Origin of the sequence: Spirosoma oryzae (assembly GCF_003002825.1) — a bacterium.
GTDB lineage: Bacteria > Bacteroidota > Bacteroidia > Cytophagales > Spirosomataceae > Spirosoma > Spirosoma oryzae.
The window spans coordinates 1-230,686 of sequence record NZ_PVTE01000001.1 but is presented as its reverse complement, the minus strand read 5'-3'; the positions used below and the strand labels follow the sequence as shown (position 1 = coordinate 230,686).

The 230,686-nt window shown below is 55.1% G+C and carries 204 protein-coding genes and 2 tRNA genes (1 of these 206 cut by a window edge); 134 read left to right on the top strand and 72 right to left on the bottom strand.

The annotated features are described in order from the left end of the window. Window positions 1-469: the 5' portion of a hypothetical protein gene (locus CLV58_RS01005; protein WP_106135902.1), read on the bottom strand. Its footprint begins 29 nt before the window's first position; 469 of the gene's 498 nt are visible here — the first part of the coding sequence; its start codon is at window positions 467-469; its stop codon lies off the left edge, out of view. Window positions 470-917: 448 nt separating this feature from the next. On the opposite strand from CLV58_RS01005, the gene CLV58_RS00995 reads away from it, so the two are divergent. From CLV58_RS00995 to CLV58_RS00945, 11 genes are all read left to right on the top strand, one after another. Next, complete coding sequence (locus CLV58_RS00995) at window positions 918-1,235, top strand: hypothetical protein (protein WP_106135900.1); 318 nt, start codon at window positions 918-920, stop codon at window positions 1,233-1,235. Between the two features lie 903 nt (window positions 1,236-2,138). Further along, a complete protein-coding gene (locus CLV58_RS00990) occupies window positions 2,139-2,411 on the top strand; it encodes a hypothetical protein (RefSeq protein WP_106135899.1) in 273 nt (90 codons plus the stop codon). Between the two features lie 43 nt (window positions 2,412-2,454). Continuing rightward, window positions 2,455-2,709: a hypothetical protein gene (locus CLV58_RS00985; protein ID WP_106135898.1), complete on the top strand. Its 255-nt coding sequence runs from the start codon at window positions 2,455-2,457 to the stop codon at window positions 2,707-2,709. An 89-nt stretch (window positions 2,710-2,798) separates the two neighbouring features. Further along, window positions 2,799-3,104 (top strand): hypothetical protein, encoded by a 306-nt coding sequence (locus tag CLV58_RS00980; RefSeq protein WP_106135897.1) that lies wholly within the window; start codon window positions 2,799-2,801, stop codon window positions 3,102-3,104. Window positions 3,105-3,176: 72 nt separating this feature from the next. Beyond that, window positions 3,177-3,929: a hypothetical protein gene (locus CLV58_RS00975; RefSeq protein ID WP_106135896.1), complete on the top strand. Its 753-nt coding sequence runs from the start codon at window positions 3,177-3,179 to the stop codon at window positions 3,927-3,929. Window positions 3,930-3,944: 15 nt separating this feature from the next. After that, window positions 3,945-4,289 carry a helix-turn-helix domain-containing protein gene (locus CLV58_RS00970; RefSeq protein ID WP_106135895.1) on the top strand — a complete coding sequence of 115 codons (345 nt, stop codon included), beginning with the start codon at window positions 3,945-3,947 and terminating at the stop codon, window positions 4,287-4,289. Between the two features lie 260 nt (window positions 4,290-4,549). Next, a complete protein-coding gene (locus CLV58_RS00960; RefSeq protein ID WP_106135893.1) occupies window positions 4,550-4,876 on the top strand; it encodes a hypothetical protein in 327 nt (108 codons plus the stop codon). 11 nt (window positions 4,877-4,887) lie between these two features. Then, window positions 4,888-5,046 (top strand): hypothetical protein, encoded by a 159-nt coding sequence (locus CLV58_RS28255; protein WP_170108620.1) that lies wholly within the window; start codon window positions 4,888-4,890, stop codon window positions 5,044-5,046. Further along, window positions 5,036-5,413, top strand: a complete 378-nt coding sequence (locus CLV58_RS00955) for a hypothetical protein (protein WP_146141337.1) — start codon at window positions 5,036-5,038, stop codon at window positions 5,411-5,413. Before CLV58_RS28255 ends, CLV58_RS00955 begins: the two co-directional genes overlap by 11 nt. Then, entirely contained in the window at window positions 5,410-5,790 is a 381-nt protein-coding gene (locus CLV58_RS00950) for a LytR/AlgR family response regulator transcription factor (protein WP_106135891.1), read from the top strand. Before CLV58_RS00955 ends, CLV58_RS00950 begins: the two co-directional genes overlap by 4 nt. A gap of 48 nt (window positions 5,791-5,838) precedes the next feature. Next, window positions 5,839-6,060, top strand: coding sequence for a hypothetical protein (locus tag CLV58_RS00945; RefSeq protein WP_106135890.1), 222 nt, complete (start codon window positions 5,839-5,841; stop codon window positions 6,058-6,060). 112 nt (window positions 6,061-6,172) lie between these two features. Here CLV58_RS00945 and CLV58_RS00940 read toward each other — a convergent pair whose 3' ends face one another. After that, a complete protein-coding gene (locus tag CLV58_RS00940; RefSeq protein ID WP_146141336.1) occupies window positions 6,173-6,691 on the bottom strand; it encodes a hypothetical protein in 519 nt (172 codons plus the stop codon). Window positions 6,692-6,729: 38 nt separating this feature from the next. Then, on the bottom strand, window positions 6,730-7,662 hold the full coding sequence (locus tag CLV58_RS00935) for a hypothetical protein (RefSeq protein ID WP_106135888.1): 933 nt from the start codon (window positions 7,660-7,662) through the stop codon (window positions 6,730-6,732). A 233-nt stretch (window positions 7,663-7,895) separates the two neighbouring features. Between CLV58_RS00935 and CLV58_RS00930 the strand changes: the two genes are divergently transcribed. The 12 genes from CLV58_RS00930 (at window position 7,896) to CLV58_RS00875 (ending at window position 15,363) form a co-directional block, all read left to right on the top strand. Then, window positions 7,896-8,339 (top strand): M15 family metallopeptidase, encoded by a 444-nt coding sequence (locus CLV58_RS00930; RefSeq protein ID WP_106135887.1) that lies wholly within the window; start codon window positions 7,896-7,898, stop codon window positions 8,337-8,339. Between the two features lie 298 nt (window positions 8,340-8,637). Then, window positions 8,638-9,054, top strand: coding sequence for a hypothetical protein (locus CLV58_RS00925; protein ID WP_106135886.1), 417 nt, complete (start codon window positions 8,638-8,640; stop codon window positions 9,052-9,054). Then, window positions 9,051-9,563, top strand: coding sequence for a hypothetical protein (locus CLV58_RS00920; protein WP_106135885.1), 513 nt, complete (start codon window positions 9,051-9,053; stop codon window positions 9,561-9,563). The genes CLV58_RS00925 and CLV58_RS00920 overlap by 4 nt, the downstream gene beginning before the upstream one ends. After that, window positions 9,560-9,853: a hypothetical protein gene (locus CLV58_RS00915; RefSeq protein WP_106135884.1), complete on the top strand. Its 294-nt coding sequence runs from the start codon at window positions 9,560-9,562 to the stop codon at window positions 9,851-9,853. Before CLV58_RS00920 ends, CLV58_RS00915 begins: the two co-directional genes overlap by 4 nt. Window positions 9,854-9,855: 2 nt before the next feature. Further along, window positions 9,856-11,124 (top strand): hypothetical protein, encoded by a 1,269-nt coding sequence (locus CLV58_RS00910; protein ID WP_106135883.1) that lies wholly within the window; start codon window positions 9,856-9,858, stop codon window positions 11,122-11,124. Then, the gene (locus CLV58_RS00905) at window positions 11,125-12,108 is read left to right on the top strand and encodes a DUF6712 family protein (RefSeq protein ID WP_106135882.1); all 984 of its coding nucleotides are present in this window, start codon (window positions 11,125-11,127) and stop codon (window positions 12,106-12,108) included. Window positions 12,109-12,131: 23 nt separating this feature from the next. Then, complete coding sequence (locus tag CLV58_RS00900; protein ID WP_146141335.1) at window positions 12,132-12,941, top strand: hypothetical protein; 810 nt, start codon at window positions 12,132-12,134, stop codon at window positions 12,939-12,941. Beyond that, window positions 12,869-13,525 (top strand): hypothetical protein, encoded by a 657-nt coding sequence (locus CLV58_RS27930; RefSeq protein ID WP_146141334.1) that lies wholly within the window; start codon window positions 12,869-12,871, stop codon window positions 13,523-13,525. Before CLV58_RS00900 ends, CLV58_RS27930 begins: the two co-directional genes overlap by 73 nt. A 3-nt stretch (window positions 13,526-13,528) precedes the next feature. After that, a complete protein-coding gene (locus CLV58_RS00890; protein WP_106135879.1) occupies window positions 13,529-13,798 on the top strand; it encodes a hypothetical protein in 270 nt (89 codons plus the stop codon). Window positions 13,799-13,807: 9 nt separating this feature from the next. Next, window positions 13,808-14,653 carry a hypothetical protein gene (locus tag CLV58_RS00885; protein ID WP_106135878.1) on the top strand — a complete coding sequence of 282 codons (846 nt, stop codon included), beginning with the start codon at window positions 13,808-13,810 and terminating at the stop codon, window positions 14,651-14,653. Further along, window positions 14,650-15,114, top strand: coding sequence for a hypothetical protein (locus CLV58_RS00880; protein ID WP_106135877.1), 465 nt, complete (start codon window positions 14,650-14,652; stop codon window positions 15,112-15,114). The genes CLV58_RS00885 and CLV58_RS00880 overlap by 4 nt, the downstream gene beginning before the upstream one ends. A gap of 9 nt (window positions 15,115-15,123) precedes the next feature. Further along, complete coding sequence (locus CLV58_RS00875; protein WP_106135876.1) at window positions 15,124-15,363, top strand: hypothetical protein; 240 nt, start codon at window positions 15,124-15,126, stop codon at window positions 15,361-15,363. Between the two features lie 45 nt (window positions 15,364-15,408). On the opposite strand, the gene CLV58_RS00870 is transcribed toward CLV58_RS00875, so the two are convergent. Both CLV58_RS00870 and CLV58_RS00865 read right to left on the bottom strand, forming a co-directional pair. Continuing rightward, a complete protein-coding gene (locus CLV58_RS00870) occupies window positions 15,409-15,660 on the bottom strand; it encodes a helix-turn-helix domain-containing protein (protein ID WP_106135875.1) in 252 nt (83 codons plus the stop codon). Further along, window positions 15,657-16,145: a hypothetical protein gene (locus tag CLV58_RS00865; protein ID WP_106135874.1), complete on the bottom strand. Its 489-nt coding sequence runs from the start codon at window positions 16,143-16,145 to the stop codon at window positions 15,657-15,659. Before CLV58_RS00865 ends, CLV58_RS00870 begins: the two co-directional genes overlap by 4 nt. A gap of 168 nt (window positions 16,146-16,313) precedes the next feature. Between CLV58_RS00865 and CLV58_RS00860 the strand changes: the two genes are divergently transcribed. Genes CLV58_RS00860 through CLV58_RS00850 form a run of 3 tightly spaced genes read left to right on the top strand, consistent with a single transcriptional unit; the run spans window position 16,314 to window position 20,089 of the window. Then, complete coding sequence (locus CLV58_RS00860; protein WP_106135873.1) at window positions 16,314-16,586, top strand: hypothetical protein; 273 nt, start codon at window positions 16,314-16,316, stop codon at window positions 16,584-16,586. 5 nt (window positions 16,587-16,591) lie between these two features. Then, entirely contained in the window at window positions 16,592-18,655 is a 2,064-nt protein-coding gene (locus CLV58_RS00855) for a DUF5977 domain-containing protein (RefSeq protein ID WP_106135872.1), read from the top strand. Between the two features lie 3 nt (window positions 18,656-18,658). Continuing rightward, window positions 18,659-20,089 carry a hypothetical protein gene (locus tag CLV58_RS00850; RefSeq protein ID WP_106135871.1) on the top strand — a complete coding sequence of 477 codons (1,431 nt, stop codon included), beginning with the start codon at window positions 18,659-18,661 and terminating at the stop codon, window positions 20,087-20,089. A 108-nt stretch (window positions 20,090-20,197) separates the two neighbouring features. Here CLV58_RS00850 and CLV58_RS00845 read toward each other — a convergent pair whose 3' ends face one another. Together CLV58_RS00845 and CLV58_RS00840 are read right to left on the bottom strand one after the other, a co-directional pair. After that, window positions 20,198-20,731, bottom strand: a complete 534-nt coding sequence (locus CLV58_RS00845; RefSeq protein ID WP_106135870.1) for an outer membrane beta-barrel protein — start codon at window positions 20,729-20,731, stop codon at window positions 20,198-20,200. Window positions 20,732-20,790: 59 nt separating this feature from the next. Next, on the bottom strand, window positions 20,791-21,798 hold the full coding sequence (locus tag CLV58_RS00840; RefSeq protein WP_146141333.1) for a hypothetical protein: 1,008 nt from the start codon (window positions 21,796-21,798) through the stop codon (window positions 20,791-20,793). Window positions 21,799-22,291: 493 nt separating this feature from the next. On the opposite strand from CLV58_RS00840, the gene CLV58_RS00835 reads away from it, so the two are divergent. The 7 genes from CLV58_RS00835 (at window position 22,292) to CLV58_RS00805 (ending at window position 31,770) form a co-directional block, all read left to right on the top strand. Then, window positions 22,292-22,861, top strand: coding sequence for a hypothetical protein (locus tag CLV58_RS00835; protein ID WP_146141332.1), 570 nt, complete (start codon window positions 22,292-22,294; stop codon window positions 22,859-22,861). A gap of 3 nt (window positions 22,862-22,864) precedes the next feature. Beyond that, window positions 22,865-27,820, top strand: a complete 4,956-nt coding sequence (locus tag CLV58_RS00830; protein ID WP_106135867.1) for a hypothetical protein — start codon at window positions 22,865-22,867, stop codon at window positions 27,818-27,820. A gap of 76 nt (window positions 27,821-27,896) precedes the next feature. Next, window positions 27,897-28,394 carry a hypothetical protein gene (locus tag CLV58_RS00825; RefSeq protein WP_106135866.1) on the top strand — a complete coding sequence of 166 codons (498 nt, stop codon included), beginning with the start codon at window positions 27,897-27,899 and terminating at the stop codon, window positions 28,392-28,394. Window positions 28,395-28,552: 158 nt separating this feature from the next. Further along, window positions 28,553-29,119, top strand: a complete 567-nt coding sequence (locus tag CLV58_RS00820; protein WP_106135865.1) for a hypothetical protein — start codon at window positions 28,553-28,555, stop codon at window positions 29,117-29,119. Between the two features lie 24 nt (window positions 29,120-29,143). Next, entirely contained in the window at window positions 29,144-30,853 is a 1,710-nt protein-coding gene (locus tag CLV58_RS00815; protein WP_106135864.1) for a hypothetical protein, read from the top strand. 15 nt (window positions 30,854-30,868) lie between these two features. Continuing rightward, window positions 30,869-31,306 carry a hypothetical protein gene (locus tag CLV58_RS00810; protein WP_106135863.1) on the top strand — a complete coding sequence of 146 codons (438 nt, stop codon included), beginning with the start codon at window positions 30,869-30,871 and terminating at the stop codon, window positions 31,304-31,306. Then, on the top strand, window positions 31,303-31,770 hold the full coding sequence (locus tag CLV58_RS00805) for a DUF1353 domain-containing protein (RefSeq protein WP_106135862.1): 468 nt from the start codon (window positions 31,303-31,305) through the stop codon (window positions 31,768-31,770). The genes CLV58_RS00810 and CLV58_RS00805 overlap by 4 nt, the downstream gene beginning before the upstream one ends. 489 nt (window positions 31,771-32,259) lie before the next feature. Here the strand turns inward: CLV58_RS00805 and CLV58_RS27925 are convergent, their stop codons facing one another. Continuing rightward, window positions 32,260-32,715 (bottom strand): hypothetical protein, encoded by a 456-nt coding sequence (locus CLV58_RS27925; RefSeq protein ID WP_146141331.1) that lies wholly within the window; start codon window positions 32,713-32,715, stop codon window positions 32,260-32,262. 473 nt (window positions 32,716-33,188) lie between these two features. On the opposite strand from CLV58_RS27925, the gene CLV58_RS00795 reads away from it, so the two are divergent. From CLV58_RS00795 to CLV58_RS00750, 9 genes are all read left to right on the top strand, one after another. Beyond that, window positions 33,189-33,833 (top strand): S49 family peptidase, encoded by a 645-nt coding sequence (locus CLV58_RS00795; protein ID WP_170108619.1) that lies wholly within the window; start codon window positions 33,189-33,191, stop codon window positions 33,831-33,833. A gap of 10 nt (window positions 33,834-33,843) precedes the next feature. Further along, on the top strand, window positions 33,844-34,254 hold the full coding sequence (locus CLV58_RS00790) for a hypothetical protein (protein ID WP_106135859.1): 411 nt from the start codon (window positions 33,844-33,846) through the stop codon (window positions 34,252-34,254). Between the two features lie 89 nt (window positions 34,255-34,343). Next, on the top strand, window positions 34,344-35,321 hold the full coding sequence (locus CLV58_RS00785) for a hypothetical protein (RefSeq protein ID WP_106135858.1): 978 nt from the start codon (window positions 34,344-34,346) through the stop codon (window positions 35,319-35,321). A gap of 111 nt (window positions 35,322-35,432) precedes the next feature. Continuing rightward, the gene (locus CLV58_RS00780) at window positions 35,433-36,149 is read left to right on the top strand and encodes a hypothetical protein (protein ID WP_106135857.1); all 717 of its coding nucleotides are present in this window, start codon (window positions 35,433-35,435) and stop codon (window positions 36,147-36,149) included. A gap of 350 nt (window positions 36,150-36,499) precedes the next feature. Continuing rightward, window positions 36,500-36,889 (top strand): hypothetical protein, encoded by a 390-nt coding sequence (locus tag CLV58_RS00770; protein WP_106135855.1) that lies wholly within the window; start codon window positions 36,500-36,502, stop codon window positions 36,887-36,889. Between the two features lie 53 nt (window positions 36,890-36,942). Next, window positions 36,943-37,329 (top strand): hypothetical protein, encoded by a 387-nt coding sequence (locus CLV58_RS00765; protein WP_146141330.1) that lies wholly within the window; start codon window positions 36,943-36,945, stop codon window positions 37,327-37,329. Further along, window positions 37,316-37,852 carry a hypothetical protein gene (locus CLV58_RS00760; protein ID WP_106135853.1) on the top strand — a complete coding sequence of 179 codons (537 nt, stop codon included), beginning with the start codon at window positions 37,316-37,318 and terminating at the stop codon, window positions 37,850-37,852. The genes CLV58_RS00765 and CLV58_RS00760 overlap by 14 nt, the downstream gene beginning before the upstream one ends. After that, window positions 37,836-39,347, top strand: coding sequence for a terminase large subunit domain-containing protein (locus tag CLV58_RS00755; RefSeq protein WP_106135852.1), 1,512 nt, complete (start codon window positions 37,836-37,838; stop codon window positions 39,345-39,347). Before CLV58_RS00760 ends, CLV58_RS00755 begins: the two co-directional genes overlap by 17 nt. A gap of 394 nt (window positions 39,348-39,741) precedes the next feature. Beyond that, the gene (locus CLV58_RS00750) at window positions 39,742-39,987 is read left to right on the top strand and encodes a hypothetical protein (protein ID WP_106135851.1); all 246 of its coding nucleotides are present in this window, start codon (window positions 39,742-39,744) and stop codon (window positions 39,985-39,987) included. A gap of 30 nt (window positions 39,988-40,017) precedes the next feature. On the opposite strand, the gene CLV58_RS00745 is transcribed toward CLV58_RS00750, so the two are convergent. From CLV58_RS00745 to CLV58_RS00715, 7 genes are all read right to left on the bottom strand, one after another. Beyond that, window positions 40,018-41,286: a phage integrase SAM-like domain-containing protein gene (locus tag CLV58_RS00745; RefSeq protein WP_342748893.1), complete on the bottom strand. Its 1,269-nt coding sequence runs from the start codon at window positions 41,284-41,286 to the stop codon at window positions 40,018-40,020. Window positions 41,287-41,536: 250 nt separating this feature from the next. Continuing rightward, window positions 41,537-41,623 (bottom strand) — tRNA-Ser (locus CLV58_RS00740). Between the two features lie 70 nt (window positions 41,624-41,693). Next, window positions 41,694-42,779: an asparaginase gene (locus CLV58_RS00735; RefSeq protein WP_106135849.1), complete on the bottom strand. Its 1,086-nt coding sequence runs from the start codon at window positions 42,777-42,779 to the stop codon at window positions 41,694-41,696. Between the two features lie 214 nt (window positions 42,780-42,993). Then, window positions 42,994-43,809 carry a TatD family hydrolase gene (locus CLV58_RS00730; protein WP_106135848.1) on the bottom strand — a complete coding sequence of 272 codons (816 nt, stop codon included), beginning with the start codon at window positions 43,807-43,809 and terminating at the stop codon, window positions 42,994-42,996. A gap of 34 nt (window positions 43,810-43,843) precedes the next feature. Then, a complete protein-coding gene (locus CLV58_RS00725) occupies window positions 43,844-44,491 on the bottom strand; it encodes a polysaccharide deacetylase family protein (RefSeq protein WP_106135847.1) in 648 nt (215 codons plus the stop codon). A gap of 121 nt (window positions 44,492-44,612) precedes the next feature. Then, complete coding sequence (locus CLV58_RS00720; protein WP_106135846.1) at window positions 44,613-45,734, bottom strand: glycosyltransferase family 2 protein; 1,122 nt, start codon at window positions 45,732-45,734, stop codon at window positions 44,613-44,615. Continuing rightward, window positions 45,731-46,696: a lysylphosphatidylglycerol synthase domain-containing protein gene (locus tag CLV58_RS00715; RefSeq protein ID WP_106135845.1), complete on the bottom strand. Its 966-nt coding sequence runs from the start codon at window positions 46,694-46,696 to the stop codon at window positions 45,731-45,733. Before CLV58_RS00715 ends, CLV58_RS00720 begins: the two co-directional genes overlap by 4 nt. A gap of 47 nt (window positions 46,697-46,743) precedes the next feature. Between CLV58_RS00715 and ruvC the strand changes: the two genes are divergently transcribed. The 3 genes from ruvC (at window position 46,744) to CLV58_RS28935 (ending at window position 48,413) form a co-directional block, all read left to right on the top strand. Beyond that, on the top strand, window positions 46,744-47,334 hold the full coding sequence (ruvC, locus tag CLV58_RS00710; protein WP_106135844.1) for a crossover junction endodeoxyribonuclease RuvC: 591 nt from the start codon (window positions 46,744-46,746) through the stop codon (window positions 47,332-47,334). 98 nt (window positions 47,335-47,432) lie between these two features. After that, window positions 47,433-47,852 carry a secondary thiamine-phosphate synthase enzyme YjbQ gene (locus CLV58_RS00705; protein WP_106135843.1) on the top strand — a complete coding sequence of 140 codons (420 nt, stop codon included), beginning with the start codon at window positions 47,433-47,435 and terminating at the stop codon, window positions 47,850-47,852. 426 nt (window positions 47,853-48,278) lie between these two features. Beyond that, window positions 48,279-48,413 carry a hypothetical protein gene (locus CLV58_RS28935; protein WP_281257878.1) on the top strand — a complete coding sequence of 45 codons (135 nt, stop codon included), beginning with the start codon at window positions 48,279-48,281 and terminating at the stop codon, window positions 48,411-48,413. A gap of 2 nt (window positions 48,414-48,415) precedes the next feature. On the opposite strand, the gene CLV58_RS00700 is transcribed toward CLV58_RS28935, so the two are convergent. Next, window positions 48,416-49,474 carry a response regulator gene (locus CLV58_RS00700; RefSeq protein ID WP_106135842.1) on the bottom strand — a complete coding sequence of 353 codons (1,059 nt, stop codon included), beginning with the start codon at window positions 49,472-49,474 and terminating at the stop codon, window positions 48,416-48,418. After that, entirely contained in the window at window positions 49,452-51,059 is a 1,608-nt protein-coding gene (locus tag CLV58_RS00695) for a sensor histidine kinase (RefSeq protein WP_106135841.1), read from the bottom strand. The genes CLV58_RS00700 and CLV58_RS00695 overlap by 23 nt, the downstream gene beginning before the upstream one ends. 126 nt (window positions 51,060-51,185) lie before the next feature. On the opposite strand from CLV58_RS00695, the gene traF reads away from it, so the two are divergent. Both traF and CLV58_RS00685 read left to right on the top strand, forming a co-directional pair. Beyond that, window positions 51,186-51,461 (top strand): conjugal transfer protein TraF, encoded by a 276-nt coding sequence (traF, locus tag CLV58_RS00690; RefSeq protein WP_146141329.1) that lies wholly within the window; start codon window positions 51,186-51,188, stop codon window positions 51,459-51,461. Between the two features lie 175 nt (window positions 51,462-51,636). Then, on the top strand, window positions 51,637-52,041 hold the full coding sequence (locus CLV58_RS00685) for a hypothetical protein (protein WP_106135839.1): 405 nt from the start codon (window positions 51,637-51,639) through the stop codon (window positions 52,039-52,041). A gap of 526 nt (window positions 52,042-52,567) precedes the next feature. On the opposite strand, the gene CLV58_RS00680 is transcribed toward CLV58_RS00685, so the two are convergent. From CLV58_RS00680 to CLV58_RS00670, 3 genes are all read right to left on the bottom strand, one after another. Then, window positions 52,568-52,897 (bottom strand): hypothetical protein, encoded by a 330-nt coding sequence (locus tag CLV58_RS00680; RefSeq protein WP_106135838.1) that lies wholly within the window; start codon window positions 52,895-52,897, stop codon window positions 52,568-52,570. 131 nt (window positions 52,898-53,028) lie between these two features. After that, window positions 53,029-55,080, bottom strand: coding sequence for a thioredoxin domain-containing protein (locus tag CLV58_RS00675; RefSeq protein ID WP_106135837.1), 2,052 nt, complete (start codon window positions 55,078-55,080; stop codon window positions 53,029-53,031). 365 nt (window positions 55,081-55,445) lie between these two features. Next, complete coding sequence (locus tag CLV58_RS00670) at window positions 55,446-57,089, bottom strand: T9SS type A sorting domain-containing protein (RefSeq protein WP_106136110.1); 1,644 nt, start codon at window positions 57,087-57,089, stop codon at window positions 55,446-55,448. 115 nt (window positions 57,090-57,204) lie between these two features. Here CLV58_RS00670 and CLV58_RS00665 point away from each other — a divergent pair, with 115 nt between their 5' ends. The 5 genes from CLV58_RS00665 (at window position 57,205) to CLV58_RS27920 (ending at window position 60,222) form a co-directional block, all read left to right on the top strand. After that, the gene (locus tag CLV58_RS00665; RefSeq protein WP_106135836.1) at window positions 57,205-57,678 is read left to right on the top strand and encodes a hypothetical protein; all 474 of its coding nucleotides are present in this window, start codon (window positions 57,205-57,207) and stop codon (window positions 57,676-57,678) included. Between the two features lie 92 nt (window positions 57,679-57,770). Then, window positions 57,771-59,093 carry an MFS transporter gene (locus tag CLV58_RS00660; RefSeq protein ID WP_106135835.1) on the top strand — a complete coding sequence of 441 codons (1,323 nt, stop codon included), beginning with the start codon at window positions 57,771-57,773 and terminating at the stop codon, window positions 59,091-59,093. A 31-nt stretch (window positions 59,094-59,124) separates the two neighbouring features. Further along, window positions 59,125-59,199 (top strand) — tRNA-Val (locus CLV58_RS00655). Between the two features lie 186 nt (window positions 59,200-59,385). Next, entirely contained in the window at window positions 59,386-59,745 is a 360-nt protein-coding gene (locus CLV58_RS00650) for a hypothetical protein (RefSeq protein WP_146141328.1), read from the top strand. A 75-nt stretch (window positions 59,746-59,820) separates the two neighbouring features. Beyond that, window positions 59,821-60,222, top strand: a complete 402-nt coding sequence (locus CLV58_RS27920; protein ID WP_146141327.1) for a hypothetical protein — start codon at window positions 59,821-59,823, stop codon at window positions 60,220-60,222. A gap of 183 nt (window positions 60,223-60,405) precedes the next feature. Here CLV58_RS27920 and CLV58_RS00645 read toward each other — a convergent pair whose 3' ends face one another. Continuing rightward, the gene (locus CLV58_RS00645; RefSeq protein ID WP_106135833.1) at window positions 60,406-60,732 is read right to left on the bottom strand and encodes a hypothetical protein; all 327 of its coding nucleotides are present in this window, start codon (window positions 60,730-60,732) and stop codon (window positions 60,406-60,408) included. Between the two features lie 572 nt (window positions 60,733-61,304). On the opposite strand from CLV58_RS00645, the gene CLV58_RS00640 reads away from it, so the two are divergent. Together CLV58_RS00640 and CLV58_RS00635 are read left to right on the top strand one after the other, a co-directional pair. Beyond that, window positions 61,305-63,899 (top strand): DUF7133 domain-containing protein, encoded by a 2,595-nt coding sequence (locus tag CLV58_RS00640; RefSeq protein WP_211300800.1) that lies wholly within the window; start codon window positions 61,305-61,307, stop codon window positions 63,897-63,899. Between the two features lie 179 nt (window positions 63,900-64,078). Next, window positions 64,079-64,867 (top strand): LysE family translocator, encoded by a 789-nt coding sequence (locus CLV58_RS00635; protein ID WP_245882163.1) that lies wholly within the window; start codon window positions 64,079-64,081, stop codon window positions 64,865-64,867. Window positions 64,868-65,094: 227 nt separating this feature from the next. On the opposite strand, the gene CLV58_RS00630 is transcribed toward CLV58_RS00635, so the two are convergent. Then, complete coding sequence (locus CLV58_RS00630; protein WP_106135830.1) at window positions 65,095-65,982, bottom strand: pepsin/retropepsin-like aspartic protease family protein; 888 nt, start codon at window positions 65,980-65,982, stop codon at window positions 65,095-65,097. A 150-nt stretch (window positions 65,983-66,132) separates the two neighbouring features. Next, the gene (locus CLV58_RS00625) at window positions 66,133-67,281 is read right to left on the bottom strand and encodes an acyltransferase family protein (protein ID WP_106135829.1); all 1,149 of its coding nucleotides are present in this window, start codon (window positions 67,279-67,281) and stop codon (window positions 66,133-66,135) included. 298 nt (window positions 67,282-67,579) lie between these two features. On the opposite strand from CLV58_RS00625, the gene CLV58_RS28930 reads away from it, so the two are divergent. After that, the gene (locus tag CLV58_RS28930) at window positions 67,580-67,714 is read left to right on the top strand and encodes a hypothetical protein (RefSeq protein WP_281257877.1); all 135 of its coding nucleotides are present in this window, start codon (window positions 67,580-67,582) and stop codon (window positions 67,712-67,714) included. 249 nt (window positions 67,715-67,963) lie between these two features. Here the strand turns inward: CLV58_RS28930 and CLV58_RS00620 are convergent, their stop codons facing one another. Next, window positions 67,964-72,031 carry a YCF48-related protein gene (locus tag CLV58_RS00620; RefSeq protein ID WP_170108617.1) on the bottom strand — a complete coding sequence of 1,356 codons (4,068 nt, stop codon included), beginning with the start codon at window positions 72,029-72,031 and terminating at the stop codon, window positions 67,964-67,966. A 38-nt stretch (window positions 72,032-72,069) separates the two neighbouring features. Here CLV58_RS00620 and CLV58_RS00615 point away from each other — a divergent pair, with 38 nt between their 5' ends. Further along, window positions 72,070-73,437: a hypothetical protein gene (locus CLV58_RS00615; RefSeq protein ID WP_146141326.1), complete on the top strand. Its 1,368-nt coding sequence runs from the start codon at window positions 72,070-72,072 to the stop codon at window positions 73,435-73,437. A gap of 127 nt (window positions 73,438-73,564) precedes the next feature. Here CLV58_RS00615 and CLV58_RS00610 read toward each other — a convergent pair whose 3' ends face one another. The 3 genes from CLV58_RS00610 to CLV58_RS00600 form a co-directional block, all read right to left on the bottom strand. Next, complete coding sequence (locus CLV58_RS00610; protein WP_106135826.1) at window positions 73,565-73,867, bottom strand: acyltransferase family protein; 303 nt, start codon at window positions 73,865-73,867, stop codon at window positions 73,565-73,567. A gap of 269 nt (window positions 73,868-74,136) precedes the next feature. Further along, window positions 74,137-74,457: a hypothetical protein gene (locus CLV58_RS00605; RefSeq protein WP_106135825.1), complete on the bottom strand. Its 321-nt coding sequence runs from the start codon at window positions 74,455-74,457 to the stop codon at window positions 74,137-74,139. Between the two features lie 188 nt (window positions 74,458-74,645). Then, a complete protein-coding gene (locus CLV58_RS00600) occupies window positions 74,646-75,776 on the bottom strand; it encodes a glycoside hydrolase family 130 protein (protein WP_106135824.1) in 1,131 nt (376 codons plus the stop codon). Window positions 75,777-76,004: 228 nt separating this feature from the next. Here CLV58_RS00600 and CLV58_RS00595 point away from each other — a divergent pair, with 228 nt between their 5' ends. Genes CLV58_RS00595 through CLV58_RS00585 form a run of 3 tightly spaced genes read left to right on the top strand, consistent with a single transcriptional unit; the run spans window position 76,005 to window position 80,268 of the window. After that, a complete protein-coding gene (locus CLV58_RS00595; protein WP_106135823.1) occupies window positions 76,005-78,440 on the top strand; it encodes a TonB-dependent receptor in 2,436 nt (811 codons plus the stop codon). Continuing rightward, window positions 78,440-79,483, top strand: coding sequence for a sensor histidine kinase (locus tag CLV58_RS00590; RefSeq protein ID WP_211300799.1), 1,044 nt, complete (start codon window positions 78,440-78,442; stop codon window positions 79,481-79,483). The genes CLV58_RS00595 and CLV58_RS00590 overlap by 1 nt, the downstream gene beginning before the upstream one ends. An 11-nt stretch (window positions 79,484-79,494) precedes the next feature. Further along, entirely contained in the window at window positions 79,495-80,268 is a 774-nt protein-coding gene (locus CLV58_RS00585) for a LytR/AlgR family response regulator transcription factor (protein ID WP_106135821.1), read from the top strand. A 55-nt stretch (window positions 80,269-80,323) separates the two neighbouring features. On the opposite strand, the gene CLV58_RS00580 is transcribed toward CLV58_RS00585, so the two are convergent. The 6 genes from CLV58_RS00580 to CLV58_RS00555 all read right to left on the bottom strand — a co-directional run bounded on the left by CLV58_RS00580 (window position 80,324) and on the right by CLV58_RS00555 (window position 88,494). Continuing rightward, complete coding sequence (locus tag CLV58_RS00580) at window positions 80,324-80,845, bottom strand: GNAT family N-acetyltransferase (protein WP_106135820.1); 522 nt, start codon at window positions 80,843-80,845, stop codon at window positions 80,324-80,326. A 2-nt stretch (window positions 80,846-80,847) separates the two neighbouring features. Beyond that, on the bottom strand, window positions 80,848-81,165 hold the full coding sequence (locus CLV58_RS00575) for a DMT family transporter (protein WP_106135819.1): 318 nt from the start codon (window positions 81,163-81,165) through the stop codon (window positions 80,848-80,850). A gap of 142 nt (window positions 81,166-81,307) precedes the next feature. After that, window positions 81,308-82,036 carry a head GIN domain-containing protein gene (locus CLV58_RS00570; RefSeq protein ID WP_106135818.1) on the bottom strand — a complete coding sequence of 243 codons (729 nt, stop codon included), beginning with the start codon at window positions 82,034-82,036 and terminating at the stop codon, window positions 81,308-81,310. A 19-nt stretch (window positions 82,037-82,055) separates the two neighbouring features. Next, entirely contained in the window at window positions 82,056-83,486 is a 1,431-nt protein-coding gene (locus CLV58_RS00565) for a S41 family peptidase (protein ID WP_106135817.1), read from the bottom strand. Between the two features lie 23 nt (window positions 83,487-83,509). Continuing rightward, window positions 83,510-85,921, bottom strand: a complete 2,412-nt coding sequence (locus CLV58_RS00560; protein ID WP_106135816.1) for a TonB-dependent receptor domain-containing protein — start codon at window positions 85,919-85,921, stop codon at window positions 83,510-83,512. 146 nt (window positions 85,922-86,067) lie between these two features. After that, on the bottom strand, window positions 86,068-88,494 hold the full coding sequence (locus CLV58_RS00555; RefSeq protein ID WP_106135815.1) for an FtsX-like permease family protein: 2,427 nt from the start codon (window positions 88,492-88,494) through the stop codon (window positions 86,068-86,070). A gap of 103 nt (window positions 88,495-88,597) precedes the next feature. Here CLV58_RS00555 and CLV58_RS00550 point away from each other — a divergent pair, with 103 nt between their 5' ends. After that, window positions 88,598-89,425 (top strand): Fic family protein, encoded by an 828-nt coding sequence (locus CLV58_RS00550; protein ID WP_170108616.1) that lies wholly within the window; start codon window positions 88,598-88,600, stop codon window positions 89,423-89,425. A 239-nt stretch (window positions 89,426-89,664) separates the two neighbouring features. Here CLV58_RS00550 and CLV58_RS00545 read toward each other — a convergent pair whose 3' ends face one another. Further along, window positions 89,665-90,327 (bottom strand): ABC transporter ATP-binding protein, encoded by a 663-nt coding sequence (locus CLV58_RS00545; RefSeq protein ID WP_106136109.1) that lies wholly within the window; start codon window positions 90,325-90,327, stop codon window positions 89,665-89,667. Between the two features lie 118 nt (window positions 90,328-90,445). On the opposite strand from CLV58_RS00545, the gene CLV58_RS00540 reads away from it, so the two are divergent. From CLV58_RS00540 to arsB, 8 genes are all read left to right on the top strand, one after another. Continuing rightward, on the top strand, window positions 90,446-91,801 hold the full coding sequence (locus tag CLV58_RS00540; RefSeq protein ID WP_106136108.1) for a sigma-54-dependent transcriptional regulator: 1,356 nt from the start codon (window positions 90,446-90,448) through the stop codon (window positions 91,799-91,801). 1 nt (window position 91,802) lies between these two features. Beyond that, the gene (locus CLV58_RS00535; protein WP_106135813.1) at window positions 91,803-93,116 is read left to right on the top strand and encodes a sensor histidine kinase; all 1,314 of its coding nucleotides are present in this window, start codon (window positions 91,803-91,805) and stop codon (window positions 93,114-93,116) included. Window positions 93,117-93,211: 95 nt separating this feature from the next. Next, window positions 93,212-93,631 (top strand): hypothetical protein, encoded by a 420-nt coding sequence (locus tag CLV58_RS00530; protein ID WP_106135812.1) that lies wholly within the window; start codon window positions 93,212-93,214, stop codon window positions 93,629-93,631. 528 nt (window positions 93,632-94,159) lie between these two features. After that, window positions 94,160-94,591, top strand: coding sequence for a DUF5958 family protein (locus tag CLV58_RS00525; protein ID WP_106135811.1), 432 nt, complete (start codon window positions 94,160-94,162; stop codon window positions 94,589-94,591). A gap of 113 nt (window positions 94,592-94,704) precedes the next feature. Beyond that, on the top strand, window positions 94,705-95,034 hold the full coding sequence (locus CLV58_RS00520) for an ArsR/SmtB family transcription factor (RefSeq protein WP_106135810.1): 330 nt from the start codon (window positions 94,705-94,707) through the stop codon (window positions 95,032-95,034). A gap of 101 nt (window positions 95,035-95,135) precedes the next feature. Continuing rightward, entirely contained in the window at window positions 95,136-95,567 is a 432-nt protein-coding gene (locus tag CLV58_RS00515; RefSeq protein WP_106135809.1) for an arsenate reductase ArsC, read from the top strand. After that, window positions 95,551-95,997 carry an arsenic resistance N-acetyltransferase ArsN2 gene (gene arsN2 / locus CLV58_RS00510; protein ID WP_106135808.1) on the top strand — a complete coding sequence of 149 codons (447 nt, stop codon included), beginning with the start codon at window positions 95,551-95,553 and terminating at the stop codon, window positions 95,995-95,997. Before CLV58_RS00515 ends, arsN2 begins: the two co-directional genes overlap by 17 nt. Further along, window positions 95,994-97,061: an ACR3 family arsenite efflux transporter gene (gene arsB, locus CLV58_RS00505; RefSeq protein WP_106135807.1), complete on the top strand. Its 1,068-nt coding sequence runs from the start codon at window positions 95,994-95,996 to the stop codon at window positions 97,059-97,061. Before arsN2 ends, arsB begins: the two co-directional genes overlap by 4 nt. 77 nt (window positions 97,062-97,138) lie before the next feature. Here arsB and CLV58_RS00500 read toward each other — a convergent pair whose 3' ends face one another. The 9 genes from CLV58_RS00500 to CLV58_RS00460 form a co-directional block, all read right to left on the bottom strand. Beyond that, window positions 97,139-98,026 carry a dienelactone hydrolase family protein gene (locus CLV58_RS00500; RefSeq protein WP_106135806.1) on the bottom strand — a complete coding sequence of 296 codons (888 nt, stop codon included), beginning with the start codon at window positions 98,024-98,026 and terminating at the stop codon, window positions 97,139-97,141. A 333-nt stretch (window positions 98,027-98,359) separates the two neighbouring features. Next, a complete protein-coding gene (locus tag CLV58_RS00495; RefSeq protein WP_245882162.1) occupies window positions 98,360-99,739 on the bottom strand; it encodes an efflux transporter outer membrane subunit in 1,380 nt (459 codons plus the stop codon). 179 nt (window positions 99,740-99,918) lie between these two features. Then, window positions 99,919-103,098 carry an efflux RND transporter permease subunit gene (locus CLV58_RS00490; protein ID WP_106135804.1) on the bottom strand — a complete coding sequence of 1,060 codons (3,180 nt, stop codon included), beginning with the start codon at window positions 103,096-103,098 and terminating at the stop codon, window positions 99,919-99,921. Window positions 103,099-103,160: 62 nt separating this feature from the next. Next, window positions 103,161-104,324: an efflux RND transporter periplasmic adaptor subunit gene (locus tag CLV58_RS00485; RefSeq protein WP_106135803.1), complete on the bottom strand. Its 1,164-nt coding sequence runs from the start codon at window positions 104,322-104,324 to the stop codon at window positions 103,161-103,163. A 132-nt stretch (window positions 104,325-104,456) separates the two neighbouring features. Further along, entirely contained in the window at window positions 104,457-105,197 is a 741-nt protein-coding gene (locus CLV58_RS00480; protein WP_106135802.1) for a LytR/AlgR family response regulator transcription factor, read from the bottom strand. Continuing rightward, entirely contained in the window at window positions 105,197-106,243 is a 1,047-nt protein-coding gene (locus CLV58_RS00475; protein ID WP_106135801.1) for a sensor histidine kinase, read from the bottom strand. Before CLV58_RS00475 ends, CLV58_RS00480 begins: the two co-directional genes overlap by 1 nt. 204 nt (window positions 106,244-106,447) lie before the next feature. Further along, window positions 106,448-107,293 (bottom strand): Rpn family recombination-promoting nuclease/putative transposase, encoded by an 846-nt coding sequence (locus CLV58_RS00470; protein ID WP_106135800.1) that lies wholly within the window; start codon window positions 107,291-107,293, stop codon window positions 106,448-106,450. A gap of 128 nt (window positions 107,294-107,421) precedes the next feature. Next, window positions 107,422-108,171, bottom strand: a complete 750-nt coding sequence (locus CLV58_RS00465) for an acyl-CoA desaturase (RefSeq protein ID WP_106135799.1) — start codon at window positions 108,169-108,171, stop codon at window positions 107,422-107,424. 374 nt (window positions 108,172-108,545) lie between these two features. Then, window positions 108,546-109,427 (bottom strand): AraC family transcriptional regulator, encoded by an 882-nt coding sequence (locus CLV58_RS00460; protein ID WP_106135798.1) that lies wholly within the window; start codon window positions 109,425-109,427, stop codon window positions 108,546-108,548. 137 nt (window positions 109,428-109,564) lie between these two features. On the opposite strand from CLV58_RS00460, the gene fucP reads away from it, so the two are divergent. From fucP to CLV58_RS00435, 5 genes are all read left to right on the top strand, one after another. Continuing rightward, on the top strand, window positions 109,565-110,818 hold the full coding sequence (gene fucP / locus CLV58_RS00455) for an L-fucose:H+ symporter permease (RefSeq protein ID WP_106135797.1): 1,254 nt from the start codon (window positions 109,565-109,567) through the stop codon (window positions 110,816-110,818). Between the two features lie 72 nt (window positions 110,819-110,890). Further along, the gene (locus tag CLV58_RS00450) at window positions 110,891-111,682 is read left to right on the top strand and encodes an L-fucose dehydrogenase (RefSeq protein WP_106135796.1); all 792 of its coding nucleotides are present in this window, start codon (window positions 110,891-110,893) and stop codon (window positions 111,680-111,682) included. Window positions 111,683-111,686: 4 nt separating this feature from the next. After that, window positions 111,687-112,703 carry a zinc-binding alcohol dehydrogenase family protein gene (locus CLV58_RS00445; protein ID WP_106136107.1) on the top strand — a complete coding sequence of 339 codons (1,017 nt, stop codon included), beginning with the start codon at window positions 111,687-111,689 and terminating at the stop codon, window positions 112,701-112,703. Between the two features lie 221 nt (window positions 112,704-112,924). Beyond that, window positions 112,925-114,583 carry an alpha-L-fucosidase gene (locus tag CLV58_RS00440; RefSeq protein ID WP_106135795.1) on the top strand — a complete coding sequence of 553 codons (1,659 nt, stop codon included), beginning with the start codon at window positions 112,925-112,927 and terminating at the stop codon, window positions 114,581-114,583. A 142-nt stretch (window positions 114,584-114,725) separates the two neighbouring features. After that, window positions 114,726-116,315, top strand: coding sequence for a glycoside hydrolase family 43 protein (locus tag CLV58_RS00435; protein WP_106135794.1), 1,590 nt, complete (start codon window positions 114,726-114,728; stop codon window positions 116,313-116,315). Window positions 116,316-116,535: 220 nt separating this feature from the next. Here CLV58_RS00435 and CLV58_RS00430 read toward each other — a convergent pair whose 3' ends face one another. Next, window positions 116,536-117,918 carry a serine hydrolase gene (locus CLV58_RS00430; RefSeq protein ID WP_106135793.1) on the bottom strand — a complete coding sequence of 461 codons (1,383 nt, stop codon included), beginning with the start codon at window positions 117,916-117,918 and terminating at the stop codon, window positions 116,536-116,538. 70 nt (window positions 117,919-117,988) lie between these two features. Further along, window positions 117,989-119,128, bottom strand: coding sequence for a helix-turn-helix domain-containing protein (locus CLV58_RS00425; RefSeq protein ID WP_146141325.1), 1,140 nt, complete (start codon window positions 119,126-119,128; stop codon window positions 117,989-117,991). A 368-nt stretch (window positions 119,129-119,496) separates the two neighbouring features. On the opposite strand from CLV58_RS00425, the gene CLV58_RS00420 reads away from it, so the two are divergent. Beyond that, window positions 119,497-120,285 (top strand): CPBP family intramembrane glutamic endopeptidase, encoded by a 789-nt coding sequence (locus CLV58_RS00420; RefSeq protein WP_170108615.1) that lies wholly within the window; start codon window positions 119,497-119,499, stop codon window positions 120,283-120,285. 281 nt (window positions 120,286-120,566) lie between these two features. Continuing rightward, window positions 120,567-120,806: a DUF4377 domain-containing protein gene (locus CLV58_RS00415; RefSeq protein WP_170108614.1), complete on the top strand. Its 240-nt coding sequence runs from the start codon at window positions 120,567-120,569 to the stop codon at window positions 120,804-120,806. Between the two features lie 259 nt (window positions 120,807-121,065). Here the strand turns inward: CLV58_RS00415 and CLV58_RS29090 are convergent, their stop codons facing one another. Together CLV58_RS29090 and CLV58_RS00405 are read right to left on the bottom strand one after the other, a co-directional pair. Continuing rightward, window positions 121,066-121,392 (bottom strand): beta-xylosidase family glycoside hydrolase, encoded by a 327-nt coding sequence (locus CLV58_RS29090; protein WP_106135789.1) that lies wholly within the window; start codon window positions 121,390-121,392, stop codon window positions 121,066-121,068. 39 nt (window positions 121,393-121,431) lie between these two features. Next, window positions 121,432-122,406 carry a winged helix-turn-helix domain-containing protein gene (locus CLV58_RS00405; protein ID WP_106135788.1) on the bottom strand — a complete coding sequence of 325 codons (975 nt, stop codon included), beginning with the start codon at window positions 122,404-122,406 and terminating at the stop codon, window positions 121,432-121,434. Window positions 122,407-122,546: 140 nt separating this feature from the next. On the opposite strand from CLV58_RS00405, the gene CLV58_RS00400 reads away from it, so the two are divergent. Further along, the gene (locus tag CLV58_RS00400; protein WP_170108613.1) at window positions 122,547-124,286 is read left to right on the top strand and encodes a serine hydrolase domain-containing protein; all 1,740 of its coding nucleotides are present in this window, start codon (window positions 122,547-122,549) and stop codon (window positions 124,284-124,286) included. Between the two features lie 47 nt (window positions 124,287-124,333). On the opposite strand, the gene CLV58_RS00395 is transcribed toward CLV58_RS00400, so the two are convergent. Beyond that, window positions 124,334-125,950: a glycoside hydrolase family 43 protein gene (locus CLV58_RS00395; RefSeq protein ID WP_211300798.1), complete on the bottom strand. Its 1,617-nt coding sequence runs from the start codon at window positions 125,948-125,950 to the stop codon at window positions 124,334-124,336. A 350-nt stretch (window positions 125,951-126,300) separates the two neighbouring features. Beyond that, on the bottom strand, window positions 126,301-128,778 hold the full coding sequence (locus tag CLV58_RS00390; RefSeq protein WP_342748891.1) for a glycoside hydrolase family 95 protein: 2,478 nt from the start codon (window positions 128,776-128,778) through the stop codon (window positions 126,301-126,303). Window positions 128,779-129,353: 575 nt separating this feature from the next. Between CLV58_RS00390 and CLV58_RS27910 the strand changes: the two genes are divergently transcribed. The 4 genes from CLV58_RS27910 to CLV58_RS00375 all read left to right on the top strand — a co-directional run bounded on the left by CLV58_RS27910 (window position 129,354) and on the right by CLV58_RS00375 (window position 132,543). After that, window positions 129,354-129,560: a hypothetical protein gene (locus CLV58_RS27910; protein WP_146141323.1), complete on the top strand. Its 207-nt coding sequence runs from the start codon at window positions 129,354-129,356 to the stop codon at window positions 129,558-129,560. A 328-nt stretch (window positions 129,561-129,888) separates the two neighbouring features. Continuing rightward, window positions 129,889-131,070: a helix-turn-helix domain-containing protein gene (locus CLV58_RS00385; protein WP_106135785.1), complete on the top strand. Its 1,182-nt coding sequence runs from the start codon at window positions 129,889-129,891 to the stop codon at window positions 131,068-131,070. A 22-nt stretch (window positions 131,071-131,092) separates the two neighbouring features. Further along, window positions 131,093-132,193: a hypothetical protein gene (locus tag CLV58_RS00380; RefSeq protein WP_106135784.1), complete on the top strand. Its 1,101-nt coding sequence runs from the start codon at window positions 131,093-131,095 to the stop codon at window positions 132,191-132,193. Window positions 132,194-132,315: 122 nt separating this feature from the next. Further along, window positions 132,316-132,543, top strand: a complete 228-nt coding sequence (locus CLV58_RS00375; RefSeq protein ID WP_106135783.1) for a hypothetical protein — start codon at window positions 132,316-132,318, stop codon at window positions 132,541-132,543. 411 nt (window positions 132,544-132,954) lie between these two features. Here the strand turns inward: CLV58_RS00375 and CLV58_RS00370 are convergent, their stop codons facing one another. From CLV58_RS00370 to CLV58_RS00340, 7 genes are all read right to left on the bottom strand, one after another. Continuing rightward, window positions 132,955-133,215: a hypothetical protein gene (locus tag CLV58_RS00370; RefSeq protein WP_106135782.1), complete on the bottom strand. Its 261-nt coding sequence runs from the start codon at window positions 133,213-133,215 to the stop codon at window positions 132,955-132,957. A gap of 408 nt (window positions 133,216-133,623) precedes the next feature. Next, window positions 133,624-133,935 carry a hypothetical protein gene (locus CLV58_RS00365; protein WP_106135781.1) on the bottom strand — a complete coding sequence of 104 codons (312 nt, stop codon included), beginning with the start codon at window positions 133,933-133,935 and terminating at the stop codon, window positions 133,624-133,626. 236 nt (window positions 133,936-134,171) lie between these two features. Continuing rightward, entirely contained in the window at window positions 134,172-134,777 is a 606-nt protein-coding gene (locus CLV58_RS00360) for a 2,3-bisphosphoglycerate-dependent phosphoglycerate mutase (protein WP_106135780.1), read from the bottom strand. Between the two features lie 77 nt (window positions 134,778-134,854). After that, complete coding sequence (locus CLV58_RS00355) at window positions 134,855-136,009, bottom strand: endonuclease/exonuclease/phosphatase family protein (protein WP_106135779.1); 1,155 nt, start codon at window positions 136,007-136,009, stop codon at window positions 134,855-134,857. Window positions 136,010-136,081: 72 nt separating this feature from the next. Further along, the gene (locus CLV58_RS00350; protein ID WP_106135778.1) at window positions 136,082-137,038 is read right to left on the bottom strand and encodes a hypothetical protein; all 957 of its coding nucleotides are present in this window, start codon (window positions 137,036-137,038) and stop codon (window positions 136,082-136,084) included. A gap of 72 nt (window positions 137,039-137,110) precedes the next feature. Continuing rightward, the gene (locus CLV58_RS00345; protein WP_106135777.1) at window positions 137,111-138,475 is read right to left on the bottom strand and encodes a sensor histidine kinase; all 1,365 of its coding nucleotides are present in this window, start codon (window positions 138,473-138,475) and stop codon (window positions 137,111-137,113) included. Next, window positions 138,475-139,158, bottom strand: coding sequence for a response regulator transcription factor (locus CLV58_RS00340; RefSeq protein ID WP_106136105.1), 684 nt, complete (start codon window positions 139,156-139,158; stop codon window positions 138,475-138,477). The genes CLV58_RS00345 and CLV58_RS00340 overlap by 1 nt, the downstream gene beginning before the upstream one ends. A 156-nt stretch (window positions 139,159-139,314) precedes the next feature. Here CLV58_RS00340 and CLV58_RS00335 point away from each other — a divergent pair, with 156 nt between their 5' ends. Next, window positions 139,315-142,977, top strand: a complete 3,663-nt coding sequence (locus tag CLV58_RS00335; protein ID WP_106135776.1) for a M12 family metallo-peptidase — start codon at window positions 139,315-139,317, stop codon at window positions 142,975-142,977. Window positions 142,978-143,034: 57 nt separating this feature from the next. Here the strand turns inward: CLV58_RS00335 and CLV58_RS00330 are convergent, their stop codons facing one another. Next, complete coding sequence (locus CLV58_RS00330) at window positions 143,035-144,921, bottom strand: glycoside hydrolase family 13 protein (RefSeq protein WP_425443475.1); 1,887 nt, start codon at window positions 144,919-144,921, stop codon at window positions 143,035-143,037. A 179-nt stretch (window positions 144,922-145,100) separates the two neighbouring features. Here CLV58_RS00330 and CLV58_RS00325 point away from each other — a divergent pair, with 179 nt between their 5' ends. Together CLV58_RS00325 and CLV58_RS00320 are read left to right on the top strand one after the other, a co-directional pair. Further along, the gene (locus CLV58_RS00325; protein WP_106135774.1) at window positions 145,101-146,822 is read left to right on the top strand and encodes an alpha-amylase family glycosyl hydrolase; all 1,722 of its coding nucleotides are present in this window, start codon (window positions 145,101-145,103) and stop codon (window positions 146,820-146,822) included. Between the two features lie 88 nt (window positions 146,823-146,910). Next, window positions 146,911-147,804, top strand: a complete 894-nt coding sequence (locus CLV58_RS00320) for an N-acetylmuramoyl-L-alanine amidase-like domain-containing protein (protein ID WP_106135773.1) — start codon at window positions 146,911-146,913, stop codon at window positions 147,802-147,804. An 11-nt stretch (window positions 147,805-147,815) separates the two neighbouring features. Here the strand turns inward: CLV58_RS00320 and CLV58_RS00315 are convergent, their stop codons facing one another. Continuing rightward, on the bottom strand, window positions 147,816-148,256 hold the full coding sequence (locus tag CLV58_RS00315) for a DUF1810 domain-containing protein (RefSeq protein ID WP_106135772.1): 441 nt from the start codon (window positions 148,254-148,256) through the stop codon (window positions 147,816-147,818). 367 nt (window positions 148,257-148,623) lie between these two features. Here CLV58_RS00315 and CLV58_RS00310 point away from each other — a divergent pair, with 367 nt between their 5' ends. The 11 genes from CLV58_RS00310 (at window position 148,624) to CLV58_RS00260 (ending at window position 160,827) form a co-directional block, all read left to right on the top strand. Next, window positions 148,624-149,724, top strand: coding sequence for a carboxylate-amine ligase (locus tag CLV58_RS00310; protein ID WP_106135771.1), 1,101 nt, complete (start codon window positions 148,624-148,626; stop codon window positions 149,722-149,724). Between the two features lie 147 nt (window positions 149,725-149,871). Then, the gene (locus tag CLV58_RS00305; RefSeq protein WP_106135770.1) at window positions 149,872-150,702 is read left to right on the top strand and encodes a type 1 glutamine amidotransferase; all 831 of its coding nucleotides are present in this window, start codon (window positions 149,872-149,874) and stop codon (window positions 150,700-150,702) included. Window positions 150,703-150,842: 140 nt separating this feature from the next. After that, window positions 150,843-152,036, top strand: a complete 1,194-nt coding sequence (locus CLV58_RS00300; RefSeq protein ID WP_106135769.1) for a hypothetical protein — start codon at window positions 150,843-150,845, stop codon at window positions 152,034-152,036. 134 nt (window positions 152,037-152,170) lie between these two features. Further along, window positions 152,171-152,959: an FHA domain-containing protein gene (locus tag CLV58_RS00295; RefSeq protein ID WP_106135768.1), complete on the top strand. Its 789-nt coding sequence runs from the start codon at window positions 152,171-152,173 to the stop codon at window positions 152,957-152,959. Between the two features lie 66 nt (window positions 152,960-153,025). Continuing rightward, a complete protein-coding gene (locus CLV58_RS00290) occupies window positions 153,026-153,988 on the top strand; it encodes a hypothetical protein (RefSeq protein WP_106135767.1) in 963 nt (320 codons plus the stop codon). Beyond that, entirely contained in the window at window positions 153,985-154,587 is a 603-nt protein-coding gene (locus CLV58_RS00285; RefSeq protein WP_106135766.1) for an FHA domain-containing protein, read from the top strand. The genes CLV58_RS00290 and CLV58_RS00285 overlap by 4 nt, the downstream gene beginning before the upstream one ends. Before the next feature lie 3 nt (window positions 154,588-154,590). Further along, a complete protein-coding gene (locus CLV58_RS00280) occupies window positions 154,591-155,394 on the top strand; it encodes a PP2C family protein-serine/threonine phosphatase (protein WP_106135765.1) in 804 nt (267 codons plus the stop codon). Further along, window positions 155,391-156,167, top strand: a complete 777-nt coding sequence (locus tag CLV58_RS00275; protein ID WP_106135764.1) for a caspase family protein — start codon at window positions 155,391-155,393, stop codon at window positions 156,165-156,167. Before CLV58_RS00280 ends, CLV58_RS00275 begins: the two co-directional genes overlap by 4 nt. A 10-nt stretch (window positions 156,168-156,177) precedes the next feature. Further along, window positions 156,178-158,208, top strand: coding sequence for a serine/threonine-protein kinase (locus tag CLV58_RS00270; protein WP_106135763.1), 2,031 nt, complete (start codon window positions 156,178-156,180; stop codon window positions 158,206-158,208). Window positions 158,209-158,217: 9 nt separating this feature from the next. Beyond that, complete coding sequence (locus CLV58_RS00265) at window positions 158,218-159,120, top strand: tetratricopeptide repeat protein (RefSeq protein WP_106135762.1); 903 nt, start codon at window positions 158,218-158,220, stop codon at window positions 159,118-159,120. 45 nt (window positions 159,121-159,165) lie between these two features. After that, on the top strand, window positions 159,166-160,827 hold the full coding sequence (locus tag CLV58_RS00260; RefSeq protein WP_106135761.1) for a LamG-like jellyroll fold domain-containing protein: 1,662 nt from the start codon (window positions 159,166-159,168) through the stop codon (window positions 160,825-160,827). Between the two features lie 23 nt (window positions 160,828-160,850). On the opposite strand, the gene CLV58_RS00255 is transcribed toward CLV58_RS00260, so the two are convergent. The 3 genes from CLV58_RS00255 to CLV58_RS00245 form a co-directional block, all read right to left on the bottom strand. Further along, the gene (locus tag CLV58_RS00255) at window positions 160,851-161,633 is read right to left on the bottom strand and encodes a hypothetical protein (RefSeq protein WP_106135760.1); all 783 of its coding nucleotides are present in this window, start codon (window positions 161,631-161,633) and stop codon (window positions 160,851-160,853) included. Further along, window positions 161,630-162,220 (bottom strand): RNA polymerase sigma factor, encoded by a 591-nt coding sequence (locus CLV58_RS00250; protein WP_106135759.1) that lies wholly within the window; start codon window positions 162,218-162,220, stop codon window positions 161,630-161,632. Before CLV58_RS00250 ends, CLV58_RS00255 begins: the two co-directional genes overlap by 4 nt. Before the next feature lie 77 nt (window positions 162,221-162,297). Further along, window positions 162,298-163,227 carry an AraC family transcriptional regulator gene (locus CLV58_RS00245; protein ID WP_106135758.1) on the bottom strand — a complete coding sequence of 310 codons (930 nt, stop codon included), beginning with the start codon at window positions 163,225-163,227 and terminating at the stop codon, window positions 162,298-162,300. Between the two features lie 267 nt (window positions 163,228-163,494). On the opposite strand from CLV58_RS00245, the gene CLV58_RS00240 reads away from it, so the two are divergent. Both CLV58_RS00240 and CLV58_RS00235 read left to right on the top strand, forming a co-directional pair. Next, entirely contained in the window at window positions 163,495-165,009 is a 1,515-nt protein-coding gene (locus CLV58_RS00240; protein WP_106135757.1) for an aldehyde dehydrogenase family protein, read from the top strand. Window positions 165,010-165,249: 240 nt separating this feature from the next. Continuing rightward, window positions 165,250-165,633 carry a DUF779 domain-containing protein gene (locus CLV58_RS00235; protein ID WP_106135756.1) on the top strand — a complete coding sequence of 128 codons (384 nt, stop codon included), beginning with the start codon at window positions 165,250-165,252 and terminating at the stop codon, window positions 165,631-165,633. Between the two features lie 243 nt (window positions 165,634-165,876). Here CLV58_RS00235 and CLV58_RS00230 read toward each other — a convergent pair whose 3' ends face one another. Continuing rightward, window positions 165,877-166,836 carry a sterol desaturase family protein gene (locus tag CLV58_RS00230; RefSeq protein WP_211300797.1) on the bottom strand — a complete coding sequence of 320 codons (960 nt, stop codon included), beginning with the start codon at window positions 166,834-166,836 and terminating at the stop codon, window positions 165,877-165,879. 391 nt (window positions 166,837-167,227) lie between these two features. Here CLV58_RS00230 and CLV58_RS00225 point away from each other — a divergent pair, with 391 nt between their 5' ends. From CLV58_RS00225 to CLV58_RS00215, 3 genes are all read left to right on the top strand, one after another. Beyond that, the gene (locus CLV58_RS00225; RefSeq protein WP_106136103.1) at window positions 167,228-169,951 is read left to right on the top strand and encodes a TonB-dependent receptor; all 2,724 of its coding nucleotides are present in this window, start codon (window positions 167,228-167,230) and stop codon (window positions 169,949-169,951) included. A 469-nt stretch (window positions 169,952-170,420) separates the two neighbouring features. Next, the gene (locus CLV58_RS00220) at window positions 170,421-172,952 is read left to right on the top strand and encodes a DUF5686 and carboxypeptidase-like regulatory domain-containing protein (RefSeq protein WP_106135755.1); all 2,532 of its coding nucleotides are present in this window, start codon (window positions 170,421-170,423) and stop codon (window positions 172,950-172,952) included. A 165-nt stretch (window positions 172,953-173,117) separates the two neighbouring features. Beyond that, a complete protein-coding gene (locus CLV58_RS00215; RefSeq protein WP_106135754.1) occupies window positions 173,118-173,846 on the top strand; it encodes a carbon-nitrogen hydrolase family protein in 729 nt (242 codons plus the stop codon). On the opposite strand, the gene CLV58_RS27905 is transcribed toward CLV58_RS00215, so the two are convergent. Beyond that, entirely contained in the window at window positions 173,802-173,993 is a 192-nt protein-coding gene (locus tag CLV58_RS27905; protein WP_146141322.1) for a hypothetical protein, read from the bottom strand. The genes CLV58_RS00215 and CLV58_RS27905 overlap by 45 nt on opposite strands. 229 nt (window positions 173,994-174,222) lie before the next feature. On the opposite strand from CLV58_RS27905, the gene CLV58_RS00210 reads away from it, so the two are divergent. The 4 genes from CLV58_RS00210 to CLV58_RS00195 all read left to right on the top strand — a co-directional run bounded on the left by CLV58_RS00210 (window position 174,223) and on the right by CLV58_RS00195 (window position 179,359). Further along, complete coding sequence (locus CLV58_RS00210; protein WP_106135753.1) at window positions 174,223-174,711, top strand: GtrA family protein; 489 nt, start codon at window positions 174,223-174,225, stop codon at window positions 174,709-174,711. A gap of 550 nt (window positions 174,712-175,261) precedes the next feature. Continuing rightward, window positions 175,262-176,647, top strand: coding sequence for a WD40 repeat domain-containing protein (locus tag CLV58_RS00205; RefSeq protein WP_106135752.1), 1,386 nt, complete (start codon window positions 175,262-175,264; stop codon window positions 176,645-176,647). A gap of 496 nt (window positions 176,648-177,143) precedes the next feature. Next, a complete protein-coding gene (locus CLV58_RS00200) occupies window positions 177,144-178,268 on the top strand; it encodes an acyltransferase family protein (RefSeq protein WP_106135751.1) in 1,125 nt (374 codons plus the stop codon). Between the two features lie 98 nt (window positions 178,269-178,366). Beyond that, window positions 178,367-179,359, top strand: a complete 993-nt coding sequence (locus CLV58_RS00195; protein WP_106135750.1) for a hypothetical protein — start codon at window positions 178,367-178,369, stop codon at window positions 179,357-179,359. Window positions 179,360-179,466: 107 nt separating this feature from the next. Here CLV58_RS00195 and wrbA read toward each other — a convergent pair whose 3' ends face one another. Next, window positions 179,467-180,081 carry an NAD(P)H:quinone oxidoreductase gene (gene wrbA / locus CLV58_RS00190; protein ID WP_106135749.1) on the bottom strand — a complete coding sequence of 205 codons (615 nt, stop codon included), beginning with the start codon at window positions 180,079-180,081 and terminating at the stop codon, window positions 179,467-179,469. A 457-nt stretch (window positions 180,082-180,538) separates the two neighbouring features. Here wrbA and CLV58_RS00185 point away from each other — a divergent pair, with 457 nt between their 5' ends. Next, a complete protein-coding gene (locus tag CLV58_RS00185; RefSeq protein ID WP_106135748.1) occupies window positions 180,539-183,088 on the top strand; it encodes a GAF domain-containing sensor histidine kinase in 2,550 nt (849 codons plus the stop codon). Between the two features lie 116 nt (window positions 183,089-183,204). Further along, on the top strand, window positions 183,205-183,336 hold the full coding sequence (locus tag CLV58_RS28925) for a DUF7010 family protein (RefSeq protein WP_281257875.1): 132 nt from the start codon (window positions 183,205-183,207) through the stop codon (window positions 183,334-183,336). Window positions 183,337-183,500: 164 nt separating this feature from the next. On the opposite strand, the gene CLV58_RS00180 is transcribed toward CLV58_RS28925, so the two are convergent. Next, on the bottom strand, window positions 183,501-184,682 hold the full coding sequence (locus CLV58_RS00180) for a DUF819 family protein (RefSeq protein ID WP_106135747.1): 1,182 nt from the start codon (window positions 184,680-184,682) through the stop codon (window positions 183,501-183,503). Between the two features lie 102 nt (window positions 184,683-184,784). Further along, window positions 184,785-185,354 carry a Crp/Fnr family transcriptional regulator gene (locus tag CLV58_RS00175; RefSeq protein ID WP_245882161.1) on the bottom strand — a complete coding sequence of 190 codons (570 nt, stop codon included), beginning with the start codon at window positions 185,352-185,354 and terminating at the stop codon, window positions 184,785-184,787. Window positions 185,355-185,459: 105 nt separating this feature from the next. Here CLV58_RS00175 and CLV58_RS00170 point away from each other — a divergent pair, with 105 nt between their 5' ends. Both CLV58_RS00170 and CLV58_RS00165 read left to right on the top strand, forming a co-directional pair. After that, window positions 185,460-185,882 carry a DoxX family protein gene (locus tag CLV58_RS00170; protein ID WP_211300796.1) on the top strand — a complete coding sequence of 141 codons (423 nt, stop codon included), beginning with the start codon at window positions 185,460-185,462 and terminating at the stop codon, window positions 185,880-185,882. 108 nt (window positions 185,883-185,990) lie between these two features. Next, window positions 185,991-186,788 (top strand): dioxygenase family protein, encoded by a 798-nt coding sequence (locus CLV58_RS00165; protein WP_245882160.1) that lies wholly within the window; start codon window positions 185,991-185,993, stop codon window positions 186,786-186,788. Window positions 186,789-187,062: 274 nt separating this feature from the next. Here CLV58_RS00165 and CLV58_RS00160 read toward each other — a convergent pair whose 3' ends face one another. Further along, complete coding sequence (locus CLV58_RS00160) at window positions 187,063-189,441, bottom strand: ABC transporter permease (protein WP_106135745.1); 2,379 nt, start codon at window positions 189,439-189,441, stop codon at window positions 187,063-187,065. Window positions 189,442-189,690: 249 nt separating this feature from the next. On the opposite strand from CLV58_RS00160, the gene CLV58_RS00155 reads away from it, so the two are divergent. Both CLV58_RS00155 and CLV58_RS00150 read left to right on the top strand, forming a co-directional pair. Then, window positions 189,691-190,152 (top strand): GNAT family N-acetyltransferase, encoded by a 462-nt coding sequence (locus CLV58_RS00155; protein ID WP_106135744.1) that lies wholly within the window; start codon window positions 189,691-189,693, stop codon window positions 190,150-190,152. A 32-nt stretch (window positions 190,153-190,184) separates the two neighbouring features. Continuing rightward, complete coding sequence (locus tag CLV58_RS00150) at window positions 190,185-190,958, top strand: cyclase family protein (protein WP_106135743.1); 774 nt, start codon at window positions 190,185-190,187, stop codon at window positions 190,956-190,958. 334 nt (window positions 190,959-191,292) lie between these two features. Here the strand turns inward: CLV58_RS00150 and CLV58_RS00145 are convergent, their stop codons facing one another. From CLV58_RS00145 to pgmB, 3 genes are all read right to left on the bottom strand, one after another. Continuing rightward, the gene (locus CLV58_RS00145) at window positions 191,293-191,700 is read right to left on the bottom strand and encodes a hypothetical protein (RefSeq protein ID WP_106135742.1); all 408 of its coding nucleotides are present in this window, start codon (window positions 191,698-191,700) and stop codon (window positions 191,293-191,295) included. 5 nt (window positions 191,701-191,705) lie between these two features. Continuing rightward, complete coding sequence (locus CLV58_RS00140) at window positions 191,706-192,149, bottom strand: Panacea domain-containing protein (RefSeq protein WP_106135741.1); 444 nt, start codon at window positions 192,147-192,149, stop codon at window positions 191,706-191,708. Between the two features lie 441 nt (window positions 192,150-192,590). Continuing rightward, entirely contained in the window at window positions 192,591-193,247 is a 657-nt protein-coding gene (gene pgmB, locus CLV58_RS00135) for a beta-phosphoglucomutase (RefSeq protein ID WP_106135740.1), read from the bottom strand. 335 nt (window positions 193,248-193,582) lie between these two features. Between pgmB and CLV58_RS00130 the strand changes: the two genes are divergently transcribed. Beyond that, entirely contained in the window at window positions 193,583-193,801 is a 219-nt protein-coding gene (locus CLV58_RS00130) for a hypothetical protein (RefSeq protein ID WP_106135739.1), read from the top strand. Between the two features lie 54 nt (window positions 193,802-193,855). On the opposite strand, the gene CLV58_RS00125 is transcribed toward CLV58_RS00130, so the two are convergent. Further along, the gene (locus CLV58_RS00125; protein WP_106135738.1) at window positions 193,856-194,629 is read right to left on the bottom strand and encodes a DeoR/GlpR family DNA-binding transcription regulator; all 774 of its coding nucleotides are present in this window, start codon (window positions 194,627-194,629) and stop codon (window positions 193,856-193,858) included. Between the two features lie 279 nt (window positions 194,630-194,908). Here CLV58_RS00125 and CLV58_RS00120 point away from each other — a divergent pair, with 279 nt between their 5' ends. From CLV58_RS00120 to CLV58_RS00010, 23 genes are all read left to right on the top strand, one after another. Next, window positions 194,909-198,037, top strand: coding sequence for a SusC/RagA family TonB-linked outer membrane protein (locus CLV58_RS00120; protein WP_106135737.1), 3,129 nt, complete (start codon window positions 194,909-194,911; stop codon window positions 198,035-198,037). A 139-nt stretch (window positions 198,038-198,176) separates the two neighbouring features. Next, window positions 198,177-199,727 carry a SusD/RagB family nutrient-binding outer membrane lipoprotein gene (locus tag CLV58_RS00115; protein ID WP_106135736.1) on the top strand — a complete coding sequence of 517 codons (1,551 nt, stop codon included), beginning with the start codon at window positions 198,177-198,179 and terminating at the stop codon, window positions 199,725-199,727. 198 nt (window positions 199,728-199,925) lie between these two features. Further along, window positions 199,926-202,208, top strand: a complete 2,283-nt coding sequence (locus tag CLV58_RS00110) for a glycoside hydrolase family 20 protein (protein WP_106135735.1) — start codon at window positions 199,926-199,928, stop codon at window positions 202,206-202,208. A gap of 140 nt (window positions 202,209-202,348) precedes the next feature. Continuing rightward, complete coding sequence (locus tag CLV58_RS00105; RefSeq protein ID WP_106135734.1) at window positions 202,349-204,001, top strand: alpha-L-fucosidase; 1,653 nt, start codon at window positions 202,349-202,351, stop codon at window positions 203,999-204,001. Window positions 204,002-204,193: 192 nt separating this feature from the next. Further along, the gene (locus CLV58_RS00100) at window positions 204,194-205,507 is read left to right on the top strand and encodes a gluconate:H+ symporter (protein WP_106135733.1); all 1,314 of its coding nucleotides are present in this window, start codon (window positions 204,194-204,196) and stop codon (window positions 205,505-205,507) included. 147 nt (window positions 205,508-205,654) lie between these two features. Continuing rightward, window positions 205,655-206,146, top strand: coding sequence for a RidA family protein (locus CLV58_RS00095; RefSeq protein ID WP_106135732.1), 492 nt, complete (start codon window positions 205,655-205,657; stop codon window positions 206,144-206,146). A 123-nt stretch (window positions 206,147-206,269) separates the two neighbouring features. After that, on the top strand, window positions 206,270-207,376 hold the full coding sequence (locus CLV58_RS00090) for a D-TA family PLP-dependent enzyme (RefSeq protein WP_106135731.1): 1,107 nt from the start codon (window positions 206,270-206,272) through the stop codon (window positions 207,374-207,376). Window positions 207,377-207,600: 224 nt separating this feature from the next. Then, window positions 207,601-208,671: a dipeptidase gene (locus CLV58_RS00085; protein ID WP_106135730.1), complete on the top strand. Its 1,071-nt coding sequence runs from the start codon at window positions 207,601-207,603 to the stop codon at window positions 208,669-208,671. Window positions 208,672-209,036: 365 nt separating this feature from the next. After that, window positions 209,037-210,371 (top strand): TldD/PmbA family protein, encoded by a 1,335-nt coding sequence (locus tag CLV58_RS00080; protein WP_106135729.1) that lies wholly within the window; start codon window positions 209,037-209,039, stop codon window positions 210,369-210,371. A 212-nt stretch (window positions 210,372-210,583) separates the two neighbouring features. Next, window positions 210,584-212,191 carry a TldD/PmbA family protein gene (locus CLV58_RS00075; RefSeq protein ID WP_211300808.1) on the top strand — a complete coding sequence of 536 codons (1,608 nt, stop codon included), beginning with the start codon at window positions 210,584-210,586 and terminating at the stop codon, window positions 212,189-212,191. A gap of 272 nt (window positions 212,192-212,463) precedes the next feature. Further along, window positions 212,464-213,825 carry a TldD/PmbA family protein gene (locus tag CLV58_RS00070; protein ID WP_106135727.1) on the top strand — a complete coding sequence of 454 codons (1,362 nt, stop codon included), beginning with the start codon at window positions 212,464-212,466 and terminating at the stop codon, window positions 213,823-213,825. A 197-nt stretch (window positions 213,826-214,022) separates the two neighbouring features. Continuing rightward, complete coding sequence (locus tag CLV58_RS00065) at window positions 214,023-215,663, top strand: TldD/PmbA family protein (protein ID WP_106135726.1); 1,641 nt, start codon at window positions 214,023-214,025, stop codon at window positions 215,661-215,663. 177 nt (window positions 215,664-215,840) lie between these two features. Beyond that, complete coding sequence (locus CLV58_RS00060) at window positions 215,841-217,175, top strand: TldD/PmbA family protein (RefSeq protein WP_106135725.1); 1,335 nt, start codon at window positions 215,841-215,843, stop codon at window positions 217,173-217,175. Window positions 217,176-217,247: 72 nt separating this feature from the next. After that, complete coding sequence (locus tag CLV58_RS00055; RefSeq protein WP_106135724.1) at window positions 217,248-217,922, top strand: Uma2 family endonuclease; 675 nt, start codon at window positions 217,248-217,250, stop codon at window positions 217,920-217,922. A 63-nt stretch (window positions 217,923-217,985) separates the two neighbouring features. Beyond that, a complete protein-coding gene (locus CLV58_RS00050) occupies window positions 217,986-218,603 on the top strand; it encodes a DUF4159 domain-containing protein (protein WP_106135723.1) in 618 nt (205 codons plus the stop codon). A gap of 106 nt (window positions 218,604-218,709) precedes the next feature. Continuing rightward, window positions 218,710-219,699, top strand: coding sequence for an AAA family ATPase (locus CLV58_RS00045; protein WP_106135722.1), 990 nt, complete (start codon window positions 218,710-218,712; stop codon window positions 219,697-219,699). Window positions 219,700-219,783: 84 nt separating this feature from the next. Next, the gene (locus CLV58_RS00040) at window positions 219,784-220,635 is read left to right on the top strand and encodes a DUF58 domain-containing protein (RefSeq protein ID WP_106135721.1); all 852 of its coding nucleotides are present in this window, start codon (window positions 219,784-219,786) and stop codon (window positions 220,633-220,635) included. A gap of 143 nt (window positions 220,636-220,778) precedes the next feature. After that, on the top strand, window positions 220,779-222,023 hold the full coding sequence (locus tag CLV58_RS00035) for a BatA domain-containing protein (RefSeq protein WP_106136100.1): 1,245 nt from the start codon (window positions 220,779-220,781) through the stop codon (window positions 222,021-222,023). Next, on the top strand, window positions 222,020-224,308 hold the full coding sequence (locus CLV58_RS00030; protein ID WP_106135720.1) for a hypothetical protein: 2,289 nt from the start codon (window positions 222,020-222,022) through the stop codon (window positions 224,306-224,308). The genes CLV58_RS00035 and CLV58_RS00030 overlap by 4 nt, the downstream gene beginning before the upstream one ends. A gap of 3 nt (window positions 224,309-224,311) precedes the next feature. Next, window positions 224,312-225,964: a hypothetical protein gene (locus CLV58_RS00025; protein WP_106135719.1), complete on the top strand. Its 1,653-nt coding sequence runs from the start codon at window positions 224,312-224,314 to the stop codon at window positions 225,962-225,964. Window positions 225,965-226,105: 141 nt separating this feature from the next. Next, window positions 226,106-227,350 carry a hypothetical protein gene (locus tag CLV58_RS00020; RefSeq protein ID WP_106135718.1) on the top strand — a complete coding sequence of 415 codons (1,245 nt, stop codon included), beginning with the start codon at window positions 226,106-226,108 and terminating at the stop codon, window positions 227,348-227,350. Between the two features lie 116 nt (window positions 227,351-227,466). Next, window positions 227,467-227,832: a DUF1304 domain-containing protein gene (locus CLV58_RS00015; protein ID WP_106135717.1), complete on the top strand. Its 366-nt coding sequence runs from the start codon at window positions 227,467-227,469 to the stop codon at window positions 227,830-227,832. Between the two features lie 309 nt (window positions 227,833-228,141). Then, window positions 228,142-229,347 carry a THUMP-like domain-containing protein gene (locus tag CLV58_RS00010; protein ID WP_106136099.1) on the top strand — a complete coding sequence of 402 codons (1,206 nt, stop codon included), beginning with the start codon at window positions 228,142-228,144 and terminating at the stop codon, window positions 229,345-229,347. Between the two features lie 102 nt (window positions 229,348-229,449). Here the strand turns inward: CLV58_RS00010 and CLV58_RS28610 are convergent, their stop codons facing one another. Then, window positions 229,450-229,626 (bottom strand): hypothetical protein, encoded by a 177-nt coding sequence (locus CLV58_RS28610; protein ID WP_211300795.1) that lies wholly within the window; start codon window positions 229,624-229,626, stop codon window positions 229,450-229,452. A gap of 78 nt (window positions 229,627-229,704) precedes the next feature. On the opposite strand from CLV58_RS28610, the gene CLV58_RS00005 reads away from it, so the two are divergent. Next, entirely contained in the window at window positions 229,705-230,502 is a 798-nt protein-coding gene (locus CLV58_RS00005) for a bestrophin-like domain (protein WP_170108612.1), read from the top strand. The last annotated feature ends 184 nt before the right edge of the window (window positions 230,503-230,686 follow it).

The window sequence follows — 230,686 nt, the reverse complement described above, 5'->3', positions numbered from 1 at the left end:
CGGCGGGGTACATCTCGACAACTCTTCCGGTCTCGGTAGCAGGCTTAAGAAAAGACTTTGCTTTCTTATCGGCTTTCTCGTTAGCAGGCGTACTACCGAGGAGCGTATCGACGTAACGCTGTAACGAGTCGGCGGTCCGTTGGAGGCCGTCGATTTGCCGGTCTTTAGTTTCTAGTTGGGCAGACAGGCGAGCGAAATTCTCCTCGAGCCGCTTAAGATGGTCCTGCAAATAAGCCTCGGATTCACCGCTCGGCCGGGAGACGATCTCCGGCTCCTCCTCCGAGACGAGCGCCGTTAACGGCATATCTAATACCTCGGCGATTTTGCTAAGGTTATGGAGTTTCCAACTGTTGTTTTCGACCATGTGTTTATAACCGGCCTCGGAAACTTCAATCGCTCCACAAAGTTTTTTTACAGTCCAAGATTTCGCGAAAAGTGCCTTTTTGATGCGTTCAGCGACATTTACCATAATTTTTTTTCATTTTAAGTTTGAAAAACTTGCATTGAATACAAGTTTACCTACTTTTGTGACGTTGGAACACCGAAACAGGTTACAAGTTTTGTAACGATTTATGATACAAACTATGTAACAAATACGACACGACCCAACAAAAAGTTTATGTATCGGTAGCAAATTTACTCTATGTCGAACCAGCCGACCGTAAAAGATCACTACAACAGACTTAAAACCAGAGATTTAGGTCGGTTTAACGAGTTCAACGCCGAATTAGCTCGGAGACAAAAGTTTAATTCCTTTATAAGGAACGTCTGCAACAATCCGAAAAAAAACTTGCAGAAAGTTGATTGCGTAATCGGGCCGCTTATGATAACCTACCTCGGGTTTACTCAGGAAAATTTTGACACGAATACGATACCGGCTCTCCCGGGAAACGTAGTCGAGCTTAACTCCGGGAGCGATGATCTACGAAAAGCCGCTTAACCCGGCCGATTATTCGGTAGACCTCGAGCTTAAGGCAGACGGCATACGGGCGATTGAGAAGGCGGGGCATTCGTTAGAGCAGGCAATCGCAACGTTTGCGGTTCGAGAAGCTAAACGGATAGACGTAGTAATTGAACCGGCCGAATTTATAGCCGCCTATAAAGACGCCGAGTTCGATTTCGTAACCAGAGTCGCAACGTTTGAGGTATTGGGCCTCAAGTTTCGGATAAAAATCGAGTCGAGAGATGAGATACCAGTCACCGAGACGAGAGTTTATAACCTCGCTCGTTTTTGATACCGATCTCACGTTCGGGCAACTATACCGAGCGATTCGAGCGGCCAAACAGGAACGGGAGGCTATACTCGATAAGGAGCCGATAATCGACCCGGTTTTATTCCGGGAGGTTCGAGACCTCGGGCTTTTGATGGAGTACACTAAAAACGCATTCATCCAAGCAAACGCACAGTTTGCGAACGGTGGCAAGTCACCCGAGTAGCGAGGTTGCTAGGACCTCGGCCAAGAGCGTTCGGCGGTTTAACGAGTGGGAGACGTCTCCTCCCGCTCTAAATTTTGGGGAGTATTAGCAGGTAAAGACCGGTGGGCGCGGGTTAAACCCGGCCGGTCTAGGGGGTTCGAGACCCTCCTCCCCAACTACGGAAAGCCCGTAAGGTAATTTGGTAGGAAAAGAAACTAAGTAATCACTCTCCGACTCGATTCGGAGAGTGATTCTCCCCTCCCTTTTTGCCAACGTATAGGGCTAACCGTTCTAGTGCACACATAGGCCGAGGAGTGCACCCGAGGCCAAACGAACAGCTTTCCAAAAAATCGACCGTCAAAGGTCGAGCGGTACTCTATTGCCTGTCAGTTTGACAGTTTTTTTTGGGCAAAACCCAGTTAACCCAAAGTTAACCAGTAAGTTAACTCCAAGTTAACAATTACAGTAAACGTCTGGAATAACCAGATTAACAGTTTTGTAAACGGCTCTAAAGAGCAGTTTCTCCCTAACTGAATAACTGTAAAACGACCCTCGGCCGATTTTGGCGCGAAATCCCGAGGGCCGGAAAGTTGGCCCGAAAAACCCGCGAAAATTTCGATTTCGCCACCAGACGCCGAGAGAGGCCCGGAGCGACGCGATATTTTTTTCGGTCTGCTAAAACAAGCCAACAACCCTAAAAACGCTCAGAGAGGCTAAAAACGATGACCATTTTAAACCGAGTAGCAATCGCGACAATTACCTCCCGGCTCGACGTGCTCAACCAAGAGCGAGACCGGCTCGCTCGAATCCTCAATCGTATTAAGGGAAACGAGGGGCTCGGCTGGTTAGCGGCAAACAACTGGTGTAAGAACCTCGACCATCAGATAAACAGCGAAATAGGGTTTTTAACGAACCTCTCGGCGATGCTTTCTAACACTCCCGAGCCGAGCGCCAAAATCGAGAATCCCGAGGGAGACGGCGCTCCGGCCGTTTAGAGCCTCGATCTTTTTCTAATCCTACTAAAACCCACAAAAACCGATGGAAACCTTACAGACGCTTAAAACACACCTCGAGGCAATGCTCACGATCACAAATAACGATCTCGAGGAGGCAAAAAAACGGCGCTACAAATCGGACGCCGACGAATGGGACCGGGGTTACTCGTTCGGGCAAACCGACGCACTCAAGATTGAGAGAGTTCATTTAAAGATGCTCCTCGGATTGGTGGAAAATGAGGCTGAAAAAGCGGCCGAAAATCCAAATTCGGCACCACAGACCAGACCGGGCGCTTAGAGCCACGATCTTTTTTTCGAGCAACTAAAGCAAGCCGATAGGCTCATAAAGTCTTAAATCAATCCTTTCCAATTCAAAATTTCCAAACCATGAACGCAATTCAAACCACTATCGCCGGAGTCTTTGTCGCCCTATTCGCCCGGTCCTCCAAAATCAGCCAAGCCGAGCGGATAGACCGCGCTTTCGAGCGAGCGACTATAAGCTCGGGCGCTTACGGTAATGGTTATATCGAGGGTTACGGCTCGGGTTACGACGCCGGTTACGAGGCCGGGCTCCGAGTGGGAGCACTCGCCGAAAAGCAAACCTTAACGGCCGTTCTCCGAATCCTCGAAAGCCAACCCGAAAACGCGGCCGATAATATCAAACAGCTCCTCGCTTTCTCCTCAGCCGCTTAGAGCCACGATCTTTTTCTCTCCCTACTTAAACACGTTCCAACCGCAACGGCGGACCGTTCCTAATTTCCTACCATGTCAGTATTTACACAGAAAAAGAAGTTTGTCGGCGACAAAGAGGGCTCGACGTATCGTTGGGAGCTCCGGCTTACGAACGGCTACACGTTCGACGGTTACTCGAAAAACGTCGGACAGGCCGAGAAACAGGACAAAGAGGCATTACTCCAAGATTGTATAGCCCGGCTCCTCAATAACGGCTATCTCGACAAATGTTTCCTTATGTCGTTCTATCGCCGGGAGTTCCTACACCGCGATAAGGACACGCTCCTTTTGCAGATGCACTACGAGAGGTACGAGGCTTTCGACCGGCTTAAGTTCTCGCTCCCAACCACCGAATTTTTAGACCGGATTTATAAGGCTCGCTTAACGGGAACGGGCCTCAACTACAAAGAATACTTACCCTCCCGGCCGGGCTTTCGGCACACCGAAAAAACCGATTTCGAGTTCAGTAAAACCCGCTTTCCGACAATCGAGCACCTCGTAAACCATTGCAAATTTCTACTCGAGAAGAAATACCCGAGAGAACGAGTCGAGGGCTTTTACCATCGGCTTAAGCACGAATACAGCGGACACCCTCTCCCCCAAACCTCGCCAATGGTTCGTCCGGCCTCGATTGATCTCCCGGCGACTCCAACGCTCGCCACCGCTCCGGCAATCGTAACGAGCGAGCCACGTCAGGCCGAGCCTCCCGCCGAATACGTAACCAAAGCCGAGAGCGAGGTTAACGGCATGATTGCAAATATGAATCGCCGGTTTAAGGCCAACTAGCCGCCCTCCTAAGCAATGGACCTAACGGCGAACATTAAGGCAATACGCAACCGGAAAGGCTTATCTCAAGCCGAGGTTGCAAGGAGGCTAGGAATAGACCAAACGTCTTATTTCCGCTTTGAAAAACGAGGGAATAAGTTAACGCTCGAACTACTCGAGAGAATCGCTCAGGCAATCGGCGTAACGCTTAAGGAGCTACTCGGCTACAGCGACCCGGCTCCGATCATTAGCGAGCAAGAACTCGAAAAATTACGATGGGACGCGCTCCGGGACAATGAATTGATCTACTACCAACGGGCCGAAATCGAGGAGCTCAAAGAGACCTTAAGCGAGCTCCTAATCCGAACCGGCAACGGATAAAAAAAGCCCTCGCTCTCAATGAGGGCGAGGGTTCCAACTCAAAATTTCCAAAAAATATTAACGGGCAAACATAATGAAAAAACGGCGACGATTTAAGCGAGTAGTCCCTTACGCAGTAGTCGAGGGCGAGCGGATTATCTCAGCACAACCCGACCTTTTCGACCCGAGCCGCGTCGATCTCGTGCTCCGGCAAGGTTGCCTTAATCTGCGAAAGACCGGGATTCTCAGTACCAACGATCTGCAACGGCTAGGCATAGCGAATGTTTAAGATTACCCTCCGGCTCTATCGGAGTCAGTTCGCGGCCTTTATCGGCTTTATTCCCGACCCGCGTAACCTCTCCTTTCGAGAATCGCTCGGCCTCCGTATCGAGGAGCTTATCCTCCTGGACTACCGGGCAAAACTTACACCCGCTCAGGTTTTTACGTGGCGCAATCGCCCAACGACTAAACGCTTTGCGGTAACGATCTCGCTCCAAGTTGCCCGGGCGCTCTATGCCGAACTGCAAGCGCACCAGCTAACGCCCGAGCTACAAGGGCTCCTTTGCGAACTCGATCAGGAACTCGTTAACGCAGGTCTCACCGATTAACCTTTCCCCTAGTGAAAACGCTCGTTGTAATCATTCTCTTTCCGGCGTTTATCGCCCTATGCCTCATTTGTCTATGCCTGTTCATGGTCGGAGCCGCTCTCTTTGGGCCGCTCCTCTCGATGGCTGGAATCGCTGAATTACCCGCTAAATTTTATGACTATGCAAAGTGAAACAAGCCGCGTCGGTGAAACCGAGCGTTTTAAAATGATTGCCAACAAAGCCCAACAAACCACACCGGAGGAGACCTCCGAGCAGAAGCGAAAGCAACAGGCCGTTAACGGCTTTTTGCACGAGCTCGCCCTCCTCACGCTCGCCGAGACGCCGATTAAATCGGCCGTTAAGAATCGAGCTCACGCGCTCCGGGGCGAAATCATTTACAACCTCAAGCCGGAGCACCGCGAGTTTTATCTCGCGAGCCGCGACGTAATTCTCACGTTCGCCCGGAGGCTCGCCAACGCCGAGACGCCTGAGCAACTCTCGAGCCTGCTTACGCTGATTCAAAACCATACGTTCGACGGCAAAGCAGAACGAGCATGAACGGAACCGCGACCCGGCTTAACGAGAGCGGCTCGCTTGTGGTCGGAATGGGCGACCGTAAGAAAACCGTCGCGCCCTCGGAGATTATATACCTCGCAGGCGACAGCAATTACAGCCGACTGATACGGAGCCGTAAACCGGCCGTAATGGTCTCGATTACGATAACCAAGTACGAGACGATTCTCCCGGATTTTATCCGAGTGCATAAGCAGTATATCGTTAATCCGGCTTTCGTAAAACGGCTGATTCCGGGCGACATACACCGGAACGGCGCAAAGATTCAACTCCGTAACGGAAAGCTCCTACCGGTCGCCCGTCGCCGGTTTCTCAAAATTCAAGACCAACTACTCGAGCTCGTTAAGCGAGCCGGGAATTAACCAACGGCCGAGCCCGATCTCCGGCTCGGCCAATCTCAAAATTTCCAAATGAAAGAGATAATACACACCCTCCGAACCTCGCTAAAGTTCGGCGGCAAACTATCGACAATCCTCGACCTCGGGTTCGTTCACGGCGTCTATAACAAAATGATGCAGGAGGCTATCGCGAAACACCTTAAGGCCGTAATCGACCGCGCCGAGGAGGCCGATAAGCTCGAGAAAGAAAATAAGGAGCTACGAGCTCAACTCGCCCAAACCATGCTCTTTTGACCAGTTCGAGCAACTTCGTGCGCAGTAGAAAAGCGAAAGCCCGGCACTTTCACGCCGGGCTTTCTTGTAATTGGTGTTCAACACATACTTAATGTAATAGCATTCAAACACTTCAGTATTCTTCTTCCTCCAAAAGATGCCTATGGTCCTCGGTTGACTTATCAAGGTTCAGAAGCTTGAAAAGAAGTGCCAAGCTTCTGAAAATTGGCAAAGTGACTAACATTATGCCCGAGACAACTGCTTTATTTGCAGTCGTAACAGTTATATTATCAGATGAAGCCCATACGACATATAGGAACACGGTGCAGATAAGCAACTCTATTATAGCATCCCTGAACACTGCAATCATCCTGTAGTAGTGTCGGCTAACGAACACCAGTTCAGTGGGGAGGTTGGTATCAATGGCTTTCTTATCCTTCGTCGTTAACTTATATGTCACTATGATCGTAAGAGCAGCGATCAAAAAACCAGCTAAAGAAATGCTAGCCCCGATTATACTAGACATTATATTAAGCTGATTGGCCTTATCTGTTACTTTGAAGTCAAAAATAGGCAACCTGTACGAGCCTAACCACACCAAAACAACAAACGCTAAGTCCTTGATAATAGGATACTTAACGTACCAGTCCATGAAGCGATTATATTTACCTCTCAGCCAATTCATTGTGACTAATCTAAAAGTCGTTTCTTAATGATTTCCTTCTCAATTTGGTGAAAAATATCGTCAGAAACAACAACCGCGTGTCCTTCAACTAGCTGAACCTTGAGTTTACTTTTTTGTTTATCGACAAGCAAATCGAACGTATCTAAAAGATTACCTCTTTCACTATCTTCAGCCGTTACCGTTAGCTTCTTGAAGGCGCTTGCTAAGTCAGGACGCCCTAACAAGCCATTAACGATACGTTCGACTATATTATTCCCTTCTCTAGTATCGTCTCTCTGTCTGTAATCATATTTTAAATCTACGGCTACATATTCGCTTTGAAAAGACGTTGCGAGTTTGTCAAGTGCGGCGAATGTATCTTCATCTAATTGCTTAACTCTATGTATATCATCCTTATGGACTTTAATTTCGATCTCCGAACACCTACGGATTCTTTCCAGAATGCTCTCTACTGAACCTCGGCCGATTGGAATATATCTCCCATCACGTATGAGATCATGATCGTTACCTACCTTGATTATGTAATTAAGTAAGTCACCAATACGCCCCCCCTGTACATTAAACTCAAAAGCTAGTAAAGGGCGCTTCCGGGCATGAACATAGTTGATAATGAAATGACTGGTTTCCATTATCCCTTCACCTTCAACTGTATCTATGCCTCTAGCGGCATCGGTGAGCATGTTCAAAATTTCGGGTTTAACGTCTGTACGTACGCTGCGCAGTTTACCCTTGATTTGTCTATTGGCAGAGTCAATAACTACACCTTGAATGAAAATGAATTTTCCTCCCAAGTTTCGGTAACGTTCTGGAGAACGCTTATGAGCCTGATTGATGATTGCGGAAAACGTTTGAATAAGGTTTTCCTCTTGGTTTAAGCCGTTGTTGTGGTGGTCTAAAGCCAGTTCGTAATAATGGACGGTTCGGTCAGTCTTTTTCAATGGTGTTCGGATTTAACTATGCGAGGGTTGGGGTCGGAATGCTACAAATTTCTAATTTCCCATTGCGATTGTACACATAAATGTGAAGCGTGGCAATAATTTGTTTACAAACGGGTCAGTACAACTTTAAACGCCCTCCCTCCCGGAGGGCTTTTTTGTGTCCTTTCGGGCCGCTCCGGACGAGTGCTATTTCGCCGTAAACAAACCAACCGCTACGGCGGCCGCTATTTACGATGCCCCCTCGCTCGATTTCTGATTTACACCCGCTTTTAGCCTATGCCTTTGGTAAGGCCGAGGCCGAGTTCCTCCTCACTTACCCGGAGGCTCCCAAACCGTTTATCTCCTGCACCTTTCGGAGCCCGGAGGAGCAAACCGCTCTGTTCAATCAACCGACCGACAAAATCGACAACAACGGAAACGGCAAGATTGATGAACCGGCCGAGCGCGTCACCAACGCCCGGGCCGGAGAATCTGCTCACAACTATAAACCGGCGCTCGCGTTCGACGTGGCTTTCCTCGCAAAAGGAGGCCGGATAGATTGGTCCGACAAATGGTTCGATTTGTTCGCTCCGCTCGTGCTCAAATCGACCGGCATAACGTGGGGCGGCAACTTTAAAAGCCTGCCCGATAGGCCGCACTTTGAACTAACCGGCTGGAAGAAACTCGCCGGTAAGTAGGTCCTTTCCGGGAGGGTTGGGAGGGGCGAATTTTGGTCTATGACCAACGAACAAAACCTCTCCCCTCCTCCTTTCCGACCGACCGAGCGGCTCGGTTGGATTATCCTCGCCGTAACCCTCGGCCTTTGCCTCCTCGCCGTCGTGCTGCTTCACTTATCGACCCGAAAAGAGCTCTCGACGTGCCACGAGAACCGGGAATCGCTCGGCCGCTTAGTCTCCCAAAAACAGGCCGTCGCCGACTCGATCAAATGGAGCGGCCGACTCGCTTTACAAACCACCAAAACCGATTCGTTAAGCCATGAAAACAGCCGTTTACGCGAGCGTATTGCTCTCGACTCTTGCGCTCGCCTTTCCGATCTCGAGCTCATGCGCTCAATCAACCAGCGATACCGCCGACACTAGCCGAACTTATATCGAGGCCGAGTTTATCCGCAACGTTCGCCACATAAACGCCGACCTCGTTAAGGGCGATTTCGCCCGGGCTCGGGAGGCCGGTTATCTGGCAACCATTGCCAACAAGGACCGAGGGCTCCTCGGCCTCTCGACCGAGCTTAACGAGTGCAAAGCAGGCTCGGCCGCGAAAGATCAGGCACTCGCCAAAACAACCGAGACCCTCAACCAGACAACCCAAAAGCTCGGCCGAGCCCGGCTCGAGAACTGGTTTTTTCGAGGGCTTATCGCACTAACCATTTACGCCAAAATCAAAGGTTTATGAATTTCGATTTGTGTTTCGTTTTGCTGTTTTATTTCTCCGGTTTGTTGGGAGGAGTCTCGCTCGGCTATATGCTCGCCGGGAAATGGGCCTCGCCGTTCGTTAAGCCGGAGCCCCCAAAGGCCAACAACTTACCGGCCTCGACTCCTCCTCCGATGCCGGAGCGGAAAACCGTCGAGCCCTACGAGCCGGTTTACTTACGCTATCATGCCGGGCGACCCGTTAACCGGCGTAGCCTTATCCGGGAGCTCCAATCGCGGCCAAACGAAAGCGTTTATTTGGTCGAGATTCCAAAACACGTTGGCGACCTTTTCGACTGGAACGCCGAACAGGAGTACCAACGAAAAGCCGCCGAGCAAGCGTTCGGCATAGCGGCCGGAATGGAAGCCTTTCGCGACTTTTTTAACTACGGACGTTGGCCGCAACCCGGCGCAAAACGGTCCTTTCCGGGAGACTCAACCGGGCCGAGTTTTGGGCATAAATCAACCGAGCCGGAAGGCTATAACGGATGAGCCAACCCATTACGCGCCGGGCGATGTTCGCCGAGATTCACCAAGAGTTAGGACTCGACGGCAAGCCGAACGAGTTCTCGCTCCGGTATTGCCGCAAAGACGGCTCTATCGGCTTTAAACCGCGATGCCGTAAGACCACGAAATCGACGCCGGGAGCCGGTAAGTTCCGCGCCAACGTCAGCGGAAACCACCTCTTTCTAGTCGAGGACGTAACCACCCGCGAGCCCTTTAACGTCCTTATCGACCTGATTCTCGAGTACAACGGTCGGCGCGTCAATCACACCTTTTAAGTATGAATTGGATAAACGACGAGGCTTTCGTTATCGAAAGCAAAAACTACGGGGCGGTCGTACAACTGACCAACTCACGCGACCAATCGTTCGGCGTTTCGGCCGTCGCCGGAGGCTCCAACAAACACGTTTTTTGGGGGGCTAACGACAACAAGCCAAACGAGATGAACCGGCTTAAGGAGCAAAACAATCAGGTTAAGCCCCTCCTCGAGGCTCAACGCGATATGATTTACGGCTCCGGGCTCGGCTTCTTTAAACGGGTTATCGCAGACGGTAAACAGCAACTCGAGCCGTATATCGACAGTCAGCTTATCGACTGGCAGTTCGAGACCGAATTGCAGGATTACATTATTGCAGCGATTAACGAGCGCGTACATAACGCCAACCCGTTTACCCGGTTCTCGTTTACGGTCGGCGGTATGCCGATTCTCGAGACCTCCGATTCGTTCGCGACCCGTATCGGCCGACCGACCAAAGGACAGGCCGTAAGCGAGTATTTCCTTAACCCGAATTTCGGCGACCGGACCTCCTTTAACGATTCCGACAGCATCTCGATTCCGGCCTTTAACCGGCGCGACCCGAAAGCGAACGTTGTCTCTATCCTCCATTGCCGGGAGCACATTCCCGGGAATCCGTGGTACGATTTCCCCTCGTGGTGGCTCTCGAAAGATTGGATTGAGCTCGCGAACCTTATCCCGCTTTTTCACAAGAGCGGCATTAAGAACGGCTACAACTTGAAATACTTAATCAAGATGCCGCGAGACTACTTCGATAAGGACGGGAGTAAGGAGCTCGACGCGAAAGCCGTCGCCGGGAAATGGGCCGCGTTCGGCGAGAACCTTAAGCAATGGCTTTCCGGCGTCGATAACGTTAACAAGAGCCTCTTAACGCGCTACCTCCGGGGCGAGGATGGGAAAGCCCTCGACAGTATCGACGTGGTTTCGCTGAAGAACGAAATGAGCGACGACGCTTACTCGAAAGTCTGGGAGATGGCAAACGTAAGCATTACGAACGGCGTCGGCATTTTGCCGGTCCTCGGCGGGGTAACGCCCGGCTCGAAATCCGGCGATTCCGGCGCTCAGATTCGCGTCGTTGCCGACTATCAGCAACATTTCCGCACACCCGTACACCGTCAGATAGTACTAACGCCGGTCGTTCACGCGCTCCGGCTGATGGGCTACACCGACGTAATTCCGGCCTTTACCGGCGTTCAATTAACCACCCTCGACGCTAACCCCAACGGGAAAGCGGCCGTTGTCAATCAAAACTAAATGGTCGAACTCGTTACCGTCGAAACCCTCAAGCGCGAGCTCGGCGCAGTACAGGCAAAACTTAGTTTGGCGACCGTCGAGCCGTTCGTTAAGAGCGGTCTCCGTTGGTTTCGCCGGGAGGTCGGAGCCGATCTCCTCGAACACCTCGAGGACCTCGCCAACCTCCCGGTCGGAGCCGGAGCCGAGGCCGAGCTCCTCGAGCTCGCTCAGGCTTGCGTAAGTTGGTACGCTTACGATCTGGCGTTCCCGCACCTCAAACTACGGGTTGGCGATTTGGGTATGACAAAGGCCAACCCCAACAACACGACGCCGGTTACAAAATGGGAATACCTCGACTCCCGCGAGGCTAATCTCGCGATGGTTGACCGGAGCCTCGAGGATTTTTTCGGCGAGCTCGAGCGGATTCGCCCGGCGAGTTGGACCGGCTCCGAGGCTTACAAAGAGCGGAACCGCGTCTTTATCCGCTCGGCGTGGGAGCTCGCTCGGTACGTGCCGAGTATGGGCAAAAACACCCGCTTTTTCTCCGGCCTCGTAACCTACGTCGAACGGGCCGAGACGCTCTATCTATTACCCCTCCTGGGCGATTCGGTTTTCGCCGATCTGAAAGCTAAATACCGAGACCCGAGCGGCCTCCCGTTAACGCTCACCGTTGCCGAGAAAGCTCTCCTTAACGAGCTCCTCCCGGCGCTCGCTCACGCGGCAATTTTCGAGGCCCTCCCGTACCTCCCGCTTAACGTCTCGCCGAGCGGCATCTCCGAGCAACGCTCCAAAGACGGCACGATTGAACAGGTCGCGCCCGGAGCCGGAACCCGGGACAGCCTCCGGCGACAGTTCCTCGCCGATGCCTCGACCTACCTCGCCCGGGCGAAAAACTACCTCGACAAAACGGCGAGCCCGAGCCTTTTCCCGGGCTACTACGCGGCCAACCAGAGCGACCCGCAGGCCGAGCCCGATTTCACCAACTCCGACTTAATAATCCTTTAAAACCAGTAAACAACGCAATGACTATGCAACACAATCGACACGCTCAGGACCCGCGCCGGGCTCCTATGAAAATCGTAAAGAATGAGCCCGAGCCGGAGGCCGTCGCCGAGACCGTCGCGAGCGAGTACGACTCGGAGGAGGCCGAGCTCGAGCGCGAGACCGAGGCTCTCGCCAAAAAGCGAACCGAGCTCGAGGACAAACGCCGGGCCGCTCAGGAGGCCGAGTACGAGCGTAAGCTCGCACAATACAACGCCTACCGGGAGGAGGCTAAAAACTTCCGGGCGACGGCCGCGAGCGAGACCGACGAGCCCTCGAAAAAGACCTATATCCGTTGGGCGCTCGAGGCCGACGCGAACGCGCTCGCCCTCGCTCAGGAGCTCGGCCTCGAGATTCCGAAAGAGCTCGAGCAAGCCGAGCCCAAACCGGCCAAAGCGACGAGCTCGAGCCGATTCGTTCTCGCGCTGCAAATCGGCTTTCTCTCGCTGATTCTGTACGTCTCTTACGGGCTGTTTTTCTCCTCGGGAGCCGCGTTAACCGAGAAGAACAAGGACCTACCGGCCGAGCTCCAAACGCAACCCTACGACGCGACGAGCATCCAAAAGTTTTACCTCGAGAAGTTTGTCGAGTTTTTCGACCTCCCGCTCGCGCTGGCGAAACTGGCGATTTTCGCGCCCTTTATTCTGCTTTACGTGCTCCCGTTCGGCAAAAACCGTAAGAGTCTGTTTACCGAGTTTCACGAAGAATTAACCCCTTTTCAGCGATGCGTTTTAACCGTTGTTTTCATCTCGTTATTTCTCTTACACTCGGCTCTATCGCATTTAGTCAAGCCGTAGCGCAATCCGTCAGGCGTGACCCGGTCAAACGAGATAAACCGGCTCCGGCCCGGCCGATCTCGTTTGACGAGACAATCCTCCGGCAAGCCATTTACGACACGGCCGCGAGTTATGTCGGCAAAACTGAGCGTACTAACCACAATGATGCGCCGTGGATTTCCAAAATCAACAAGTATAACGGCTTGCCCGACCGGGCGTTCTATTGTGCCTCGGGTTTCAACTACTGCCACCGCGTAAACGGCCTATGGATTCCGGTCCGGGCGGCTGGAATGGTTTCGAGCTACTTTTCGGACAGTAAGCGGATAATCTACCGACGCAACCGACGAGGCAACCAACGGAGCGGAATCGCACCGCAACGAATGGACGCCGTTTCGATTTTCGGGAGCCATATCGAGGGCCTCGCTCAGGACCGATTCGACCCGGACGCCGAGTATGTTTTATTACTCGGTTTCAACACCACCGGGGGGAAAGGCACCCGGGGCGGCTGCTACATCAACCGGCGACGCGTCTCGGATATAAAGCTCATTGCGAACTGGATTAGCCCAACGCTGCAAACCGTAATGACGGACCACTTTAAACAGTAGACAATGCACAACCAAAACGACCTTTCGCTCCTCGAGCGATTCTCGGCTCCGACGCCGAAACTGTTCTCACTGATTCGGAACGCCGGAGTTATCCTCGGGCTTTTCTCGGCCTTTCTAATGGGCCTCGAGGCTCAGGGAATCGAGCTCCCGGCGTTCCTTAAGACCGTCGCCGAGACGAGCTCGTTAATCGAGGGGATTGTCGCGGCCGTTATCGCTCAACTAACCGTCGATTTTAAGGCGCTCGCCCAAAAGAAAGCCCTCGACAGCATCTAAGCCGGAGCAATGCGAACGATTCACCTCGACAATACCGCGTACCAGTTGCCCGAGCGTTGGGCCGACGTTCCTCCCGAACGGTTGGCCCAACTCCTCCAACTGGTTTATTTCACTCCGGCGACCGGCGATAGCTACCTCGAGATAATCCGGCTCGCGTTGAACGCCAAACCACGCGTTTGGAAACTCCTCATGCGAAAGCATTTCGGAAACCAAGTCGGCAAGAAAGCCCGGACCGCCAACGCTATCGTTTTGCGCGACCTTTACCGGCTCCTCGGCTGGATGGAATCGGAGCCGATTCACGAGCGGCCGTTCGGCTCGATCTCCGTTAACGGCGTCGATTACCTCCTCCCGGAGACGGGTTTCTTAACGATGAGTTTCGGCGAGCTCACCGACGCGTATATCCATTTTCTCGCCTATATCCGGCAACTCGTACCCGGTAACGAGCGGCTTAATTTATTGGTTGCGACGCTATGCCGACCGGCCGCTCCCGGCAATCGGCCGGCCGATTGGAACGGCGACGAGCGCGAGCTCTATAACGAGTATATCGCCCGCGAGCGAGCGGCTCTCGTTAACGAACTCGCCGAGGCCGATAAGCTCGCGGTCCTGCTGTTTTTCGCCGGAAATATGAAAACGCTCCTCGGCCAATATGCCATTTTCGGCGACGGCGACGGCGAGCCCGAGGAGTACCCGGCGCAGGGCCTCGTTAAGAACGCGCACCTACTGGCCGAAAAGCATATTTTCGGCAACATGAGCGGCACCAAAGCGGCTAACGTGCACGAGGTTCTACTCTATCTCGAGGAGCACCGTAAGGACCTACTCGCCGAATACGAACGTAATAAAGCCGCCAACCAATGAACGTAACCAAGCAGTTTAAAGACTATTTTATCCCGCTCGCGAAAACCGTTCCCGGCATCAATTACGCCGTATTGTCGGACGGCGACCGAATGGAACGGTTTCTCGCCGACAGTCGCTCGGAGGACGTTTACCCGGGCGTCTTTTGCCTCCGGCCGAAATGCCGCTTAAGCGACAACGGAGCCGAACAAACGCTCGGCTGGTTCGACGTTACGTTCTACGTTTTTTGTTATTGCTCCGGGCTCGGCAACTATGCCGACGAGGACGCGACGTACGACGAGGCCGAGCGGCTCGCAACCGAGATTTACAAACAGCTCCGGGCCAATGACGGCGAACAAATCCTTTTCGAGGAGGGCCGGTCGCTGATGCTCGAGCCGGTCTCGTGGCTCGTTGCCGATGCCTGTTACGGCTACGAGGCAAAGGTCCGGTTTGCGTTGCCAATCAATCCCGTTATTTACTCGTAACTTACCACTATGCTACGCCGTAAACTCCTGTTTTGGGCCGTCTGGTTACTCGCCGGGCCGCTTGTTTTTATCCGCTATCTGTTCTCAAATCCTAGAACGGCGCTCGTTAAGACCGGCCTCGTACGGCTCTCGGTTTACCAAAATTTAGTCGTGCTCAAGCCCGAGAAAACCCGTCGCTTTCTGGCTAAAAAGGAGGTCGAGAACTACCTCCGGGAAAATCCTTACCTAACCCGCAAAAAGTATAAATGACTAAAAGTAATGAGCCTCAACCAGATCGGTTGAGGCTCATTACTTTTAGTCATTCTCAACTAAGAGAGGAATCTCCTCCTCTGACGTAGTATCTGCATATTCCAATATGTCACCTGGTTGACATTGCAACACCTTACAGATAGCCGCTAGTGTGTCAAAACGCACCCCTTTTGCTTTACCAGTTTTAAGCACCGATAGATTGACGTTAGATATACCGACCCGCTGAGACAACTCGTTAAGGGACATCTTTCTTCGGGCCATCATTACATCTAAATTCACAATAATAGCTCCATTCATATAAACGCTTCGTTTTCCCGCTTTACTGCGATGGCATTTTGCGCAAAGTAGCTCAACATCAAGATTGACAGAACGAGCACGTAGATGATCAGTGAATGATCGAATATATGCTCAAACAGGTACAGGGTAAATTGTCCTTGTGCTTCTTGAAAACTCACCTCTTTTTTATAGTAGTGCCAAGTGTCCATACCTGCATTGGCAAATGAGTTAAGCATGGCAACGACAAGAGCCAGCAGACCAACAGAACGAAGTTGTTTGACACTCGTCAACTCTAGGAAACCACGCTTGTTAAACGTTTTCTTCATCCTGAATACTAAGAAGCCAATAGCTACGATGCCCATGTATGTAGCTATTTTAAATACCCACATCCACCTAAGTACACCTGAATACTCTCCAATGATGGATACACCCCGATAAGTGAATAACAGGCACTCAAGCCCGATAAGAATAGAGACTCCCCAAAATAGGACGTTTATTATTTTCATGGTGCAAGTAATTTAGTGTGGAGCAAACGTAGTCATAAATTAATACAAAACAATTATTATTTAATGTTTTACATTAAATAATTAAACTGTCTACTACTAAGCCAAACTCTTCAATTCAGTCCTTTCCCAAGGCCGGTCGCCGGGCGAGCTTTCGCAAAACTTAGCGATATGCCCGTTACGACTCCCCTCCCGCCGATTGATTTCGCGGCCCTCCGGTTTAATTATTTCGAGCTCCTCGACCAAACGTTTAAACGACTCGAGAGCGGCCTCCCGGTTGTTGAGATTGCCCTCGACTCACCCGAGCGAGCTACGGAGGTCGAGGAGCGGTTTAACTACCTCGCCGTTCGCCGTAACCTCCCGATCTGTTTCGAGCTCGAGCCGGTTCGCGACGGTATTTACCGAATCTCCCACCACATAGACGAAAGCGAGCTCGCTTACTAACCCCTATGATTGACGCACTAAAAGCCGACGTTGTTTTCCTCCCGCTCCTCCTCAGCCGGAACCGTATCGAGCCCATTATCGAACCGGCCGACCCGAGCCTCGCCGACCGAACCGGGCTCCGGTATTTCCTCGACATTTCAATCCCGAGCTTTCCACTCTCGCCGACGTTCGCCAAACTGCTAACGATGCCCGGGAGCGAGAAACCACCGCTCGCCAACGGCTCGGCGAGCGTTTACGAGGGCGCTTACTTTCGGATTGATGAACTCCTTAACGAGGTCCTCGAACGGCAAAAGCCCGATTTCGCCCAAACCGGCCTTTCGGTGATTGCCTCCTTAACGATGCCGTTCCAGCTCGCCGAGTCGATTCAGAACAACGGCGTTTTGATTCCCGGCACCAACGTAACCCGGCCGAAACAGTGGCTTATCAAAGCCGGGCTTTCGGAGGCTGATTTCGCCGGTTGGGGCTCCCGCTTTTTCGATCAGTGGTTTACGCGCTCGTGGCTGACGTGGCAACCAGACGGAAAGACAGTCGGCGCGAGCTCGGAGGAGTATCTTTACTTTCTGCTTAACCAGACGCCCAACCCGGCGCAGGTTGTCCGGCGCGTCGAGGTAAACTACGCAGACGGCACGAGCGAGGTCCTCGACCGGGGGAGCTTAACGGGCGTCGGTTTGTATCAGGTCGTTTGTATGCCGGTCGGCCCGAAAGCCCTCGGCCTCGATACGCTCGGCAAGCCGGTTATCAGTTACGAGGTTTGGCTCTCAGACGGCAACCAATACCGACTTTCCGAAACGCGGCTCTATCGGCTCGATACGCAATACCGCAGGCAGGAGCGGCAAATCCTGTTTTGTAACAGCCTCGGCGGTTGGGACACGATTCGACTCCTCGGCGAGGGTTTCGAGACGCTCAAAACGAGCCGGACCTCGGCCGAGGTCGAGCGACCGTTCGGAGCCGGGGCCGATTTCTCGAGCGCAAAACTGGTTTACCTCGAGGGCGAGCGACAACTCCAAATTTCGACGGGTTGGCTCGAGCGTAACGCCCGGCAAACGCTCCGAACCTTTGACGAGCTCATGCTCGCCGAGTCGGTCTATCTGATTACCGATAAGGGACACATTCCGTTAGAGCTCGTTACAAACAGCCTGATTGATGCCGAGGACGCGAGCGGCCTCGTAAGCCGAACATTCATCTTTCGACAAACCGAGCTCGAGACGAGTTACTCCGATCTCCCGGCCGCGCCGGTCACGAGCGCCCGGGCGACGGGCTGGCGGGGCGTGGGTATCGTTCAGACGCTCGACGCCAACGGCAAACGAACCGGCCGGGGGCGACCGCTCCGGCTCCAACGATACTACCTCGACGACAAAACGCCCTACAAGCCGAGGACTGAAAAGCCCAACGTTCAGGGTGACCCGGATTTTATCGCCGACGCGGTTATCCCGGGCGGGGTTGCCGGTTCGACGCCCTACCCCAACGCGGCTATTTCCCGGCCGACCTCCTACACCCGCACCAATTGCGGAGCCGGAGTCGGCGGTCCGGCGATTGTCTCGATACCGGCCGGAACCTACGGAGGAGAGCGGCCGGGCGACGGCGACGAGCTCGCCGAGGCTCAATACCGGGCGAGCAATACGCAGGAGTTCGCCAACCTTAACGGGACGTGCACCGTACAACCCGAGCTTTATAACGTGGCAATCCCGGCCGGTTTATGGCACTACCGAGCCGCCGACCCGAGCCGCGTCGCGCTCCATTTTTGGGGAGGAGACCCGGCGACCGGAACGCCCAACCAGAGCGGAGGAGTCGAGCCGGACCTCGGCAATATTTGGACCGTACAAGGCACCGACCGGCCTTACGTGTTTCCGGTTGGCTCGAACGATCTCGATTTCCCGCCGAAAACGGCCGATTGGCGATTTATGGTTTACGGGCCGGTATCGGGCCTCGGTAACGTCAAGATTTGGCGGAACGGCGTCTCGGTTATGAACCTCGATTTTGCGTTCAACCTCGAGGGCTCGGAGTACTTCGCTTTCCCGGTCACACCCTCGGCCGGAGACAAATATTACTTTCTCGTAACCACCCGTTAAGCTATGTCGCTACAAATCCGCATGAACGGGCGAATCGTTGATCTCTCGCCCGGGGCAAAGATTGAGCTCGAGCTCGTGAGCCCTTACCTCGTTTACGACGATATTCTCTCGAGCAAAGTAACGATTCCCAACCTCCCGGCCTCGGCCCGGAACCGGGCAATTTTGGGCTATCCCGATCTACTGCAAAACGACGCGGTTTCGTTTCGCTATATGTGCGAGAAATATTACAACGGGCAACTATTGCAGACCGGAGCGGCCGTTCTGACCGAGGCCGGTTCGGAGTATTCGTTTACAGTTGTGCAAGCCCTAGGCGAGTTTTTCGGGGCGCATCAGTATAAGCCGTTGAGCGAGATAGATTTCGGCTCGCTTGCCCTCCCGAATCCGCTCGTTAAGCTTGTGAACTCGGGCAACGCTCCGGCCGTCTGCTTTCCCACAATTGTAAACCCGGACTATTACGGCTCCAACGGGGCCGAGGTCAGCTACTCGGGCAAAATGAACGATTTCGCGTCGGGAGCCTACTCGGCCACCGGGCCGAAAGTGCCGTTTTTGTTTGTCGATTACCTCCTCGGCCGGATTGCGGCCGTTACCGGCACGACCATAACCGGCGACTATTTCACGACCCGGCCGGAGCTCCGAAAGTTGATTTTGTTTAATACCCGGGCGCTCGACCGGGACGCCGGACCGGGAGCCTCGGCCGTTACGATCTCGCGGCATTTACCGGAGCTCACGCTCGCCGAGTTTTTCCTCGAGCTCCGTAAGCTGTTTAACCTCTCGTTTACGTTCAGCCCGGCCGAGCGGAAACTCTCGATTGGTTTTACGTCGGATATGCTCAAGCGGCCAACCGTCAAGGATTGGAGCGAGAAAGCCCTCAAGGTTTACCGCAAACAGCCCGAGACGAGCCGCCGATTACAACTCGGGAGCGAGCTCGACTCCAACGACGGTTTGCTTAAGGATAAGCCGCCGATTACGGCCGACTATCTCTCGGCCGAGCTCGCCGAGCCGACCGGAATCGCACCGCTCAAAAGCAAGTTTTCGACCCTCCTTATGGATGCCGCGAGCGGAACGGCGACGTGCAAGCAGGCAGGCGTTACGGCGACGCTCAACCAGTCGGCCAACAAGTTTGGAGCCCGGCTCCTGTTCTACACCGGGGGCGACGCGAATAACGACGCTCCTACGGCCTCGAGCACCCTCGGCGCTCTCTCGCTTTACTGGACAGGAGATAAGGGCCTAGCGCGAACGTTTTGGACCAAAAACGAGGAGTTACGGAGCCGTTGGTTTTACCTCGCCCGGAATATGACGCTTAACGAGTTCGATTTGGCCTCGCTCGACTTTTCGCAAAAGGTCCACATCAACGGGGTAAACTACCTCCCATTAAAAGTGATAGCCTCGCTCCCGGTCCGAGCTCCGGCTCAGGTTCTTTTCATAAGAGTCTAAAACTTTTTTTCGCATACCTTGAAAATCTTATCTTTTCAGGATATACTTTTTACGCTTCGTTATAGGTTTAAACGTTGTATCTCTTTTGTACAACGTTTAAACTCTATACTATTTTCTACCCATATTCCAGTTAGCACCTAACCCCAAGTATGCGGCAGTATTCTGAAAGCGACTACCTACAGTCATTTGGTAACTCGCATCCAACTCTAGAGAAATAATATCTGACACCTTATACTGAAGCCCTATTCTTGGATCTACCCCGCTACTATTCAACAAATTATCGCTAAAACTTACACTTTTCTCCTTATATAAGCTTATACCTATACCTAGGTAAGGAGTGAATGCTGTACGATTAAAGAAAAAATGTTCAACACCAGCGGAAAAAATAATAATATTGTTTGTATTCGACCTATTCAGACTGTTTGACACTACCCCTGCTCTCAAATATACATCGTTCTTATCACTAAAATAATAACGACCTCTTAACGAGCCCCCAAAGTATGGATCTGAAAAATCTAGCTTGGATGAAGGCGAAAGCATGTTAGCGCTAATTCCTGTCTGAAATCTATGGTCTTGCCCATAAGTTTTACAAAAAACTGACGAAAATGTAATCAATATTACGATTGAGAGCGCTAATTTCATAATGATTATATTCACCCAACAAATAAGTAATAAACGTACAAGTTGGGTGAATATTGTATTTAGTATGTAAATAAGAATGCTGTAGACGAAGATTTTAGCGTTTCATCGAAGTAATCATACGCTGCGATCGGAACATTAAAATCAGTGATATTACCACTTGGCCCATCATAGAAAGTAATATCAAAAAACTCAGTACCACTTTCAACAAAAGAACCAGTGTATGGTACCCCATCTACTTTAAAACTCCAGTTCGTTTCGTACCGCTGGGGTACTATTCTACGTTCTCCAAGAGAAATTTTATAAAATTCAGCTTCAACAAGCATTGTGGCTTTTCGTATCATCACAAAATCGGGCGAGCAATAGAGTTCACCCGTAAAAGGATCCCTGTTGCAAACAGAACCTCCTGGAGAAGGGACAAACATATTGTAACCTCTACATATCAGTTTGGTTCTTAAATAACAATTATCACCACCGGCACTAGTATTTTTGTTTTTCATAACTACTCTATTCCCATCTTGAAACATCTCAAAATCGGGATACCTAGCATTAGGACTATCTTTAGACTTATCTCTTATTCCTAGTACAACGTCTGAATACATTATACCTTTTTTCGCATAGTCAGACTTATTATCTGTATGCACAAGCATCTCCTGTTTTTCTAATCCTACTCCAGCTATAACTTTTAATTCTTTTTCGGAAAAGAAGTACGTGCTATTTGAGATATACAGGCATCCTTTTTTATTAGAAAGCTTGGCATGTGCTGAATTTATACTATTAAGCTTTTTATTATTAATACCCATTGATTTAGTGTCATTTATATAACTAGTATATAAAGACTCAAAGCCTAAGCTATTTGACCAATCTATATATTCTTCAGGCTTAAGGTTATCTACCTTTTTTAGATAAGCTAGAAAACTATCATAACTTCCAAAAGAAAGTGTACCATCTTTTATAGATAATTCTGCTTTATTATCAACTGAAAGTTTATTTTGTGATGGCCCTAAATTATCCATATTAGAGCAAGACGCTAAGAACAAAACAGAAAGCATTATAATAAAATGTCTCATAACAATTAAAGGAAAATTTTAGAAAAAAATTAAAGTAATTGTTCACAAACATAACTATAACATTAATGCCATTTTAATAATTAAATAATATTGTTATTTTAATTATAAATTGAGTAAAAAAAATAACTAGCTACATCTACTTAGAGGCTTATAAGTACATGCAACATAGCAATACACTGCTCAGCGCACCAGTACACTTTGTAAGTGAATCTATTAGCGAGTATATCTATGTCTACTTTTATCACAGATTCTTCTTTTTATACAATTTCTTTTCTTATCATCTGTATCACCAAGATCAGCGAAACGGATAGTACCAAGAATGATACATGGTCTTTTTATTTCATATGGTTTGACACCAATCGTGAAATATATAACATGGCTGCGGTTACTTCCATTCGCATTATAGCAACTCAAATCAAGCTTTTTGGTCCTTTATAGACACTGCATCCCAGTTTAGCTTGCCCAAAAACAAGCTATGGAATCAGCGACAGGGGTGAGAGGAGACCGCACCGGCGGACCGGCCCGGGCGACGTGGTTAACCACCAACCGCAATACGGCCCAAATCCTCGACCAGTACATTATCAAAGCCGAGGCCGCTTTTATTGCCCGGGCGAAAGCGGCCGGGCTCGTGCTGACCGGCGAAATGCTTAACTCATTCCGGCGAACGGCCGCGACCGAGGCTAACGGTTACGTCGAGGCCCGGCTCGAAATGGTCGGTTATTTCCGGCTACGCGACCTCCGTTCGATGAACTACACGCGAACCCCTCCCCTCGCAGCAATCGAGCGATTTGTCGAGGAGAAAGGGCTTAACAAGTTCGCTTACGTCCCCGGCTATCCGACCAAAAATCTAAGCCGACCGGCCTCCGATCTGGCGACGGTCGAGCGTATCGCGTGGGCAATCAAAATGAACCGCCAACGGCTCCCCAACATCTCCCGGGGCTATCGCGGCATTTACTCCGACCCGCTCCTCTCCGACGTGCTCCCCTATCTCTTTCGGGACCTTACCGACCAAACTTTTTTAACCGCAATGCGAGGAGTGAGGCTCCTCTTTTCCCAACAGTAAGCAATGGCTGTAAATCTAAACGAAACCGCAACGCTCAAACTCCGGGGCGACTCGACCGAGCTCGCCAACGATCTAACCCAACTCGACACCAAAGCGAAAGAGCTCCGTAAGACGCTTAAGGAAATCGAGACCAACGGGCCGGGCAAAGGCTCCGAGGAGTGGAAAAAATACAAGGCCGAGCTTAAGGACGTAACCACCGAGACGGCCCGGCTTAAGAAAGAGGTCGATCTCTCGCAGCTCACCTACGCCCAACTGAACAACCACGTTAAGGACCTTAACCGGGAGCTTAAAAAGCTCAAGCCCGGCACCGACGAATTTAACGCGGCCGCGAAACGACTCGGCGAGGCCGAGAAGTATTTCAGCGACGTAAACAAGCAGGTAACGACCATTAAGAAAGGGGGCGAGGACCTCGGACAGCCCTCGCTATGGAACAAAATCGGCGGGGGCGTCAAGATCATGGCGACCGCGTTTCAGGCGTTTATGGCGTTGCAGGTTGTCGGCTATATTATCGACATCGGCAAAAGCATCTTTGAGACGACCGCCAAATTTGAGAAGTACGAGAAAGTGCTCACGACGGCACTCGGCGGCAACTCAAAGGCGGCTAAGGAATCACTCGCAGCGATTAAGCAACTCGGAGCGCAAACGGCGTTCTCGGTCGATGAAATAACGGACGGTTACGTTAAAATGGTTAACCGGGGGCTCCGACCGACCAAAACCGAAATGGTCGCCTTAACGGACCTCGCAGCCTCGCAGGGTAAGACGTTCGACCAACTCGTAGAGGGCTTGCTCGACGCGGCAACCGGCGAGTTTGAGCGCTTAAAAGAGTTCGGGATGCGAGCCTCCAAAGCCGGAGAGGAGGTCGCGTTCAAGTTCAAGGACGCGAACCTCGTCGTTAAGAATACCGGCGAGGGGTTCGAGGTTCTCGATAAGAAAACGAATAAGGTCGTTAGTACTTTCCAAAGTCAGGAGGAGGCAACGCTCGGCGTCTTAACGGCCCTCGGCAAGATGAAAGGCGTAGCCGGTCAGAATGCCGATATGATGGACACGCTCGACGGCAAATCGAGCAACCTCGGCGACTCGTTCGACGCCCTCAAGGTTGAGCTCGGAACCGGGCTCCGGCCGATCTTCGTCGCTATCCTCGATTTGATTGGTAGGGCAATCCCGGCGCTCTCGCTCCTCGGGAAAGCGGTCGGTACGGTTTTGCTGATTGCAAAAACGATGGTTGTCGGTATTAGCGAGACGGTTCTCAATACGGGCAAAATGATTTTCTCGCTCGGCGAGGCCGCTTTGCAACTCTCACAAGGCAACATTGCCGGAGCAAAAGCGACATGGGAGGAGACAAAAAAGCTCGGCGCTGACGCGCTCAACGCGATACAGAAAAACGTAAAGGTTGGCGTTACTCAGATTGTCGATACGTGGAAAGACCCGAACGCCGGTATTGCCGCTCAGTTTGCCGGGAAAGAGCAGGGCGAGAAGTTTCAGAAGGAAATCACCAAAGAGCAGGAGAAAGCCCTCAAGGACCGCGAGAAAGCGGCCGAGAAAGCCCGGAAAGCCGAGGAGAAAGCCCACCAAAAACAGCTCGCCGACACGCAGAAAGCCAACGAGAAAGCCCTCGAGGAGCTCGCCCGGGCCGAGGCCGAGACGCATATCAACAGCATCAAGGACGAGGAGCAGCGCGAGTTCGTTAAGCTCATGGTTAAGCGCGACCGGGAGGCCGAGGCCGTACTCCGTAGCAAAGCGAGCGAGGCCGAGAAAGCCGCGACTATCGAGGGAATCAATAAACGGCTCGAGTCAGAAATCGCGAGGACGGCCGGAGAGTTCGCCGAGAAAAAACGCAAGAAAGCCGAGGAGGAGCTCGCTAAACAACTCGAGGCCGAGAAAGGCATTATTGAGCAGGAGCGGCAAGCCTATAACGCCCTCCTCGACTGGCGCGAGCTACAGGCGAAAGGCAACTCGACCAAACTTAACGAGATTCACCGCGAGCGGTTGAGCCGCGACTTTACGGCGACTATTAACCGGCTCGACGCCGAGGAGAACGCCGAGAAAGCGAAAGCCGCTCGGGAGATAACCGATAAGGACCAGCTCGCCCGGGCGCTGGCGGCAATCTCCGACCGCTACTATAACGAGCGCCAACTCGCCGGAGCCAAATACTCGGCCGAGGTCGCTAAGAGCGAGGAGGAGCTCCGGCAGAAAAAACAAGCCATTTGGAGCAACGGCGCGAACGCATTTAAGAGCCTCCTCGCCGGAGACCTTAACGCGTTTATCGAACACGGCTCCAAAATGTTCGAGGGCGAAAAGTCGGCGTGGCAAAAACGGCTTTCGCAGAACATGGAAAAGTACGAGGCCGTGGGGCAGATAGCCCAAGCCGCCGTACAATTCCTGAACGGGCTCGAGCAACAACGGGCCGAGCGAGCTATCGCCGAGGCTAAACGGATTCGCGACGAGAAAGTCGCAATTCTCGAGCAACAACTCGCCAACGAGAAAGCCGCGCAGGATGCCGCCGAGCTCGAAAAACAGCGGATTACGCAGGAGAGTAACGACAAAGTTTCGGCCATAAAATCGGCGACCGAATCGACAATCTCGAGCCTCGAAAGCCAATACCGGAGCCTCTCCTCGAGCGAGGAGAAAAAGAAGCTCGCCGACCAGCTCGAGAGCTACAAAACCTCGGCCGACGAAAAGAGCGCGACGGCCAAACAGACGGCCGAGGACGCAATCGAGGCCGCTCAGGAGGAGGCTAAACGAACGATTCAGGCCGCTCAGGATGCCGAGAAAGCCGCTATCAAATCGGCGACCTCGACCAAAGACGAGCGAATCGACGCGGCCGAGGTTACGCGGGACGCCGAAATCGCGGCCATTAACAAGCGCAAGGACGTAGACCAGGAGACCCGAAAACAGCTCCTCAAGGAGGCAAAGGATAAGTTCGATACCGAGAAAAAGCTCGCCGAGGATGAGGCTAAACTCAAAATCGAACAGGCAAAGGAGACGGCCAAAACCCAAACCGAGCTCGCCAAACAGACGGCCAAAACGAAAACCGAGCTCGCCAAAGATCAGTCGGAGGCCGAGCTTAAGGCAATCGAGGCCGTTCAGAAAGGCGACGAGAAAGCGGCTAAGGAGATTCTCGCCAAAGCCAAAGAGGACCAGAAAGAAAAGATTCGGCTCGCCAAAGAGCAGGCCGATAAAGCAATCGAGGAGGCCGAGAAAGAAAAGCGCGAAAAGCTAAAGAAAGTCGAGGCCGAGAAACAAACCCGGATTCAGAACCAAAAGGAGCTTAACCGGCAAATCGAGGCCGAGAATCAGAAAGCCCGGGCCGCCGAAGCAGCCGCCAAACTCAAGGCGTGGCAGGCGCAGAAAAAGGCAGACATGGCGACGGCCCTCATAACGGGAGCCCTCGCGACGTTGAAAGCCCTAGCCTCGACTATTTGGCCGGTAAACCTTGTTTTCGCGGCTATGTCGGCGGTAATGACCGGAATACAGGTCGCCATGATTGCGCGGCAACCAACACCCCAATTTGAGAAAGGCGGCTTTATTGCCCGGGGAGGGCGACACGGCTCGAGCTACGGCGAGAGCGGTATCGCGCTAATCGACCGACAGAGCGGCCGGGAGGTTGGCGAAATGGAGGGCGACGAGGCCATTATCAGCCGGGAGCAAACCGAGGCCAACCGGCCGCTAATCGAGCAAATGTTTCGCAACGCCCGGACGCCCAACCGTCGCCGGAGCTCGGTTCTCGGCGACCGCGACGCGATGGGCCGCTCGGCCCGGAGCCTCGAGGCTCCTCCGGCGTTCAAAAACGGCGGTCTGTTCTCGGCTCCCTATTGGGGCCGGGGTATGTACGAGTATGGTACGATTAAGGAGAGCGATTCGGAGTATAGCTCCGACGCTGGCAGCAACTCCGGGAGCGAGGGGGGCGTTAACGACGAGGCCACCGTCGCGGCCGCTCAGGAGGCCGTTAAGGAACAACTCCGGTTACTGGCAAAAATCGAGGAGGCCGTTACGCTCGCCGACAAACACGCGGCCGAGAATACCAAAGCCCTAACGACCAAACTCGACAGCCTATTCGACGCGCTCGGCCTCCGGCTCGGCTTCATTGCCCTAAGTATCAACGAGCGCACCCGGGCCAATACCGACCGACTCTCGGCCGATCTGACGCAGGCACTCGCCGACCGCAGCCGCGAGATAATAGCCGCCCTCAACGTATCGAACCGCGACAACGGCCGGGGCCTCGAGGCTCTCTCGGCACAACAGAAACTTTCCTTTACGCTCCTCAACCTCTCGTTAACGAAAGGCTTTACCAGCCTCGAGAACAAGACCGGGAAAGGGTTCGAGGGAATGAGCGAGGAGATTGTTAAGGCCGTTACCGAGTTGGAGACGGAGCTCTTAAAAACGCTCGCCACCAACCACAAAGCGAGCGCCGATCTCGTTAAGCAAAACCAGAAAGAGACCGTTACGCTCGTTAAGGCAAACCAGCTCGAGAGCGTTACCCTCGTTAAGGCCAACCAGAAAGCGACCGTTGAGCTCACCCGGGCCAACCAGAAAGAGACGGTTCAACTCTTGACCGATCAGCAGTTCGAGAGCGTTACGCTCTTAACGGACAACCATCGGGAAACGATCACGCTCCTAACGGATAACCACCGGCAGACAATCGACACGCTCGACCGATTCGCCGACCGCACCGAGCAAAGCCTCGCGACGCTCGACGCCGATCTCGTTCGGGCGCTCGAGAGCCTCTCCAATCAGACGGCCTATTCGCTCGACGTGCTGGCAACCCGGACGGCGAACGGGCTCGATAGTATGGCGTTTCAGGTTGGCGGGTTACGCGGTTCGATTAGCGCCGTCGAGGGAGCGGTTTACCAAGTGAGGGGAGCCGTCAACGGTGTGGAGGGAGCCGTTTACGGCACCAACCAAGCCGGGCGACTGGATTCGCTTATCGGCGCGATTTCGAGCTTTGCCGGTAAGGGTTGACAATTGCGGGAGGAGTCGTATCTTGTGGCTCCTCCCGTTACCTCCTTTGCTGATATGATTACCGCAAAATTTCCAAATGCTCAAAAAGCTAACGCTACCCGTTCCACGTTATCTAAAGAAGTTTATCGAGGGTGAGTTCGACGGACAAGAGGGCGTAGTCCACATTGAAAAGTGGAACGAAATCGGCCGAATGATTCACCTCGCGAGCCGGTCGATTCCCTTTCCGATTGTACCCGAGAAGCCGAGCGGAACGACGCTCGTACTTACCTACTATTGCCGCGAGAAAGCCTACGAAATGCCTCCCGAGAAATACCCGGATTTCGTCAGGCAGTTAGACGAGATTTTTCGCCGGACGTTGATCTCCGAGGTACGGTCGGTGCATCACCTTTGCGGGGGCGACTATTCGCAGTACATCCGTAGCTTTCTAACCCGCTACGATATTACGCCCGACATAGAGCTCGAGTGGGAGACAATCCGCAAGATTTACCGCGATTATCTTAACCGAGTCGAAAAGAAAAACCGGAAAAATTTTTCCCTAAAAAGTCCGGCTATTGCACCAATTGTCCGGGTATAGACTAAAAAGTCCGGCTAATGCACCCTAAGTCCGGGCGACAAATAAGCCAAAAACCGGCTCTCCAACGCGGAGGGCCGGTTTTTGTCATTTAGGGCGCTTTCCAAACGGGCCGTATTTCGGTCCTTTCGGCGAGGCTCACCCGGGCCGAGTTTTGGGCTATGATCGTAACCGAAACCCGGCTCGGCCTCTTCTACGGATTGCCCAACGCCCGGCATATTGCCCGGCTTAAGCTCCTCGCCCTCGAGGACCTGCTTTACCTCGCCACACCCGAGGAGATTCCCGTCGATGCCTCACCCCACACCGTAAGCCAATACGGGATTTCGGTCGCCGAGGGCGCTCCCCTCGTTGAGCTCGTGTTTCCGGTCGGCGGTTGTACGATGCAGGAGACGAGCCAAACCTCGGGCGAGGGGCGAGTTTACGATCTCGAGCTCTCGGCCGTCATTCCCCGAAACGAGCCGAGGCTTATCGGTTGGGCCGAGGCCAACCGGGGCCGCGAGTGGGTCGCGCTGATGCTCGACCAGAACGGAGCGGCCTACATTGCCGGAGAGCCCGAGAACGGGCTCGCGCTCTTTACCGGCCGCTCGATTCGCGACGCCAACGCGGTAACGCTCACGCTCCGGGGGCGCTCGTGGCACTCCCTTTATTTTCTCGAGAGTTTCGATTCGGCCGCGCTCTTTGCCGAGACCGAGTTCGACCTCGAGTTCGGCTCCTCATTCAATGCGTAAACCACTAAACAACAAATACAACTAATGGCAGCACCCGACGACACACAACTCAGGGGATTAATCAACAGTAACTTACCCGACTCGCCACCCAACCGGCCGAGACGGATAAAAGCCGCAATTCTCCGGGCGACCTTGTTCGCGGCTATTGACTGGGTAAAAACCGGCATCAACAACAACTTAACGACGTGGCTCCGGCTCAGTGACAGACAGCCAGGCGGGGCAAATACCGACGCCGTTTACCGGACAGCGAAAACCGTTCTCGGCCGCGACTACTCCAACGGGACAGCGGCCTCGCTCGAGGCTACGGACGCATGGCTCGACACGCTCAACGGCAACCGCGTAAGCCCTTTTTTCACGATCACCAATTCGACGGACGGACTAGCCGCGACCCGTTACTTTGCGATTGGCGAGCTCCCGGCCGGAACGGGCGGAACGTTCGACTTTGCTCAGGTCGCGTTTATCGGCAAGCCGTGGGACAATGGCGGGGGCTCACCGATTGAGCTCGACCTTTATTTCGCCAACCGGGGCGGCTTTCGCTACCAGTATACCAGCCGGGGCGATGCCAACGCGACGGGCATAATCTGCCAACAGATGAGTGACGGCCGGACGGTTATCTACATGGTCTCCGACAACAATTTTAAAGCTATCTCGGCCCGGTTCGTCAACTTCGCGCAGGCGATAATTTATTCGACGCCCACCTATACGACGAACCTACTCGGCACCGAGGTTTTCAACTCGACCAAGCCTAGCCAGTACAAACCGATTCAGGCGTTCCGACAACGCTTTCCGAGTTTCACCATTACCAACGGCGACGGCGGTTTCCCTCCGGCTCCGATCACCGAGCCCGGCTCGGCTCAGTTGTCCCTCGGGGCCAACTGGATAGGCGGCTCGAGCGAGCTCGCGTTTATCAACTCCAATATTAGCGGCTCGGGGTTCTCGTTCTGGCAACAAGCGGGAGCCGCGACAAAACGGCTATTAGCGTTCCTTAACGGCAACGGCGACTTAATCCTCGGCGGCAGCGGAGGAGGGGCGAGCGAGAAGCTCCACGTTATCGGAAATTTTCTGCTTAACGGCATTCTTAAGTTTCCGTTTGCGCTGGCAAACAAAAAGATTGCCTTACTCGACCCAAATGGTAACGATCACCAGTTCGACGGGTTCGGCTACGATGCCAACGGTATGCGTTACCAGATAGACGCAACAACCAACAACCATATATTTTACGCCGGTACGTCCTCGGCGACTAGCGTCGAGCTGATGCGAATACAGGGAAACGGCAGGGTTGGGATTAACCGATCTAATCTAGCTTACCCTTTCGACGCTGGCGGCAATAATCCACCTGATAGCATTGTCGCGCAGTTTATCAACCTCACCGGAGGAGGGGGCGGCAACGGCGGCTTTATCCGGCTGGCACAGGTTGACGCCGGAAACTGGGACCTCGGCGTACTAAACAACAACCATTTTATTATTCGTGGCTGGAATGGAGCGGGAGCGATTGTCGAACGGGCTCGGTTCACGCCGGATGGCCGTTTTCTGATTGGACAAACCGTACCTAACGACCGCGACCTCCTACAGGTTAACGGCTCGATCTCGGGCAAGGTCTCCCGGCAAGGGGGCGACGCTCAATCGAGCGAGCTCGCGGCCGATTGCTGGCGCGTCGTACACAACACCTCAACAGGACAAACCCGGCTCGTTGTCAACATCGGCGGGAGTATCAAGTCAATGTTATTTCAATAAGTAAACGCTTTACGCATGAACTCAATATCGTTACCCGTCTCCGATGAGCCGATCTCGGGTTTTACTCGGGTTGCCTATCACGAAAATCTAGTGATTAGCCGCGACCTCAATATGACGCAGGAAATCCGCGTCGTTACGCATAACCGGGAGGGCGTCCCGATTCTCGAGGCCCTCGGAGAACTCTCTCCCGAGCAACGCCGGGCGGCTGAGGTCCGTTACCGCGACCAGTTCGTTAGCCGCACGACGGCCGGAGCCGTTGTCGATCAGACCGGAAAGCCGGTCGAAACCAGCACCGAGGAAACCGTCTCACAACTGGCGTTTTTTCAGTCGATTTGCATAGACGATCTAAAAGCGGCCGGGATGCAGATAAACGGCAAAACGCCGGTTCTCTCGATGTTTTACGCGATGATTCAGCAGGAAATCGGTAAGCTCGACAAACGCGCCGTTCTATGAGTAACGCGCCCGGGCCGCTCGTAATCGGCCGCTCGGCGAGGGCCTACCGGCTCCCGATCGTTATCGACAGCGAGCTCCCCAAAACCGACCAAATGGAAATCGGGCGAGCCGTACTCCTCGAGCTCGCCGACGGTCGGCTCCTGTATATCCGGGAGCGGTTCGTTAGCGATGCACACTCGACGCCGGTTTGGTCGTGGAGCGTTCTTCCGGCGTTCAACAATAAGACCAACCTCGCAGCCTACGCGCACGACTATTTGTATATGCGTTGGGAGGAGTTCGCAGCCGTTAACGAGAACCTCCCGGCCGATGGGCGAGCGTATGCCGATTCGGTTTACCTCGAGCTCATGGAACGAATGAACCCGGGCCGCTTTCGCAACCGGCTTTATTATGCCGGAGTGCGGCTCTTTGGCGGCTTGAACTGGCAACGATTCCGGGCCAAAGGAGGCCAATTCGACACTAGCTGATTAGCTAGTAACACTATGATTGACTAGAGACTTAGCTTTATCGAGGAATTTCGTCCCATCCGTCAGGTGGAATAGTAATTACTGAACCAGGCACTTCCTTATCGTACAGTAACTCCGACAAACTAGGATAAGCACACGAAAACTTAACGTAATGGCGACGAACGAGCATGGCGCGAGCTACTTGTTTGGTTACGTTTATATGGTTTAGTTTCCCTCCAGCGTAACCTCCTTCATATTGCTTACCGGCTACTTTATAGGTGTAGCTTAGCGAATTTCCTTTTCTGTATCCACCTCCAGAAGCACTTGTAGTAGTAGCGACAGTAATTCGAACACATTGCTCTAGCATAATTCTAGTAAACATATGCTTACCAACCGCAAAAACGAAAATCCCTATAAGTATACACGGACCGGCATATTTAGCGACTTTAGCGACAGTCTTTTCAATGTAGGGTGGTAAGATTATTCTCATCTTATTTGCTTGCTACGCAACTAAAACTTATTCTTAGGCAAGTGACTTGGTATATTTTCCCAGCCTTTATAAGGAGCTCGTTCTACTGTTTCAGGGATAGAGTGGCTCCAATCAATTTGGCTAATTTTATGATCTTTACAGCTATATTTTATTAGAAACCTCTTATATAGAAATTTATTAGCGACAAAATTTCCCTTAAAATAATCTTTCCAGCTTCTAGGTTTTTGCCCCCAACTACCATTAAAATTTCCCCCTTCGGTTGAATATCTATAATATAGTGTTTTTCTTTTAACCTCAGTTGCGTACCCAATTGTGTACCGATGACATTCGTCAAGAGCTTCTGTTTCTTTCCGCCAAGAAATAATACCCATTACGATGGCATAAGCTATCAACGAAATCATAGCAATACCGAGTACAGGATATACTATTTTATTCAACAACCTTCCCAAACCTTTTTTAAGGTAATAAAGCAACATAGTTACCCATTTAAAGTGAAACGTTTGCTCTAAGCCGGAGCACCTTTTCAAGAATCTGATTGTCAAATCTCTCAGTTGTCCGTTTATTTATCAAGTCAATAATTAGCAGAGCATAAATATTTGGTAAAAGCGGCCTCCTAATTACATAGACGGCAAACTTGCCTATGTAATTAGGTCCTTTATCGAGGCTCTCAAACCTCTCATTTTCGCAACGTCAATCCCGTTCGTTAATGAGAGGTTTTACTTTTTCTACGTTCTCCGGCCTTTGGATGCTCAACTATGCTTACGCTAGTCAGATGGAGGGCATTATTACGCCGAGGCTCCTTTCCGGCCGCGAGGCCGTACCGCCCTCGATGCAGGGAAATCACCCCTCGGCCTACTTCGACTCCTCGGACCGCTCAGGCCCTCGCCCGGGCTCCTCGGCCTATTACGAGCGTTGCGTCAGCTACTACGCCGAACCCACCGGGGGCGACGTGCCAATTATTCCCATTATCGGCGCTCTCGACCGTTACGGCTTTTGCTCGTGGGGTTACGAGGACTTAACCGGCCTTATCCAAGCCGCCGACCGCTCAGGCTCCGTTAAGGCGACGGTCCTTAAGATGAACACGCCGGGCGGGGGCGTTGACGGCCTCCGGGCCTTTGCCGATGCCGTTAAGAACACGAGTAAGCCGGTTGTCGTATGGACGCCGTTTTGTGCCTCGGCGGGCGTCTACATTGCCTCGCAGGCCGACGAGATTATCCTCGAGGACCAGTCGGTTACGGAGATAGGCTCAATCGGGGTAATCATGCTGTACATGAACTACGCCGGAGCCTACGAGAAAGCCGGGATTGTGCCGACGATTTTCCGCTCGGATGGCAGCGAGGACAAAGCACCGCTTAACGGTATCGAGCCGCTCTCCGAGGCTACAATCGCCGACATAAAGGCGACGCTTAACGGAGCAAAGAAAGAGTTTCACGGAGCGGTAAAACGCGGCCGGGCCGGTCGGCTCTCCTCCGACGAATGGACATCGGGCAAGATGTTTAACACGAAAGCCGCGATTTCGATGGGCCTCGCCGACCGGACCGGCTCGCTCGAGCTCGCCGTCGCCCGGGCTCGCCAACTAGCAAAACCCAATTAATTTTTTTCATATGTCAGTAGTAAAAAGCACCCTCGCGGCCGTTGTCGCGACCCTATTCGGAACCTCCGAAAAAACGATCTCGGAAAAGCTCTCGACCGAGGAGTACAACCAGTTTACCGCCGACGCCAACAAAGCGGCCGACCGGATAACGGCGCTCGAGGGCGAGAAAGCGACGGCCGAGACGAAAGCCACCGAAGCCACCACCCGGGCGACCACCGCCGAGGAGCGCGTTAAGACGCTCGAGGCAACGCTTAAGGAGGCCGAAACCGACCGGGATAAGTACAAGGGTTGGTTCGACGGAAAGAACGCCGAGGGCCGCGATAAACCGGCCGAGGATGCCTCCAACAAGGCCGAGACGCCGACCGGCCTTTCGGACTATAACGCGGGCGCTCTCGAGCACTTCCGCCAAGCGAAAGGATAGGACCGCCTAGCGGGTAACGACTAAGCGAGCTCACCTACCCCTAATTGACCAGTAAACAACACCCATTTTAACAACAAATACCCATTTAAATGCCACAAATAAAAGGTTTCAATTTCGACAAAATGCCCTCGGCGTTGATGCAGGTTTTCGACGGTCGCCGGGACATTATCACCAATGCCCTAATCGACGGCGAGGCCGCGCTCCGGCAGGATTTTAGCCTCCTCGTTACCGACAACAAGAGCCCGCTCGTTAACCTCGAGGTTATGGACGTGCTCAAATCGGCCTCGGACGATTTCGACCCAGCCGACAACCCGCTTAAGTTCGGAGCCCGGGTTCCCGAGTTCGAGGACGTGGATATTGATTTGCATTTCACCATCGGCGAAATACAAACGCTTTACCGTTCGTACCTCCAATTTATCGCCGGTCTGAAAACCGAGAAAGAGGTTATTGCTAATCCGTTCGAGGTCTTTTTCATCACGCAAATCCTCAAAACGGCCCGGGCCAACCTGCGGACTATGTCGAGCTGGAAAGCGGTTAAAAATGCCTCGACTCGTGGCTCGGCGTATGCGATTACGGGCTTACTGGCAAAAATGACGGCCGGGCGAGCTGTTAACGGCGACATTGCCTCGACTCAGGTTCGGGCCGTAACAGCAACGATTGACGGTACCAACGCATACGAGGAGGTAATCGCCATGTGTAAGCTAGTCGAGAGCGTAAACGAGGCCCTATTGAGTCAGGCGCTCCAACTCCGACTTTCACCCGGTATGGCCCGGCTCGTTAACGAGCGCCGTATCGCCAAGTTTCCGAACGTGCTCAAGCCGGGCGACGTAATGACCAAAGTAGACGGCTACGAGAGCGTAACGGTAACGCCAGACATTGGCCTCGTGGGTAAGCAGACAATGGCGATAACGCCCGCGTCGAACCTGTTCTTTGTCTGCAACGAGGACGTTTCGGCCTACCGGCTGAAAGTAGTCGATAGTGTCAAAGGCTGGGATATTAATATCCGTATGTCGGTCGGTTTCGACTACGGTTACGGCAAGCTGTTATTCCTTAACGACAAAGTATAAGGCGAGCCGGAGGCTCCGGCTTTCCGCTCGAGTTGACAGCCGCAGCGAGCCCGGAGCCTCCCTCCTCTCCTTTCTCTCTCACCCTCCAATTTTTTACAACAAATACCCCGAATGAACAAGAAAGCAATTACCTCGATTATCGGCTCGGTCTGCCTGCTTTTGCTGGCCTCGGCCGTCGCTTTTGCGACAAATAACGTATTGGCCGGAGTGGTCGCGATGCCGCTCGCAACGGCCGGATTTCAGGCCGTAACGGGCCTCTCGCTATTCGAGCCGACAACGGCCGCTTATGCCACATTAGCCGCGATTCCGCGCACACCGCAGCAAACCATTAACCCGGGCGGAGCGCGTCGGTTGTTTCTGATTGCAACCGATCAGTTTGCAGCCGAATACCCGAAACGGTCGATTATCACGGCCGGTAAGATCACGGCCGCGCCGACGTTTATTACCGCGACACCGGCTCCGGTTTTTGTCGAGGTTCAGGTCTCCGATAACTCGCTGAAGCTCGACGGCTCGCTCAAGGGCTCGACGGGCTACCAGAGTTGGGAGCAATCGCTCGAGGTTAAAATCGCCGGTTTTACGCCCGAACAGTGCGACGCAATCGACAAGCTGATTAACACCGAAGTCGTTGCATGTGTCGTGATGAACGACGGTCAGCGCGTTATCGCTGGCAGTTCGTTTATGGGCCTGCAATTCGAGGTTATGCACACGACCGGCGCGAAAGGCTCCGACCGGCGCGAGTGGACGCTCAAGGCGAAGCAAGATGGCTATATGTTCAACTATATGCCGGTAGGTGACGCGATAGCGATTCCGGGCGTTTCGGCGACCTAACCTAGCCGATTTTCGATAGGCCCTAAAAATTGACTGTTTTACCCAAGACCTCCCCCAACCGGGGGAGGCATTTTTCTAAGACAATGGCAAAAAAAATCACTGTTATACATTCCGCTGAGAACCTAATTTTTTCGATTGGCGACCGCGAGGTCAAGCTCTCCGAGTCGATGCCCATTAAAGACGCCGAGCTTATCGACGCTCAGTACCCGGGCCTATACCTCAAGATCACCGAGGACACCGCAACCACCACACCAGCCACCACCGAGCCAACCAAAACCAAGTAATCACCCTAACGGCCGAATAATCTCCCGAAATCCTCGTTGAGAACGGAGCTGTTAACCAAATAATCTATGGAACTTACTCATTTGAAAGCGGCCGCTCAGTTGGCCGAGATGCACCACAAGGCCGACCCGACCAACGTCGGCAAAAAGGAGGCTTTCGACAAGGCTCAGGCCGAATACGATCAGGCAAAGGCAGAGGAGCCCGCCGAGCCGATCTCGGCCGAGACGAGCGCGAGCTCGACAAGCCAGGAGGACGGCAAAGCGACCGAAACGACCGGCGCGAGCGAGCTCTCAATTGAGGACCTCGAGGAGATGCTCAAGGCGAAAAAAGCCGAGAAGAAAGCCGCCGACGATAAAGCCAAAGCCGACAAAAAAGCGGCCGACGATCAGGCAAAGGCCGACAAGGACAAAGCCGATAAAGACGCCGAGGAGACAAAAAAAAACGAGACTCAGAGCTAACGGCTCCGGCTCCCATTGACGCCAAAGAGCGGCTTTCTTTGCGAGCAGATGCTTTGCATAAGGAGGCCGCTCTTTTGTCGAATACCCTCGCCGATTTCGCCGACTCCGACACGGCCGGGCGTAAGGTCGTTATCGACCAAATTATCACCATCCGGGAGGAGTGGAAAGACGTTCGCCACGAGCTCACGACCGGCGAAAAACGGAAACCCGAGCCGACCGGCCGCGTAAAGCCCACCGAGGCCCGGCTCGGCATCTCGGAGGCCGAGGTTAGAGCCGAGCTCCAAAAAACCCGCGTCAACATTTCCAAGACAAAGAAGAAAATCGAGGAGAGCCCGGAGCACAAAAACCGGGCAAGCTGGGAGACCGATCTCGCCCGGCTCGAGGCAATCAAAAACGACTACGAAACCGAGCTAATTCGCCTAAAACATGAGACAGCATAATCAGTACCTCGCTAAGGTACAAGAGGAGCTCTCGATCTATCAAAAGTACCTGATAGACGAGACGTTCGAGCTCACCCAAACCCAACTCGACGTTTACGACCGTATCGAGTTTGCCCGAAACCAACTCCGGGAGGGCTACTCGGATTCGCAGGTCTTAACGACGCTCAAACGCTCGCAGCACATACAGGACCGACGCGCCCGAGAGATTCTCGCCCTCGCTTACGCGGTTTTCGGCGAGGTCAGACAGACCCGCAGTAAGGACGGCATAAAATACTTATATGCCGAGATGTTTAAGGATGCCTATAAAAAGGCAATGGAGGCCGAGGATTTCCGAGCGGCCGCGCTCCTGCTTAAGGAGGCCGCAAAAATCGACGGCGCTTACTCGGAGGAGAAAACCAACAACGCCGACGCCTACAAACGGCCGACGAAAATTACCATCAAAACCAAGTCGGTAATGATTGGAGCTCCGGCTCCGGCCGAGAAAAACGAGGTTGAAACCGTAACCTATGAGCTCGAAAAATAACGCCCTCGAGGAGGAGCTCGAACTCGAGCTCGAGGTTAACGAGAAGCAAGCCGAATTTCTCGCGGCCGTCACTAGCCACCATTACGAGATGGTCGCAATGATTGGCGGCCGGGGCTCCGGGAAATCGGTTTGTCTCGGTGATTACCTGATGTATTGCGTCGAGGAGATGCCGCGAGCCCGGGGCGGTTGGGGCGTTAAGACCGTTAAGAAAGCAAAGTCGAAACTCACGGCCGGGCTAAAATCGGCGTGGGAGCGTTGGGGTATCAAAGAGTACGATTTCCGAACCGGCGAGGGTTGTTACGTACTTTGGCGCGAGCCTCCGGCTCATTTCGACCGGCCTTACCAGTCGCCGGATAACTGGGAGAACTGTATCTCGTTCCCGAACGGTCTCGTTATCGAGATGGAAAGTTTCAAGCTCTCGGCCGACGAAAACCGAGGCTCGAACTTTGATTTTTACGTCGTTGATGAGGGCCTAAATTTTAAAAAGGCGTGGCTAAAAGTGGTTTTACCCACATTACGCGCCAACGTCGGAAAATTTAGCTCTACCCTCCATCATACGTTTGCCGTTTTTTCGTCGCCACCGTGGACACCCGACGCGGCTTGGTTGCACGACATTGAGGAGCAAGCCAAAAAAGAGCCCGGCAATTACTTCTACACCAAAGTAAAGACCAAAGACAACCAAGCCTTTCTACCGCTCGATTATATTCCGAGGCTGAAAAAACAGCTCTCCCGGCTGGAATTTAAAGTCGAGGTTGAGGGCGAGGCTATCTCCCGATTACCGAACGGATTTTATCCGAGCTTTCGCTATAACGTGCACGTCGTAAAAGACGAGACCGATACGGAGGAGCTCGAGGAGACGGTCTATAATGGCGAGCCGTTCTACGACGATAACGAGAACCTCGAGCTTTCTATCGACTTCAACGCTCACTTTACAAGTTGCACCGTATGGCAGTCGGAGGAGCTCCTCGCTCGGCAGGTCGATAACCTATACGTTAAGGAGACCGAGGAGGGGCTTACAATGGCGCAGACGTTGGCGAGCCGGTTCGTTACCGAGTATTTTACGCACCGTAAAAAAACGGTCACGCTTACCGGCGACCGTAACGGGAAGAACAAGAGCGCCGGTTCGACCGAGAGTATGTTCGACCAGTTCGCCGGGATACTACGGTCGGCCGGTTGGGTTGTCACGGTCAGCCCATTGAACTACAACCCACCGCACAAGGATAAGTTCGTCTTGATCTCCGACGTACTAAGCGAGCTAGACGAGACCAAGCTCAAGGTACGATTCGACGGCATCAAGTGTAAGGCGACGATACTTAGTATCGAGAACAGCCCGCTTAAGCCCGACTACAGTAAGGACAAGGGGAGCGAGAGCTCGAGCATTGAACAGGAGCGAGCGACTCACCTCTCCGACACGGTAGACTACTACATTATTTGGAAGCTCAAAGGCGGGGCGACTCAGGCAAACTACGCAGATTTCGACGTATCGTTTTTGTAGCGAGCCGGGCTCCTGATCTCCGGGCCGCTTTCCATTTTGGAAAGTGAAACCAGACCACCAACCACCCGAGGCCGGTCGAGCGCGAGCTCGGTCGGCCTTTCATATTTTCGGAAATTTCCAAAAATCGACTTTCCAAAAATGCTAAAGGGCGGGGTCGAGAGAGAGAAAAACGGCCGTTTTTTTGATTTTCTTTTTCGCAACCGGCTGATTTTCCGAATTTTAGGCCGATTTCCCCAAAAAAAAGGGTGCAACTTTTTTGAAATGCCCTTTTATTCTACTATTGTTTTGATTAGTAGCTAGTTACAATTTTAGTTCGGGTCGCAAATTACTCGAAAGTACTTTTTGCCAATATTCGCGGCTTGTTTGTGCTTAACTTTAAAATTACTCCTTTAATATGCCTCTTTCCTTAAGCGACATTATAACCGAGCTCGAGAATATCGACCTCGAGAGCTCCGAGATTCGCAACTCGGCCGATAGCTACAAAGCCGCCGTAGACTACTTTTTCGAGCAAATAGCCGAACGGCCGACGTGGACCCGGGAGGAGATTCACGAGCTCCGAATCGGCTCGCAGGTAGCAAAGGCCGGAGAGATTCTCGGAGAGTTGCTCAAGCCAAAACGGCGACGCAAACCAACCGCTTAAGCAGAAAGCCCGGTCTCCCGGGCTTTCCTTTTATACCGTCGCCGTCGTAACGGGTTGGAGTTCGAGCATAATTCTACGCTCGTCAACCGTTGCGTAAGCCTCGAACCCTTTCGCCGATGTTCGGCCCATCATGGCGAGCGTGGATTCGGTCGAGAAACTCCGGTTTTTAAAACTCAGGACAGCCGGGCAAACCTCAGCGAATCGCTCCGAGTACAATCCGCCATTTAGACACAGGTTGGCGAACGTCTTTCGGCCGACGTGGGTAGTGATAACCTTTTTCCATTCCAGACGGAGCGCGATAACCTTAAGGTAAAGGTTCGTTTTCTGATTGGGCCGAACGTGAATGTTTTCCGGTTTGCCGCCGTACCGAGTATCGAGGATATATTTTACGATTGGGTGCAAGGGTTGCCGGGCCTTAACATCGGTCTTAACGCGGCCTTTCTCGAGCCACATCATACCGAGCGGCTCGGCTTGCTCGGAGGGGCGGTAGGACCGGTAAAACAGATGTTCCGACCGGAGCGACTTTATATCGGCGAACGCGAGCCCGGAGAAACAGCACATAAGGAAATAATCCCGGACCTCGCCGAGCACTTTGTCGCTCGGACCAAAGTCATACGTTAAGAGCTCGAGACATTCCTCAACAGTCAGGTAAACCGGCTCGTTGGGCTTAACCTTTAGTATTCGGTAGCCTTGTAACGGATTGCGCGTCGTGTAGTCGTTAAGAGCGGCCCATGTAAGCAACTGCTTTACTATTTGGGTATGCTTTCTGATCGTTGCCGGTTTTCGCTTAAGATCAAGCCGGAGCCACGTTCGATACCCCTCCATCATGGCGACGCCAAACCCCTCACCTGATAGGTCCGGGAGTTTCTTTTCCTCCTTAAGCCACCCGGCGACTCCATTCTTGACGACCTCGTAGGTCTGACAGGTCCCGCGACTGATTTCGGGGTCTTTGGCGATCTGCTTAAGGTACACCTCAAATAAACTTACAAACGAGTAGCCTTTCCCCTCCTGCTTAAAGAGTTTCTTAATATTGTTAACGGTAAACGGTTCGTTTGTACGGATTAAGTCGTTGTAAACGGCCCAAACCTTTGTTTTCAGCATCCCGAGCGTTTGGTTTTGCTGTTGAGCCTCGCCGGTCCGGGCGGTAATGAGCTGCCCCTCCTGATTCCAGTGTTTACGGTTTATTTGGATTCCGGTCGAGCCGAGCTCAACGCGGGTTTTGTCCATTGTGATGCGGAAATATATTGTTACTAAATCTTTTGATTTTTTGGATTGGTGGGTCCAGAACAAAGGTTCCATTCTTCTATTATTCATAGAGCAGTTTTACGGTAACTTTTAGGTTAATCCAACAAAACTACTCGACTTTAAATCACGCTTAAAACCTGAATGCCAGTATTTCGAGGGTGCCACCTCCGGTTTTTGGTTGCCACCGTGGGGGCCTCCGGCTGTTTGCAGGGGGAGCGAGTTATATTACAGGCTAATACATCTGTAACACAACGAAAAAGCCGCCCTTTTTGGGGGCGGCTCGGTCTAAATCAAACACTTAGTGCAGAGAGCGAGGGATTCGAACCCCCGGTACCCTTGCGAGTACTTCTGATTTCGAATCAGACCCGTTCGACCACTCCGGCAGCTCTCTGTGTGATTTGGGACTGCAAAGATGCACGTCTGCATGACCATTGTCAAGCCCTGACCACAAAAAAAGTTGCTTACAGGCTCATTTCCCCGCTAATCGGCTGACTCAGACGGGCACTCACCCGCGCCGGGTCCTGCTCCTGCCCCAGTACCACCATCAGTTTCGTGATAGCGGCTTCGGTTGTGATGTCGGCCCCGCTGACCACGCCAATCTCGGCCATGCGCTTGCTGGTCTGGTACTGCCCCTGCGTTACCCGCCCCCCTTCACACTGCGAGACGTTAAAAATGGTCAGGCCGCGTTCGATGGCGGCTTTCAGCATGTCCAGAAACCAGCTTTCCGTGGTCGCGTTTCCGGCACCGAAAGTTTCCAGTACCACGCCCCGCAGCGCCGGGTTTAACACAATCGCTTCGACCACAATTGGCGTAATGCCCGGAAAGAGTTTCAGAATGGCGACGTTCGGATCGAGGTTCGTCTGTACCGTCAGCGGTTGGCCAGGGTCGACGGGGCGGATAAACGGGCGGTTGTAGTCGATACTCACCCCGGCATTGGCCAGGTGCGGGTAGTTCTCCGACGCAAAGGCGTTGAACTGTACGCTTTCCTGCTTGGTCGAGCGATTGCCGCGCAGCAGCAACGAGTTGAAATACACGCACACTTCCGGCACGATAGGCTGTCCGTCGATCTGCGCAGCCGCAATTTCCAACGCCGTAATGAAATTTTCGCGGGCATCGGACCGGGCCACCCCAATGGGCAACTGCGCACCGGTCAGGATAACGGGTTTGTTCAGGCCCGACAGCATGAAGCTAAGCGCCGACGCCGTATACGACATCGTATCGGTACCGTGCAGAATCACAAAGCTGTCGTACTGCGTGTAGTTTCGCTCGATCAGTTGTGCCAGCTCGACCCAGATGGCGGGGGTCATGTTTGAGGAGTCGATGATCTCGCTCAGCATGGTTATGTTGATCTGAAAATCGAGCCGGTTCAGCTCCGGCACGCGGTCGAGCACCTGTTCAAAATCGAACGGAATGAGCTGACTGGCTTTGGGGTCGTAGACCATACCAAAGGTCCCGCCGGTATAGATGACCAGCACTGAGCGCGCTGGGGAAGTCGATGACGCCTGCCGGGGCTGGGCAGGCGTCAGGCAAATGGTTGTGTACGGCATAGGCCGCAAGTTATGGACAGGATTACAGGATTAACAAGATTTGATTGTTAGCACGCAGATAACACGGGTTGAGCGAACGAGCGCCGATTTTCCAGCACGGCCGGTTGTTCCCTAACCTTCAAAGGCTGTTTATCACTAAGTAAAAGGCCTTCTCTATTATCCCAAACCAACGTCGGGATAACAGAACGATTCACAAACAATTCCCTAAATCCTGCTAATCCTGTAATCCTGTCAATACCTTTTTTCCCAGCAACGCCGTGGCATTCGCGGTGGTTTGGCGGGCGACCTCAGCCACGGGCATCTGCTTTAAATCGGCGACACGCTGCGCGATGAGCGGGATGTAGGCGGGTTCGTTGCGCTTACCCCGATACGGCACCGGGGCCAGATACGGCGCGTCGGTTTCCAGCACCAGGTGCTCCAGACCAATGTGGGGCAGCACCTTGTCGAGTCCACCGTTTTTGAACGTACTGACACCGCCGATGCCCAGTTTGAAACCCATCTCGGTAGCCCGCCGGGCCTCATCGAGCGTGCCGACGAAGCAATGAAAAATGCCCGTCAGGCCGGGTAAGGCCAGTTTTTCGAGCAAGTCGGCGGCTTCGGTAAAGGCGTTGCGGTCGTGGCCGGAGCGGGTATGCATTGATACAAACAGATCCCGTTCGGCCGCCCAGCGCAGTTGCGTTTCGAAAGCCGCAAACTGCCGGTCGACGTGGGTCATGTCCCAGTAAAAATCCAGGCCGATCTCCCCAACCGCAATGAACGGATACTTGTTCAGCCACTGCTCGACAGCTACCAGTTCGTCGTCGATGGTGTCGTTGACATAAGCTGGGTGCAGCCCCATCATGGGCAGGCAGGTGTCGGGGTACTGTTCGGCAAGCGCCATCATACCCGGAACGGTTTCGCGGGCGCAATTGGGCATCCAGAGTTGGGTAACACCGGCTTCGCGGGCACGGCCAACCACGTCGGCACCGTCGGACAAGTCGGCAGCAAACTGTTCGTCGTATACGTGCGCGTGCGTTTCAATGTAGGTCATGCGAAAGCAACGCCGGAGTGAGCGCGTCGGTTCATCAGAAACCGGCGTAGACAGGCTGCGGAACGGCCCGGAACGTGTAATCGCGTTCGGCAAAATGAGCCAGCAGGCGCGGGAGTGCGTAGCGCATATTCGGCCACGCTTTCAGGCTGTCGTGGAAAACGATGATCGAACCGGGCTCGGTATGCTGAATACTTTTCTTCAGGCAGACATCGGGTGCCATAGTCTGGTCGAAGTCGCCGGTCAGCACGTCCCACATCACCACCGAATGGTGTTCCATTACCTGCGCGGCCTGGGTCTTGCGTATACGGCCATACGGCGGACGAAACAGGGCTGTTTCGACACCCAGCACGTGCTGGCAGGATTGCACATTTTCCAGATACGTCTCATCGTCCGTTTTCCATCCGTTGAGGTGATTGTAGGTGTGGTTGCCCACCATGTGTCCGGCTTCTAGTACCTGATACAGGACATTGCGATGCTTGCGCACGTTGTCGCCGATGCAGAAGAACGTAGCCTGGGCCGCATACCGGTCGAGCTGTTCGAGCACAAATTCCGTCACGTCGGGAATCGGGCCGTCATCGAACGTCAGGTAAATGGTTGGTTCCACGTCGCCCTCTACCTTCCACCAGAACTCAGGATATACGGTTCTGAGCAGAAAATTCGACTTATGCAGAAAGAAGCCCATTCGTGTGGTCTACGGTTTATGGTTTACAGTTTACGGTTCGCCCCTTGTGGAGATGGTGTTCGTACGGTCGGCTGCCTACGAGACAAACCGTATACCGAACCCCGTAAACCGAATACCAGCGTTATTCCAGTCGCCGGCCTTTCCAGCGGTAGCCTTTTCCCTGCGCGGCTAATCCGAAGAAAACCACGTAAAACGGGTAAAGCACCTGCGTGATCGGGATGGACCGGACCGACGATTTTTTTTGTAAAAAAACAAGAACCTCCCGTAAAAACAAAAACTCCGGCAGGGCCTTCAGCAGCACAACTCCCAATAGAACCGAAACGTTTAAAAATCCGCTCAACCAACCTAGTAAAGCCAGCACCGGGGCCAGGTTGCTCAGAAAAATAAACACGGCCAACACCGTTGGTCCGTACGATTCGTATGCCCGCCATTTACTCGCCCACCGCCGACGCTGCTGATAAAACGCCCGCCAGGATCGGTGCGGCTGGGTCTGCACGATAGCGGCTTTGGCTTTCAAAAACCGCACGCCGTCCGGATACCGTCGGGCAATCTTGTGCATCAGCAGTTCATCGTCGCCCGACGCCAGGTGATCGACACCCGCGAAGCCACCCACTTCCGTGAAGACCCGCTTTTCGTAACAAAGGTTGGCACCGTTGCACATGGTTGGCCGACCCAGGGCTATCGTGGCCGCCCCCGATCCGATCAGGCTGGCGAATTCAACGGTTTGCAGGCGATCGGTCAGTGTCTGATCGGCCGTGAACGTCACCGGGCCCGACAGCAGTTTGGCACCGGTCTGCTGATAAGCTGCGGCAAAAGTCGCCAGCCAGTCGGGGCCAACGCGACAGTCACCATCGGTGGTGATGATGAGGTCGCCCCGCGCCTGCCCGATGCTTTGGCTGATCGCCCGCTTTTTGGGGGAGGTGGTGGGTTCGTCGGCCAGCGAGAGCAGGTGTAGCGGCTGCGGAAAAGCAAACATGGCTTCCCGAACCAGCAGCCGGGTATCGTCGGTCGATGAATCGTCGGCAACGATGACCTCGAACGATGCGTAGGTCTGCCGGGCAAGATCGCTCAAGAGCGCGCCGATGTTGGCCGCTTCGTTTCGCACAGGAATAACTACCGTAATCGACGGCCCGCCCGCCAGCGACCCGGCCGGTTTTGGGGCTGGAATACGGAGCCAGCTCTGCCAGAGCAGCAGGGTAAGCAGCGCGTACAAGACGCTGATTGTCAATAAAATTATCGTCATTCAGTTGCCAGATTGAGTCGCCACACCCAGATCAGTCCGATCAGTACGGGCGTCAGCACATTGACCAGCCAGAGCGTCAGCGTTGCCGTCAGGAGCACAGGGGCAAACAGCCCCAGCGGGGCAAACACCCAGAGCGCAGCCGCTTCCCGAACCCCCAAATCGCTCAGCATATTAATGGGTGGGGCCGCATTTTTGATCAGGTAAATCAGCCCGATGCCAGCCAGCAACGCATCGACGGGTGCCTGTATGCCAACCAGCCGCAACGCGACGTAAAACTGGAGCGCGAAGATACCGTAGCGCAGCGTCGCGATACCCAGCCCCAGCCCGATTTCCGCATTGGTATACGCGCCCGCTACGGTCCAGTACGACGAAAAGCGTTGCACACGTCGCCAGCGGGCTAGCCGGTTGAGCGTTGGTTGGCGCAGCAGACCAAAGGCTACGCCCAACACCGACAGCCCCGCACACGTACCCAGCAACCACCAGGCGGCTGGGGTCTGCCGAATCGGTAGTTGATGCAGGTGCCAGGCCAGGGCCAGCGTCCCCAGCACCAGGGTGACATAAAACTGCATCCCGCCCGCCACCATCGACGCGCCGACCGCAGCCCCCCGCCCCGCCGACCGCAGCGACAGCACACGCCCGGCGACGTCGCCCAGTTGCGCGGGCAGGGCAAAGCTCAGCGTCATGCCCGCCAGTATGCCCCGGTAGGCATCGGCAAACGACACGGTTTCGACCCGCCGGAGCAGCCATTGCCACTTGAGGGCTTCGAGACCCCAGTTGACCGGTGCCAGCAGGAGCAACAGCGCGGCCCATCGTTCGGGGTGCGCGACCGTTCGGAACTGCGCCTGCACCTGCGCCCAGTCGAACGGCTGTTGCTGCGTTACGTATCCGATGTACGCCAGCAGCACACAAAAACCGGCTGCTCGGAGCCAGAACCGGATTTTCTTTGACAGGTTAAACGTCAAAATTGGGTCAAATACGTTACTTTGCAGAAATCCTCAACGAACTACCAATGCGCGCCGATCCTAAACCAGTCCCTGTCATCCCCGAAAAAATCATTCTCGGGATCGACCCCGGCACGCAGATTGCCGGCTACGGGCTCATTTCGGTCAAAGGGGGCGTCATGAGCATGATTCAGTACGGTGTCGTTGAGCTGAACAAATATAGCACCTACCAGCTGAAGCTACAGAAGCTGTTCGATACCATTCTGCGGCTGATCGACGAATACCACCCCGACGAGATGGCGATTGAAGACCCGTTCTTCGGCAAAAACGTCCAGTCGATGCTTAAGCTGGGTCGGGCACAGGGCGTAGTGATGGCCGCTGCCCTGTCGCGTAACATTCCGATTGTCGAGTACGCCCCCCGCCGGATCAAGCAGTCGGTAACGGGCAACGGTAACGCCACCAAAGACCAGGTATCGCACATGGTCAGCCACCTGCTGCGGGAGGATTTGCAACCCAAATTTTTCGACGCGACCGATGCGCTGGCCATTGCGGTCTGTCATCACTTCCACGAAAACGCGATTCCGGTGGTCTCCAACAAAAAGACCAAAAAGGGAGCCTGGGGGGCGTTCGTCAGCGAAAACAACGACCGGATTCTGTAGTCATCTTACGACTCTTAGACGCCACGTGTGCGGCTCTTACTGGGATATATTGGCTGGTTGGTAGTTTACGGAACAAACCTCATTCCAACCGGTCGTCTATGCCCGTTTACCAGAAAATCATTCAATTGCCTGCTTTTTCACGCGGCTTTCACCTGATCACCCGATTTATTGAACGCGATTTTCCCGAATTGCGGCAGATTCAGGCGGGTATGCTGCATGTATTCATTCAACACACATCGGCGAGCCTGAGCATCAACGAAAATGCTGACCCAACGGTCCGGCAGGATTTCGAAAGCTTTTTCAATCGGCTCGTACCGGAGAACGCGCCTTATTTCAAGCACAACTACGAAGGCCCCGACGACATGCCCGCGCACCTGAAAGCAGCCTTGCTGGGCCACGCCGTCACGATGCCGATTACCAATGGGCAACTAAACCTCGGTACGTGGCAGGGCATCTACCTGGGCGAACACCGCGACCACGGCGGCCGTCGCATTCTGGTGATTACGGCTTATTCTTGACCTTTGATTTTTGTGATTGGTCTTGAACTGTGATTGACGCTGATTTATATGATTTCATTGATTTGGAAAAGAGAATCACAGCCCATCAGCGTAATCAAATAAATCATAGTTCAAGATTGTCTGAACTGTGATTTATTTGATTGGTATGATTTTGTTGATTTCAGTAAGAAAAATCATAGTCTATCAGTGTCATCAGACGAATCACAGTTCAAGATTGTCTGAACTGTGATTTATTTGATTGGTATGATTTCGTTGATTTCAGAAAGAAAAAATCATAGTCCATCAGCGTAATCAAAAAAATCAAAGTTCAGACCATCTTGAACCATGATTCGTCTGATTAGTTGATTACCCTGATCGATAGAAGAATCACAGTCCATCAGCGTAATCAGACCAATCATAGTTCAAGAAAAATCAACGTTCAAGATCATGGCAGCCAAAAATCAGGAACCGGAAAAAGACGACGAGAAAGACGAGGAGGTTGTGCACGACGACCTGCTGGCCGACAAAGACGGTGACGTCGACAATCTGGTCGAGGAGCGCGATTACACCGCCCTGGGCTAATCTTACCAGTTCGCCCGGCGAAGTTTGTCGGGCTGAAGAACGCGGATCACTCCATGCGTCTGCTCGATCAGACCGTCTTGCCGAAACTCGCTCAGAATACGAATCAGCGACTCGGTGGCAGTTCCCACGATCGACGCCAGATCGTCGCGCGACAGTTGAATCAGGTCAGGGGCTGCTGTTTGGCCGGTACCCTGCTGTAGCCGCAGTAAGGTATCGGCCACGCGTCGGCGCAGCGAATTGTAGGCCATGCTCACCAGTTGCGACTCCCGCTCACTGACGTATCCCGCCAGCAACCGGATAAACTGCTGGCCTACCCGTGGGTCGGTCAGCAACTGCTGGAACTCATCGCTGGCAATGTAGACCAGTTCGGCATCGTCGATGGCTACGGCGGAATCGGTATAGGGCGCATGTTCGAGCAGGGCGACGTAGCCGAAAAAGCTGCCGGTGCTGTACAAGTCCGTAATCAGCTCTTTTCCATCGGAATTGGCCCGAACGGTTTTGACGTTACCCGATTTTACGTAGTACAGCCGCGTCGGATCGTCGCCTTCGGTGTACACGTACTGCTTCCGCCGGACGGCATGCACTTTTCGGTCGGTTACCAGATCGGTCAATCCACTGATGTGCCGAACCGCATCCGCTGACGCGGGTTGGCCGTTGGCAGATTGGGCAATAGTAACTGGACTACCGACCTGCTCGAATCGCTTAAGCCGTCCTTCGATAGCGCTGAGTAATTCGCTCTCGTCGAAGGGCTTGGTCAGGTAGTCATCGGCTCCCAGTTCCATCCCCCGCCGGAAGTCCGCCCGCTCGGTTTTGGCCGTCAGAAAAATAAACGGGATACCGGCCAGTTGCGGATTCCGGTTGAAAATGTGCAGGACGCCGTACCCGTCCAGAACGGGCATCATGATGTCGCAGATAACCAGATCGGGCCGGATCGTAAGTGCCTGTTCGACACCCTCCTTCCCATTTCCGGCCGTCAGCACGTGATAGCCTGTCAGTTCCAGAATTTCGGCCGTATTCTCGCGGATACCGTCGTTGTCTTCAATCAGTAGTATGGTTTTCATAAGGGAGTGTCAGCGACACGGTGGTGCCCTGGTTTAGTTCACTGTGCAGGTGTACGCGGCCACCCATCAGCTCGACATAGCGACCGACAATGTGCAGCCCCAATCCGGTTCCGGGCACGTTCCCCGCGTTTTTGGCCCGAAAGAATCGTTCGAACAAGTGCTCCTGATCGGCCGGGGAAATACCCACGCCCTGATCGGCAATCGACAGGGTCAGTTCACCCTGTTGCCAGTGACCGAGCACCCGGATGAGCGAACCCGCCCCCGAATACTTGATCGCGTTGGACAACAGGTTGACGATTACGTTGCGCAGTAGCGATGAATCGAGCCACACCGCGTCTTGTCCGTTCAGTTCCGTCTGAATGCGCTGATCGGGTTTGCGCATAGACTGCATATCCCCAATAACATCGTCGACCAGCCGGGCCAGATCGACGCGCACCGGCCGGGTTTCGATCTTGCCTTCCTCCAGCCGACCGACCGACAGAAACTCTTCGAGGATGTCGTTGAGGTGATCGACTGACGCCCGGATGCGCTGAATATGTTTCTGCCGCTTGTCCTGTTGATCGATACCGGGGTACTTCTCGATTAATGAAGCCGACGTCAATACCGTAGTCAGGGGTGTGCGAAATTCGTGCGACGCCATCGACACGAAACGCGACTTCAGTTCGCCCAGTTGCCGCTCGGCCGACAGCGCTTTGGCCAGTTCGTCTTTCGATTCTTCCAGTTGTTCAAGCGTCGTCATGAGCGCGTGCGTCCGGTCAATGACCTTCTGTTCCAGCTCGGCGTTGAGTCGTTCGATGCGGTCGCGATGGGCCAGTAATTGCTGCTCCGCTTCTTTCTTGAACGTAATGTCGATAATGTAGGCAACGGCATACAACTGCTCGTCTTTCCGGAAGTAACTCAGACTAATTTCGACCGGAAAGACCGACCCGTCTTTCCGGCGGGCGTGCAGGTCGCGATTATGGCCCATAGCCCGTACCTGCGGATTGTCGTTGAACGATTGCCGTAGCCGCTCGTGGTACTGACTGACATTGGTCGGCACGAGTCGATCGATCGACAAGCCAACCAGTTCATCGTCGGGGTAGTCGAACAGTTGCCGGGCCAGTTGATTCGCCGATACGATCTGACCAGCCCGATTCGCGACGATAATACCGATTGTCGCGTTGGTAAAGACCGCTTCGTAGCGCAGCAGACTCTGTTGCAGTTCTCGCTCGGCCTGGTACAGCCGTCCGGAATTTCGCAGCCGGACCAGCCAGAAATCGGTATCGTTCTCCCGGATCATCAACACCGTCAACCGCACACGGAATGGCGTTCCATCGGCATGAACCAGTTCCAGCTCCGTACCGTGCATGGGCTGAACCGTCCCCGGCCGCGCCAGTTGTCTCACGAGCGGACTCAGCGTAGCCTGCGCATCGCTCCGGTTCAGTTGCACAAGTCCATCGGCGTCAGTTGGAAAGCCCAGCATGGCCATCCCCACGGTATTGACGTGGGTAAATTGCCCGGCAGTGGGGTCGAACAGACCAATCAAATCGTCGCCCGGTTCGGCGAGCAGCGCCAGCAGCACGGGCGTAGCTGTGTTTGTTACCATAGTTGCACAAGTAATAGGCCGTTGCGTCAACCCAGTCTGTCAAAAATCAATATCGGGTTTGACGGGCGTCATATCGCCATCGTACCCAGCGACCCAATTTTACGACTGATTCTGATCGTATCGCTTATGCTTCACCCGAACCCGTCTGTTTCCCCAAATTCCGATTCGGCGGTACTGCTGGTTTTTCACGCGCCGACAGCTACCGACGAAACCCAGCATCAGCAAGCGCAGCTGACCGACCGGCTGCAACGCTCACCGGGCCTGACTACGCGGATCATTCACATTGATGCCAGCCAGCATCCAGCGGTCGTGCTCAGCTTCGGCGTTACCCATTTCCCAACCCTGATTCTGGTACAGCGGGGCGTCGAACTGGTTCGCCACGAAGGAACGTATAGCGCCTGACCATCCCGACCTGACCAATTCACCGCCCAAAAGTCGGCGTTTCCTACCGATGATCGACTGCGGACCGTCAGCTGGCGACCTGACACATGTTAGTCCGACGGCTGATAACGGTCAATAGCCCGCGGGCAGCCATCCGCTACTTTTAACCAGCTAAATATACCAATCACACTTCGCTATGACCGACCCCCTGACGACCCTCCCCTATGACGATGAGCCTGGCCTACACCACAACTGCCGCACGCAGCACTGGGATCAGGCACTGACGCAGCACGAACAGGAAATCACCCAGACGGTTGACTTACTGACCGATTTACTGGCGCAGCATAACTCCCCGCTGCTACGCCATCGGGCCGTTCAGTACGTCAGTAAATTCAACAACTTGAAAAGTCGGCTACAGCGGCTGCGGCTCGACATGGTTTGTGCGCACGCGGTCTGCCCACCCACCCGCTGTTCGGAACCGCGCTTCACCCTGTACACCGGTATCGACCTGAGTATTCGCCGGATGAGCGACGAACTCGCCCAGCTTAGTAGCGGCTGCTATCAGTTTTTATCCGTACTGGTTTCCCTTAACGTATTGTAAGGCCGTTGGGAATTTTGTTTTTGTTCTGTTGCTGTCCTCCCTCGCAGGCAGGGCTGTTAAGTTCTTAAATTGATGCTGATGGCGGGCAAATTCCCTCCGGTTCATCCCCCCCCCGCCCCCTGAGAGGGCACGGCTGTTAAGTTCTTGAGTTGACGCTAACGGTAGCCAAATTTCCGTCGGTTCATCTACCCCCCAGCCCCCTAAAGGGGGTGCATTTCATTTGCGGAATGCTCCCCCTTCAGGGGGTCGGGGGGTAAACAGGCTAGAACTTAACAGCCCTGCCCTTTAGGGGGCTGGGGCGGTCGGCCGCTGCCGGGTAAACGAGCTAGAACTTAACAATCCTGAAGACGACAGGAGGGATAATAAATTATGCCTATACTAATACCCTCTCAAAGAATCTCACAATCAGCCATTTACATAACCAATTCCATTCAAAAAAAAGACCCCCTGCTTGCGGCCAACTACAAAAGCGTGTCGCCCGATTCCTGCAAGGAACCGGGCGACACGCTTTTCGTGAATTACCTGGTCAGAAAATATTCAGCAGGATGATCGTCAGTTGGATAGCGACGCTGATACCGAACGCGGGAACAAGGTTTTTCAGGGGCATGGCCGCCAGAATGGGCACCAATACCAGCAGGAAGCACAGCATACCGACCAGAAACTGCCAGTCGCCCCCGCCCAGATAAGCCATTGTCAACAGCAGCGTGGGCGACAACACACAGCCCTGAATGGCCAGTGCGGTGGCAGCCCAGCCTGTCCGGTTGAATTCGCCATCGGTAACGAATTTGCGGTAGCGGGCCTGCCAGCCGGTAGCCGATGACGTGGTATAAGCCGATGTATGAGAAAGCGTTGCCATGGTCGTTGTGCGTTTGATTGATAGCACAAAACAACAGCCTCACCACCGGCATCCCTATGACGCCCATCAGCACCGGCGAACACGCTTGTCAGGTTCTTGCCTGATCGTTATCACCGCCCAAACGCAACCCCCTATAACAGCGGCCACATGGCATCAACACGCGTGACGGGCAGTTGACAGGTGCGGTTATAGCAGACGTACAAAGCCGTTTTACCATCGACAGTACCCCGCTGTTCTAGCAGCGGCAGGCCACTCCGATCGGTGGTGCCACTCAGCACTTTGTTGGGATAGTACACCGCATCGATTTCGGCCCGGAAACGGTCGAGATCGGGACCCACGATGGCGATTTCTGCCATTGGCCGGGACCGGAGCGCAAACAGGCCCGCCCAGTTCGACAGGTAGTCGGCGTTGGCCTGCACCAGCGGCTGCACCCGACCCAGCATCTGATCGGCGCGCTCGGCATAGGTCGGCCGTTCAAGCAGCAGGCTCAGCATCAGCAGGTTCTCCGCCATCATCGAGTTAGACGCCGGGATGACGTTATCGAACAGTTCTTTCTTGCGGGCAATCAACTCTTCCCCATTTTTATCGGTGAAAAAGAACATCGGATCGAACTCGTCGCCGGTTTTCGGATCGCTGAAATTGAGCAGCACGTACTGCATCAGCTGATCGGCCTCCGTCAGCCAGCTTTCGGTAAACGTTGCCTGGTAGAGCGCCAGCAGCCCGTCGATTACGGCGGCATAGTCGTCGAGAAAACCCGCCTGCCGCGCCCGGCCCAGCTTGTAGGTATGCCAGAGTCGCCCGTTGCGGCTATCGCGCATCTTACGCAGTAGGAAAAACGCCTGTCGCAGTGCCAGCGTCAGGAACTCCGGCTCGTTGAATACACGGTAGGCCGTTGCCAGTCCTTTCAGCATCAGCCCGTTCCACGAACAGAGAATCTTGTCGTCCAGCCCCGGCCGGATACGCGTGTCGCGCACGGCCATCAGCCGCTCGTGGATAGGCTGGAGTTTAGTAGCTAACTCGTCGGTGGTCCAACCCATGCGTTCGGCAAACGAGTCGTCGGTTTCCGTGCGATGCAGAATATTTACGTGTTCCCAGTTGCCTGCTTCCGTGATATGGTACAGGTCGGCGAACCAGTCGAAGTCAGCGCCGAGGTAATCGCGGAGTTCGGGCGTCGTAAACGTGTAGAATTTACCTTCGACACCTTCGCTGTCGGCATCCAGCGCCGAGTAGAAGCCCCCCTCCGGACTCAGCAGTTCGCGCTGTGCAAAGGCAATCGTCTGGTAGACGACCTGCTTGTAGAGCGGGTTTCGGGTCAGGCTGTAGGCTTCCGAATACAGCGTCAGCAGTTGCCCGTTATCGTACAGCATCTTTTCGAAGTGGGGAGCCAGCCAGTCGACGTCCGTCGAGTAGCGGGCAAAACCACCGCCAAGCTGGTCGTAGATACCGCCCAGCGCCATGCGATCGAGGGTTTGCGTCACCAGGTGCAATGCCGATTGGATTTCGGGCGCGTCGGGGTCTACATGATCGATAGCGGCCTGGTAACGCAGCAGAAACCGCCAGATCGTCGGCATTGGAAACTTGGGGGCCCGGCGCATCCCTCCCTTTTCATCATCGGCTTTCACGGCAATCTTCCGGTAGAGCGCGTCCAGAAAGTCGGGCGTCACGTCCAGGTTTCCGCCCGTCAGGCCGTAGCGTTCAGCGTCGGACAGATTCAGTTCGCGGGCAAAGGCGTCGGCCGACTGACTCAGATCGTCGCGGTTTTCGATGAAAGCGTTGTTGATGCTGGCCAGCAGATTTACCCATTGCTGCGTGGGCAGGTAGGTGACGCCGTAGAACGGTTTGGCATCGGGCATCAGAAAGACGTTGAGTGGCCAGCCGCCCTGCACGCCCATCGCCTGCACGGCGTCCATGTAAATAGCATCGACGTCAGGGCGCTCCTCCCGGTCGACTTTGATGCACACGAAATGCTCGTTCATTACCCGCGCTACGCCTTCCCGCTCGAACGACTCGCGCTCCATGACGTGGCACCAATGGCAGGCCGAATAGCCGATGCTCACGAGTATCGGTTTGTCTTCGTCGATGGCGCGGTTCAGGGCTTCCTCTCCCCACGGGTACCACTCGACGGGATTGTTGGCGTGCTGAAGCAGGTATGGGCTGGTTTCGTACTGAAGCTGATTGGGCATAACCGTTACTTATCTTGAACTGTGATTAACGCTGATTTATATGATTGCGCTGATTTTACTGTCTGAACTGTGATTCTTATGATTTGTCTGATCGCATTGATTACAAAAGAAAAATCACAGTCCATCAAAGCAATCACACGAATCAAAGTTCAAGATTGTCTGAACTGTGATTGTCGCTGATTTGGCTGATTACCTTGATTTCAAAAAGAAAAATCACAGTCCATCAAAGCAATCACATAAATCATAGTTCAGGATTGTCTGAACTGTGATTGTCGCTGATTTGGCTGATTACCTTGATTTCAAAAAGAAAAATCACAGTCCATCAAAGCAATCACAAGAATCAAAGTTCAGGACAATCAGACAAATCAGCGGTCTAGAAGGACCTTGTGGGTTTGCTGACCGGTGTCGGTGGTGATGCGCAGGATGTAGGCACCGGCGGGTAGTGTGGCGACGTTCAGGGTACTCGTCGCCGTTGAGACGGACCACTGACCGACGTTCTGTCCCATCGTATTGACGAGTGTCAGCCTGGTCGGGCTGGTTGGTAGCTGACCGAACGACACGGTCAGGCTGGTGCTGGTGGGGTTGGGGAATACGCTGACGGTGGGCGCTGTCGGCTCATTTGCCGTCACGACGCTCATGTCGAAGCGGCACAGATACACCTCACGGCCCGTCAGCTGAATACGCTGCTGCCAGTTTTTGTAGGTCACCAGCAGACTCGTCGTTTGCCCCTCGGCTGCGTAGGGGTTGTGTGCAGCAATCAGGATGTTGTTGCCTTTTACGATACCCCGCCAGACGGGTAACTGCTTTTCCATCAGATCGCGGGCGGGCGCTTCGATGACGCGTTCGTAACTACCCTGAAACATGTCGCTGAACTGCGAAAGCCGGTACAGCCCGTGCGTGAAATATTCGTAAGCGGAATAGACATCGGACCGGCTATTTTCCAGCGTCGGGTCGTCCCAGAGCCAGAGCCCGGCCGCACCGGAGAAAATCGGAAAGATGGCCGTTGCCTCAGCCATGAACGGCTGGATAAAACCGGGGTAGCTGCTGGATGACGGGTGGTAGCGCAAGCCAACGAACGGGATGACGGGCTTATCGCTCCACGCCCGGTTTACTTCGATCTGGAACAGGAGATACGGCAGATAATCCCGCGCAAACGGGTTCGGGTAGTCATAATAGTAGTAAGCCGACGGCGCCATCGTCGTCAACTGCTCGTAATACGGCCCACCGACGCGGCTCTCGGTCGAATCTTTCACCAGGTAATTGACCCGGTTCAGGTTCGTCGTCCAGTCGGTCCAGGAAAAGGTGGTGATGTTGAGCGCATTATTCAGAATGGGCGTGTCGGCGTACCCACTCAACGACACATTGCTCAGGTCAGACCGCTGCCGGATGTAGCGGGCAGCTTCGGCATACAGGTTGCGAATAGCCTGCTTGTACGCCACCAGAAACGCAGCGTCTGACAGGTTGCGGTATTGCTGCGGCACCAGGCTGTTCGTCTTGATCCGGAGAATTTGCGTGTCGGTTTCCAGGATACGCTCGATATCGATCACCAGCCGGCTGATCGGCAATACATACTGACCAGCCGCGTTTTTCTGCCCGCCCGACACGCCGATCAGCCAGTTTTCCCACTGAGCCCGATAGGCCGTCAGATCGTTGTTCCAAGGACTTTCGATCTGCTCCCACGGCTGGTTAAGGCCATAGGCGAGCCCGTAGTAAATGGCAGCCCGTTGCGCTGTCGTCGTGCGTGCGGCTTCACTGTCAGCAATCTGCCCCAGTTGACTAAACCCGTGCTTTAGCGGACTGGCCTGTGTGTCGCCCAGCCGGGGACCACCATACACCACCGGAAAAGGCAGCGAGAACGCAGGAAATTTACTCCATTCGATCCGATTCGGTTGGCTGACGGGGGTGAATGTCAGGGCCGTAGCGCACTGTTGCTGCGCCCAGACCATGCCACTGTTCAGCCCGCAAGCCAGCCCTGCCAGCCCGTACCATACGCTCAATCGACTTCGCATACCTTGCATTTTGGGCAAATCTATGGAAATTTAACCCCGTAGCCGTCAGTCGGCACAGGCCGCAGCCTAACAATGTCGGTTGCCGCAGGTTCATTAGTCAGCCATCATTCCAATCATGCATACATCTCGTTTTTTCCCTTCGTTGCTACGCTCGTCGGTCGTTGCCCTGCTGCTACTGGCGTTCATTACGGCCTGTAACAACAATGACAATCCGGCTCCTACTGCCGCATCGCAGACGGAACTGCTGGTGGCCAACAACTGGCAGGTCAACGCCGTAACCACGACCGATGGCCAGCCCATCAACGTCAACCGGCTAAATCTGGCTACGGCTGTGCTGTACAATCTGCGCATGCAATTCCGCAACGACAATACAGTTCGCGCGCTCGACCCCAATCAGTCGAACGTGGTCGTCAATCAGGGTACCTGGAAACTGGCCAGCGACAACCAGTCGATGGATGTAGTCGTAACCGGTTTTAACGGCAACTTCCCCATCGTACAACTCGATCGCAACCAGTTGATTCTCCGTCAGCAGGCCCCCGTTGACGGTAAAAACACGCCCATCAACCTCGAATTCAAACCTGTGCCGTAATTAATTGTGAATGGGTGAATGAGCGATTGAGTGAATGTCTGGTTGCCGGCAATTATTCGCTCAATCGCTCATTCACCCATTCACTCATTGCTATGAAGAACGACCCGCGCACGCTCCGTGCCTGGACTTTTTACGACTGGGCGAACTCCGCGCACGCGCTGGTGATTGTGTCAAGTATTTTCCCGGTATATTTCTCGGCGACGGCGCTCAACGACGCGGGTGGGCCGGTGATCAGTTTTCTTGGGTTTACGGTCAAGAACTCCGTCCTGTTTTCGTACACCATCTCGGCGGCCTTCCTGCTGACGGCGCTGCTCTCCCCCATCTTTTCGGCCGTTGCCGATTTCAGCGGGCGCAAGAAAGCGTTCATGAAAGCCTTCTGCTACACGGGGGCCATCAGTTGCAGCCTGCTGTTTTTCTTCACGCAGGAGACCACCACCTTCGCCGTCGTCTGCTTCTGGCTTAGCCTGATTGGCTGGAGCGGCAGCATCGTCTTCTACAATTCGTACCTGCCCGACATCGCCACCGACGATCAGTTCGACCGGGTAAGCGCCCGTGGTTTTTCGATGGGCTACATCGGTTCGGTACTGCTCATGGTGCTCAACCTGCTGGTTATCCTCAAGCGCGACTGGTTTGGCAACATCAGCGAAGGCATGGCGTCGCGGTTCGCTTTTCTGACGGTTGGGCTGTGGTGGATTGGCTTCGCGCAGATTCCGTTCCGCCGATTGCCCGACGGCACGCGGAAGGCCGACGCCGGAACCGCGCCGACCGGTGGTTACCTGCTCAACGGCTTCCGCGAACTGGGGAAGGTCTGGCAGCAGCTCAACACCCTGCTACTGGCCAAGCGCTTCCTGATCGCCTTTTTCGTGTACAACATGGGCGTACAAACGGTGATGTATGTGGCCACGATCTTCGGCAGTGACGAATTGAAACTGCCGTCCACCAGCCTGATCATAACGATTCTGCTGATTCAACTGGTTGCCATTGGGGGCGCGTACCTGTTTTCCCGGCTGTCGGAAGCCTTCGGAAACACCTACGCCCTGATGATCGCCGTAACGGTCTGGATCGGCGTCTGCACGGGCGCGTATTATGTCAACAGCGAGACGCAGTTCTTCGGGTTGGCTGCCATTGTGGGGCTGGTCATGGGCGGTATTCAATCACTCTCCCGCTCGACCTACGCCAAACTAATTCCCCCCACTGCCGACACAGCCTCCTATTTCAGCTTCTACGACATCACCGAGAAGCTCTCGATCGTGCTGGGCACGCTTGTTTACGGGCTGATCGAGCAAGTAACCGGCAGTATGCGGAATTCAGTGCTGGGGCTATTGGTGCTGTTTATCATTGGGTTGGCCCTATTGTGGCGAATTCCTTCACAAAAAGTTTACCGCTCCCGTTGGGAAGCCGACAAAGTTTACTAGTTTTGCACCCGTCCACTGCATCGGACAGCAAAGGAGGTTAGCTCAGTTGGTTCAGAGCGCTGCTTTGACAGAGCAGAGGTCAGCGGTTCGAGCCCGCTACTTCCTACTAGTAAAGACAAAACCCCCGTTTTCAGCTTGGAAACGGGGGTTTCTTTTGTGCCAGCTGTATAATTTTATGCAGTTGTCTGTGCAGTTTTAGGTATAGATAAGCTGTTCGTCTTCTTGTACTGATGAAAAAGGCGAAGGCCCAGCTTCAACGACGACGAGTAACGTCTTACATTGAAACGGTATTATGTGGCTTTCCTGTACTTTAGCTAACATAACGTTTGATTATACAACAGAAAAGCACTCGATGGACAAAACTTGGTTAGAGCCTTGGGGAGTTGTTTCCGAAAGCCAGAAGGCAGCTATTAAGAATCAGCTACAAGCAGAGATAACCTTGTACCATCCTTTGTTTGAAGAGCAACTTGAACCCATTGGAAGGAGCTTTGCAAGCGATGATGTACTGTTTTTAAGAGAAGGGGGTAAATTAGCAGTTGTCCATTTGACTTGGTCAGGACCGGGTGACGACGAATACCCACTAACTGAGTTTTTCAGTACCTGGTCAGAGTTTGCCAGCAAAAAAATGGCCCTAGATAACTTGAGCTATTAACATAATTGCACTTATATAACAGCTACATTAATCTTTTTATCGTTATTTGACTGACTCTAAACTCCAATCTGTTTTATGCGTAAGATATTGCTTCTAATCAGCCTATTTGCTTCAATTCAGTCCTATGCTCAACTCAGAGCCACAATCAAGACAACATCTACTGAACTGCCTAACCAGCAAACATTGGAAGCAGTAGTGACTGGTGGTTCAGGGGATTATATTTATAGCTGGGGGATGGCGAATGGGAAAGGCTCGGTAGCTGAGAACAGTTCGGCTTCATCGATTCAAGTGACTTACTACAGTGATGCGGAATATGTACTTTTCGTTCGAGATCGGAAGACAGGATTATTAGCCTATGGTAGTGTACCAGTTAAAGCACCACAACAGGAAACAAGGCATCTAATTCAATTACCCAGCGAACGAAACGGTAAAGATCGTTATCTGCTGAAAGGGGCACTCCCTAATTGGGCCAAGTAGGGTAGTAAGTTTGTTTCTGATATAAATTTTCTAAGGATTACTCGACAGATTAAGAGTGATCCTTTCTTATTTTATTTCCTTCACATAACATTAGCTATACAACAACTCTCTAAAAAGTGCAAAAGCCATTCATGATTTACCTCTGAACGGCTTTTGCACTTTTTAGAGAGGTACAGTTAGATATTAACTGTGTTTCTTACCTCCTTTTTTCGTAGTTACGAGCACCACACCATTCTTGCCTCTCTCTCCATAACGACTGATCAAATCTTTGTTGGCATCAGGAGAGAGAACAGTTACAGCTTGAATATTATTAGGATCAACTACAGGTTTTCCTTTTTGCTGTGGAGCGGCTACTTCGACATTATCGACAAACCAGAGTGGTGGACCATCTGCTCCTTTAAGGAAGGTATTCGCGGCTGGTGTCGGTGGAACACCATTGCTAACCTTACTACAGCCTACAAGACTGAAGCCAAAGCAAACTATCAACAAGACCAGAATCTGAGTTTTCATACTATAAATTGTTGAGAGTGATTGTGTAAATGTATAAACTTCTAAAAGTGAGATTAATACTGATCTATAATGGAAACTTAATTAAGAAATCTGCACAAGTATTAATGGATTCTGTAACGCTGTATAGTGCTTGGGGGTGGCAATCCCAAACCCCGTAGGTTTTCTAGGCATGCTGTACCTCAACTGTACGAAAAGCTAGAGTGAGGTATATCATCTTAGTTATTTCACACAACATAAGATTTCACATGCAAACTACCACGGAAAGGTACAATTATGACGAAGATAACATCGCTGGGCCTTAATATATTGAATTAATTTCATTTGTTCTCCCAAAACCCTCACTGTATGAACCACCGGCTTCCTGGCGAAATCGACGTATACACGGTCAGGTAGTGACGCTCTGGAGACGTGTGTGCAGGGTAACTGTCGAAAAAAAGCATCGGTTAGCCCGCACCGATCAAGTAGGGAATGGCCTATCGCTTATTTACATAGGCAGTAGCGTCATTGAATAACGATTACGTATGGTACGGTCACTAGTGCTGGGTGCAGCAACCCTGGGAATACTTGCTGCGATGATAACCCGAGAATCGTCTTCCTCCCGAATAAATGGGTCGCTGTTTCGGGAAGGCCCTGATACCTTGTTAAAAGCGGCCAGCTGGCCAAACGAGTTGACGCTGAACGCCTTCTCGGGCCCGGCCCTGACGCCCAGCCCGGCCTGTATGGCCGTAGCCCCTACGGGCGAAGTCTACGTAGGCGTCGACAAAATGGGCTCTCTGGGTAAAGAGCCCGGCAAAGGCAGTATCGTTCGGCTCCTCGATGCTGACAACGACGGGCGCATGGACAGCCATACCGAGTTTGCGCAGGTCGATAATCCACGGGGGATTCTGCCGCTGGGCGACCGGCTCCTGGTTCTGCACACGACCTTTTCGGCCGAAACCAAAAAAGCGACCGGTATGGACCTGGTTGTGTTTGAGGATAAAAATCAGGACGGGGTCGCCGACGGGCCGTCAAAACCCCTGATTGAGCATATAAGCAACGTAAACTTCATCCAGAGCCGGGGCACCGATCACGCGACCAATGGCATCCGGATGGGCATCGATGGCTGGGTGTACATTGCCGTGGGCGATTTCGGGTTTCACAAGGCAGTCGATCGGTCGGGGAAGACGCTGACCATGCTCGGGGGAGGCATTGTCCGGGTTCGCCCCGACGGTACCGAAATGGAGGTCTATACGCATGGAACCCGCAACATCTACGACGTAGCCATCGATCCGTTTATGAACACCTTTACCCGCGACAATACGAACGATGGGGGGGGCTGGAACATTCGGTTTTCGCACCATATCCAGTCGGGCGAGTATGGTTATCCCGTTTTGTTCAAGCACTTCACCGACGAGATCATTCCAGCGCTGGTCGATGTGGGGGGCGGCTCCGGTACGGGCTCGCTCTACCTGGATGAGCCGTCGTGGCCCGAAAAATACAACCACGTGCCCATGATGGCCGACTGGGGACGCAATCAGCTTTACCTGCACCGGCTCACCAGTGATGGCCCTAGCTTTACGCAACAGGAGGAAGAGTTTATCAAACTGCCCCAGATCACGGATGTCGACGTCGATGGGTCTGGCCGGCTGTATCTGGCCGCCTGGGACGGAGCCGGCTATACCGGCAACCCCGGCAAAGGCTATGTTGCCCGGGCCGTACCCAAAGGCTGGCAATACGTACCGTTTGCCAATCTCAAAAAACTGTCGGTCAAAAAGCTGGCGGATCTACTGAGTTCCAGAAGCGCCGTGACCCGGCTGGCCGCGCAGCAGGAGCTATTGAGCCGAACCGATGCCAGCATGCAGAAACGGGTCTGGTCGATTGCCACCGACAAACAACAGGCCTTACCGGGTCGGATTGCGGCCATGTATACGTATGCGCAGGCGGCCGGTGATGCCGGCCTAAGCAACCTGGTCACGTTAAGCGCCGACCCAACGATGCAGGAATATGCCTTGCGGGCGTTGGCGGACCGCAAAGCCTACGCGGCTTCCGTACCCCTCGAACCCTTCCTGGCCGGACTGACCAGTGCCTCGCCCCGCGTCCAGACCGCAGCCATCATTGGCTTGGGTCGGTTGGGCAAGCCCGAAGTAGCCCAGGCCCTGTTGCAAATCCCGGTGCCCGCGTCCTTCGTCGCGCCCGCGCCGGGCACCGAAGGCCCGCATGCGACGCCCAATGCATCCATTGTTCCCGCTCACCTGGCCGTTCGGGCACTGGTCAACCTGCATGCGGTCGATGCCTGTCTCAATGCCCTCAACACGAAGCAGTCGACGCTGGCGCTGTGGGCACTCCGGTACATGCACGATCCCAAAGCCGTCGATGGGTTATTGGCGGCTTACGCGAAGACGACCGATGCCAGTCAGAAAAACAGCATCCTGACGACCCTGGCCCGCCTTTACAAAAAAGAAGCTGATTACGACGGTTCCTGGTGGTGGAGCACCCGACCTGACACGCACGGTCCCTACTATCGGTCCATCGAGTGGGCATCGTCCCCACAGATCAAAACGCTACTGGTCAGTGCGTGGCAGGCAAGCGACCAGAAACAGTTTTTCACCGATCTGAACCGGCGTCTTCGGCTGGACATTCCGGAGTTCGGCGTCGAAGAAACTGTCGTCGCCCGGGAAGAGCCTAAAGTCGACCTGGAAAAAATACGCAACAAGAAAGGGCAGATCGGCGAATCGTCCATCGAAGACGTCATGCTGGCGATGGCCAGGATCAACGGAAACGCGGCCCTGGGTAAAACGTTGTTTGCCCAACAGGGCTGTATTGCCTGTCACAGCCTCAGTCGGAACGAAGCCATGAAAGGTCCGTTTATGGGTCAGATTGGTTCGATTATGACCCGCGATCAGATTGCCGAATCCATCCTCAAGCCCAATGCATCCATTTCACAGGGGTTTGCGACGGTGTTTGTCACAGCTAAAGGAAACAGGAGCTATACGGGTTTTGTCACCGAAGAATCGGCCAGCCGCCTGGTGATGCGCGACATCACGGGGCAGGTCTACACCATCAAGGCGTCCGATGTACTTTCCCGAAAGGAGATGGAAAACTCGATGATGCCAAGTGGGCTGGCGAACGCTTTGTCTTACGAGGAATTTGCTTCCCTGATTACGTTTCTGTCTCAGCAGAAGAAGTAAGCAATCGTCTCGCTTCGGCTAAGGGAGGTCCATACCGAATTGGTCATCGAGCCCGCTACTTCACTACTAAACCCCGTTTCCAGCCAGGAAACGGGGTTTTTAATTTTTAGCTGTGCCCAAGTGTGCCCATTTTAATAATGTGTGCTTGGGTACAGTTCAACTGTCCACTACTACACACTATGGCAATGGACGATTGTAGTGTCGATCTTGGTCACTTTACCAATATACCAGCGCATAATCGGCTTTTCAGCCTGCACGCACTGGACTGTTCTATTTCCAGAAAGTGGACTAGTTTGAGTAGTCCACTTTCTGGAAACTTTGGAAAAAGCCGTTCCATGATACCATTAAACAACTTGTTGATTTTCGCTTTAGCTGCGTTGGGACTCGTGTTAAGTCCAGGCCCTAACATGATTTATTTACTATCACGATCAATTAGTCAGGGGCGCAGAGCCGGTCTGTTGTCGCTAGTAGGCGTTCTACTAGGATTTTTAATGCACATCACGCTAGTCTCGCTAGGACTTACGGCCGTGTTTATGAAGATCCCAATGGCGTATGAGATACTCCGCTGGCTTGGCGTGCTGTACTTGCTGTTCTTAGCTTGGGAAAGTATAAAACCAGGAAGTTCTTCACCCTTCCAGACTCGTAACCTCTCAGCTGATTCAGACGCCAAACTGGTGCGTATGGGATTTATGACGAACGCATTGAACCCAAAAGTGGCTGTATTCTACCTCTCTTTCTTTCCACAATTTACCAGTCCTGATTACGGAGCCTTATTGAGCCAGAATATTCAATTAGGTTTTACCCAGTTACTTGTCAGTGCTTCGGTTAACGCACTGATTGTTTTGTCAGCAGTCAAAGTAGCGAAATGGTTTCACGCCCGACCAACCTATGTAAGGGTGCAAAAGTGGATTATGTCGGGGGTTTTGACAGGTTTGGCCATACGTATGGCAATTGACAAGGGTAAGTGAACAGTTTCGCACAGTTGGGGGTGGCATACCTGAGAATAAATCGTAGCTGTTGAGCAGGAAAAAGGGGCCGTTTTATCGTACGCAAACAGGCGATTACCTGTACAAAAAACGGTCGTTTTTCTACACTCAGGTGGGCCGACAGCCGATCAGCCAAAATTCAATCGCTTAAGGGGCACAACAACCGATCAGTTAATCTGTGTACGGTAAGTCTGAATACTACAACGCTGTCAACGAACGGATTTTTTGGGTTGGTCCGTGAAGGCGACGCTGTACAGGTGGTTGGGCTTCAGGTAGACTACGTCGTGCTGTAAGTCGAGAAAGGTGTTGAAGCGCTTCAGCACGTCATTCCCCAGAATGTGAATATTCTTGTTTTTAAGCGGTTTGTGCGTCGTTACCAGTTGAGCGGGTACGTTGGGCAGTGTGTACTGACCTAATGTCAACGCGTTCAGGTTGGCGGTAATCACCGGAATCTCGTTGCCCTGCGCCCCTTTCATGATAACCTTTTTGAGAACCGGCATTTTGTCGATCGGAAAACCGCCTTCTTTCAGTAGATCATTATCCAGCATCGCTGTTCGCTGATAGCCCGTGTCGAACAGGAACAGGTTTTCATTGACAACGCCATCCTGCTCAATTGCCCCTTTTACCAGCATAAGATCCTTTACGAACTCGATGTCGAGTGCTGCATACGCCTTGTTTTTCGCTACGCTCGTCGGCAGCTCGGCATGGACGATCAGCAGTGACCTGTCATAGTCCAACTCGACGACCTTGTTTTTGAACAGATCCCAGCCGAAGCGTCCGTCGGTTTCCTGGGCGGTCAACTCGGCGTCGTACACCTTTGTGGTGTAGGTCGTTTTACCGATCTGTAACGGATATTCGGTCGTGTAGAGCTTGGGCACCGTTTTCAGGTTGCCTTTCAGCACGCGGTTGATCAGCACCAATTCGGTGGTGCCGGTGTCGAAATTCAGATTCAGCGTGTCGGTCCGGTTAAACACGGCCTTCACATACATATTGTTTTGCCCGTTCATCGCGAACGCAATGGTATCGCTCGACACCCGTGCCTGGGCAAATCCGTGGCGGGCTAGTAGCAGCAGACTACCCAGTAGGATGTGTTTCATAAGGACTGTTTTCTGATAAGACCGGCTGCGATGCCGTCAGAACAGGTACGCAAGGTAACTGATACTACACGACATCACGCCGTGCCAATAGTAAACGGCTTTGGCAAATCCTGTTTTTACGATGCGATCAGCGATGAGTTACCCCGGCGATTAAAAAATCGTATCAGCCTTCGGGATGGCCAGTACAAGTCGGCCGGTCAGGAATGAGCCGATGATGGCCAAAGGGGCCACCAAACTGAGTTTGCCCAACGGATCGAGTGGCAGTCCGGCGACCAGCACCGACAAACCAACCACAATCAGCGGGTGGAAAACGTAGGTGCTGTAGGCGCTGCGAGCCAGTTGGTCCAGAAAAGCATGTGGCCTGTCCCAGTGGTATTTGCCGTAGCTCAACAGGGCCACACAAATCGATAGACCCGCGAGTTGTTCCCAAAGGCACAGCAGCAGCGACTGCCCGTTCCAGCCACCACTAAAGCTGTCCATAGACAACCCCAGTGCCATCGACACCACGAACAGCAGCGGGAAGCCGATTCCGACGAACCCCAGCGCCAGCCAGCCGAATTGCCTGCCCTGCCGACGGGACAAACCAGCCAGCCACTGGTTCTGACGAGCCAGTATGCCTACGGCAAACAAGGCAATGTACTGCGGGAAATAGCTAAGCTGAAAGCCAAGGCCCGGCACAACCCAGCCAACCGGAAAGAGCAACCGCACCAGAAAACTAACCACGCCTACGGCCACGGCAAACAGGAGAATACCGCGCATGGACGGCGGATTGACAGTGTATTTAAGCGCGTAGCGTTGGCGTAGCAGCACGTAAACCAGGGCGAACACGAGCAGGGCCGCCACAAACCACAGCACCCCCGTGTCGAACCAGCCGTCATACCCCATCAGAAACTGCCCGAAACTAACCGCCTGCCGCTGTCCGTAGCGGTAAACCAGAAAGTTTATGATTGGCGATAGTACCAGTGCGTAAAACACCAGCGGGATACCCAGTCGCTTGAGCCGGTCTGTCATGAATCCGACGGCTCCTTTACGCTGGTAAGCCGGTTCGACGAAGTAAGCCGACAGCAGGAAGAAGAGTCCCATGAAAAAGGACTGGTTGGTGGCCACAAACAGGGTCAGGCCAAACCGGGCCGCCAGTTGCGTTGTCGGTTGTCGAAAATACCAGCCGCCGGGCGCGCCGTAGGTAATGCACACATGATGTAGAATGACCAGCAGGGTCAGCACTACTCGGGTGTAATCAAGGTAGTTAATTTTAGCGGGGCGACTGGTTACCGGAGAAACGGTTGTTGGGGCTGACATGAACGCGATCGAGCAGGGAGTTACGAGGTCAGCCCAAAAGTAATAACGCTACCTGAATACACCAGATTAGCGGCTGATCGTTACCGTGTCGAACCAGCCGATTTTCAGCCGATACGCGGTTCGCCAAATCGCATAGAAAATGCCAGCACGGATTGACCAGTACTGGCATTTTTACGTACCAAGTGCTTAACCGGCTATTACCGAATCAGCTTAACGCGCTGTTATTGGCTGGCTGTGCTCACCTTGAGAATAGCGTAGCTGGGCCCAATGACCTTGATCCGCACTGTTTGTCCACTAGATGTATAGTACCAGCATGATCTTCATCAATACCGACAACGCAAATGTCAGTCAGCGCAACATATACAATGCCAACGCCAACAGACAGAACCGAAAATTGCTGCTTCCGCAGGCTGAGATACTCTACTGGCGGTAAGTATACCTATCTTTTGGGGATCGGGCACAGCGTAACCTAGATTGGTAGTCCCAGCCGAGGTACTCGTATAAATGGCACCTTAGCTGGCCAGTTGAAAAGATCAGATTATGCCGGGTAACTGCAAACCGTCTTTGCAATCAATTTACCTGACGGATACTTGTATCGATTTCCAGCCAGGTCAAAATTGAATAGGTGCTGACAGTGAACATACTCAACGCTGAATCGGCCAATCCATATTGCCGATTCAGATCACTGTTTTATAATTTTACAGACCGTCCTTTCTTTGTCGTCGCTAACAATGAGGAAGTAAGTCGCCATTGGTAAACTGCTGAGGTCAATCTCGGCGCGGACAGTACCGGGCGCTAGTGATCGACTCATCATCAATTGTCCAGATAAGCTAGTCAAAGTCAGCGATAGGGTCTTTGTTCCCGGATGAGTTATATCGATCGCCAATCGAGCCTGGGTTGGATTTGGATAAACCGTCACCTTACTCGCTAACCCGTTCTCGAGCGCCGTAATCACCAGGAGGGCGGAATCCGATCGTGTGTAGCCACACTCATTGATTGCCCGGACGGCGTAAAATCCCGTACCCTGGTTCGCCGTATATCGTTGGCTGGTAGCCCCCTGAATTGGCTGGCCCTGGAACGTCCATTGAACCTGCCCGGTAACATTCGTTTGTAACTCACCCGATCCAGCCTGAAAAACGAGGGGTTTTACTGGCAGCGATTTGATAATGATCGTACTGGAAACAGGATCGCTGCTACAAAACCCGTCATCACCCGCAACAGAAAGTACATACGTGCGAGCGCCCGGGCTGGGCCAGGTTATACCAATCGTATTGGAGCGACTACTGACCAACAAGCTGTCATCAATTCGCCAGTCATAGCTTAGTTGATCGACCGGCCGAACGCTGTAGGAAACGCTTGTTTGCGGGCATGGACGCAGCGCTTGCGCATCCCAGGCCGGTGTGGCGGGTCGTTCTCGGACGGGCAACTGGATGGCCTTCGCGTCACTGATACCACACTCATCCAATGACCGAACGGCTAGCGTGTACGTACCGGGTGTCGTAACCGCAACCGTGACTCGACTACGGTTCACAGCTAACTGCCCCCCTCCCAATAATGTCCACTCGTAAGAATACGCGTCCTGGTTGGTAATCGAATAGCTTTGCTGAGTCCCCAAACACCCTACCAGTTTACCGATGGGTTCGTGGGGCATTGCTGGCCTTTCGCGCAGCAATACTTTGCCAAGCGCCCCGTAGTAATTGTTAGACAAAAACAAGAACTCATCATCGGCCGTTATCTGAGCAAATCCGTTCCCTGCCACTAGCGCTCCCATTCCCTGCCATGTCCGTCCGCCATCTTCGGTCTTGTAGAGTTGAGCACTGCGGTGCATGTAGCCGAGATTCGCGTTAACAAAAAAACAGGAATTGATAAACTGACTGTATGAACCCGGCAGTCGAGTACTGGATAAGTCAACGGACTGCCAGGTTTGTCCACCATTACTGGTTTTGTAAAGCCGCTCCAATTCCCAGGCGAAGGCGATAGCTGGCGTAACCAGTTGTAGACCGCCCGAGTACAAAGCGTTTCCGTCTACGCTGACCCGTAGCTTTTGCCAGGTTTGTCCACCATCGCTAGTTTTGTACATATCCCCGATATAATTAGCGGTGATTAGTCCGTTGTTCTCGTCGAGAAAAGACATAGATATGGTGGGGCTAAACGGCGTGGGTAACCTACTCCAGTTGAGGCCACCGTCAGTAGTTTTGAGTAGGTCAAAACCGTCGCGACCATCGCGTGGCATGACGCCATACATGACCTTTTCGTTGACGATGATCAGGTTGTAGAACTGCTTACCGGCCATGGGTAGCGACCGAGAGGTCCAGGTGCGACCACCATCGTTCGTTTGGCTCACCAGATATTCAGTAATAACGACAACTCGCTCCGGATTGATCTGCTTCACGTAGACGGTGCCATTGAGGACCTGTGGCTGCGCAATTTCGTAGTTCTGCCAGCTCTCACCACCATCCCGGCTCCACAATACAATGGCTTTGGCACCTGTCCTACGCGCTGATACGATCGACCGATTAATTCGACTCACAGCACGAACTGAATACGGATCGTGGCTGACCGACTGCCAGGTAGCGCCACCATCGTAACTCATGGCAATACTGCGTTGTGGCCCCACCAGGCAACCCGTTTGACCAGAAAAGCTAAGCCGCGTAAAGAAACCCTGCGCTGGTACGGCGACCGAATCCCAGGTAGCGCCCTGATCGACAGACCTAAACAGAAAGGAACCCTCCCCTATGGATTGATTAGGCCCTGGATATAAACCGCTCACGAACAGGTGACCAGCCGCATTTTGCTTGAGATCCATAATGGCGAGAGTCCGGCTGGAAACCGACAGGCGACTCCAGGTTTCTCCAGCGTTAGTCGTTTTTATCAGGCCATTATTGCCAAAAGCAAAACCCACGGATTCCGTTGTGAACCAGACTCGCTGCATGGTTGCGTAGGATCGATTGTCAACAAACACAGGCACCCAGCTATAGCCTCCATCGTTTGTCTTCAAAACCGAGTTACCCGCTGTCGCGTAACCAACCCGTTGATTAATAAACCAGATCGAGCTGGGTGCCCGTAGCCGACTCTCCCGGCCAACCCAGGTATCACCGGCATCGGTTGTCGCGTAAAACAGGCCATTCTGTCCCGCTGCGAAACCGATCTTGTCATCCACGAAATGAGGAGCGCTTATAAAGCTGTTAGCCGTTAGAGCCTCGCGCCAGCTCTTTCCGCCGTCGCGGGTTTGCAATAAGTTACCGCTACCACTCACGATATACCCACGATCGATACCACTGAAGCGAACGCTCGAGAAGTAAGCTCGGCCCAGCCGCGGGAAAATGGCGTGCCAGCTCTTTCCGCCATCCAGCGTTTCCAGCAATTGCTGTTGAGTGGCTCCGTCCGAGTTTTCTTCAACCAGATACCCCCGACTAGCGGTAACCATCTGAACGTCAGAAAAACTCGTACCCATAATGCGATTGATAGACTGGCAGCTCCGGACTGGCCGGACTGCCGTGAGTACGGGGCTGTAACCGGATAACTGGCTATTAACCTCAGTTCTGAGTCGGTAATAGTATGTTGGGCCGTTTGCAACATCGGTGTCTGTGTACTGAGTTACGTTGGCGGGTAGCCGGGCAATTTCGGTAAACGGACCTGTTTCGGACAGGCTTCGTTCGAGACGAAAACCTGTTTCGGTCAGGCTATTATCGCGCCAGGTTAACGCCGTCTGATCGCGCGGGCTGATTGTTGCAACCAGACTATCAGGAAATTCAACGTAGTCGGGTCGCAGTTCGCTCAAATCCCGTCGCCAGACCGATGGTCCAAGAATTGTAAATACCGAACGGTTGGATACCGCCAAGGCTGTCAATCCGGAACTATAGCGTCGGCGGTCGGTTGGTAAACCGGCGCTAATGTCGATCCAAGTTTTTCCTTGGTCCGTGCTGGCATACACATTCTGCGTGTAGTCCGTCGAAACAAACCAGGCCTTTTCGGTTACGGCCAGCAGTCGAGTTGCCAGTTGTTCGCTCTGATTCAGCCGGGACGCGAGTGTTATGGTACGCCATACCTGCCGATTCAGGTCATACAGTCGTAAACCGTCCCGACTGCTCGTAACCAGTAGACTGCCCGTGTTGGTGACCGCGATTTGTTGAATGGAGTACTGGCTATCAAGCAATTTTTTCCACGTCTTACCAGCGTCCGTGGAAAGTAATATTGCGGAGTAGTTATAGGCGAAGAGCGAATCGTTGCGACAGGCGATTCCTTTTAAATCCTGAACCGGACTGGTTTGCCAGGTCACACCGTTGTCGGCAGAGAGCATCACCGCCCCCTCATAGTCGTACCGGGCCGCGATCAACAACTGACCGTTGGTCATCAACTGCCCGATAGTCGTGAACGGTGGCTCCGTTTTGACGGCCGACCAGATTTTACCGCCGTCCGTCGATACGTAAAGGCCGGCACTGCTGGCGGCAAACAGCCGTCCGTTGAGCTTTACCATCGATCTGGCCGGTGGATCGGGGTAATTAGAACCCGTCGTCGTACCAACGAACGACCAGGTTTGCCCTTCATCGGCCGTATAAGCCACGTTCCGGCCCGATGTCACACCATTTACTTCCTGAACGACCGATGCCCAGGTTTCGTCCCCTTGCGTATATAGCGATACAGGCCACCTGGATGATACCGTAAGCGTACGTTGCCACTGAGCCCAGGCCGGTGCGGATTGAAAAAAACAGATAAGTAGAAAAAAATAAGCGGGTAGACGTAATGGCATGTAAGGAATAAACGATGATATGTTTAATTTTCGAACAAATGACAAAGTACCGAAACTGCGCGAAAAATGTAGCGCCTTGGATAGCTCTGTGGGCATTTATTTTTTCACTGAACTGGTCCTGCAAACCCGTCGATCCGCTAGCCGATTCCTTCCCGGATAAAATTGTTCTACAGGACGCCCAATTCACTATCGATAGCACGCAGATCGCCCTGCGCTGGAGCCGCTTAACGCACGCTGATTTTAAATCGTATCAAGTGCTCCGCTCGGAAGATCCAGCCTTTGACCCTGTTACCCGCACGAAAAGTTTCAGCGTTGTAGCCCAGATCAATCAGGCTGACTCCACGACATACGTTGATCGAAACGTTCCCTACGCCCCTTATTTACGGTATGCGGTTGTCGGGCTTCTGTCGACACCGGGTACGCCAGCGCGTATCACCAGTAATAGTGTGGACTGTACGTTACCCCAGCACCCATTTCTATTTTCGGTCGATAACAATGGACCCTATGAGATCCTGTTTCATCCACTGCGTCAGGAATTTTATTTGTTTTATCAATCAGGTTTAATCGAGTCCTACACGCTTCAGTCGAAGCGTGTGGCGAGCTACGCCGACGCCCGATTTGCTATTATCAATTTTAATCAAACGGAGTATTCATATTATCCGTATATCGACCCCCGAACGGGAGATTTGTACGTTCCGACCGGGTTCTCTTACGTTCGGTTTCCGGGAGGAGATCTCAATAAGGTGCAGTATGTTATGCGTCCTAACGTAGTCTGGTCGCTGGCAACTTCGGAAAATGTACTTTTTTTGTCGAGTGAGGTAATAACGAGCTATGTAGGGGGAAAAGCATCGGTAGCAAGTGGCTTTTATTCTGGACGAGCCGACAAACTAATTGCCTTCCGGAATGCCATTAATCCAGTGATTCACCTGCTAGCAATCAGTATGAATACCTTTCCTACCCGGTCAATACTGCATTATTTTAAGCCCACGGGGGAGTACATTTCCACCATTGAGCAGGTCGGTGACGCAGCCGTTGATCACCGGATTGTTCGGGTTGCGCCCGATGGCACGTATCTACTGACGTCAAACAGAGGCTCGCTTTTCGATTACAATCTAGTCCTGAAGGGTACACTTGCGGCTATTTCGAAGGGTGTGTACGCGGACTATGCCTTCAGCGACGATAGTCAACTGATCTATGCAGCCAACAGTCAGGTCAAAGCCATCGACGTCTTCGATAGAACCCTGCGCCGACAGCGGTCGCTGCCCGTTAGCGGCTATCCTTACCGGCTGTTCAAAGTCGATCGTGCGTTAATTGCGATTTGCTCGCGTTACCCTGTCCCGATGGGAAATGGGTTCCCGCAGCACACCGTTGGACAAGCCTTTGTCATACGCCTAACCGATTTGTAATCATGTCGCTTGACGATTGCCAGTGGCGGAAGGCAATGAGCCATTAATCTTGAGTGAGCTACCTTGGTTTACCGATTAGCCGAATACGGCTCTGATCCAGCAAACGTAGACTGAATAGGCGCTCGTGTCAACGTGATGTCATGAATCCGGCGGCTCTTTTACGCTGATAAGCCGGTTCGACGAAGTAAGCCGACAGCAGGAAGAAGAGCCCCATGAAAAAGGACTGGTTGGTGGCCACAAACAGGGTCAGGCCAAACCGGGCCGCCAGTTGCGTTGTCGGTTGTCGAAAATACCAGCCGCCGGGCGCGCCGTAGGTAATGCACACATGATGCAGAATGACCAGCAGGGTCAGCACTACTCGGGTGTAATCAAGGTAGTTAATTTTAGCGGGGCGACTGGTTACCGGAGAAACGGTTGTTGGGGCTGACATGAACGCGATCGAGCAGGGAGTTACGAGGTTAGCCCAAAGGTAACACGTACTGCTCTGTCAGCGTAAGGATTCGGAGGATATCATGCGTCTCATCGTATCATACTCAGTCCGTAGCACACGATGTCTGGCGCAACGATGCACTAACAACCATTGTCGTGTTGTAGCACCTAACAAAAAGACGCAGCCACATCATGTGACTGCGTCTTCGCCGTAGCGGCCCGATTGGCTACTACGTACAAATTTTAGCCGGTTTGAGAACCGGCCTGCTATTAATCAATACCAGCCGCCTTCTTCTTCACGTCTTTAGCGGCCGCTTTTAGTTCTTTGGCGTCGCTTTTCATGGCTTTCTTTTCCGCATGCTCCATTTTGCGATCCGCTTTGGCATTGCGGGTTTTCGGGTCCGATATACCGGCGATTTCCACGCCTTTACCGGTGGCCGCGTTAGACCGAAGTTCCTTGGCTTTAGCCACTTTCTTTTCGGCTTTCTGCTCTTTTTTCTCCGCCTTGGCTTCCTGGGTTGCCTGACCGAAACTGGTTTGCGACAAGGCCATTATGGCTATTACAGAAGCTCCTACGATGATTTTGTTCACGGTGTTTTTCGTTTTAGTGAAAGGTACAGTTGTCTTTTACTCTCAATTAATTGTACCTAACTCATGCTACTATGTTTTGTTCCCGATGTATCCGAAAAGTAGCTTTCTTACCCGAGACAAAGCAGCGGAGCAATTGCCCGTGTACTTCCCAAACAAATCATCTGGGTAGCCCAACCAACGGGATCGACTTACCTGGTGGCCGGGTCATAAACGGCAACGGCAACCCGACTGTCTGCACAACCATAGTACAGAAACCACTTGTCTTTGTGGTAGACCAGCCCTTCCACAAAGACGGTCCCCGCCGGGTATTGGCCGCTTTTTTCAAACGGCTCGGTGGGCACGAAGAACGGCTTGTCCAGCCGGGCGATGACCCGCCCCGGCTCTTTGGCGTCGAACAGCACCTGACCAGCTGCGTAGGTATTGGCCGTATAGGTCGTGTCCCGCCCCGCGCCGGGTTTGTTTTTGCCGTTATACAGGACCAGAATCCCCTTGGCGGTCAGCAGGGCCGGCGGGCCGCACTCGGTCAGATCGCTGTCGAAATGATTGGGGCGCGTCAGCAGGGCGGCTGTCAACTCGCCTTTCGCGTCCACCGAAGGCGTCCAGTTTACCAGATCGGTGGAGGTAGCAATGTTCATAAACCGTTCCCCCCAGTACATCAGATACTGGCCATTGACGCGGGTAATCACGAGCCGACCTTTCTCCAGCTTCGTCACAATCGACGCCGACTTGCTGGCCAGATTCTTGAACTTCCCCCCGTACGCCTGCCGGAAGGCCGGACCGTGTTTGGTCCAGGTCGTCAGGTTTTTCGATGTAGCGACGGCCAGCCGGGGCACGTCCCGGTTCCACTGGGTGTAGAACATGACGTACAGCCCCTCCGGGGTCACGGCAATCCGGGGGTCTTCGCAGCCGCCGGGCCACTCGAATTCTTTCTGACTGTCGTCGGCGGGGTAAAATACCGGCGTTTTCCGGCGCTTCATGCGCAGCCCGTCTTTGCTGACGGCCATCCCCAGCCGGGAGGTACGTTTACCAATGCCTTGCCCGGAGCGGTCTTCGGCCCGGTAGAGGACATAAACCTTGTTTTTGCGCCGGATGGCTGCGGGGTTGAACGTATCGCTGGCTTCCCAGGCCAGGCGCTGCCCACTCATGGGGTCGATAAAGGTGCTGGTGGGATCGGGCAGAATAACGGGATTTATACCGGCGGGCCGTACAAACGGCCCCAGTGTCCAATCCTGGGCGGCAACGGGCAAAGCAGTGGCCAGCCACAACGTAGCGAGCGCGGTCGGCACAAAACGCACTCTGGCGAATGAAAGACGAATCATGAAGTTTTCTGACGATAGACGAGCAGCGGCAACAGGCGCTGCAATGACAAGAAGGCTACTGTAAGCCTGTTTTACCGATTGGTATACTACTACCACATCAGTTGCGCGATCAGTCCACAGCTATTTCCCCCTGGCTCATCAGCTTGTTCCCCCGGTTGGGCAAGAACAGCGAGTGTACTAATCCGTCGAAGGCTAGGTTTGGCTCGTTCAACAACCTGACGCCAACCTATGCGGCTCCTATATTCCTGTCTCCTCGCTCTGCTATCATTCATCCCGTTGCGAGCCCAACCCGCTTCCGACACACTATCCTCCGTCACGGGATCGAGCCGGGTGCGAGTTGTGCTGACCGACACGAAACAGCAGCCCTTATTTGGGGCCACGGTTCGGTTTCGGGCCTGGTCGGACTCGACCCGCCAACTCGCTACCATCACCGATACAGCAGGTGTCGCCCAACTGATGCTCCGGTCGGATACCCCCTACGAGCTCCGCATTACGGCACTGGGCAAAAAGCCGATTACGCAGGGAATCCGGCTGACGAAAGCCCAGTCTACGTTCCGGTTCGCCCTCGACGCCGATGCCAAAACCCTGACTTCCGTGACCGTTACGGCCCGAAAAGCCCTCATGCACCAGGAAGACGACAAGACCATCGTTAACCCTGAACTGCTCGCCAACAGCAGCACCAACGCCTTTGAATTGCTCACCAAAACACCGGGTTTGTTTCTGGATCAGGATGGAAACGTGTACCTAACCAGCGCGGTACCCGCCACGATTTACATCAACGGCCGGGAGCAGCGGATGAGTGCCGAAGATATAGCCACGCTACTGCGAAGCCTGCCACCGAATAGCGTTGAGCGGATCGAAATCATGCGTACACCGTCGGCCCGTTATGATGCGTCGAGTGCCGGGGGCGCGGTGAATATTATCCTCAAAAAAGGCATTAAGCTGGGACGAACGGGCAGCATAACCGCCACGATGAACCAGGGGCGATTTGGCAACCAGAGCGTTGGCTTTAGTCTGAACGATGGTACGGGCAACCGATCCGGTTACCTGAACCTGAACTACAGCCGACGCGACAACTACGACCAGCTCACCGGGTCGCGCCAGTTGCCAGGCAACCAGCTTATTCGTCAGGAAGGGTACACCCGCACACCGGGCGATGCGTTCTTTGCCGGTTATGGCCTGGGCTATCAACTGAACCGACGTTGGGAGGTAAACCTCGACGGGCGGGCGAACTACGGAGCTACCAACACGGCCGCCGACAACAGCACCCAAATCCGGTCAATTGAAGGTAGGCAACTCCTGGTCGACAACCTGAATACGGTTCAGAATGTCGGTCAGAACGGTTCCCTGACGCAGGGGTTGTCCAGCCGCTACAAACTCGATTCGCTGGGGTCGGAAATCACCGCCGATCTGTCGTACAGCTACCTGGGGGCTCACACGAATCAGGATTACCAGACGGCATTCAACCGTCCGGCCAGCCCCGCCCTCCTGGGTGAAGGTGACCTGCTAACCGGGCGGCAGCTAGCCACCGCCAAGGTCGACTGGATTCAGAAATTACCACGCAAACTCACGCTCGAAGCGGGCCTGAAAACCAGCAGCCAATGGTTCACCAGCCAAACCGATTATGTGACGATCCAACAAATGATTCGCCAGCCTGATCCGTCCCGAACAAACACCTTCGATTACACCGACGGTATCCACAGCGGCTATGTGCAGGCGGCCAAGACGTTCGGCAAGTTCATTCTCAAATCAGGACTTCGGCTCGAACACACGACCATGAACGGTCACCAGCGTGTACCCACCGACACGACCTTCCAGGTCCGGCGCACCGATCTGTTCCCCTACCTGTACCTGAGTCGGCCGGTCGTATCCATTGCCAACTTCCCCGTTCAGGCATCGTTCATCTACCGCCGGTCCATCACCCGACCAAGCTACGATCAGTTGAATCCCGCCATCCGGTACGTCGATCAGTACCTGTACGATACGGGCAATCCGGCCTTACAGCCTCAGTTTACCCAGAACGTCGAAGCAAACCTGAGCGTCGCGAACCTGCCGATTCTGGCTATCGGACAAAACCATACGCAGCAACTTTTTTCCAGTGTGCTGTATCAGAACCCCGCCAACGCCAGCGTCGCCTACCGAACAACCGACAACCTGGGTCGGAACAAGGAAACGTACTTCCGTATGCTGCTCGGTATTCCGCCCGGTGGCCGCTACTTCTTTGTCGTGATTGGTCAGTACAACCATAATCAGTACATCGGGCAGTATGAAGGGCAACCCCTTACGTTCAGCCGGGGATCGTGGACACTGCTAACCTACCACCAGCTTGACCTCGACAGCCGCTCGACGCTCCAGGTCAACGGCTTCTGGTCGATTCGCGGGCAGCGGCAGTTTTATGAACTCGGCAATTTTGGTACGGTCGATATGAGCGTTAACCGGAAGTTTCTCAACAGCCGCCTGATCGTTACCCTCTCGCTCTCGGATCTGCTTTACACCAACCGGAATACGTTTGTGCTAAATCAGGGCAGTGTTACGGCCGACGGGTCGCGCCGGGGCGATACACGGCGGGTCGGGTTCAGCGTACGCTACAACCTTGGTATGAAGAAACAGCGGGATGAAAGCCCAAACCCCTTTACTTTTGACGGCCTCAATCAAACCAAATGATGAAAACTGGGCAGCAACCGTTTCGCAAACCCAACCGTTCCGACTGGGTACTGATCGGCGTTCTCTGGGTCATGGCCTTCCCGTTTATGGTGGCGGGCAATTGGGAGCATCCGTGGTGGTTTATACTCTCCGGCTGGGTACTAAACGTGGCCACACATACCGGTCCGGTACTGGTGATCGTTTACGTCCTGTTCCCGGCGTTTCTATTCACCCGGCGGTATGGGCTGCTGTTCCTGTCGATGCTGGCGGTACTCGCCTTCTTCGGTCTGGTCGATCAGCTACTGATCTGGCAGCGATATCATGCCGGTCAGCCTTTTCGCTGGTACGACGTGCTGTACAGCTTCATCGATGTAGCCACGCAGGCGGGTGTGCTGGCTGCGGTACTGACGGGCAAGCATTTCTTCGAAACCCAGCAACGGCTTATCCGGGCGGAGAAGGAACGTACCGAAGCCGAGTTGCGCCACCTGAAAGCGCAGATCGACCCGCACTTTCTGTTCAATAACCTAAACGTCCTGGGTGCCCTCATCGAACGCAGCCCCGAACAGGCAAGCGCGTACCTGCACCGCTTTTCGGCGCTGTACCGCTACCTGATTCGCAACAAGGAGGAGGATGTGGTACCGCTGGCCGATGAACTGGCTTTCCTGAACGACTATAGCTACCTGATCCGGCAACGCTTCGGCCGGGCGTACGAAATCGTAACAACGGTACACATTCCCGATACGCTGGCGGTACTGGTGTTACCGGGCAGCTTACAGACACTGGTCGAGAACGCCGTCAAGCATAACCAAGGTAGCGAAACCGATCCACTGCTTGTCGAGTTGACGATTACCGACGACACCGCCGTAGTACGGAACGAACGACGCCCGAAACTGACACCCGTTGAGTCGACGGGTACCGGACTGAAGAATGTACAGGCTCGGTACGCGCTGCTCTCCGACAAGACCGTGCGGATACAATCGACTGCGGCTGAATTCGTCGTCAGCCTGCCCATTCTGCGCCCCGTTCCCATCGACTCGCCAAACCCGGCCCTTATTCATCCCTAGTTGCCTTACCTGTGACCATTGTTTTACTCGAAGACGAAGCCATCGCATCCCGTCGACTCGCCGAGCTACTGACGCGCCTGCTGCCCGATGCCCGCATCCTGATCAGCCTGCCCAGCGTGCAGGAAGCCACGAACTGGTTCGCGACGAACCCCGCCCCTGACCTGCTTTTTTCGGACATCGAACTGCTGGACGGGAATGTATTCGCGCTTTTCGACCGGGTACAGGTGAGTTGCCCCGTTATCTTCACGACCGCCTACGACCAGTTTTTGCTGCGCGCCTTTCAAGGGAACGGGATTGCTTATTTGCTAAAGCCGTTCACCGAACAGCAGGTGCGGCAGGCGCTGGACAAATACACACTGCTACGAACCTCGCACCCCCCGGCCGCGCCAACGCTCACCGACACCGTACTGAATCAACTGCGCGACGCACTCCGGCCTGCCCAGGTCAGCTACCGCCAGCGCTTCGCCGTCAAACTTCGCCAGGGCATTCACCTGCTCGACACCAACGACATTACGTACCTTCAGGCGGATGAGGGGGTAATTTTTGCGTTCGACGCGAAAGGACAGAAATACCCGCTGAACGGTAGTCTGAACGAACTGGAGGAGCAACTCGACCCCGCCCGTTTTTTCCGGATCAATCGGTCGGAGCTAATCCATATCCGCTACATCGACCGGCTGGAGTCGTACTTCAACGACCGGCTAGCGGTGTGGGTTGCCGGCCGAACCGAGCCGCTCATCGTCAGCACCGCCCGCACCCCCGACCTGCGCCGATGGATCGAGGGGTAGTCGTTTCGCGGTCTTCCCCTGATACACAAGCTATACTCCTGCGCATCAACCGGCCTCACGCGAGTATTTTTCGCATCAGGATGTCGGTTTGCTGATCGGTACCGAGTTGGAAGATGTGTTTGTCGAACGCCACGAAACCGTTCTTCTCGTAAAACCGAATCGCCCTGGGGTTTTCTTCCCAGACACCAAGCCAGAGCTGCGTCTTGTTTTGCTGGCGGGCACTGACCAGGGCCTGCTCATACAGGAGTTGCCCTACCTTTTTGCCGTGGTATGCGTTTCGGACGTAGATCCTCTCAATTTCGAGGGCGGTGTCACCCTGCGGTTCAGTCTGCGCCGGTCCTGTGTTGATCTTCAGGTAGCCAATCGGCGTTTCGTCTGCCCAGGCAATGAAAAACGACGAATCAGGGTGATTCAACTCTGCTGAAACAGTCGCATCACTAAACTTCTCAGTCAGGTAGTGCCGCATGTCGGCTTCCGTGTTGGTGGCGGCAAACGTTTCGAAGAAGGTCGCGCGTGCGATTTCCTGCACCGCAGCCAGATCACCCAGTTCAGCTTTACGAATGGCTATTGTATTCATTGTTATTTGGCAGCTAGTTTCATGAGTACCAGCCCGGCGATCAGCAAAGTGGCCGCGATCAGGCGGGTGGCGTTGATGGGTTCGCCGAATATGACTATACCCACGATAAAGGCCCCGACCGCTCCGATTCCCGTCCAGATCGTGTAGGCGGTACCGAGGGGCAATGTACGCATCGCCAGCGCCAGCAGCGCAAAGCTGGCAATCAGGGCAACAACAGTGATGATGGAGGGGACAAGCCGGATAAACCCCGCTGATTGCTTCATGAACGAGGCCCAGACAACTTCCAGTAACCCCGCCAACAACAAATAAATCCAGGACATGACGCTGACCGTGGTTCGATCGGGCCGTCCCGGATTGGTATCCCACTATGGGGGAGGTCGTCCTCCTGCTGGCGATACAACCAACTACGTGGCGGTATCGCCAGCAAAGATAACGCCTTTAGCGGAGTCGATCAACCGTGCGCTACTGCCGGCGTTTGATGGTCGATAAACCCGCCGTTCGCTGCGCGTCGATAGTCGGACTCCCGGAGTACGTTATCTTGCTGACGCCATCGGCCGAGGCTGATAAGTTGTCCGTTACGTCGATGTTAGCATGACTGGCCCCGTTCAGCGTCAGGTCGGCTTTGGCAATGCGGAGCTGTTCGGCAGCAACACGACTGGCCCCTTCCAGTTGAAAGCTGGCTCGTTGCGCTTTGCCCCGCAGCGTTATCGACGAAGCCGCCTGTAGCGTAACCGTGAGCTGCTGCACGGCGAGGTCGGCCATCAGTCGGCTGGCTTCATCGAGCGAGACGGTAAGCTGATCCGCGACAACCGGTACGTCGGCGGTAATCGTGCAGGCCGTTTTGGCCTGAATCGACCGTAAAGCGGCCCGGTGAATGGTCACCGTAACGGGTCTGGTGTCCTTGAAGTTGGCTTTCCGCGACAAGCCCACGCTCAGTTCACCATTGTTGACGGCAATCTGTACGTAAGGCAGAACATTGTCTTCACCCGACAGTAGCACCGTTCCGGGTTCTCCGTCGGCAATGCGTACGTTTATGGTGTAGTCGACCAGCAGGCGGTCGTAGCTGGCCACCGTACGGGTTTCTTCGGTGATGTTTCTGCTGCCGACGATACCGTCACCGGTGCGCTGGGCGAACAAAGGTGCGCTGAAAATTAGTAGACTCAGCAGGAATAAGACGCGTGTTTTTTTCATAACAGAACGGGTTTTTAGCTTACTTTCTTTTGACAATGGGCTGACTGGTTGAGAGTACCGAAACCGCTTTGTCCAGTACCACGTCCTTACCGCTGATCAGGCTTTGCACGGTAGGCGCGACCAGCACGTCGGGGATCACCCCCACCCCGACGAAATCGGTTCCGTCGGCGTAGGTGTCGCGTTTGGTACAGATGCGGGCCGAACCACCGCCGGGCATGGAAAACGACATGGGCTGGCCGGTGGACCCCGTCGACGGTTCACCAATGATGGGAATCCGGGTTGTTTTCAACTGACGAATGATAATCAGGAAATCTTCGGCCGCCGACCCCGTATTGTTGCCCGCCAGCACGACCACCGGCGCGCGTAGTCGGGGCTCCCGGACGGCGTTGTCGAAGGTCATCGTATCGCCTTTGTACCAGAAGTCGCCTTTGGCTGTTTTCAGTGCCCGCTGGTAAAAATCGCTTTTCGCTTCGGCCGAATCCAGTTTTTGCGTGGCGTAGTAGTTGCCCCAGGCTTTAAAGGCAGCCCGGTGTTCCCGCGTGCGCCAGACCGACCCGACCAGTTTTTTTTCGTCGGTGAAATACTTCAGAATCTCGGCCCCGATGCCCGTACTACCACCGCCGTTCTGCCGGATATCCAGGATAATGCCCTTAGCCGTCTGCAACTGAGGGAGCATCGTTTTGAATTCGTCGATCAGCTTGTCTTCACTAAAGCTATTCAGTTCGACACGCGCAATGCCGTTGGGTAGCATCGTCAGCCGCGACAGTTGCCGTTTGGCCGGGCTGCTGCCATCACCCAGTAGCCACTGCGACCCGTCGCGCTCGCGCTGGGAAAACAGCCGCGAGTTGAACGATATGACCTTACCGGCCGGTGTTCGGAACGTCATAGGATAAACCGTCGACGTATCCGTCGTGGCACTCCATATATTCGTCAGCGCCGTATTCCACTTCTCGTGGTCGGTCGACGCCGAGATGTACGGGACTACCTCTGTAGTCAAATACGACTGAATCGGCTGGCCATTGACGGTCAGTAGTTCGGAGCCGATCGGTACGCTGTCCGATAACCCTTTCAGCACGCGGGCGACGTAGGGTTTCTTATCGATCAGAACGAAGCGGAGCGGCACATAGGTCGAATAGTTGAAAAGCGACCAGGGCGCGTTGATATTGGTGTGCCCGTCTTTCAGGAGTGCGCAGAAGCGTTCGAGGGTTCGGTAGTAGTCGTAGGTGGTCTTGGTCGCCAGCACCTGCGGAATGAAAGCGTGGTAGGCGCTGTCCCAGTTGATATGGGTTTTGTCGAAGTAAGCGAAATTATAACTCGCTTCGGACCAGAATTTCGACAGGCCGGCGATCTTGTCGGCGTCCGGCAGGTTGGCCGTGCGGGGTTGCGCACGAGCAGCGAAGCAGCCCAGACACAGGAGAACGAGTAGTAGAAACGCGGAAATGGTTTTCATCGATAGGTGGAATTTAGTAGTCGTTAACGGGCACGGTTTTCTTCGTCGGCACTTCCTGAACTGCGGTTGGTACGCGTAAAGGTCGAGCGACCAAAGGCGTAAGTAAAGCGAATCGTTAGCTGACGGCTGTTGCGCTTCTGTAGCGTCCACACGTCCAGGTTCTGGAACTGACCGTAGAACAACTCCCGGTACGAGTTCAACAGGTCGCTGGCGTTGAGTTGCAGGTTACCCGCTCCGCCCAGCACGCGCTTCTGCAACCCCAGCGACAGGCTACCGCTGGAAGCCACAGTGTAGATGTAATCGACAGTGGGCGAACTGTAATAATAGCTCAGGTCGATGGTATAGCCTTTCCCCATGGTAAACGTGTGCCGACCATCCAGGTAGCAACTCCACGCCTGCGAATCGATCAGGCCACCGGTCGGGTAAGCCGAGTTCGTCTGGGCGTACTGCACCTGCGCGTAATGCTGCGTTTTCCACCAGGGCGTCAGGGCGTGGGTAACGGCGACATCAAACCAGGCCCGCTGCTGGGTGTTGAGATTTACCCGCGTGTACCGAACGATTTTGGTCCGATCATCCTGAATCGGCAGTTGCACGAACACGTCCTTGTCCAGCCGGTAGTTCAGACTGACGGTAACGGCGCGGTGGGTGTAGGTCAGGTCAGCGGTGTTGTTGGTAACGGGCAGCAGAAACGGATTGCCTTCGGTATACATGTACGGATCGACGTACAGCGTAAACGGGTTCAGCTCCCAGAACGCCGGGCGACGCATCTTGCGGGTAAAACCCGCTGACAGCACGTCGGTTTCGCCCAGTTTCCACTGCACGTTCAGGCTCGGTAACCAGCGGAAATAGCGCCGATTAATCACCTTGTCTAGTGTCAGCGAATTACCTGTCGAACGGGTATCTTCGACGCGCAGACCGGCGTTGATGTCGAACTTTCCAATCGTTCCGCTCCACTGCCCGTAGGCAGCCAGTATCGTTTCATCGTACAAAAACCGGTTGCTGCGCGACGGGTCGAAGACGAAGCCGGTAGCCGCCAGCGTATCGTAGCGCAGGTCGCTGTCGGTCGTCGTCCAGGTCAGTTTGGTACCCGCTTCCAGCTTACCTGCCTTGCCGAGCGAATGGCTGTAATCCGTGCGAAACGAGCGAATGTGAATCGTACTGGGAAACTGTCCCGTCATGACCATCGGCGACCGCAGGACAGTCCCTTCCGGCGTCCGGTAGTCGTTCCGGAAGTCCTGACTTTTCTGCGTGTTGTAGGCAGCATAGTCCAGAAAGGCCGACAGTTGGTCACCCCTGGCGTTGAGGGTACCTTTGTAATTCAGATCGAGCGCCACGCTCTGATTGTGCCCCTGGGTTACGTTGAGCGTTTGCAGCAACTGCGTGTTGATCGCGTTACCAGTGTAGTCCTGCTGCTGATTCAGGTTGGTCATCCGGTCGATGTTGGTAGTGCGGTTGCCTTTGACCAGCAGCCCGAACTGGTGAGCCGGTTTAGGCGTAAAGTCGGCGGAGAACTGGTAGGTCAGCGGCATGGCCGTGCGCTTGAACCACGAATCCGTCGTAAATTCCGTCCGTGTGGTATCGCTTCGCACCACCCGGTGGCCCAGCCCCGACAGGTAGTCGTTGGTGACGGTGTAGCCCAGTCGGCCGTAGTACGACCACTGCCGGGTTTTGTAGGTGGCACTGCCGCCCAGCTCTCCCCCGCTGTAGCGTTGGTTTTGCAGGAAGCCGCTGTACAGACTTCCTTTCCAGCCCAGCGTTTTGTCGCGTTTGAGTTTGATGTTGATGACCGCCCGCGTTTCGCCGTCGAACTGCGCCGATGCATTGTTGATTACCTCGATCTGGTCGATATCCGATGCCGCCAGGCCCCGCAGTTCTTCGGCCGTCAGCGGCAACTGCTTTCCTTCGATGTAAACGACCGGCGCGTATTGTCCCTTGACGGATAGGCTGCCATCCTGGCTAACGAGCAGCCCCGGTGCGCGCCGGAGTACGTCGAGCGCGTTGGTCGCGGTTTTGAAAAACGAGTTGGTTACGTTGAGCGTCAGCTTCCCCATCGACCGTTCGATCACGGGCCGCTCCCCTTTTACGGTCACTTCGTTCAGGTTCTGGCTATCGGCACTAAGCTGTATCCGCCCGGCGTCGACGAGCACTTCGGTGGTGCCAATACCAATCGGCTGCTTTAGAAAGGGCTGGAAGCCAAGCGCCGTTACCCGCAGCCGATAGGTACCGGCGGGCAGATTCGGGAGTACGAAGCGACCGGTGGAGTCGGCAATGCCGCCTTTCACGAACGACGAATCCACCAGTTGCAGCAGCGCGACGGTTGCGTATTCAACGGGTTGCTGGCGTTCGTTCAGGATAACCCCCGTCAGTCTACCCGTCTGCCCCATGCAGCGCAGGGCGATCAACCAGAAGAGTGCGGCAACCGATCGTGTTTTCATAGTCTGGGTTGTGCATTGTAGCGCACGACACAGATAGATCAAGCCGCATACCAAGAAGGCAAATGATTCATTTACAAGCCCTTTCCCTGAACGCGCAATTTAAAACTGTTCGAAAACGAGCACTTATCGTTCGGATACGAACAGGCTCAATCGGTGCGCAGCGCACGGGCCGGATTGGTTCGGGCTGCCCGTAGCGTGTGTACCAGTACGGTCAGGAGCGTCGTTACCGTCACCAGCAACAGTCCCATCCCCAGCAGGTCGGGCGTGAAGGCAATGTGGGTTTCGTACCGGCTTAGCCACTGATTCATCAACCACCAGACCAAGGGCGTGGCCAGCCCGAAGGCAACGACAAGCAGGTAAGCAAACTCCCGCAGAAAAAGCCATACGATAGCGCCTTCCGACGCACCCACCGCTTTCCGAATGGCAATCTCCCGCGTCCGGCGGCTGGTCAGGAAAATAACCAGACCCAGCAAGCCAACCGTGCCGATCGCGATGGCCACGCCTGCAGCCAGTTGCACGAACCGGAGCTGTTCGGCTTCTTCCGCGTAAAAATTGGTCATGACCTCGTCCAGGTGTACTTCGCCGTAGATGTTATCCGGAAAATAGCGTTCCCAAACGGCCTGCACGCGGGCCATGATAGCGGCTTTTCGACCGGTTGCCAGCCGCAGGTGGCAATTGCTAAAGCTGTTCTGATTGGTGGAGAGCACAGTCGGTAGAACTGGCTTTTTAAACCCCTCCTGCCACCAGTCGCCGACCACCCCAACAATCGGCCTGGTCAGCGTGTCTCTGTACGGAATCGTCAACAGCTTACCGATCACCTGCTCCGGCGATGAGAACCCGAGCATCCGAACGGCCGTTGCGTTGAGCAAAAAGCCACTAACCGTATCGCAGTCCGGCAACTGTCGACCAGCTAGTAGTTTGATGCCAAAGAAAGGGACGTAAGCCGAATCAGCCACCATCGTCACCATCTGGTAGGGTTCCACCGTCGGGCGATCCGCAAATCGAATGGGATATGTATTGATCGTACCACCAATAGGGGGCTTGCTGCTATAACTGACAGCTTCCACCCCGTCGATTTGCAGCAATTCCTGCCGGAATCGGGCGAGGTTCTGATTTCCATTCTGGTATACTGGCAGTGTAACACGCTGGTCGATATAGAAACCGGAGTCGGCCTGAAGCCAGAACGACAACTGCCTGTTCATTACCAGTACCGCCGTGACAAACGCCATGTTGATCGCCAGTTGCCCAATTATCAGCAGTCGACGCAGCGGCAATCCCTGAATCTGCTGCTGTGTAGCCTGCCCGTTCAGCACCAGCACCGGCTTGAATCCTGCCAGCACCAGGCCCGGATACGTGCCCGCCAGCCAGGTAACCAATACGACCAGTCCCAGCAGAAACCCCCAGTCGATCAGGTCGAGCCGGAACGGTACCGGCGTCTGCGTCCACTGCCGCAGGACGGGCAGAAACGAATAGGCCAGCACAATCGCCAGGCCTGCTGCCAGGCTGGTAATCAATACCGTCTCGATCAGAAACTGCCAGAACACGCGTCGACGCGTAGCGCCGATCACGCGCCGAACGCCAATCTCACGGCCCCGGCGCAGGGCCTGCGCGGTAGCCATGTTGATGAAGTTGACACAGGCCGTCAGCAGGAGAAGCCCCCCGATGACCGCCAGAACGAGCAGCACGTCGCCCGGAATACCGGTGTAGTAGTTGGGGGCCGTGTGCTGGGCGGTCAACGGCAGTACCCGGTACTGGTACGTGTCCAGACTGGCCGGGTGCCGCTTTCGGTGGAAGGGAACCAGTTGCTGCGCCAGCCGGGTCACCGATTCAGCCGTTGGCAGCAGTACCCAGCACTGCGTTGGTGAACTGATACCAGCCCACTGGTCCAGCGCCGTTCCGTTATGGGCGTAAAAATCCAGGGTTTTGTAAGAAACGAATAACTCGTACGGCTGATCGGTATTGTCCGGCAGGTCAGCCAGCAGGCCGGTAATGGTCAGTTCCAGCCGGTTGTTCATACACAGGTGCCGACCGATGGGGTTGGCCGTCCCGAAATACTTCCGGGCCAGCCGCCTGGTCACGACGGCAGCGAATGGCTGGCGCAACGACGAATCGGGCGACCCGACCAACCAGCTGTAGTCCAGGATGCGAAAGTAATCCGGTTCGACATACGCCATCGTCCGGGCTTCGGTGAACTTGTTGGTGAGTTGCCCGGCACGGAGTTGCCCGGCATGGAGTTGCCCGGCACGGCTTTCTACCTGAATCAGTCGGTACTCCTGCCCGACCACCATGGCCACCGCCGTCAGCCAGGGCATATCCTGACGCAGGGCCGGGCCGACGGGCGTCGGAATCCCCGACGAATAGGACAAACCACTCATATGCAGTTCAGTTACCAGCCGTACCACCCGGTCAGCCTGCCGATGGTAGCGGTCGACGCTCAGATGAAACCGGATATACCAGAACAGCAGCAGGCAACAGCCGATGGCCAGCGCCAGGCTCACCGTATTCAGGGCGACGTAGGCCGGATGCCGGCGGAGCGTGCCAAGCGCGTAGCGAAAACCAGTCGTGCGTATCATTCCATCAGTTTATGTGGTTCGCTGGCCGATCGCTGACCAATACTATGCCGTAAGACGATACATATTTCAGACTAACTTTGTGTAGCTGCAAATTCATACAATGATGGCATCCGATTCAGCTCCTACATTGCCCCAATTAATTAACCAGTATCGCGAACTTACTGATGGAGTCATCAATTTCGAACTATACAACCAGGTCGTCCATACCCACCATTCGACGGTTATCGAAGGTAGTACACTAACGCTGGCTGAAACCCAGACACTGATCGATAAAGGGCTAACAGCAGGCGGAAAGCCGCTGGCCGACCATCTGATGGTGCTCGATCACCAGCACATTCAGGCGCAGGTACTGGCCTGGGCCGCTGCCCGCGAACCGCTCAACCGGACCCGATTACAAGAGATGGCGGCCGGGGTAATGCGCCAGACAGGCGGCCCCCCCCATACGCTGCTGGGTAGTTTCGATTCGAGCAAAGGGGAGTTTCGTTCGGTAAGCGCAATGGCCGGAAGTCGCATGTTTATGGATGCCCGAAAAGTGACAGCCGCTGTCGATCTGTTGCTGAAGGAAATCAATACTGCCCTACCTGATCTGAAAACGATCCGACAGGTCTATGACTTTTCATTTCAGGCTCATTACCAGCTCCTGAGCATTCACCCCTTCGGCGACGGTAACGGTCGTACGTCACGGCTGTTGATGAATTACATACAGCATTACCACAAACTACCGCTAAGCCTGGTGTACGCGCAGGATCGAACGAATTACATCAACGCGCTTGAACAGTCTCGGCGCGATGAATCGACCCAGCCCATCACTGAATTTATGCATGGACAGCTACTCAAATTTCTTAAGGATGAGATTAGCCAGCTCTCTGAACAACAAAAGCCTGTCATAAAACCACCTACTCACAAAGGCGGACTAACCATGTTCTTTTAGAAACGTATCGCCCTGCTGATGTGGGGGTGAACAAAGGCTTTGGACTTCCAGAAAAATACCGGATCGAAGTCCCTTCGTACAGGTCGTTTTGCTACCAGTAGTTTATCCGTACAGCATCGGCTTTTTGTCGGCAGGCTGCTCTCTCCACATAAAAACCAGCCAACCCAGTCAACGGAAAACTTCGTAAACCAAATGCCGGCGGAGCATGCCAAGCGCGTAGCGAAAACCAGTCGTGCGCATTAGTCCGTCAGTTGTCCGTCACGCATCCGCACGATCCGGTGGGCATACAGCGCATCCAGTTCGGAGTGGGTGACCATGATAATCGTCGTACCGGCTTCATTGATGTCCGTCAGCAGCCGCATCACAGCCTCCCGGTTGGCCGAGTCGAGATTACCCGTCGGCTCATCGGCCAGCAGCAACGACGGCCCGACGGCCAACGCTCTGGCGATAGCGGTACGCTGTTGCTGCCCACCCGACAGTTGAGCGGGCCGGTGGTGTCGGCGGTGCATCAGGCGCAGTTGATCGAGCAGGTCAGTCACGCGCCGGCTCCGCTCCTGGCTGGCTACCCCCGCATACAGCAACGGTAGCTCCACGTTTTCGTATATGCTCAATTCGTCGATCAGGTTGAAGCGCTGGAAGATGATGCCGACGTGCCGGTGCCGAAACTGGTCTTTCTGCCGCTCAGTCAGGCGCGTTACGTCGGTCTGGTTGAACAGGTATTGCCCGCCATCGACATCATCGAGCAACCCCAGCAGATTCAGCAAGGTCGATTTGCCGCAGCCCGACGGCCCCATAATCGTCACGAACTCCCCCGCCTGCACCGTCAGCGACAGATTCGCCAACACCGTCGTTGCGCGCGCAGCCGACGGATACGTTTTCTGAATGTGGCGGAGTTCGATCACGGTAGGTCGGGCAACGTCGCGGGATGTTGTATCTTTCCAGTCAAATATAGACGCTTTCGCTCGACGCTCAAGCGCCAACCGGTCGGTTTGGCCTGCACGTCGGGCTATGTGCTTTCCTATGGCTGTACAGTTACTCAAAAAGGCGTCGGTGCTGGTGGTGGATGATGATGCGGACGTGCTGACGTCGATGGCCATGCTGCTGCGTCCTGAAGTTCGTCTTGTTCATACCGAGAAAAACCCCGAACGGTTACCGGCGCTGCTCCGGCAGGAAACCTTCGACCTGATCCTGCTCGACATGAATTACCACCGGGCGGTCAACACCGGCAACGAAGGATTGTACTGGCTTCAGCAGCTGCGCAAGCTGGCCCCGACCTCGGCCGTACTGCTCATCACGGCCTATGCCGATATCGACCTGGCGATCCGGGGGCTGAAAGACGGAGCCGCCGATTTCCTTGTCAAACCCTGGCGCAACGATAAACTACTGACGTCACTGGCCGAAGCCCTTTCCCGACGCCAGGCCACCGACAAGCCGATCAATCAGTCGACAAAGCCGACGCCCCTGCCCCTGCTCGGCGAGTCGACGGCGATGCAGACGCTCCGTCGTACCATCGAAAAGATCGCGCCAACCGATGCCAACGTGCTGATTCTGGGCGAGAACGGTACGGGAAAGGATGTCGTTGCCCGGCTGATTCATGCGCAGTCGATGCGGGCCAGCCAACCGTTCGTCGCCGTTGATCTGGGGGCGCTGAGCGAGAATCTGCTGGAATCCGAACTGTTCGGCTACGTGAAAGGCGCGTTCACCGACGCCCGGCAGGATCGGGTGGGGCGGTTTGAAGCGGCAGCAGACGGCACGCTTTTTCTGGATGAAGTCGGCAATCTGTCACTGGCCGGGCAGACAAAGCTACTGACGGCCCTGCAACAGCGGCAGGTCACGCGGCTGGGTAGTCACACGCCGGTTCCGGTCGACGTGCGGGTGGTGTCGGCGACCAATGCATCGCTTCACCAACTCGTACAGACCGACCGGTTTCGGAAAGACCTGGTGTACCGCCTGAACACCATCGAACTGACGCTGCCACCGCTGCGCGAACGCGGAGACGACATCCGGCTGCTGGCGGAGCATTTTCTGGCGCAATACGCGACCAAATACGGAAAGCCGGTCCCCCGGCTGGAAGGCCGGGCGCTGGCGCGGCTGCTGAACTACCGGTTTCCGGGTAACGTCCGGGAGCTTCAGCATACGATGGAACGGGCCGTCATTCTCAGTGAATCGAGTGCGCTGACCGCCGAGGATCTGGTGTTCTCGTCCGTCGAAACGACCTTGCCTGCCGGGCTCGAAACGACCCAACTGGCGGAACTGGAAAAAGGCATCATTCAGAAGGTCGTCGACAAACATCACGGCAACATCACGAAAGCCGCCAAAGAACTGGGTATCACCCGGATGGCACTGTACCGACGGCTGGGCAAATACGATTTGTAAAATGAACAGGACTGACCTGGCCCTTCCCCTGCGCGCGGGTTTGCTGCTGCTTACGCTGACCGGACTGGCCTACGCGCTGGTAACCCGGCAACCCGTTTACTGGCTACCGATACTCCTGGTAGCGGTTGGGCAGATCTGGGAACTGATGCGCTACCTGAACCGGCAGAACCGGGAGTTGACCGACTTTCTGGACGCGCTCCGCTATCAGGATTTTTCGAGTAATCTGAGCACCGTTCATGCACCGGCTTCCGTGCGGCAGGCGCGTCAGTTGCTGAACCAGATCAACCAGACGTTCAGCGAACTAACCCGCGAGAAGGAGGCCCAGCATTTGTATTTACAGAACGTACTGGCGCTGGTGAACACGGGCATCCTGTCGTATCGCGACGATGATCTGGCGGTGGGCTGGATGAACGAGTCGCTGAAGCGGCTGCTTCAGGTGCCGTACGTCAACACGCTGGAAGGCTTCCGGCGTCGCAATCCCGCCCTGCACGCGCAGTTGCTGGCGCTGCGACCGGGTGAAAGCAAGGTGTTTAAAGTGGGCGCGCAGGCCGTGCTACTATCGGCCACGGCCTTTACGGATGAGACCGGGCGCTGGCGGCTGGTTGCCTTTCAGCCCATGAGCGAAGCGCTGGAAGCCAACGAAGCCCTGGCCTACCAGAAAATCCTGCGGGTACTCAACCACGAAATCATGAACTCGATCGCGCCGATTGCGTCGCTGGCAGAAACCCTGCACAAGCGGCTGCACACGGAGCCGGCCACAGTGGACGAGTTGCGGACGGGCATCGGCGTTATCCGTACTCGCAGCGAGGGACTGCTTCAGTTTTCGCAGACGTATCGGAACCTGAGCAAATTTTCGACGGCATCGCTTCAGCCGGTGCGCGTCATCGACCTGATCGAATCCGTACTGACGCTGTTTGAGCCGACTCTTGCGCAACGCGACATCGACCCCGACGTCATCGTACCGGACATGGACATGGTCGTACTGGCGGACCCGGTATTGATCGAGCAGGTACTCATCAACCTGCTGACCAACGCGCTGGATGCGCTACGCGATCAGGCAGCCCCAACCCTGGCCATCACGGCATTGCCCAACGACGAGCATCGCCCACTGGTGTCCATTGCCGACAACGGACCGGGTATTCCCGACGAGCTGATCGACGAGATTTTCGTCCCTTTTTTTACGACAAAGCCGCACGGCAGCGGCATTGGTCTTAGCCTGTCGCGGCAGATCATGCAGCTACACCGGGGCAGCATTCAACTACAGTCCACCGTAGGAAAGGGCAGCACCTTCAGCTTACTGTTTAGTACTTCGTAGTCCGTTTAGCGCCTATAAATGGGCTTGTTTGGCCTATCATGATCTACCTAGGCAGAAAAGAAGCTACATGTTCTCACCTAATTGTATATGTCAGAATGGTAAAAGAATTATTACTCATTCCCTTTTTGGTTTTCGCCTGTATCTACACAGTTCATGGGCAGTTTATGAACGGCGTATCGAGTTATTTTAAGACACCAAATGGAAACAGTATTTGTGATGGTACTGAAGTAAGTGACTATATAAATGCGCCTGTGGGCAAATTAGATAAGTGGTACTTTTACAAAGACCGGATAATTGGCATAGGTGATTCAGGGTACTTTATTTTAGATGAGGTGAATAGTCTAGACCGCTTGTATACGACGTATTCTGAAACAGAGTGGTCGGCCGAAATTGAGCGAAGAGACCTTTCCCCTTACTTTGGACTAAATGGTACACCATGGAAGATGGTAACTGGGGAGAACGCGATCCTTCAGAATTTGATAGACATTGGCTTTTTTATTCTTTCTCAGGAATAAGTTTAGCGCTTGGTTTACTCGTATACAGATCAGCCAAACCGCTCGATAACAGGAATTTTATTTATGGCTTTTATCTGCTCATCACCTTACGAGTCTGGTTATTTCTATCAACTGACTGGGTAACCAGTTTTTAGTTAATGTCATCTATCAATCAGCAAATTGCATCTACGGGATGAATCCTTGCACAAGAAACATTCTTTTAATAAACTGATATCATCACCGGTATAATTTCTCGAATAGCTTAACAATCTATTTCTTACCCATCTACAGGAAATATATGTCCAGAATAATTGCCCTTCTCTTCGGTACCTTCTTCGTTTTGGGTGCGTTGATGTGCTTTCAAACAGGCTTGATGACCTCAGGATTCAGCTGGTTCTGGATTGGGGGGCTTATCAGCTTATCAGTCGGCCTCTTATTCTTCCGGCTGTTCAGAAAATGGCGTCATTGATCAACCGCATAGGCGTATCGATGTCAGAATGATAGTCCGAATGACTTGTTAACAGAAGTACAAATCAGCAAGACGAAGACATGACTTTTCAGGAGACGCTTTTCAACAGTTATGCGCATGGCGTTACCAGCGTCGAGCAGTGTCAGGCCTGGTTCAGCACGCTCGACATCGACGAACAGCAGCAGGCACTCCGTAATGTGCTGTCCCTGCTGATTCAGGCTCATCCCAGCCCCGCTATGATTCAACAGGCAGCGACCGACGGCCCCATCAAACCAACCATGACGCCGGTAGTCATCCTACTCAAGCACAGTTTAGCCGTCGCGGTGACCAAACTAGAACGCCTGCCAAACAGCGAGTCATCAAAGTCCTTTGCACTCGCTTTGTTTATCTTCGGACAAGCGGATCGGCACCGCCGGGCGGTTGTCTGTCAAGCCGGATGCAGCCACGAATGGCATCAGTTTGATTATCAGGCCTGGGCTTTAGCTAATGCTACCTCGCTTAGTTTCATCTAGCAAATCGATTCTTGATTACCAGTTGATACCGGATGATAAAATAGATAGTGCCAACAGTCTAAAACTTATATCGTAATAATACGATAATCAAACTAGCCACTTATCTTTGCCGCATGGGTGTAACGAAGACCGAAATATTTACGGACGAACAGAACCGGATCGCTGATCTGGCCAAAGCCTTTGCTCATCCGGCGCGGGTGGCTATCCTGCAACTACTGGCTCAGAAGAAAGCCTGCGTCTGCGGTGATCTGGTCGATGAACTCCCGCTGGCCCAGGCTACCGTGTCGCAGCATTTGAAAGAACTGAAACGCATTGGTATCATTCAGGGCGAGATCAATCCGCCCCGCGTCTGTTACTGCATCAACGAGACCGTGTGGGAAGAAGCGCGCCACGTCTTCGGATCGGCGTTCGACACCTACGTAGCAACCACCAGATGCTGCTAGGCAGGTGGTTCTTTTTTACCCAAGCCAATCGCAATATTACAATAAACCAATAAATAAGCTGGCTGGCAATGGCTCCGTAAACCGACCAGCCCACGACGACGATGATCCGTATTCTTGTTCTCTGCACGGGTAATTCCGCCCGCTCGCAACTGGCCCAGGGCTATTTGCAACATTTCGCCGGCAACCGGGCCGAGGTATACAGTGCCGGTGTTGCTCCGCACGGGGTGAATCCGCTGGCCGTTCAGGTGATGGCTGAAGATGGCATCGACATAGCCCACCATACCTCGAACCATGCCGATGAGTATCTGGACATTCCATTCGATTACGTGATTACGGTCTGCGACAATGCCCGCGAGCAGTGCCCCATTTACCCGTCGAATGCCACGACGATTCACCACAGCTTCCCTGATCCGGGCCACCAGCCCGGCGTGGACGCGCTCACGTCGTTCCGGCAGGTACGTGACCAGATCAAGTACTTCGCGCAGGACTTTATCGCCACCCGGCTTCCCGAAAACGATGGCCCTGCGCATTGACACCGCGCGACCTGATGAGCGAGAAGCCGTTACCACGCTACTACGGAAAACAGGGTTACTCACGGATGATCTGCCAACAGATCTGTCGGGCTTTATCCTTGCGTGGGACGGTGATGAGCTGGTGGGTGTGGCGGGTCTGGAACATCATGCAGCCGTGGGCCTGCTACGGTCGGTAGCCGTCGATCCGGCGCACCGGAACACGGGTATGGCGGCTCAGTTGATCGAACGCTTACTTGCCACGGCCGATGCGGCACACATACAGCCGATTTACCTGATTACCACCACGGCCGAACGTTATTTCAGCCGCCATGCCTTTACGCCCGTTCATCGGGACGACGTGCCGGACGCTATCCGGCAAACCCGACAGTTCAGCGGTCTGTGCCCGGCATCGGCCGTTGTGATGAAACGAATCGCTCCGCAACCCCTATGAGTGCATCCCGTCTTTCTTTTCTCGACCGTTTTCTGACCCTTTGGATTTTTCTGGCCATGCTGGTCGGGGTCGGTATCGGGTATTTCTTTCCGCAATCGCAGGCGTTTATCAATAGCTTTTCATCCGGCACGACAGCGCGGCTGACCGTCAATGTACCGCTGGCGCTCGGGTTGATCCTGATGATGTATCCTCCGCTGGCCAAGGTCCGCTATGAGGAGTTGCCCAAGGTGTTCGCCAACACGAAAATACTGGCGCTGTCACTGGCCCAAAACTGGGTGATCGGCCCGCTGCTGATGTTCGGCCTTGCCGTTTTGTTTCTGCCCGACAAGCCCGATTACATGACCGGCCTGATTATGATCGGTATTGCCCGCTGTATCGCGATGGTCATTGTCTGGAGCGATCTGGCGGGTGGCGACCGATTGTATACCGCTGGTCTGGTGGCGTTCAACAGTATTTTTCAGGTGCTGTTTTATTCCGTCTATGCCTGGCTCTTCGTTACGGTGTTGCCGCCCCTGTTTGGTCTACAGGGCTACGACGTACAGATTACGGTCGGTCAGGTAGCCAGTAGTGTGTTCGTCTACCTGGGCATTCCGTTTCTGATGGGCCTGCTATCGCGGCTGGTGCTGACCCGCCTGTATGGTCAGCAGTGGTACGAGCAAACATTTCTACCGGCGATCAGCCCACTCACGCTGCTTGCGTTACTGTTTACGATCTGTCTGATGTTCAGCCTGAAAGGGCAGCTTATCGTATCGATCCCGCTGGACGTACTGCGTATTGCCATTCCGCTGTCGATTTACTTCGCGCTGATGTTCTTCTCGGCCTTCTATCTCTCGAAGCGGGCCGGGGCCGACTACGGTAAAGCGACGTCGCTGGCGTTTACCGCAGCGGGTAACAACTTCGAGTTAGGCATTGCCGTGGCCATTGCGGTATTCGGTATAGACTCCGGTGCTGCCTTCGCAGCTGTCATCGGCCCGCTCATCGAAGTACCGGTGCTGATTCTACTCGTTCGGTTTGTCCGGAAGCAGCAGGTTCACTTTCAACCGCTGGCCCGACTCCCTCGCTGATTTAAAGTAAACGCCCGCTACTGACCATAGCGGGCGTTCGTTTGACAGACCTGACCGGTTTTAAAAACCGGTCAGGTCTAGACCAGTTTCTCGTTGAAAAAGTCGATGGTTCGTTTCCAGGCGAGTTCGGCAGCGGCCTTGTCATAGCGCGGAGTCGTGTCGTTGTGGAAGCCGTGGTTGGCGTTGGCGTACATGTACTCGTGGTACTCCTTGTTGTTGGCTTTGAGCGCAGCTTCGTAGGCGGGCCATCCTTCGTTGACGCGCGTGTCCAGCGCGGCATAGTGCAGTAACAGGGGGGCTTTGATGCTGGGCACCTCGTCGGCGGTTGGTTGTGTGCCGTAGAACGGTACCGCAGCCGACAGACCGGGAATACGTACAGCCATCATGTTGGAAATCCAGCCGCCGAAGCAGAAGCCGACCACGCCGATCTTACCCGTGCAGGCCGGGTGACTTTTCAGGTAGTCATAGGCGGCAATGAAATCTTCCAGCATCTCGTTGCGGTTGCGCTTACTCTGCATTTCCCGCCCCTGCTCGTCGTTACCGGGATAGCCACCCAGGGGCGACAGCGCGTCGGGCGCAATCGAGACAAAACCGGCCAATGCCGCCCGGCGACCGACGTCGGCGATGTAGGGGTTCAGTCCCCGGTTCTCGTGCACGACGACAATCCCGCCCAGTTTCTTTTTGGTATCGGCTGGCATCGACAATTGTCCTTTGATGGTCCCGCCCCCCTTGGGCGACGCATAATTGACCGACTCCGTTTTCAGGCGCGGATCGTCGGCCCGAACCTGAATATTGTCCTGATAATTCGGCATCAGGAAACTCATCAATGAGGTGACCGTCAGCCCGCCGACGGCATAGGCTGACAGCCGCTGTACGAAATCCCGCCGGTCGATCCGGCTGTGGGCGTAGTCGTCGTAGAGGTCGAATACTTCCTGCTTAATGTCTTCTTTGCGTAGGTCGCTCATCTCGGTTGCGGGTTTACCGGTAAAGCCAGTACGTTCATCGATATACCCGGCTTCGGTCGAGCCAGCCGGATCGTTGCCATGCTGGCGATTTCAGGCGTTCTGTGGTATCAGTGGTACCGGTTCTGGAGCACCCGCCGGGCCACAGTGGCCCGGCCCGACCTGAATGGCTAGTTGAGAATACATGAAATGGCTTCGTTTGTCATCCCGAGCCTGCGAGGGATCTTCGCTAATCGCAACTAAAGCCGCCTGTTCGCGAAGATCCCTCGCAGGCTCGGGATGACAAACCGCCGGCTCTGCTGATAGCATATACTAACCTTGTTCTACACAACTACTCTACCGCCAGCCACCGCCCAGTGAGCGGTAGGTTTCGATCATGGCGCCGAGCCGCTGCCGCTTTACATCGGCCAGGGCCAGTTCGGCCTGCAAGGCGTTTCCCTGCGCCGTAATAACCTCCAGATACGTCGCCATGCCGCTTTTAAACAGCAGCTTGGCATTGTTGACGGCTCCCTGCAACGTGCGGGCGCGACTGGTCGCGATACGCTCCTGATCGCGCAGGTTCTCGTTGCGGGTCAGGGCGTTGGCCACTTCACTAACGGCCGTATTCAGCGTCTGCTGAAACTGAATCAGCGCGGCTTCCTGCTGAATGGTAGTCACCTCCAGCTGCGTACGGAGCTGCCGACGCTGGAAGATGGGTTGTACCAGTCCGGCCGCCAGGTTATAAAACAGCGAATTGGGAATCATAAACCAGTTGGCCGCCCGGAATGCGTTCAGTCCACCCGTCCCCGTGATGGTCAGCGCGGGGTACAGACTGGCCTGCGCGACACTGGTACGGGCATTAGCCGCTACCAGCCCCAGTTCGCTGGCCCGGACGTCAGGTCGATTCGCCAGCAACTGGGTCGGCACACCGGTCAGCAGCGTATCGGCGACGGGATACGTCGTCAGGCGGTTACCGCGTGTGATGGTGCCCGGCCAGTCACCCAGCAGCCGACGCAGGCCGTTCTGTTCAATTACCAGCGCCTGTTCGATCTGCGACCGCAGCAGGTCGGCGGCCTGTCGTTGGGCTTCGGCCTGCTGAACGGCCAGTTCAGTTACGTCGCCCGATTGTTTCTGAAACCGGACCAGCCGCACAATGGTATCACCCAACGCCAGATTCCGCCGGGCGACGTCGAGCTGGGCGTCGAGTTGCAGTACGTTGAAATAGCCAGCCGCCACGTTCGACACCAGGTTGGTCCGCACCGCTCTGGCTGCTTCTTCACTTTGCAGAAACTGAGCAATAGTCGCTTCGTTCTGCCGCCGGATGCGCCCCCAGACGTCGATTTCCCACGACAGATTCAGGTTTGCCGAATAGTCTTCCAGGTGGCGCGTACCGATGAAGTTTTCCAGACTCAGCCCGTTCAGGCTGTTCCGCGAGGGCGTCACCGTCGAGGCCGCCAGTTGCCCGTTGAGCGTCGGCAACAAGGCATAGCGCGTCTGCCGGACATAGGCCTGGTTTTCCTCGATGCGCTTGATCGCCAGCCGCAGGTCGAAGTTATGGGTCAGCGCAGTCTCGATCAGGGCCTGCAATTCAGCATCCCGAAAGAACTGCCGCCAGGGCAGTTGCGCCACGCTGCTCGTATCGACGGATGGGCGCTGCCCGTATTGCGCCGGTGCCGGCATGGCTGGGCGCCGGTAATTCTGCCCCACCTTACAACCCGCCGTGAGTAGGGTAATCACTAAAAAACCTATGGATAGGCGAGCCGATAAAACAGGCGTTCGCAACATGAGTATTCTTGGTTACGTGAGTAGTTATTCAGCTTTTTCTGTCATCCCGACGTAGGAGGGATCTTCGGTAGCGGGATAGTTTCTCCCTACTGCGAAGATCCCTCCTGTTGTCGGGATGACAGGAAAAACGGTTAATTGCGGGGCAGGTCAGCGTAGGCGTCTTTGCCCAGCACCGGCTCCTCGTCGGCGGGTTTGGGGCGACGGACTTTTTCCTGAAGCCCCTGAAAAATGACGAACAGTACCGGGATGATGAACAGACCGAACAATACGCCCGTTAGCATCCCGCCCGCCGTACCGATGCTGATCGAGTGGTTCCCCTTGGCCGACGCACCTGTCGCGCTCATCAGCGGAATCAGCCCGACGATGAAGGCAAACGAAGTCATCAGAATCGGGCGCAGGCGCAGTTTGGCCGCATCGAGCGCCGACGCGACCAGCCCCATGCCCGACTGCCGACGCTGCACGGCAAATTCCACGATCAGAATGGCGTTTTTGGCCAGCAGCCCGATCAGCATAATCAGCCCCACCTGTACGTAGATGTTGTTGTCGATACCGGCCAGGTTGATGGCGAGGAACACGCCCAGAATACCGGTCGGGATAGAGAGCAGCACCGCCCAGGGCAGGATGTAGCTTTCGTACTGAGCTGCGAGCAGGAAGTACACGAATACTAGGCTCAGGATAAAGATCAGGCTCGTCTGACTACCGGCGGCAATTTCTTCGCGCGTCATACCCGTCCATTCGTAGGTGTAGCCCACGGGCAGCTTCTGCTTCGCCACTTCCTCTACCGCCCGGATGGCATCGCCCGTGCTGTAGCCGGGTTTGGCCTGCCCGTTGATAGCGACCGACGTGAACAGGTTGTTGCGCGTTACCGACTCCGGCCCGTACACCCGTTTGAGCGTAACGAACGTGGTCATCGGCACCATCTGCCCCGCCTGATTCTTGACGTAGATGCTGTTCAGCGTTGCCGGGTCGGCCCGATAAGGAGCGTCAGCCTGCGCGATCACGCGGTAGAATTTGCCGAAGCGGTTGAAGTCCGACGCAAACGAACTGCCATAATAGACCTGCATGGTTTGCAGAATATCGCTCGTCGACACGCCCAGTTGCTTGGCTTTCTTGACGTCGATGTCGAGTTCGAACTGGGGCGTTCCGGTGTCGAACGTCGTAAACGCAGCCGCGATTTCGGGTCGTTTGCCCAGTTCTTCGATAAAGGCGTTGGCGGTGGCCCCCAGCTTGTCGAGCTTGCCACCGGTGCGGTCCTGAAGGAGCAGTTCAAACCCATCGACGTTGCTGAAGCCGGGCACGGTCGGCATCGTAAACACGTCGACCCGCCCTTCTTCGATACCCGCTACCTGTTTGGCTACGGAATCGACCACCTGCTGCAAGTTTTTCACCGCCCCCCGCTCCGCATACGGTTTGAGGTTGACGAAGCCGGCGGCATACGACGGGCTTTGCGAATTGGCCAGCATGTTCAGCCCGCTGATTTCGATGTGCTGATCGATTGCCGGTATCTTCTTCAGAATCCCGTCGATTTTACTCGTCACTTTCTCGGTCCGCTGCATCGACGCGCCGGCCGGCAATTTCAGCGAGTACGCCAGGAAGCCCTGATCCTCCGACGGGATGAAGCCGGTCGGGGTTGTACGCATCAGCCAGACCGTGACGGCCGTCACCAGCGCCAGTCCGCTCAAAGCCACCCCTTTGTGACGCACCAGGTACCGCAACCCGCCGACGTACCGGTTGGTCAGCGACGTAAAGCCTATGTTGAAAGCCGCAAAGAACCGATTGACAAAGCCTTTTTTCGGCGCATCGTGCTCGTGCTCATGCGTATCTTTCAACAGCAGCGCGCACAGCGCCGGACTGAGCGTAAGGGCGTTGACCGCCGAAATCAGGATGGCGATAGCCAGCGTAAAAGCAAATTGCTGGTAGAATACCCCCGCCGGGCCATTCATAAACCCGACCGGCACGAATACGGCCGCCATCACCAGCGTAATCGATACGATCGCGCCCGAAATTTCCTGCATCGAGCGGATAGTAGCCGCCCGCGCCGATTGTTTTCCCGACGACATCCGGGCGTGCACCGCTTCGACAACTACGATGGCATCATCGACCACGATACCGATAGCCAGCACCAGCGCAAAGAGCGTCAGCAGGTTGATCGTAAAGCCGAAGAGCTTCATGAAAAAGAACGTACCCACGATCGCCACCGGCACGGCAATCGCCGGAATCAGCGTCGACCGGAAGTCCTGCAAAAACAGAAAGACGACGATGAAGACCAGGATAAAGGCTTCGATGAGCGTATGGATAACCTGATCGATCGACTCGTCAAGGAAGGTTTTGGTGCTGTAACCGATGGTGTAGTTGATGCCCTTGGGGAACGCGTCTTTGGCTTTGTCCATGATTGCCAGCGCGGCAATCTGGATGTCGTTGGCGTTAGACCCGGCCATCTGGTTGATCGCAATCCCGACGCTGGGTCGCCCGTTGACGCGCGTACCGCCACTGTAGGTGAACGAACCGAACTCGACGCGGGCGACGTCCTTGAGCAGGATGGTCGATCCGTCGGCATTGGCTTTCAAAACGATATTCTCGTACTGATCGGGCTGGCTCAGCTTGCCCTTGTACTTGATGACGTACTCGAACGATTCCTGACTGCTTTCGCCGATCTTACCAGGAGCCGCTTCCAGATTCTGCTCCCGAATGGCACCCAGTACTTCCTGGGGTGACAGCCCGTACGCAACCAGCCGATCGGGTTTGAGCCAGACCCGCATGGCGTAGTCCTTGACGCCGAAGACCATCACCTGCCCTACCCCGTTGACCCGCTGTAATTCCGGGATCAGGTTGATTTTGGCGTAGTTCTGCAGGAAGGTTTCGTCGTAGGCATCGTCGGTACTGTTGAGCAGCAGAATCATAATCATGCTGTTCTGCTGCTTCTGCGTCGAGATACCGGCCTGAATGACTTCGGCGGGCAGCAAACTGGTGGCTTTGGCCACCCGGTTCTGCACGTTTACAGCCGCCAGATCGGGGTTGGTACCGAGTTTGAAGTACACGTTGATGGCGACCGAGCCATCGTTGCCTGCGGTCGAGGTCATGTACGACATATTTTCGACCCCGTTGATGGCTTCCTCCAGGGGCGTAGCGACCGACCGGGACACTACTTCGGCGTTGGCACCGGGGTACGATGCAGCCACCTGTACGCTGGGGGGCGCAATCTCGGGGAACTGCGTCACCGGCAGCGACACCAGCGATATGACACCCAGGATGACCAGCAGGATCGAAATGACCGTGGCCAGCACCGGGCGTTCAATGAATACTTTTAGCATGAGTTGGTTGAGAATGTCCGGCACTACGTTGACAGCGCCGGACGGGTGAAAAGCCCGACGGTTTAGCGGGTCGGTGCATTCATCGCCGACAGGCTATCGGTTGTCAGGCGGGGCTTGATGGCGTCGCCGTCGCGCAGGCGGTCGATTCCCTGCAACACGATTCGTTCGCCGGGCTGTACGCCCTTCGTGACCAGGTAATCCGTCCCGCTTTTACCGGCTACCTGCAAGGCCCGGCTCACCACTTTATTGCTGTCGGCGAGGGCGTAGACAAAGACCCGGTCCTGCCGTTCGAAGGTCGCTTCCTGCGGCACGACAATCGCCGATGGATGTGGCTCCGGGATGCGGACACGCCCGCTGATCCCCGACCGCAACAGTCCCTGCGGGTTCGGGAAGACGGCCCGGAAACTGATCGCCCCCATCGTCTTGTCGAACTGCCCCGACACTATTTCGATGCGACCCGACCGACCGTAGGTACTGCCGTCGGACAGCAGCAGTTGCACGGGGGGCAGCTTGCGGATCTTGTCGGCCAGGCTACTCCCGGACGCCTGCCGGGTGAAATGCAGGAAATCGGTTTCACCCATGGAGAAGTACGCGTAGATGTCATGCACGTCCGACACCGTCGTCAGCGGCATCACCTCGGCCCGCCCCACCAGACTGCCGACTTTGTACGGCAACCGACCGATGAAGCCACTGGCCGGGGCCGTTATCAGCGTCCGGTTCAGGTTGACACTGGCATTTCCCACCATCGACCGGGCCTGTTCGACATTGGCTTTCGCAGCCGCGTAGGCCGACTGAGCCGCCTTGAGCTGCACGTCCGACACCACGTTGTTTTCGACCAGCGGGGTCAGCCGGCTCACTTCCAGCGCGGCTTTGTCCAGATTGGCCTGTGCCGCCAGCAGGCTCGCTTTGGCGCTGCCCGCCTGCTGCTGGTACGTACGAGTATCGATGCGAAACAGCGGCTGCCCTTTGCGGACGGCGGCCCCTTCGTCGACGTAAATTTTTTCCAGGTAGCCTTCGACCTGTGGCCGAATGTCGACGTTGGTTTTACCTTCCAGTGTGGCGGCAAATTCCTGATAGGTCGTTACCGACGCGGTTTTGACGGTTGCTACGGGTAAGGTCGGCACTTCGACCGGCGGGGTCGTATCGCCCGACGATGAACGGCACCCGACCTGCCCCAGTAGGGTAACTAGACAGATGAGTAAGAGGGGTTTAGGTAAGAATTGCATCAGATCGTCTGTAACAGGTTGTATTCGTAGTACTTGATAATTTTTATTGAGTCTCAGGATAAACAGGCGAATCGGGCCGACAAAGTTCCTGACAAGTGTACATAACGCAGGACTGGGCAGGCCCACCCGTCGTCAGGAATCGGGACCACTGCGGGTCAGCACGTCGTCCAGCCGGGCCTTGTACATGCGGCCAATGGGCAGCTCTTCGTTGTTGATACGGATGTAGGTAGCACTGATCGCCTGAACATGCTCCAGGGCGACGATGAACGATTTATGAATGCGGACGAACCGATCCGGCGGTAGCTTTTCTTCCAGATAGCTGATCCGCAGATAGGACACCAGTTCGGCGTTTTTGGTGTGAATACGGACGTAATCTTTCAGGCTCTCGATCCAGAGAATATCGGCCAGATCGAGCTTGACCATTTCCTTGTCGACCTTGAAATACTGGTATTCCCGCGCTTTCTGGCTGGGTGGCGGAAGCTCGGCCTGCGCAACGGCAGTTGGCAGAAAGCGGTAGATCTTGCCGATCGATTGCAGGAACCGCTCGAACGAAATGGGCTTTACCAGAAAATCGACCACATCGAACTCGTAGCTATCGAGGGCGTATTCACGATAGGCCGTCGTGAAAATCACTTTCGGTCGGTAACCCAGCGGCCGAAGCAGATCGAAACCCGTCAGGCGGGGCATGTGGATGTCCAGAAACAGCACGTCGACCGGCACGCCCGTTGCCGATAGTTGCTGTAGCGTCAGCAGCGCCTGCGTCGGGCTGTTCGACACGCCCACCAGATGCAGATCGGGCAGGCGACCGATGTAGTCGCTGAGCAGGTCGGTGGCCAGTGGCTCATCATCCAGTACAAAGCAGCGAATCGGCATCAGTTCACGTTGAATTTAAGGACGGCCAGAAACAGACTGTCTTCGGGTAGTGTCACCAGCTCGTACTGACCGGGAAACAGAATGTCCAGCCGCTTTCTGAGGTTGGTCAGCCCCAGCCCCGACGCTTCGGGATACGGCTCCGTGTCGGGTACCGAGTTCTCGACCGAAAACACCAGCCGGTCAACGCAACGCGATACGTGCAGCTGAATCCAGCAGTCGGTTTCGGTCCGGGCCGCGCCGTGCTTGAACGCGTTTTCCACGAACGGCAGCAGCAGCAAGGGCGGAATCATCAGGTTGTCAAGCGCCGTCAGCTCGTCGAAGTTCGTCTGCACGTCGAGCCGGTCGCCGTAGCGGAGTTGTTCCAGTGCGATATAGTCCGACAGGTAGCTGATTTCTTTGGCGAGCGGCACCACGGGGCGGTGACTTTCGTGCAGCTGGTAGCTGAGCAGACCCGCCAGCCGTTGCAGCAGACGCGGCATCTGCGCCGGTTGCCGCAGCGACACCGACGTCAGGTTGTTCAGCGTGTTAAAGAGGAAATGGGGCTGCACCTGCGATTGCAGCAGCCGGTACTCAGCGGCCAGTTTTTCCCGGCGGTATGTATCGCTCAACTGCTGCTGTTGCAGCGCATGCCGGGCCAGTTCGATGGCAATAAACAGGCCCGCCACCAGGTGAATTTCCAGCGACTCCGTCAGGATTTTAGGCCAGTACAGCAGTGGTTTCTGTAGTCCTTCCGGGTAGTAGTTCGGGTAAAAGAACAGGTAGTTGATGCACCGTCCCAGCAGGCCGAAGACGATGAGCCCGCCCAGCAGATTCAGCCAGAATCCGGTCATGCGCCCCACAAGCAGATAGCGCCTGACGGTAATGAGCAGGTGCCAGTAGCCGGCCATCATCAGCAGCGGGAAGCTGAGCAGCACGCACCACAGGCTGCTCTTGTAGTCTTCGACGTACGTGCTTGAACTGAGCCACGCAAGCAGGAAGTAACCCAGCCAGAATATACTCTGATACCAAACGCGCCGGTGGGGTTTTGGAAGCCTGAAACGAGTCATACCATCCGCGTCGATTTAAAAACGGATGAACAAAACTACAGGTCAGCGATGGTACTTAACAGCCCTATCGGCCCAACGGCGTTATACCACTCCCCAACCGTCGTTTATTCGACAAACGACGCCTTTACTCGCCCAACGACGCACACACTGATGCTAAGTATGAGTCAGAGACGGTCGGGCCGTCGGTATCTGAGACAATAGGTTCTACTTTTCTTGGGAGATTGTATGAACAAAGTCTTCACTTACGCCAACAGTGTTAGCTATCTGGCTAACCGTTAACATATTTAGACTCAGAAGATTTTTAATCGTATCAACTTCCTTCTGCTCTACTGCCTCTCGTATTTTTTGCTTTTCAGCCTTGACCGCTTCGGCGTTGGCCGCTGTCACACGCGCGAAATACGCTCGTTCCTCTGGCGTCATCTTCCGGGTGTCTAACTCATTAATAGCCCGCTTCAGCCACTCCTCATCCCAGAAAGCTGGATACTGAGTCGGTTCGGTCGTATGCAGTGTCTTCATAGTATATACCAGTTTTTCTAGATCAGTCTCTACCTGGGCTACCTGTTTGTTAAACTTAGCCAATTCTACGGTAATAAAGGTCATTTGAGTATCAATAATTTCGCCCGTTTCGCTACGCAGATTGGCTACCGTGTGAAAATACGCGGTTGGTAAGATTTTTTTGTGCAAAAAGGCAATCATATACAATTTGGGCAGATTTGCGTAATCAAACTCACCCCGTTCAACGACTGTGTTAAATTTATGAAGGGCGTAGAATTTCATCCGTTGCACAAAATGCGGGGCTAAGCCCAACTGCATTTCTACGATAAACTGCGTGCCGTTTTCGTCGGTGCAGGACAGGTCAAAAATGCCGCTGCGACTGTCAATAGTCAGTGCGTCAAACGCATTCTTGTCAAAGTATACTTCACGAATGGGCGTGTCCGATTTGATCAGTGCCTGTAAAGCGGTGCGGAGGAATAAACTATCAGACTCATTGCCAAATGTGGCTTTAAAACCGTAATCGGAAATAATGGGAATATAAACGCCTGTGTTCATACGGCAAAACTGTTCGAATACCAGCGCTTGTTCAGCAATAATCTAGCCGTGCCCGTTAACATCCGTAATATAAACTCATCCTCTCATTCTTCGATATGACAACCAAAGGGCTTTCATAACGTACACCCTCACATATACGCTTCGTCGCGACCCCGGCGGAGCTGGATGATGCGCAGGCTGTTGAGCAGCTTTAGCAGCGGGTAGGCCGGGTCGAATTCGTGCCAGCGGAAGCCGCCGAAGTTCGGCCGGCCACCAAATTTGTGGTGGTTGTTGTGGTACGATTCACCCATCATCAGAAAGTCGAACGGCAGCAGGTTCTTCGCGGTATCGTCGACGGTGAAGTTGGTGTAGCCATAGCGGTGCGCGTACCAGTTGATGATAGCGCCGTGAACCGGTCCCATCAGAAAATGAATCGGCAGCAGCAGAAAAAGCCAGGGCGATGCGGCAAACTGCACATAGACCAGCACGTAAATCGCCATCCAGGCAACCCGCACCAGCCACCGGTCGCCAAACCGCTCCATCCAAGGCCAGTTGGGTACGCCTTTCTTGAACCGCGCCGAAATCGTGTCCCGATCATTGAGGATGTCGTTGTAATACAGCCGGGTCTTCCACATCATATCGAACAGGTTTTTGGAAAACTCCGGTGAATGCGGATCGTCCTGTGTGTCGGCATGAGCATGATGCAGGCGGTGCATGATCCCGTACGCGCGGGGACTGAGAAACGACGATCCCTGCGCGATGAACGTAACGACGTAAAAGACTTTCTCCCAGCCCTTACGCATCGTGAACATCTGATGGGCCGCATAGCGATGAAGAAAAACGGTCTGCATCAGCACCGAGAGGTACCAGTGTACCAGAAAGAAAACCAGGATAATCATAAGCGGGACGATTCGGTAGCGCGCTCTGGTAAGGCAGGCTGGTTTCTGACAGAACAGAAGCGGTTCGTCGGAAACTAGTCCGATAAGCGAGCACAAAATTGACCGGTACCGCTCCCGCTCCCGCTGACCAGCGTCAGCCCACCGTTTGACCTTCGTCAGGTTCGCATCAGGCCATCAGACAGCGGGTGATGACCCGGTCGAACTCACCGATATGATCTCGCGCGTCTACATCATACCGCCGGCAACGTACCGGGAATCCGGCATTCTTCGACACGGAAACCTTCTCCGCCGAAACAGCTACTACAAAGCCCGGCGTCACCCCAGACAACGAACGGTTAAATTGTCTTGCCGATTTGCTGCCCTTCCCTGTTGGCTCAGCGCTTTTCCTGATGGAATCGCTGGTACAGCAGGGGGCTTCGTCCAGTTACAAGTTTAAACTTTTTGTAAAAACACGTGAAGTTGTTGAATCCACTCTCGTAACAGATCTGCTTGATATTCATCCTGCCCTCGATCAGGAGCTTACAGGCGTGCCCGACCCGAATCTCCAGCAGAAACTGCGAATACGACTTTCCCGTGCGTGATTTGAAATACCGACAAAACGAATTTGGTACCAATCCCACCAGCGAGGCTATTTCTGACAGACCGATCTTCTCGCCGAAATGAACAAGCGTATAGGTATAGATCGTGTTGAGCCGCTCGTCTTCGGCTTCCGACGCTTCGTACTGAAAACCCAGCGACGCCAGGTAACTGCTATCGTCCGTTTCGCTGGCCGTCAGCATACATTCCATCAGCCCAATAATGCGGTAAGGATCTTCGGCCTGGTAGAGTTTCTGCATCAGATCAGCGACGCGCTGCCCGATTGATCCCGACAGAGACAAGCCCCGACGCGCCCGGTCCAGGGTGGTCTTGATCGATTTGTTCTCAGGCAGGGCCAGAAACTGATGCCCCCAGAAATCTTCCGTAAAGTGAATAACGGTGGAGTACGGCAACCGACAGGCCTTTGGCTCACCCGGCTCGGTTTCGTCGCGATCATAATACCAGTAGTGGGGCAGATTAGCGCCGACCAGCACCACATCTCCGGCTTTAAATCGACGAATACTATCCCCGACAAACTGCGTACCACTCCCCCGGTGGAAGTAAATCAGCTCAACTTCTTTGTGGCAATGCCAGCGGTTGTTGATGTTCGGAATCAGCTCCTGCCGAACGCTAAAGGACCGGTTCGGTGCCGTGGCTACCTGTAACAGCTGCGGTTTCATACCAATTATGTTGATGACAATGTACGGTAAATGTCTCTTTTTCAGTTAAAATAGCTTACAATATTGATAAGTTCCTAATTAATCATCAATAAGAAATATATGTCCTTTGTGGAGTTAAAAACCCGTTGCCTGTTTCCATGAACCCAGCTCAGAACCGCTTTGCCATTGTCATTATCACGGTCCTCTTTTTCCTGTGGGGTTTTGCGCTCAACCTGAATCCGATCCTGATTCCTCACCTCAAAAAAGCCTGCCAGTTATCGGACGCCCAATCGGCGCTGATCGACTCGGCGTCCTACATCGCGTATTTCGTGGTTGCGTTGCCAGCGGGGCTGTTTGTTCGGCGGTACAGCTATAAGGCAGGTATCACACTGGGGCTGCTGTTGTTCGCGTTGGGTACGTTTCTGTTCTATCCCGCAGCCGAGCAGCGGCAGTATAGTTTGTTTCTGGTGGCACTGTTCGTGATTGCCAGCGGGCTTACGTTACTGGAAACATCGGCTAACCCGTACATGCTGGTGCTGGGACCGGCTGAGTCGGCCACGCAGCGACTCAATTTTGCGCAATCGTTCAACGGACTGGCCGCTTTCCTGGCTCCCCTGCTGGGTGGTACGTTTATTTTGTCCGGACGTACGTTATCCGCCAGTGAGCAGCAGGCGATGTCGCCCGAGCAACTGGACACGTATTTACAGGCCGAGGCTTCGTCGGTTCAGTTGCCTTTTCTCATCATCGGCATAGTTGTGCTGGTGGTCGCCATTCTCATTATCGCGACCCGCCTGCCGACTATTCAGGAAGATGATGCGCCGGCGCAGGCAAGTGGCGGTTCGCTGCTGCGCCAGACCAATTTGTGGCTGGGCGTTACGGCGCAGTTTTTCTACGTGGGTGCCCAGGTCTGTGTCAGCAGTTTCTTTATCCGATTCGTCAATCAGGTAGCGGGCATCGGCGAAAAAACGGCGGCTTATCTGTTGTCGGGAGCGCTGCTGGGCTTTATGATCGGCCGCTTTCTGGGTACGTTCCTGATGCGTTTCATAGCTCCCCCCCGCCTGCTGGCCCTGTACAGTGTATTCAACGTTGTACTGCTGATCGTTGCCGTACTCAGCCGGGGTATGATTCCGGTCTATGCCCTGATCGGCGTTGAGTTTTTCATGTCGATCATGTTCCCGACCATTTTCGCCCTGAGCATTCGGGATTTGGGGCCGAACACCAAGGTAGGCTCGTCGTTCGTCATCATGGCCATCGTGGGCGGGGCCGTCTTCCCGGTAATCATGGGGCGCGTTTCCGACCTCAGCAGCATGCAGAACGCTTACCTCGTACCCGCTATCTGCTTCTTACCCATTCTTTACTTCGCCGTGAAAAATTTCGCGGTGAAGCGCGTGACATTAACGGCTTCTCATTAAGGTTGGTAGTCCAGAAAGCCCTGTGGGTCTCCGGCAGGGCTTTTTTCTCTCAGACAATTCGCAAAAAAACATATGGATTTACAGCTCGAAAATAAAGTCATTCTCGTGACGGGTGGTGCCAAAGGAATCGGCGAAGGCATTGTCAACGTGTTGGCGGCCGAAGGGGCGATCCCGGTTATCGTTGGCCGGAGCGAAGCCGACAATCAGCAGGTGGTCGACGCGCTGAAGGCGGCTGGCAAGCAGGCGTTTCAGGTCGTTGCGGAACTAACCCGGCCGGAGGATTCGGAGAAAGCGGTCAACGCCGTTCTCGATAAATTCGGGCGGATCGACGGGCTGGTAAATAACGCCGGGGTTAACGATGGTGTCGGCCTGGAATCAGGTGACTACGATCGATTTATGGCATCGCTTCATAAAAACGTGGTGCATTATTACCTGATGGCGCACTACGCCCTGCCTGCACTCAAAGCCTCGAAAGGCGCGATTGTGAATATCACCTCGAAAACAGCCGATACGGGTCAGGGTAACACCTCGGCCTATGCAGCGGCCAACGGCGGACGCAACGCCTTGACCCGCGAATGGGCCGTCGAACTGCTGAAATACGGCATTCGGGTCAACGCCGTCGTGGTGGCCGAATGCTGGACCCCGCTGTACGAACGCTGGATTCAGTCATTGCCGAATCCGGCGGATAAACTGGCGTCCATCACCGCGCACATTCCGCTGGAAAATCGAATGACCACCGCCGAAGAAATTGCCAACACGACGGCGTTTCTGCTGTCGAACCGTTCCAGCCACACCACCGGTCAGCTGGTCTACGTTGATGGTGGGTACGTTCACCTCGACCGGGCGCTGGCCAATGCGGACTAAATCGATGAACACATTATGCTGTACTGCCCCAGGGCAGCTTACCTACGGTGTCGAAGCGATGCCCGACCGTCGACCAAACGAAGCCATTGTCCGCATCAGACGCATCGGCATCTGCGGAACCGACCTGCACGCCTACGAGGGCACGCAGCCCTACTTTTCGTATCCCCGCATCCTGGGTCACGAACTGGCCGGCGAAGTCGTCGCGATCGACGGTCCGACCACCTTCACGCCGGGCGACGCGGTAACCATCATGCCGTATTTTCACTGTGGCCACTGCATCGCCTGCCGATCGGGTAAACCCAACTGCTGCCAGCAGATGCAGGTATGTGGCGTCCACGTCGACGGGGGTATGCGCGAATACCTGTCCGTACCGGTGTCTTCGCTCCTGCCCGGCAACGGTCTGAGTTTCGACGAACTGGCGCTGGTTGAGCCGTTGGCGATTGGGGCACATGGGGTACGTCGGGCGGGCGTTCAATCCAGCGAGCACGTACTGGTGGTGGGCGCAGGGCCCATTGGTCTGGGTGTCATGGAGTTTGCCCGCATTGCCGGTGGTATCGTTACGACGCTGGATGTCAACACCAGTCGGCTGGCCTTTTGCCAGCAGCAATTGCAGGTTCCGCACGTTGTCGATGCCCGGAGCGAAAATCCGATCGAGCAGATTCGGGCCATCACCAACGGCGACATGCCTACGGTCGTCATCGACGCGACGGGGAGTTTGAAAGCCATCGAACAGGGTTTTTCGTATCTGGCCCACGGTGGCCGCTACGTACTGGTCGGGCTTCAAAAAGGGGAGATTTGCGTTAGTCACCCTGAGTTTCACAAGCGCGAAGCCACGCTGATGAGCAGCCGCAACGCGACGCGGGCGGACTTCGACCACGTTATGACGGCGCTGGCGACGGGTCAGATAAATCCGCTTACGTACATTACGCACCGGGTTTCGTTCGAACAGGTGGCCGATGCCTTCGAAAGCTGGCTCGATCCCGCTACGGGCGTTATCAAAGCGATGGTTAGTGTTCCCTAAGCGACGCTTGACAGTTTGCCCCTCCCTTGAAGGATGCTAATTTCTGTCATCCCGACGCAGGAGGGATCTTCGCTGATAGGCTGTCATTATTGCCTTTTCCGAAGATCCTTCCTGCGTCAGGATGACAAAAAAGACGATTTAAATATCTCAAAATTACTATCTAAACAACCTTTTGGAGAGCGAGGATTTACGCAGCCTATAAACCACTAACCAACATACGTATGCTAACAAGAAGACATCTGCTGAAAGGGCTGGCCAGCGCCGTGCCCGCCTGGTATCTATCCAAAGTGGAAGGGCTGGCGTTCCCAAATGCCCCGCTGGTAGCTGGTGAACCTATGGCAACCGGTAAATTCAAACCAACCTGGGAATCGCTGGCGCAGTATCAGGTACCCAACTGGTACCGCGATGCCAAATTCGGCATCTGGGCGCACTGGGGTGCGCAGTGCCAACCCGAAGCCGGCGACTGGTACGCCCGCGAGATGTACGACGAGGGTAGCTGGAAATATAATTTTCACCTGAAGAAATACGGCCCGCAATCCAAATTTGGCTTTAAGGACGTCATCAACGAATGGAAAGCCGATAAATGGAACCCGGACCAACTGCTGGCGCTCTACCAGAAGGCGGGGGCAGAATACTTCGTCGCAATGGCGAACCACCACGACAACTTCGACAACTACGACAGCAAGTACCAGTCCTGGAATTCGACCAGGCTGGGTCCGAAGAAAGACCTGATCGGTGGCTGGGCCAAGGCGGCCAAGAAACACGGGATGCACTTCGGCGTCAGTATCCACGCGGCTCACGCCTGGAGCTGGTACGAAACGGCGCAGCGTGCCGATAAGAAGGGGCCCAACGCCGGTGTCCCGTACGACGGAAAGCTCACCAAAGCCTATGGCAAAGGCACCTGGTGGGAAGGCTACGACCCGCAGGAGCTGTACGCCCAGAATCACGCCCTGAGCGAAGGCAGCGAGAACACCGGCAACATCCATAAGCAGTGGAACTGGGGCAACGGCGTCAGCGTACCATCTAAAGAGTACTGCGAGAAATTCTACAACCGCACGGTCGATCTAATCAACAAATACAACCCCGATCTGGTGTATTTCGACGATACGGCCTTGCCGCTCTGGCCCATCAGCGATGCCGGTCTGCGGATCGCAGCCCATCTGTACAACAGCAGCATGAAGCGGCACGGGGGGAAACTGGAAGCGGTGCTGAACGGCAAAGTGCTTACGCCCGAGCAGCAAAAGTGCATGGTGTGGGACATCGAGCGCGGCCAGTCGAACCAGATCGAACCCTTCGTCTGGCAAACCGATACCTGCATCGGCAGCTGGCACTACAACCGGCATATTTACGAAAACAACGAGTATAAAACCCCAAAAACCGTCATCCACACGCTGGCCGATGTGGTGAGTAAAAACGGCAACCTGCTGCTGAGCGTACCGGTCCGTGGCGATGGCTCCATCGACGAGAAGGAAACCGCCATTGTGGAGGGCATTGCCAGTTGGATGGCGGTAAACAAGGAAAGTATCCTGGGTACCCGCCCCTGGAGTGTGTTCGGCGAAGGACCGGCCATCGAATCGGCCGCTCCGCTGAGCGCGCAGGGGTTCAACGAGGGGAAAGGCAAACCGTTCGGAGCCGAAGACATCCGCTTCACCACGAAAGGGAACGCGCTCTATGCCATTGTGATGGGGTGGCCAACGGACGGGAAAGTGCGCATCAAATCGCTCCGCTCCGGCAACACGGCCCTGAAGCACAGCGTCAACAAGGTGCAGCTGCTCGGTCATTCGGAAAGTCTGTCGTTCACGCCCACGGGCGACGCTCTGGAAGTAACGCTCCCCAATCGTAAGCCCAGCGACTATGCTCACTGTCTGAAAATCACGTAGTGGATTGAGTCTGTAAAATCGGAACGCCTTAGCGGAAGGCCTGTCGTGTCGTACGGGGTTTTCGCTAAGGCGTTGTCGGTAGGTACGTAGCCTGCCAGGCCAAAAACAAAAGCATCTATACGCCAACCGGCAAACTGTTCCCATGTCGTTACGAATCATCCGTTTACTGGTACTGTGGAGCGGTAGTCTGATCGTACCATTTACGTCGTCCCACGCGCAGGAGCCAGAAAAACGGCCCGGCCAGGCTACCGCCGACAGGTACCACAATCCCATTTTACCCGGTGATTTCCAGAATACGGACGTCATCCGGGTAGGCACGACGTACTACTACATATCGGCCACGAAAGAGTTGTCGCCAGGCATGCTGATTATGACCTCCAACGACCTGGTCAACTGGAAGCCGATCGGCCACGCCGTCAATGACCTGACGCAGATTCATCCGCGCTATAACTACGACCGGATGGAAGGCAACAGCCGGGGTGTCTGGGCGGGCTCGATCCGCCATCATAACAATCGGTTTTACGTTTACTTCACCGATCCTGACTACGGCCTGTTTGTCACAACGGCCACCCGCCCCGAAGGCCCGTGGTCGGCACTGACACCTGTCAAAAAGGAAGCCGGCTGGGACGATCCCTGTCCGTTCTGGGACGACAATGGTGAGGCTTATCTGGTAATGACCCATTTTGCCGACACCTACAAAATTCGTTTGTTCAGGATGAGCCGCGACGGCAAAGCCCTGCTCGACACGGGAACGGTGCTGTATCAGGGCAAGGGCAGCGAAGCCAGTAAGCTGTATAAGATCAACGGCTACTACTACCATTTTTACAGTGAAGTAACGCCCGAAGGCCGCATTCCCTTCATGGCCCGCGCCCGCACAATTCAGGGGCCGTACACGGAACGTCGCCAACTGATTCACAAAGCCGAGGGCGAACCCAACCAGGGCGGGCTGGTGCAAACAACCGGGGGAAGCTGGTATTTTGTTACGCACCACGGAAACGCTTACTGGTGTGGCCGCGAGGCCAGTTTACTACCCGTGGTCTGGCAGGATGGCTGGCCCCTGTGGGGAAAACCGGGCACCGACGGCATCGGGAACATGGTCTGGTCAGCCGAAAAGCCTCGTCAAACCGGCCCAATCGACACCTTGCTGACCAGTGATGACTTTACGTCAGCGACACTGTCGCCCCAGTGGGAATGGTATTTTCAGCCCCGAACCGACAAATGGTCGTTGACCGAAAACCCCGGCTTTCTGCGCCTATACGCCTGCAAGCCGTTACAGCCCGACCAGATTACGAAGACGACCAACGTACTGACGCAACGCCCGCTACGGACCGACAAAAACGTCGCTACCGTGAAGATGGCTATCGCGCAGATGGTAACCGGACAGGCAGCAGGGCTAGCCTTGTTTGGCAAGACAACCGGCCGCATTCACGTCAGGCGATCAGACACAGGGTTTCGGTTTATTTGTGACCAGCCGGCTACGTCGACCGCCAGCGAAACGATCGACGCACGGACGCGGTACGTTTGGTTTCGGGCAAGCTGGAACAAGGCCGGCGAAGCGCAGTTTTCGTACAGCACCGATGGCCAGCACTTCGAGAACCTGGGGCCAGTCTATCAGCTTACCAATTTCGGCAATTACCTGGGTGCCAAGCTTGGCCTGTATACCGTAAACGACACCGCCGACAGGGGCTTTGTCGACATCGACTGGTTTCACTATCACGCCAAACGGCCGTGATTCTTTACAACTAAACGGCTCCCTGTTTCGGACGTACCTGACGAACAATTCGCGATTTGGCTCAGACCCACAAACGACTTACGGTCATTCGCGGCTCAGCCAAACGTGCTTGTTTACGGACTGGTAGAGTCAACTTGTCTCACTTTGGGACGCTTTGTTTGAGATGAACACGCAGGCCGACGTTTGAGAACCGATCGACAACAGCAGTTACTGACTGCTATCAGTCGACTTTTTTCCAGGCAAAACGTTGGCCATTCTCCTCGATAATGCAGCGCATTACCCGGCCAGACGAATCGCGCTCGAACGTCAGTCGGCTATTGTATTTCTGCGGAAAAAAGTGGTCCGTGCTACCGGCAAACAGGGCCAGCTCCGGTAGTTGATCCTTGTGATGGCCCAGCGAATACAGTTGGCCATCCCGGAGAACGATATCCATTCCGTAACCACCTGGTTGATCCGCTACGTAGCGGCCGACGTACTGCCGCAACAGCTCTGACGTCAGTTGTACCTCCTGCCTGGGTAGCCATAATTCATCGGGCATCCCAAAGACAACCACCGATAAGCTTTGCACAACGGGAAAGACGGAATCCGCGTAATTGCCGAAATTATTGACCAACACGATTGTGAGGTCTTCCGCTGGGTAGTAGACAAATTCCGCCATAAAGCCGGGATAGCCGCCACTGTGACGCAGGTAAGGCTTACCCCCAAACTGACCCGTGTACCAGCCATAACCGTAGCCATTGCGGTGGGGCGTGAAGGCCAACTGCCAGGAACGAGCTGATAGCAGTTGCCGGTTAGCGACGGTTTTGGCCCACCGTAGCATGTCACCTGTCGTGCTGTAAAGCCCGCCCGCAGCGTATAAAACGGTCGAGTCCGGGTGGGGGTAGGGTGAATAATAACGCGCCGTCAATGTATCATAACCCTGCGCCCGACTATTTGTCGGCAGATTGATAAAATCGAATCCGGAATGACGCATGCCCAGCGGTTGCAGGATCAACTCGTGCATGGCCTGTTCGTAGGGCTTGCCCGTGGCCTTCTCAATGACCAGCCCTAACAGAAAGTACCCCGAGTTGCAATAGCTGAATTGCGTACCCGGACGAAACGACAAGGGCTTACTCTGGATGACGTCGATGATGCGCTGCTTGGGCACGGGATGGCAGACCAGCGCGGAGTCCGCTTCATCGATCAAGTCTGTGTAGTTGAACAAGCCCGAGCTGTGGGTCAGTAACTGGTGAATGGTGATCGAATCCCCCCTGGCAAAGCCCGGCAGATACTGACTTACTTTGTCGTTGACCGATACCTTACCCTGCTCCTGTAGCTTCAGAATCAACGCAGCCGTGAAGGATTTGGTAATCGACAAGAGGGGAAAGCGAGTGGCGGTATCGTTGGGCGCTTTAATGGCCGCATTGCGGACTCCATACGCTTTATGCAGTAAGACTTTCCCTTTATGCAGTACCAGGGCAACGCCGTTAAAACGGTCTGCTCGCTGAGCCGCCGTTAGGTAGTCATCCAATCGTTGGGGTATCGAGCCCGCATTGGGTGACTGAGCGGAGAGCGAAAACAGGGGTACCAGGAGCGTAAAGAGTAGCGAACAAATCGTTTTCATGCGGTATTGCTTTAGGACCGCAATACCGCCACGACTATCTCCAATAGCTACGCAAATCCGGATTTGAGCCTTATTTCTTTACCAATTGCTCGTTTTGCAGGTACTGTTTTGGGGTCAGGCCCGTCACCCCCCGAAAGGACCGCTGGAAGGTCGCCTGCGAGTTGAAGCCACAGGCGAAGGCCACGCCCAGAATAGTCGAATTTTGGGATGACGGGTCGAGCAGTTTAGCTTGAACGGCGGCTACCCGATATTCGTTGATAAATGTATTGAAGCTTTTACCCAGGTGCTGGTTCAGGGTGGCCGAAATAAGTTTAGGAGCTACCCCCAGATGCTTACCGACCCGTTCGACACTCAGGTCGGCATCCAGGTAGAGTTCATCCTGCTGCATCGCTTGCTGAAGTTGCTGTAGGGTCGTTTCGATCAGTTGGGCAGGCCAGGTAACGGTGGTAGCTTTACGCGCCTGGGGTTCGACCGTGCGTAGGGCGTGTAGATAGCCCCGCAGCCCAATCCAGTAGATAAGCCCCACCAGGGGAACGTAAAGCGGATAGTAACCCACCTTGTCGAGTAGTGTATCGCGGAAGGCCGGTAACTGATAGGGAATCAGAAAAAGGAGCCACAGGACTTGAAAACTGCACCAGACCCTTAGGAGCGCGTGCAACCAGCGGAGTTGACCAGTAGCCTGAGTTGAGGGCGATGGATTAGCCTGCTCGTGCCGGTTCACCGCGCGCAGGGCCAGTCCCAGGTAAACGGTCAGCGACAGCCAGCCCGGTATGTCAACCAGCGTATCGTAGTGATGTTTGAGGTCGGCCCACCAGCCCCGGTCTGCGTAGCTAGTCAGCCCCAGCCATAAGGCGATCAGGTATAGCCAGACAATGCCTTGCTTGCCGATGTCGAGCAGGGCAGCTAGAAAGTGTAGCTGCTGCCGACGGCCCAGTTGGAAGCTATTGTCAAGTAGCGTCTGGGTATAGAAATAAATGATGGGACCGACGGGCATGACAATAATCAGGGGTACCACATCGAGTAGCAGGCTGGTCCACGGAGTTAGGGGGACGCCAATTGAGAAGCAGGCCGCAGCCAGTAGGGCCATTAGGGTGGCCAATAACCGGTTGGCGAGCGGATTACCCTGCCGATTTCGCCACAGGAGAACCGCCAGAATACTTCCTTGAAGTGACCCCAGCAGAACGAGTAGATCCGGGAATGAAACAGTCATGATCAACCAAGCAGCCGGGGCAGGTTCTCTACCTACTTCAGTAATGTTTCACTGAGAATACATATGATCTGAACCAGTAATACAGACCGATTGTCGTTTATAATCGATCACTTCGCCAGTGACTCATCCTACAGAAAAGTCTTCTGCTTATTCTTATCCGATTCGGAAGCGTACAGGGAGATAAATGGTGCCGTACTTGCTCCCAAGTGTCGTACTTTGCCCGGAGAACTAACTATACCGAGGTAAATATGATCAAATTGAGAGCTACTTTATTCTTCTTAGGATGTACCTTGCTCGGCATGTCACTAGGGTCAGCCTTGGCCCTGCTAATAGCCTATTGGGCTGGTGACATTAGCCGGATTGATTCGATGCCCCAATTCATCCGACAAGTTGCTCAGTTACCCAACGGATGGTACATAATTATCGGCGTACAAGCCGTCAGCCATCTATCCAGCTATTTAGTACCAGCATTGATTTATTGGTATCACTTCGAAACGCGTCGCTGGCCTGATTTCCAGAATAGGCCGATAGGAGCTGTTTCAGGGCTGTGGATCGGCTTGTTGAGTGTAGTTGCTATTCTGCCCATCAATGAACTAATCATCGACTGGAATCAACACCTACCCTTGCCTGCCTTATTGGGGCCTGTCGGTGAATGGATGCATCGCAAGGAGCAGGAAAGTAGTCTGCTTACGGCCCAATTAGTGACTTTCAACTCCGTTCATCAGTTGCTAATTGCGGTGGGTGTGATTGGCTTTGTGGCCGCAATAGGAGAAGAAATCTTTTTCCGAGGGGTTGTACAACATAAGTTAATGGAGTGGACGACGAATGTTCATCTGAGTATCTGGCTGGCGGCTGTTCTGTTCAGTATCGCGCACGTTCAGTTTTATGGTTTTTTCCCTAGACTCATCTTAGGGGCGTTATTTGGCTATCTATACTACTGGTCGGGCAATCTATGGGTAGCTGTCATAGCTCATCTAATTAATAACAGTTTAATCGTCATTACTCTATATTTCCAGCAACAAACTGTCTACAGACACACCAACTTTAGGGTTGATATTACGAGTTGGTTTTGGATCGTTGCTTCGCTATTCGCTGTCCTCGTATTGCTAATTCGCTTTCACCGGTTGAACCGCAATACCAGCATAAAGCCATCTTGAAAAAGAGCATCTGCGTAAGAAGCGGAACTTGAGACTGCAACTCAGGAAACGGTCGTGACTACGTACGTTTATCTTTCGGAGTGCAAGTCAAACTCGTTAAAACGAGTTTGACTTGCACTGGGTACAACGTAATCAGCCGGGAAAGGGTCTTATCAGAAAAATTGACTCACCATAAACCCCGCGAAACGTCGATGAAGCACCTTATTCGTTTATCTTCCGTTTGCTTCCTTTCGCTATTCTTGGCTTGTCATCATACCGATTTAAAGCCCGAAACGATTACGATGCGCGTAGCTGACCAGTATAAAGATTGTACGGGTGTCGGTCCACAGAAGTGTCTGTGGGTCAAAATAGGCGACGCCCCTACCTGGACGTTGCAGTACGCCGGCATCGACGGGTTTACCTACGAAGAAGGCTTCGAATACACCCTAACGGTCAACCGGGAACGGGTTGAAAATCCGCCGATGGATGGTTCCAGCGTTCGCTACACGCTCGTGAACGTCATTGACAAGACTAAACGCTGAAAACGTTCTATCCGGTCAGTGTCTAGGTTAGCTGACTTTTGTTTTTCAAAGCAATAAAAACGCTTCCTCGTCTCACGAGGGAGCGTTTTTATGCGATTAGCGTCATGCTTATTTCTCGTAAAACGTTACCAGATCAAAGCCAGGATTCAAACGCAACACTGGTACCTCCCCCTCGTAACTGATAGAAAGGCCATTGACCCGTTTGATCGTACGAAAATCGAGTAATGCACTAAAACTCCTGCGGTCGATCAAACAAGGTTTATTTTTTACTCGCTTCGCTAGCGTAGCGATACGTGAACGCGTCAACATCGATCAAACCGGCGTCGGTAGTCAGGTTGTAGTTAAAAATGCCCAGCCGATCGCCCCGGTAACTGCCCCAGACGAGTTGCGTTTTCGTTCCGATCGGCGTAAAGTTTTTGCCGTCCGTGCTGTAGAAATATTGATTTACGCCATCGAAACCCCAGGACGATTGCAGCCAGATCGTTTTCCCAGCAATCGCTGGACCCGTCGAATCGGTATCGTTGCTGTAAGAAGAAAGTCTTTTGCACGATTCTGTGATATCTTCTAACTCTATCGATTTAGCCAATTTCCTAAGGTAACTATACCTATCGTCTTAGTGGCCAACCTACAATAAGCCCGTCTGCGAGCCCCCTTTGGGCGAGTCGATTTCCAGCTTATAGCCTCGCCCATGACTATTGACAATGCGTACGGTGGGGGCAGGCTGTAGCTTCTTTCGTAATCGAGAAACAAACACGTCCAAGCTGCGACTTACAATCACGCCCTCCTCCCCCCAAACCTGTTCCATCAGTTGGTTTCGATCAATCACGACATTGGGCGAAGTCGCGAATACCTTCAGCAACTTAGACTCTTTGCTCGATAGTTCAATGCGGTCATCGCCCGACCGCAGAATCAGCTTGTCTAAGCAAAACGTGAGGGAGCCTAAGTGAACCAGATTAAGGGGGGCTACCGATTCGACACGGACAGAAGGGAGCGTTTTCCGGTTGGCTGAGCGCCAACTGATCCCGATCAGGAGAATGGGGAGAAGAAGCCAGGCCAACCACACAACACTACCGGTTGAAGCCGCCTGAACCGGCGGTTGGTCAAACTGGATTTTGATTATATAGGCCCTTTGGGTGGGCGTTCTGGTCAAACAGGCAATCGTTCTTCGATTCAACGGCTGATGGACTTCATAGCTGTAAATTACACTATCCCGCTGTTCTTGCCTGACTTCTACCAAATAGTCCAGGGCTCCCGGGTTTTGCTGCAACTGCCGATGAATAATCGACAGTAGGGAAGCGGGTGTAAAGGCAAAGGGACGTTGAAACCGAATCAGAAACGTGCGCTCATCGACCTCTTCGATAGGGGATACCCAGGAGGTGGAATCGCCTGAAGCCAGTAATAGTTCATGGCCAATTTTTCGCATAGTGACTACCATGTTCCCTCCATTACTATAGCCAGGCAGGCCCATGGCGAGTAAGAGCAGTACAGCAATCATCGCGTGTCTCATAGACCAAAAATAGGCCTTGGCAAGCGATAAATTTGAGGTTTTACACTTGGTTAACACTTTTTTACACTCGATTAACCCTTGCAGCAAAGTCATCCGCTAGATTTGAATCGTACGAGCGAAACAGCCAGAAATAGGATGTATTACCCCACCTGCTAGTTCCTGCTAATGACTAATCAACGTAATTATTCTCAGTTTAATAGTTGAGATAAATGACCATTCTGACCAAACCATCTATGAAAAACCAACGACTCTTCCTGATTCTTTTCTTTCTATTGGTTGTCGTTCACAGCCACGCGGATGATCTGGATAATTTTATTCGGAGCCAACTAAAAAAGCGAGGTATCCCCGGTTTGTCCCTTGCTATCATTCAGGACGGGAAAATTTTGAAAGCTCAGTCCTATGGATTTATTGATAAAGCTGGAAAGGTGGCCATCAACACGAACACCTTGTTTCAGGCGGGTTCGGTTAGTAAATCGGTTGCGGCAATGGGCGCTCTGTATCTTGTTGAACAAAACAAACTTTCTCTGGATGAGAATATCAACCTGAAACTTAAAAGCTGGAAAGTTCCTGACAACGCATTTACTACTGACAAAAAGGTCACACTGCGCGGCATACTCAGTCATACTGCCGGTCTTACGGTGCACGGATTCCCAGGATATGCTGTGGGCGCTCAGATCCCTTCTGTTGTTCAGATTCTGGACGGGACAGCCCCCGCAAACACACCACCGGTTCGCGTTGACTTTATTCCAGGCTCTCGTTGGCAATATTCAGGTGGCGGTTATACCGTCATGCAACAACTGATGGTGGATGTGACTGGCGTTGCTTTCCCGGAATTTATGCAAACCAATGTGCTTTTGCCACTTGGCATGAAAAACAGTACCTACCAACAACCTTTGCCAACACAGCTGGCAGCATCGACGGCAACCGGTCATTACAACAATCGACGTTTGGTGGAAGGGCGCTGGCACGTTTATCCAGAGATGGCGGCCGCAGGGTTATGGACTACGCCATCTGATCTGGCTCGATTCGCGATCGGTATTCAGAATGCTTATGCTGGAAAATCAGGCGGTGTATTGTCCCGGTCCATGGTCCGCCAAATGTTGACAGATCAGAAGAACAGGGATGGACTTGGTGTTTTTTTACAGGGTGACAGTGCTACGCTACGCTTCGGGCACAATGGGCGCGACGAGGGTTTTGATGCGTTACTGACCGCTAGTGTGAATAAGGGACAAGGCGTGGTGATCATGATTAATGCGAATGATAACTCGCACATGATGGACAGGATTGTTGGCTTTATCGCTAACTATTACCACTGGGATGGGTTTCCCGTATTGACTAGACCAACTGCGGTAGCTGTGGATGACAGAGCGCTAACAGCTTTCGAAGGTCGCTATGAATTGTTCAACAATCGAATCGTCACTTTCAAGGCTGATAATCACCGACTATTTACGTTAGAAGATGGTTTTGTCGACGAAGAGTTTGTACCCGTCGCTACGCATACGTTTACATCGACTGATCGTAATGTTTCGGTGAGATTCATTGCCGACACCACTGGCAATGTAACTGGCTTCAGGCTTGAAGACAAAGATCAGGGTTATGAGCGAACAGTGCCCCGTATTGGGCCGCTTGCCGATGCGTATAAACCTGATACCGATCCAGATTCGTCTCGTATTCCTAAAATCATGACGGCTTTGCAGGCTATGCTAAAAGGTGGTAAACTATTGGAAGAGGCACCGGGCCTCACTTCGGGAGCCAAACGCGATTTTGCCGAAGGAATGCGCGAGCCGGAAACATTGAAATCATTGACGTTCATTCATTCGGAAAACGTTACAGGCCGGGGCATTCAACGTCATCAAAGCACCGTAAGCGAGATAGTGACTTACCAATTGACGTCCAATCAGCCCGACACATACATACTGGTCTATCTGACAACTGACGGCTTGGTTACGGATTTCGATCTGGTTGAAAAATAATAGCCAGGTGAATCACGCGTGTGCTTCTCCCGAAGAATTACCCAACACTATTTTTTACTCACTTCGCTAGCATAGCGATACGTGAACGCGTCAACATCGATCAAACCGGCGTCGGTAGTCAGGTTGTAGTTAAAAATGCCCAGCCGATCGCCCCGGTAACTGCCCCAGACGAGTTGCGTTTTCGTTCCGATCGGCGTAAAGTTTTTGCCGTCCGTGCTGTAGAAATATTGATTTACGCCATCGAAACCCCAGGATGATTGCAGCCAGATCGTTTTCCCAGCAATCGCTGGACCCGTCGAATCGGTATCGTTGACGGTGTATACCAGGTACCGTTTGCCAGCCTGTTGTTTTATACCCAGTGCGCTGTAGCTGGCCGTCGACAGATGTGTCAGGCCGGCATGTTGCCCGTCGGCCATACCGCTCAGGTCAATCTTGACGGTGGCTACGTTCGATGCCGTCCGCATGCTGCGCTGGGTGATGGTGTTGCCAACCCGGAGCAGTACTTTTTTCGGATTCTGCGGATCGATCGGGCGAAAGGCGTGTAGTCGGAGAAAGCCCCGCCGGTCGGTCAGCGACCATTTGTCGGACCGGGGTTGGTAGTTCCATTCCCATTGGGGCAGTAACTTGGTGCTGGTAAACGCATCGTCGGTCTGCATACGCAAGGGGGTACCTTTACCGGTAATCGGCTTTTTGGCCGACCAGACCATGTTCCCGATGCCGTCGGGGCCCACCGCCCCGACGATGGGCCAGCCATCTGCCCAGGTTACGGGCAGTAAACTGGCCGCCCGCCCTTCCCAATCGCCGGTGCCATGATGGGTAAAGAACCACCACGCGCCGTCTGGCAGCTGCATCAGCCCCCCCTGATTAGGCTCTTTATCGGTTGCCGCGTTGACGTGGTTGAGCTGCCGGATTTCCCAGGGGCCGTCCAGGCTTTTTGACCGCTCCATCATCATCACCCGCCCTTCCTTGTTGACCTCGCTGAAGTAGTGGTAATACAGGCCGTTGATTTTGTAGAGCTTGTTTGCCTCGCTTCCCTGCGACTGGTGAATGATTTGGTCCGACTCCATAATCAGGCGCTTGCCATCCGGGGTCATCTTAAACAGGTGGATGTTGTACTTCTTCCCGTTTTTCGGATCAAGCCCAAACTGGGTAGCGATGAAATACAATTGCCCGTCGTCGTCGCGGAAGGAACAGCAATCGTCCCAGCCCTGCACTTTCCAGAGCTGATGAAGGGGCTCCCAGGGACCAGCCGGATTGGTAGCACTGCTCATGAAGAAGCCATCGTCGGGCGTACCAAAATACACCCAGAACTTATTGTTGTAGTACCGGATCGACCCCGCCCAGATCCCTTTTCCGTAGCTGTTCATTTTGTCCCAGTTGAGGTCGGGACTTATCCGCGTGAGGTCGTCGGCAACGTGACTCAGCAACTCCCAGTTGACCAGATCTTTAGAATGCAGCACTGCCATGCCGGGTGAATACTGCATGGTGGATGAAATGGCGTAGTAGTCGTTGCCGACGCGAATGGCATCCAGATCACTAAAATCGCTGGGGATGACCGGGTTGCGGTAGGTTCCATTTCCCTGATCGCCCCATTGTTCTGTTTGTTGCCCCCTTGCGGTCAGCCCGAAAAACGACAGCAACACCAGCACTGAAAGTACGCTCAACCTGTTCATATTTATTCCGTAATTGATAAAGAAGCTGTTTAGGATTTTCATTTTCTACCTAGAATAGGTCGATTAAGAAAACGTTTTTGTCATTCCGACCGGCCCGCCGGAGCGGCAGGAGGAATGACCAAACTCGCGACTTAGTTACTCCTAAACAGCTTTAAAGTCACTGGCCGCTTTCGGGCAATCAATTTCTTTATTGTGAATCGATCAGCGACAAAACAAGCACTACCCATCAGGCCACCAGACCACTAATTTGCCGATCGTCGGGCCAAAACTGGATGTGCTTGTTTATTCGTTTGTGTAGCCCTAAGCATAGACGGTTGTTGCTACACGACTGAGGCAGTTTCCTAGTTAGCCAATACGGTGTATACTTTCCCTTTTTCGGTTTTCAGCCGCAACACGTAGCCTTCGTCGGTTTTTACGGCGGTTTGCTTACTACCCTGAATGCGAACGGGTACCTTGGTGAGCAACGCCAAATCACCACCGGTCAGCGATTTTAGGGTAGCACCAGTAAGGGTCGACTTTTTCCAGTTCATGCTCACCTCGAAACCGCCCCTTGCTTTCAATCCCGTTACGCGGCCTTCCGACCATGCATCGGGTACGGCGGGTAGCAGGTGAATCTTGTCCAGATGACTTTGCAACAGCATCTCCGCCATACCTGCCGTACCGGCGAAGTTGCCGTCGATCTGGAACGGTGGGTGCGCGTCGAAGAAGTTGGGATAGGTCCCCCCACCCCGGCTCATCTGCGTGCCCGTCGTGTTGACATATTGCATCAGCTGGCGGATGAGCGAATAGGCGTGATTACCGTCCTGCAACCGGGCCCACCAGTTTATTTTCCAGCCTTTGCTCCAGCCCGTACCTTCGTCGCCCCGGAGTTCCAGCGTCTTGCGGGCGGCCGCGAAAAGGGCTGGTGTTTGCGTGGTAATCTGCCGACCCGGATGGAGCCCAAACAGGTGTGATACGTGCCGGTGGTGCGGGTCGGTTTCGCGAAATTCCTGATTCCATTCCAGCAACTGACCCTGCTTGCCGATCTGAAGGGGCAACAATTGACTGCGCTTGGCGATCAACTGGTCCCGGAAAGCTTTATCCTGGTTCAGTACAGTGGAGGCCTCAATCAGATTGGTGAACAAATCCCAGATAATCGACATATCCATCGTGGTACCTACCGATACCCCCTGTTGCTTGCCGTTCGCGTCGAAGAATTTGTTTTCGGGCGTGGTCGAGGGGGCGGTTACCAGCTTGCCGTTTTTGTCGGGCACCAGCCAGTCGATCGAGAACAAAGCCGCCTGTTTCATGATCGGGTAAGCCTGCTCAGCCAGAAATTTTTTGTCGCCCGTAAACTGGTAATGCTCCCACAGATGCTGACACAGCCAGTTGCCACCCATCGGCCAGTTGGCCCAGACCGGATCGCCATCGCCCCGGTCACCGACGGCGTTGCTGAGTCCCCAGATGTCGGAGTTGTGGTGAGCGACCCAGCCTTTAGCGTTGTAGTACTCCTGGGCCGTTACGTGCCCGGTAGTGGCCAGATTCGGAATCCAGTCGAGCAGGGCGGTGTGCATCTCCGATAAATTCGTGACCTCAGCGGGCCAGTAATTCATCTCGGTGTTGATGTTGATGGTGTAGTTCGAACTCCAGGGTGCCCGCAGCTCCTTGTTCCAGATGCCTTGCAGGTTTGCGGGTGGACCATCTGGACGGGAAGACGAAATCAGTAGGTAGCGGCCATACTGAAAATACAGCGTTTCCAGGCTGGGATCGTAGCGGCCCGTGGAGTACGCTTTCAACCGATCGTCGCTGGGCAGCGATGTGCTGGGATTCGACGCCAGCGTATCCCGGACGGAAAACGTGCAGCGGTCAAAATAACGCCGGTAGTCGGCCTGGTGAGCGTTTAACAGCGTTGGGTACGGTTGCGCGGTAGCCTTGGCCATGTACGAAGCAGCCAGTTTTTTTTCGTCTTTGCCGTCCTTGTCCGGGCATTTGTCGAACCCGTTGAAGCTGGTCGCGGCTGTTACGTAAAGGATCACCTCGCTGGCTTTGTCGATGTGGATACCCGCCGTGTCGGTCTTGACCGAACCATCTTTGGCCACCGCTTTGATACGATACTGAAAGCGCATACCGTTGCAGCCGGTGGTGTCGTCGTACACAACCGGTTGCCGCCCCTTGGGATTGTAGTAGTTTGGATCGACGCGAGCGGGGGCTTTTCCATTGATGACCAGTTCGTTCGCCCCCTGAGTGGCTTTCTGGATGCGTAGTTTGGATTGGGTAGCCACATCCAGACTCAATTGCCGGGCTTTGTCGGCGCTGAGTCGAATGACCAGGACGTTAGCCGGTGCGGAGGTGAAGAGTTCGCGTTTAAAGGTAACCCCGCCCTGGGTAAAGCGGGTGGTAGCAAGGGCATTAGCAATACCCAGGTCGCGGTAATAGTTGGTTGGCGCGCCCGTGGGGAGGTGTTGCTTGATCATCAAATCTGACAGGGGCAGGTAGGATTCCGTGTAAAAACCCTGTAGCTTTTTAGTCAGCTCATCGGCCTTGGCATAATCTTCCTGGTTGAGCAGGGCCTCCCGGATGGCGGGCAGGTACGTAGCAGCCTGCGGATTGACGCCTTTTTTAACGGGTCCACCCGACCAGAGCGTCGATTCGTTGAGTTGAATCAGTTCCTGCTCGACGCCACCGAACACCATCGCGCCAATTCGCCCGTTGCCGAGTGGTAAAGCCTCGACCCATTGGGTAGCGGGCTTATCGTACCAGAGTTTCGGCGTTGTTTGCGCGTGTAGGGTACTGGTGCCGAGTACGAGTAACAGGCAACTGGAAAAAAGTTGTTTCATCATGCGTAGAAAAGAGGAAATGGTAACCAAGACTAATCACCGCCATTCACTTTTTAGCGGTTATCAGACAGTATGTCTGGACTCAGTCGGGCAAGTTAATCGGAAAAGGCACCATCCGCACCCAAAACAGCTCTTAGGGGACCCGTCTGCTTTAACCAGCGTTGGTAAAGCAAACGGGTCCGTTGGCCTCAGCCCGACCAGCAACGGCCAGCTGGAATCCCTTACTGGTATAGGTATGCGCCCATCCAGTCACAGGGCTACCCATCGCTAATGACAAAACCGTCGTCGCAGCCGCCACACAAAGGGCTAAACGCCCCGTCTGCGCCGGAAAATCACTACTACCTGGTAGTACTTTATTTTTTCATACGACCAAAAATAGATTCGATTGTAAGTCATTGATTAGGCGTTACGGTGGGCATTTAAAGCGCGATCAACACTATCATCGTCGGTTACGGTGGGTAGATGATAGTTCTCGTTGCATTGACCGATACAAAAGAAAAGTATTCTTAAACCAATAAAATATAGATCTTATCCAATTAGTAAGTAATTTTAACATAGCGTTACGTAGACATATGCTAGTGAACTGGTTAGTCGGCTACACCAACGAACCGGTTATCAACGCGGGCGGGCTTCAGACCGGGAAACCCGTGTTCACCCCGAAGAAGGACACCCGTTTCCGGTCGCGGTTAAAAATGGGGGTAACGCTGGCACACGCTGGGCTGTGCCGCCCCGGGCGGGCAATTATCACGTCAGGGCACGCTTCGCTCCGATGGGTACGAACCTAATACGGCATCCCCGCAACGAAGCGTTTCTAGACGTCGCGCTGCGCTATATCGATGTCGAAACGGGCCGCTCTGCGATTGACTGACCCGGCCTATCAATCATCCTATACAGCTAAGCGCATGAAGAAATACATCCTGACATCAGTCAGCCTTTTTCAGAACGAGACAAGCATAGTGTACTCCATACAATACCAACACGTGTAACGCTGGCGCTACCCTGTAAAGATTGCAGCGTGGCTGGGGTATGATCGCGTCAGAACGCATGGAAAAGTAGCCTGGCAGCCGGTAGTATAAACGTATTATCGGCCTTTAGCCATAAAACGGGACACCCATGCCGGATCTACTCCTTAACGCGCTCACGGCAGGTTCGGCCATTGCGATAGCCTTTCTCTGCCTGGCGAGCCGTCGACCTCCCAATCAGCGGGCCATCCGCTGGTTCGGCCTGTTCGTTCTTTGCGTGGGGTTTGCCTTACTCAGTCACAGTGCCTGGCTGGGCGGGTATACGCAAGCGTACCCGTATCTGGTACCGGTCTGCGAACTGACCCGCTTTGCCATGGCTCCCGCGCTGTATCTGAGCATCTGGCATTTCACCCATCCCCAGCCAATGAAAGCGGCTCATTGTCGCCAGCACTTTATGCCGGCCCTGCTCTTCCTCGGGATACTACTGCCTTCTTTTATTCCTGACCGTAGCGACGTATGGGCAGTTCCTCTCATCAGCTTACCACCGGCTGTCGATCGGGCATTGGGCCAACTCGTGTCTTACGGACTAAAACTTCAACTAATCGTTTACTGGCTTCTCTCCTGGCGGTTAGTTGATCAACACCAGCGGCACATCCGCCAGCTTGCCGCTACCATTCAGCACATTCAGCTGCGGTGGTTGTATGGCCTGTTGGGTACCATCGCGGGTATGACTATCCTCTGGCTGATTCAGGTATCCATGTCCCAGAACACACTCGATCAATACATGGGTTACGGCTATTTTGGGAGCCTGTTTCTGATGAGTTTCTTCCTGATCCGGCAACCCGAAGTGTTCGCCCTTGATCAGACCGGCAGGCAGGCCGTTCAGGTTTTGCTGGCGGAACAGGATGCGCCAGCGCCCTCGGTCAAACCGGTCCGGTTACAACCCCAGGAAATGACCCAGCTAAAAGAGCGTCTTGACCGATTGCTAACTCACGACAAGGTGTTTATGGATGCCGATCTGGATTTAGCGAAACTGGCGAAGCGGCTCTCAATATCCATAAACGATTTGTCGTTTCTCATCAACGAAGGCTACGGCATCAATTTCTTTACCCTGATCAACCAGTATCGAATAAACGAAGCCTGTCGACTGATGGGGTCGCCGGCACATCGGCATTTAAGTATTCTGGGCATTGCCTACGAAGTGGGCTTCAGCGCGAAGACCACGTTCAACACGGCCTTCAAAAAACAGGTCGGCCAAACACCGTCGAACTATTTAAAAACGGTAAAACACCAGAAAGACGTACCGATGTACCCATCCGAACGACCGGTGTGAGCAATCTCCCGACTGTTGCGTCATGGATACACACAACATACCGTCGAGGCAATCGTCGTCGCCGGGCAGCAAGCTGGGACTTGTTTTAAGTAGTGGTTTGGTAAGCGGCTTCGTCGTACATCGCGTTGCTAAAAAGTACCTGTCTCCGTGGCTACCCAGCCCGGTCATCGTCGGCGTATCAATCGCCCTGCTGTTCGCTGGTCTGCTCGTCCTGCTGATTGATCGGCAGCAGGCCCGAACCGGGAAACACGGCAAGGGTCGGCTGATGAGTCTCCTCCCCTACAGCATCGTGTACTGGCTGGCGCTGGACCTGTCGCTGTTTGGCTTCCAGAAAATTCTCCACCTGCAAATGATTGTTCCCCTCGGTCTGCTGGATACACCCTTCAGCAGTCTGAGCGGGGAGAACCTGGTCTGGGCATTTTACCGGTGGTCTTACCCCTTCACGCTGTTCATCGCCGGCCTACAGATCAGCAGTGCCTATCTGTTGCTGTTCGCCCGAACGCGCCTGCTGGCCCTGCTGATCGCCCTGCCCATGTTGGTGCATATCATCGCCATGGATTATTGCTATGCAATGCCGACCTGGGTTATGCTTCACGCGGTAGTCTTACTGACAGGAGTTCTCTCGCTACTTAGCCTCGATTACCACCGAATCAAGGCCTTTTTACTCAGTACCGTACAAGGGCTACAGCCACTCCCTTATGCACCGGCTATCCAGATAGGTATCAAGCTGTCGGTATTGCTACTGCCCGTTCTTTTGCTAAGTGTCTACGCGTTTCCGAATAAGCATCCTCAGTTTACGGGCAGCTACCGGGCCAGCAATTTACGTATCGACGGACAAGCCCGCGTGGCCCGCACCCCGAAAGACAGCGTGCTGACGGGCGTTTATCTGGATCTGGACGACGAGTTTGCCTTCGACTTTAATGACTATCGGTATCGCTACATCGGAACGTACCACTATCAGCCGGAAACTGACTCGCTGATAGTCCATTGGCGTTATCCGAACAGGAACATCGCACCGCTCAGGGGTCGCTTGACGAGAGAAGGTACGGGCTTACGGCTGGACGGTCAGCTGGCTAATCAACACCTGCAACTACACCTGGAGAGACGGCCCGAACAGCGATAGCCCGGGCGGGCCTTGCGTAAATAGCCCAACTACCTCACCTGTCTGTACTGTCTGATCGAGCTTTATGTTTGGAGATACAACGCGCGAAGGCGCAGTGCCAATTTGTGGCCGACATAAGCCGAATGATAGGTTCAACCGATGTCGTTTATAGTAAACTCGTCGATTCGATCACGTTTTATCTGCCCAAACACAAGGGTGTACTGATTATCGACAGCGCTGAATTCAGCGTCGACCTGGTTCGTGAACAGTACCAGAAGATGGTTGTCGACTGGCTCACGGAAGCGGCCCACCAGGCTAAGGCGTTGACCATGTCTGACGCTTCGCAGCCTGTACAGACCCTACCCGACTAAGTCTGGCTGCGTCGCTCATGCAGAGCTGGCGGCCAATAAACACGCGTTTATTCTGACCGTTTGCTCAATTAGCTACTGAAATCCACAGAAAAATTACGTAAGACGGGACTCCCCCTTTTTTCCATCGATCAGTTGGTCTATAAAGCTCTATTTGTGTGTATTACCTGTTGACATTCTTATCAGACGGGCATGAATAGTACCCTTTTTTAGCGCTTAATCCCCCTTTTTTACCCGTTATAAACTGGTTAAGATTTTTCTGATAAAGTTTTGATGCAGTTATTTGAAGTATCAAACACGCCCTCGGGCGTGAATGGTGTGGATAGAAGCGAAAAGCCTGGTACCATTGGCACCAGGCTTTTTTGTTTATATCCAAAGAAATTGGCCGAATCCGATCGCTGTTTAGCGTATGACTCAGGCCTGCCCCAACTGGCGACGGATGAAATCGCGGTCCTGATCGACGACGATTCCATCGGCCATCAGCTCAAGCGCGCGGGCTGGCAAGGTAATCGTTTTGAAACCGGCCGACGTACTGACGACGACGCCACAGGTATAGTCGGTGCGCATGGCATGACCCAGGTACTGTGCTGTTCGCGGACTAGCCGTGTTAAGCAGCGTCTGAATTAGCTGCGGCTGCTCTCCCGCGCTGATATGGACATTGTTTCTGATGTTCATGGTTTTGTTGAGTACTATTGTTCATCTGTTGTTTACTATAACTAATTATAGGCTGGGAGCGGTTCAAAAAAATCCTATGACGCTATGTTCGCTCACCCTGTTAGGCGATGCCTGTTTGCTTCGAATATAACGGTGTGATAGCGATCGTCAGTATAAACGCAATATCGGTTCGAACAACCGGTCTATTTTTACGTATCTAGTAACCGGGGCGCTTCCGGCGGTAGTTGGAAGAACGTATAGCTAGTAACGTAGTCTGCCTGCAAACAGCCGACACATCAGTACACGTTGACGGGAGGCCCTGACCCATGGCGCAACAAAACAGTATATTGAATTAGCGGGCGATTGGCCGGGGTATGTTAGTCGTTATGTCCGCTGCGGGCCGGTTGTATCCGTTACGAATCGACCATTTTAGGCCATCCGCGCATGCGCCGGACAGGGCGGAACAGCGCGTTCGTTAACCAGCTCAGCGTTACGTAATTCCATCAGGAAGCGCCAGTCGTCAGCAGACAGGTGTTTTTCCAGGTACCTATCCATCGTACCGTATTGCTGTTGTAGCCAAGCCGGATGCTGACTATGCGCCTGCCGGACGCAGTGTAGTACACGGCCAATCTGCCGAATTAGAATCCGCTGCTGAACGCGCTCGATCGGTTGATCCAGTAACGCAGCGATGGTAGCCTTACATACCGCCCGAGCCGATCTTTTATACAACGTCCAGACCATATCGTAATCGACCGTGTGCGCTCTATTTGCTCACGATCTTACAATATTCAGCACTTCCCCAATAAAAACAAATAGTTTATATAAAATATTTTTAAGTAACAATCAAAAGCCTATAAGTAGTCAACAACTGACTTACTGACACAATTCATGAGAAGATGTGTTTGCATTTATCGACTTAGGTTCGGTGCGTACCTGTGGCTAATCAGCCGTTCTAACGCTGCTATAGCGTTGTACGCTTATTTACCCAGTTGTCGGAACGTAGCTGTTGCCGGGTCGTAATCGTATTGGCGGGGGACGCCCGTTGCCAGTTCCACTTTCTCGATATGGTCGGGGCTAATATTTTCCAGTCGCATCAGCAACGCGCGCAGGCTATTGCCGTGAGCAACAATCAACACGGCTTCGTCGCGGTTCAGGTGGGGCAGAATGGTTTGGTCGAAGTAGGGCACTACCCGATCGACGGTATCGTGCAGGCTCTCGCCATTAGGGGGACGTTCGTCGTAGCTACGTCGCCAGCGAAATACCTGTTCAGCCCCAAACCGCTCTTCGGCTTCGGCTTTGTTTGTCCCCTGCAAATCGCCGTACATCCGCTCATTCAGGGCAGCGCTGCGCTCGACGGGCAACTCCGTTTGCCCGGTTTCGTGCAGAATGATCGTCATCGTATCGATCGCCCGTTGCAGCACCGACGTAAAGCCAATCGTGAATCGGTCGTTTTTGAGCAGTGTCCCGGCTTCGCGGGCTTCATGCCGCCCCAGATCGGTCAGGGGGGTGTCGACATTACCGGTGAAGCGGTTTTCCAGATTGAACTGTGATTGGCCGTGACGGACCAGAACGAGAAGGGGCATAGCTACGGTACGAAAACAAGGTGTTGTTCTTAGCTAAATCCGCCCGACCCTTGATTTGTTTGCGCTACGTACGGTGTCTAGCGCTGTGCCAATACCTCCGGTGTCCGGGTCAGTGATTTCTTGAGGATGTACTGCGCCATAACCGGGAAGTGGTCGGAAAACGTCACCCCCGACAGGGTGCGGCAGGAGGTCACGTGCCAGTCGGGGCTAAAGAATTGCTGATCGATACGGACGCAGTACGGGTGTCGGTTCAGCGTAAAGCCGAAGCCCTCGCCGGCTTCTTCAAAGGCGTTACGGAAGTTACGCCGTAGCTTACCGTAAGCGTAGCCAAAGGGCGTTTCGTTGAAATCTCCGCAGATAATTACCGGGTAGCGACTACCCGACACGTACTGCTCCACTTCCCGAATCTGCTCGTCGCGCCGGTCGAACCCTTCTTTCAGGCGCTGAAACGTGTCGCCCAGTTCGGCGAAAAAACGACCTAGCCGCCCCGTCCGCCCGGCCTGATACGCCTGTTCGACGCGGACGCCCATCGACCACAGATGCACGTTCACTACCCGCACCGTATCCCGTCCATAGGCGACGTCGGCGCAGAGAAACCCGTTGATGTCGGGGGCATTGCCCCGCTTCCAGATACGCCCGTATTGCCGGACAATCGGATACTGGGAAAACAGGGCCAGCCCCACCTGTCGGTTGCCCGAGAAGCGGGTCAGGCGGGTTAGCCGGTCGGGATATTGTTTTTCCAGATCGGCGTTAGGGGCGTATTCCTGAAAGCAGGCAATGTCGGCGCGTAGCGTACGAATACCCGTGTTAGCCGCCGGGTTAAAACACTCGCCGTTGAAGCTAAGCACACTCAGAGCCTGGGCCGAGACGGTAGCGGGCAGCTCATTTCCATAACCGAACAGTCGTTTGCCGATGGGCAATGTCAGCACCAGCCAGACCAGCCCCACCGTTCCGGCCAGTCGCTCGTTCTGCCGCAGCAGGTACAGACTCGCAACCAGTCCGCTCAGCATGGCTACGGGCAGACTCATCATCACGAAGCCGCCAATCCAGCGCCCTACCGATGGCTGATAGCAGAACGCCATCGTTAAAAACAGATAGACGAGCGCGGAGCAGGCCCGTGGATGACGACGCCAGCACTGCACGGTTGCCTGCGTCCAGTCGAGCGTGGTCTGGGCAACCAGCAGCCCGATTGCCAACAGTTCAAATAATCCGTTTTGTAGCTGACGCTTCATTACTTATTCCTTTTCGGTTTACGGTTTACGGTTTTCGGTCTCCATCAAGTGACACCCGCCGACAACCGATCGCTATTTCAGCATGAACTCACCCTGCCCGATACGGAAGCCTTCGGCATACAGTTCGACCGTGTACGGACCGGGACGGTACGGGGAATCACGCCGGTACACCAGCTCAACCGACTGATCGTTGTTGTCGAAGGCGACTGGCTGACGCATGCTGTAGCCGATGGCGTTTCCTTCGTACGATAATGTTCCGCCGATGCGATCGTCGCTCAGCACACTACCGTTCGGATCGAGTACGCGCAGGTAAATGTCTTTGGTATTTTTGGTAGCCAGCGGGTTGGCTGCCAGCGTGAACAAGATCTTGAGCCGGTCGGTACGCGACGCCCGATAGACGCCCCCCTGCCGCTCGCGTCCGCTCTCCGTCAGCGACCGCACCTGCACGTCCAGCGCCCGCATGGCCGACGCCAGCGTCACCTTCCGCTTCAGATCGTCATTCTGGGCGGAGAACGTCGCTACCGCGCGACTCAATTCATCACGGTCGTACCGCAGGCCCGCGTTCTCGCTTAGCACCAGTTCGCGTTCTTCTTCCAGCGCCCGGGCCCGGTTGGCCAGGTTGCTGTTTTCTTCGCGAATGAGCCGCAGGTCAGCATTGCGCGATGCCAGGAAAGCCCCGTACTGCCGGATTCGCTGATCGTAGGTACGGACAGAAAACCGCAGATCGTGGGTAAGGCGCTGCTTGTCGGCTTCCAGCCGGGCTTTTACGGTTTCCAGATTCCCCACGTTGCCGCCCAGCCGACGCACATCGGCGATACGGGCGTCGAGCACCCGCGACAGCGAGTCGAGTTGTGTTTGTGTATGCGCCAGTTGCTCGACCTGCGTGGTCAGCGACTGCTGTAGTTCGAGCGTTTCGTTCTGCGCCCCCACAAACAGATACACCAGCAGCGAGGCTACGCCGACCAGTACGCCAACGGCGATGGGTCGGATACCTTTGCTGGATCGGGTTGGGGTGTCTGTTATGTGCATGGCTGACGATTATCTTTCTACAAAAGACAGTCGCCGGGCTTAGGCACGACTTAAACTGACCTTAAACTGACCTTAAAATGCAGCTTGTACCGGCAACGACAGCGTAAAGACGGCACCCATTTTTGTCGATTCAGCGACGATTGTTCCCCGGTGCAGGTCGGCGATGCGGGCGGCAATGGCCAGGCCTAACCCGTGCCCTCGATGGGTGGTCGCGGTGGTACGGCTGCGGTAGAACGGCTCGAACAGGAAGGGCAGATCAGCAGCAGCAATCGGCGGGCCGACGTTGGCGACCTGCACCTGTACGGTCTCGCCATCGGCCCGGAACGTGACCAGCGCCTGATTATCAGCGGCAAATTTACAGGCGTTATCGATCAGGTTCAGCAGCAGGTTTTTCAGCGCGGCTTCGTTACCCATCACCAGCAGCGCGCCTTCTTCATCGGGAAATTCAGCAAAGGTCAGCGCCACCCGGTAGGCTTCGTTCCACTTTTGCGCCTGCTGCTTGACTTCCCACAGCAGTTCGTCGATTCGCAGCGGCTGCATGGGTAGCGTATCGGCATTCGTACCGGCCAGCGTCAGCAAGGTATTCGTCAGGTCGGTGAGCGAAGTGGCGTCGTCGCGCAGTGACGTCAGCAACCGGATATACGTGTCCGGGTCGCGCGGTTGCCGTAGGGCGACGTCGAGCTGGGAGCGGATTTTCGTCAGCGGGTTCTTCAACTCATGCGACACGTTCGCAATAAACATCTTCTGGTTCAGCAGTGCTTCTCCTACCCGATCCAGCAGCCGGTTGACCGTAGTGACCAGCGAACCGATCTCATCACCGGGATTCGCGTATTCGACCCGGCGGGCCATGTTGGCCGGAAAAATCGTGTTTACCTGTCCCACGATATTTTCCATGGGGGCCAGCGCCCGCCCGGCAAACAGCCAGCCCGCCAGACTCAGTAACAGCACTCCGGCCAGTCCCATTACACCCAGAATCTGCCGCAGATCAGCTAGGGCGGCCTTCCCCTGCTGATCGACAGCACTGATTAGTAGCCAGTTGTCAGGAGCCTTGCCCGCCAGAAAAATCGCCACTACCTGCGTGTCGCCCTGGTGCAGATACAGCCTCGTCTTCCCGGGTTTTAATTGCGCTATAAACGATACGTGCAGGGCCGGTCGGTCGGGACCGACACTAAAAATGATGCGGTGTAGGCGGGTGTTGTAAACGGACACCTGTTCGTCGGGTAGTGCATCGTTGCCAGGCTGGCGGGTATCGATAGACGGGTTCGGGGCATTGGCCAGTTGCTCGGTAACGGTGAGCGCGCGGCTCTGCAACCGGCTAAAAAAACGCTTTTGCAGGTAAAGCTGACTGAAGCCGTAGACGCCCAGCGAGAACAGCAGCAGGACCACCGTTACCAGTGCCATAAACTGAACCGTCAGCCGGGTCCGAATATTCCCCATCAGGCCATTACTTTAAGGACATACCCCATACCGATCTGCGTGTGCAGCAGTTTCGGCTCGAAGTCACGGTCGATTTTTTTGCGCAGGAAGTTAACGTACACCTCAATCACGTTGGTGCCTGTATCGAAGGTAACGTCCCATATTTTCTCGGCCAGCTCTGCCTTCGACACCACCCGTCCCTGATTCCGCAGGAGATAATCGAGCAGCTGAAACTCTTTGGCGGTGAGCGTAATTTCCTGTCCCGCCCGCGTCACCAGCTTCGTATCGGGGTTGAGCGTCAGGTCGGCCAGGGCGAGCGTACTGCCGGTATACGCAGGCTGGGCCGCACTGCGCCGGGTCAGCGCCCGGACCCGCGCCAGCAGTTCGCGCAGTTCGAATGGTTTGGCCAGGTAATCGTCGGCCCCCGCATCGAGCCCGTCGATTTTATCGTCGGTCGTACCCAGCGCGGTCAGTAGCAAGATAGGCGTCGTGATGTCGGCAGTACGTAATTTGCGGCACAGCTCCAGCCCATTCATGCCGGGCAGAATGATGTCGGAAATAATCAGCGCGTAGGTGTTGCGGGTGGCCAGTTGAAAACCCATGCTGCCGTCGTAGGCAATGTCGACAGCCCACTGTTCTTCCTCCAGCCCCTGCTTGAGACTAAGCAGCGTTTTCACTTCATCCTCGATCAACAGTAACTTCATAAAACCACAAATCAGCACATTGACGGTGCAGTTCATTTAGTAAACGGTCTCCGGCTGCAATTTCTCAGCAAAAAGGCAGGATAAGCCGAAAATGGGGTATCGCCGTCCGCAAATTCTAACTTAGATTTGACTTTTTCAGCCTTTTGTCCAATTCAGATGAGACAACTCTCCACACTCGTTTGTATCTGTCTGTGTTTCGGCGTCTGGATCGCGCCAGCTACGGCACAGACTGTGCCTTTCTGCGGGGTCAACGACCAGGTGTTGCCCGACAGCGTCATCCGGCTCATGGCCCGACTTCCACAACTACGGGCGGGTCAGCAGGCACGCCGGGCGGCTGGTGAGCAACGGGTCTGCCGAATCGCCGTCGAGATCGATTCCGACACGTATCTGGCCTACGCTAAAGACACCAACCAAATTCGCAGTTACGTACTGGCGCAGATCGGGCAGGTATCGACCATCTTCGAACGTGAAATTAACACCAGACTGACCGTGGTGTCTATCCATATCTGGAAAGACACGGAGCCGGACCCGTACCGGGGCGAAACCAACCCAGCCACTTTATTTAGTCGACTCCAGACGGTCTGGCCCCAACTACCCACCCGGATCACGTCGGACAAACGTGTTTATCTGCTGACCAAACAAACGTCCACCACTGTTCTCGGCGTCGGTGGTGGTGACTACGTAGTAAGCCGGCTCGACATACCCACTATAGCGCACGAACTGGGGCATGCCTTCGACTCACCCCACACGCATAACTGCGCATGGCCGGGTGGTCCTATCGACTACTGCTCGAACATAGAAGGAAGTTGTTATACTGAATCGCTCGAAAACGTTCGGGGCACCCTGATGAGTTACTGCGAAATCCGCCAGCAATCGTTTCATCCGCTGTGCCAGACGCTGATGACCAACTATGCCATTACAAACCTGCCGGTGCTGAACACACCCGCGCAGGCACCGCTCCTGCCCGCACAGCTTACCCTGACCAACACACCATTTCTTTACTGGGATGGGCAACCAACAGCCAACCGGTACGACATCGACGTAAGTCAGACCGCCGATTTCGCGCGCAAACAGATTAGCGACACAACGGCCCAAAACGGCTACAGCCTGCCGCAGCTCGTACCGGGGCAGGCTTATTTTGTCCGGGTGCGATCGGTCAACCGGCTGGGCGCGTCGGACTGGTCGGGCGTTTGCCAGCTTCAACTGGCGGGTTCGACGGCCGATGTACCCGTCCTGCTCTCGCCCACCAACGATCAGACGATGGTGCCTTACAGCGACAACAAACGCTTCACGGTGCGACCCGTTGCGGGAGCCGTGGCCTATCAGTTGCAGTTAGCGCAAGACAACGATCTGGCGTTTGCGACTCCACTGGCAACGACGACGGGCTCGACGCCAGCCCTCAGCCTGACCGATTACAACTCGGGAGCCTTACGGTGGCGGGTGCGAGCCCTATTCAGCAACCGGACTGGTCCCTGGTCGACACCAGGCCGTTTTTTTGGCAACCCACCCAGCTATCGTTTTTTTCGATCCGTTGATGAAGTCGCTCCGCTGACATTCCCGTACCTCTACGTCCCGGCTATTCAGTCGGCAACGGTTCGTGTGGTCGTCAGTACGGACCCGCAGTTTACCAAACCCATCTATGCAAAGACGTTTCGCGACGCAACGCTGTACACCGACATTCTCCAGAACCTGACGCCCTTTACCACGTACTACGTCCGCACAGAGGAAATCAACAACCGGTATGATTACCCGGCGGGTACGCTGGCCGGGACCACCAGTTCGTTTCGCACCGGCGACGAGTCCATCTCATCGGCCTGGACCTTTATTAACGGCGGCACCCGCGCCGACTGGTCTCAGGGATTCCTGTTCGGATCACCTAAGGCGGGTAATGGGGCCATGTGGGCGATAAACGACAATGGCCTGGCCCGCCTGGCAGAGGATAGCATACGCACGTTCAGCCGGCAGTCGACCCGTGGCAAAATCGGTACGCAACGGGCTCGTATCAGTACCGATGACGACGGGGCCATCTGGCTGATGAACCAGATCAGTGCCAACGTCTTCAAAAACAAAATTCCCGTTCCCTATTTTCAACTGGGTAAGCTGGACGAGGCCACTGGCACGCTCAGCAACCGGGTCACGTTTACGTACAGCGGAACCGACGGCCTTATGGGTTTCGACGCCCGGCAACGGCTATTTTTTACCGGCTACGGCGTCTATCGCCTGTCGGGTGACAGCCTGACGACGCTGTACAAACTACCCGCCGGTGCCTCATTGACCCGTTGGGCTACCCGGGCCGGGCTACTCTGGCTGATCCAGGCTGATTACGCCAATACAGCCGTGCCCACGTCGCTCATCCGCATCAACACCACGACTGGAGTTACCACGCTGTTCAACATGACCAACACACCTGCGCTGGATAAGTACCTGAATCTACTGGTCGTCGACGGGCACGGAACGGTGTGGGTATCTCATTCGGGCGGGACAACTGCTACCGCACCACTGGTCAGATTCGACGGGCAGACCTGGACGAGTTTCCCCAGGAGCAGCACAATGCCGGTATCGTCCCCAATTGATATGACCGTCGACGCAGCGGACAATCTGCTGGTGAACGATTACAGCACGCCATACACGATCTACCGCTACGACGGCACGGCCTGGCGTCAGGTGACGAAAGTAACCCCCGGTGCGCTACAGTCGATCAACGTCGACAGCCGGGGGGCCATCTGGCTGAGCGGTCAGTTTCAACTCACCCGCTTCAACCCCTGCTCAGATCTCAAGGCCCCGATGCTGACCGTCGACAAACCCACCGTAGAAGCGGGAGAAATCATCACGCTACAGGCGGCTGGTTGCCAGGATGTACTGTGGTCGTGGGCGGCCGGGGCGGATACGGTGTCTAACCGCCTGATTCGCTATTCTAACCTGCACGCTATCAAACCCGACGCCAACACGATCTACCAGGCTAGTTGCTACCGGGATGGCTGCGTGGGCAAAGCCGCCAGCCTGGGCGTCACGGTATTACCCGTACTTGCGCTGACGGCGTCGTCTCCACGGTCATACTGTCCGGGTGATTCGGTGGGTCTATATCTTACTCAGCAGGGCCAGTTTGCAGCAGGTAATCAGATCTCGCTCAAGCTGACGGGTCAGGCACAACTGATTGATCTGACCACCCGGCAGAACGGCACGATACTGACCACTACGCTTCCAGCCAGTCTGGCAGCGGGTACATACAAGTTGTTTGCGCAAAGCACCCAGCCAGTCGTCCGTACCCGCGACTCCCTACAGGTCACGCTGGTAGCCCTGCCAACGGCCGAATTCAGTACCGACAAACGCTCGTTTCCTGTTGGCGACAGCAGCCGGGTCAGCGTCAACCTGACCGGCGCAGCACCCTGGTCCGTACTCGACGCTGCGAACCGCCCACTAACCATACAGACCTCACCCTATACGTTTTACGTCAAGGCCACGCAGCCCGCCAACTTCACGCTCACGTTGAAAGACCTACGCGATGCAAACTGCGCGCGTGGTATTGTCAAAAACGAATTGACGATAAGTTCGCTGGTACTAGCCGACGAACCCGTTGCCAGTAGTCATATGACAGTTTTTCCAAATCCAGTCGCCCGGCAGGTGGCAATCGACTCGGACGTTCCCATCGCGGAGCTCAGCTTACGGGATATGCAGGGACGCGAAGTAGCTCATCAATCTGTCACGGGTCGACACACGCGATTCGACTGGTCTTTACCTGATTTACCAGTCGGTCAGTACACGCTACTCGTCATGACAACCGACGGTAATCGCACGCACTGGAAACTCATTCGCCACTGAACAAAGCGGGGTTACCAACTATGGCAACCCCGCTTCTCTTGACGCTGTTTTGTGTCGTTACTTCGCCAGTTCCAGCACCAGCGCGGTTTTGGCGGGGGCCTCGATCAGGTCGAGATTGGTGATCGTCTGGTCGGTGAGGACGTTACGGGCCGATTTCATGCCGCTCATCCGTTCGGCAAAGCGCTTCGTATCGACTTTAATCGCTTTCTCCCCCATATTCGATACGACCATTACGGTTTTGTCGGCGTCGTACCGGAAAAAGACGTAGACATTATCCTGCGGCAGGAACTGCATCAGCTTACCGTGGTGCATCACTGGCGTATCGCGCCGGTACGTTGCCAGTTTGCGAACGAACTGCCAGGCATCGTTTTCGCGGTCAGTACGGCCGGCGGCTTCAAACTTGTTCTCCTTATCGCCGGGGAAGCCGCCGGGAAAGTCACGGCGCACCTCGGCGTCCGACGGGTCCCGGAAATTCTTCATCAGAATCTCGGTGCCGTAGTACAGACAGGGAATGCCCCGGGTGGTCAGCAGCCAGGTCAGGCCGATTTTGTAGCGGTCGACGTCTTCGCCAATTACGGAGAGGTAGCGGTCGGTATCGTGGTTGTCCAGGAACGTGACCAGCTTCGTCGGGTCGACGTAGACGGCGTCCTGGGCGAGAGCGGTGTAGAACCGATTCGCCCCGTTGGTTTCTTTCGGCTTCAGGGCGTCGACGGCGGCCCCGAACAGCACGAAGTCGAGCGCACCCGGCTGATTCGACTTGAACGGGAAGTTGATCGTATTCTGCACGTAGTACGCCTGATCGACGACGTTGTTGACGAACGATTCGCCGAAGATGTGAATCCGGGGGTACTCGTCCATGAGCGCCTTGTTGCAGCGATTCATAAACGGCATGTCGTTGTAGAGGTACGTATCGATCCGCCACGCATCGACGCCAAAGGTTTCGACCGTCCAGAGCGCGTGCTGAATCAGAAAGTTAGCGACGTAGGGGTTGGTCTGATTCAGGTCGGGCAGGAACGGCACGAACCAGCCATCGGTCGTGATGCGCCGGTCGGCTTCCGAGCCATGCGGGTCGGTAATCGACTCGTAGCGGTACGAGGTGTTGGTGTACGCCGGCCATTGATGCAGCCAGCTTTTCATCGGTAGATCCTTGACGAACCAGTGGTTGATCCCAACGTGGTTGTACACCGCATCCTGCACCACCTTCATCCCCTTGCTGTGGGCCCGCTGCACGAAGGCTTTGTACGCGTCGTTGCCCCCCAGCCGCCGGTCGACGTTGTACTGATCGGTAAAGCCGTAGCCGTGGTAGGCCGAGCGCATGGCACCGCCCTCATTGGTCATCGGCTGGTTGTTTTCAATGACGGGCGTAAACCAGACCGCCGTTACGCCAAGGTCTTTGAGGTAGTCGAGCCGTTGTTGCGCTCCCTGCAAATCGCCCCCGTGCCGGGCAAAGGGGTTGCTGCGGTCGGCGGTTTGGTCGGCCATGTCGGCAAACTTATCGTTCGACGGGTCGCCGTTGGCAAAACGGTCGGGCATGGCGAGGTAGATAAAATCAGCGTCGGTGACCCCCTGTCCTTTCGGTGCTTTGTCGCGGGCTTTCAGTTCAAACGGCTGGCTCAGCGTCTGACTTCCTTTTTTGCCGACCAGTTTAACCATGCCCGCTTTAGCCGTGGGCGCAATGGTCAGATCGAGAAAGGCGTAGTTCGGGTTTTCGACGGTGTGCGTTTTGGTCAGCGTCACGCCGGGATAGTTGACGGTATACGCCAGCGTACCGGCGTTCGGGCCGTAGACCAGCAGTTGAATGGTCCGGTACTTCATCCCGACCCACCAGTTGGTCGGGTTGACCCGCTCAATACGCGGAACGGTTTGCGCCTGCACGCTTAGGGCAGATGTGGTGAGCAGGGCCGCCAGAAGCAGGGCCGGTATCAGCCTTAATCGGTTCATCATAGGGTTGGTTACAAGCCGTTGTATGGATTGGACGAAGCGGCTTAATCCGCCAAAGGACAATATAATCGGCGAATGTTTCAATCGTTACCCTAAAAATAAGGACTGACTTTCGTGGCGAAAGGCCCTAGTTTTGCAGAGCGTCTTTTTTTGTACGCCCCAACCGTTTTTACTTAACCAACGTGAACACTGCATTCTCCGTCCCTGTCAACGACAAGTTGATCATATACCAGGCCTTTACGCGTCTGTTTGGCAACGCCGTCACGACCAACCAGCCAAACGGCAGCCGCGATCAGAACGGCGTCGGTACGTTCAACGACATCAACGAAGCGGCCCTGCGCGCCATCCGGCAGTTTGGCGCATCGCACGTGTGGTACACCGGCATTGTCGAACACGCCACCCAAACCGACTACTCAGCCGATGGTATCACCCCCGACGATCCGAACGTGGTGAAAGGCAAGGCGGGATCGCCCTACGCCGTGAAGGACTACTACGACGTTGACCCCGACATGGCGGTGAACGTGGCCGATCGAATGGCTGAATTTGACGCACTGATTCAACGTACCCACGCCCACGGCCTGAAGGTGCTAATCGACTTCGTGCCCAACCACGTAGCCCGACAATACAAATCCGACGCGAAGCCGGCGGGCATTGTCGACCTGGGTGAGCAGGACGATACCTCGGTCGGGTTTTCGACGGCCAACAATTTTTATTACCTCCCCGGTCAGCCGTTTGTGTCTCCGGAAAATGAGAGTGGGCTGCCTCACGCGGGTTCGCTGCATGAGAACCCGGCGAAGGTGACCGGCTCCGGCTCCATCACCGCCCGCCCCGATAGCAACGACTGGTATGAAACGGTAAAGCTCAACTACGGCTACAACGTCTTCGAAAACCGGCTTCAGCTCGATCCGCAGCCCGCCACCTGGCAGCAGATGCTCGACATTCTGCTGTTCTGGGCCGACAAAGGCATCGACGGCTTCCGTTGCGACATGGCGCAGCTCGTACCGGTCGAATTCTGGCAGTGGGCCATTAGTCGGGTGAAACAGCGGTATCCCCGCGTGATTTTTATCGCCGAGATTTACGAAACCCACCTGTACCGTCCCTTTATTTTCCAGGGTGGCTTCGATTACCTCTACGACAAAGTCGGCCTGTACGACGCCCTGCGCCGGCTGATCGAGGGTCAGGGCTCCTGCTACGAACTGACGCAGGTCTGGCAGCAGCAGGGCGATTATCCGGGGCACATGCTGCGGTTTCTGGAAACCCACGACGAGCAGCGGATTGCGTCGCGCTTCTTCGCCGGCGATCCGTGGGCGGCCATTCCGGCCATGACGCTGGCAGCGACCATGCACACCGGGCCGTACCTGTTGTATTTCGGACAGGAAGTGGGCGAACGGGCCGAGGGCTCGGAAGGCTTTAGTGGCGATGATGGTCGCACGACGATTTTCGACTACTGGGGCATGCCCGACTGGCAGGGCTGGCTCAACGGCGGTAAGTACGACGGGGGTGGCCTAAGCGACGATCAGCGCAGCCTGCGGGGGGTCTACCAGCAGTTGAATTACCTCGTCAACGGCTCCGATGCCATTCAGAACGGCTACTTCTACGACCTACAGTGGGCCAACGACAACGGGCAGACGCCGGGCTACGATGCGCAGCAGGTGTACAGCTTCCTGCGCTACACAGACCGGCAGAAAGTACTCATCATTTGTAACTTCTCGGCCCACAATACAGTTGATGCTACGATTAAGCTCCCTCGACACGCCCTCGACACGCTTCAGCTCGATCCCACCCGGGTGTACCAACTGACGGATATTTTCATGCATCACGTGCAGTTTGAGGCATCCGGCCAATCGGGCATTCCGGTAACCATTCCTCCGAGGAGCGTGTGGGTGCTGGAAATAAAAGCGTAGGACGAGTTAGCACGGGCTCACGTTTTTCGTCTAGGGGTAGCTGCCGCAGGCTGTCGGTGGCTATCCCGTCTTTTTTACTCATCCGTCTATGCGAAACTGGTTTACGCTGGCTCTTTTTCTGCTTCCTCTGTTCAGCCCGGCACAACCCGTACCGGCAGATGACTCGTTCACGCTACTGGTCGCCCAGCCCGGTCGAACAGCCGCCGAAACAGCCGTGCTCGTCGGCAAGAAGTTACTCGGCTCACCTTACGTGCCCCATACGCTGGATCAGCAGCCGACGGAACAACTGGTCGTTAATCTGCATGAGTTCGATTGTACGACCTATCTGGAAACGGTACTGGCCGTTGCGCTGGCCTGGCACGACAACCGCGTTCGCACCGTTAGCAACCGCACCACCGAGCCCGCTACCTGCGACGCTCTTTTCCAGCAGTATCTGACCCGCCTGCGTTACCGCAACGGTCGGATCGACGGGTACGCCAGCCGCCTGCATTACTTTTCCGACTGGCTGCGCGACAACGAACGGAAAGGGCTGCTGATCGATGTTACGGGTACGCTGCCGGGCCGGGTGATGGTATCGAAACCGGTCAACTACATGACGTCGGCCGTATACAAATATCCGGCGCTGAGCGATCCGACCGTTTTTGAGCAGATGGTCCGCGTCGAATCGGCGCTTAATGGTCAGCCATTTGCGTTTGTACCCCGAAAGAACGTGCGGCAGGCCGAAACCGCCCTGCGTGAAGGCGATGTCATCATGCTGACAGCGGCCCGGCCGGGGCTCGACATGCGCCACGTCGGACTGGCAACGCGCCAAGCAGACGGCCGGATGCACTTGCTGCACGCATCATCAGACGCCGGACAAGTGGTGATCTCGTCGATGCCGATCGCTGATTACGTACTGCACCATCCCCGGCTGTCGGGCCTTCGGGTTGCCCGGCTGCGACCCGATCAGTTGCTGACCGCCAACCGGATGTCGAAGCGGTAACCCCCGCAACGCTACCCACGACCGGCAAGCATCGCCACCGTTTTCGGGTCGGGTTCGCCATCGAAAAACTTGTCCAGCACCGCCTGAAACACCTGACCATCCGGGATGGAATCGACCCCGGCGACCCGGCTGAATAGGGTCATGCTTGAGCATAGTTTGAGATCGTCCGGGCTGCCCATCACCTGACTCGCCGACTGCGTTTTCAGGGCTACCAATGCTTTGCTAATCGCAATCAGCCGTGGTCCCAGCACGGGATGCGCCAGGTAGTCCGTGGCTTCCTGTATGTCGCGAATGCCGTAGAAGCGCGCCATTTCACTAAAGCCCAGCCCATTGAGCTGTGGGAAGACGTACCACATCCAATGGCTTCGTTTACGGCCATGTTTGATTTCGGTCAATGCCTGCGCGTAGTCACCAGCCTGCGCATCGACAAAACGGGTGAGGTCAGGTTCCATATCGGAGTCGGATCAGGGTTACTCAGATAACACGGTAAGCCACTAACTGTCTTTTCCAAAGCATCATTGACAGTGTACACCCAGTAAACGGCACCCACCTGTACAAGTTAGTGATTGAATAGTCAGACCGTAGCTGACCTCACGCCTTGCAGGACACAGCATTCTGTCTTAGCGACTCTATTTCTAAACAAGAGAAAGAACAACTTAGGTAGTATTCCTACACCACCTTACCGAAGCCTATACTGCCTATAGGTCAGCATTGGCACATTCTGACGATTTTGTGGACGTTTTGTTGTATACCAAAAACAGCTATCTTACTACGGCGTTATAGCATCAACCGACCACTACCCACTTTTACCACGTCACCATGCCCGTTTTTACCATTGGGATCGAAGAGGAATTTCAGACGATTGACCCCGTAACCCGCGACCTGCGCTCACACATTGGGCAAATCGTTGAAGACGGTAAAATTACCCTTCACGAGCAGGTAAAGGCCGAGATGCACCAGGCCGTCGTTGAAGTAGGCACCAACATCTGCTACAACATTCAGGAGGCCCGTCGGGAGGTCACGCACCTGCGCAAACACATCATCGAACTAGCTGGCAATCAGGGCCTCAAGATTGCCTCGGCGGGCACGCACCCCTTCTCGCGCTGGCAGGATCAGCAGATTACAGCCGATGCCCGCTACGACAAAATCATCGAAGAGATGCAGGATGCAGCCCGCTCCAACCTGATCTTCGGGATGCACGTCCACATCGGTATGGAAAGCCGGGATATGGGTGTGCACATGATGAATACGATGCGGTATTTCCTGCCGCACATCTACGCGCTGAGTACAAACTCTCCGTTCTGGCAGGGCCGTAACACGGGCTTTAAATCGTACCGTTCGAAAGTGTTCGACAAGTTTCCGCGCACGGGCATCCCCGATTATTTCGCCAGTGCCGCCGAGTACGACGAATACATCAACCTGCTCATCAAAACGGGCTGCATCGACAACGGCAAGAAAATTTACTGGGACATTCGGGTGCATCCGTTCTTCGACACCATCGAGTTTCGCATCTGCGACGTACCGATGCGTATCGACGAAACGATCTGTCTGGCGGCTCTGCTACAGGCCCTCGTCGCCAAGATTCACAAGCTGATGTCGAGCAACCTGAATTTCCGACTGTACCGCAAGAACCTCATCAGCGAAAACAAGTGGCGCGCGGCCCGCTACGGTATCGAAGGCAAGCTAATCGACTTCGGCAAGCAGCAGGAAGTACCCACGCATCAGCTCATCCACGAACTGCTCGATTTTGTCGACGATGTGGTCGATGAACTGGGGAGCCGGGAGGAGTGCGAATACGCGCTCAAAATCCTCGATATGGGTACGGGTGCCGATCGGCAACTGGCCGTTTTTCAGCAGACTAACGACCTCAAACGCGTTGTCGATTACATTGTCGACGAAACTTCTTTCGGCATCCGATAGTTGGTAAATGAATGGACAGGATTACAAGATTGTCAGGATTTATTACCCTGACAAACGCTGGCTGATAGTCGGTTTGGCCAGTAGCCATTTGCGATTTAAGCAATCCTGACAATCCTGTAATCCTGTCAAAATACAACCGTAACACGTATGAGTCAGTTGAAAATAGCTGTGTTGGACATGAACAACAACCTGCCGAATCAGGGCATGCGTTGTATTCTTCAAATCATCCGAAATTTCCAGGAACGCGACCATGTCGACCTGGTTTACGACGTTTTCAACGTGCGGGGTAGCGACGAACTCCCCGACCTCAGCTACGACGTGTACATTTCGTCGGGCGGTCCCGGTAGTCCGCTGGCATCCGACGAAGCGTGGGAACCCCGTTTTTTCCAGCTAATCGACGACCTGTTCGACTGGAACGAACGAAACGCCAGGAAGAAATTTGTTTTTCTGATCTGCCACTCGTTTCAACTGGTGGTGCGGCATCTGGAACTAGGTTTGCTCAGCAAGCGCCGGTCGACGTCGTTCGGTATCTTCCCCATGCATAAGGAAGCCGATGGCCTGACTGATCCGATGCTGAAAGGCTTGCCCGATCCATTTTACGCCGTCGACTCGCGCGATTACCAGATTACGAAACCCAACAAATCCCGCCTGCGCACCTTTGGCGCGTCGATTCTGTGCCGTGAGAAAATTCGCCCACACGTCCCGCTCGACCGGGCAATCATGGCGATTCGCTTTTCAGACGAGGTGATGGGTACGCAGTTTCACCCCGAAGCCGACAACCAGGGAATGCTGCTGCACATGCAAACCGAAGAGCGTCGGAAGCACATTGTCAAGCTATTCGGGCAGCGTAAGTACGACGACATGGTCGATTACCTCCAGGACCCCAACAAAATTGCCCTCACCGAATCCGTCATTCTACCAGGCTTTCTCCGGCGGGCGTTGCGAGCCCAGAAAGTGACGAAGCCCCAACTGGTTTGATTTTTCAGAATAAAGAGAAGAGAGTAAAGAAGAAAGATAGGCTTCCAGTGGTATAGGGTCCACGCACGACCTTGTACCACTGAGAAGCGAATCACCGACCATCTTTCTTCGTTCATCTATCCTCTTTCCTCCCCTTTACCATGATTCAGTCTGTTCGTCACGATTACAACGCTGCCTTTTCGCCCGACCGATACCAGGCATTTCTCGATACCATCAAGCATGACTTACCCGATCAGCTGGACTTCCGGGTGGCCGAAACACCCGTTTTCGTCCCGAAACCGCTAACGGATAAGTTGCTGCGGGCCTGCGACGATATTGTGGCTGTACTGACGCGGCCTGACTTTAAGACGCTGACCGAGCAGGCGATACCGGTCGAGCAACGGGTACCCAACGAAGATACGCACACCCAGTTTCTGGCCGTCGACTTTGCGGTTTGCCATGACGATACGGGTGAGTTAATTCCCCAGTTGATCGAACTCCAGGGGTTTCCGTCGCTGTACTGCTTTCAGCCGTATCTGGCCGATCAGTTTCGGGCGCACTTTCCCGTTCCGGATACGCTGTCGCATCTGTTCAATGTCGACACCAACGCGGCCTACATTGAGCGGCTGCGCGACATGATCGTGGGCGACTGCAATCCGGAGGAAGTGATTCTGCTGGAAATCTATCCGGAACAGCAGAAAACCCGCATCGATTTCGCCCTGACGGAGCAGTACCTGGGTGTGAAAGCGGTCTGCCTGACAAAAATTCGCAAGCAGGGTCGACAGCTGTTTTACGAGCGCGATGGGCGTACAGTTCCCATCAAGCGTATTTATAACCGGCTGATCTTCGACGATTTGCAGAACTTCCCCGACCTGCAAACCGAGTTTCACCTCACGGACGACGTTGACGTAGACTGGGTCGGTCATCCGAACTGGTTCTTCCGCGTCAGCAAGTACACCCTGCCCCTGCTGAATAGTCCGTTCGTTCCGCCCAGCTATTACCTGTCGGACCTGACCGAGTATCCAACCGATCTGAACGAGTACGTGCTGAAGCCGTTGTTCTCCTTCGCGGGTAGCGGTGTCAAGCTGCACATCACACCCGATGATCTCGACGCGATTCCAGCCGAGCAGCGGGGCGGCTATCTGCTCCAGCGAAAAGTGCAGTACGAGCCTGTTATTCAGGCGCTGGACGGGCACGTCAAGTGCGAAATCCGGATGCTGTTTATCTGGCCCAAAGGCGATGCCCGCCCTACCCTGCTGACAAACCTGAGTCGACTGAGCCGGGGCGAGATGATCGGCGTCCGCTTCAACAAGGACTTCGACTGGGTAGGTGGTACCGTCTGCTTTTTCGAATAGTAAGCTTGGGCCCTCCGCCCCCGACGACCGTTGGCTAACTGCCAGCCCATAAATCTACTATATGGGTAGAGGACACCGCAAATACTTGTGTAGATTGCCCGATAGTTCCGCACTATTCCTAACAATCCGCACTCGTGAATGCCTCGCTCCTATCCGGTCAGGATCAACAGCTATACGCTCTAATTGATCAGTTAAGTCAGTTAACCAGCCATACAGTTGGTCGGTCGCTGAACAATACGATCATCGTACCAGACAGCCGGGTCAGTGGCCAGCACGCCCGGCTGACTGCGTGCACTCCTTCCACCTTTTTACTGGAAGACCTCAATAGCAAGAACGGGACATTTGTCGACGGCGTCCGTATCACGCGCAAGTTTGTCGATCGGACCAACACGATTCAGTTGGCAGACACAACGCTGTCGATTGACGACCTGCTGGCTCAGGTACGGGAAACCGCCCCAGTCAGCGTAGCTCCACCCTCTGCCCCCATCGTCTCCCACCAGCCGGAGTCGGTCGGTTCTTCCAAACAGGTACCACTCGATTTCTCGTCCGATTTTGCCGCGCTTGAATCAGTATACCGGCAATACCCACAACTCAAGAGAGCCTGCCGGCAGCGCGAAAAAATGATCCGTACGGGCAGCGTCATTCTGTCGTCGGTCGTGGGTATCAGCGCCGTTGTCGCATCGGGTGGTACAGCCCTCTCCCTCCTTCAGGTTATGTCAAGCGCGGGACTGAGTGTGCTGGTTCCTACCCTTTGCTCGACCTTTCTGTCGACAGACGAGAAGTTGGAACTCATCGACAAGGAATACCGGGACCGGTATCGCTGCCCCAATGCCGCCTGCCGCGATCCGTTCGGTACCCGTGAGTGGGACATGCTGGCCCAGCAGAAAACCTGCCGCCGTTGTCAGGCTATCTGGGTACACTGATTGCTGGCCGTCCATTCACCTTTTCGCGCATCCGACGATAGAGTCGAAACTAATCGCATTGATACCATGAGTCAGCTCACACCCGCAACCGATTTACCAACCGACCTTTATCCCATGACCCCGACGCCTACTCCTGCGCCTTCTACTCCATCTGTAAACCGGAAACGGATGCTTGGCATTTCAGCGGCCGCCCTGCTCCTGACCGGTGGCGGCATTCTGATTGCCAATAGTGGCACAGGTGAACCAGACACGACGCCTGACAATCCTGGCGACGCAGTTGCTTCTGAACCGAATCCCGCCATCACACTACCCGAGGACATCGACGTAGCCGGCAAGGTGACCAACGCGATGTCGTTTGAGCAGGCCTTTGCCGCTGCCCGCGATGAAGTCGGTATGGGGGGTGTCTTCAGTTGGCAGGGCCGCTGGTACAACACGCTTCACAAAGAAGAATGGGACAGTCTGTCACTAGACCAGCGGCAGGAGTTTCTTGAACACATCATGCAGGAAAAACTGCCGGTGAAATCGACTCATCAAGCGCAGTCTCACTCCGCCAAAACCGAAACGCAGACCACCGAAACCGAGCCAACGCTGGTCGAAGGGCATCTGAACGGGCAACGCGTAATGGGGCTCGATTTCGACCACGACGGCGTCATCGACACGGTCGTGCTGGAAGGTAATGACGGCAACGTGTATCGCGTCGTGGATGCGCAGGGCGACGATGGGCTGGATACCATTTTTCGGTACGATGCCCTCACCGATCAGCTGATGGCCGTGGAGCGGCTCGATCACTCGATTGTCTTGAGCGTCGACCAGTTCAACCAGGGCCTTGAAGAAAGCATGTCGAAGGAAATTGTCGATTCGATCCTGGAATCCGATACGATGGACAGCCCGGCCACGTCGATCAGCGACGCACCCAGCGAGTCCGACGAGTCGATCGACAGCCAGGAACCCGATGACGATGTCGACACAACTGACGACACGTACATCAACGACGGTAACGTCGACGATATGGACGATCACCGGGCATGAGTACGGCTAAAACCTCACTCATTACGTGTCAACAGTGTGGCCGGCGGATTATGGTCCGCCCGGCCGACGTTCAGCGCGGGTCGATCGTATGCTCGCACACGGGCTGCGGGGCGACTAACCTACTAGCGACGGCCTTTCAGTACGACCCCGCCATTGTGCAGGGACTACCCGGCTTTGGGGAGCTACGGCATTCGGTAAGCCCGGATCTGGCGTACCCGCTGCGGTTCGGTGCCAATGTGATCGGAACAGGCGACACGGCGCAGGTGCGGGTCGAGCGGTATCTGCACGAGGGTCGGTGCTACATCAGCCGACGACACTGCACGCTGACTGTTACGTTTGATACCTGGTCGGGCCGACTGCGTTATCAGTTGCAGGATGGCGCGGCCGATCCGACTACGCAGGCCAGCATGCCCAGCCTTAATGGTACGCAGGTCAATGGCAGTGCGTTACGCCCATCCGAACAAATCGACGTTACGGGCGACGATATCCTCACGCTGGGGGGGGTCGATGCCTTTCGACTCGTCCCCTACACCATCAATCCGGCGATGCTCGCGACCTACCGCGTAGAACTGGATTACAACCCCGACCGTACGCAATAGGCCATGACGATTCAACTCAATCAGCCCATCGGCTTCTCCTGCATTGGTCAGCGTACGATCAACCAGGATGCCCTGTACCCACCGGTAGACGGGTCGACGGAGGCATCCAACCTGTTTCTGGTATGCGATGGTATGGGCGGAGCCGACAAGGGAGAAATCGCCAGTCAGTTACTCTGCGAAAGCATTGCCGACTATGCGCGGGCGATGGATTTCCCTCCCTTCGATTCCGTTCATCTCCGTACGGCGCTGGGGCAGACCGGGCAGGCGTATCACGCCTACCTGACGGCGAATCCACTGGTTGGCCGGATGGGGTCTACGCTGGCGCTGCTTCAGTTTCACAATGCGGGGGCCACGGTAGCGCACCTCGGCGACAGTCGGGTGTACCAGATTCGTGACGGAGCAATTCTCTTTCGGACGCAGGACCACCGGCAGGTGCTGGATATGGTAGCGGATGGCATCATCACGGCCGAACAGGCGCAAACCCATCCGTGGCGCAACCGATTGAGCCGGGCCGTCGTGGCCGAGGCTGGTCGGGACAGCACGCTGATGCCGATGCCCGACGCGGTAACGTTGACCGACGTTCGGGCCGGCGATTACTTCTTTCTGTGTACGGACGGGGTCAGCGAGTGCATCGATGACGACATGCTAACGACGACGCTGGGCGCGGGTTTCTCCGATCAAACGAAACTCCAGACACTCCTGGCGGCCTGCACTGGCAAAGCACGGGACAATTACTCGGGTTATCTGATTTCCGTTCGCCATACTCTGACGACCGAACCGTTGCGCAACGCTCTTTTCGCCCAATGATTTATACCCTGTTACTTGGCCTTTGGCTACTCGGCAGCCCCTCGTCTCCACCAACGGGAAAGACGTACGCTGTTGTTGTGGGCATTGCCGACTACGAACGGCTGTCGAACCGCACGGGCGACTTACGGTTTGCCGATCGCGACGCCCGCCGATTTGCGGCCTTTCTGCGAAGCAAAGCGGGCGGTCAGGTAGCCGCCAGTCAGCTACGGCTACTAACGAACCGACAGGCGACCCAATCGGCCATCCAACAGGCACTCACACTTTTTCAACGGGCCACCCCGGTCGACCGGGTTATTTTTTACTTCTCCGGTCACGGCCTGCCCGACAGTTTCGTACCGTACGACGGAAGCCCCGGCCTGACAAGCAGCTATCTCCCACACAGCGCCGTCAAGCAAGCTTTTTTTCGATCGGGAGCCAACACGAAGTTGTGCATTGCCGACGCTTGCCTATCAGGGAGTATGACCCGACAGACGGCGGTTAGCCCTACGCGGGCCGTCATCAGCGGCTTACCTCAGTCGGGCAACGTAGCGATGCTGCTGGCGAGCCGGTCGACGGAATCAGCGGTTGAAGCCGGGCGGCTGGAAGGGGGCGCGTTTACCCACTACCTGCTGGATGGACTTGCCGGACGGGCCGATCAGAATCGCGATCACTTGGTCACGATTCGTGAATTGCATCGCTACGTCTCGCCCCGCGTCCAGTCGCTGACAAGCGGGCGGCAGGCACCCGTTTTTTTTGGTCATTTCTCCGACCAGTTAGTCGTATCACACCCATGACCCAGTACCTATGAGTCAACCATTTACCTCGTTCCAGACGTTCAGACAGCGGTACCCGATTCGCCCCGGCGACCCGGCCATGTTGCTGGGCAGTGGTTCGTACGGGCGCGTCGTCAAAGTGGAGGATCAGTTGGAAACCGAATGGGTTGCCATCAAGATCAGCGAGTTTAAAGGCAACGATACCAAGTCGCTGAAAGCGGAGGTCGAGCTGGCGCAGCGCATACCCCGGCAGGCAAATATCGCCCGGTACGATGCCTGTTATCGACTGGAAACCGATACCGGCATCAGCGATTTCGCCATCATGAAGTACTACCCGGATGGTAACCTGGCCGACCTGTTACGGCAGCATCAGCTGACGACCACGCAGATCAACGACCTGAGCCGGGGAATTCTGCTCGGCCTCCAGCACCTGCACCGGCACCGTATCGTTCACCGTGATTTCAAGCCGGCCAACATTCTGATCTCGCGCGACAATGCGGGTCGGCTCATTCCCAAGATCGCCGACTTTGGACTGAGTAAACTCGTCAGCAGCGATGAGCTGGACAGTTCTGATTTCGACCTGAGCGATGGGCGTGGTACGCCGTCCTACAAAGCACCGGAGCAAATCGAAGGAAGCCGGGTCAGCTTCAACCTGGACCTGTGGGCATTTGGTGTCATTCTGTACGAAATTCTAACCGGCGAAAAGCCGTTTCTGGCCGATAAGCAGGACACTAGCGAGCAAGCCGTCCGTCGAACAGTTGAGCGAAAAATCATGACCGCCCGGTTGCCCGACCAACTCGACCGTATCGACGAACCGTATCAGCGCATGATTCGGCGCTGTCTGGTTCGCGACATTCACGACCGGGTTCGGAAAGAAGATGAACTGCTAGATTTGCTCGATAACATACCGGCTCTGCTGGCAACCGCCCGGCAGCAAGTCGAGCAACGTGATTATGCCGGTGCGTTACAAACGTACGAGCAGATTCTCATCCAACGCGATCAGTTGCCGGAGGCCGTCGAAGGCTTTGCCTTTTGCACCAGTCAGCTCAGCCGTCCAGCGCCCCCCGCACCGACAGCCATTGCCGAGCAGACCGACCTGTACCAGGCCGACTTACCCACCGACGTATACGCGGCTCCGATACCGACTCCACTACCGGTAGCACCCGAGCGAACCGACCCTGCGCCGGCCCCAATCCCATCGGTCCCCAGTCCACCCCGCACCAGCCAAGTGGGAACGACCGTGACGCGTCGACTACCGTGGCAGCTTATCGCCCCCGTGGCGCTGGGCGTCGGCGGAGTACTGATTTACTACACATCGTTTCGTCAGTTGCCGTCGGCAATCACGGCCAAACGGGATAGCTCAACGGTCAATCCGGTAACGGCTGGCGGTATGGGCATCGGGGCATCGGGTACGAAAAAACCGGCTATCAATGCGCCCACTATTGTATCGCCGTCAGCCGACGTCAATAGTTCGGCCGAACTGCTCAACAAGCGGGTCGATGTGGCACTGGTAAAGGCCCGCAAGGCATTTGCACAACGCGATTTTACCCAAACTATCGTACTGACAACCAGCGCACTCCAGTTGCTACCCAACCGGCAGGATGCCTGGTTGCTGCGCGAAAAGGCGCTGAAAGCGGGGGGTAAACCCGTTGAGTCCGGTTCGCAAGGGCAACCGCCAGCTGCGCAACCATTCGTTGCGGAGTCACCAGCCACCGTCGCGCCTGCTGCCGTGGCCGAACCCGTTGCCGAGAAGAAAAAGGACCTGTCGGCGTTTCAGGAAAGCTACGATCAGCTAGTCGAAAGCGGCATGAAAGCTATTTCGAACGGTAACCACAAAGCCAAAGCTATTAGCAACTTTTCGGAAGCCGGTACCCTGGCCCGTCAGCATGACCTGAGCACTGCCAGGGCCGAAGCAGCTTACGCGACGTACATGGCGAGAGCGGCCAAATTTGTTGATAACGAAGAATTTGAAGGAGCGATGGAGTGGTACAAAGTGGCACAGAGCCTGAAAGACACGCCCGATGTACGCGCCCGAATCAAACAGTGTATTGCCAATTTATAACCTCATCTTATGAAGAAACCAGTACTTCTTCTCCTACTGCTGCTGGCAGCGCCGACTATCCGGGCAACCTGGGCAACGGACTCTTACCATGTTATCACTACCCGTGCCGACGACGAATACGATCGGTACAAAAAAAAGGGGGATGACCTGTACCGGGAAGGCCGGTATCTGGAAGCCCGGCGACAATACCAGAACTGCCTGCTGGTGCCCAATTTTGAGAATGACCCGTACGCCAAGGAGCAAATCGACAACTGCACGCGGGGGCTGTCATTGCGTCAGCAGGCCGACGACGCACTTCAGCAGGGAAAAGGTGCCGACGCGGTTAACCTGTACAAGCAACTGCTGACGGTCAATGCCAACGATGCGGTTACGAAAGCGCAACTGGCCGATTATTACGAACGGCAAGGCAATACGCTGTTCAATCAGAAACGGTATGCCGAAGCCCGCAGTCAGTATCAGCAGGCGCTGAGTTACACCACCACCCGGCAAGGCACGATTCAGCTTCAGCTGGACAATATCAACCGCATCCTTAACCCTCCTCCGTCGAAACGCATTGGGTTGAAAGTCGCAACGGGGGCGGTAGCCGTTGGTGCAGCCGCTTACGCTGCTTTTCTCCACAGCGACTTTCAGAACAAGCGAAACGCAGTAATTCAACTTGGCCAGACCGCTGACCCAACCAATAGCGGCAGCATTGGCCCTGACGATCTGAACCGACAGTACCAGGACGCTTATGATGCAGCCCAGGTAGCCGCAAGCAAGACCGGGCTGTTCAAAGCCTGTGTAGGTGTGGCGGCCGTTGCCACGCTGGCCGAAGTCTATTTACTGGTCAGAAAACCGAAAGCTAAACCGACTGCCTGGCAGGTTCACCCCGCTACCGAGTCATGGGGCTTAACCCTGCGTCGCGGCTTCTAATTCCTATCCAGCTCACCTCAATCGCCAGCATGTACTGGCTTCGCTATGAACCGATTTTATTCTTCTCTCTACGCCGGACTGTCGCTATTGCTGCTCGGCACCCTGCTGTGGGCCTGCGAGCCCTGGGACCTGCCCGGCAGAAAGGTTAAACGCAACTGCGAAAAGCCGTCCGGCACGATCGAGGCTAGCATCCAGCAGCGCCAGGTCAGTTTTTCCATTGGCAGCAGCAGCGGCACCATCGATAACGTAAGCTGGGATTTCGGTAACGGTAGTTCCACCGTAACGACCGGCCTGACCGCTATGCAGACCTACGCAACCTCGGGTACGTATACGGTGCGGGCTACGTTGGCCAACTCCTGCGGTAGCAGTTCCGAAACGACGATCATTCGCTCCCTGACGGTCAGCGATGCGGTGGCTCCCTCGGTCAGTTTGCAGGACCCAACAACCGTATCCCTGAACTCGGCTACCTTGCCCGTTACCATCACATCCACCGGCAACGCCACCATCACGCAGTACGGTATCTGTTATTCAACAACGAACACACAGCCGGAGCCGGGTAAAGACGCTACCGTTCAGGGACCACTTTCCGCTTCGGTAAACGTTGCGGTACCCCTCTCCGCCACGGCCCTCAGCTCCAACACACTGTACTACGTCCGGGCCTTCGCGATTAATTCAGCGATAAAAACAGCTTTCAGCGACGTCAAGATGGTCCGCACGGGAGCCAATCCGGTGGTGTCGATCAATACGAATGCCGCTACGGCCGCCATCACCTCGGCTACGGTTGGCTTTGTGCTGGCCAGCCCCGGCAGTCCGGCTGCGGTGGAATACGGCATCTGCTACTCGTCGACGACCAACGCGCCTGACGTAACCAATGCGCAAACGGTTCAGGTAAGCAATCCGTCGATCGGTGCCAACACCACCGTCAACCTGACGAATCTGACGCCGAACACCATGTACAATTACCGGGCTTACGTCAAATCATCGTCCGGGATCATTTATAGCGATGTCAGTTCGTTCAAGACACAAATCGATACGGTGGCACAGGATCTGATTGCGTCGGTATCGTTTACCGATCAGTCACTGCTCGATGCTAGTGGTAATAACAACAACGCGATTCTGGTCAACAACCCCACGTTTACGGCTGACCGAAAAGGACGGGCCAACTCGGCGATCATGCTCAATGGCACCGGAAGCTATTTCTACATGGCCGAAAACAGTACGCTCCGGCCAACGACTCTTTCGATCAGCATCTGGATCAAGCCAACGACTGTCGATCGCCGGATGCAGATCTACAACAAATCGCGCTTTTCCGACGGTAGTGCGGAAATGTACAGTTCGCTGATCAAGCCCAGCGAAACTATTGCCGGTAATATTACGATCAATACCGACATCAAACAGAATAGCAATTGTCAACCGGGTGTTGGCTGGCAAACCTTCCCCATCGATTCTAAACTGGCTGTCAACACCTGGCACCACGTAGTGCTAACCTATAGCGGTCGGTCGGCCCGGATGTACTACGATGGAGCCTTGCTGGCCACTACCGATGATTTACCCGCCAGCAGCCTTGATCAGTGTCCGGGTGGCGATCTGAAATTCGGCGCGCAGAGCCAGCAAATACCCAGCTATTTCTACGGCGCACTGGATGATATCCGCATTTACAAACGGGCCATTACACAGGATGAGGTCAAAACCCTCTATAACCAGTAGTCAGCGTTAGTTAAGCCCGGAACTTACCTGATTTTTTGCAGCACCTGCTGCGCCAGTTTCTGATACGGATTAGCCTTGTTCGTACTGACTCGTGTCAGAATGGGCAGGGCTTTTTCGTTCTGCCCGTTCTTGACATACGCCAGCGCCAGTATCCATTCCGCTTTCTGGCGGAGTACCGGGGAGGGGGTTGCGAGGGCACTTTGCAGCAGCGGGATCGCCTGAACCGGCTCGCGGTTAGCCAGATAACTCAGGCCCAGCAGGTAATCCTTGTAATAAACAGTCTGCCGGGTTTCGGGCAACGCTTTGACGTTGTCGATTACCTTGTCGTAGTTCCCGGCACGGTAGGCTTCCAGCGCCGTCATTAGCTGATCGCGGGTCGAAGCCGAAAGCCCCTCGCGCGGAAACCCCTTCAGCAGATCGTCGGATTGGGCCGATAGCAACGACGCGGTGTACGATTGCCGGCTGTTATAGTGATACGCACCATAGCCGACACCCAGTAGCAGCACGACGGAAGCCGCAGCGGCCCAGTATTGCCAGCGCGAACGGTCCGGCTGACCCAATGGCCTGACAAGCGTCGGCGACGCGTTAGCCGCCTGACTGGCTACGTACTGCGCTTTCGCCCGGTTCACCGCCTGCTCGATACCCAGCATCCGCAAGCCTGTGCGCACCGAACGCTGGTAGTCGACTTCGGCCCGGAATTCGGCATCAGCCGCCATATCGGCCTCCACCGATGCCCGGTCGGCGGCCGATAATTCGTTGCCCAGATACGCTTCGATCAGTTCGTACTGCTCTTCCGTTAGTTTCATACCCCTGACTGCTTCTCGGCCTGCTGATAGATAGCTTTCAATTTTTCGGCACAGGCGTACCGTTTCGACTTCACCGACGATTCTTTGAGCCCCATCTTCTGGGCGATCTCCCGGAGCGATAACTCCTCCACGTAAAACCACTCAATCAACTTGCGGCAGTCGTCTTTTAACTGCTGGAGCGAATTTCGGACCATCTGTACCAGTTCAAACCGCTCCAGATCGCGACTGACATCGTCGACTGACTGTATATCGATCTCATCGGTCATAGGTGAGCGGGTCCGGACGCGGGACGACCGTAATTCACTTATCCACACGCATTTAGCGTATTCAAACAGCACAGACCGGATGCGCGTACCGGGTTGGAGTGTGTATTTTCCCGTCTCCAGGTTCTGCATGAGACTAATCATACCCTTGTGAAACGCATCTTCAGCGTCCATCTCGGTACCGCTGTTCCGCAGCATCCAGTTTTGAAACAAAGGAAACGTATCGGTATACAGGAAGGCATACGCACGATCGTCCCGTCGGGCAAGTGCATCGTATAGTTCCTGATCCGTTGCGTAAACGGGTAAAGGGCGGGCAACAGCCATAAGGTAGGAAGGCAGTCGGAAATGGCCGGTAAGATACGGAGAAAACGGCGTTACCCCCGGTCTACTGAGCAAGTGGGCTACGGCGTTACCTGCCTACGGAACTGCGCCGGCGACAGCCCTTTCTCGCGCCGGAACAGCTTCATAAAGTACGTCAGGTTATTGAACCCGCATTCCAGACTGATATCGGCCAGGCAGCGATTGGTCGTGCGGAGCAGTTTCGACGCCAGACTGATGCGCTGCTGATTGATGTAATCGACGGGTGTCAGGCCAAATGTCTGCTTAAACGTACGGTAGAAGTTCGGCTCGCTCATGCAGGCTTCGTTGGCCAGTTCGCGAATGTGTAAACTCCGGCTCAGGTGCCGGTTGATGTACTGCGCCACGTGCGCCAGTCGGTTTACGCTGGCGGTGCCCGCTCCCTGCGTCAGGAGCAGCGTGCGGGCCTGCGTCTGCATCAGTCGCACCACCAGTTCCTGCAACACCAGATTGGCAAAGACATCTTTCGCTTTGTTGTTCTCCGTGAAGATGTAAATCAGCCGGCTGATGAGCTGATTGATGGGTTCATCGTTAGTCAGGAAGTAGTTCGTCTGCCCAAATTGCCACCCCTGCTCGTTGTCGACCAGCGGAGCCCGTTCGTTGAGCAGATCGGTCACCTGTTTCACTTTGTCGGCGTCGATAGCCAGCGCCAGGCACTGCGTCGGATTCTGCAAGTGCGCGTCCGGAAAGTCGATCCGCATCAGCTCCTGACTCGGCACGATCACCGATTCGCCGGGCAGAAAATCGAAGGCCGGCGCATCGGCCAGGTGCATCACTTTTTTACCCCGAATCATACTGGCCAGCACCGGACTGGTAAACGTCAGCTCGACTTTCTCGGCTACGTGGTGCGTCTCGTAGATGTTCAGCTCGGCCGCATCGATCGTGTAAGCGGTCCGGTTTTCGACTTCCTGTTCCAGCCGCCGACTACTCAGATGTCGGTTGATGTCAAACGGAGACGACTGCAAACGATTCATAAACGGATAGGGTCAGTAACGTGCGTAATTAAAAGAGCAATAGGCTGTCGAATATAACCGTCTTCCACTGATTACCAAGCTTAAAATAGTATAAAATACATTCAATGTATAATCTTTAGTAGCCAACCTGGTTCGTTTGGGCTGTATTGATGATCGCCGACTTTGATAGGATTGTATAATCGAACGATACGATTGCTCAACTCTTACTTGTACAATTCAGGCAACATTTGTAACGATTTCACGACTAAACGCTTAGTGATACATCGTATGGAAACACTTGACATGGTTGAGACGCACGTCAACCGCCCCAAATTCAAATCGCACTACGACAATTATATCGGTGGCAAGTGGGTACCACCCCTCGACGGCGAATACTTCGACAATGAATCGCCGGTCGATGGCAGTTTGATTGCTAAGATGCCACGCTCGAAAGCTGCTGACATCGATATGGCGGTCGACGCGGCTCACAAGGCGTTTGCCAGCTGGTCGAAAACTTCGGCTACCGAGCGGAGTAATATCCTGCTCAAGATTGCCGACGTAATCGAGCAGAATCTAGAGTTTCTGGCCCGCGTCGAGACAGTTGAAAACGGCAAAGCCATCCGCGAGACGATGGCTGCCGACCTCCCCCTTTGCGTCGACCATTTCCGGTATTTCGCCGGGGTGATCCGGGCGGAAGAAGGGTCAGCTACCGAGCTGAACGCCAATACGCTCTCGCTGATTATCAAAGAGCCAATTGGCGTGGTCGGACAGATCATTCCGTGGAATTTTCCGCTGCTGATGGCGACCTGGAAACTGGCTCCGGCGCTGGCGGCCGGCTGCTGTGTCGTCATCAAACCGGCGGAGCAGACACCCACCTCGCTTGCCGTGTTGTTCGAACTTATCGGCGGGCTTATTCCGCCGGGGGTCGTCAACATCGTACAGGGTTTCGGTGTGGAAGCCGGCAAACCGCTGGCGCAGCACAAGCGCGTCAACAAGGTGGCGTTCACCGGCGAAACCACGACGGGCCGACTCATCATGCAGTACGCGTCGGACAACCTGATTCCGGTCACGATGGAGCTGGGTGGTAAGTCGCCCAATATTTTCATGAAATCCGTCGCCGACGCCGACGATGCCTTCTTCGACAAGTGCGTGGAAGGGGCCGTGATGTTTGCGCTCAATCAGGGCGAAATCTGCACCTGCCCCTCGCGACTGCTGGTGCATGAGGCTATCTACGACAAATTCATGGAGCGGGTCATTCAGCGTACGGAAGCCATCAAACTCGGCCACCCGCTCGATCCCGATACGATGATGGGGGCGCAGGCCAGCAACGATCAGTACGAGAAAATTCTGTCGTACATCGACATCGGCAAGCAGGAAGGTGCCGAAGTACTGACGGGTGGCGAACGGGGCGACAGCGTCGAAGGGGGTTACTACATCAAGCCGACGATTTTCCGGGGTAACAACAAGATGCGTATTTTCCAGGAAGAGATTTTCGGACCCGTCCTGTCAGTTACGACCTTCAAAGACGCCGACGAAGCCGTTGCCATCGCCAACGACACCCTGTATGGGCTGGGCGCGGGTTTCTGGTCGCGGGATGCGCACGAACTGTACACCGTCCCCCGGCAGATTCAGGCGGGTCGCGTGTGGGTCAACTGTTACCACGACTACCCGGCCCACGCGCCATTCGGTGGCTACAAGAAGTCGGGCTTCGGCCGCGAAAACCACCTGATGATGCTCAACCACTATCGCCAGGTCAAAAACCTCCTGATCTCCTACAGTCAGGAAAAGCTGGGATTCTTTTAGATAATGATTGAATGCCGGAGTGATCGAATGATTGAATGGGCTCGCGCCCACCATGGTACATATTCCTGTTTTCTGTCATTCCGAGCCTGCGAGGAATCTTCATGTGAGCATAACAAAACCTCTTACTAGCGAAGATTCCTCGCTGGTTCAGAATGATAGAGACAATCACCCGAACGGCGGCTACCGTGGTACGAACCGTTCATTCTATCAGTCAATCACGCAATCAGTCAATCACTCCTCATGCCTACATCAACGCTTTCCCGTGTCGACGTGACGCCGGATGCCGTCATCGTTATTGAGAAGCTGCGGGCGCAGCACGGACCGCTGATGTTTCATCAGAGTGGCGGGTGCTGTGATGGCTCGTCGCCGATGTGCTTTGCCGAGGGCGATTTCCGCATCGGTCCGTCCGATGTCAGGCTGGGGCAAATCGACGGCTGCGACTTCTGGATGTCGGACGATCAGTTCGAATACTGGAAACATACGCACCTGACGATCGACGTCATTCCGGGACGGGGGGCCAGCTTCTCGCTGGAAATCCCGATGGGTGTCCGGTTCATGATTCGGTCACGGTTGTTTACGGAGGACGAATACGCCAGCCTGCCGCCGGTGGAACGGGGGGAGTAACGGTTTATCCTTTTCTGTATACGGTTTACGGTATTCAGTATACGGTGGTGTTATGGTAGCCAATGACTACTTCCCTGGCTTGTCCACATGGGGAGGGACTGTAGATCTGCTGGAGAACACCCACCCCAGTCAAGAGTACGCCGACGTTACATCACCGTAAACTGAAAACCAACTACCGTAAACTGTATACAGCTAGTCAATGCAAAGGCCCGAATGACGCTGTCATTCGGGCCTTTGCATTGACTAGCTGTATACTTCCAGCTCGCGTTGCTCTGCTTCCTGAGCGGCTTTTGTTTTCAGGTTGTATACCGTGATGGGGCTGCCAAAGGTATACATCCAGGCTTCTTTCAGGCTCTTCGACTGCCGCACGTCACGGACAATGTCGTTTAGCTCGTGGAAGTTGATGTGCAGCGGGTTGGCTTTCTTGTCGATGTTCGTCGTGATCCCGTAGATGACGGCTTCCTCCTCGGGCGTGTAGGTGTTGAAAATACGATCCCAGAAGATAAACGTAGCCCCGAAGTTTTTATCGATGTATTTCTCCTGCGAGCCGTGGTGTACGCGGTGATTCGAGGGCGTCGCGAAGATGTACTCCAGCGCCGGATGCAGCTTCCGGATGTATTCGGTATGCTGCATGAACTGGAACAGCGTGGCCAGTTGGTTGGTCACGAAGAAAATAACCGGATGAAAGCCGAACAGCATCACAGGCATGAAGAAAATGACCTTGATGTGCTGAATCCAGCTGAGCCGGTACGATACGGTCAGGTTATAATGCTCGGCGGAATGGTGCACGACGTGCGTGGCCCAGAATAGCCGTGACTCGTGCGACACGCGGTGCGCCCAGTAGCTGGCCAGATCATAGATGATGTAGCACGGAATAAGCGTCCACCAGTTCAGTTCCATGCGCCAGGGTACCAGGTTGTAGACCAGCACGGTCAGATAAATCAACCCGAACTTAAGCGCGGCCGATACTACCAGACTGCCCAGGCCAACCAGCGTCGAGCCAATAGTTTCGTCCTTACTGTAATGATCGTGGTCGTTGTGATGCGAGAACCACATCTCCAGTCCCGTTAGCAACAGCATCACGGGTACAGCCCAGACAATGAGGTTAGGGGCCGTTTGACTGAGATCAACGATCTGTTCTTTCGAGATTTCCGGCGCACCAAAGATCGTTCCTTCAGGCAAAAAATTCTTAATAAAATCCATACAGCAACTCGACTAAAAATTAACTAACGCTGAGTAAGCCCTATCCTGTCACGACAGCGCTTCCAACAAAGATAAAGCAGGATTGCGTGGCATTTCGCACGTATTGGTCAATCTACTGACAAACAGCGCGTTTCCGGAGGAAATTAAAACGCTGTTAAGAAAAAGCAGCTTACCAGACAGATTCACCAAACCGGAAAACCAAGGCCCTGAATGACCAGTTTATACCGGCACCCTCTTTATACTACGCCTTACCCCGTCCGTTTGTTGCCTACCGGCCCTGATACCCGGCTTGGCATTCGGTAGCTTCAACCGCCGAAAACAGGCATTCGACCAGATACTTTTCCTGACCTATAAAATACGTCTCAGCTTTGACTCGACAACAACACCCGGTATGAAAATCCCCTTCTTTACAGCACTCTTCGTTAGCTCATCCCTATTCGCTACCGTTGCCCTGGCCCAATATCCGGGTGGCAACCGGGGTGCCCGGCCCGGCGGGGCGACGGCAACCCCCACCGATTCGCTGCCCGCCGGTCGGCCCGCACCCGCCGGACCGACGCAGGAGGCAGCCCCGCGCGGAAACGCCAAAGTGACCGGCGTTCTGATCGATTCGGTAAGCAACAAGCCCGTTGAGTTTGCCACCGTCGCGCTGCTCAGCCCGCCTTCGACGAAGCCCATCGACGGTACGACGACCGACGACAAAGGCCGGTTTACCATTGCCAAGCTGGCTCCCGGCCGCTACCGGCTCCAATTGTCCTTCATCGGTTACCGCGACCGCTTTACGGCTCCGTTCACCGTTGATCGGGGCGGTACGGCTGATCTGGGTAACCTGAAACTGGCCCCGGACGTCAAGACGCTGACCGAAGTAAACGTTGTCGGGCAAGCCGCCCAGATCGAAGAGAAAGTCGACCGGCTGGTCTACAACGCCGACCGCGACATTACCGCTAAAGGGGGCGATGCCAGTGATATTCTGCGGAAGGTACCCATGCTCTCAGTCGACATGGACGGGAACGTAACGTTGCGGGGGAACAGCAACATCCGGGTGCTGATTAACAACAAACCCAGTACGATTGTCGCCAGCAGCGTCGCCGATGCCCTGAAGCAGATCCCAGCCGATCAGATCAAAACCGTTGAGGTTATTACCAGCCCCTCGGCCAAGTACGACGCCGAAGGGTCGGGTGGTATCATCAATATCGTGCTGAAGAAAAACAACCTACAGGGTGCCACGCTGAACGTCGACGGGGGCGTCGGCAACCGGGGTACTAACCTGAGCCTGAACGGTAACCTGCGGACGGGTAAAATGGGCTTTTCGATCGGCGGCTTCGGCCGGGCCGAATACAACGTCCGGGGTTCGTTCCTCAACGATCAGACGACGCGCAACTACGATTTCACAACCAATACGTTTTCGGCACCGACGCGTACGTTACAGTCGGCCAACACGCTCAGCCAGCGGCTGTTTGGCAACTACCAGCTGGGCTGGGACTGGGACATCGACAAGACATCGTCAATCACGGCCAGCCTGCGGTATGGAGCTCGTAACGGCATCCAGAACCAGTATAACCTGCTGACCGAAACCTACCAGCCCAACGGCTTTTTCCCGTCGCGCAGTGACCGTAACGTACAGACCAAAGATCTGTCGGGGACGGTCGACGCCAACATCACCTACACCAAGACGTACAAGCCCCAGAAGGAACTCAGCGTCCTGGCCCTGTTTAGCCGCAACAACCGGACAAACAACTTCGTCGCCGATATTCTGAGCAATACCGATTTCGAAACGATTACGTCGCGGCAGCGCAATGACAACCTGAGTTACAACCAGGAATCGAACCTGCAAGTCGATTACCAGACGCCGATTAAAGACAATCAGCTGTTTGAGATCGGGGCGAAGGGCGTATTCCGGAAGGTGAACAGCGACTACCAGTACTTTGTCGCGACGGGTGCCGACGGTGGTTACGTTGTCGATAACACCCGGCCTGACAATACGCTGATTTACACGCAGAACATCGCGGCTTCGTATCTGTCGTACACGTACACCAGCAAAACCAAATACACGATCAAGGCGGGTATGCGCTACGAATACACCTTTGTCGATGCCCGTTTCAGCAAGGAGAGCACCGGTACCGCCGACTCAATCCCGAACTACGGAACGCTGGTACCCAGCATCAATATTTCGAAAGCGCTGAAGGGGGGCAAGATCATCAAGCTGGCGTATAACCGCCGGATTCAGCGGCCCGGTATTCAGTTCCTGAACCCGAACCTGAACACCTCGAACCCGACCAACATTACGCAGGGTAACCCGTATCTGTCGCCCGAATTCACCGATAACGTCGAGTTCGGAACGAGTACCAACATCAAGGGGCTGTACGTAAACGCGACGCTCTTTGCCCGCCGGACAACGGGCGAAATCACGGCGGTGCGGGAAGTAACAGCCGTAACGGGGCAAACCTTCGGTGACGTCGTGAACCCGGTCTTCCAGCAGGCCATCAAAACGACCTATCAGAACATCGGCTATCAGGATGCGTACGGGCTGAACCTGTTCCTCAACGGTACGCTTTTTTCGAAACTACAAATCGGTGGGGGTGTCGACCTGTACCACGTCAGCCTGACGAATAACAGCGCCAGCCCGATTTATAACGCGACGAATTCGGGTTGGGTTGTGGGTGGCCGTGCCAACGCCAGTCTGTCGCTGCCCAACGGATTCGCTTTCCAGATCTTCGCTGGTGGCCGGGGTCGGCAGGTGCAGTTGCAGGGCTATCAGGGCGGGATGTATTTCTACAGCATCGGTGCCCGCAAGGAGTTCAACGACAAAAAGAGCAGCCTGGGTCTGGCGGCAGAGAACATCTTCAACCACCCCTTCACGCAGCGCACCGAACTCTCGTCGCCCATCCTGACGCAGAATTCAAGCAACAACTTCTACAACGCGGGTGTCCGGCTGACGTTCAGCCACCGCATCGGCAAGATGAGTGTCGATGGCGGCAACCGGCGTCGGCGGAGCCGGGGTAATGGCGACGACAGCGACCAGAAAGAAGAAGGTGAACAAGGTGGCGGTCAACAGGGTGGTGGTCAGCAGGGAGCTGCCCCACAAGGTGGCGGCAACCGAGGCCGAGGCAACAAATAGCAGCCCTTGTCAGAAATGGCCCGACCCACCCGGTTGGGCCATTTTTCATGTACGATCCGTTCGTAAAGATCAGCCATCTGTTTCTACTGTCATGCCGAAGAAAGCCCGACGCCGAATCGCCCGTTCTGTCCTCTTTTCGTTCATAATCCTTCTTTTGACCGGGTTGCTGCTTATCCATAAACTAGGGGTGCCCCTGGTCAGCAGACTTCTGTGCGGCCTGTTTCAGCCGCACCGGCATTCAACCGCTACCCATCAACCTTACTGAACCACGCTGCTACCAACCAGGCCATGTAATTTTTAAACAAATGTTTAATACTGTGCAACGCTTCTCGCGTTCACCGCGTACTTTCGTGGGAAGCAGCACCACAGACCTACCGCTTACGCAACAGCGGTAATTTTTTTGATCACTTAGTAAACTTTGTTGACTATATACCGGTTGTTCATTCGAATACATCTACTGAATACGACCATGACTGTTTATCTGCGGACCAGGCTGGTTCTGGCACTCCTGTTGACGGGGCTGACCAGCATCAGTCTGGCCCAGACCTCCTACACGATCTCGGGCCGGGTAACCGACGCGAGCACCGGCGATGGCATTCCGTTCGCCAGCCTGGCCCTGAAAGGAACCACCAGCGGTACGACGTCCGACGTCGACGGCCGCTATAGCCTGACGGTTGGCAAACTGACCGATTCATTACTGGTACAGAGTCTGGGCTACCGTACCCACGCGTACGGCCTCCTCCCCCAGCCCACCCAAACCATCGACGCCCGGCTGTCGGCGGCAGCGACCCGGCTGAACGAAGTGCGTGTCTACGCCAAAGGGGGCGACCCGGCCTACCGGGTGTTACGCGAAGTGGTGCGTCGTCGCGATCAGTTCAACCCCGCCCAGCTGACGGCGTACGAGTTTGACAGCTACACCAAAATCGAAGGCTACATCAACAACTTCGGGCAGCAGCGCAAGCACAATCGACGTCCCGGTCCGATCAGTCGGCTACTGGGTAAGCTGCCCGCCGTTACCGATGCCAGCGGGCAGCGGGCGGTACCGGTGTTTATTTCGGAAACCGTTTCCGCTGTCTACGCCCGCGCCAATCCCGACCGCACCAAAGAGTACATCCGTAAGTCGCGCGTGTCGGGTGTGGGGGTCAGCGATGGTAGCCTGATCGCCCAGCTGACCGGTGCCTCCTTTCAGCAGTACAATTTCTACCGCAACTCGCTCAACATCTTCCGCAAAGACATTCCGTCGCCGGTAGGCAGTCAGTGGGATGCGCTGTACACGTTCCGATTGAAAGACACCGTTCTGGTCGACAATGCACCCTGCTACGAGATCGAGTTCACCCCCAAACGGGCTACGGATCTGGCTTTCACCGGCACGGTCTGGATCGACACGCTACACCTGGCGCTGGCGCAGGTCGATGCCCTGGTCGACAAACGGGCTAACATCAACTTCGTCGACGAGCTGCACATCGAGCAAAGCTGGGAGACAACCGCGTCGGGTACCCGCTTCCCGACCCAGACCCAGCTGACCATCGACACCGACGAACCCACCCCGAACGCGCCGGGGGCCCTGATCCGGTTTCTGACGACGGCCCGGAACATCAGTCCGAAGGCCCCGCACGAAGCGGGCTTCTACAACCCCTCGATCGAACTGGCCGACGACTATAAACAGACCGACGCAGCCTTCTGGCAGAACGCCCGGCCCGAATCCTTATCGCCCGATGAATTCAAAGCCCTGCGCGTCGTCGACTCGGTGCGCAACGTGCCGCTGATCAAGGTAGCGGGCGAAGTTATCAAGCTGGGTGTACTGGGCTACAAACCCATCGAGAAATGGAACATCGATATTGGCCCCTTGCTGTATTCCTACGCCAACAACAATGTGGAAGGCAACCGGTTCCGGCTGGGGCTGCGTACCAACACAGGCTTTAGCCGCAAATGGCTGTTGAGTGGCTATCTGGCCTACGGCACGTTCGACCAGCAGCTTAAGTACAGTGCGCAGGCCGAGTATATCGTCAGTCGCAAACCCTGGACGGTCATCGGTGCCCGCCGGACCTACGACCTCGAACGGATCGGCATTTCGACCGACAACATTGGCGGCAATTCGCTGTTTGCGGCTTACTCCCGCTTCGGCACCATCCGCCGACCGTATTTTCAGGAAGATAACCTCGTGTATGCCCGGCGCGAGTTGGGCAGTGGCTTCACGCAGACGCTGGCCCTCCGCAACCGTACCTTTGAGCCGCTGTTCCCATTCGCCTTCCGGCCGCAAAGCGCCGACGCCGATCAGTCGGTGCGCAACAGCTACCGAACGACCGAACTGATTTCGGAAACGCGCTTCGCCCCCGACGAGGTACTACTTCAGAACGACAACGTGCGGGTTAGCGCCGGGGCCGTTCGCAAGCCGATCTTTACGCTGCGGTATACCCTCGGGCTGCGCGACGTGCTGGGCAGCGACTTCGCCTACCAACGGGTGGCCCTGACGATGAAACATTCCTTTCGCATGGGTGTACTGGGCCGGACGTACTACACCGTTGGCGCGGGCCTGATTCCGTCGACGGTTCCTTACCCGCTGCTGTACACCCCGCTGGGCAACGAATCGGCTTTTTACGTGAGCAACGCCTACAACCTGATGAACTACTTCGAATTTGTCTGCGACCGCTGGGCCAGCGTTCAGGTCGAGCACAACTTTGGCGGGCTACTGTTCAACCGGTTGCCCCTGCTACGCCGGTTGAAATGGCGGGAGGTCGTAACGGCCAATGTGCTGGTAGGTGGCGTATCGTCGGCTAACCTGTCGGCCATTCCCGCTGCCGACGCACAGGGCAATGCCGTCGAGGGGTTCAGTTCGCTCAGCCGCAGGCCGTACGTCGAAGTGGGCTACGGCATCGACAACATTTTCAAGGTGCTGCGCGTCGACTTTCTCCACCGGCTCACCTACCGCGACAACCTGACCCGCACCGGCGTCCCCGTAACCCCCTTCGCCGTCAAGTTCTCCGGCTGGCTTTCGTTTTAACAGTTTACGGTATACCGTATTCGGTTTGATCGGGCCCTACAACCGGTTCAGGGACTGCTGGTTCGTAGCGACGCACGACGAGCAGCCCGTTCCGTTTCAGTTTGCGTTCGCCTGGCTTGTGGCTTACTTTGGCTGCGTCAATTGCACACACGCGTTACGCCACCAATGAAAATCGCACTTGCCCAGTTGAAGCCTGTAAAAGGAAACATCGCGGCCAATATCGAACGACATGAGCAAGCCATTCACCTAGCCATTGCTCATAAAGCAGACGCTATATTCTTTCCCGAACTTTCCATAACTGGCTACGAACCTGAACTGGCAGCTTCGTTAGCCACAACGCAGCATGACCCCCGGTTTGACAGTTTTCAACGGATCAGCGACACCAGCGCGCTAACGATCGGACTAGGGGTACCCACCAGAACCATTTCCGGCATCCAGATCAGCCTGCTTATTTTTCAGGCCGGTCAACCCAGACAAACGTATTCAAAACAACAGCTTCACCCTGACGAACTGCCCTACTTCGTTGCCGGGAGTGCTCAACTCATTGTCAATAGTGGTAACGGTTCAATTGCCCCGGCCATTTGCTACGAAAGTTTGCAGAAAGACCACGCGCAGACGGCGCATCAGCTTGGGGCCGGAATCTATGTGGCCAGTGTGGCTAAATCACAAACGGGTGTTGCCAAAGCAATGGCCCATTACCCACGGATAGCCGCTCAGTTGGCGATGCCGGTTTTGATGAGTAACTGCGTGGGCGATTGCGATACCTTTGTCAGCGCCGGTCAAAGCGCGGTCTGGACCAGGAACGGCAAACTGGCCGGCCAGCTTGATGACGTCGGGGAGGGATTACTTTTATTCGACACAGACACAGAAGTAATAGCTGAACAGCGGTTGTAACTGTACGCTATGCGCTGACCGGCGTAGCGTAACGAGGCTAGCCTGAGCGGCCCGGACACGCTGACCGCTTTCCGGGGCACGACGCCCATCAATCTCCTTCACCAGCTCGTCTACCGCGACAACCTGACCCGCACGTCGTCGTAGCATACTTCGCCTGAAGTTTTGTACTTTGGCGGATTCAAAATCACGCACGAAGCGCTAAAATTCGGCGAACAAACAACCTATTCTTATGGTAATCAGCAAACTAAGCGATCGACTAAAAAATCAGCGACAGCGCATCTGACTGATTTTATTACCGCACCTGGTTTTTTTATAAACTGACTACAATCAGCAACCGATAGTTTATTCCCCATTTTCTTACACGTTCTAACAAATTATGGCCGGTGATCTGTTCAATCGTCGCGATGTAATTGCTTATTTTATTGTCGCGGCCACTGGCGCTACTGTACAGCTTATAGCCGGAAGCTTACTACAGGACTGGTTTCAGATAAGCTACAAACAGGCCCTGCTAGCAGGGTATCTGATAGCCTTTGTCGCCGGCTTCTTTCTAACCAAGTTGTTCGCCTTCAACGCACGAAATTCGACCCAGACGAAGCGGGAAGCGATCAAATTTACGCTCGTGTCGATCATTTCCTGTTTGATAACGGTCTACGGTTCTGCCCTCCTTTACGACTATTCGATTCAACAATTTAGCCAGGTCGTTTTTACCATTCCGTTTTCGGTGAAAGCTGTCGACGTAAACAAACTCGTAGCGCAGGTTGCAGGCATGGGTGCCAGTTTTTTAAATAACTACGTGTTGCACAAGCAGTTTACCTTTCGCGATACCGGTTTTTATGAAAAGCTAAAGAATTTACTAAATCTGTAGAAGCACCCGATCAGAATAATTTCATAATGCAGGTGACGGAATGCTGCTTTTTAGGGCCGGAAAAGAAACCCTACCAATACAAAAAAGAGCCCGCCTAGCAGAAGAGCCCTTTCCTAACTATTTCCAAATTATTTACTGCCCGCAAAGGTAAGTTTGACCCAATCATTTTTCTGAACGAATCGACCAATCGGGGTATTTAGCAGTCAGATAGCCTTGCCTACTCGACGGCTTTATCATCAAGACGGTGTACCTGAGCGACCCAGTGGCCTATGTCAAGAGGATGATGGCATATTCGTAGGACGCAGCCCGGATGTATTTGTCCCCGACCGCGCAAAAAGCTATAGCCCGTGCCCACGGCACGAATCGCCGACAGTCACAAAAAAGAGACAAGCTGGCAGTCGACCCATCCAGTGGTCCGGTGCAGCATGGCCCAAGTACGGTCGATGCACATCGTTTGCACCCGTCGCGCGAGGTGGCCCCAAAAAATGCATCAGGAAAGTAGCGTAGATTTGTGAAGAGGCACATGGCCCGTAAACTAACTCGCTAGTGGATGAGACCGCGCTGGATCAATCGCTTACCGCTACTATTCGCCGTTGGTCTGGTGGTCCACATGGCATTCATGGTTTACGCCTACGCAGCCGGCTACTTCCAGCGACTTGAGTCCTGGGTCTACGATATTGATGGCACACCTGATGGACTCCTGGTCAGTGCCAGCGACAACAAGATTAGACTATGGCAGCAACGGCGTTGCCTTAAGACGCTGGTAAGTCCACAGGATGTTGTGCGGTGCCTAAGTTTGTCGACCGATGGGACGCTTCTGGCTTCGGGAGCCGTAGATCATTCGGTTCTGCTATGGTCGGTTGCCCAGGCCAGGCCCATTTGGCGTCTGTCGGAGCATCACGGGATTGTTACGCAGGTCTGCATCAGTCCTGACAAACAGTGGCTCATCAGCCAAAGTATGGACAGTACCCTCTGCATCTGGCAGTTACCGGTGGTGAAACTCGTTAAACGCTTACCCACCCAAAACACCGGCTTCTCGCTAAGTCCATCGGGCCAGTTAGCCTATTGTGATCGTCAAGCCAATCTGGTCGTACTTGATCTAAAGACGCAAGCCGTCTTGTGGCAAATGCCCCAGATGATGGGAAAACCCCAATTTTCGCCAAGAGGTGATCAGTTAGCCTGGATCGACACGACGAGCCACTGCACGGTGTTTACCCCCCGTACTCACCAGCGAATCGTTTCGTTCTCGTTAGGAAAACACACGAGCCGGACCATTGGCTTTACCCCCGATAGTAAACAACTGTTGGTCGCTAAATGGGGTGGAGTCATTGAGCTATGGGACTGGCGGAAAGCCCGACGGCTAACCCAATTTTACGCCTACGTACTGGCAAGCGTTGAGGATTTACGCTTTGACGCCCTGGGCCGACTCCAGACGGCGGGTAACGGCTCGATCAAATACTGGGATGTGGCTTCTCAGCATCTGCTATTTTCCATCGGAGACGGCGCTTACCGCCTGGCGCTGTTGAATTGGCTGAACAGTTGGCTGGTGCTGACCTTAGCCGTTAGCTATGTTGTTTTGGGAACTGCCAACGACCCGACCTATGCGCGATACACGATCCTGGGAATACTGACGCTCTGGAGCCTGGGCCTGTTACTGCTGGTGGATCGGGTGCGTTCATGGAGGGGGAGCTGGGCACTGGGCGGGTTGTGGACTATGGTTGGTCTTACCCTACTTTCATTCCTGTTGTATTTCTTTTCGTTCGTTTCGCTGGTAAGTATTCCAATTGGCTTCTATTTCGGATACGTTTATCTCAATCGATCGCCAACCAGTTGGTCCAGGAGCGCACTGCCGCTTCTGCTATTGCTGGCCAGTACATTTTTTGTGCTCAGCATCCTGGATGACGTCTTGTATTATATCCCTTTTTCGGGTCGATAAACAAGCAATTCGTTTGGCGTTACGGTACTCGAAAACACGGCATTAGGTGTTGGATGGATCAGCTTCGAAAAACGATAGGCACATATACCAGCTCATACTAAACCCTTGTCGATTTATACCCTATAGACTAAATCGCGAAAAGGAATTAGTTAAGTTTACAGGCCGGGCAGCATCCGTCAGCCACCGGCTCTCTCCACACTCCGTACCCCTGAACGATCACCAGGGTCCTGTCAATCTGAACCAATTCTTACCATTACGCTACCGGCCCGTATAGACGATATGGGTGACTGTTTGCCCGTTTGTTTCCGTGTCGGATGCGGCATAGCGAGCGGTGTACGCACTGGCTGGCAGAGGTAGTCAATGTCCAGTGCAAGCGTCCAAATCGCGTTGATCCGGGACCGGGCAGGCGACCCAGTAAACGCAGCAGCCTGTTCTACTGTACGCGCACTCGTGAACTACCCAACTACATAAGTACTGCGCAGACCAACTCAACCTGATGATCAACACAAGCTACGAGCCGGTCCGACTGGCGACTAAACCTCACTTTCAGGTACTCGATGGATTACGCGGGATTGCTGCCATCAGTGTGCTTATTTTTCATTTCATGGAGTTTGCGGTCCCCGACTATAGCAAGAATTTTATTGCGCACAGCTATCTGGCGGTCGACTTCTTTTTTTGTCTGTCCGGCTTTGTCATTGCCTACGCATACGACAAAAAAATTCAGCAGCTTAGTTTTTGGGCGTTTTTCCGGCTGCGCCTGATTCGGCTGCATCCGATGGTTATTATTGGCGCACTCATCGGGGTGATCTGTTTAGTGGCCGATCCCTTCGGCAATTTGTATGGCCAGATAGGTGCTTCTAAAACCGTCCTGCTGTTCTTGTCCGCCAGTTTCCTGCTTCCTTACCCGGCGGTACCGCAGCGGTTTAACAATTTATTTCACCTCAATCCGCCTACCTGGTCTCTTATGTGGGAGTACCTCGCCAACATTGCCTACGCACTGGTACTGTACCGCTTGTCGACAAAGAAACTAACCTTGCTGCTGATCGGTGCGGGGCTGGCCCTGTTTGCTACGGCGCGTCTGTATAGCCACCTTGCGGTTGGCTGGGGCATCAGTAATGCGTTGGGGGGCGTGGCGCGAATAGGCTGTTCGTTTCTGCTGGGTATGCTCGTGTGCCGACTGGGCTGGCGCATCCCGAACAAGCTTGGCTTCGTACCGATCGGCTTACTGCTGCTGGCAACCTTCTTCATACCGTACCTGAACCGCATCAACTGGTTTATGGACCCAGCACTGGTACTTGTTTATTTCCCGTTCCTAATTGCCCTGGGGGCCGCCACAACGACAGGCCCATTCTGGAGCAGCGTATGTAAAAAACTGGGCGACCTGTCGTACCCGCTTTACGTCATACACTACCCGTTTCTCTGGATTTTCCTGAGTTATGTAGAAGCGGAGAAGCCTGGCCCGGATCAGCTGCGCATCATTATTCCCATAGCCGCGACCGGGATTAGTGTACTGGCCTACCTGCTTTTGACCTATGTCGACGTGCCCATCCGACGTTACCTCATGCGCCTGACCGCACCAAAACCGGCTAACAGCGTTGTGCGTTCAGAGCAGACGGCCTAAGGTCACATACACATCCATCAACCCCTTATTTGTTAAAACGTCGTAACGGCTTACAACCTGAAAACATAGTATGGCGTCTGAACGATAAACCCGTTCGTATGAGCCACCTCGTCGCCCTTTGTCTCTTTCTGACTACAGTCAGCCTGGCGAGTTCCCCACCTGATAGTGGGCAGGATGCACGTCGGCAGGCCGATTATGCCGCATACCACCGTATCATTATCGACGCTCACAAACGCATCGCCAACCAGGATTACCAGGCTGCATTAGCGTTGCACAGACAGGTGTTTGACACGTACGCCTTCGTCTTCGCGAGGGACTACAAAGTTGCCACGCAGCTGGCGCTGCAAACCGGTCAGACGCAGGAAGCCTTTACGTATTTGAAGAAAGCGATAAGCGCGGGATGGACGCTGCGTGCCATAAAGAAAAACGTACTGATCCAGCCGCTACAGCGCGATCCACGATGGCGTCTGATCGAAGCCCGGTACGACTCGCTCAGGTCACGGTATCGGCAAGGCGGTAATCAGCCAGTCCGGAGCAGCGTCGGAAAAATGTTCCGGAAAGACCAGCGGAAAGCCCTGTTGGCGCTGTTTATACCGGGCGATAAAGCCCGGATTCGGTACGCCGAAAAACGGTTCGCACCCCAAAGTGCACAGCAGGTTACCCAGTTAATCCAGCTTATCGATACCTATGGCTATCCGGGCGAGCGACTCATTCACAATGGGTACTGGGCCGCAGTGATCCTGAGCCATCACAACTCCATTAGCAAACGATACGCGCTGCGCGACACGCTGTATCCTCTGGTAAGGCCCAAGCTGCTGAAAGCACTTCAGTCGGGGCAACTTTCTCCCTACGAATTTGCCATGATCGACGACTGGTATACAGCGGTCAAAAGTGACAGCCAGGAAACGCATTTCGGTTATTTAAGCCGGTCCTTGACGCGTACAGCGACCAACGAGGTAAACCAGGCCAGAGAAGCGATCGGCCTGGACAGTATCGAAACGATCAGTCTGTTAGCCGATCTTCAGCAACAGACGGGTTTCGACGTTTACCTGCCGTCCGGCATGACCAGGAAAATTACGATCACGGAGTAAACGGGTGTTTCACAGTGCCCAATGAACAGTTTCGGCCGCGTGCTACTGTTAGTCACGAGAAAGCCCGTCTGACGTTCAGACGGGCTTTCTCGTGACTGGCTTAAACGTTACTTGGCAGCCAGCTTGCTGGCGATCTCGGCCGTGTGCCGGCCCTGGAAACGAGCCCCCTCCAGTTCGTTGGCGCTGGGCTGGCGTTCGCCCTGACCGCCCGCTACCGTACTGGCTCCGTACGGTGTACCGCCGGTGACTTCCGTGTGGCCCATCTGCCCCTGCCAGGCGTATGGCAAGCCGACGATCACGAAGCCGTGGTGCAGCAACTCGGTATGGAAAGCGCGGATGGTCTCTTCCTGCCCACCATGCTGGGTAGCCGTGCTGACAAACGCTCCGCCGACCTTACCGACCAGCGCTCCCTTGGCCCACAGACCGCCTGTGCTATCCATAAAAGCCTGCATCTGGCCGCAGAGGTTACCGTAACGCGTGGGCGTACCGAACAGAATAGCATCATACTCGACCAGTTCGTCGGGCGTGACGACCGGCACGTGCGCGAACGCCTGTTGGGCCGCCGTTGCCCCTGTTTTTTCGAGTATGTCGGCAGGGAGCGTTTCGGGGACGCGTTTGACAACTACTTCGTTGCCTTCGACCTGACGGGCGCCTTCAGCGATCGCTTCTGCCAGCGTCCAGACGTGGCCATAGGTGGAGTAAAATACGACAAGCGTTTTCATAATGCGGAGAATACGTTGCTTCTAAAGTGATGAACAATGTCAACAAATCGCTGAATGGCTTTGTTAACGCCACACGCTCGAACAGACCGCTAATACTTGTAGATACAGTCGTTGGTAGGTTTATTTGCGTATAGTCACCAGCGGTTGCTTTCTGCGGGTTAGCTTAGTCTGCCCACAGCTATGCGGCATAAACGGTATTTTCACGAGCTACTCGTACCGCATACGTCGCTGTTCCAATTAGCGTACTGTGCGCCGAACGCACAGGTAGAACGCTGATCGTCAGCAGTGCGACGCAAACGGCTATTGGCACCACCGGGGCGAATACGCACTACACCACCGTGAAGAACAAATCGTTTGTCAAACGACCCCGGTACGGACCTGTCAGGGATAGTCGTCGCACCATCCCCCGCTGGTAACAACTTGCACAGTAGTGCTCAACATTTAGTCGTCGGCCGCCATGGAATCGCATCATCACCCGTCTGAATCAACCCGAAAACTAACCCAGCGACTGGACGTTGATTTTGTGCTACAGGCCACCGGTATTGGCATCTGGGAACTGGACATGACGACCAGGCAGATCGTATGGGACGACCAATGCCGGCAGTTGTTCGGCTTGACCAAAGCCAACCAGGTATCGTACGAGCAGGCGGCTCAGCATATTCATCCCCAGGATGTTGAGCGGATTCGTCAGGCGGCACAATGGGCCATGAACCCCTGTTCAACCGGTTATTACGATGAAACGTACCGCACCATCGGGGCTGACGATGGTCAACTACGGTGGGTACGGTTCTACGGTCGGAGCTACTTTACCGACACCGGCGACCTGCTCCGCTTTGCCGGTGTTGCGCAGGAGGTTACCGCGCAACGGCTGGCCCAGCAGAGCCTACAGGCAGCACAGGCGCGCCAGACATATCTGCTAACACTCAGCGATCACTTACGCACCCTGAAAGACCCGGTTCAGCTACAGTACGAAGCAGCCTGCCTGCTCGGCGCGCAATTAGGGGCGAACCGGGTGGGCTACGCCGAGACGCAGCCAGACCGGGAGCTGGTAGCGGTGACAAGGCACTACACGCAGGGCGTTGCCAGCATTGAAGGTGTGTATCGCTACGCCGATTACGGGCTGGATTTGCTGCAACGCATGCAGGCTGGCCAAGCGGTTGTTCGACCGGACATCGCCAACGACCCAGCCTTAACGGATACCCAGAAAGAGGCTCATGCCATTCTTCAGCTGGGAGCGACGATAAACGTCCCGCTGGTCAAAGAAGGCCAGTTAGTCGCCATCCTGTTTGTGCATTATTCACAGGCACATACCTTCTCCAGCGAAGAGGTGACCCTGGTGGAAGAAACGGCCGAACGCATCTGGGCCGCCGTCGAACGAGCCCGCGCGGAAGATGCACTCCGGGAAAGCGAACAACGGTTCCGCCGACTGGCTGATACCTTACCCCAGGCCATCTGGGTAAACGATCCGCAGGGCAACGTCGAGTTTCTAAACCAGTGGTGGACCGACTACAGTGGCATCGCATTTAGTCCGACCACAGCCTGGCAAATCGCCAGCGACATAATACATCCCGACGATGGTCCTCTGGTAGCGGCTGCCTTCCGGCAAGCCATCGAGCGGGGTACTGGCTTTTCCATCGAACAGCGTAATCGCTCGGCTTCGGGTGAATACCGCTGGTTTTTCAACACGGGTGTCCCCTACCGCGATACCGACACCGGCCCGATTACGAAATGGGTGGGGTGCGGAGTAGACATTCACGATCTCAAACGAGCCGGGCAGGCCCTACAGGAAAGCCAGCAGCGACTACAGTCGATCATCGATCTGGCCCAACTGGGCGCCTACACCATCGATCTGGCAACTGATACAATAACGAAATCGCCCCGCGTGGCCGAGTGGTACGGCCTGCCCCAGGTAACGGACGTAGCCACGTCGCTGAGTGCCGTCGCGGAAGCCGATCGGGCTCGCGTCGGTCAGGCGTACGTCGACGCCATTCAGCCCGGTTCGTCCGGGGCTTACCAGGCGGAATACATCGTCATCAATCAGCAGACGGGCCACCAGCGTACGCTGCGTATGATCGGTCAGGTTATTACCGACGAAGACGGGCATCCCGTGCGGGTGGAGGGGTCGGTGCTGGACGTCACTATCCAGCGGGCCGTTCAGCAATCCCTTGAGCAGCAGGTCCGGCAACGTACCGAAGAATTAGCCCTGGCCAATGACGAGCTGGCCATCAACAACCGGGAGTATGAAGCCATCAACAAAGAGCTTGGCGAGACAAACTTCCTGCTGAAACACTCGAACGAAAACCTCCAGCAGTTTGCCTACGTCGCCAGCCATGACCTACAGGAGCCGTTGCGCAAGATTCAGCAGTTCGGCGACCTCCTGCACAGTCGGTTCTCCGACGCGGTTGGTTCGGAAGGCGCAACCTACATCAACCGAATGCAACTGGCAGCCAGCCGGATGTCGACCCTGATCAGCGATCTGCTGACCTATTCGCGGCTGACCACCCGGCGTCAGCCGGCCGAGATGATTGATCTGGCCGAGGTCGTCAGTGAAGCCTTGAGCAATCTGGAACTGGTCGTTGTCGGCAATAACGCCCGAATCGACGTAGGCCCCCTACCCCGCCTGCAAGGTGAATACATGCCAATGGTGCAGCTATTCCAGAATCTGCTGAGTAACGCCCTCAAGTTTCAGCGTCCTCCGGTAGCACCCCTCATCAGCGTCACCGCCCGAACGCTATCCGCAGACGCGTTACCGCCGGCCATCAAGCCCGCTCAACTGGCGACCCACTATCATTGCATTACGGTAACGGATAACGGCATCGGTTTCAAAGAACAGTACCTAGACCGCATCTTTCAGGTTTTTCAACGGCTGCACGGCAAAGACAATTATGCCGGTACGGGGGTCGGTCTGGCCATTTGCGAGAAAGTCGTTATCAATCATGGGGGGGCCATCACAGCGACCAGTCAACCGGGCAACGGAGCCAGCTTTATTGTTTACCTGCCCGCGTAATGCGGGTTTGCCGTTGGCTGACGCAATCGCGCGGGCGCGCAACCGCCTGTCCCAACTGAAATCGAGCGAAAGGCGGTCTCGCTAGCGTTGCCCAAGATTTACCTTCCGATTTACCCATGACGACCCCACTGGATCTCGACACACTACGCCTTGACTTATCAGTAAAAGCGAAGAATGGGATCTACTTCGTTTTAGCCGCAGCCTTTGTCTGGCTGGCGATTACCCTGGCCTGGACGCTCACAGCCTGAAAAATAACGCCATTCTCTCCATTCTCTATGGTCGGCGCGCTACTCTTGCCGCTGGCGGGGTATAGACGCCCGCTGGCATGGACGTTTCGTCATGAACTGCTTAGCCGGTTAGGTACAGGATCGTTTAAATGCCTTATGAAAGGGCAGATTATGAGCCAGTTTTTTTAGGCGAACGACATGGTTCGTAAGTATTCGGCCACCAGTAAGCCACAATATGTTCCAATCGCATTGCCCAGGGCTCCGGCTAGAATACCCGGCAAATGAAGGTCGGGCCGCTTCAGACTTTTGCTCAAGGCCAAACAGGAGGCAGACCCACCAATGTTCGCCTGCGAAGCAATGCTTAGCAGATCCCAATCTTGCTTCAACAACCCACCAATGCCAAACTGGAACAGCGCATGAATGGGAACCGATATACTCACAAAAGTGAGCATCGTTAGCGCCAGTTGACCATCGTTGACCAAAGCGGCTAGATCACAATAAGCACCAATAACGGCTAAAAACAGGTAAATACAGAAAATGCTGACGACTCTGACACCCCGCAGTCGCTGAATACCCGGTAACTGAGCCAGCAACAGGGCCAGGCTTGTCAGCACCAATATTTTAGGAATACTCGGTACGGCCTCCGCCACGAGTTGAGCTCCGTATAAGGCCGATACACCTAAGCCAATCAACAGCGCTAAATCCTGGGGATTGACCGCTTCAACATCGTTGATCTGTTCATTGGCTTCCTGCTCGTAACGACGCGTTTCTTCCGCACTCAGGGAGGTAGCCAGTCGGCGCGGAACAAACCGGTTCAAAAAGGGAGGTAAAAGCAGGGTGACGCCCATCCAGAGCGCCGTAACGATATTGTCAGTAGCAATCGCAGCGGCATAGACATTCCCCGCTTTGTTAACCCCGTAATGCAACGCAATGGCGTTCAGGTTACTGCTGCCACCCGTGTGTGTGCCGGTAAACATACCGCCTACGGCATAAAAAAGAGGACCAAACCCTTTCGGCCCACCCACAACCCGCATCGCTACAATAACGCCGACCATTGTCCCTACCACACCAATGAAAAAGTTGACGACCATGGGCGTACCCGCTCGCTTGAGCCCTTTGAGATTAACCGTCAGCAGCAGGTAGAAAATAGAAATGGGCGCTATATAGCTAAAAATGCCTTCGTAGAGCGGTGGGGCATTTGTCGAAGCGGGTATCAATCCCAGATTAGCCGTAATGGCGGTGATAATAATGACGAGTAAGGCTGTTCCTACAGCTCTTAAATACGGTAGTTTGGCCAGTTGCTCGGCGATAATAATGTTGAGCATCAACAGGGCCAGAATAGCGAGGGGGTCTTTGAGAAAGGGCATAAGTCAGGCGGTAGTATCAGGCAATATACCGCTTAACACGCCTAAAGTGAGCAATGCTCATGACACGCGTGGAGTTGAACAGAAACCAAGATAGGTAAGCGGCTAGTGTCTCTGCTGTTTGGCAAGGTCACCGCGTAGCTTACTGAGGGCTTCCGGGGTAACGCCCAGGTAGGAGGCTATCATTCGTTGGGGCACTCGCTGTACAATGGCCGGGTAGGTAGCCAGGAAGTCCAGGTAGCGCTCGCGCAGGCTGGCACTCATCAGCAGAATAATCCGTTTCTGAAGCACATAAATTCGGTTGGCCAACTTCTCAATGGCTTCCTCGGTGAATAGACCCGTTGAGGCCAAAAGGCCGTCTTCCAGTACCTCTACCTCCGAATTTTCAATGGCGTCAATGTACAGATCAGCTTCCTTACCCGGTACCTGCCAGCCACTATCACTGATGATCCAGCCTTCCGGAGCGAACATGAAAATATGCTCTTTCCCGTGCTCATCCAGAGTATAGCTGCGTAGCAGGCCGGTTTTGACAAAATAGTGTTTCCGTACTTTATCGCCTTTCCGAAGCAGGACTTCTCCTTTAGCGACCCGCCTGGTCATGATTCGTGCCGTCAACGCCTGAAGCGCTTCAACCGAGAGCTTGCCTTGGGGGAAAAGATCTAAAAACGATTCCATACGTCAGCCGTGTGAATCACTAAGATACAGCCCGTATTTCTTAATCTACATTAAGGCGCATCATGGCACGCCTGGAGACCTTTGTATCAACCAAAGAGAAAGAACATGGAAACACGCATCATGCGTACGCAAACACCGTCGAAAGGCTGGCACATAACCCGCTGGATTTTACAGGTACTGCTGGTTTTGACTTTTGGTATGGCCGGCTTCATGAAACTTACCGCACCGATCGCCGAGTTAGCCAAACAAATGCCCTGGACGGCACAGGTGCCCGTCGGTTTAGCTCGCTTTATTGGCGGGGCCGAACTGGCCGGGGCTTTGGGGTTGATCGTACCGATGCTGACCCGTATCCGGCCTGCGCTGACTGGTTTAGCCGCTAGTGGATTAGCCCTGGTGATGGCGCTGGCCGCTGGATTTCACCTGGTACGGGGCGAAGCGCCCATGGTCGTTCCCAGCGTGGTGCTGGGCGCACTAGCCTGTCTGGTTGCCTGGGGACGGGCTAAAAAAGCACCAGTCTGTATCAAGTAAGCAATGGATCGCAGGAAGTTTATACACCAAACCGTAGCAATATCAGCAATGGGCTCATTAACTAGTTTTAAAAATTTCGCAGATACGCTTCCGACTCAGTCTAAGCGGATGCCCGTGCTGTTTACCTCCCACGGCAGCCCGATGGATATTCCGCTATCCAAAGCGGAACGGCCTTTCTGGAATGCCTTGTTTGACTTAGGAAAAGGCCTCCAGCACCAGTACGAGATAAAAGCGGCCCTGATCGTTTCTGCCCACTGGTGTACACGCGGAACGTACGTCAACATCTCGCCCGAGCAAACTCAGATTTATGATTACTACGGGTTCCCCAGGGAATACTATACGGTGAAATACCAGGCCAATGGGTCACCGGACATGGCCCGGGAGGTAACGAAAATCATTCCATCTGTTTCCGAAACGACCGATTGGGGCCTGGACCATGGTGCCTGGCCGATGCTGATGCACCTGTTCCCCGATGCTAACATCCCCGTCTTTCAGATGAGCATTTACTACGACGCCAAACCAGCCTATCACTATGAATTGGGCCGGCAGCTAAAAGCGCTGCGGGAGAAAGGCGTACTGATTATTGGTAGTGGTTCGACCGTCCACAACCTCCCGCTGGCCGGTCAGAGGTTCAGAAGTGGTGATATGACCCCCTTCGGATGGGAAGCGGAGTATGAGACCTGGATTAAAAAACAGATTGATGACAGGCAGATCAGCAACATCATTAACTACGAAACCAGCCATAAACTGGGCAAGCTGGCGGCTCCAACACCCGACCACTTTGTCCCTATTCTGTACAGCCTGGGGCTACTGGATAGAAACGATGAAGTGGACTACTTTTATGAAAACGCGGCATCGCTCCCTGCCTTCAGCGAACAAAGCTTTATGATCAGTGAAAAGCGATGAATGGCCTCTGCTCGAATGGCCATTCATCGCACCAACGTCTCAAATTAATGTATGCAATAGGTAAGACAGTACCCTTCGTTGTTATCAGGGGCGTTCTTCAGCTCAATCGTCGAGTACAAGAAAATGATAAGTTCGCTGAACGAATAAACTCGTTTTCCATTCGTTCAGCGAACTTATCACCTCATCGCTATTCCTATTCAACACGCGATTGCCAGCGTTGACTCCCCTGTCTCACAGTCCCTCGGGCATCACCCACTGATGCCATCGTTCAATTCTACTCCGACCGGAGCGACTTGACGGGATTGGCCAGGGCAGCCCGCACGCTTTGAACACTGATCGTCAGCAACGCCACGCCGATGGCTACGAGTCCCGCCAGGGCGAACACCCACCACGACACCTCGACCCGGTAGGCAAAATTCTGCAACCAGCTCTCCATACCGTAGTAAGCCAGCGGACTGGCGATGACTATGGCAACCAGGACCAGTTTCAGAAAATCTTTCGACAGCAACGCGACCACGCTCACCACCGACGCACCCAATACTTTCCGAACGCCAATTTCTTTGGTACGCTGACGCGCCAGGAACGACGCCAGGCCAAACAGACCCAGACAGGCAATGAAGATGGCCAACCCGGCAAAGACGCCCAGAATAGTCTGTTGCCGAAGGTCGGCTTGGTACAGCTGATCGAATTTCTCGTCCAGAAAGCGGTATTCAAACGGATAGGCCGGTTTCGTTTTGGCGTACAGGGCCGTAACCGCTTCCACACCCGCCTGTACGTCGCCGGGTTTCAGGCGAATCAGCCCCACCCGCTGATCGTCGTCGGGGGCAATGACCAGCGGCTCGATATGCTCGCGGAGCGACAGAAAGTTGAAATCTTCGACCACACCGACGACGGTCCGGCGCGTACTGTCGCTTACGGTATTTTTCAGCCATTTCCCAACGGCCTGCTGCGGTGTCCAGCCCAGCTTCGCGGCTGCCGTACGATTCAGTAAAACCGACTGCGTACTGTCTGATGCGAAGGCGGGCGAAAAATCCCGACCGGCAATCAGTTTCAGGCCCAGCGTTTTTACATAGTCGAAATCGACGAACTCCGTGCGTCCCCGCCAGCGTTCGTCGTGGCCTTCTACGTCGAACATCTGTGCATCGAAATACCCGCCCGGCTCGCCCGACATCAGCGACACGGCCGACACCCGGCTTTGCCCCAACAGGTCGCCTTTGCGCTGAATGAGGAAGTTGTATACGTCTTCGTTGTCGATCGGAATGACCATCGTCTGGGCGCTATTGTAACCCAGTTCCTTGTGCTTGAGGTAATGCAATTGCCGGGTGACGATAGCCATACCCAGCATCAGCACGATCGAAATACTGAACTGAATCACGACCAGCACCTGCCGGAACGACGTGCTGCCCCGGCCCAGCCGCAGCTTCCCTTTCAACGCCTGTATGGGCGAAAAAGCGGCCAGTACAAACGCCGGATAGCTACCCGCCAGAAAGCCCGTTACGACAATGATACCAAATAGAAACAGGGTAATTGGCAGCGCGTAGGCCGTCAGTTGGATTGACTGCCCCAGCAGTTGACTGTATGCGGGCAGCGCCAGTGCCACCAGTCCAACGGCCAGTACGCAGGAGATCGTGGTCAGCAGCACCGATTCGCCGATGAATTGCCATACCAGATGCAGCTTGACGGCCCCCAGCACCTTGCGGACGCCGATCTCGCGCGATCGTTCCATCGCCCGAACCGTCGACAGGTTCATGAAGTTAATGCAGGCTACCATCAGAATCAGGATGGCAATCGACAGGAATAGGTAGACGACTTTTTTATCGCCGTGTTTCAGGTTATCGAACGACCCCTGCTCGAAATAGATGTCGTCCAGTGGCGTCAGCGACAGGGAGAAACGATACCCAAACTGCTTCATGACAGGGCCCATGTATTTCTGCATGAAGCCCGGCAGGTTGCGTTCGATCTGTGCCAGACTGGCCGACGGAGCCAGTTGCACGTAGGTAAAGTAGGCGTTGTTGATCCACTGCGTCATGTTGGACTGCGTCTTATAATTGGCCAGGGGTACTACCAGATCAAAACTCAGGTGCGAATTGGCTGGTACGTCCTGTGCCACCCCCGTTACTTTCAGCGGCAGGGTTTTGTCGAGTTTGATTAACTGACCGAACGCCTGATCGACGCTCCCGAAGTATTTACGGGCCGTCGATTCCGTCAGTACCACGCTGCCCGGATTGGTGAGCGCCGTTACCGCATCGCCTTTAATCAGCGGAAATGAGAACAGTTCGAAAAAATCAGCGTCAGCTTTAAGGACATTCCGTTCGTGGAACGACTTGTTCTGGCTCGTCACCAAGGCGTTCATCTGCCCCACCCGTGTGGCTCGGCGGATCTGTCCCTTGAAGTCGTTCAGCAGGGCGGGCGCATAGGGTCCCGACAGGTAAGCAACGGGTACGGCCTTCCCATTTTCTTCGATGTTCCGCATGACGCGATAGATCGACGAGCGGTTCCGGTGAAACTGGTCCACGCTGTACTCGTTCATGATGAACAGGAAAATCAGCAGGCAAACGGCGATACCGATCGACAGACCCAGCAGGTTGATGAGTGAAAATACTTTGTTATGGATCAGGTTGCGCCAGGCGATTTTGAGATAGTTACGTACCATATACGTCAGGAATGGGAAAGCTCGGCCTAGGGTAAGTCAACTCCTGTGCCACCGACGAAGTTGACCGTTTTGACCGTCTAACGGCCATTTTCAAGCGCACACCTGTCCACTAGCGGACAAAGGCTGTTCGTAACTGGACAGGTCACCGTGCGATCGGGCGTCGCATCAGCAATACTGCGCACCAGTGGTCAGCAGAACGGGGATACCCGTGTAAAAATGCGTAGATTCGACGGCACAAACCTTCCCAATATGAACGTTACTTACCGCCTGGCGACGCAGGACGACCTTGCCGACATTGTTGCCATGCTGGCCGACGATGCCCTGGGCGCGCGCCGGGAACAATATCAGATCCCCCTTCCCACGGCGTATCAACGGGCCTTCGACGCCATCCGTCGCGACAGCAATCAGGAGTTAACCGTCGTTACCCTTGACGGCGAACTCGTTGCAACCTTTCAGCTAACGTTTATTCCGTACCTAACCTATCAGGGCGGCATCCGGGCGCAGATCGAAGCCGTACGCGTCAAGTCGACCTACCGGGGACAGGGCGTCGGGACGGCGCTGTTTCAGTACGCCATCCAGCGGGCCACGGAACGAGGTGCCCACGTACTCCAACTGACGACGGACAAAAAACGACCCGATGCGAAACGTTTTTACGAATCGCTCGGCTTTGTCGATTCGCACGAAGGCATGAAGCTTCACCTGACTCAATAACCTCTTTTTCAAACCAACCTATCGTTTTCCTGATGAGCCGACTCATCGACCTTTCTAAGCCCATTCGCTACAATGCGCAGGACCCGTGGTTTATGCGGGTCAAGATCAAACACAAGCCGCACCAGAAAGCCCGTTGGCTGATCCGACTGCTGGGCCTTCCTTTTAATCTGTTCCCCCCCCGCTTCGTCGGCTGGGCCGACGATACGATTCAGTCGATGGGCGTTCACGCCACCACCCACCTGGATGCTCCCTGGCACTACGCGCCGGACGTAGCGGGCCAACCGGCCAAAACCATCGATCAGATTCCACTGGACTGGTGCTACGGCGACGGGGTCGTTGTCGACATGAGCCACAAGGCGGACTTCGACCCCATCACGGCTGCCGACGTGCAACAAGTCTTGCAGCAGACAAACGTCAACCTGCAACCGGGGATGATCGTGCTGATCCGGACGGGCCGTTCGCGCTTCAACGGGCAGAAGAACTTCGCCGAGGTCGGGACCGGTATGAGCGCGGACGCGACACGGTGGCTCATTGAGCAGGGCATCAGGGTGATGGGAATCGACCAGTGGGGGTGGGATTTACCCCTGCGGCATATGATCAAGCAGGCCAAACTACGGGGCGATCAACACCTGTTCTGGGAAGGACACCTGGTGGGGCAAGAACACGAGTATTGCCACATGGAGCAACTGGTGAACCTGGAAGCCCTGCCCACAACCGGCTTTAAGGTCTGCGTATTCCCTCTGAAGATCGTCGGTGCATCGGCCGCGCCCGCCCGCGTCGTGGCGATCCTGAACGAACACGAATGATGTAATCTATGTAGAGACGCGATCCTTCGCGGCTCCGCGTGCGTCAGCCCACACCATCCGATCTACTCACCATCCGGGGCTGAGACGTTTGTAGAGCCGCCCGGCGGCTCTACAAACGTCTCAGCCCATATCATCCAACGACCCAGGGGGTTGATGGCCCTGTGAGCAAGTTGAAAGGAGAAAAGTAGCTGCCCGCCTTTACACCCCCTGCCGGTTGGGCTGCTTTGCTTGACGTTGCGGCCTGCTTCCTGTCACCCGGCAGCTACCCCACGCGGAGCGATAAGGCTACTAATCGAAACAGAAACCGTAAATTATCTATCTTCCTGATGGCACTTTAATGATTATATAAAGTGAATTTGTTGTCAATCCAGATTATATGAAAAACTGAGCCGCTACGATGGCCCACGAACGGCTTTTTACCTTGAAAACGCAGGGCTAAAAAGTAGTCAACATCGTCTGTAATGAATTTGGGGATACTGGCTTTTATAGAGTTTCGTTGGATTTTTTCCGAGCCCATACCATGTCTTGGCGCAAGTTTAATTTCTTCCCACGTGAGTTGACTCAAGTTGTACAAGTGCTTGATGAGCGCAACGGATTCATATTCTTCACATTGCTCAAGATCAAACCCCTTCACTAAGTATCTAAAACAAAAAACCGGATGTTTTATGTCCGGGCTTACTATACTTGTTGTAGTAACTTTTACATTCTTACCTTGTGTAGGTTGGGGTTTCTTAATTCCCATTAGCCCTAATTGATATGATCCTTAAAAAAAGTACGCATTGTTTCGACTTTGATTTCAGGAAGCTTCAGTTCATCAGCCTCTATCCAAGGTAGTTCTTGGTGCGTCATATCTCGAAGTTTCCAAGCAGAGAACTGACCGTAAACATTGAAAACTTCTTTAATAAGATTTTCTTGTTCTTCAGAAAAAGCCTCGGTTGGTGTGTACTCAGCGGTTGGCTTAATTACACTACCACCGTTTTCCTTATATGTATGATACAGCTCTGACACTACTGGACCGTACTGCCAAGGAGCAATAGGGTCAGAAAATACTGTTTTATCAAACATAGCGAGATGAAAGCCCTGTACATAATACACTAGCTTTTGTAGCTTAAGATTAGTAACATCGTTATCGCTTACTTCACTGTCCGCTAGCTGTAAAATGTACTCCGCTACGTCTCTTGCAGTCGTCATACTTCTTGTTGGTAAAATTATTAGGATTGCAAAGGTACAACAGGATGTACAAATATCCTACTGTTTATAGTAAAGATGTCGTACACTATAATACAAAAGTGATATATCTCCAATGCTGGATGTGTTAATCGACACTTGATCTGCCAACATTTAAGTGGCTTGTGTCGACCGACGCTTTTTGGGGCTTGTCAACACCCAACTGTCTACTGTCAGCCGCAACCTGACCCGCTAAAACAGGTTGCCTACGCCCAAGTTTGGCCTATCGACCGACGCCCAAACTACAAGCTAAAAGACGGCCTGTCAACCAAGTGCGGCTTGTCGCACGCAAGCCCGCGAACGAGCACTGCTTTTTATTATGCACCCAACTATCCAGAGGATGAGACGCGAAGGCCGGGCCGCCGGGCGGTCGCATCGCTACAGGAAGCGCCAGCCCAGCCGGATTTAGGCATTGAAGCGCGCCAGTACCTGCTCGACGGTCAGGTGTTCCAGCGACGGAGCCACCATGTCGGCCTGCGTCAGCACATCGGGCGATCCCAGTCCGACGGTGTGCATACCACCCCGCTTTCCAGCTTCGATACCGGCTACGGCATCTTCAAAGACGACACATTCGTCGGGCTGCACGTCCAGTTCGGCAGCGCCTTTGGTGAATACTTCCGGGTCGGGTTTGCCTTTACTGATCTTGTTACCGTCGATCACTGCGTCGAAGACTTCGCCCATACCGATACGTTCCAGAATCAGGGGGGCATTCTTGCTGACGGAGCCCAGCGCCGTGTGCAGGCCCGCCTTGCGCACCTGCGAGAAGAAGGGAGCAACACCCGGCAGAATGTCGTCCGGCGTCATGCGGCTGACCAGTTCCAGGTACCACTCATTTTTCTGCGTGGCCAGTTCCAGCTTCCGTTCATCAGACAGCGTCTGACCGCCCTCCGCCAGAATCAGGTCGAGCGACTCCATGCGGCTGACGCCTTTCAACCGCTCGTTAAATTCCTCCGAGATGTCGAATCCCAGTTCATTGGCCAGTCGGCGCCAGGCCTGGTAGTGGTAAATCGCCGTGTCGACGATAACACCGTCGAGATCGAATAAAAATGCCTTAATGGCCATGCACGTACAACTGTTTAGCGGGCAAAAGTAACGGTTTGTGTCGTGTGGCTACGGTAACGACCTGCCGGTACAGGCTGATTTTATAAGCATACTCCGGATTTGTTGCTTCGGGCTACAGCCTCGACGGATTCAAGACCTTGTACCCGTAGCCCACGACTGTACTTCATAGACTCCTGGTACGTTGTTTTGTTTCGTAAGAGAGTCCGTTACCCATGCATTGAGAAGGTACCAATTCAATAAGATTATGCGCTCCATTCACCACAATTCTGTAGCATATATTGTTTACGCAAAGTATACTTGTGCATACTCTCACTACTCAATCGACCTCAATTGTTATGTTCATTAAAGTTGAAACGAAGGATAAAGAACCGATAGCGTTAAACGTATACAATATTGTAGCGATCATTCCGGGTGAGCAGGGCAGCGTCATCTGTTGTAACGGCCCCGTCTGCGGGCAAAATAACACGATGTCCATTGAGGTACCGCATTTACTGGAAGATCTGATGTGGGCTGTCGAACAGGGTCGTAATTACCCAATCGTCACGGTCCCGTAAGAACGCACCATCAGGCCAACCGCCAGATCTGCACCTGGCGTGGCAGCAGGCGAATTACCGCAACTGTACGTTACCCGCCCGGTACGGCGTCAGTTGGGGCGATTCGGCAGGCAGTTCGGTAATGAGGTAGTCGATCTGGTGAAGGTCGGCTATTTTCATCCGCATAACGCTGTTTAATTTTTCTGATATTGCCAAAACTGCAACTTTTGCAGAAGCCTGTATCATTGCTTTCTTAGCCTGCACGGTTTCCCAATCCGAATCGGTCAGGCCACTACGGGCGTCGATCGCGTTGGTACCGATAATGCAGAGATCGGCCCGGAACTCCGACAACCGCTGATACACCTCTCCCCCAACGCTCATCTGACTGTAGCGCGAAATCTGTCCGCCGACCATAATGATCTCCAGGTTCGGCTTATCCATCAGTTCAACGGCCGTTAGCGGATTGACGGTCACGAACGTCGCCCGCAGGTCCGCCGGAATCAGCTTGATTAGCTCCCGGATCGTGGTCCCCCCGCCGATTAGAATCAACATACCATCCTGTAGCAACGGCAGGCATTTTTCAGCGATCGTACGCTTGTCCTGATGCCCATACGTTTCCTGTACCGCCGAGGTATGGTGATACGCTTTCGACATCGCGCCACCGCGAATTTTTATCAGCTTTCCCTCATCCGCCAACTCGTTGATATCGCGCCGGATGGTGTCTTCGGATACATTGAGCGTACTGGCCAGATCACCCAGGTAGACACGGGTGTGCAGGTTAATCTGTTTGAGCAGCATCTCTTTGCGCTCCTCTTTCACTAAGACAATAGACGGATCGGTCGCCAGCATGGAATAACTACGGGGAATAGATCAGGTGTAAGGGCAAAGATGAACCAATTTACTAGGCTATTGCCAGTTACTGCAAATTAAGCTACCAATTCCGACACCATTGCAGCACTAAACTACTATATATTGAATTAATTGCAAACAAAAGTATGTACATCCCCTATTTTACCGATTATTATTCGCAAAAACCTTGATTTAAAATTTTATTCGGCAATATTTGCAATTAATGATCGCAACTTCTGCAATCAGTATTCCTTACGTAATACCTACCTGCATGTATCTATGAATAAACTATCCCTGACTACCCAACGGGCTGGTTCACCCGTATTGCTGCTGCTGTGCTGGCTGTTGAGCCTGCCCACGCTGGCGCAAACCCTGACGGGTAAAGTGACCAACGGTGCCGATAACACGGCGCTACCCGGCGTAACCATCGTCGAGAAAGGCTCGACCAAAGGCACCGTCACCGACAGCGACGGTAACTACTCGCTTCGGTTGTCGAACCCACAGGCAACGGTCGTTCTCTCGTACATCGGCTTCGTCGGCCAGGAAATTGCCGTCGGTGGCCGTTCGGTGCTGAACGTGGCCCTGAAAGAAGATCAGACGCAGCTTAACGAAGTTGTGGTTACGGCGCTTGGGATTACGAAAGACAAGAAAGCACTGGCCTATTCGGTAACGGAAGTGAAGGGCAGCGATTTTACACAGGCCCGCGAAACCAATGTCGCCAACGCGCTCAGCGGCAAGATCGCCGGGGTCAACGCGTCGGGTCTGTCGACAGGGGCCGGTGGGTCTAGCCGGGTCATCATCCGGGGTAACGGGTCGCTGAACGGCAACAACCAGCCGCTGTACGTAATCAACGGGATGCCGATCGACAATACGACACCCGGCGGTAGCCCAACCACCAACGGTAGTGGCCTGAACGTCGACCGGGGCGATGGCATCGGTGGCATCAACCCCGACGATATCGAATCGATCAGTGTGCTGAAAGGTGGTACGGCAGCCGCGCTTTACGGCTCACGGGCCGCCAACGGGGTTATCCTGATTACGACCAAGAAAGGCCGGGCGCAGAAAGGCATCGGCATCGACTACAACACGACGCTGATGTTCGACACCCCCGCCGTATTTCCTGATTTTCAGTACGAATACGGACAGGGCGACGGTGGCGTAAAACCGACGACGCAGGCACAGGCGACGAACTGGGGCCGTCGGTCGTGGGGAACGCGCATGGACGGGCAGCCGTACATTGCCTTCGACGGGCTGCAACATCCGTACTCGCCACAGCGCAACAACATCAGAAACTTCTACCAGACCGGGTCGACGTTCACGAACACGGTGGCGCTGAATGGCGGCAGCGAGAACATCAACTTCCGCTTTTCGCTTGCCAACGTCGACAACAAGAGTATTCTGCCCAATTCGAAGTTCAACCGGAAGATTGCCAACCTGAACGTCAACGCGATCCTGAGCAAGCGGCTGTCGCTCGAAACGGTAGCGCAGTACAACCTCGAACAGGGAACCAACCGACCCAGCGCGGGCGACGCACCGGGTAACCCCAACTGGGCGGTGTACATGGTCGCTAATACGGTCGACATACGGCAACTGTCGCCGGGCTACGACGCCAGTGGCCGCGAGACCCAGTGGAACGAAACGCCCTACGCGTCGAACTCGTACTTTGTCGTCAACCGCTTCCAGAATAACGATACCAAGAACCGGTTTATCGGACAGGCCAACCTGAAATTCAATATTCTCGACAACCTGTACGTGCGGGGTAGCGTCAGCCGCGATTTCTACAATTTCCGCTCGGTGGGCATCATCCCGACGGGTACGGTCTACACGGCCAATGCTGCGGGTGAATACCACGAAATCAACTCGTCGGTATCGGAAACGAACTCGCTGCTGACGGTGAACTACGACACCAAACTCGGCAAGAACCTGGGGATGACCGCCTTCGTCGGGGGTAACAAACGGCTCTACACCGTCAACGACACCTACATCGACGGTACGCAGTTCATCATTCCGTTCTTCTACAGCTACACCAACCTGTCGTCACTGACGACCCGGCCGGTCAACCAGAAAACGGCGACTAACTCGATCTTCGCTTCGGCCGATTTCGATTATAAAGGCATTGCCTTCCTGACCGTTACGGGTCGGCAGGATTGGTTCTCGACGCTCAGTCAGCAGAACAACAGCATTTTCTACCCATCCATCGGTGGTAGCTTCGTACTGTCGCAGGCGGCTCGTCTGCCGGGCTGGATCAGCTTCGCCAAGGTACGGGCGTCCGGTGCACAGGTAGGTGGCGCAACGCCCGATCCGTACATCCTGAACCAGACCTACAGCATGGTGCAGGGCGGCCACGACGGTCGGCCCCTCCAGCAGGTAACTCAGTCGAACGGGGTCAACCTGGTGACGAACTCAAGCCTGCGCCCGCTAACGTCGACGACCTACGAACTGGGTCTGGACATGAAGTTTTTCCGCAACCGGCTCGGCCTCGACCTGACCTACTACAACCGCAAAACCACCGACGACATCGTACGGACGTCGGTATCGCGAGCGACGGGGTATCAGGACGTACTGCTCAACATCGGGCAGGTCAACAACAGCGGTATCGAGATGCTGATTACGGGCAATCCGGTAAAAACGCGCAACTTCAACTGGAACGTCAGCTACAATCTGGCTTACAACAAAAACGAAGTGGTGAAACTGGCCGACGGGCTGAACACCATCGAAGTAGCGAGCAGCGTTGGTAGCTGGGCGTTCATCCACAATGCCGTGGGCCGGCCATACGGTGTCATCAAAGGCTATACGATGGTACGCGACGCCAACAACAACGTCGTCTACAACACCGCCACGGGCTATCCGCAACGCAGTGCGCTGACCGAACTGGGTCAGGGTGTACCGCCACTGACGATGGGGCTGAGCAACACGTTCACCTACAAAAACTTCTCGCTCGACGTGCTGATCGACGGTAAGTTCGGCAACAAGATTTTCTCGACGATGGACGTGTACGCAACCCGTTTCGGTCTACAGAAAAGCACGCTGCCAGGCCGTGAAAGTGGCCTGCCCGTATCGGGTGTGACGCCGGAGGGTACCCCCTACTCGGCCACGATTCCGGTGTCGGGGCTGCGCCTGTACTACGACAACCTGAAAAACTACACCGACCTGTTTCTGTACGACGGTAGCTTCGTGAAACTGCGGCAGGTAGTGCTGAACTACAACATCCCGGCGGGTGTACTGAAACCCCTGCGGATTCAGGGTGCGTCGATCTCGCTTGTCGCCCGTAACCCGTTTATCCTGTACCGCAACACCGACAACTTCGACCCCGAATCGAGCTATACCAACAGCAACGCGCAAGGCTTCGAAGCGTTCTCGCTACCCCGTACCCGCAGCATGGGCGTTAACCTGATGGTGAAATTCTAGCAGACCGTATCCAGTAGCCTGGACGTCCACGTCCGGGTGGGCGCGAAGCGACCAATTAGCTGCCGCCTTGTGTAGTTGCCCTGACGGGCACCCGGACGTGGACGTCCAGGCTACATACAACTTACAACAGCATACTCCTATGACATTCCTTTCTTCCCATACATTCCTGCGCCGGTCGCTGCTGATGGCGGGCCTGCTGGCGGGTCTGACAGCCTGCGACAAGGGCTTCGAGCAGATGAACATCAACCCCGATGCTTCATCGACCATTACCCCGGCCTACGTCTTCACCAAGGCGCAGCTCGACGCGCTGAACAACAGCTACTACTCGACAGGTGTCCTGGCCAGTGGCGGTTCGATTCAACACTTCGCCACCTACAAAGACGTACCCGCCATCGGCGATAAGTACTATTTCCAGCAGGGGACCTACCCCTACGATTTCTTCCAGAATGGCTACCCAAACGCCGTCAACGAAATCAGTGAAGTAATCCGGGCGGTGTCGACCGACGCGAATCAGGTCAACCTGCTGTCGGCGGCCCGCATCTGGCGCGTTTACGTCATGCACCGCATCACCGACCTCTACGGCGACGTCCCCTACAGCGAAGCGGCCAAAGGCTACACGCAGAACCTGTTTGCGCCAAAATACGACGCGCAGCAGACCATCTACGCCGATATGCTGAACGAACTTGACCAGTCGGTGCAGGCGTTCGACGCGAATAAAACAACTTTCGGTACGGCGGACCTGATCTACGGCGGCAACATCGACCGGTGGAAGAAGTTTGCCAATTCGCTGATGCTGCGGCTGGCCATGCGGATGACCAAGGCCGACGCAGCCAGCGCCCAGACCTGGGCGAAGAAAGCCATCGCCGGGGGCGTTATCACGCAGGATAGTGATCTGGCCAAGATCAACTACCTGTCGTCGGGGCAGGATATCAACAAAAACCCCTACGCGCTGTCGATGCGGAACAGCGACTACAGCCCCGGCAACGGCAACGACAATATCGAAGGCGGTAAGCTGGCCCGAACATTCATCGACGCGCTGAAAAACTCGGCCGACCCACGCCTGAACGTAATCGCCGTTGTCTGGAACGGTAGCACTGCCGACACCACGACGTCGCTACAACGGGGTATGCCCAACGGCCTGCTCGTCAAACCTGCTGATTTCAAGACGTATTCGGAGCCGAACCCGGTAACAGTACTGAAGCTCGACGCGCCGGTGCTGGTGATGACGGCCGCCGAAGTTAACCTTTTGCTGGCCGAAGCGGCCGTGCGGGGCTGGTACTCGGGCGATGCAGCCTCGGCTTACAACGCGGGCGTTCGCTCGGCGATGGCCAATTGGGCGCAGATCAATGCGACGGCGGGTAGCATTTCAACGGCGAAGGTCGATGCCTATCTGACGAAGAATCCGTTCCCGGCCAGCGGCTCAACCGACGCCAAACTGGCACAGATCGGTTCGCAGCTCTGGATCACCCTCTTCCCCGACGAGCAGGAAGCCTTCGCGAGCTGGCGCCGGACGGGTTACCCCGCCCTGACCCCCGTCAACGTGACGGGCAACATCACGGGAGGAGTTATCCCGCGCCGATTGCTTTACCCACCAACCGAAGAGAGTGTCAACAATGCGCAGTTCAGTGCCGCCGTTGCCCGCCAGGGAGCCAACCTGCTGACGACGCGCATCTGGTGGGATAAGCAGTAATTGTTTTTTTAGAAGAAAGAGAAAAGACGTGAGACGAAAGAGATGATAAACCGATAACGTTTTTCAAAAAAAGGCTTTTTGTCGTCCCGAACCTGCGAGGGATGACAGAAGCGATTCCAAGAACCCTCTTTCAGTAAACTGTCTTTCTTCTTTCATCTATCCTCTTTCTTCTCAACAGTGAAAATCATAGGCACATTAATGATAATTGGGTTTGGCTGGGCGTCGTGTTTCGCCCAGCCAACTTTCTCCGACTCGACGGGCCTGATTCCCCGTCCGGTATCGGTCCGGTTTCGGTCGGGCACATTTACCCTGGCTCGACAGACCCGCCTGTTGGCGGACAAATCCGTTCCGGTAGCCACCCTGACAATGGTCCGGCAACTGCTTGGCTTTTCGCTTCCTACCACATCATCCACACCCACCGCGTCAGCCCTTCGTTTACGCATCGATTCAACAACTATTCCTAAACCCGAAGGCTACCGCCTGACGATCCGCCCAACGGGCATCGACCTGATCGGGCACGATGATACGGGCCTGTTCTTCGGCCTGCAATCGCTGCGTCAACTGCTCGAACTATCCCCCTCGGGACGCATCCTCTGTCAGCAAATCGACGATTATCCGCGCTTTCCGTACCGGGGTATGCAGCTCGACGTCAGCCGCCACCTATTTCCGGTATCGTTCATCAGGAAATACATCGACCTGCTGGCCCGCTACAAACTCAACACCTTTCACTGGCACCTGACCGACGATCAGGGCTGGCGTGTCGAGATCAAACGTTACCCGCAACTACAACAAACAGCCGCCTACCGCGCTCAGACATTAATCGGTCACAAGAAGGAGCTGCCACATCGATTCGACGGTAAACGCTACGGGGGCTTTTACACGCAGGACGAGGTACGCGCTATTGTCCGGTATGCTGCCGACCGCCACATCACGGTCATTCCCGAGATCGAGATGCCGGGCCACGCCCTGGCGGCTCTTAGCGCCTTTCCACAGTTGGGCTGTCAAAAGCCCGACGGGTCGCCGGGTGGCCCTTACGCTGCCGCAACGTTCTGGGGCATCTTCGACGATGTCTTCTGCGCGGGCAACGATAGTACCTTCACCATGCTGACCAACGTACTCGACGAAGTAATCGGCTTATTCCCATCCCGCTATATCCATATCGGGGGCGACGAATGCCCGAAAGTGCGCTGGCAAACCTGTCCCCGCTGTCAGGCGCGTATCCGGTCGGAGAAGCTGGCGAACGAGAACGAGTTGCAGCGTTACTTTATTCGGCGTATCGAAAAGCACCTCAACCGGCGGGGTCGGCAACTGATTGGCTGGGACGAAATTCTGGAAGGGCACAACCCCAATCTGCGCCTGTCCGACAGCGCAGCCGTGATGAGCTGGCGTGGCATCGAGGGCGGTATTCAGGCCATGCGGCAGCACCATTACGCCATCATGACCCCTGAAAGTCACGTCTACTTCGACTACTACCAGTCGCTGCACCCCGACGAACCGCTGGCGGCTGCGGGCTACACACCCCTGCGCAAAACGTACAGCTACGAACCGACGCCCGACAGCCTGCGCGCCGACGAAGCCCGGTACCTGCTGGGCGTGCAGGGCAACGTCTGGACCGAATACATGCCGACGCCCGACAAAGCGGAGTACATGGTCTTTCCCCGCCTGCTGGCCCTGGCCGAAACCGGCTGGACACCACGCCCCCAACGTAACTACCCTGATTTTCTACGTCGGCTTCGGCAGCAACGGCCCCTCCTTGACCGCCAGCACGTCCACTACGATCCGCATGTTGACGAACCAACCGACACCGTCAGCGTATCGCCCGCCGGACAGGTGTTGTACGCGTTGACAACGACCAGACCCGGTGCGCAGCTTCGCTACACCACCGACGGCAGCGCCCCAACCAGCCACAGCCTGTTGTACACGCAGCCGATCGCCGTTACGCAGAGCAGCACCATCCGGTCGGCGCTTTTTATCGACGGGCGTCAGCAGGACCGGGTCGTCAGTCAGGCTTTTACGATCAGCAAGGCGACGGGTAAATCGGTAACGGTCGATCCACTGCCATCGGGCGCGTACCGACCGGCGAGCATGCAGGTACTGGTCAACGGGCGGGCGGGCACGACGCGCTACAACACCGGCGAGTGGGTAGGCTTCTCCGGCACCGACCCGACGATTGTCGTCGATCTGGACAGTCTGCAAACCATCTCACAAGTCAGCACGCACATACTGGCTTACCGCTGGCAGCGGATGTGGCCCCCCAAACAGCTTCGTGTATCGGTTTCCACCGACGGCAACACGTACCGGACCGTTTATGAACAGACTCAGTTTCCCGTCAACGGCATCAACCCCGTCGATGGTCGCTTTACCCCGACCCAGGCCCGCTTCGTACGGATTCAAGCAACCGGACAGGGTACAATTCCCGCCGGTGAATACGGAGCCGGCGGCAAGGCCTGGTTGTTGCTGGACGAGGTGATCGTCCGGTAACCTTGAACCCCACCCCAACCCCTCCCCGTTAGGGAGGGGAACAACGTAGCGACAGCTTTTCTCCCCTCCCTAACGGGGAGGGGTCGGGGGTGGGGTCCCCCATTCAGTAAAAACAGAAACATTTCCCCTTTTTCTTTCTCATGCGTCGACTTCTTTGCTTTGCCTTCACACTGCTGTTGCTGACAACCCACCAGGGTTGGGCGCAGGAGCAATTGGGCGTCAACCACAACAAACCCGAACGGGAAACCTGGCTTAAAGACGCCGGTTTCGGCATGTTTATTCACTGGAACGTCGACACGCAACTGGGGGTTGTCATCAGCCATTCGCTGGTTGGCGCGTCGCCCGATTACGTCGACCGCTATATCCGCGAACTCCCCAAGACCTTCTACCCCAAAGACTGGGACCCCGAACGCATCGTGATCCTGGCGAAGAACGCGGGCATGAAATACATCATGTTCACGACCAAGCACCATGCGGGCTTCTGCATGTGGGACACCAAAACCACCGACTTCGGCGTGATGAACACCCCCTACAAAAAAGACATCGTCCGGCAGTTCGTCGACGCCTGTCGCAAGTGGGGGATGGCCGTCGGGTTCTACTATTCGCCCGAAGATTTTTCGTTTGCCTACCGCAACGGGATGAAAGACATCACCCGCGATGGGCACTGGGAGAAAGCGAAGCCGTTTCAGGCGAAGTACAAAACGTTCGTCGAAGCACAGTGCCGCGAGCTGATGACCAACTACGGCCCTGTCGACTTGTTTTTCATCGACAGCGACGTGCTGCGGGAAGAGGTTAAAGCGACGGTCTGGAAATACCAGCCCAACTGCCTGATTACGCGGGGCGCGCTGCAAACCCCCGAGCAGTACATGCCCGGCGAGACCCTAGAACGGCCCTGGGAAAGCAACATGACCATGGGTACGGCCTGGAATTACAAGCCGACCAACGACCACTACAAGTCGGGTACCGAACTGCTGAATTTTCTGATCGAAGCGCGGGCCAAAGGCGGCTCCTACCTGCTCAACGTCGGTCCGACGCAGTGGGGCGACCTGAACGAAGGGCAGATGGGCCGGCTGATGGAAATCGGCGCGTGGCACTTCATCAACCACGAGTCCGTTCACGACGTGCGCCCCTGGATCATCCGCAACGAAGGCAATATCTGGTTCACCAGACACAAGACCGACAACACCGTATTCGCCTACCTGACGGGTATGCCCGACTGGCCGCGCGGGCAGCGTCGCGAGTTTCTGCTTCGGTCGGTGAAGGCCACGGGCAAAACGGAAGTGAGTGTACTGGGTCAAACGGGCAACGTAGTCGAATACCAGCCCACCAACGACGGACAGACGCGTTTCGAGCAGACGGCTGAGGGCCTGAAAATATCGGTCGTTCGGGCGCAGCGCATCTACAACAACCACAAGTGGCCCAACCCGATCGTGCTTAAACTGACCAACGTAACGCCCGCCGTCGAGCCGGTTCAGTTCCGCACCATGCCTGCTGAGAAACTGCCCAATGGCAACCTGAAATTAACCGCCAACGTCCTCAAGCTGGGCGACGGCAAGCAGTACCGGCTGGGCTTTGCTTACCGCCCGGTGCAGAGTTCACTCAATGAAGACTTTAACCAGCCCTGGACCCTGACGGACGTTTATCCGGTGTCACAAACCGGCAAGCAAAGTCTGGAACTGATGGCCGGTACGCTGAAAACCTACGACGAAATCGAATACCGTGCCGTGCTGATTCAGGATGGCCTGTCCATCGACGGCAACACCCTGAGCATCAGTAAACTGAGACTGGAGTAGTGTACAGTTTACGGTATATCGTTTACGGTTTTCGGCTAGTCCCCGTCAACGCTCACCGCCAGGGTCGATGAAGACACAGATCTTGGCATCAGGAGTTACGTATTTTTCGATTTACGGTTAGCAATCACAGACGCCCACCGTAAACCGTATACTGAGAACCGTACACCGAAACCCGATAACCCCTTAAAACCTATGCCCCTGCTAACCGTTGGCCTGTGTGTGTTGCTGCTGATCCTGATGATTTCATGGGGGAAAGTCAGCCCGTTTCTGTCGTTTCTGGTCGTGTCGCTGCTGGCGGGTGCGCTGCTGGGCATGCCCCTCGTCGACGTGGCCAAATCCGTGCAGAAAGGCATTGGCGACACGCTGGGCGGGCTGGTGGTGGTAATCGCGCTGGGGGCTATGCTGGGCAAGCTGGTCGCCGATAGCGGGGCCGCGCAAACCATCGCCGGGGTAATGATGAACCTGTTCGGGCAACGCTACATCCAATGGGGGCTGATGTGTACGGGCTTTATCATCGGTATTCCGCTGTTCTACAATGTCGGTTTCGTCCTGATGATTCCGCTGATCTTTTCGGTCGTGTACCGCTACAAGCTACCCGCCGTCTACATCGGTCTGCCCATGCTGGCGTCGCTGTCGGTGGCCCACGGCTTCCTGCCGCCCCACCCCTCCCCGGCCGCACTGGTAACGCAGTTCGGGGCTAACATGGGGCTGACGCTGTTGCTCGGTATCAGCATTGCCATCCCGACGATCATCCTGGCCGGACCGATCTTCGCCCAGACGCTGAAAGGTATTCACGCCGAACCGCTCGACACCTTTGCCACGAAGCCCGTTCCGCTCGACAACCGCCCCGGTACGCTCAACAGCTTTCTGTCGGCCCTGCTGCCTGTCGTGCTGCTGGCCATCACAACGGTGCTGCGGGTTATTTTCCCGACCAATGACGCACTGATGACGTCGACGGCCTTCATCGGCGACCCGGCCGTGGTAATGCTGATTTCGGTGCTTGTCGCGACGGTCAGTCTGGGCTTATCCAACGGCAAGACGATGCCGCAGGTGATGAAGATCTACGAGGAAGCGGCCAAAGACGTAGCCATGATTCTGCTCATCATCGCCGGGGCAGGGGCGCTGAAGCAGGTCCTGTCCGACAGCGGCTTGAGTCAGGAACTGGCCACCCGCCTGCAAACGCTGACCTTACCCCCGCTGGTACTGGGCTGGCTGATTGCGGCCATCATCCGGGTCTGTCTCGGTTCGGCCACCGTTGCCGGACTGACGGCCGCCGGTATCATCGCGCCCATCGTCGCCCAGCAACACGTCAACCCCAACCTGATGGTTATTGCCGTCGGCGCGGGTAGTCTGATGTTCTCGCACGTCAACGACCCCGGCTTCTGGTTGTTCAAGGAATACTTTAACCTCAGCCTGAAAGACACGATCCGGTCGTGGTCATTAATGGAAACCATTGTCGCCTTCGCCGGTCTGGCAGGCGTACTACTTTTTAATTTAATCCTTTAAGTGGTACAAAGTGTAGCCTGGACGTCCACGTCCGGGTGGGCGCGGAGCGACCAATAGAGCTGCCGCCTTACGTAGTTGGCCTAACGGCCGCCCGGACGTGGACGTCCAGGCTACATGCAAACCACGAACCACAAACGTCAAACTAGAATGTCCATCGACACAATCTCACCTGAAGCGGCTTTTGCCCAACTGAATCTGACCCTGCCCCCCGCCCCCCGGCCACTGGGGGTCTACAAGCCGTATCTGATCGACGGTAAGTACCTGTACGTCTCGGGTCACGGACCAGTGCAGGACGATAAAAGCCTGATTATCGGCCGCATTGGTACCGATGCCAATCCGGCCGACATGAACATGGAGCAGGGCAAACTGGCCGCCCGGCAGGTGGGCCTGACCATCCTGTCGACCATTCAAACCCACCTCGGTAGCCTCGACCGGGTGAAGCGCGTCATCAAAGTGCTCGGCATGGTCAACTGCACGCCCGACTTCGAACGGCATCCGTACATCATCAACGGATGCAGCGAACTTCTCGCGCAGGTATGGGGGGAAGAAAATGGCATCGGCGTTCGATCGGCCGTTGGCTTTGGCTCCCTGCCCGACAACATCCCCGTCGAGATCGAAGCGCTATTCGAACTGGTGTAATCTTTTTTAAACACCGAGGCACGGAGGTTTCACGGAGCGCACGAAGAACGAATAACGCTCTGTTTTCTCTGTGAAACCTCCATGTCCTCTGTGTTTAAAAAAGGTGTTTAATCTCTCCCTCTCATGACAAACTGGTACACGATCACCGATGTCGATGCACTCGACACACCGGCCCTGGTGATCTACCCCGACCGCGTCCGGCAGAACATCGACCGGCTGCTGGCTTATGTCGATGATGTGTCTCGACTACGGCCACACGTCAAAACGCACAAGTCGCCCGATGCGAGCCGGTTACTGCTCGACGCGGGCATTCGTAAATTCAAGTGCGCGACCATTGCCGAAGCCGAGATGCTGGCAGAAGCCGGCGCGCCCGACGTGCTGCTGGCGTATCAGCCGGTGGGGGCCAAACAGCAGCGCCTGATCGCGCTGATCCGAGCCTATCCGGACACACGCTTTGCCTGCCTGATCGATAATCTCGGTACGGCTGAACAACTGGCGGAACGGGCAACGGACGCGGGTCTGTCCATACCGGTGTATCTCGACCTGAACGTCGGCATGAACCGCACGGGTATTCTGGCCGACGACCGGGCCGCGACGCTGTACCAGCAACTGGCAACCCTGTCCGGCATTCAGCCGGTGGGACTACACGCCTATGACGGCCACCTCCGCGACACCGACCTGAGCGTACGGGCGGCCCGTTGCGATGCGGCCTTTGCCCCCGTTGCCCAGCTACGCGAGCAGTTGCGCGCCCTCGGCTTCGATCCGATTATCGTGGCCGGTGGCAGTCCGACTTTTCCGATTCATGCCCAGCGCCCGGATGTGGAATGCAGCCCCGGTACGTTCATTTACTGGGACAAGGGCTACGGCACGACCCTGCCCGAACAACCGTTCGAGCCAGCCGCCCTGGTCGTCGGCCGGGTGATTTCCCTGCCAACGCCGACTACACTTTGCATCGACATTGGCCACAAATCGGTAGCGGCTGAGGGGGAACTGGCGCAGCGCCTTACCTTTCTCAACGCACCCGACCTGCGGGCTACCGGGCAGAGCGAAGAACACCTGACTGTCGATGCGGGCGACGATCATTCGTATCGCATCGGTGACGTGCTGTACGGCTTACCCCACCACATCTGCCCCACCGTCGCCCTGTTCGACCGGGCCCGTACCATCGAGCAAGGTCATCTGTCCGGCACCTGGAAAACTACCGCCCGCGACCGGGTTCTGACAGTGTAATAAGAGTATACAGTTTTCGGTTTACAGTGGCTGACGCATCTGTGTAGCCTGGACGTCCACGTCCGGGTGCCCGACAGGGCAACAAAAATACCGCCTTGCGTAATTGGCTTAACAGCCACCCGGACGTGGACGTCCAGGCTACACAGATGCACACATTGCAACCCATCGTGCGACAGAACGCTGCCCACCGTAAACCGAAAACGGAATACCGAAAACCGAGAACTATGTTTACAATCGACGCCCATTTAGACCTGAGTATGAACGCGATGGAGTGGAACCGCGACCTGCGGCAGACCGCACATCAGATTCGGCAACGCGAACAGGGCATGACCGATAAGCCCGACCGCGCGAAAGGCACGGTTTCGCTCCCCGATTTGCGCCGGGGCAAGGTGGGGCTGGTCGTGGCCACGCAGATTGCCCGTTACGTTGCCCCCGACAATCCGTTGCCCGGCTGGCAGTCGCCCGAACAGGCGTGGGCCCAGACGCAGGGGCAGCGCATGTGGTACGAAGCCATGGTCGACGACGGCCAGATGACACCGATTCGCAACCTGGACGAACTGGAAGCCCACCTGGTGTTGTGGAGCGATAACGATCCCGTCGACGACAAGCCGATTGGCTACATCCTGAGCCTGGAAGGTGCCGACTCGCTGGTCACGGTCGATCATGTGCAGCGCGCCTACGACTACGGCCTGCGAGCCATCGGTCCCGCCCACTACGGTCCCGGCCGGTATGCGCAGGGCACCGATGCGACGGGGCCGATGGGGCCGATGGGACACGATCTGCTCCGCGAAATGGAACGGCTCAACATCATCCTCGACGCGACGCACCTCTCCGACGACAGTTTCCGCGACGCCCTCGACCACTTCAACGGCCCTGTCTGGGCCAGTCACCACAACTGCCGCGCCCTGGTCAACCATAACCGGCAGTTTTCCGACGAGCAGCTCCGCGAACTAATCGCCCGCGACGCGGTCATTGGCGGACCACTGGATGCGTGGATGATGGTTCCCGGCTGGGTACGGGGCACGTCGACACCCGAATCGACAAACTGTTCGCTGTCGGTGATGATCGACCACCTCGACCATATCTGCCAACTGGCGGGCAACGCCAACCACATCGGCATCGGCTCCGACCTCGACGGTGCATTCGGTAAAGAGCAGTGCCCCTACGACCTCGACACCATCGCCGATCTGCAAAAAATCCCGGACCTCCTTCGGCAGCGCGGCTATACCGACGCGGACATCGCCAATGTCATGCACGGCAACTGGCTCCGCTTCCTCCGCCGGGCCTGGGCTTAAGTCAGTTTACGATTTTCGGTTTACAGTTTACGGTGGTCACAGTGGCGCAGACCGGTCCACGTCCGGGTGGACGCATAGCGACCAATTGGCTACCGCCTGCATAGTTGCCCTGACGGGCACCTATGCAGGCGCGACTACACGAATCCCGAATCGTCGCAACGGTTCGGGATTCGTCATTTTTGGGTACACGACCGATTATTCGCTTTTCAGCACCAATATTTCGGCATTCCGCCAGCCGTAGCCCATCATCAGCGGCATAAATTTGGCCCTACGCGTATTTTTGTTCCAACAAATTTTGCTATCTATACAATTCGGTTCACGATAAACGCAACCTAAACCGAGTTATCTTAACTTCTCAACAAGGAATGACGACCTTACTTACTGAGGCAGAAGCAAAGCGAATTATCGACAAAGTACTGTCCTTCTCAAAGGCCGATGAACTAAGCGTCAATATGTCGGGGGGCCGACGCGGCAACATCCGCTACGCCCGTAACGCCGTATCGACCAGCGGTGAAAGCACGAATCTCTCCCTTGCCGTCACAGCAGCTTTCGGCAAAAAAACCGGCACGGCAACCATCAATGAATTCGACGATGCGTCGCTGGAGAAGACCGTCCGACGGGCCGAGGAAGTCGCCCGGCTAGCCCCGGAGAACCCTGAATACATGCCTATGCTGGGGCCGCAGCAGTACCTGAAGACCAACCCCTACGCGCAATCGACCGCCGACATCACGCCCGACTTCCGGGCGCAGGCCACCTTCGACAGCATCGACCCCTGCCGCAAGAAAAACCTCACGGCCGCCGGCTACATGGAAGATGCCACCCGCTTCAACGCGATCGGCAACACGAAAGGACTGTCGGCCTACAACCGCGATACGTCGGTCGAATTTTCGGTTACGGTCCGCACGGCGGATGGGATGGGCTCCGGCTACGCCACCCGCGACGTTACTGACGTCAGCAAGCTGAATACCAAAGACGCGACTGAAATCGCCATGCAGAAGGCGCAGGCATCGAGCAGCGCCCGCGCGCTCGAACCCGGCAAGTACACCGTCATTCTCGAACCGGCGGCTCTGGTAGCCAATGTCGATGCATCGCTGATGGCGGCTATGTTCCGGTCGATGGACGCTCGCTCGGCCGACGAAGGTCGTTCGTTTCTGAGTAAAAAAGGGGGCGGCACACGCCTGGGCGAAAAGCTCTTCGATGAACGCGTCACGATCTACTCCGACCCGACCAACCCAGAGGTTCCTGGTGGCGCGTTCAGTGGTGACGGTCGTCCGCAGGAGAAGGTGACCTGGATTGAAAAGGGAGTAGTTAAAAATATGCCATACTCACGCTACTGGGCGGAGAAAAAAGGTGTTCATGCCACCCCGCCGGGCGGTAATTTTATCATGGAAGGCGGTACACAATCGCTGGCCGACATGATCAAAAGCACGGAGAAAGGTATTCTCGTTACGCGCTTCTGGTACATCCGCCCGGTCGATCCGCAAACGCTGCTCTACACGGGCCTGACCCGCGACGGGACGTTCTATATTGAGAACGGACAGATCAAATTCCCCGTCAAGAACTTCCGCTTCAACGAGAGCCCGGTCATCATGCTCAACAACCTCGAAGCCCTGGGCAAACCCGTTCGTATGGGCGGTAACCTCGTCCCGCCGATGAAAATCCGCGACTTCACCTTCACCAGCCTCTCCGATGCCGTTTAGTTTACGGGTATTCGGTATACAGTTAACGGTGCAGTGTGGACCCGCTACGACCCGCCCCACACTGCATAGATACGTCAGCCACTGTATGACGAACCGCACCACGGTGGCGACCACCGCGTGGCCACCGTAAACCGTATACCGAAAACTGTAAACCACAAACCTTAAACTTCTTCACAACCTTGAAACGACGCGATTTTAACCAATTGATGAGTATGGGCGCGCTGGGCATGATGATGCCGGCGGTACCCGCTTTCGCCCGTACGGTAGCCCCCGAAGCGCTGCTGGAACCGGGTCTGGATATAACCGTTAAAAAACGACTGGCCGACGCAGCCCTCAATGCTGCCAAAGCCAAAGGCGCTACCTACGCCGACGTACGCATTGGCCGCTACCTCAACCAGTCTGTACTGACGCGCGAAAATAAAGTACAGGGCATCGTTAACTCGGAGTCGTTTGGCGTGGGCGTCCGGGTCATTGCCAATGGATGCTGGGGCTTTGCCTCGGTGGGCGACGCCCGCGACGAGTCAGTAGTCGCCAAAGCGGCTGAGACGGCCGTAGCCATCGCGAAAGCCAACGCCCGTCTGCTGACCGAGCCGGTTCAACTGGCACCCCAACAGGGGTTTGGCGAGGTAAGCTGGAAAGCACCGATCAAGAAAAACGCCTTCGAAGTGCCGGTCAAGGAAAAGGTCGAACTGTTGCTGGCCTGTAACGCGGCTGCGATGAAAAACGGGGCCAACTTCGTCAACAACGTGCTGCTGCAAATCAACGAGCAGAAGTACTTTGCGTCGACCGACGGGACCTACGCCGATCAGGACATTCACCGGATCGGACCCAACTTCACCGTTACGGCTGTCGATCCGCAGAACGGCCGGTTTGCCACCCGCGACTCACTCAGCGCTCCAATGGGAATGGGCTACGAGTACCTACAGGTGAACCCGTCTGACAAGGTAGGGGGCGTCACGACCCGCTACAACATGGGCTACGACATGCTCGAAGACATCACCGCAGCAGCCAAGCAGGCCAAGGAAAAGCTGTCGGCGAAATCGGTCGAAGCGGGTAAGTATGATCTGGTCCTCGACCCCTCGCACACCTGGCTGACTATCCACGAGTCGGTGGGACACCCCCTGGAACTCGACCGCGTGCTGGGTTACGAAGCCAACTACGCCGGTACATCGTTTGTCACGCTCGACAAGTGGAAGTCGAAGAACTTTAACTACGGTAGCCCGGTCGTCAACTTCTTCGCCGACAAAACGCAGACTGGTTCGCTGGGGGCCGTCGGCTGGGACGACGAGGGCGTCAAAACCAAACGCTGGGATCTGGTGAAAGACGGCATTCTGGTCAACTACCAGGCTATCCGCGATCAGGTACACATCATTGGCGAGAAAGAATCGCAGGGCTGCTGCTACGCCGACAACTGGAGTTCGGTGCAGTTCCAGCGCATGCCGAACGTATCGCTGGCACCGGGTAAAACCCCGCTGTCGGTACAGGATATGATCAAGGGTGTCGACAAAGGCATCTACATCATCGGCGACGGTTCGTTCTCCATCGATCAGCAGCGCTACAACTTCCAGTTCGGCGGTCAGTTGTTCTACGAAATCAAGAACGGACAAATCGTGGGTATGCTCAAAGACGTCGCCTATCAGGCCAACACCCGTGAGTTCTGGAACTCCTGCGTAGCCGTCTGCGACGAGAGCGATTACCGGCTGGGGGGTGCGTTCAGCGATGGGAAAGGACAACCGTCCCAAAGCAGCGCCGTTTCGCACGGCAGCGCCACGGCCCGTTTCAAAGGCGTCAATGTCATCAACACCGCCCGGAAAATCTAAATCGGTGTTCGGTATACGGTTTACAGTTTACAGTGGCTACCGCCGGCGTGTAGCCTGGACCTCCAGGTCCGGGTGCCCGTCAGGGCAACTCTTGCAGGCGGAAGCCCAACGTTGCAGGAGTGGTAGATGCAACAGGGCATCCGTCAAAGCAACTTATGCAGGCGGCAGCTATTTGGTCGCTTTGCGCCCACCCGGACCTGGGGGTCCAGGCTACACGCCGGCAACCACCGTAAACCGTAAACCATATACCGAACACCTTACCCCCTTCCTCTATGCCCATACTGTCCAAAGAAGAAGCCAGGCAGATCATCGACAAGGTACTGTCCTTCTCGAAGGCCGACGAGCTGAGCGCCAACCTGTCGGGTAGTCGACGGGGCAACATCCGCTACGCCCGCAACGCCGTGTCGACCAGTGGTGAGTCGGATAACCTGAGTCTGGCGATAACGGCCGTTTTCGGCAAAAAAGCGGGTACGGCGACCATCAACGAATTCGACAACGCGTCGCTGGAAAAAACCGTCCGGCGGGCCGAAGAGATTGCCCGGCTGGCTCCGGAGAATCCCGAATACATGCCTATGCTGGGGCCACAGCAGTACCTGGACCCGCAGACGTTTGCCGACAGCACCGCGAAAATCGACCCGGACTTCCGGGCGCAGGCAACCTTCGATAGTATCGATCCCTGCCGCAAGAAAAACCTCACGGCCGCCGGCTACATGGAAGACACTACCGGTTTTTCGGCCATTGGCAACAGTAAAGGGTTATTCGGCTACAACAAAGCGACCAACGTCGACTTTTCTGTCACGGTCCGTACCGCCGACGGTACCGGCTCGGGGTACGCCCGACCCGATTTCACCGACGTCGGCAAGCTGAATACGCGCAGCACCACCGAAGTGGCCATGCAGAAAGCCCTCGCGTCGGTGAATGCGCGGGCGCTCGAACCCGGCAAGTATACCGTTATTCTCGAACCCACGGCTTCGGTCGAACTGTTGCAGAATATGATGCGCAGCATGGACGCTCGCTCGGCCGACGAAGGTCGTTCGTTTTTGAGCAAGAAAGGGGGCGGCACGCGTCAGGGCGAACGGCTCTTCGACGAGCGCGTCACGATCTATACCGATCCCATGAACAGTGAGCTTCCGCTATCGCCGTTTGGCGGTGGAGGTGGTGGGGGCGGTGGCCGCTTCGGGGGTGGTGGCGGCAACGATGGACTACCCCAGGAAAAAACGACCTGGATCGAGAACGGCGTCGTCAAGAACATACCCCACTCGCGGTACTGGGCCGACAAGAAAGGCGTCAAGCCGATTCCCGGCCCGGCGGGATTCATCGTGCAGGGCGGAAACCAGTCGCTGCTCGACATGATCAAGGGCACGGAAAAAGGCATTCTCGTCACACGTCTGTGGTACATTCGCGCCGTCGACCCGCAGACGCTGCTCTATACCGGCCTAACCCGCGACGGGACGTTTTATATCGAGAACGGACAGATCAAATTCCCCGTCAAGAATTTCCGCTTCAACGAAAGCCCGGTCATCATGCTCAACAACCTCGAAGCCCTGGGCAAACCCGTCCGGTCGGGCGGTAACCTGATTCCCCCGATGAAAATCCGCGACTTTACGTTCACCAGTTTATCAGATGCCGTTTAGTTTACGGTATTCAGTATACGGTTTACGGCGGCCACGCGGTGGTCGCCACGCGGTGGTCGCCACCGTGGCGCGGTCCGTCACACAGTGGCTGGCGCGACTGTAACCTGGACCGGTCCGCCAACGTGACTTGGGCTGCACCGAGAACCGTATACCGAAAACTGTAAACCGTATATCGAAAACCACAAATTCCCACCCACTTGGATCGTCGTCAGTTTATTCAGTTAACGGGTATGGGCGCGGGCAGTCTGCTCCTGCCATCGTTACCCGCCTTTTCCCGCACCGTTGCGCCCGAAGCGCTACTGGAGCCGGGCTTGGATGTGTCAGTCAAAAAGCGCCTGGCCGACGCAGCCCTCAATGCCGCCAAAAGTAAGGGCGCTACCTACGCCGATGTGCGCATCGGTCGCTACCTCAATCAGTTCGTCATCACCCGCGAAGACAAGGTCGAGAACCTGATTAACACCGAGTCGTTTGGCGTGGGGGTTCGGGTCATCGCCGATGGCTGCTGGGGTTTTGCCGCCATTGTCGATGCCCGGTCCGAAACAGACATGGCAAAGGCCGCCGAGAAAGCCGTTTCCATTGCCAAAGCCAACGCAACCCTGATGAAGACGCCCGTGCAACTGGCTCCGCAGAAAGGATTCGGTGAGGTAAGTTGGAAAGCGCCCATCAAAACCAATGCCTTCGAAGTACCCATAAAAGAGAAAGCGGATCTGTTGCTGACGGCTAATTCGGCGGCCCTGAAGAACGGGGCCAACTTCGTTAACTCGCAGCTTTTTCTGGTGAATGAGCAGAAGTACTTTGCGTCAACCGACGGCACTTACGCCGACCAGGACATTCACCGGATCTGGCCTACGTTTACCGTCACGGCCATCGATCCGAAAACGGGCAAGTTCGAAACCCGGCAGGCGCTGAGCGCGCCCATGGGTATGAGCTACGACTACCTGCAAGCCAACCCGACCGACAAGATAACCGGTATCACGACTCGCTATAACATGGGTTACGACATACTGGAAGATATCACCGCAGCGGCTAAACAGGCTAAGCAGAAGCTGTCGGCGAAATCGGTCGAAGCGGGCAAGTATGATCTGGTCCTCGACCCCTCGCATACCTGGCTGACCATCCACGAATCGGTGGGGCACCCCCTGGAACTCGACCGCGTGCTGGGCTACGAAGCCAACTTCGCCGGTACGTCTTTCGCGACGCTTGATAAGTGGGAGTCGAAAAATTTCCAGTACGGTAGCAAACTCGTCAACTTCTTCGCCGACAAAACACAGCCTAACTCACTGGGCGCTGTCGGCTGGGACGATGAGGGTGTCGAAACCCAGCGCTGGGACCTGGTCAAAGACGGTATTCTGGTCAACTACCAGGCCATCCGCGATCAGGTGCACATCATCGGTGAAACCCACTCGCAGGGTTGTTGCTACGCCGACAGCTGGAGTTCCGTACAGTTTCAGCGCATGGCCAACGTGTCGCTGGCAGCCGGTAAAACACCCCTGTCGGTGGCCGAGATGATCAAGGACGTCGAGAAGGGTGTTTACATCATTGGTGACGGTTCGTTTTCCATCGACCAGCAGCGCTACAACTTCCAGTTTGGCGGACAACTCTTCTACGAGATCAAAAACGGGCAGATCGTGGGCATGCTCAAAGACGTAGCCTATCAGTCGAACACGCGCGAGTTCTGGAACTCCTGCGTGGCCGTCTGCGATCAGCGCGACTTCCGGCTGGGGGGTGCGTTCTTCGACGGAAAGGGCCAGCCCATGCAGTCGAACGCCGTTTCGCACGGCAGTACTACCGCCCGTTTCAAAGGCGTCAACGTCATTAACACCGCCCGGAAAATTTAAATCGGAGTACGGTGGCTAGTGTAGCCTGGACCTCCAGGTCCGGGTGCCCGACAGGGCAACTTTTGCAGGCGGCAGCTATTTGGTCGCTTCGCGCCCACCCGGACCTGGAGGTCCAGGCTACAAGTACCACCTAAACCGAATACCGTAAACCGTACTCCCGTAACCCCGCCCACCCCTATGACCATTCTCACTGAAGCAGAGGCTAAAGCTCTGCTGACCAAAGTTCTGAGTTATTCAAAAGCCGACGAATGCGAAGTCAACCTCCTGAGCGAAGAACGGGGCAACCTGCGCTACGCTCGTAACGAGGTGTCGACCAGCGGATCGGTGACCAATAGAAACCTGGCCGTTCAATCGGCGTTCGGCAAAAGAGTCGGTGTCGCGACGATCGATGAATTCGACGACGCGTCGTTGGAGAAAGTTGTCCGCCGGTCGGAAGAACTGGCCCGGCTGGCTCCCGAAAACCCGGAGTACGTAGGCGTACTCGGCCCGCAGCAGTATCTGAAGGCGAACGGCTTTTTCGACTCGACGGCCAGCATTTCGTCGGCCGACCGGGCTGCTGCCGCCGGCAAAAGCCTGACCCTGACCCGCGACGCAAACCTGGTTGGTGCGGGCTTTCTGGAAGACAGCTACGGGATGAGGGCAATGATGAATTCGAAAGGACTGTTCGCCTATTACCCCAGCACGAACGTCAATTTCTCGCTGACGGTACGCACACCCGACGGCAGGGGATCGGGCTACGTAACCCGTGGCTATAGCGACTTTACCAAACTCGACACATCCTCGGCGACCCGTATCGCCATGCAGAAAGCGCAGGCATCGGCCGACGCGCGGGCGCTCGAACCCGGCAAGTACACCGTCATTCTCGAACCCACGGCGGGGGCGGTACTGATCGAAAACATCTACGCCGACCTCGACGCCCGCTCGGCCGACGAAGGCCGCTCCTACTTCAGCAAGGCCGGGGGTAAATCGCGGCTGGGGGATAAAATCGTCGACGACCGGGTGACGATCTATTCCGACCCGACCAACCCCGAACTACCCGCATCCCCCTGGTCGGGCGATGGTCGTCCGCAGGAGAAAACGATGTGGATCGAGAAAGGCGTGGTCAAAAATCTGGCGTACAGCCGGTACTGGGCACAAAAAACCGGCAGGAAAGCTACGCCGTATCCCGGTAACCTGATTATGCTGGGCGGCAATTCATCACTGGAAGACATGATTCGGACGACGCCACGCGGTATCCTCGTCACCAAACTCTGGTACATCCGTCCGGTCGACCCGCAAACCATGCTGTACACGGGCCTGACCCGCGACGGGACCTTCTACATCGAAAACGGCCGGATCAAATTCCCTATTAAGAACTTCCGCTTCAACGAGAGTCCGATCATCATGCTCAACAACCTCGACGCCCTGGGTAAGCCGGAGCGGACGGTCAGCACGGAATCGTTCAGCAACCACCTGATTCCACCGATGAAAATCCGGGAGTTTACGTTCACCAGCCTGTCCGATGCGGTATAGCTGGCGGTTTCGCCGGATTCGTCGTATCTTCATCATGTAGAAATAATAGCCACCACCGCCGATTGAATTGCTATGATCAACAGCCGCGTTCACGACCTTTTGGAAGCACCGGATGCCAAACTCGTCATCGAACGAGCACAAGCCATCCTGGCCGATGAAGCCCAGCGTCGTCGGGCATTCCGCGAGTGGCTGCGCGACGATGTCAAGGCCGAATTCATCAACGGCGACGTCATCATGCACTCCCCCGTCAAACGCCGGCATCTGGACGCGACGCAGAACTTAACGACCCTGCTTCGCGTCTATGTCCACCTGCATGAGCTGGGCGCTGTCGACTCGGAGAAAGCGCTTATCGGGTTGACCCGTAACGATTATGAGCCGGACATCTGCTACTGGAACAAGGAAACCGCCGATTTATTCGAGGCCGATCAAATGGAGCACCCCGCCCCGGATCTGATCGTGGAAGTCCTGTCTAAAAGCACTACGGGTCGTGATCGCGGAATCAAATTTGAGGACTACGCGGCCCACGGTGTCGGCGAATACTGGATCATCGATCCCGTCCGAAAATCAGTCGAACAGTATCAATTGGACGAAGCGACGATGGCATTTGCCGTGGCCAACACGCTGTATGTAGATGATACACTGACGGCGCTGACCGTACCTGGCTTTACGATTCCGGTTCGCGCCATTTTCGACAAAGACGTCAACCTGACCACCCTCAAATCACTGATGAACAGGACAGACCGGTAAGCCTGTCGCTTTTGCCAATCCCTTACAGCGAACCCGTTTGCGGGACTTACTCAACAAACGATCTTGAAGCCCTTCTTTTTCACCCGTATTCAATATACCTCCGGCGACTGGGATACCGATCAGCGCATGCCGTCGAACCTGATGCATTCGCTGGTGGAATACACGACGCTACCCGTCGATCAGAAGGAAAAGGTGGTTCAGTTGAGCAGCCCCGACCTGTTTAAAAGTCCGTTCTGCTACCTCAGCGGCCACAAGCTGGTCGAGTTTTCGGCGAAGGAACGCGACAACTTCAAACGGTACGTGCAGAATGGGGGCTTTGTCTTCGTCGATGATTGCAACCACGACATCGACGGGCTGTTTGCCAAGTCCTTCGAGCAGGAAATGGCCCGCACGTTTGGCCCCAAAGCCCTGCAAAAAATTCCGAATAACCACCCGCTCTACTCCTGCTTCTTTACGTTTGACGACGGTCCACCGACGACTTCCTTCGAGTTGAACGGCTGGGGCGACGACCTCGTACACGACTATCTGAAAGCGATTCTGATTAACGGGCGCATCGGGGTATTGTACAGCAACAAAGACTACGGCTGCGAGTGGGATTACGACTTTCGGAACAAACGGTTTCTGGCCGAAGACAATACCCGCTTCGGCGTCAACATCGTGACCTATGCCCTGACGGCCTGAACACGGCATAACAGCGAAGTACACGGCGACTACAGCGATCTCTTTTTCTCTGTGAAAGCCTCTGTCACTCCGTGTTTAAAGCAACATACAACCTGAAACTGAATCCTTGGAAACTGTAGACAAAACCCATTACAAAGCGCTGGTGGCCAGGCTCCCCCAGCTCCGGAGCGAAATCGGCAAGGTCATCATCGGACAGCAGGAAGCCATCAGTGAGGTGTTGATTGCCTTACTAGCGGGTGGCCATTGCCTGCTGGAAGGCGTACCCGGCCTGGCCAAGACGCTGATGGTCAAGACCATGTCCGACGCGCTGGCGATGCGTTTCAAACGCATCCAGTTTACGCCCGACCTGATGCCCGGCGACATTGTCGGCACGGAGATTCTGGAAGACGACCATGAGACGGGCCGCAAGGTGTTTGTCTTCAATCAGGGGCCCATTTTCGCCAATGTCGTCCTGGCCGACGAGATCAACCGAACGCCCCCCAAAACGCAGGCGGCCATGCTGGAAGCCATGCAGGAATACCGGGTGACGTATGGTGGTAACGACTACCCCCTACCGAAACCGTTCCTGATTATTGCTACGCAAAACCCCATCGAGCAGGCCGGAACGTACCCGCTACCCGAAGCCCAGCTCGACCGCTTTCTGCTGTATATCAAGCTCAGCTACCCCGCCGAGCAGGAGGAACTCACTGTCCTGAAAAGTACCACTGGCACCGACCGTCCGCAGTTACAGACCGTCCTGTCGGACCAGGACATCATCGACCTGCAACGGCTGACCCGGCAGGTGCACATCAGCGACGACCTGCTCGTATCGATCAACCGGCTGGTTCGCGCCACCCGCCCCGACGGTACGCCCTCGGCGTTCGTGAAGCAGTGGAGTCAGTGGGGCGCGGGGCCACGGGCGGGGCAGGCGCTGGTGTTATGTGCCAAGGCGCGGGCGGTACTCAACGAGCGGTTTTCGGTTATCCCCGACGACATTCATACGCTGGCCTACCCCGTGTTGCGCCACCGGATTGCGCTCAACTTCCGCGCCGACGCCGAGGGCATCACCAACGACCACGTCATCCGGCAGCTACTGACGGAGGTGAAGATTGGATAATAGTTTACGGTTTTCGGTATACGGTTTACGGTAGCTGCCGCTACGAACCACCGTAAACCGTATACCGAAAACAGATCACCGAAAATGCTTACGACCGAACTCATCAAACTAAACAACCTGCAACTGGCCGGCAAACTGGTCAGCGACGAGTTGCTGCTGGGGATTCAGACGAGTCAGCGGTCGGGGATCGGGACGGAGTTTGAACAGTTTCGACACTACGTACCCGGCGACGACCCCAAGCGCATCGACTGGAAGTTGTTTGCCAAATCGAATCAGTATCTGGTTCGGGAGTCGGCCACGGAAAGCAATCAGCAGATTCGGTTCGTTCTCGACCAGTCGGGCTCGATGAACTACGCCGAGAACGGCATCAGTCGACTCAACTACGCCCGGATACTACTGGCGTCGCTGGCGTACCTGGCCAACCGGCAGGGCGATCAGGTCAGCCTGTACACACTGCACGACGGAGCGGTTCAGCCGGTCGTTCCGGCGGGGAAGCAGTCCGTGCAGAAAATCATTGCCACACTCGAATCGATAACGGCATCGGGTACCTGGCAAAGCACAGCGACATCGTTTCCCGAGTTCAGCCGCAAGCAAAGCGAAATGCTGGTGCTGGCATCCGACTTTTTACAGGTCGACAACGAATGGGTGAATTTGATTCAGCGCGTAGCCGGACCCCGGCGGGAGATCGTCATTTTTCAGTTGCTGGGCGATCAGGAGCTGGATTTCTCCCTACAGGGGTTCTACCGGTTCCAGGATCTGGAGACCGGCCGGGAACTGGAGATCGAGGCCGACGCCGTCCGTGATACGGTGCGTCAGCGAGCCGCCGAGTACCTAAATCAACTGGACGAGAAATTACGCATTCCGCACGTCAGGCTGATCCGGGTTCGGCTAAGCGACCCGATCGCGCTGGTGCTGAAGCAGTTTTTATTGGCATAGTTTACGGTATGCGGTATTCAGTTTACGGTGGCTGACGCGAGCGTGTAGCCTGGACCTCCAGGTCCGGGTGGGCGCAACGCGACCGATTGGCTGCCGCCGTAAACCGTACACTGAAAACCGAATACCGAAAATTAAACCTAACCATGAACGAGCCATACATGCTGTGGGGGGCGCTGGCGGTCGTGATACCGATCGCCATCCATTTCTGGCACCGCAAGCAGGGAAAGCCGCTGCCCTGGGCCGCTACGGGCTGGCTTGAGGAAAAGCAACAGCAGCAAAGCCGGGGCCTCCGGCTCGACGATCGGTGGCTACTGCTGGTACGCTGCCTGCTGGTGGTATTGCTGACGGTTCTGCTGGCCCGACCGATGCTGCCCTCACTGTCGAAGCCGCCTATTGTCCAGACTGTACACCTAGTGCAGCCGTCGGCGGCCGTGGTCGCCAATTTTCGGTTCGAATTAAGCGAGGCCCTGAAACGAAAGGAGCGCGTGGTTTGGGCAACCCCGGCCTTGCCGCCTGTCCCCCCGGCCCTGACGCTGCCGGCGCAGACCGAGTTTAACCCGCTGGTTCTGCAAACAGCCATTTCCCGGCTCAGCACCCAACCAATCAGCCTGCAACTCTACGCGACGAATACACCGACGCTGGCTACCCTGCCGATCATCGCCGTCCCGACGCGCTTTGCTCTGCATACCGTTATCGATTCCAGTCAGTCACCCCGCCCCTATCTGCTGGTCAACAACGACCGGCGACTGTATATCAACCGGGCGGGTCAACTGACCAGCACCGCTACACCGGACGGCTCGGTTCGGCTGGCACCATCGCCCGCGCATACGGGTCCCGTACCGACGCTACTCGGCTACCGGAATGAGCGGGAGAAGCAAACCGTACAGGCTGCTCTTGCCGCCCTGACCGACGTGTACGGCATTGACTTTCAGTTGGATGACCGCCCCGTGCCCGGCCGTGCCTACAGTTGGGTACTCACCGATCAGCTACCGGCTCAGCGTATGGCGTCGACCCGGTATATCGTCTCGCCAGTCAGCACTAAGGTGGGCGCATCCACGGGGGTCGCTATGGATGCAGCCATGGCGAACGTTGTGTATACCAACGACGTACTGACGCCAACGACATCAACGCTTGTCGAAACCGGGCAGTTACCCGAATGGCTGGGGATGCAGTTGCTGGCTCAGTTCTATCTGAACACCACCACGGCACCGCTCAGTCAGCAGGCGTTACGGTCGCTGTTCACACCCGGGCAGCCCGTTCCCAAACAGGCAGCGACCGATTGGCAACAGCTATTCGTACTGCTTTTCATCAGCATGGTCATTCTTGAACGCTGGTTAGCCCTCTCCGGCACGGTCCGGGAGCGAGCGACCCGCCCTACGAACGTATGAACGAACTCAAACGGCTTATCGCGTCGGTTACTTACCAGCTATACGCCAACGCGTTGCTGGGTAGCCTGATGCTGGCGGCTGCGGGCTACCTGCTGGTGGCTACGTTTGTCCCGTCTCCGCTGACATGGCCGCTGCTGGCCGGACTGGCGAGTTTCGCACTGGGCGTGTACCTGAACAAGCTTCACCAGGACAAGAAACAGGAGGCTATCCGGCTCATCCACCAGACCATCGGCGATGCCGAATACAGCCTGCCCCTGCTCACCAAACCGCAGCTCAATCTGGCCGAAGAACTGCAACTCGACCGACTGAATCAGCAGGTACAACAAGTCCGTACCCCGGTGGTGCTCTGGGCGAACATCGCGCCCTACGGCCTGGTCTTACTGGGCGGTCTGGCGGTGTACACCCTGTACCCGCTGCTGAACCAGTCGAGTCAGCCGAACCAGTCCCAGCGTACGACGGCAGTACTGACCGATAGCACTCGCCAGGCAGCAGCTGTCCCGACGCTTGTCTCTGCGCACTTGCAAATCCACCCCCCTGCCTACACTCGCCTGCCCGACACCCGGTCGACAAACCTGAATGCGTCGGGCGTGACTGGCTCCCTGCTGACCTGGACGATTCGGTTCAGCGAATCCACGCCGGGCGAATCCACGCCGGGCGAGTCCACGCCGGGCACCCCACAGCGACTGACGCTTCGACTGGTGAGCAGTCAGGGGCAGGAGGTACCGTTTCGCCTGACGAACGGACAGTTCACCTACCAGGATCGGCTGATCAATTCGGGGCTGTACGCGATCAAAGCGTACTGGCAGGCCGATAACAAGCGTGACTCGGTCATTTATCAATCCGACTTTTACCGGCTGGACGCCCGTCCCGATCTGGCCCCCAAGATTGAAACGACATCCAAGGAGTTGTACAAGTACCACTACCTCAACGACCCGAAACTGCTGACGGTAGCCGCCCGCGTGTCCGACGACTTCAGCGTGTCGCAGGCGTTTCTGGTCGCCACGATTGCCCGGGGCTCGGGGGAGAACGTCAAGTTCCGGGAGGTCAAGATGCCACTCACGCCCACCAACTTCCACGACGCCCGACTGACCAAAACGCTGGACCTGCGCGCCCTGCAATTCGCACCCGGCGACGAGCTGTATTACTATTGGTCGGCCTTCGACAACCGCCAACCCGAACCGAACTTCACGAAGTCGGACACCTATTTTCTGGTGTACAAAGACACGGCGAAAGTAGACGACAGCGAGTTGGCCACTATGGCCATGAACGTGATGCCCGATTATTTCCGTAGTCAGCGGCAGATCATCATCGACACCGAAAAGCTAATCGCTGGTCGTAAAAAGCTGCCACCGAAGGCATTTAACAGTCAGTCGAACGAGATCGGCTTCGACCAGAAAGCGCTGCGGCTCCGGTACGGGCAGTTTCTGGGGGAAGAGTTCGAGAAAAACATCGGTGGCGACGGGTCGCCCCCCATCCCCACCAACAAAGACGGCGTCGTGGTAGCGGGGATGGCCGCCATTCAGGCACAGATGCACAAGCAGAACGGGGGCGAGGGCGGCAGCGCGCAACCGGCAAACCCAACCGCCCACAGCGCCGACGACGGCCATAATCATGGCGGAGGGGGCAGTTCCGACGGCAGTCAGGACCCGTTGGCCGCGCTGATCGCTCAATACACGCACAACCACGACGATGCCGAAACCAACACCTTCCACGAACAGTCGACGCGTTCGTTGCTGAAAATGGCGCTCGAAAATATGTGGGAGTCGGAACTGCAACTGCGGCTGTACGAACCCGAGAAGGCACTGCCCTACGAACAGGAAGCGCTCAAATACCTGAAGATGTCGCAGCAAAAGGCCCGGTCGTTTGTCCGTAAAACCGGCTTTACGCCCCCCGAGACAAAGGAAAAAGAAACCCGGCTGACCGGTGAGCTGAAAAACGTAACCAACGCCTTTACGCAGGAACGGCAGTATAGTCAGCAGCAAATCAGCACCCTGGCTGCGGGCGTACTCGGGTCGCTGGATCAGCCATCGCTTAGTGCGTCGCAGCGGCAGCAGGCCCGTCAGTTGGGCAATACGCTGGCCAACCGGGCGATCAACAGTAGCCTGGCCAATTGGTCGGTGCTGGCCATCCTGCAAAAGCTGGTCGGTAACAAACCCCTCACCGACGCCGAGAAAATAAGCCTGAAAACTAAACTGTACGCCCTGACGGGTGCGTCGGAACGGACCGGCCCGTCGTATGCGAGCGACCGCGCGCTTCGGCAGGCGTTCTGGCGACATGCCCGTTAACCTATGCAACTAACCCTCAACTGGGACACGCCACTTACCTGGTTTTGCCTGCTGGCGCTGGTCGTTCTACTGGCCGTACAAGGCTGGCTTATCGGTCGCAACACGTCCTTACCCCGTATGCGCAAAGGGGTACGATTCGGGCTGAATCTGCTCCTGTGGCTGGTGTTGCTGGGCTATATCCTACAACCCCGCTGGCCGATTGCCAAACCAGCCACGCAGGTGCTGCTGGTAGGCGACGACGTACCGACCTCGTTTGCCCGACGCCTGCAGGATAGCCTGGGCATTCCCGAGCGTCTGACCAGCCGGACGCTATCGGGCACGTATGACTCGGTGACAATCGTGGGGAATCAATTCCCGTCGACGGTGCTGGCCCGGCTAAGTTCGTCGGCGCTGCGGCACATCCCCTATCCGACCCCGGATGAACTGATACGGCTCCACTGGAATGGCGTACTTCGGCAGGGCGAACTTCAGCGGGTAACCGGTCTGGTCAATGTATCAACACCCCAACGACTGCGGCTCCGGTACGGCAACCTAACCCTCGACAGTCTGAACCTGACGGCCGGTACGCATTCGTTCGCGCTTCAGTTTCCGGCATTTCTGCGCGGCAAAAATCAGGTTGAACTGATGCTGGGCAACAAAACGCTCGACACGCTCCGTTTCTTCAGCCGACCCATTGCCCCCCTGACCATTCATTTTCTGCTCAGCAGCCCCGATATTGAAAGCAAGACGCTGGCAAACTGGCTGGGTCGGCAGGGGCACAGAGTGACGGTGGCGGCCACGCTATCCAAAGACCTCAGCAGCAGCGTCAGCATCAACCAGGCGACAACCGCCCGCGCCCAAACGCCTGACCTGCTGATCACCGAACCAGCCAATGCGGGTAATGCGCAGATTCGCAAAGCCGTTGCCGACGGACGGGCCGTACTGTTCATCAACCTGACCAGTCCCGACATCGACAGTCGAACCATCAATCAGGCCGTGGGTAGTCGCTGGCAGGCGCGCCGGGTCACCAACGCTCCGCTTGTGCCGGTGAGCAACGGCCTGACTGCACTCCCCTACCGCTTTACCGATAACCTGAATCAGTTTAGTGTAACGGGCTTTCCGGTCTTCGTGCAGCAAACCGCCGGACGCGTGCAGCCGGGGCGCGTTGGGATCAGTTTACTGAGCGAAACATTCCCCCTCGCGCTAAGTGGCGACAGCACGACCTACGCCCGCCTGTGGACGGCGGTACTGGCTCGTCTGTCGCGCACCGAAACGAACGAGATACAGGTCGACGCTCCGTTGATACAGGGTCTCGACCAACTTATCACGATCAACAACCCAACTCGAAAGGCAACGACCCTACGCGTAGGAACCGACACCCTCCGCCTGACAGTCTCGCCCTTGAATCAACTATCGGCAGCGGGTCGCGGGCTTTTTCCGGCAGCGGGCTGGCAACCGGTGCAGGACACACTAGCCCTCTACGTCGAAGCCAATCAACCCGCCAGGCCGCTCATCAGCCGCGCCCTGCTCGACCGATTCCTCCTGGCCCATCAGCAGTTTAGCCCAGCCGCAACCGCGTCGATACCGGGTCCAGCCGCACAGCTTCCCGACTGGGCCTGGTTCGCCCTTATCCTGCTTTGCTTTACCGCACTCTGGCTGGAACCCAAACTCGGGTAAGTGTAGCCCGGCGGCTACCAGACCTAGACCAGGTCGCCGGTACGAGTCTGGGCTACACCGCAGCAAATTTTTCAGCGGCTATTGCATAATTCGCTTTTTCAGTAAACTTTGTATTACAAAGTACTTTTAGCAACAGCAATTATGCACAACGATATACTTGCCCATCTGGATAATCCCCAATACCTGGAGCAGTTGTACCGGGCGGATAAACCGGCCTTCCGAAAAGCGTTTGACTCGCTCTATCCGCAGATAGAAAATAACCTGCTGGCGAAAGCCTGGCACGAACGACTTAGCTACAATCCGGATGGGCTGAGCTGGGGCACTCCCCGCGACCGGGTGGTTGTGTTGCTGGCTTCGGTTGTAGCGGCTTTGTTAGCCAAGTTACCCGCTATACTGTCGCTGGCACCCGGTTATTATTATCCACGCAACATCGGTTTCATCGCGTTTCCGCTGTTGATTGGCTACTTCGCCTGGAAGCAAACCGTTCCCCGACAGACCGGTATTGTACTGGCCGTACTCATGGGGTTGGCGGCCGTTTACATCAACTGGCTCCCGCAGGCACCCACCAGCGACACCCTGATACTGGCCTGCCTGCACCTGCCTTTGTGGCTGTGGTCGCTGCTGGGATTCACGTTCACGGGCGGACGTCTACGACGCGACGCCAACTGGCTGGGCTTTCTGCGGTACAATGGTGAACTAGTCGTCATGACGGCGGTACTGCTCCTGGCCTGCGGGCTGGCGACGGCTATTACAATCAATCTGTTCAACCTGATTGGCTGGAACATCATCGGCTTCTATAGCAATTACGTCGTGATTTGCAGCCTGGCAGCGCTACCCATCGTGGCTACGTACCTGACGCAGGTTCAGCCGGCGCTCGTTGGTAAGGTTTCCCCCGTGATTGCCCGGCTGTTCAGCCCGTTCGCCCTGGTCATGCTGCTGATCTACCTCGTGGCCATGACTGCGTCCGGGAAGAATCTGTACCACGATCGGGCGTTTCTGCTGCTATTCAACGGCTTGCTGGTCGGCGTAATGGCACTCATCTTTTTTTCCGTCGCCGGGACGGGTTCCGTCCACCAGAACCGCGTTCAGTTGCTGATTCTGTTTCTGCTGTCGATCGTGACGATACTGATCAACGGTATTGCCTTGTCGGCCATTCTGTTTCGTATTGCCGAATGGGGCATTACGCCTAACCGGGCCGCTGTACTGGGGAGCAACGTGCTGATACTCTGCCATCTGCTGCTCGTCGGCTTTCGGCTTTGGCAAGTCACTACCCGGCGGTCTGATCTGTCACCGATCAGCCGGTCGATGGCGTATTTCCTGCCGGTGTACAGCGCCTGGGCCGTCGTAGTCGTCTTTGTATTTCCGCTGCTGTTCGGATTCAAGTAAGTACTGTATAATCAGCTGTCAACCAGTAAGAGGATTTCTGTCATCCCTCGCAGGCTCGGGCTGACAAATAGAGAGATTAGCTATTTTCGTGCGTTCTGTTCACGAAAAACCCAGCTATGCATTTACTTTCCTACATCCTGATCGCCGTCGTTGCCCTGGAGCATCTGTACATCTTGTGGCTGGAAATGTTTGTCTGGACAAGCCGTGGTCCAAAAACGTTCCGGTCACTCCCTCCGGAGCTGTTCGAACCAACTAAAGGTCTGGCCGCCAATCAGGGGCTGTATAACGGTTTTCTGGCCGCCGGACTGATCTGGTCGCTGTTTATTCAGGACCCGATCTGGCATACCAACGTTGCCGTTTTCTTCCTGAGCTGCGTCATCGTAGCGGGGACGTATGGTGCCCTTACGGCCCAACGGTCCATCTTTTTCATGCAGGCGCTGCCCGCAATCATCACATTGTCACTCGTACTGTTGACCCAATAGAAACGTATGTTTTTTCCCGCGTGTCATCGTTCGCGACAGACAACGCGCGGCTGATTCGGCCAGGACGCAACAGCGTGAAACCGATCGGTAGCAATCCCACCAACGTCGCTATCGTCAGAAATGCGTAGTAAGGCGCTACTTTTGCTGCGGAATCACCCATGATTACAACCACACCAGCTGTCCATTCGCTGAGACGCGCATCTGATCCCGACAGCGCGCTACCATTCTCTATAACAGCATAAACGGTATCGGCGCCGACAACAAAAAACTACCCTCAGATTGACGCATCTACCCGTTCTGCCAGTACCCGTGAAAACCCTATCAGTACACGAGCAAGCCTTTATTGAGCAACACCTGACCGACGACGTTACGGCGCTATTGCTGCGTCAGCATCCGGCTGACCTCGACGTTCGGATGCTGGCGGCACAGCTAACGGCCCGGCAGAAAGCCCGCTACAAACTCCCGACTTGGTACGCCAATCCCGATCTGCTGTTTCCGCCCGCGCTATCGGTTGAGCAGGCATCGTCGGAGCAAACGGCTGCGTACAAGGCGTCGCTCGTCGACGGAAATCTATTGCTTGACCTCACCGGGGGCATGGGCGTCGACACCTGGGCGTTTTCACGGGTGATGCCGTCGGTCGTGTATGTGGAGCGCAGTACCGAACTGGCATCGCTGTCGGCTTATAACCTGCCCCGGCTTGGCGCGACGAACGTACAGGTCGAAACGGGTGACGGACTGGCGTGGCTGGACGGCCGGCCCGAACCCGCTGACTGGATTTACCTCGATCCTCACCGGCGCGACGAACGGGGCGGCAAGGTGGTTCTGCTGGACGAGTACGAACCCAACGTGCTGACGTTGCTTCCTTTTCTGGCCCGCAAAAGCCGGAAGCTGCTCCTGAAGGTGTCGCCCATGATCGACCTGAAACAAACCATCCGTCAACTGGGCCCGGCGGAAATACACGTCGTAGCGGTGCTGGGCGAAGTTAAGGAAGTGCTGCTCGTAGTCGATCATACCGCTCCGGCTTCGGCAGATCCGGCCTTTGTCGCGATCAACCGGCTGGCGCAGCACGACGATATATTCCGCTTCACCTTGACCGACGAGGCCGAGGCCGTGGCGTCGTTTAGCGACCCGCAGACATACCTGTATGAACCGAACGCGGCCGTACTGAAAGCGGGCGCGTTTCGTTTGCTGGCGCAGCGATTCGGCCTGACCAAACTGGCCCCCAACAGTCATCTGTATACCAGCGAACAGTTTGTAGCGGGTGTACCGGGGCGGGCGTTTCGGGTCGAGCAGGTCATTAAACCCGACCGTAAGTCACTGCAAACGATACTACCCGATCTGAAAGGAAATCTGGCGGTGCGTAACTTTCCGCAAACGGTAGCCGAGCTACGAAGGAAACTCAGCCTGCGCGAGGGGGGGGATCGGTACCTATTTGCCACGACCTTGCTCAACGGCGACAAGCGATTGATCGTCACCCGGAAAGTTGATGCATTGTCGGGTGACGATTGTTCATAATCAGCTGATTTTTGTTCCCCTTTACTCTCCCGGCCGTTGCGACGAGGGCCTGCCCAATAATCCTTCGGGTCAAAGTAGTTCTGCTATCGTCCCGGTTGCTCGTCAGGTCTTTTCCGTTGGCATGTTCGGCAGCGTACCCTGCATCACGCCATCCAATATCCCTTCGGTTACCGTTACCCGGTCGGCCGGCACCAGCGGAAGCCAGTGCATCAGCCGTGATTCGTTGTTAGCAAAGGCGTACCGACGCAGGCGGGGTTGGGTGGGGTTTACAGCCCCCACTTGTAGCCGTCAAACATAATTCGTTTGATTTAGTATGGATTGATGGGGCTGGCTGGTGAGCCACCCGGTCGCTACACGATGGATTTCATTTACGACTTACCCAACTGGCTGTTCTTTCTGCTATGCGCCAGCCTGACGGTTCTTTTTTCCGTAACCGGTTCATGGCTGGTTCGCCCCTGGGCACAGGCGCACGCGCTGGCGAAAAGTGACGATTATTCGGAGCACAACGATCTGGTCAGTTACTTTCTGGGGGCGTCGGGAGTCGTCTACGGCATTCTGCTTGGCCTGGTCGCTGCGGGGGTCTGGAGCAATTACCAGGACGTATCGAACGAAGTCGACGACGAAGCCACGATCACCGCTGCCCTGTATCAGGATTTAGCCACCTACCCCAGTGTCGAACGGAAAGCATTCCAGGATGAACTGAAGTTGTACACGCGCCGGGTCATCGACACCGACTGGCCCGCCCACCGACAGGGCGTTATCTCACAGGCAAGCAGCCACGTGCTGCGCAGCTTCAAGCGCCACATCACCGACTACAACCCACCCGACAAACGCATGGAGCTGATGCACAGTCAGGTCGTCAGTCAGCTGAACGACCTGCTGCGTGCCCATCGGTTGCGGCTGCGCGGTAGTCAGGCGACGCTCCCCCCGCTCCTCTGGTGGGTACTGATTCTGGGGGCCGTCATCACTATCGTCATTTCCTGGTTTCTGGTATCCCAGCGGATAGCGGTGCAGCTCATCCTTTCGGCCCTGATCGGCCTGCTGCTGGGTTCCCTGCTCTTCCTGACGGCAGCCATGGACAATCCCTTCCGGGGCGAATTCAGCGTCGACGCCGATGCTTTCGACTCCGTCCTGAACGAGATGATCAAGTATTGATACTGGCTGGACTTTACTTAACAGCCCTGCCCCCCGCCCCCTGAAGGGCAGGGCTGTTAAGTTCTAGCCTGTTTACCCCCCGCCCCCTAAGAGGTTGTTTGGGGAAGGCGTTTTGAGGTAAATGTGAGAGTCGGTGCGTAGCTTGAGGTGTCTAATCTACGAGCTTATGCAAACCCGTTTTCAC

What these genes read in the sequence shown, in the direction of transcription:
- CLV58_RS00245 (WP_106135758.1), bottom strand. Translation starts at nt 163,227, where the DNA reads ATGAATCGTTTGCAGTCGTCTCCGTTTGACATCAACCGACATCTGAGT.
- CLV58_RS00385 (WP_106135785.1), top strand. Translation starts at nt 129,889, where the DNA reads ATGCCGGATCTACTCCTTAACGCGCTCACGGCAGGTTCGGCCATTGCG.
- CLV58_RS00145 (WP_106135742.1), bottom strand. Translation starts at nt 191,700, where the DNA reads ATGGGAATTAAGAAACCCCAACCTACACAAGGTAAGAATGTAAAAGTT.
- CLV58_RS00580 (WP_106135820.1), bottom strand. Translation starts at nt 80,845, where the DNA reads ATGAATACAATAGCCATTCGTAAAGCTGAACTGGGTGATCTGGCTGCG.
- CLV58_RS00020 (WP_106135718.1), top strand. Translation starts at nt 226,106, where the DNA reads ATGCACAACGATATACTTGCCCATCTGGATAATCCCCAATACCTGGAG.
- CLV58_RS00660 (WP_106135835.1), top strand. Translation starts at nt 57,771, where the DNA reads ATGAAGAACGACCCGCGCACGCTCCGTGCCTGGACTTTTTACGACTGG.
- CLV58_RS00420 (WP_170108615.1), top strand. Translation starts at nt 119,497, where the DNA reads ATGCCCCAATTCATCCGACAAGTTGCTCAGTTACCCAACGGATGGTAC.
- CLV58_RS00675 (WP_106135837.1), bottom strand. Translation starts at nt 55,080, where the DNA reads ATGCCCAATCAGCTTCAGTACGAAACCAGCCCATACCTGCTTCAGCAC.
- CLV58_RS00865 (WP_106135874.1), bottom strand. Translation starts at nt 16,145, where the DNA reads ATGAAAATAATAAACGTCCTATTTTGGGGAGTCTCTATTCTTATCGGG.
- CLV58_RS00820 (WP_106135865.1), top strand. Translation starts at nt 28,553, where the DNA reads ATGATCGTAACCGAAACCCGGCTCGGCCTCTTCTACGGATTGCCCAAC.
- CLV58_RS00975 (WP_106135896.1), top strand. Translation starts at nt 3,177, where the DNA reads ATGTCAGTATTTACACAGAAAAAGAAGTTTGTCGGCGACAAAGAGGGC.
- CLV58_RS00280 (WP_106135765.1), top strand. Translation starts at nt 154,591, where the DNA reads ATGACGATTCAACTCAATCAGCCCATCGGCTTCTCCTGCATTGGTCAG.
- CLV58_RS00705 (WP_106135843.1), top strand. Translation starts at nt 47,433, where the DNA reads ATGCCCGTTTACCAGAAAATCATTCAATTGCCTGCTTTTTCACGCGGC.
- CLV58_RS00090 (WP_106135731.1), top strand. Translation starts at nt 206,270, where the DNA reads ATGACAAACTGGTACACGATCACCGATGTCGATGCACTCGACACACCG.
- CLV58_RS00860 (WP_106135873.1), top strand. Translation starts at nt 16,314, where the DNA reads ATGCCCGTTACGACTCCCCTCCCGCCGATTGATTTCGCGGCCCTCCGG.
- CLV58_RS00370 (WP_106135782.1), bottom strand. Translation starts at nt 133,215, where the DNA reads ATGAACATCAGAAACAATGTCCATATCAGCGCGGGAGAGCAGCCGCAG.
- CLV58_RS00875 (WP_106135876.1), top strand. Translation starts at nt 15,124, where the DNA reads ATGCTACGCCGTAAACTCCTGTTTTGGGCCGTCTGGTTACTCGCCGGG.
- CLV58_RS00030 (WP_106135720.1), top strand. Translation starts at nt 222,020, where the DNA reads ATGAACGAACTCAAACGGCTTATCGCGTCGGTTACTTACCAGCTATAC.
- CLV58_RS00055 (WP_106135724.1), top strand. Translation starts at nt 217,248, where the DNA reads ATGATCAACAGCCGCGTTCACGACCTTTTGGAAGCACCGGATGCCAAA.
- CLV58_RS00540 (WP_106136108.1), top strand. Translation starts at nt 90,446, where the DNA reads ATGGCTGTACAGTTACTCAAAAAGGCGTCGGTGCTGGTGGTGGATGAT.
- CLV58_RS00160 (WP_106135745.1), bottom strand. Translation starts at nt 189,441, where the DNA reads ATGGTACGTAACTATCTCAAAATCGCCTGGCGCAACCTGATCCATAAC.
- CLV58_RS00650 (WP_146141328.1), top strand. Translation starts at nt 59,386, where the DNA reads ATGTGGCTTTCCTGTACTTTAGCTAACATAACGTTTGATTATACAACA.
- CLV58_RS00735 (WP_106135849.1), bottom strand. Translation starts at nt 42,779, where the DNA reads ATGCCGTACACAACCATTTGCCTGACGCCTGCCCAGCCCCGGCAGGCG.
- CLV58_RS00730 (WP_106135848.1), bottom strand. Translation starts at nt 43,809, where the DNA reads ATGACCTACATTGAAACGCACGCGCACGTATACGACGAACAGTTTGCT.
- CLV58_RS00985 (WP_106135898.1), top strand. Translation starts at nt 2,455, where the DNA reads ATGGAAACCTTACAGACGCTTAAAACACACCTCGAGGCAATGCTCACG.
- CLV58_RS00615 (WP_146141326.1), top strand. Translation starts at nt 72,070, where the DNA reads ATGACAAAGTACCGAAACTGCGCGAAAAATGTAGCGCCTTGGATAGCT.
- CLV58_RS00555 (WP_106135815.1), bottom strand. Translation starts at nt 88,494, where the DNA reads ATGATACGCACGACTGGTTTTCGCTACGCGCTTGGCACGCTCCGCCGG.
- CLV58_RS00475 (WP_106135801.1), bottom strand. Translation starts at nt 106,243, where the DNA reads ATGACTCGTTTCAGGCTTCCAAAACCCCACCGGCGCGTTTGGTATCAG.
- CLV58_RS00610 (WP_106135826.1), bottom strand. Translation starts at nt 73,867, where the DNA reads ATGTCAGCCCCAACAACCGTTTCTCCGGTAACCAGTCGCCCCGCTAAA.
- CLV58_RS00380 (WP_106135784.1), top strand. Translation starts at nt 131,093, where the DNA reads ATGGATACACACAACATACCGTCGAGGCAATCGTCGTCGCCGGGCAGC.
- CLV58_RS00635 (WP_245882163.1), top strand. Translation starts at nt 64,079, where the DNA reads ATGGCAATGGACGATTGTAGTGTCGATCTTGGTCACTTTACCAATATA.
- CLV58_RS00085 (WP_106135730.1), top strand. Translation starts at nt 207,601, where the DNA reads ATGTTTACAATCGACGCCCATTTAGACCTGAGTATGAACGCGATGGAG.
- CLV58_RS00570 (WP_106135818.1), bottom strand. Translation starts at nt 82,036, where the DNA reads ATGAAAAAAACACGCGTCTTATTCCTGCTGAGTCTACTAATTTTCAGC.
- CLV58_RS00640 (WP_211300800.1), top strand. Translation starts at nt 61,305, where the DNA reads ATGATAACCCGAGAATCGTCTTCCTCCCGAATAAATGGGTCGCTGTTT.
- CLV58_RS00645 (WP_106135833.1), bottom strand. Translation starts at nt 60,732, where the DNA reads ATGAAAACTCAGATTCTGGTCTTGTTGATAGTTTGCTTTGGCTTCAGT.
- CLV58_RS00150 (WP_106135743.1), top strand. Translation starts at nt 190,185, where the DNA reads ATGAGCCGACTCATCGACCTTTCTAAGCCCATTCGCTACAATGCGCAG.
- CLV58_RS00100 (WP_106135733.1), top strand. Translation starts at nt 204,194, where the DNA reads ATGCCCCTGCTAACCGTTGGCCTGTGTGTGTTGCTGCTGATCCTGATG.
- CLV58_RS00405 (WP_106135788.1), bottom strand. Translation starts at nt 122,406, where the DNA reads ATGACTTTGCTGCAAGGGTTAATCGAGTGTAAAAAAGTGTTAACCAAG.
- CLV58_RS00600 (WP_106135824.1), bottom strand. Translation starts at nt 75,776, where the DNA reads ATGATTCGTCTTTCATTCGCCAGAGTGCGTTTTGTGCCGACCGCGCTC.
- CLV58_RS00120 (WP_106135737.1), top strand. Translation starts at nt 194,909, where the DNA reads ATGAATAAACTATCCCTGACTACCCAACGGGCTGGTTCACCCGTATTG.
- CLV58_RS00760 (WP_106135853.1), top strand. Translation starts at nt 37,316, where the DNA reads ATGAGACAGCATAATCAGTACCTCGCTAAGGTACAAGAGGAGCTCTCG.
- CLV58_RS00035 (WP_106136100.1), top strand. Translation starts at nt 220,779, where the DNA reads ATGAACGAGCCATACATGCTGTGGGGGGCGCTGGCGGTCGTGATACCG.
- CLV58_RS00950 (WP_106135891.1), top strand. Translation starts at nt 5,410, where the DNA reads ATGAACGGAACCGCGACCCGGCTTAACGAGAGCGGCTCGCTTGTGGTC.
- CLV58_RS00440 (WP_106135795.1), top strand. Translation starts at nt 112,925, where the DNA reads ATGCTAACAAGAAGACATCTGCTGAAAGGGCTGGCCAGCGCCGTGCCC.
- CLV58_RS00850 (WP_106135871.1), top strand. Translation starts at nt 18,659, where the DNA reads ATGTCGCTACAAATCCGCATGAACGGGCGAATCGTTGATCTCTCGCCC.
- CLV58_RS00225 (WP_106136103.1), top strand. Translation starts at nt 167,228, where the DNA reads ATGAAAATCCCCTTCTTTACAGCACTCTTCGTTAGCTCATCCCTATTC.
- CLV58_RS00670 (WP_106136110.1), bottom strand. Translation starts at nt 57,089, where the DNA reads ATGCGAAGTCGATTGAGCGTATGGTACGGGCTGGCAGGGCTGGCTTGC.
- CLV58_RS00515 (WP_106135809.1), top strand. Translation starts at nt 95,136, where the DNA reads ATGATCCGTATTCTTGTTCTCTGCACGGGTAATTCCGCCCGCTCGCAA.
- CLV58_RS00005 (WP_170108612.1), top strand. Translation starts at nt 229,705, where the DNA reads ATGGATTTCATTTACGACTTACCCAACTGGCTGTTCTTTCTGCTATGC.
- CLV58_RS00080 (WP_106135729.1), top strand. Translation starts at nt 209,037, where the DNA reads ATGACGACCTTACTTACTGAGGCAGAAGCAAAGCGAATTATCGACAAA.
- CLV58_RS00275 (WP_106135764.1), top strand. Translation starts at nt 155,391, where the DNA reads ATGATTTATACCCTGTTACTTGGCCTTTGGCTACTCGGCAGCCCCTCG.
- CLV58_RS00780 (WP_106135857.1), top strand. Translation starts at nt 35,433, where the DNA reads ATGAACAAGAAAGCAATTACCTCGATTATCGGCTCGGTCTGCCTGCTT.
- CLV58_RS00180 (WP_106135747.1), bottom strand. Translation starts at nt 184,682, where the DNA reads ATGCCCTTTCTCAAAGACCCCCTCGCTATTCTGGCCCTGTTGATGCTC.
- CLV58_RS00530 (WP_106135812.1), top strand. Translation starts at nt 93,212, where the DNA reads ATGGTAAAAGAATTATTACTCATTCCCTTTTTGGTTTTCGCCTGTATC.
- CLV58_RS00235 (WP_106135756.1), top strand. Translation starts at nt 165,250, where the DNA reads ATGCCTACATCAACGCTTTCCCGTGTCGACGTGACGCCGGATGCCGTC.
- CLV58_RS00450 (WP_106135796.1), top strand. Translation starts at nt 110,891, where the DNA reads ATGGATTTACAGCTCGAAAATAAAGTCATTCTCGTGACGGGTGGTGCC.
- CLV58_RS00220 (WP_106135755.1), top strand. Translation starts at nt 170,421, where the DNA reads ATGACTGTTTATCTGCGGACCAGGCTGGTTCTGGCACTCCTGTTGACG.
- CLV58_RS00415 (WP_170108614.1), top strand. Translation starts at nt 120,567, where the DNA reads ATGCGCGTAGCTGACCAGTATAAAGATTGTACGGGTGTCGGTCCACAG.
- CLV58_RS00905 (WP_106135882.1), top strand. Translation starts at nt 11,125, where the DNA reads ATGGTCGAACTCGTTACCGTCGAAACCCTCAAGCGCGAGCTCGGCGCA.
- CLV58_RS00520 (WP_106135810.1), top strand. Translation starts at nt 94,705, where the DNA reads ATGGGTGTAACGAAGACCGAAATATTTACGGACGAACAGAACCGGATC.
- CLV58_RS27925 (WP_146141331.1), bottom strand. Translation starts at nt 32,715, where the DNA reads ATGTTGCTTTATTACCTTAAAAAAGGTTTGGGAAGGTTGTTGAATAAA.
- CLV58_RS00810 (WP_106135863.1), top strand. Translation starts at nt 30,869, where the DNA reads ATGAACTCAATATCGTTACCCGTCTCCGATGAGCCGATCTCGGGTTTT.
- CLV58_RS00300 (WP_106135769.1), top strand. Translation starts at nt 150,843, where the DNA reads ATGATTCAGTCTGTTCGTCACGATTACAACGCTGCCTTTTCGCCCGAC.
- CLV58_RS00595 (WP_106135823.1), top strand. Translation starts at nt 76,005, where the DNA reads ATGCGGCTCCTATATTCCTGTCTCCTCGCTCTGCTATCATTCATCCCG.
- CLV58_RS00995 (WP_106135900.1), top strand. Translation starts at nt 918, where the DNA reads ATGATCTACGAAAAGCCGCTTAACCCGGCCGATTATTCGGTAGACCTC.
- CLV58_RS00630 (WP_106135830.1), bottom strand. Translation starts at nt 65,982, where the DNA reads ATGAAACACATCCTACTGGGTAGTCTGCTGCTACTAGCCCGCCACGGA.
- CLV58_RS00285 (WP_106135766.1), top strand. Translation starts at nt 153,985, where the DNA reads ATGAGTACGGCTAAAACCTCACTCATTACGTGTCAACAGTGTGGCCGG.
- CLV58_RS00425 (WP_146141325.1), bottom strand. Translation starts at nt 119,128, where the DNA reads ATGACTGTTTCATTCCCGGATCTACTCGTTCTGCTGGGGTCACTTCAA.
- CLV58_RS00550 (WP_170108616.1), top strand. Translation starts at nt 88,598, where the DNA reads ATGGCATCCGATTCAGCTCCTACATTGCCCCAATTAATTAACCAGTAT.
- CLV58_RS00920 (WP_106135885.1), top strand. Translation starts at nt 9,051, where the DNA reads ATGAATTTCGATTTGTGTTTCGTTTTGCTGTTTTATTTCTCCGGTTTG.
- CLV58_RS00900 (WP_146141335.1), top strand. Translation starts at nt 12,132, where the DNA reads ATGCAACACAATCGACACGCTCAGGACCCGCGCCGGGCTCCTATGAAA.
- CLV58_RS00700 (WP_106135842.1), bottom strand. Translation starts at nt 49,474, where the DNA reads ATGAAAACCATACTACTGATTGAAGACAACGACGGTATCCGCGAGAAT.
- CLV58_RS00825 (WP_106135866.1), top strand. Translation starts at nt 27,897, where the DNA reads ATGCTCAAAAAGCTAACGCTACCCGTTCCACGTTATCTAAAGAAGTTT.
- CLV58_RS00830 (WP_106135867.1), top strand. Translation starts at nt 22,865, where the DNA reads ATGGCTGTAAATCTAAACGAAACCGCAACGCTCAAACTCCGGGGCGAC.
- CLV58_RS00590 (WP_211300799.1), top strand. Translation starts at nt 78,440, where the DNA reads ATGAAAACTGGGCAGCAACCGTTTCGCAAACCCAACCGTTCCGACTGG.
- CLV58_RS00430 (WP_106135793.1), bottom strand. Translation starts at nt 117,918, where the DNA reads ATGAAAACGATTTGTTCGCTACTCTTTACGCTCCTGGTACCCCTGTTT.
- CLV58_RS00165 (WP_245882160.1), top strand. Translation starts at nt 185,991, where the DNA reads ATGCCCGTGCTGTTTACCTCCCACGGCAGCCCGATGGATATTCCGCTA.
- CLV58_RS00195 (WP_106135750.1), top strand. Translation starts at nt 178,367, where the DNA reads ATGAGCCACCTCGTCGCCCTTTGTCTCTTTCTGACTACAGTCAGCCTG.
- CLV58_RS00315 (WP_106135772.1), bottom strand. Translation starts at nt 148,256, where the DNA reads ATGGAACCTGACCTCACCCGTTTTGTCGATGCGCAGGCTGGTGACTAC.
- CLV58_RS00185 (WP_106135748.1), top strand. Translation starts at nt 180,539, where the DNA reads ATGGAATCGCATCATCACCCGTCTGAATCAACCCGAAAACTAACCCAG.
- CLV58_RS00330 (WP_425443475.1), bottom strand. Translation starts at nt 144,921, where the DNA reads ATGATGAACCGATTAAGGCTGATACCGGCCCTGCTTCTGGCGGCCCTG.
- CLV58_RS00955 (WP_146141337.1), top strand. Translation starts at nt 5,036, where the DNA reads ATGCAAAGTGAAACAAGCCGCGTCGGTGAAACCGAGCGTTTTAAAATG.
- CLV58_RS28930 (WP_281257877.1), top strand. Translation starts at nt 67,580, where the DNA reads ATGTATAGTACCAGCATGATCTTCATCAATACCGACAACGCAAATGTC.
- CLV58_RS00060 (WP_106135725.1), top strand. Translation starts at nt 215,841, where the DNA reads ATGACCATTCTCACTGAAGCAGAGGCTAAAGCTCTGCTGACCAAAGTT.
- CLV58_RS00915 (WP_106135884.1), top strand. Translation starts at nt 9,560, where the DNA reads ATGAGCCAACCCATTACGCGCCGGGCGATGTTCGCCGAGATTCACCAA.
- CLV58_RS00350 (WP_106135778.1), bottom strand. Translation starts at nt 137,038, where the DNA reads ATGCACATAACAGACACCCCAACCCGATCCAGCAAAGGTATCCGACCC.
- CLV58_RS00970 (WP_106135895.1), top strand. Translation starts at nt 3,945, where the DNA reads ATGGACCTAACGGCGAACATTAAGGCAATACGCAACCGGAAAGGCTTA.
- CLV58_RS00720 (WP_106135846.1), bottom strand. Translation starts at nt 45,734, where the DNA reads ATGACGATAATTTTATTGACAATCAGCGTCTTGTACGCGCTGCTTACC.
- CLV58_RS00435 (WP_106135794.1), top strand. Translation starts at nt 114,726, where the DNA reads ATGTCGTTACGAATCATCCGTTTACTGGTACTGTGGAGCGGTAGTCTG.
- CLV58_RS00305 (WP_106135770.1), top strand. Translation starts at nt 149,872, where the DNA reads ATGAGTCAGTTGAAAATAGCTGTGTTGGACATGAACAACAACCTGCCG.
- CLV58_RS00115 (WP_106135736.1), top strand. Translation starts at nt 198,177, where the DNA reads ATGACATTCCTTTCTTCCCATACATTCCTGCGCCGGTCGCTGCTGATG.
- CLV58_RS00070 (WP_106135727.1), top strand. Translation starts at nt 212,464, where the DNA reads ATGCCCATACTGTCCAAAGAAGAAGCCAGGCAGATCATCGACAAGGTA.
- CLV58_RS00140 (WP_106135741.1), bottom strand. Translation starts at nt 192,149, where the DNA reads ATGACGACTGCAAGAGACGTAGCGGAGTACATTTTACAGCTAGCGGAC.
- CLV58_RS00565 (WP_106135817.1), bottom strand. Translation starts at nt 83,486, where the DNA reads ATGAAAACCATTTCCGCGTTTCTACTACTCGTTCTCCTGTGTCTGGGC.
- CLV58_RS28935 (WP_281257878.1), top strand. Translation starts at nt 48,279, where the DNA reads ATGGCAGCCAAAAATCAGGAACCGGAAAAAGACGACGAGAAAGACGAG.
- CLV58_RS00170 (WP_211300796.1), top strand. Translation starts at nt 185,460, where the DNA reads ATGGAAACACGCATCATGCGTACGCAAACACCGTCGAAAGGCTGGCAC.
- CLV58_RS00945 (WP_106135890.1), top strand. Translation starts at nt 5,839, where the DNA reads ATGAAAGAGATAATACACACCCTCCGAACCTCGCTAAAGTTCGGCGGC.
- CLV58_RS00230 (WP_211300797.1), bottom strand. Translation starts at nt 166,836, where the DNA reads ATGGATTTTATTAAGAATTTTTTGCCTGAAGGAACGATCTTTGGTGCG.
- CLV58_RS00790 (WP_106135859.1), top strand. Translation starts at nt 33,844, where the DNA reads ATGTCAGTAGTAAAAAGCACCCTCGCGGCCGTTGTCGCGACCCTATTC.
- CLV58_RS00940 (WP_146141336.1), bottom strand. Translation starts at nt 6,691, where the DNA reads ATGGACTGGTACGTTAAGTATCCTATTATCAAGGACTTAGCGTTTGTT.
- CLV58_RS00260 (WP_106135761.1), top strand. Translation starts at nt 159,166, where the DNA reads ATGAACCGATTTTATTCTTCTCTCTACGCCGGACTGTCGCTATTGCTG.
- CLV58_RS00460 (WP_106135798.1), bottom strand. Translation starts at nt 109,427, where the DNA reads ATGAAACCGCAGCTGTTACAGGTAGCCACGGCACCGAACCGGTCCTTT.
- CLV58_RS00390 (WP_342748891.1), bottom strand. Translation starts at nt 128,778, where the DNA reads ATGATGAAACAACTTTTTTCCAGTTGCCTGTTACTCGTACTCGGCACC.
- CLV58_RS00175 (WP_245882161.1), bottom strand. Translation starts at nt 185,354, where the DNA reads ATGGAATCGTTTTTAGATCTTTTCCCCCAAGGCAAGCTCTCGGTTGAA.
- CLV58_RS00960 (WP_106135893.1), top strand. Translation starts at nt 4,550, where the DNA reads ATGTTTAAGATTACCCTCCGGCTCTATCGGAGTCAGTTCGCGGCCTTT.
- CLV58_RS00470 (WP_106135800.1), bottom strand. Translation starts at nt 107,293, where the DNA reads ATGAACACAGGCGTTTATATTCCCATTATTTCCGATTACGGTTTTAAA.
- CLV58_RS00490 (WP_106135804.1), bottom strand. Translation starts at nt 103,098, where the DNA reads ATGCTAAAAGTATTCATTGAACGCCCGGTGCTGGCCACGGTCATTTCG.
- CLV58_RS00340 (WP_106136105.1), bottom strand. Translation starts at nt 139,158, where the DNA reads ATGAAGTTACTGTTGATCGAGGATGAAGTGAAAACGCTGCTTAGTCTC.
- CLV58_RS00680 (WP_106135838.1), bottom strand. Translation starts at nt 52,897, where the DNA reads ATGGCAACGCTTTCTCATACATCGGCTTATACCACGTCATCGGCTACC.
- CLV58_RS00255 (WP_106135760.1), bottom strand. Translation starts at nt 161,633, where the DNA reads ATGAAACTAACGGAAGAGCAGTACGAACTGATCGAAGCGTATCTGGGC.
- fucP (WP_106135797.1), top strand. Translation starts at nt 109,565, where the DNA reads ATGAACCCAGCTCAGAACCGCTTTGCCATTGTCATTATCACGGTCCTC.
- pgmB (WP_106135740.1), bottom strand. Translation starts at nt 193,247, where the DNA reads ATGGCCATTAAGGCATTTTTATTCGATCTCGACGGTGTTATCGTCGAC.
- CLV58_RS00345 (WP_106135777.1), bottom strand. Translation starts at nt 138,475, where the DNA reads ATGGGGAATATTCGGACCCGGCTGACGGTTCAGTTTATGGCACTGGTA.
- CLV58_RS00075 (WP_211300808.1), top strand. Translation starts at nt 210,584, where the DNA reads ATGGGCGCGCTGGGCATGATGATGCCGGCGGTACCCGCTTTCGCCCGT.
- wrbA (WP_106135749.1), bottom strand. Translation starts at nt 180,081, where the DNA reads ATGAAAACGCTTGTCGTATTTTACTCCACCTATGGCCACGTCTGGACG.
- CLV58_RS00930 (WP_106135887.1), top strand. Translation starts at nt 7,896, where the DNA reads ATGCCCCCTCGCTCGATTTCTGATTTACACCCGCTTTTAGCCTATGCC.
- CLV58_RS00840 (WP_146141333.1), bottom strand. Translation starts at nt 21,798, where the DNA reads ATGAGACATTTTATTATAATGCTTTCTGTTTTGTTCTTAGCGTCTTGC.
- CLV58_RS00785 (WP_106135858.1), top strand. Translation starts at nt 34,344, where the DNA reads ATGCCACAAATAAAAGGTTTCAATTTCGACAAAATGCCCTCGGCGTTG.
- CLV58_RS00335 (WP_106135776.1), top strand. Translation starts at nt 139,315, where the DNA reads ATGAGACAACTCTCCACACTCGTTTGTATCTGTCTGTGTTTCGGCGTC.
- CLV58_RS00620 (WP_170108617.1), bottom strand. Translation starts at nt 72,031, where the DNA reads ATGCCATTACGTCTACCCGCTTATTTTTTTCTACTTATCTGTTTTTTT.
- CLV58_RS00270 (WP_106135763.1), top strand. Translation starts at nt 156,178, where the DNA reads ATGAGTCAACCATTTACCTCGTTCCAGACGTTCAGACAGCGGTACCCG.
- CLV58_RS00525 (WP_106135811.1), top strand. Translation starts at nt 94,160, where the DNA reads ATGACTTTTCAGGAGACGCTTTTCAACAGTTATGCGCATGGCGTTACC.
- CLV58_RS00695 (WP_106135841.1), bottom strand. Translation starts at nt 51,059, where the DNA reads ATGGTAACAAACACAGCTACGCCCGTGCTGCTGGCGCTGCTCGCCGAA.
- CLV58_RS00625 (WP_106135829.1), bottom strand. Translation starts at nt 67,281, where the DNA reads ATGTCAGCCCCAACAACCGTTTCTCCGGTAACCAGTCGCCCCGCTAAA.
- CLV58_RS00215 (WP_106135754.1), top strand. Translation starts at nt 173,118, where the DNA reads ATGAAAATCGCACTTGCCCAGTTGAAGCCTGTAAAAGGAAACATCGCG.
- CLV58_RS27905 (WP_146141322.1), bottom strand. Translation starts at nt 173,993, where the DNA reads ATGCTACGACGACGTGCGGGTCAGGTTGTCGCGGTAGACGAGCTGGTG.
- CLV58_RS00125 (WP_106135738.1), bottom strand. Translation starts at nt 194,629, where the DNA reads ATGCTGGCGACCGATCCGTCTATTGTCTTAGTGAAAGAGGAGCGCAAA.
- CLV58_RS00290 (WP_106135767.1), top strand. Translation starts at nt 153,026, where the DNA reads ATGAGTCAGCTCACACCCGCAACCGATTTACCAACCGACCTTTATCCC.
- CLV58_RS00040 (WP_106135721.1), top strand. Translation starts at nt 219,784, where the DNA reads ATGCTTACGACCGAACTCATCAAACTAAACAACCTGCAACTGGCCGGC.
- CLV58_RS00105 (WP_106135734.1), top strand. Translation starts at nt 202,349, where the DNA reads ATGCGTCGACTTCTTTGCTTTGCCTTCACACTGCTGTTGCTGACAACC.
- CLV58_RS00375 (WP_106135783.1), top strand. Translation starts at nt 132,316, where the DNA reads ATGATAGGTTCAACCGATGTCGTTTATAGTAAACTCGTCGATTCGATC.
- arsN2 (WP_106135808.1), top strand. Translation starts at nt 95,551, where the DNA reads ATGGCCCTGCGCATTGACACCGCGCGACCTGATGAGCGAGAAGCCGTT.
- CLV58_RS00240 (WP_106135757.1), top strand. Translation starts at nt 163,495, where the DNA reads ATGGAAACACTTGACATGGTTGAGACGCACGTCAACCGCCCCAAATTC.
- CLV58_RS00805 (WP_106135862.1), top strand. Translation starts at nt 31,303, where the DNA reads ATGAGTAACGCGCCCGGGCCGCTCGTAATCGGCCGCTCGGCGAGGGCC.
- CLV58_RS00480 (WP_106135802.1), bottom strand. Translation starts at nt 105,197, where the DNA reads ATGCCGATTCGCTGCTTTGTACTGGATGATGAGCCACTGGCCACCGAC.
- ruvC (WP_106135844.1), top strand. Translation starts at nt 46,744, where the DNA reads ATGCGCGCCGATCCTAAACCAGTCCCTGTCATCCCCGAAAAAATCATT.
- CLV58_RS00265 (WP_106135762.1), top strand. Translation starts at nt 158,218, where the DNA reads ATGAAGAAACCAGTACTTCTTCTCCTACTGCTGCTGGCAGCGCCGACT.
- CLV58_RS00990 (WP_106135899.1), top strand. Translation starts at nt 2,139, where the DNA reads ATGACCATTTTAAACCGAGTAGCAATCGCGACAATTACCTCCCGGCTC.
- CLV58_RS00250 (WP_106135759.1), bottom strand. Translation starts at nt 162,220, where the DNA reads ATGGCTGTTGCCCGCCCTTTACCCGTTTACGCAACGGATCAGGAACTA.
- CLV58_RS00535 (WP_106135813.1), top strand. Translation starts at nt 91,803, where the DNA reads ATGAACAGGACTGACCTGGCCCTTCCCCTGCGCGCGGGTTTGCTGCTG.
- CLV58_RS00575 (WP_106135819.1), bottom strand. Translation starts at nt 81,165, where the DNA reads ATGTCCTGGATTTATTTGTTGTTGGCGGGGTTACTGGAAGTTGTCTGG.
- CLV58_RS00155 (WP_106135744.1), top strand. Translation starts at nt 189,691, where the DNA reads ATGAACGTTACTTACCGCCTGGCGACGCAGGACGACCTTGCCGACATT.
- CLV58_RS00770 (WP_106135855.1), top strand. Translation starts at nt 36,500, where the DNA reads ATGGAACTTACTCATTTGAAAGCGGCCGCTCAGTTGGCCGAGATGCAC.
- CLV58_RS00095 (WP_106135732.1), top strand. Translation starts at nt 205,655, where the DNA reads ATGTCCATCGACACAATCTCACCTGAAGCGGCTTTTGCCCAACTGAAT.
- CLV58_RS27930 (WP_146141334.1), top strand. Translation starts at nt 12,869, where the DNA reads ATGCGTTTTAACCGTTGTTTTCATCTCGTTATTTCTCTTACACTCGGC.
- CLV58_RS00880 (WP_106135877.1), top strand. Translation starts at nt 14,650, where the DNA reads ATGAACGTAACCAAGCAGTTTAAAGACTATTTTATCCCGCTCGCGAAA.
- CLV58_RS00400 (WP_170108613.1), top strand. Translation starts at nt 122,547, where the DNA reads ATGAAAAACCAACGACTCTTCCTGATTCTTTTCTTTCTATTGGTTGTC.
- CLV58_RS27920 (WP_146141327.1), top strand. Translation starts at nt 59,821, where the DNA reads ATGCGTAAGATATTGCTTCTAATCAGCCTATTTGCTTCAATTCAGTCC.
- CLV58_RS28925 (WP_281257875.1), top strand. Translation starts at nt 183,205, where the DNA reads ATGACGACCCCACTGGATCTCGACACACTACGCCTTGACTTATCAGTA.
- CLV58_RS00210 (WP_106135753.1), top strand. Translation starts at nt 174,223, where the DNA reads ATGGCCGGTGATCTGTTCAATCGTCGCGATGTAATTGCTTATTTTATT.
- arsB (WP_106135807.1), top strand. Translation starts at nt 95,994, where the DNA reads ATGAGTGCATCCCGTCTTTCTTTTCTCGACCGTTTTCTGACCCTTTGG.
- CLV58_RS00745 (WP_342748893.1), bottom strand. Translation starts at nt 41,286, where the DNA reads ATGGAACCTTTGTTCTGGACCCACCAATCCAAAAAATCAAAAGATTTA.
- CLV58_RS00870 (WP_106135875.1), bottom strand. Translation starts at nt 15,660, where the DNA reads ATGAATGGAGCTATTATTGTGAATTTAGATGTAATGATGGCCCGAAGA.
- CLV58_RS00685 (WP_106135839.1), top strand. Translation starts at nt 51,637, where the DNA reads ATGACCGACCCCCTGACGACCCTCCCCTATGACGATGAGCCTGGCCTA.
- CLV58_RS00355 (WP_106135779.1), bottom strand. Translation starts at nt 136,009, where the DNA reads ATGAAGCGTCAGCTACAAAACGGATTATTTGAACTGTTGGCAATCGGG.
- CLV58_RS00910 (WP_106135883.1), top strand. Translation starts at nt 9,856, where the DNA reads ATGAATTGGATAAACGACGAGGCTTTCGTTATCGAAAGCAAAAACTAC.
- CLV58_RS00200 (WP_106135751.1), top strand. Translation starts at nt 177,144, where the DNA reads ATGATCAACACAAGCTACGAGCCGGTCCGACTGGCGACTAAACCTCAC.
- CLV58_RS00025 (WP_106135719.1), top strand. Translation starts at nt 224,312, where the DNA reads ATGCAACTAACCCTCAACTGGGACACGCCACTTACCTGGTTTTGCCTG.
- traF (WP_146141329.1), top strand. Translation starts at nt 51,186, where the DNA reads ATGCTTCACCCGAACCCGTCTGTTTCCCCAAATTCCGATTCGGCGGTA.
- CLV58_RS00110 (WP_106135735.1), top strand. Translation starts at nt 199,926, where the DNA reads ATGATAATTGGGTTTGGCTGGGCGTCGTGTTTCGCCCAGCCAACTTTC.
- CLV58_RS00365 (WP_106135781.1), bottom strand. Translation starts at nt 133,935, where the DNA reads ATGGTCTGGACGTTGTATAAAAGATCGGCTCGGGCGGTATGTAAGGCT.
- CLV58_RS00925 (WP_106135886.1), top strand. Translation starts at nt 8,638, where the DNA reads ATGAAAACAGCCGTTTACGCGAGCGTATTGCTCTCGACTCTTGCGCTC.
- CLV58_RS00750 (WP_106135851.1), top strand. Translation starts at nt 39,742, where the DNA reads ATGCCTCTTTCCTTAAGCGACATTATAACCGAGCTCGAGAATATCGAC.
- CLV58_RS00755 (WP_106135852.1), top strand. Translation starts at nt 37,836, where the DNA reads ATGAGCTCGAAAAATAACGCCCTCGAGGAGGAGCTCGAACTCGAGCTC.
- CLV58_RS00855 (WP_106135872.1), top strand. Translation starts at nt 16,592, where the DNA reads ATGATTGACGCACTAAAAGCCGACGTTGTTTTCCTCCCGCTCCTCCTC.
- CLV58_RS00500 (WP_106135806.1), bottom strand. Translation starts at nt 98,026, where the DNA reads ATGAGCGACCTACGCAAAGAAGACATTAAGCAGGAAGTATTCGACCTC.
- CLV58_RS00205 (WP_106135752.1), top strand. Translation starts at nt 175,262, where the DNA reads ATGAGACCGCGCTGGATCAATCGCTTACCGCTACTATTCGCCGTTGGT.
- CLV58_RS00885 (WP_106135878.1), top strand. Translation starts at nt 13,808, where the DNA reads ATGCGAACGATTCACCTCGACAATACCGCGTACCAGTTGCCCGAGCGT.
- CLV58_RS00310 (WP_106135771.1), top strand. Translation starts at nt 148,624, where the DNA reads ATGCCCGTTTTTACCATTGGGATCGAAGAGGAATTTCAGACGATTGAC.
- CLV58_RS00015 (WP_106135717.1), top strand. Translation starts at nt 227,467, where the DNA reads ATGCATTTACTTTCCTACATCCTGATCGCCGTCGTTGCCCTGGAGCAT.
- CLV58_RS00890 (WP_106135879.1), top strand. Translation starts at nt 13,529, where the DNA reads ATGCACAACCAAAACGACCTTTCGCTCCTCGAGCGATTCTCGGCTCCG.
- CLV58_RS00360 (WP_106135780.1), bottom strand. Translation starts at nt 134,777, where the DNA reads ATGCCCCTTCTCGTTCTGGTCCGTCACGGCCAATCACAGTTCAATCTG.
- CLV58_RS00980 (WP_106135897.1), top strand. Translation starts at nt 2,799, where the DNA reads ATGAACGCAATTCAAACCACTATCGCCGGAGTCTTTGTCGCCCTATTC.
- CLV58_RS00465 (WP_106135799.1), bottom strand. Translation starts at nt 108,171, where the DNA reads ATGATTATCCTGGTTTTCTTTCTGGTACACTGGTACCTCTCGGTGCTG.
- CLV58_RS00130 (WP_106135739.1), top strand. Translation starts at nt 193,583, where the DNA reads ATGTTCATTAAAGTTGAAACGAAGGATAAAGAACCGATAGCGTTAAAC.
- CLV58_RS00320 (WP_106135773.1), top strand. Translation starts at nt 146,911, where the DNA reads ATGCGAAACTGGTTTACGCTGGCTCTTTTTCTGCTTCCTCTGTTCAGC.
- CLV58_RS00445 (WP_106136107.1), top strand. Translation starts at nt 111,687, where the DNA reads ATGAACACATTATGCTGTACTGCCCCAGGGCAGCTTACCTACGGTGTC.
- CLV58_RS00665 (WP_106135836.1), top strand. Translation starts at nt 57,205, where the DNA reads ATGCATACATCTCGTTTTTTCCCTTCGTTGCTACGCTCGTCGGTCGTT.
- CLV58_RS00845 (WP_106135870.1), bottom strand. Translation starts at nt 20,731, where the DNA reads ATGAAATTAGCGCTCTCAATCGTAATATTGATTACATTTTCGTCAGTT.
- CLV58_RS00725 (WP_106135847.1), bottom strand. Translation starts at nt 44,491, where the DNA reads ATGGGCTTCTTTCTGCATAAGTCGAATTTTCTGCTCAGAACCGTATAT.
- CLV58_RS00815 (WP_106135864.1), top strand. Translation starts at nt 29,144, where the DNA reads ATGGCAGCACCCGACGACACACAACTCAGGGGATTAATCAACAGTAAC.
- CLV58_RS00485 (WP_106135803.1), bottom strand. Translation starts at nt 104,324, where the DNA reads ATGCAATTCTTACCTAAACCCCTCTTACTCATCTGTCTAGTTACCCTA.
- CLV58_RS00560 (WP_106135816.1), bottom strand. Translation starts at nt 85,921, where the DNA reads ATGAAAACACGATCGGTTGCCGCACTCTTCTGGTTGATCGCCCTGCGC.